Raw genomic sequence first — 221365 nt, forward strand, 5'->3', positions numbered from 1 at the left:
CCCGTCGGAGACTGAGCCTGATTGGTGCCCGAAGCCGGTGGGTTCGCGCTCTGCGTCTGATTGTTCGCAGGCGGATTGGTCTGCGCCTGGTTCGAAGGCGGATTAGCTTGGTTGGAGGGCTGGCTGGTCTGCGCCTGGTTGGTAGAGTTGTTCGACGTGGGCGCCTGCGTGGTGTGGGTGCCCGTACCGGAGTCGGACGTTTGGCCTGCAGCGCTCTGGCCGGTCGCTGGCGGAGGCTGCGTCTGCGCCGCATTCGTCGAAGGGTTGGTCTGCGCGGATCCCGGAGCGGAGTTGGACGACGGTGTCGACGTCGAAGAGGACGGCGGCGTCGACGTGGAATCCTGTTGACGCTGCGTGGCCGACGGATTGGAGCTCGACGTGCTCGGAGAAGATTGTGCGAGAGCCGAAGTCGCGAGCGCGACCGCGGCGGTCGTAGCCAACAATAAACGCTTGTTCATCTGAAATCCTCCTAATTGGTCGCCGAACAACACCGGACGAAGGGCCAGGTTCCAGAACGGGAAGTTTCGGCAAATCGGCTGAGGCGGCGCCGGCGGAAATTCTTCTCGCCGCGAGAAATTAGTCTCGCGACATGAGCGCTGTGCCTTCCAACTACCGGGAAGAAACGGAACTTCGCGCCCGCCTGCTCGTTGGCAGTGACTACTTAGAAGCCAATGGAGGAGATACAATGAAGAAGCTGATCGTGTGCGGCGCCCTCGCCGCCTTCGCCCTCGGCACCCAGGCCGCCAGCGCCGCCGAGTTCTACATCGTTCGTGATGCGACGACCAAGAAGTGCACCGTTGTCGACACCAAGCCGACAACGACCACGACGACGGTCGTGGGCGACGGCGTCTACAAGACCAAGACGGAGGCCGAGTCCGCCGTGAAGACCACCAAGGTCTGCACCGAACAGTAAACGGCCATCGCAGGGCCGAGCCGGCCTCGCGAAAACGTTTTGAAGGCCATTGGAGAAGAAGATGCCTGTACTGATTTTATGGGCCGTTCCCCCGTGCTCGTTGTTGGCGGCGTCGGCTATTGGATAGTTCACATGCACTGAGGGAACGGTCCGCGTGAAAGGCTCGCCCACAAACCGGGCGAGTTTTTTTGGATCATTGGGCCCGGCAGAAAAAAAGGGCCCAGCGGGGCCCTTTTTCCGTGAGTTCTCGTCGCACTAATTGTAGTCCGAGTATTTGAACTGCGGGAGCGCCTTCAATTGCTCCTTGTTGCCGCTCATGACCGCGTGGTCCGGGACCCAGTCGTTCGCGTTGCGGTTCGTCGTATTCGTCGAAGCCGCGCCGGTGGTGGTGTCGCGCGAGTTGGTCGAGGTGCTGCTCGAGCTGGTCCGGACCGGCTCTTCGACGAACTTCAGCTTGTCCATCGAGACGGCGATGTCGTGCTCGCCCATGCCCAGAAACCCGCCGATACCGATCACCACCGCGTTGATCTTGCCGCTCTTGTCGACGAGCAGTTCGTTGATGTCTCCGAGCTTCTCGTTGGCCTCGTTGTAGACGTTCAGGCCTATCAGCTTCGAAGCGCGCCAATTTCCCTTGACCGCCATCTTCGCATCGGCCGGCTGGGCCGTGACCGCCGGCGCGGCGCGATCGGCGGGCTGGGTGGATTGCGCGAACGCGCCGCCGCCGATCACGGCAGTGCCAAGCAGAGCGACGGCAAGAAAACTTTTCATCGATTATCTCCTCCAACGTGAGCCGCACCCGTTCAAGATGCCGGGCCTCAACGCCCGCGATTGCCACTTGTTCCTGATCGCTCTTTCAGTCGGAACGGGGCGCAAAGAATTCTACCCATGCTTGACGGGGGTTAGGATCCAGTCCACTAACGATGTTCGGTGCTCAAGAGGCGGACGACAATTCCCTTGCCTTGGGAGCGAAGGCAAGCCTACCAAGCCTGGTTCGAACAGTCTTCCGCTTGCTTCGCGGAGTCGCCGGCCTGCTGGACCTCCGGCTGTGGAGGAGGCACTTCGTCCGCAAGAGCGGCCGTTGCGAGAAGAACAAAAGCCGCCGTGGAAAGAATGGTTTTCATGCGAGCCTCCTGATCGGCAACTCAACGAAGAGGCTCCGAAGCCGTGCCGACTTCCGGGCGAGATATGGTTGACCCCGTCTAGAATCCTTCGCGTCCTCCGCGGCCGAGCAGCTCGCGATATCGGCGTTCGTACTCCTTCACCATCCGGCTCGCGGCGAAGCGCTCCTCGAACCGGGCGCGGACCACTCTTCTGTCCAGCCGGCCCAGTTCGTTCACTGCCCTGATCGCCTGCTCCTCGTTATCCACGATAAAGCCGGTGACGCCGTCTTCCACCACTTCGGGCACCGAGCCGGCTCGGTAGGCAATCACAGGTGTCCCGCACGCCATCGCTTCGATCATGACGAGCCCGAACGGCTCCGGCCACCCGATCGGAAACAGCAACGCGGCGGCCCCGGCGAGGAACGGCTGCTTCCCGATTTCGTCCACTTCGCCGACAAGTTGGATCTCCCCGCCATCGATGTTCGGCTCGAGCTTCTTCTTGAAGTAGGCCGTCTCCGCGCGCGGTATCTTGGCCGCTATCCGCAGCGGCGTCCGCGCGGCGCGTGCGATGCGTATGGCGGCTTCCGGTCCCTTGTCCGCCGTCAGCCGCCCGAGAAAGGCCAGGTACGAACCACGTTCGCGGGACGGCCTAAACAGATCATTGGGCACCCCATGCTGGATCGTCGCGATCCAGTTCGCGTCCGGAAGTGTTCGACGCTGGTCGTCGGAAATCGAGACGAAGGCCGCGTTTGGGAAAGCCCCGATCACATCGGACAGCCCGGGAAGGTCGAGCCGGCCGTGCATTGTCGTCAGGAACGGCACGCCGGTCCGGCTTAGCACCGGAAGAGGCAACCAGTCGACGTGGGAGTGGATCACGTCGAAATCGCCCGCGCGCTCGGCGATCGCTTCGATCAGCAGCGCGCATGCGGCGTTCGGATCCGCTCCCCTTCGCCCCAGGCGCAGCGCACGCGGCCAGATAGGATGGAGCTTTCCCTTTGTCTTCGAATCCCCGCTCGCGAACAGGGTGACGTCGTGTCCGAGCTCGACCAGTTCGTCGACAAGCCAGGCGATCACGCGCTCCGTGCCGCCATAGAGCTTCGGCGGAACGCTCTCGGCCAACGGAGCAAGCTGGGCGATCCGCATGCTAGGCCCCGACCACGAACTGCATGGCAATCACAATGACCGCGGAACAGAGGTATGAAATCGCTAGCAGCGTCCAACTGGGCTTTGTGCTTTCCCAAACCACCCGCGCGATGAACATCGTCACGCCCGTCAACCTTCGTCTTCGGGAAGCTGGTGCAAGTAGGCTATCCCGAAGCTGGCGAGTTCTTCGGCATCGCTCTCTCGCTCTTCCCGTCTCCTGTGCAGAAAGCACTCGAGCAGGCAGCGGCGGCTGTCGTGAACGTCAACGTCAGGGTGCGCCGCCCGGTACACGGTCCAGGCCGTCTCTGCCGCCCTTCTCACCGTGACTTCGTCGACCATCCTCACGCTCCAAGCGACCGCATCCAGTCGCTGCCAACTCAGCGCGATGGCGAAAGTTTCCAATTTTCCCCGATTCTTCGACCTTTGGTGGAGAAGCGCTCGACAGGCCGATCAGAAAGCTTTCGCCCGCGCGTGATCGCGGATCCGATTCAGCGCGATGATCTGGCCATCATGGCCCCTAAGTACGGCTCCGCAAAAGCCGGTCGACGGCGCGAAAAGTGTCATAGACGGTGGATTTTTTGTGACGAAGGCACGCGATCAGCTAGCGCGTCGATTCTTTGCCGCAGGTGATCAACCAGCCGCTTCGCACCGACAGTCATGCAGCCCCCCAAGGCACTTGGACACTTCGAGTTGAGAACAGAGACGCCGCCAATTGCGTCCCTCGTGTTCGGCGGAGCAAAACGCGGCGGAGACCCCGAGCGGTGCCAGAAGATATGGCGCGGTGCCAGAAGATATGGCGCCATCAAAAATCCTGCGCAAAAAGCAGCGCGAGACGATCGGCTTCATCAGCTTGACGGTCGCTCGGGTCGCCGGACGGCAAAGACCGTCGGTGGGTCGATCATCGCGACCATACGAACATTGTTTCCGGTGGCCATCAGTCGGCGATCGGCCTCGAACGCCACCATGGCGCCATTGCATTTGCCGCCCGAAAGAAAGGACCGCTGGCTTGCCGCTCCAGGATAAGCGGAAGGCGAACCAAGGAGCTGGCGCGCGCCCGGGCGGTGACCACGATCCTTGCCACCCGAGCGGCCGAGAAGCGCGCCGCAGGCGAGGCGCTAAAGCTGACGTTGAAGCCGACGTGCCGACCAGCATCAGGCGGGGGGGCGCCACTGGCATGGTCCTGACTCGACGAAAACCAAAAGCATCGCATATCGGGCGAGGGTCGTGCCGATCAGGAGCCGCGCCGAGGCGGACGCTATCGATTCGCGGCTGCCGCATGCGACTTATGCCGGGTTTCATCAGCCGGCCGCCACCCGCGCCGCCGGCATGTTGCCGGTTTTTCCCGACATCAGGAACGAACCGGTTTCTGCCACGTTCACCGTCCGAGGCAAACACGGAGTGGCTGAGATGGGCGCTGGCGATCAGGTCGCATGCATGTCGGTGGTGGCATTGTTCTCGCTCGCACTGATCGTGACATCGAGCCTGTTCGTGCAATCGAGGGCGGCCAAGAATCCGGCGATGCTTGCCGCGCAGCAGGTGCGCGCTCCGTTCTAGCGCTGGCAATCCGCCTCAGCTCGGTCCAGACCCACCAGCCAATGTGCGGTTTGAGACAGCACAGCCGATTGAGTTGCTCGATCAACATCCCTTCAGCGCCAAACGCGCGATGGGCGCGCTTTCCTGCTCGCCGCGACCCGGCACAATAGCACAATAATTGGCTCCGGCGCAGCCGGGGAACCGCGCCGGAGCCTTTGGGGAAGTTGATTGTGTGCGTTTAAGCAGGTCATCAACCGCCGCCGAGGCAAACCGTTCCCAGCCATTTGCATATTTTTCCCGATAAAAAGGAACGGCAGCAAAACCGGGATGTTGGCGCAGCGGCAATGGTTCCGACCTGAGGAGATATGAGATGAGACCGCTCGGCGAGACGGCCGCGGGCACCATCCTTGGGGCCGGCTTCCTGGCCGCGTCCGCGATCAGCGCATCGGCGGCGATCGCATGCGCTGGGCAGGTGTGCTGGCACACCCATGAGACCTATGCTGATCCGCGTGAATCCCGCCTCGTGGTTCCGAGGACAATTGGCGCTGGGGCCGCGAGCGATTCACCTTCCGCGAGCACGAAGGGCGCGGCTATTGGCGCGGCCGCAACTGGGTGACCTGGTGAGCACACCGACGACGTGATGAGGCCGCCCGCGGGCGGCCTCACGTTTCAGCGCATGCGATCGGCGAGGAACGTTTGCCATTTTCTCCCGTTGATCGGCGCCGGTGCCGATATGCGGTCCGGGATTGCGGTGAAGGTTGTTGATGCCTCTGGTCCGGTACTTTCTGTTCACAGGCGCGACGCTGCTCGGCCTGCTGCTTCTCACCGACTGCTATTTTTCAGCCCCGGCGCCAGTCACCGTCGCTCGCAACGACATCGATCGCACGATCATCCGCATTCGCTCGCAGCACAAATGGCCGGAGGCGATACGCATGGACACCAGCACCCCGCTCCCTGCCGCCGCGCCTGCCCCCACAGCTTCGGCGGCTGTCGCGGCGCCGGGCCCCGCTGCGCCGCCCGCGACGGTTGCGCAGGTTGATGCGTCGCGGGCAGCTCCGCCGACACGCCCTGAGCGCAGCGCGCGCCACGCAAAGCCCACCCGGCAGGCGCAGCGCGAGAGACGCCAGCGACTTGCGCAGCGCGGTCAGCGCTTCGCGAGCTATCGCGAGCCGGAATGGCAGGGCCGGTCGTTCCCGAGCTGGTGAGCCGTGCCGCACCAGTGCGTTCGTCGCTTCGATTTGCCCCGATGAATGCCGCCTGGTGTACGGCAATGAAGAACTGGCCGCGTCACTGCACGCGGCCAGTTCAATTTATGCAAGGGTCAGCCAAGTTCCATTTCGACGGCGATCCGTACCAGGTCTGAGTGGTTCTTCGCGCCGAGCTTCTGCTTGAGCAGCGACGTGGCATTGGCGACAGTCTTGTAGGAGATGCCGAGCGCTGATGCGACTTCGACGATCTTGTCGCCGCGGCCGAGCAGCCGCAAGATCTCCAGCTCCCGCGCCGACATCTGCGAGGCGGGGTTGGCCTTGATCGCGGCGCCGGCGAACGCGATCGCCTCCGCGAGATGCGGCGAAATGAACCGCTCGCCTGCCGCAACCTTGCGCACCGCCTTGACGAACAGGCGCGGATCGTCGCTCTTGGAGAGATAGCCTTGCGCCCCCATCTCCACCGCCCGCACCACGAAGGCGGGATCGTCGTTCATGCTGAACATGATGATCCGGGCGACCGGGTCGTCTTTCCGGATCCTGCGCAGCAGCTCGAATCCGGAGACATCGGGAAGCTTGATGTCGATCACGGTCACGTCCGGCCGCTTCTGGGTAAAGGCGCGCAGGCCGGCCTTGGCATCGGCGGCCTCCTCGATCTTCACCGTCTTGTCGGAAGCAAACAGGGACCGGCAGCCCGACACCACCACCGGGTGATCGTCGACGATCAATACTCTCATGGACGATTTGGAGGTATCGTGCATCATTCTCTCCCCTGCCTTTGATAGAACTTCGCGCGGAAATTGAAAGAGAAGAATCGCTGAACGGAGCCCGACGTGGCAAGACTCTGGAACAGATTCTGGAACCACCTCTCACTTCGTGCCCGGCTGTTGCTGCCGATGGCCGCGATGGTGGTCGGCGCCTTGCTGCTCGGCGGCTTCGCCCTGCAGATCGTCTCCCCCGAGCAGTTCGAGAACGAGAACGCCCAGGCCGCGCGCTCCGCCGAGCTGGTGGCCAATGCGCTGAATTCCGCGCTCGCAGTCGCCGGCAATCCGCCGCAAACCCTCGACGCATTCGCGGACAAGCTCGGGAGGTCCGAGACCATCGCATTCGTGCTGCCTGGAACGCGGCCGCAGCGCAGCGCGGCGGACCGCCACCACGGCAACATTCCCGCGTGGTTCACTGCCCTGCTCGAGGTTCCGGAGCTCGGCTCCACGCATCCGATCAGGATCGGAGCGACGCATGTCGGGGACATCGTCTTCAGTCCCGACCTGTCGCCGGACATCGAGGAGAAATGGGCGGGCTTCGTTGCGATCGTCTCGTCGAGCTCGGCGCTGATGCTGCTCGCCGCGCTGAGCGCCTATTTCACGACCGGCGCGGCGCTTCGGCCGCTGGCTCAGCTCGGCGCCGGACTGACCCGGATGCGAAACGGCGATTACGATGCCGCCATTCCGCTGGCCGGCCCTCCGGAGATCCGCAAGAGCTGTGCGGAAGCCAATCAGCTTGCAGTGACGCTGAGGCGGCTTAGCCAAGACAATCGGAACCTGCTGCGCAAGATCGTCGCCGTGCAGGACGAGGAGCGCCGCGAGCTCGCCCGGGAGCTACATGACGAGATGGGCCCGCTTCTGTTCGCGATCCGCGCCAACGCTACCGCGCTGTCGGATCCCGAGGCGGAGGGCCCGCCCGAGCCGGGTTCGCCGGCGCATGGCATCCTCAGCGCAGCCGAAGCCTTGCAACAGGCGAACAGGCGCGTCCTCGAGGGACTGAGCCCGCTTTATGTTGCGGATCTTGGATTAGCCGCAAGCGTACAGACGTTGCTGCGAAACGCCCGATCCCAGGCGCCCGGCCTCCGCGTGACATCCCGGCTCGACGATCGTCTGGATGAGCTCGATGCCCTGCTTTCGCAAACCGCGTACCGCGTTATCCAGGAGGGAGTGACCAATGCGCTCCGGCACGCTCACGCGACCACGATGGGCGTCGCCGCGATCGTCGACGGCGATCAAATCCAGCTCGAGATTTCGGACGACGGCATTGGCCTGCCGCTGGACCTGAACTTTGGGAGAGGCCTGACCGGCATGCACGAACGGGTGCGCGCGCTCGACGGAACGCTGCAGCTGGTCCGCGAGCAAGGCCAGACCATCGTGCGTTGCCGAATTCCACTCCAGAACCATGTTGCGCGATGAGGACGCGTCATCACCGCGAGCACGGAGCGCAGCGCATATGCGAAATCTTGCCAAGGGCATCGAATACAAACACAATGCGAACCCGTTTGCCTTCATAGCTCAGATAATCCACCAGCCCGTCGCCTTGCGGCGTGATCTCCTCGAGCTCGAAGGCGCCGCCGAGGCCACCGTGGACAGCTTCGGCCACCCTCTTTCCGGTGCCACTGAGTACGTGACGCGAAGTTGGAGGTGAGGACAGGGATCGAACCTGCCATCGTGCGTTTCGGGAGCCCTCAGTTGTGCAATTGCCTAGTCGGGAATGACGAAGTCGCTCTCGCATCACCGTGGCGGCGGCGCCACATTCCCCTTGCCACCGCGGCCAGAACGTTGCGAAGTAACGCGCGGGGCACAGCCGGGAGATTGCGATGGACGATCGAGCGGTACGCACGGCGCTGCAGCGCCACTGGGAGGCGTCAGATGCGAGCGATTTCGAGCGCGAGCATGAGATCTACGCCACGGATGCGGTGCTCGATTATCCGCAGTCGGGTGAGCGGATCCGTGGCCGGCGCAGCATTCAGGAAAGCCGCACGGTCCAGCCGAATAAGAAGCGATTCACGATCCATCGCATGATCGGCGGCGGCGATCTCTGGATCACAGAGTACCTCCTCACCTATGACGACAAACCGTCCTACGTGGTGAGCATCATGGAATTCCGCGACGGGCTGGTTGCCCACGAAACGCAATATTTCGCTGAGGGGTTTGCCCCCTCGCCCTCACGGGCCCATCTCGTCGAGCGCGTCGGCACAATGTAGCTCCGCGCCGGCGCGACCATTAGATTGAAGCGTCGTCGCCTGCGCTGCGGCGCTAAGGAGCCACGCCTCCTGGCGCGGTCCGTAAATGCGTTGGCATGTCCGTCGCGCGTTACCGCGAATTTAGCTACCTATAGCTCAAGCATCGCGACACGCCGGGCCGACAGTGGCCTGCGCTGTTGAGCGTTGTTGTCCTTTGGCGTGATGTTTCTCCTGAAATTGCCTGTCCCATATCGCTTCTGAAAACTTATCGCTGCCGCATTACGGGGGCCTGCCCGAGGCATTACACCGGCGGCACAGGCCGGCATCCGGCCAGGCGACCTTATCACGTCGGTCAACGGCAACGCGATCAAGGACTCGGGCACACTCGCGCGAGAGATTTCAGCGATGGCCCCGGGTAGCTCGGCGAAGCTCGACATCGTTCGCAAGGGTGAGACGAAGACGCTCACAGTGACGCTCGCCAAGATGCCAAACGATACAAGGAAAGTTGCCCGGGCCGATGAGCCCCAGCAAGGGTCGAAAGGCATTCCTCACCTCGGATTGTCGGTTGCGCCGTCAGGCGATGTCGGCGGCGCCGGCGACAGGGGTGTCGTTGTCACGGCGATTGAGCCGGATGGTCCGGCGGCCGAGCACGGCCTGCAATCCGGCGACGTCATCCTTGACGTCGCAGGCAAAACAGTCAGCTCTGCGGCCGACCTGCGCAATGCACTCTCGGATGCGAAGTCCGAAGGCAAGCATGATGTCCTGATGCACGTGAAGACGTCGGACAACACCCGCTTCGTCGCCATGCCGATCAGCTAGGCATGACGCTGGCCGGCCGTCGCGTGTTCTCCAGTCGCGACGGCCGGGCTCAGTATCTCGTAAGCCGCCCGGTTTTGCAGACCGTACCCTAGCCCGCCCGGGTCTTTCGCCATGGATCTCATTGTCATCACCGGGCAATCCCGGTGATCGACCGCTGACAATCAAACCAGCAAGGACAATTGGCATAAGCGCCTGTTCCGAACACGCGGGTTCGAGACGTTCGCTGATCTCTATGTTTTTCGTTTGTGGAGGGCTGCCGGCCGTTCCGCCTCAGCTAGCGCCGCAGTCTTGGTTTTAAAAGACCAACGTCGTGTTCTTGCGTGTCGGGCAAACGGCGCGCGCGACGAGTTCATCCTCGCTGCCACCGCCCAGAACCTTCGAAAGATGGCCAAGCTGATCCCGATGCCAACCCCGAGGCTCGTATAGGGACCGATGGGGGCAGCGCGGCCTTTTCGCGGCGGAGGCATACAACCAAATACTGCAGGTCTTTTTCAACGGAATCGGCCCATAAAAGAAACGGCCCCAGCGAGGGGTTACACGCTGAGGCCAAGTCGTCATGTCATCACGAGAGGTAGGACTTTCAGCCGATCAGCAGCCAACTTACGCTGATGAGCGCGACAAACGACATTCCAGCGAAGCTGAGAAAGCCGTATTCAACACCATCCATGCGACCGAAACTGAACATCCCCGCAGGATCGCTCGGCAGTGCCATTCCGGCATTTAGATATGCATGTCAGCGAGTTTGACCCAAAGAAACGGCCCAGCACCTCTGGGGGGCCTAGAGGCCGGTGCTGAGGCCAGTCGTCCTATGATGAATCGGGACGTGACCCAAGGTTTTCAACCTAACACGGCTGTCAGAAGTTGCTAGTTCTTCCCGCGCGACCAGACGAAGCTAGTTTTAGTACGCTCCTATCCGATGGCCACGCCAGGCAAGAGAGGAGATCAGCGTCTAATTAGCGCTTCTGGTCAGCCAAGGTGTCCCCCCCCCCCGACTGCCAGAGGAAAACCCGTATCGTTCGGGTTGGCGGCCCCCTGGTTGGGGCCGCTTTCAGTTCGCCGCGGAAGCCAAGTTATTTGATCGACCTGGCTTGCTTCTCGTTGATCTCGGCGTTGAGCAGCTCGCCGACAATGCGCTGAGGTTCGTGCTGCCGCTTGACGGCAGTTGCCATGATCTCGTCGAAGGCAGCCTTCATGCCGTAGAGCTTGAGTTCGCCCATGAGGTCGAAGATTTGGGTTCGTTCCATCAGATGGTCCTCCGGAGGTCGTCGTAGCGGGCACAATCGGCGATCGGTGCATGACGGAGCGTCAGTGCGGCCGGCGTCATAATGCTGGCCGGTGGGGCGGGTTCACGTTGACGGGCCAGGATGTTGAGCACGACATCGGCGGAATGGACGCCGTGACCGAGCGCTTCGGCACAGGCGGCTTCCACCGCCGGCAGACCGTCAGTCAGCACCGCGTTGAGGATGTCGACCATCTGCCGATTCCCATCATCGGTGCTGGCAAGCCTGCGCCGGATCCGCTCGATTGCGGCCGGCAGCACCCAGTCCTTGAAGGGAGCGCCGTTGCGCAAGGCGCCGGGTTTGCGAGCCAGCACCGGCACATAGTGCCAGGGATCGTAGGTCGTCTCGCCGCGGCCGAAGGATCGTGGGTGCTCTGCAACGATTCTTCCATCCTGACGGATCACGATGCGATCGGCATAGGCTTGGACCTCGACCGGCGCCCGACCGCGCTGGCCGCGACCGAGTACTTGTTGTTGTCGAAGCACACCAGGCAGGCTTCGAACACTTCCCAGATCGTCTGATCGACCAGCTCTGGATGGCGATAAGCCTTGGCGTAGGCGATGCATTTGTCGAGCAACCAGGCGTTTAACTCGTCGAGGTTTTGAACCGTAGCCGCGGCGTGAAGAAGCGTTCCCTGACCAGCCCGACCTGGTTCTCGACCTGCCCCTTCTCCCAGCCCGACGCTGGCATGCAGGCGACCGGATCAACCAGATAGTGGCTGCACATCTGCAGTGCGCGGCGGCGATCAGGGTGAGACTCCGCATTGCCTCGCCCTAATTGTTACCGGATGCTGAGCCGTTGCCTCACGTAAATTGCTCCCTTGGATTGGGAACGAGCGGCGGCGAAGATGGGGTGGCTAAGCATGGCAACGCGGAAGGAACTGACGGCGGCAGCAGGCGCGCGCTATCGGCGTTCGGATCGCGCGAAGAAGGCGCGGATATTGGACGAGTTCGTCGACATCACTGGATTCCATCGCAAGCATGCGATGCTACTACTTCGAGGTCAGGATGATGCACCCCCAGGCCGGCGGGCGCGACGTCGGGTCTATAATGAGGCAGAACACAACGCGCTCGTGCTCCTTTGGGAGGCGTCAGACCGGATCTGCGGGAAGCGGCTGAAGGCGTTAATGCCTGCGCTGATTGAGGCGATGGAACGGCACGCCACCTCGACCTTGCCCCCGAGATCCGCGACAAACTTTTGGCGATGAGCGCTGCGACGATCGACCGCGCATTGGTGCGGGTCCGAGAAGGATTAGGTCGCAGGCGCCAGCGGCACGCGACGCACTCATTGCGTCGCAGTGTTCCAATACGGACGTCGGCAGATTGGAACGATCCGGCGCCGGGATTCGTCGAGGCTGACCTTGTAGCGCATAGCGGTCCATCGGCGCGCGGCAGCTTCATCCAGACCCTCGTGCTCACCGACATTGCTACCGGCTGGACGGAGTGCGCTCTTCTGATCGTGCGCGAACAGACGCTGTTGAGCACGGTGCTGACGGAATTGCGCAAACAATTGCCTTTTGCGCCGCTCGGCCTCGATACTGACAATGATACCGTGTTCATGAACGAGAAGCTCAAAGCCTACTGCGAGGCGGCCAACATCGTCTTCACGCGTTGCCGGCCCTACCGAAAGAATGACCAGGCGTTCGTCGAGCAGAAGAACGGCGCCGTCGATGGTCGGCTATCGTCGGTTCGAGGGCCTGGAAGCGGCCAAGCTGCTGGCTGAACTCTATCGATCGGCGCGGCTGTTCGTGAACTTCTTCCAACCCTCGTTCAAATTGATAGCCAAGCAGCGCGACGGTGCGCGTGTGCGCAAGACACACAGCGCGCCGACAACACCACACCAGCGCTTGGCCGCCGACGCCCGCACGCCCGACGCGGTTCGCGCCCAACTCCAAGAAATCTATGCCGCTCTCGACCCGGTCGCGTTGTTGCGCGATATCCGCGGCGCGCAGGAAGGCCTCGCGGCGCTTGCGGATACCCAGCCTATCGTCAATCCTGCTGGGGCATCGCAATCGATTGATCTCTTTCTGGCAAGTCTACGAACCGCCTGGAAGGACGGAGCTATGCGACCGACGGATCGGCCAATCGCGAAAGAGAAGAGAGGTCGGCGCCGTCCCGACCCGCTCATCAGGCAACGCCAGATTTGCGAAAATGGTTTGAAGTCGAACCTTGGCGGACTGGCAGCGAACTGCTCTCCCGGTTGCAGGTGGAATATCCTGGAGCCTATCCGAACAAGCTTCTTCGAACGCTTCAACGTCGACTTAAATCCTGGCGCAGCGAGCAAGCGAACGCGTTACTGTTCGTTCCTGCGGAGGAAACGCTTCCGGAGTATGAGGTCACAACACCCCAATGATGTGCCAGGTGCCAGCGGAGGAGGCCGGGCGCTCCGAAACCCCGGCCATCTCCGCACCCGGCCTCCTCCTCAACCCAAGCCGGGAGCAAAATAAATGAGGCAACCCATCGCACTCGGGAGCATCGATATGTGAGGCAATACGCGCTCTCATCCTGATTGTCGCGCTATACTGCAGGAAGCGGCGATTGTAGAGATGAGGAAAACCGGTCGGCAACCGGCTTCAAATACCTGCTTGCGTTGAGGAAGAAAGCGAAATGCGAAATTTTCTCGCACACGAGCTTAAACGCGCGACAGTTACCAGCGTTCCGCTTCGCTGGTGGCGCTACTCGGCCCGAAGTCGCTGGGAACGGCTAGGCCCCTCCGCTTGTGCCATGCCGCAAAGCCAATGGCCCCGACGCTTTCACGCCGGGGCCATTAGATCATCTGGCGAGGGTACATCCGCCGCGCCTTCCGATCAAACACATCACCGACTACACCATCCGATCTTGAGCATTATATGACAACGGCGTGGACATTGAGATGATCAATTCAGCGCGAAACCGGCTCGCCGCCATTCGCGTTTGCGCCAATCAGCCCGCCGCCGATGCTCAACCGCCAACGCATTGCGCGCAGCCACGTCCCGAAAATCTCATCGATCCCGGCGCCGCATAAACGTTATTCCGCCTATTAAAGCACTTTAGCATGAATCTGGACCACGCCACGATCCGTAATGCCCAAGCTGCGCGCGGCGCCAAGTGAAAGGTCGAGGACGCGACCGCGAACCCTTGGTCCGCGGTCGGTGATACGAACCACCACAGAATTGCTGCTTGTAAGATCAGTGACGCGAACTTTCGTGCCGAACGGCAGGCTGCGATGCGCTGCTGTCAGCGCATCCCGATTGAACGGAGAACCGCTGGCTGTTTTTCCTTTCGGGTATGAGTAGAACGAGGCTTTTCCGGAAAACACTCGATTGAAAGATCGAGTCCCTGAGCGAACCTCCGTCTCACTTGTCGGCTCTTGTCCGCTCGGTGGTTGCACTTGCGGCTCATCCTTCTTTGTCTGGTCAGGTCTCTCAGGAGCGGGCTCTGCATGAGCCTTTGGAATGACAGACCACCTGTCGTCGAAGGACTGCGCGACAGCAGGGGTAGCCTGAATTGCGATCAACGTCGAGACTGTTGCAATCGCGATCATTCCAGAAAGCGGACGCATGATCGGCCTCACTCAAAAATCTAAATAACAACAGATCAATGCAAACCTATAAAGTGCGTTCCTGCACACGCAGGGAGTACCGGACCGGAAAGTGAGTGATACCGATACTTCCGAATTGTGACGCGCTGCAGCAAGCATGTTTTTACCGCAGCGCGTCACGTTGACCGGCCTGACGGGCTGGCGTCTCTGGCGACGCGAGCACCAAGAGCCGACATCGGCGCGCCAATGAGGGCGTTCCGATTACGCACTTGATCTAGTAGTGCACTTTCCGGCAAGGCTAGGACACACATGCGGCTCGAAAGCGTTTGGCCGCCAACTCGCTCTTGCGCCAATCGGCCCGACGCCGATGCTCAACCGCCAACGCCTTCCGCGCCTCCACATTCCGAATGATCTGATCGATCTCCGCGCCATCCAGCGTTCGCTTGATGCGCAGAACCACAGACAGGGCCATCACGACTCGCCGTAAGGCATCAGCAAATCGCGGGCCGCCAAATCGCAGTGCTCAATGAAGCTCTCAATCGCCTCTTCGCTCCTACAGATTAGCATAGCCAGTTCGCGAGCCTGTCGAAGATCATCCACCGGCAGCGCAGACTCGCCATCCAGCAGCATGCGCTCTGCCGCTCGGCCCGCCATGAACTCGATACACTTGATGTAAACGTTGCCGAACACATCAGCCACAGGACCACGATCCTCACCTCCTTGCGGCATGACCGAACTAAGCGCATCTCGGACATCGGAGGCTTCGCCCCGCCCCGCTCTTGCCTGGCTGCTCGATCTGCGGAATGGAACGGTCGTTATCGGTCCCATGCGCGAAGAGCAGCAAGATATGTCGTGCCGCGCAAATGGCTCCTGCCGCGGCCATGCTATTCGCGGTCATCAGACAAAGAATGAATGGCGTTAGCATCGTACAGTCAAGCGCCTGAGCCGAAAGTGTGTTTACCGTTCCTTCGAATGTTGTATGGACTTTTCAGACAGGCTCCTCCTGTCAGCATCGCGGACTGTACCTTTTCAAATGACCGTTGCTCGATTTGGCGGACACGCTCGCGCGATATTTCGTACTCTAAGGCAAGCGCTTCGAGCTTCGGGGGATCTTCACTCAAATAGCGTGCTGTGAAGATATGCCTTTCACGGGGGCTTAGCTTCTCAATGGCTGCTGTCAGAGCTTGCCGCCGTTGAGCCAGTTCCTGGTCCTCGGCCAACGTCACGTCGTGAGTAGGCGACGGATCTACCATCCGTTCGAGGGCATCTCCGACGTCGCCGGCATCCTTGTGACGTAAATTCAGGGACAGGTCGCCACGCAGGCGACGGTCCATATTCACGACTTCACGTTCGGGTACCTTGAGCTGAGCGGCGATCGTCTTGACCTGTTCTGGCCTCAGATCCCCGTCCTCCAAGGCGGAGATCGCACTCTTCGATTGCCTCAGTTTGAAGAATAACTTCTTCTGGGCAGCGTCCGCCGTGATCTTCACCAGCGACCAGGAGCGAAGAACAAAATCCTGGATCGTTGCCTTGATCCACCACATGGCATAGGTGGAAAGGCGGATGCCCCGCTCCGGATCGAATCGCCGCACGGCCTGCATCAGGCCGACATTGCCCTCGGAAATGATATCGGCAATGGGTAGCCCATAACCTCGATATCGCATGGCGATTTTCGCAACGAGACGCAGGTGGCTTGTCACCAGGCGATAAGCCGCTTCACGATCGCCGCGGTTTCGCCATCGCCGACCAAGAGTGGTCTCTTCTTCCCGAGTGAGGATCGGAAATTGTCTAATTTCCGTTAAATACTTCGTCAGCCCGGTGCCGAGCGACGGCAATTTCTGAGAAACAGCTTGAGACATTTCCCCCTCGCAGCGCTCAACAAATTCCCACCTCTGCCGCGCTCTCGTCAGGGTCGCGGCAGAGCAACGAAAGCATCGGTCTACAGAGCGGGACTATCGTCCGCCTCATGGCTGCCAAAACGTCGGCCTTTTCGGTTGGAGCCATTGGTCCTTCGATCCGAATCGGACTCCAGAAGGCGCTGGGCATCCACGATGTCGTCGAAGCTCACAGCTCCATCGATTGTCCGGTTCAATTCTGGATCGTCTTTCAAGGCGCAAGCATCCGCGGCCCAAAGCGATAGAATGGCCCGTTTCTCGTACGAGGTGAGGTCGCAATCATCGACAACGTCCATCGGATGAGCAAACGCCTCGGCTGGATGCAGCAGCCGAGCCATCTCCAAGTTCATTGTTCGTCGGCGATCCGTCTGCAGCGAGAGGCGATCGGGAAACGTCTCGTGCAAAAGGGCCTCCACGGAATGCTGCTCTTCGCTCATCCGGCGTGCGATATCGCTCGCTCTAGGTCCGACAGCCGCGTCGCGAGCAGCCTGCGGTAGCGCCGAATATTGGCGCGATGGGCACGCAGGCGTTCAAGATTTCCCTTGATCATCACTCGTCCCCTTCCGGCTCAGGCGGCCAAGGCACGTTCGGTTGAGCGCAACCGACAAGGCTTTCCACCCGGAGGATTCCGGGGTCCGCCGTCGAGTTCGCACAGGGCCTCGAGGATTTCGTCGATCGATACGGGCTTCTTCAGTCCGGCGGGCGAGCGGAGCGACGGGCATGATGCTATCGCCGATGCGTCGGACGCCCAGGATGCCAGAATTGCGCGCTTCTCGGCCGTCGTCAGGCCGGCATGGCACACGACATCCCTGGGATGTTCGAAAGCGGTGCCGGGATGCAGGAGCGCGTTGAAGTCAAACACGTTGTCGTCAGCGGTCGTCGGCCGCATGGTATCCTCCTTTGCATTGACGACGAGCGGCAGCCGCGCGAAGCCTCGCGCGGCGCCGGTCGGAGCCTGCTTAGGCTGCCTTGGCTTCCAATTTCTGGACATTGTCGACCGATACGCCGTTGATTGCGATACGGCGCGGCTTCATGGCTTCCGGGATTTCCCGGACCAGCTCAATTTTGAGCAAGCCGTTGTCGAATGCGGCGCTCTTGACCTGAACGTAATCCGCCAGGTTAAACTGCCGCTTGAAGCTGCGGGTGGAGATGCCGCGGTAGAGAAAATCGCGCTCAGCCTTCTCCGACTTGCTGCCCTCAATGGTGATCACGTTCTGTTCGGCCGTGATCGCGATCTCGTTGGGCGCAAAACCTGCAACCGCCAACGAAATCTGGTAGCGGTCCTCAGACAGCCGTTCGATATTGTAGGGCGGATAGTTGTCCTCGCCGGCCCGCTGGGCCATTTCCGCGAGGTCAAAAAGGCGATCGAAGCCAATGGTCGAACGCCAAAGGGGCGAGAAATCATAAGTGCGCATAGCCAAATCCTCCAAAGAGCAAGATGGTTACGAGCGGCACCGGACACGACCGGTGCCCGTCTCAACGGCCGGACCCATGAGGCGCCCGGAAACCACCGTTCGGTGGCGACAAAAAAATTAGCAAAGTCGTTTTTGGTTTCAAGAGGGGGCCAAAAATTTTTTAGGGCTTTGGTCCTCGGTAACCTGACCTGACGTCCGTTTCGTTAACAAGGGCCAAAGCGAGTTATGCACGGGCCCGCAATTCGGCAGCGCGGTTGAGGCGCAGGTTCGCCGTCCTCGCGTGCCAGGGAAGCTGCGTGACCCATAGACGGGTCGCGCGTGGAGCATTAGCTCACCCGGGGGGCAGTCCCCTCGAGGTCGGACGGAAGACGAAGGACATGGGGTTCATTGCTGTCTGGCAACAGCAGCGTGTCCATCTTGAACAGCGGCGGGCTCGGTTTCCAGCTCATCCACTGCATCGAATCCAGATAGGGGATGGGCGGAAGCGGCAGAAGGTGGTTCGCGCGCTCGGGGATCTGTTTTGACGGACCGTCCAGGCCCCAGGCACCCGCCGGGAGCAGCATTGCCGCATAAGCGAACGCGCCCGCAATCATCATTCGGGCCCGGCGGTCTGAAGTCTCAGCACGAGCGGAAAGGGTATCATTTCTTGTCATCTCATCCTCCTAATTTCGGCAAGCTGATCCAAGCGATGGTCGGAAGGCTGAGGGCGAACATGAGCCAATGCATCACAGCCGCCCCGCCGTTGGGTGGTGGAGATTGCATGCGCCTCCTCATCTGAAGCTCCTTGGTACTATCGTTGCTTTCTCGTGGTGGATCGGATGAGCCCGGCCGTCGCCGGCCGGGCTCAGGGTTGATCAGAAGTCCATGGACTGCGCGGCAGGCGCCGTCTCCGCCTTCTTCGGCTTGTCGGCCACCAGTGCCTCCGTCGTGATGAGCAAGGCGGCGACTGAAGCCGCGTCCTGCAGCGCGGTGCGGACGACCTTGGCAGGATCGATCACGCCCGCTTTGACCATGTCCTGGTACTCTCCCGTGGCTGCGTTGAAGCCCCAATTGTAGTCGGCGTTCTCGAGCAGCTTGCCGACGACGAGCGAGCCGTCTTCACCGGCGTTCTGGACGATCTGCCGGGCAGGAACCTGGATGGCGCGACGCACGATATCGATGCCGGCCTTCTGATCTGCATTAGAAGCTTTGAGACCATCGAGCGCCTTCAACGCGCGCAGAAGCGCCACGCCGCCTCCGGGCAGGATACCCTCCTCGACCGCGGCGCGCGTTGCGTGCATTGCATCGTCGACGCGATCCTTTTTCTCCTTGACTTCGACCTCGGTGGCACCGCCGACGCGGATTACGGCGACGCCGCCAGCGAGTTTCGCCAAACGCTCCTGCAGCTTCTCCCGATCGTAGTCGGAGGTGGTCTCCTCGATCTGCGCCTTGATTTGGGTGACGCGGGCCTCGATGTCCTTCTTGGCGCCTGCGCCGTTGACGATGGTCGTGTTCTCCTTGTCGATGACGACCTTCTTGGCGCGCCCGAGCATGTTGAGGGTTACGTTCTCGAGCTTGATTCCGAGATCCTCCGATATCGCCGTTCCGCCGCTGAGAATCGCAATGTCCTCGAGCATGGCCTTGCGGCGGTCGCCGAACCCGGGCGCCTTGACGGCTGCCACTTTCAAGCCACCGCGCAGCCGATTGACGACAAGAGTCGCGAGTGCTTCGCCCTCGACGTCCTCGGCGACGATGAGCAGTGGCTTGCCCGACTGCACCACCGCCTCCAGCAGCGGCAGCATGGTCTGGAGCCCGGAGAGCTTTTTCTCGTGGATCAAGATGTAGGGATCCTCGAGCTCGACCCGCATCTTCTCTGCGTTGGTCACGAAGTAGGGCGAGACATAACCGCGATCGAACTGCATGCCTTCGACCACTTCGAGCTCGGAATCGAGGCTCTTGGCTTCCTCGACGGTGATCACGCCCTCATTGCCGACCTTCTGCATGGCATCGGCAAGGAAACGGCCGATCTCGGTGTCGCCGTTGGCGGAAATGGTGCCGATCTGCGCGATTTCCTCGTTTGAGGTGACCTTCTTGGCATGCGCCTGCAGGTCCTTGACGATGGCTTCGACCGCTAGATCGATGCCGCGCTTGAGGTCCATCGGGTTCATGCCGGCGGCGACCGATTTTGCGCCTTCCTTGACGATGGCTTGGGCTAGCACGGTCGCCGTCGTGGTGCCGTCACCGGCGAGATCGTTTGTCTTCGAGGCGACTTCGCGCACCATCTGTGCACCCGTATTCTCGAACTTGTCTTCGAGCTCGATTTCCTTGGCAACAGTGACGCCATCCTTGGTGATGCGCGGGGCGCCGAAGGATTTCTCGATGACGACGTTGCGTCCCTTGGGACCAAGCGTCACCTTGACCGCATTGGCGAGCGTATCGACGCCGCGCAGCATCCGCTCGCGGGCCTCAGTTGAGAATTTCACGTCTTTGGCAGCCATATTATCTGCTCCTTTCTCGAATGACTGTCAGCTTCCAGCTTGCTCAGGCGGCCCTCTTGAGCGAGGCGGCCTTGTCGACCACGCCCAGAAGATCGCTTTCCTTCATGATGAGGTAGTCCTGGCCGTCGATTTTCACTTCGTTGCCGGACCACTTACCGAAAAGCACGCGGTCGCCGGGATCAACGTCGAGGGGCACCAATTGCCCTTGCTCATTCCGACCGCCAGGGCCCGCGGCGACGATTTCACCCTCCTGCGGATTCTCCTTTGCGGTGTCGGGAATGATGATGCCGCCAGCAGTCTTTTCCTCGGCATCAATGCGGCGTGCGAGCACGCGGTCGTGCAATGGACGGAAATGCATGCACATCCTCCTGATTAGGTCAGCGATGTCAAAAATCCGGGTCCGGGAACCGGCCCCCGGGCGGAAGCGACTTAGGTAACGCACAAAATCCGTTCAAGAGCTTCTACGAAAATTTTGGCGCCTCATCCGAACGATGCACTGAAGGCTCTTGAACAGTCGACTTGAGCCAACCAGTTAATCGCCGCCACCGCCCCGGAGGACGGGGCGATAAACGCGGTGTGCTGCCGGAGAGAAACGATGCGATACTTGCGTGGGCTTGCGCGACTCGGGCTCGGCTCGACGCTGGTGTTAACCCTTTCCGGACCGCCAGTTCTCGCCCAAATTCCAGACATCAACATCGGCCGCGTGCCAACCCTTGCGCCGTTGGTCAAGGAGGTGACGCCGAGCGTCGTCAACATCTCGGTGCAGGGACGCGTGCGTGAGGACAATCCGCTGTACCAGGATCCCTTTTTTCGGGAGTTCTTCGACGTTCCGAAGCAGTTGGAGAAGGAAATCAACGCCGCCGGATCGGGCGTGATTGTCGACGCCCAGCGCGGCTATGTGTTGACAGCAAACCACGTTGTTGCCAACGCGACCGCAGTGCAGATCAGAACCAAGGATGGCCGAAAGTTTGCCGGTCGCGTGGTCGGCCGCGATGCGCCGACCGATATCGCACTACTACAGGTCAAGGAGCCAGTCGGGCTGAGGGCCATCGCGCTAGGCGACAGCGACGAGCTTCAGGTCGGCGACTTCGTCATCGCGGTGGGTAATCCCTTCGGCCTGGGCCAGACCGTCACGTCAGGCCTTGTCAGCGCGCTCGGGCGCACCGGCCTTGGCAAGCACGGCTATGAAGACTTCATCCAGACTGATGCTGCGATCAATCCCGGCAACTCCGGTGGCGGCTTGATCAATCTGCGCGGCGAACTCGTTGGCATCAACACGGCGATCATCTCTCCGGGAGGAGGCAATGTGGGAATTGGCTTCGCGGTACCCATCAACATGGCCCGCAAGGTGATGGAGCAGCTCGCGCAGACAGGGCGGGTCGAGCGTGGCCGCATCGGCGTTGCGCTGGAGGATCTCGAGGCGCCCGCTGCGGGTGTGACGCAGGGGGCCCGTATCAAGGAGGTCAGTCCCGGCTCGCCCGCAGAGCGCGCGGGCCTTCGCCGCGGCGACATCATTCTGAAGGCCAACGACATCCCGATCCGCAGCGCCACGCAAATGCGCAACCTCATCGGGCTGACCGCGGTCGGTCAGCAAGTTCGGCTGACTATTGAACGAGAGCGCACTCTAGAGAGCGCCACGGTCGAGGTCGCACCGTTGGCCGAGCCGAAGCCGAGAGGGCGCGGGCCGGGGTGAAGAATGTTTGCATATGACCGATTCCGTCGAAAAAGGCTGGCAGTATTTCGTTGTAATAGCTCCGTCGCGACGTGGCCGAACTGCTCTACCGACCCTATGCGAGCCTCGGGGTGGGCATCGGGATCAACTGGCCATCTTTCGAAGGTTTTGGGCGGTGGCTGCGAGGATGAACTCGTCGCGCGCGCCGTTTGGACCTCGTAAACGCAAACGGTCGAGCTTGAGAATGCGCTTGAGGTGCGCCAACAAGCGGAGCCGGCGCGAGGTGCCTCCCTCCCACGATCTCGCGATGTGGCGCGCCATGTCGCGAGCGCCCTCGTAGATCGAGCGCGGCACTCTCCGTGAGGCCTGCTTGGGGCAACACCGAGCCTTCAATGTGCATCGATCACAATCGCGCTTGCTGGCGAGGTAAAGCATGGTGGCACCATCATTCACCAACGTTCCCGTCGTGGTAAGAAATTTGCCGCTAGGGCAACGATAGATGTCCCCAGCATGGTCGTAGGTGAAGTCGTCGCGCGAGAAGATCCCGCCTGTGCGGGCCGACTTGTCGAAGACTGTAACGTGCGGCTCGATGCCGTGCTCATAGACCAGCCAGGCGAGCATCTCGGCCGAGCCATAGCCACTGTCGCCGAGGAGCCGGCTCGGATAGAGATCAAACCGCTCCAGCGACCGCTCAATCATGCGCTTAGCGGTCAATACCTCCGCCTGCCGGATTGCCGTCGTTGCCCAAGTCCCTTATCGCCTTCGATCGCCTTCTGCCGATTTGCATCGGCCTTGACTAGGCTCGCATCGACTGCAAATCCTTCGCCGCCGACCAGTCGTTCCTCGATGCAGCGGCGCAGCACGCTCTCGAACACGCGACGGAAGAGGTCGCTCTGCCGGAAGCGCCTATGCCTGTTCTTGGAGAATGTCGAATGATCTGGCACCGCCCATCCAGACCGAGCCGGCAAAACCACCGGTAGGCCAAATTGAGGTGAACCTGATCGCACAGGCGCCGCTCCGATCGGATACCGAAGCAGTAACCGATCAGGAGCATCCGGATGATCAGCGATCGAAGGCCGACCGATGCTGCTGTAGAAAGGCGCCAGGTCCCGCCGGACCTGTTCAAGATCGACAAACCTGTCAATCAACCGCAGCAAGTGATCAGTCGGGATATGTCTTTCGAGCGAGAACTCATAGAACAACGCGGCCTGTTCGACTTTCCGATGCTCTATCATGATCTTCAGTCCTGCCAACTAAAGCGGGATGGGTTTAGGTTGAATCGATTTGGGATTCCCAAATCAGTGTGTTTCTGATTCACCATGCTGGCTGGATAGGAGGCCGGCATGGATGGGCAAGCCTTATTCCCTGGATCTCCGTAACCGTGTCGTAGCCGCGATTGAGGGCGGGATGTCCCGCAATCGGGCCGCCAAGCAGTTTGGGGTGGCGATCAGCACTGCCATCGGCTGGATGCAGCGTGTCGATGAGACCGGCAGCGTTGAGCCTGGCCAGATGGGCGGTCACAAGCCGAAGGCGGTTTCGGGAGACCACGCAGTCTGGCTGTCGCAGCGGATCAGGGACGGCGATTTCACCATACGTGGTCTCGTTGCCGAGCTCGCCCGTCGCGGCCTGAAGGTCGATTACCACTCGGTGTGGGACTTCGTCCATGCCGAGAAGCTCAGCTTCAAAAAAAAGCGTGGCGGCTGGCGAACGCGATCGACCCGAGGTCGCGAGGCGACGAGCCCAGTGGACAAAGTATCAAGATCGCGTCGAAGCTGAGCGGCTGGTCTTCATCGACGAGACCTGGACCAGGACCGATATGGCGCCCTTGCGGGGATGGGCGCCGCGCGGACACAGACTTCACGCCAAGGTTCCTCACGGCCGCTGGAAGACCATGACCTTCCTGGCGGCCTTCCGCCATGACCGGATCGATGCGCCATGGTTCATCGAAGGGCCGATCGATGGCGTGAGCTTTCGCACCTATGTCGAGAAGGTTCTGCTGCCCGTCCTTCGACCCGGCGATATCGTCATCTTGGACAACCTCGGCAGCCACAGGAGCAAGGTAGTTCGCCAGCTCATCCGCTCGGTCGGCGCCAAGCTCTTCTTCCTGCCAAAATACTCGCCCGATCTGAACCCGATTGAACAGGTCTTTGCCAAGCTCAAACACCTGCTTCGCAACGCCGCCGCGCGAACCGTCGACGCAGTCTGCGCCGCTATCGGCCACGCGCTCGACGCCTTTACCTCCGAGGAATGTGCCAACTACCTCAAAAATTCAGGCTATCGAACTTAATGCCATCACGCTTTAGACAGACTGAATCACCGATATCTCTGCGTCGCAACAGCCGCCATTTTCAACAGAATCGGCCATAAGCAAAAGTTGTAGCGGCGAGAGCAGCGAAGTTCGATTGGCATCTCACGTCGGAACGGCGATTTCGCAAACCAGCCCTTCCGCGCGCCAGTCAAAGAGCACCTTCCCGCCAAGTGGATTGATCGTCCCTTCGATGAGCCGACTACCAAATCCCTTGCGTTGGGGCGCCTTTACCCTCGGTCCGCCCAGTTCGGTCCAGCGGAGCACCAGCTGTCCATCCTCGGCGCGCGACCAGGCCAATTCTATCCGGCCTCTTGTGTTGGATAGCGCTCCATACTTGATAGCATTGGTTGCTAACTCATGCAGGACAACAGCAATCGCCTGCGCAGCGATGGGTTCTAACACCGTCTGCAGCCCCTCCATCACAATCCGCTTCTGGTGACTCTCTTCGAGGTAAGGGGCAAACTCCTGCTTGGCGATCGCCGAGACTTCGGCTCCTATCCACCGCGTTTCAACAAACAGCGAGTGAACATTTGCCATCGCTTGGATGCGCCCGCTGATCACTTCCTTGAGGCCCTCGGAGGTGTCGGACTGAGAAAGGTTGATAATTGCCTGTACGTTAGAAAGGATGTTCTTGCTTCGATGCTCCGCCTCGCGAGCCAGAATGCTAATCTGCTCCTGAGTTCGCTTCTGCTGGGTAATATCTCTAGCAATTTTTGATGCGCCGACGATGTTGCCGTGGGCGTCTTTGACAGGAGAAACAGTTAGCGAAACGATGATTGAGCTACCATCCCGACGTCGCCGGACCGTCTCGAAATGGTCGATGCGCTCACCTCGTCGGATGCGGGTTAAAATCTCCCGTTCTTCGCTGAGCCGGTCTTGCGGAATCACGAGTGTAATGGGCTGACCAATAGCCTCCGTGGCCGAGTAACCGAAAATGCGCTCGGCCGCCTTGTTCCAACTCGTAACAATGCCATCTAGATTCTTGCTCACAATAGCATCGTCGCTGGACTCGACGATGGAGGCCAGAAGATTGGCCAATCGCTCGGCGCGCTCCAGAGCCCGCTCGCTGGCCAACGGCTTGAGTTGAAATCCCGACTCGTTTTTAGGCCCCAATGGCCGCTCCCCGAAACTCAGATGCTGCACCGCCGTTGGTGCCCAATCATAACATCAAACGCAAAGAGGTGCGATGTTTCAAGCTGGGTCAAAAGTCGCCCTTGGCGGTCAGACCGGGCGACTTCCGCTTTATGACCGCAAGCCAACGTTTATGAGTACACATACGCGTCGGCTCTCGGTAAAACGGCAAATTGCCAAACGCTGGTGTCTTTAACGCTCGCGCGCGGCGAAGTGCCCGTGATGGTCGCGTTACGTCTCTTTCTGCCAGACAGTTGGACAAGCGACGTATCTCGTATGAAGCGCGCTCGCATGCCAGGGAGGCGGGAGGGATCGAACCTCCGAATGGCGGAATCAGAATCCGCTGCGGTCAACGCCGTTCTAGACTTGCAGGCGCCTCCGATTGGATTCCCGCCCTCGGACCTCAGGGGGCAATCTGATAGCCAGCTTAGTTTAGTGACGTCTTCTGAAGATAATCAGTTTTTGGTCTGATTCTGGCTCTGCAGAATGTGTATTTCGGCTCGCGCCAAGTGGCGACGAAGTGCGGCAATTGCTTGAAGATTCACCTCGAAGGCGACGGGGCCCATCTCCTTGGTCTCCAGTCGAATGGCAGCATGTCCGTCGGAACGCAACATTGTCTCCGAACCAGTCACATTCAGGATCACAAGGTTTCGGTCCATTTTCCCTCCCATCGAACCCTTCTCCTCACGAGGACGTTTCCCTGTTGCTTAGATGAGGCAGTGCTAGCGTCGGCTTGGCTTCGGCGTAAGCAGACCCTATTTCCCCTCGCTTCTTTCATTCTAGCATGAAATCGCCGTTCCGTTCCGCCAACGGATCACGCGGCTCCGCCGCACACCGCTGGATCGCGTCGGCTCTTGAGGAAATCCCGCTATTCGTCGTTAACAGGAAATTCGTCTTAATAGATCGGCATCTACGCCGCGTTGGCAGCTAGTGAATGCGGTGAAAGCGCGAGGTTAGTGGATCATGAACAAGCGGATGGGGACGGACGGCGGTCTGTCGCGGTTTCAGCCCGACGGGGAGTTGACGATTTGGGGCACCAGCCGGCCTTTGATGTCCGGCATCGGCGCGAAATCGCGAGAGGGCCGAGGTGGCCTTTGGTCCAGAAAGCGAGATTGCTGGCGGCGCCAATCCGCTCGAAACGCGCTCGCGAAAGTGGCGATAGCGATCAATACCGTCGCTTGCATGCTGAACGGTACGGTGCGGTCGTGATATTGGCGCTTGTCGTGTTCGCGGCCTGATCAAAGTCGAGCGAGGGTGACGCATTGCCGATCTGACTGAATGCTATCCATTACACGGCGACTTGCCCGAAAACAGCCCATTGGCATGCGCAAGCGAATTGCAGACGAAGCGCCGAAATGGCGCGGCATCATCGCAAAGGCGGGAATCAAGCCGGTCTGAGCAGATCAACATTGCGCGACACGCACAGCGTGTGATCTTGCGAGCACTAGCCAGCATCCCTAGGCTCCCTGTCCATAACAAAACACCAGGGAGGCGATCGTTATGACCACAAGGCGGGATTTCCTGAAAGCGGGAGCAACGGCGGCGGCAGGCATCGTGTTCTGCGGCTGCGGGCTCGTCCACAACGCAAATGCGCAGCAATCGCGCCAGCAATTGCCGGTCACAATCAACGGCAAACATGTCAAGACGATCGACATTCACTCGCATTGCCATTTCCGCGAGGCGGGCGCGCTGCTCGGCGCGGACGCCGGAAAATATCAATTGCCGCCGGTCAACGGCGCCTCCGAGGCCTTTGTCGAGATCGACAAGCGGCTGGCCGCGATGGACGCGCAGGCCGTCGACATGGAGGTGCTTTCGATCAATCCGTTCTGGTACGACCGCGACCGGGTCCTTGCCGCGCAGATCGTGAAAATCCAGAATGAAGAGCTCGCCGAGCTCTGTGCCTCGAAGCCCGACCGGTTCGCGGCTTTCGCCTCGCTGACGCTGCAGGCACCGGACCTTGCGGTGCAGGAGCTGGAGACGGCGGTGAAAAAGCAGGGGCTGAAGGGCGCGGCGATCGGCGGTGTCGTCGATGGCACCGAATTCTCAAATCCGAGGTTTCATCCGGTATGGGCCAAGGCCGAGGAACTCGGCGTTCCCCTGTTCATCCATCCGCAGGGCGTGCCCGAGCTCAACAAGCGGCTCTCCGGCAATGGGTGGCTTGGCAACACGATCGGCAATCCGCTCGAGACCACGATCGCGCTCTCCCATTTGATCTTCGAGGGCACGCTCGATCGCTTCCCGGGACTGAAAATCATCGCTGCACATGGCGGCGGTTATCTCGGCTCGTACGCGGACCGTTCGGACCATGCCTGTCTGGTTGGACCCAAGGGATGCAATCCGGAGATCAAGCTTCAGAAGGCGCCGGCGGAGTATCTCAAGCAGATTTATTTCGACTCTCTGATCTTCACGCCGGAGGCGATCAGGCACCTCGCCGCCCAGGTCGGCGCCGGCCAGATCGTGCTGGGAAGCGACTATCCCTATCCATGGCAACTGGCACCGGTCGACCACATCGTCGCCTCGTCGTCGCTAAGCGACGATGACAAGGCCAATATTCTCGGAAGGACCGCAGCAAAGCTGCTTGGAGTAGCCGCGTGAGGACGGCTTGCTGCTGGACAAGCGGCTGTCGTCGCGCCTTGCCGCGCAACGACGGCATCAACGATCAGTAGGCGTTCACCGTCCGGATCTCGCTGCCCGGCCGCACCGTTGGTGCCACCTGCGCGATATTGGGTATCGGATCAGTGTAGACGGCGTCGGTTCCGACGAACTCCGCTTGCGTCGCGTCCGATATCCATCTGACCGCCGCCGGATGACTGACCAGCATCCCGATCAGCGCAACGACGACAAGCACCGGCAGCGCGACAAGCTTGATGCTGAAGCTCTGGTAATTGTGCTGTGGATCCTGCCGTCGCTGGTCGAAAGAGCTGTGCATGGATTCCTCCATATTGTGCTCCCCCGACGCGTCACTTACCGCAGCGCACGCAAGGCCGATGTGAATGGCTTCACAGGCCTTGTTCAGCTCACCGTTTCGTGACATGCGCGACCGACCGGGCAGCCGGCGCGACTACTCGCTGTCGTTCGCCCCGGCGTCGACCAGCTCCTGGAGGGTCTCGCGCTTCAGCACGACGATCGCGCCATGCTCGAGCCTGACCCAACCGCGTATCGCCCACGCCCGGAGCTGCTTGTTGATGCTCTCGCGCGTCATCCCGACCATCTCGCTGATCTCCTGCTGGGTGATCGAGATGGTGCGTCCCTGCGGCTTGTGCTTGTCGCTGAGGCGCAGCAGCGCGCTGGCCAGACGGCCGGGCAGGTTCTGCAGGATGACCTGCTCGACCTGATCGCTGGTCCGGCGCAGTCTTTCGCAAAGCAGCTCGATGAACTTCATCGCAAGCGTCGGCTGGCTGCGCACGAACGGAATGAACTCGCGCCGGTCAATGACGAACAGCTCGCAATTGGTGTTTGCAGTGGCATCGGCCGTCCGCGACAAGCCGTCGAGCAGCGCGATCTCGCCGAATATCTCGCCGGCCTCGATCAGGTTCAAAATCGCGTTGCGACCATCCGGCGACGAGATGCTGATCTTGACCGTTCCCGAGATCACCGCAATCAGGCTGGTGCCTGGATCGCCCTTGGAAAAGATCGTCGTGCCCCGCTTCAGCGTGGTGTGCTTGGCGTAGCGGCAGAGCTGATCGAATGCCTCGGGCTCGAGATCGGCGAAATAGGGGTGCTTGCGCAACACCGACAGCTTGTTGTTCGAAAACAACGGCGCGCCGGAAGTTCGTTCTATGGGCGGCGCTCCGGTCATCGTGATCCAGACTGATTGTGTTGCGTTCAATCGGCCCGCCAGCACAGCGGACGCCGACAATACCATCGATCAATGAAAGCAGACAGAAGTATAGCCCCCCCGGGGCCCTACAGCAACAAAGGTCCGAGCCAGCGCAACGGGATAGAAGGCGTCCAAGGTACAATTTGGAATAAATCTGCGTCGATGCAACGCTCAATTGCAGCTGCGCGCTGCCCTTGATCTGACATGCCCGGCCCATCCGCGACGATCTCGCCTAGCAGGATCCCGTCTGTACGAGGGGTCAACGCGGCCAGCTCACAGCAGCTTGCCGTCTGGCCCAAAGAACGGATGCGGCCCGTCAAACTGACCGATCGGGACTTGGTGCGTGACCAAGTGTCCAAAATCCGGTCCCGGAAACCACGTGTGCAAGTGAAATGCCGGCGGTTCCACCTTGAACGATGGTTCGCGGAGCTGTCCGAGGTCCAGGTCGACCGCATGGTTCGGCGCGGGGCACAATGTCACAGGAATCCCGGCGAGGGAGGTCAACATGGCACGATGGACATGCCCGCAGCCGATCAAACGCACCCGCGGATGGCGCCTGACGATTGCTGCCAGCTCTGCGGCGTTGAAAAGGTCCTGGCGGTCCATGTGCCAGATGCCGCCCTTGAACGGCGGATGATGCAGGAAAAGCAGCGCGGGCCGGTCGACTGCTGCCGCCAGCGTCGCGTCCAGCCATTGCAGCGTCGACGGTTCGAGCATGCCATGAGGCTTCCCGGCAACGCTTGAATCAAGCAGCAGCAGATCGAGGCCATTCACCTCGATCCGCTGGTCGAGCGGGCCTGTCGCGTGAGCATAGGGTGCGGCAGGAAAGGCGGCACGCATCCACGCACGCGAATCGTGATTGCCGGGAATTCCGGCAAACGGAACGCGCAGCGGCGCGAGCAGTCGCTTGAGATAGTCGTATTCCTCGACCGAGGGCGTATCGACAAGGTCGCCCGAGATGACGACGAAATCGGGCGCCGGCTCGAATGCGCTGAGCGCGGCCACGCAGCGTTCAAGCGCCTTCGCGGTATCGACCCGGCCATAGGCCAACGCTCCCGGAGGCTTGATGTGGAGGTCGGAAATCTGGGCGATGAGGACCGGTTTCGACGGCATCGATCAATCTCGTGGTTCGGAGGAGAGCAGACGGACAGCGTCGGGCGCAATCGAAAGCCCGACACGATCGCCGATCCTGGCTTGAATCGTGTTGGGAGCGTCCACATTGAGCGGCTTGCTCGATGCACCGCTCACGACGAGCCGCTGCCGGTCGCCGATGAAGCTGACGGAATCGACGATTCCCGAGAGCAAACCCGCGCCCGCCTCCGTCACGCGAATGGTTTCAGGGCGGATCATGACGGTCGCGTTCGCGGTCGTCGCTGCACCCTCGATCGGCAGTCGCCCGCCGGGCAGGATCAATACGCCGTTCTCGACCGGAGCTTCCACAATGTTCGCCGCTCCGATGAACTCCGCCACAAACCGGTCCTTCGGCGCGAAGTAGACCTCGCGCGGCGTGCCGATCTGCGCGATTGCGCCTTTCCGCATCACGACAATCCGGTCGCCCAATTCCATGGCTTCGGCCTGATCATGGGTGACATAGATCGTCGTGATGCCAAGCGCGCGCAACAGCCGGTTAAGCTCGCTCCGCAGCCGGTCCCGCAACGCGGCGTCGAGCGCGGTCAAGGGCTCGTCGAGCAGCAAGATGCCGGGCCGGATCGCGACGGCGCGCGCCAGCGCGACGCGCTGGCGCTGGCCGCCCGAAAGCTGGTCGATGCGGCGATTCTCCAATCCCGTGATGTTCGTCAGCGCAACCAGTTCGGCGACGCGCGCGGCGCGCTCGCCCCTCGCAACACCGCGGATCTTCAGCCCGTAGGCGATATTGTCCGCCACCGACATGTTGGGGAACAGGGCGTAGGACTGGAACACCATCCCGACATTGCGCCGCTCGATCGGGACCGAGGTCATGTCCTTGCCGTCGAACAGGACCTTGCCGCCGACATCCGGCAGCTCGAGCCCTGCTATGATGCGCAGCATTGTGGTCTTGCCGCAGCCGGACGGCCCAAGCAGCACCAGCGTCTCGCCGCGCGCGATGTCGAGGGTTGCGGGATCGAGCGCGCGCGTGCCGTCGGCAAAGGTCTTGCCGCACGCCTCGATCCGCACTGCTGCGCCATGCCCGGCCGTACTCATCGCTTGCGATCCCTGTCGGCCAGCAGCTGCATCGCGACCAGCAACGGAATGATCATCACGAAGAAGATCAGCGTATAGGCCGAGGCCACTTCGAGCCGCATCGAGGCGTAGCTGTCGGCGAGCCCGATCGGCAGTGTCTTGGTCAACGGCGTATGCAGCATCCAGGTCAGGTTGAATTCACCGAGCGACAGCGTGACCACCATCAGCGCGCCGGCGAGAATTCCCGGCAGTGCGTTCGGCACGATGACGTCGCGGAATCGCCGCCATGGCGACGCTCCGAGCGAGGCCGCCCCCTCATCCAGCGTCTTGATGTCCACGGTGGCGAACACCGCCATCACCGACCGCACCATGAACGGCATGGTGAAGATCACATGTCCGACCAGGATGAAAAGCCAGGAACGGCGAAAGTCGCCGAAGCTGCCATAGGCGAGCAGCAGTGCAAGCGCAATCGCAAGCCCGGGGATCGCCAAAGGCAACGTGATGATCTCCTCGACGATGCGCGCAAGCCGGCCTCCCCGCGCATGCAGCGCATAGGCTGCGGGAACGCCGGCGAGCAGCGTGACGGCAAGGGTCGCGAATGCGATCACGAAGGAGAGCAGGATGGTGCCGGCATAGAGCTGCCAGACCTGCGCGACCCATTGCAGCGTCACGCCGGACTGGATGCCCCGGAAGTAATTGACGGTCACGCCGGCGGAGATCGACAGCCCTGCGGGAACCACCAGGAAGCCGGCGACGAGCAGCGTGAAGATGAACTGGCCGGTGAAGATCAAGCGATCGCGCATGCGTTCACCCGGCCGCCGCGACCGCGCTGCCGCTGAACGAGCGGGCGAGCGCGAGGATGAGCCAGGTGATCAGGCCAAGTCCCACCGACAGCGCGGCCGAGGTCGCGAAATTGGCGGCCAGCGTGAACTCGGTATAGATCAGCATCGGCAGCACGTCGATATTCGTTGCCAGCGTAAACGCAGTCCCGAAGGCCCCCATCGCGGTCGCAAATGCGATCGCGCCGGACGCAACGAAGGCCGGCGCGAGCGCGGGCAGCACGACGTCACGCTGCACCGCCCAGGGGCTGGCGCCGAGCGAACGCGCGGCTTCCTCCAGACCGACATCGAGCTTTTGCACAGCCGCCATGATGGTGAGGATCACGCGCGGGATCGAGAAGTAGAGATAGCCGAGGAACAATCCGTAGATCGAATAGGCGAAGACGAACTTCTCGCCGAAGATCCGGTTCGACAGATCGCCGATCAGCCCCTGCCGCCCGGCCAGTAGAATGATCATGAAACCGACCACCACGCCGGGAAACGCCAGCGGAAAGGTCAGCATCGCGATCAGCACGGCCCGCCCGAAAAAGCGGTGCCGCTGCAGAAACATTCCGGCTATCGTCGCCACGATCAGCGTCACGACCGTCGTTGCGGCGGCCAGGAGCACGGTATTGATCAGCGTCGCGCGATAACGAGCTTCGGTCAGGATGGCGAGATATCCGGCGAACCCGTGCGGTCCTTCGGCACCCGCGACCACCAGCCGTGCCATCGGCAGCAGGAAGAATGCCGTGGTCACGACCGCGAGCGGCAGCAGGCAGAGCCAAACGAAGGATTTTTGCGACATCGGAAGAATGGTGCCCCGGCGAAGGGCACCATATTGCCTCAGCGAACCTCGGCGAGATAGCGGTCGACGAAGGCTTTTTGCACGTTTTCCATCTCGCCCCAGTCGACGCTCTTGGCACGAGCATAGTCGCTGTCGGGGAGAAATTTCCCCTTCACGGAAGCCGGCAGTTCAATCGGGCGGGCCGGACGCAGATAGGCATTGGTCCAGATCGCCTGCCCCTTGTCGGACAAGAGATAGTCCATCACCTTCTTGGCCTTCTCCTTGTCGGGCGCGTTCTTCACGAGACCAACGACATAGGGAAACACCACCGACCCCTCGCAGGGAATCACAAACTCGAAGTTGCCCTTCTCCGAGTACTTCGCGCGATAGGCATTGAAGTCGTAGTCGAACAGGATCGGCATCTCACCGGAGACGACGCGGGCATATGACGTCTGCTTGGGCACGATCGGATCGTTCTTGCGCAGTTCCTTGAAGAAGCTGATCGCCGGATCGAAGTTGCCGGGGGAGCCGCCGAGCGCCAGATTGACGGCAACCGCGCCGACATAGCCGACCGCCGCCGACGACGGATCGAGATAGCCGACCATCCCCTTGTAGTCGGGCTTCAGAAGATCCTTCCAGCAGGCAGGCACCGGCTTGCCGCCAAGCGCATCCTTGTTCACGAACAGGCCGAGCGTGCCGGAGTGGATCGTGGTCCAGTAGCCATCCGCGTCCTTGAGGCCGGCCGGGACCTGATCCCAATGCGCCGGCTTGTAGGGCTCGAGCGCGTCCTGGGCCTTGGCCTTCATGCCGAAGGTCACGCCGAAATAGCCGATATCACCGACCGGATTGCTCTTCTCGGCCAGGATCTGGGCCAGTGCCTGACCGGAATTCTTGTTGTCATGTGGGATATCGTAGTTGAGATCCGCCTTGATCGCCTTCAGCATCGACGCCCAATCCGCCCATTCCGGCGGACAATTGTAGCAGATCACGTCGGCCGCCCTGGCGGATTGCCACGGCGCGATCAGCGTCAGCGCCAGCAACGCAAGGACAAGGCGGACGGTCTTCATGGGAGGCTCCGGTCTGGGAGTGGATGCAATGAGGATTTCAACATCAACCGGGCGACCAAGTATAGGCCGCGTATGAATGTTTTGCGACGCGCTTGCTGCCGTGCAGCAAATGCGGTGGCTCCAATGCCAACGATCGGATGCTCGCGACTGCCGGTCGTTTCGCGCTATCTGTCAACCAAAAGAGGAAGCGCCCATGTATCAGCCGCCCGGCGTCAAGACGTCGCACGACCTTCCCGTCCCCGACCTGATGGCAGCCTGGGTCCTTGGCGACCCCGATCAGCTCCTGCTTCGCGAAAAGCCAACACCGGTCCCCTCGCGTGCCGAGGTCCTGGTGCGTATCGACGCGGTTGCGATCTGCGCCACCGATCTCGAAATTATCCATGCTGGGTCGCCGGCAAGCATTCAGGGCGGCCTGCCCTTCAACAAGAACTTTACGCCGGGCCACGAGTACATGGGCACGGTCGCCGCACTCGGGCCGGACGTTGACGAATTCAGTATCGGTGAGCGGGTCAGCGTCGAAATCCACGCCGGCTGCGGTCAATGCAAACGCTGCCGCCAGGGCATGTACACATCCTGTCTCAACTATGGAAAGCCGGAAAAGGGCCACCGCGCCAACGGCTTTACGACCGACGGCGGGTTCGCCGAATACGCGGTCAACCACATCAACACGCTGGCGCGCGTACCGGACGGCATGAGCGACGCGGAAGCGACGCTCGTGGTGACCGCCGGGACGTCGATGTATGGCTTGACGGAATTGGGGGGATTGGTGGCCGGCGAGAGCCTCGTGGTGATCGGCCCGGGGGCGATCGGGCTTCTCGCAGTTGCTGTGGCCAAGGCGCTTGGTGCAAGCCCGGTGATCCTGACCGGCACGCGCGACAAGCGGCTGGCGATCGGCCAGGAACTGGGGGCCGACCGCGTTATCAACATCAACGACGAAGACGCCGTTGCGGTCGTGAAGCAACAAACAGGGGGGATCGGCGCGGACTATGTCGTCGAATGTGCCGGCACCGAAGCGACACTCAACCAGGCCATTCACATGACCAATCGTGGCGGCAAGATCTGTCTGGCCGCCTTCCCGCACGAGGCCGCGACGCTGGACATCGCGCATCTCGTGCGAAACAACATCTACGCTTACGGGATCCGCGGCGAGGGCCGCAGCGCCACTCGCCGCGCCATGGAATTGATGGCAGCGAAGCGGTTCGACGCGACACGAATCCACACGCATACGTTTCCGCTGGCCGACCTGCCGACGGCGCTCAGATATGCGCGGGATCGCGTGGATGACGCGATCAAGGTCGTCGTCACCACTCGCAAGGCCGGCGCGATCGCGCGCGCTGCGGAGTAAGGTCCGTTCGCGCCGGCAGGAGACCGGAAAGCCGGCTCACACCGAGCAATATCGTTCCTTGATCTCGTCGTCGGCCAGCAGGGCCTGCGCCGACGCCTGGTGCACCACCGCCCCCTGATCAAGGACGTAGGCACGATCGGCGATGCCAAGCGCCAGCTCGACGTTTTGCTCGACCAGCAGCACCGTCGTTCCCTGCGCCTTCATGTTGCGGAATAACTCGAACATCTCGTCGACCAGGACCGGCATGATGCCCTCCGAAGGCTCATCCAGCATGATCAGGTCGGGCTTTGCGATCATCGCCCGCGCGATCGCCAGCATCTGCTGCTCGCCGCCGGACATCGTGACCGCCTCCTGGTCCATGCGCTCGGCCAGCCGTGGGAATACTCCTGCGATCTCGTCGATCAGCTCGACTTCCCGCTTCTTCGCCGGCGACGCCACCAGCCCGAGCCGCAAATTTTCCCGGACCGACAATCCCTGCACAATCCGCCGCTCTTCGGGAACATAGGCAAGTCCGAGCGCGAAGCGCACATGCGGCGGCCGGCTCAACAGCTCCTCGCCCTTGAAGGTGACCGAGCCGCGCGTTCGTCCCATCAACCCCATGATCGATTTCAGCGTCGTCGTCTTGCCGGCTCCATTGCGACCGATGAGGCAGACGATCTCGCCTTTGGTCACCTCGAGCGTGACGTCCTGCAGCGCGTGACTTGCGCCGTACCAGGCATTGAGCTTGCTGATCTGCAGCATCCGTCAATGCTCCCGCTGGCCGAGATAGACCCGCTTCACCGCCTCGTTCTGCCGGACCTCCTGCGGCGTTCCTTCGGCGAGGAGCTCTCCGTGGTGCAGCACGAGGATGCGATCGCTGATCCCGAGCACCAGCTTCATCTTATGCTCGACGAGGATGACCGTACGTTCCTTTGCGAGCTTCACGATCAGATCCATCATGGTCCGGGTTTCCTCCGGGCTCATGCCGGCCGTCGGCTCGTCCAGCAGCAGCAAGCGGGGTTGGCTGGCAAGCGCCATGCCGATTTCCAGCGCCCGTTGCTCGCCATGGGCCAGCGTCTTGGCCGCACGTTCGCGAGAGTCCCACAATCCGACCAGGGCAAGCAGCTCGTCCGCCCGCTCGACAAGCTCGATCAGGCGCGCGCGGGGACGCCAGATGTCGTATCTCGACACCAGCGCCTGCAGACCAACGCGGATATTTTCACGGGTCGTGAGCTGCGGAAACACGCTGGTGATCTGAAAGGACTTTGCGATGCCCATATGCGCAAAGCGGTGCTGCGGCAGGCCGGTGACATCTCTGCCCTCGAATTCAACGCTGCCTTTGGTGGGCGCAAACGCACCGCACAGCAAATTGAAATAGGTGCTCTTACCGGCTCCGTTCGGACCAATAATGGAGGTGATCGCTCCTCTCGAAAACTCCGCCGAGATATTGTTTAGCGCGACAAACTTCCCGAACGTCTTGCCGACGCCCCTGGTGCGCAGAATGATTTCTTTGGTTTGGTCTTCCGCGGCACTCATCGCCTGCCTCGCGCGATCAGCGTGCCCCAAATGCCGGCAGGGAAGAACAGCACGCATGCAATGAAGATGGCTCCCACGATCAGTTGCCAGTGAACCGTCCACACGGAGACCACGTTCTCCAGGACCAGGAACACCGCGGCGCCGATCATCGGCCCGAAGAACGTCCCCATACCGCCCAGCAATGCGATCATCACGACCAGGCCCGACGTCTCGTAGTGCAGGATCTCGATCGGAACGATCGACAGATGCAGCGCCTGCAAGGCTCCCGCGAGACCGCAGAAGCCGCCAGACAAAACGAAGGTCAGCAATCGGGTCTTGGTGACATCATAGCCTGACGCGCGCGCGCGCATCTCATTCTCCCGCACAGCCTCAATGACGGCGCCGAATGGCGAGGCCAGAATGCGCGACATCACGAAAAAAGCGGCAATCACGAAGGCCGCGATGACATAATAACGGATCATCGGATTGATGAAGTCGAGCCGCAAGCCGAACAGATCGATAGTGCGGACGTTGATGCCGCGGAGGCCGTTTTCGCCGCCAGTCAGATCAACCGCCTGATAGAAGAGGTAGTAGATACATTGCGACAGCGCCATCGTCACCATCGCGAAGTAGATGCCGCGGGTCCTGATCGCGAGCACGCCAATCAACGATGCCATTAACAGGCCGCCGGCGATCCCGGCCGCGATGGCCGCATACCACGGCCAGCCAAAATGGACGATGGCGATGCCGCAAAGGTAGGCACCGGTTCCGAACAGCGCCGCGTGACCAAACGACAGCAGACCGAGATAACCAAAGACGAGATTGAAGCCGACGGCGTACAATCCATAGATCAGGATGTTCACCGCGAGGGCCGTGAACGGCATCACCAACGGGAAAATCAGGATCACCGCGGCCACAATGCTGGCGCGATGTCGCGTTGCGAATTCGTACCAACTGCCTGCCGTCGCACGGGGCTGTTTGATGGATTCGGTGGCTCCGGTCATCCCTGGCTCTCAGCTCATCAATCCGGCACGGCCGAAGAAGCCCTGGGGACGAACGATCAGGACGATCGCCATCAGGGCAAAGATCGAAACCTTGGCCATCTCGGGTGCAAACAGCGACGTCATGCTGACCACCACACCGACGAGGAGGCCCGCCAGTACGGCGCCACCGATCGAACCCATGCCTCCTACGACCGTCACCACGAAAGCCTCGGCGAGAATCGTGCCGCCCATCTCGGGAATGACGCCTTGAAGCGGGGCAGCCAGCAGCCCGGCAAAGCCCGCAATCGCGGTGCCTATCCCGAACACGATCAACCAGACCTTGGAAACGTCGACCCCAAGGACGCGGACGATTTGCGGATCGCGCGCGCCGGCGCGGATGATGAGCCCGAAGCTGGTTTTTTCCAGGAACAGCCAGAGCGCCAACAAGACGACGGCCGTCGCGCCGATCACGAACAGGCGGTAGAGTGGAAAATATCCGACACCGATGTTGACAGCCCCCTGCAGAAGCTCGGGCGTATCGAAGGGATAACCAGTCTTGCCGAAAGCAATGCGCACGCATTCGACCATGACGTAGCTCAGCCCGAAGGTCAGCAGTAGCGGATAATCGATGCCGCGGCCGTAAAGCGGCCGGATCAGCACGCGCTCGACGGCAAGGCCGAATAGCCCGATCAGGAGTGGTACCGCCAGCAAGCAGAGCCAGAAATTGCCGCCGATCGAAATCAGGTACAGCCCGACATAGGCACCGACCATGTAGAAGGCGCCATGGGCAAAGTTGACGACGGTCAACATCCCGAAGATCAGCGAGAGGCCGATCGCAAACAGCACATAGATCGCGCCGAGCGCCAGCCCGGCGAATAGTTGCAGTGCAATCAGGTCAAAGCTCAGGCCCGCCATTTGTCCCCCTCAGCACGACGCGCACCGCCCCGCGGTGCGCGCCGGCGCATGGCTCAGCTCTTGTGGCCAAGCGCGTCGCAGCTACGCAGGTTCTTCTCGTCAGGCTCTTCGGTCGATAGAACCTCGAACACGTCGGACTCGTTTTTCATGTCCTTGGACTTCGACTTTATCACGAGCACCGATTGCACCGACTGGTGATCGCATTTGCGATAGTATTGCGGCCCCTTGTAGTAGTCGTACTTCAAAGCCTCCAATGCCGCGACGACCTTGTCGGTCTCCACGCTGCCCGCGCCCTTGACCGCTTCGAGCACCGTCCGAACACCGCCATAGCCGAGCGCACCGTAGTCGGTAGGCAATTTGCCGTCATACATCTTGCGGAACGCGTCGTTGAACGCCTTGGTCGAGGCGAACTTGTCCTCGATGCCCCAGAAGAACGAGCAGCCGCCGACGACACCTTCGAATGCCTGAGGGCCCGCCGCTACGCGACTGGCATGCGACAGCAGCGGCGCGATGATCTGGATTGATTTCTTGATGCCGAAGTCGGTTGCCTGTTTCAGTGCGATTTGCTGATCCCGGCCGAAATTGCTGATACAGAGAATATCGGGCTTCAGCGCCTGGAGACGCGGCAGCAGGGTCGAGAAATCAGTCGTCCCGAGCGGATGGCGAATGTCACCGAGATTCTCGATGCTGAATTGCTTGCCGACCTCGAGAAAGCCGCGAACCATCTCGTGACCGTAAGCATAGTCCGCCGTGAGAAACGCAACCTTCTTGCCGAATTTGGTGAAGGCGTAGCGACCGACCGCCCCTGACGTCATGTGCGGGTTCAGCGCTTCGTGGAACGTGTATTTGCTGAAGTCTGCCGCCTCGTTGATGGCGTCGGACTGGCTGATCGAATTGAAGATGACGCCGCGCTCCTTGGTGACGTTGTTGATCGCGAGCTGAACCGCCGCGGACAGACTGCCGACGACGAAATTCACCTTCTCCTTCTCGACCAATTCCAGGGTCCGCGTCGCCGCCTCACCGGGATTGAGCTTGTCGTCACGCACGACGAGCTCGGCCTTGCGGCCGTTGAGACCGCCGGCATCATTGAACTGGGCGACAGCAAGCTGACCCGCGCGCACCTGGTCCTGGGCCTCGGCGCCGTATGGACCGGTCAAAGGAACCGGGAAGCCGATCTTGATCGGCGCTTCCTCAGCCTGAAGCAGATTGATGCGAAAAGGCGAGACGGCAAGAACGGCGCCGGCGCTTGCCGTCGTCAGCAGACGACGCCGCGATATCGATCCAGCTTTGGTGACCTTCTTCGTCATGACTATCCCTCCCCAAGAACTGTCTGCGTTTTGCTTATCGTATTGTCGTTGCCCGGAACGTCTCCGCTCAGATCCGTCCCAAGGCGGTCAGGATAACCTGAGGCGTGAGCGGAATCTCGGTAATTGTTGCGCCAAACGGCCGGAGCGCGTCATTGACCGCGTTGGCGACCGCAGCTGCCGCGCCGGCCGTCCCCGCCTCCCCTGCCCCTTTGGCTCCCAGCTCCGATTCCTGCGTCGGAGACACCACATGGCCGATCTCGATATCGGGCATCTCGCCGGACATCGGGACCAGATAGTCCGCCATATTGGCATTGGTCAGCTGACCGCGTTCGTCGTAGATGCACTTCTCGAACAGCGCCGCGCCGAGCCCCTGCACGACCCCGCCCCGGATCTGCTCGTCGACCAGTTGCGGGTTGATGATGGTGCCGCAGTCTTCGACAACCCAATGCTTCAGCAGCTTAACGAACCCGGTCTCGGTATCGACCTCGAGCCATGAGGCCTGAACGCCGTTGGTGAACGCAAAGGGATATTGGCGCGGAACGAAATGCCGGGTCGCCATCAATTCGGGCTGGATGCCGGGCGGCAGGGTGTCCGGTCGAAAATAGACGATCCGTGCAAGCTCGTGCAGCTCGATGCGCGGCGCGCCGTCAGCGGCGTTGACGATGCCGTTATCGACGATATCGAGCTCGGTCGGCGTCGATTGCAGGATGGCCGCGGCGACGTTCAGGATATTCTCTCGCAGAGCCTTGGCTGCCTGCAATGCGGCTTCGCCGCCGATGCCGGCACCGCGCGAGGCCCAGGTGCCACCGCCATAGGGCGTGTTGTCGGTGTCCCCCAGGATGACGCGAACGCGCTCCATCGAAACGCCAAGCACGCTCCCGACGATCTGGGCCGTCAGCGATTCCGACCCTTGCCCCTGTTCCGTGATGCTGGTCTGGCAGATCACCGACCCTTGCGCGTCGAGCCGGACCGCAACGCCATCCTGCGATGAGATTTTCGCGCCGCCCACGCCGTAAAAGGCAGCGCTGGGATTGGTCACCTCGATGAAGCTCGCGATTCCGATGCCTCGATGGACGTTTCTGGTGCGCAAGGCCGCTTGCTCAGCGCGCAACGCGTCGTAATCCAATCTGAAGCAGCTTGGTCAACGAGGCTTGATGCGAGAGCTGCTCGAACTTCATGCCCGAGGGTGACGCACACGGATAGGCATCGTCGGCGATCAGATTACGCCGCCGGATTTCGACGGGGTCCATGCCGATCTTCGCTGCCGCCAGATCGACCAGGCCCTCGGTGACCGAACAGGCGATCGGGTGTCCGACCGCCCGGTACTGGCACATCACGTTCTTGTTCTGGAAGACGACGCGCGCCCGCGCCCGATAGTTCGCCGTTGCATAGGGCCCGCCGACCAGATTGACCACCTGATTGGCCTCGATGGCGCTTGTGCGCGGATACATCGAATACGGGCCGATCCCCGTCAGGTCGTCGATCTCGAAGGCCGTGATCGTACCGTCCGGCCTGACGCCGATCCGCCCCCTGCACCGATGATCGCGGGCGTGGATGTCCGTGTTGAAACTCTCGATCGGACACATGCTTCAACAAGTCCTGTGCCGTTATCAGCATCCCAGGCGTGCAATAGCCACACTGCAATGCGTTGCGTTCGCGAAATGCCGCCTGAAGATCGGCTATTTCACCGCTGTCAGACAGCCCCTCGATTGTCTCAACTGACGCGTCCTGCGCCTGGAGCGTCAGCATCAGACAGGAGCGAACGATCTCGCCATCGAGCCGGACTGTGCAGGCACCGCAAACGCCGTGCTCGCACCCAACGTGGGTTCCGGTCAGCTTGAGATTTTCCCGGAGGAAATCGGCAAGATTGAGCCGCGGCAAAACGAATGCGTCGACGGGTTCGCCGTTGACCAGAAGCGAGACCGGCACCCGAGCGTTCACTTGCCGACTCCCGTTTCCAGTTCTGGCCGTGCCAGCAATGCTGCCACGCAGCGCCGGAGCAAGACCGTCGCGAGGTGTCGACGCATGGCCGCGGTCGCCTGCTGGTCCTCCTGTGGATCGAGTTCATCGGCCAGTGCGGTCGCCGCCTCCGCGAGCAAGGCGGGAGTTACCGTGGCATCGATCAGTTTGCCGGCGGCCGCCGCGAGCAACGGCCGATCGCCAACAGCAAAGAAGCCGAGCCGAAGAGCTGAGAACCTGCCGGCCGCAACTACCGCTCGGGCGGCGAGGCCAACAACAGCGTAGTCGCCATGCCGCCGGGCATACTCCTGAAAGAAAAATGTCGAGCCTTGGCCCGCGACCGGCACCTCGACCGCGACAAGCAACTCGTCCGGCAGCAGAGCTGTTTCGTAGATTCCCCTGAAAAACTCAGTCGCAGCAATCCGGCGCTCGCCGACCGAGCCCCGAACAACGATGGTGGCGTCAAGCGCCACAACACAGGCCGGCAGCTCCGAGGCAGGATCGGCGTGAGCGAGGCTACCGCCGATCGTTCCGCGATTGCGAATTGCGGGATGGGCAACGTGGGCAACGGCATCGCGCAACAGCCGCGCGTGCAATGCAACCTCCGGCGATCCGAGCAGATCGACGTGCCGGGTCAGCGCGCCAACCACCAGCATGTCTCCCCTCACGGTGATGCCGCGCAACTCGGCGAGGCCGCCGATATCGACCAGAACGTCCGGGGACATGAGCCGCAGGTTCATCGACGGAATCAGGCTCTGACCGCCCGACAGAACCTTCGCCTTGTCGCCATGCATGGCGAGCAACTCCAGCGCATTCACGACGCTGGTCGCGCGGGCGTAAGCGAAAGCCGCAGCTTTCATGTGGGCGTGGCCTCCCGGGCTCAATTTTGGTTTGCCCGATTAGAGGGCCGCCCCCTTCAAAGGTCAAGCTTGTTTATCGAGTGATTATTTGTGCGACAGGGCTTGTCTTCGCGTCGGGAAGGACGCAGGTTCCTTGCCAACAAAAGCTCAAATCGCGGGGAGGCGGATCATGAAGCTCGGTCTTTTTACGATGCCGATCCATCCTCTCGACAAGGATTGGCGACAATCGCTACGGGAGGATCGCGAGGCTTTTCTGCTCGCGGATGAGCTCGGGTTCGCCGAGGCGTATGTCGGCGAGCACGTCACCGACAAGGCCGAGAACATCACCTCCAGCATCGCCTTCATTGCCTGGCTCGCAGCCGCAACCAAGCAGATCAAGCTTGGAACCGGCACCATCAACATGCCAAACACGCATCCGGCAGCAGTCGCAGCGGCTGTCGCCATGCTCGATCACATGCTTGACGGTCGTTTCATACTTGGAATCAGCCCTGGTGGATTGCTGTCCGACGCGGAGGTTTTCGGCAATCTCGACGCCGACCGTAGTGCCATGTTCCTCGAGGCCATCAATCAGGTTCTTGATATCTGGGCCGGTAAGCCGCCCTATGATTTGCAGGGCAGATATTGGAACATCTCGGTCAAAAAGACCCTGATCGAGGACATCGGCCAGGGAATCGTCGCTCGCCCTTTGCAGGCCCCTCACCCGCCAATCGTGGTGACCGCGGTTGCGCCATTCTCAAAGGGCGTCACGGAGGCGGCGGCGCGCGGCTGGGATCCGATCTCGGCCAACTTCCTGATGCCTGCGTGGGTGAAGAGCCACTGGCCGAAATATGTCGAGGGTTGCGTACGCATGAACCGGGCAGCCGAGCCTGCCAATTGGCGTGTCGCCAAGAGCGTGTTCGTGGCAAAGGATGCAGCAACCGCGAAGGCGTATGCCACATCGCCCGATAGTCCCTACGTGTATTATTATCACCAGCTGTTCACGAAGCTGAAGCGCAGTGGCCGGCTTGAATTGTTCAAGACGCGACGGGACCAACCCGACGCTGAGGTTACACTGGAGTCGATCTGCGACAAATTGATCATCTACGGCACGCCCGAAAGCGTGGCTGACCAGTTGCTGGCGTTCCAGGAAGACATTGGCACCTTCGGAACCCTGCTTTACGCCGGCAAGGACTGGAAAGATCGCGAGCTTGGCCGTCAATCGATGATCCTGATGGCCGACAAGGTCCTGCCGCGGATCAATGCCGCTGCCGGATCATCGACGTGAAGGAGGTTCGACATGGCCTTTACTGATCGCATTCCGTACCAGGCACAGGTCGACCGACCGAAACTGACATTGCCTGACGGCAAGAAGCTTGCCGTGTGGGTCATCCTCAATGTCGAGGAATGGCGCATCGAAAATGCGATGCCACGCACCGTGCTGAGCCCACCGATGGGCCAGCCCCTGCTGCCCGACGTGCCGAACTGGTCGTGGCATGAATATGGCATGCGCGCCGGCTTCTGGCGGCAGTTCAAAGCTTTCACCGATCGAAAGATACCGGTGACGCTGGCTGCGAACGCCAACGTCTGCAACAGCTATCCGCGTGTGGCGTCGGCAGCGCGCGAGGCGGGCTTCGAATTTATGGGACATGGGTTTTTGCAAGGTCCGATGCACAAGGTCGAGAACCAGGCGGACGCAGTCAAACGCGCGGTCGACACGATTGCTGGATTTACCGGCAAGCCGCCGCGATCATGGGAAAGCCCGGGCCTGACCGAAACCGAAGAAACGCTCGATCTCCTGCGCCTCAACGGGATCGAATACGTGGCCGATTGGGTGATCGACGATCTCCCCCAGGACATCGCCACGCCGCACGGCACCGTGACGACGATTCCCTATTCGGTCGAGACCAACGACATTGTCATTCACGCGCTGCAACACCTTCCGTCGGAACAGTTCCTGACGCGCTGCACTGACCAGTTCGATCGGCTGTATCTTGAGGGCGCAAAGAACGCGCGGATCATGGCCATCTCGGTGCATCCCTACATCACGGGCGTGCCGCATCGTATCAAGTACCTCGAGGCCCTGCTCGATTATGTCATCGGCCATGACGGCGTCGCCCTCATGACGGCAAGCGAGATCGGAGATTGGTATCGGGGTCAGATGGCGACAATCTAGCGCGACTCAGCCGACGACCTTGATCGGCGCCCGTCGACGATCGGTCGCGCTCTCCGCCATCCTCTCAAATCCCGCGAGGAAGATATCCAGCGCGTCACTGATCATCTGCGCTTTGTCCTCGAGAACAGGCGCCTCGTAGATGTACTTGCGTACGCCATAATAGAAGATGCCGCCGTGAAACACCCAGGCCAGCTCGAGTTCTGCGGCGCTGGGCCTGCCTTGCGTCGCGAGGCCCGCGTCGTGGCGGCATTCCCTGAGAATGCGCGTCAGGATCTTGTCCTTGACCATGCCAACATACCAGCGATTGATATCGAGGCCCTTCAAGCCGGAGTAGAGATAGATCCGGAGCCATCTTCGGTTGAAAATCGCGTCGGTATAGATTTCGTAAAATTCCTGGAGCCGCACGCGGAGCGGACGTGACCGATCCGAGAGCAACTTCTCCCAGCCGATTTCAAGGGGTTCGAGATATACTTTGCGGTAGACCTCCTTGATGAGATCGTCCTTGCTCGGAAAGTAGCGGTAAAGCAACGGCTGCGTCACGCCGAGCTTGTGAGCAAGGGCGCGCGTGCCGCCGCCAAATCCCTCCTCCGCAAATAGCTCGGTTGCCTTGGTAACGAATTCACTGCGACGATCGACAGCTGATAGTCGCCTCTGCTTGGCACGAACGCGCTTGACGGGCGTCTTTCGATTCATGATGTCTTGTCACCACCGTCAGCCAGGAACCGGCCAAAACCTCCGCGCGCGAACAACAGCGGACTGTTCCGGTTATAGGCATAGGCTTCCACCGCGCCCAGGAAAATGACGTGATCCCCGCCATAGTAGCGGTTGGCGGCACGGCATTGAAAATTCGCGACCACATCGGCAAGCACGGGAGCATTCCCGAGACCCGGCGTCCAGCTCACACCCGCGAACTTGTCACCCGACGATCTGGCAAACTGCATCGCCAGCGCCTGCTGCGACGCGTCTAGAACGTTGACCGTAAAATGGCTGGCATTCTGGAAGATCGGCAGCCCCTGCGAAAACATGCCCAGGCTCCACAACACCAGCGGCGGGTTGAGCGACACCGATGCAAAGGAATTACAGGTAATTCCATACGGCCGTCCTTCAGCCGACATCGCGGTGACTATCGTCACACCTGTTGCGAACGTACCGAGCGCATTGCGGAAATCACGGGGATCGATCGCCGAACTATCGCTTGCGAGCTCACTGGCGGGATCCAGCGGATGTTTGGGTGAGTCGGACATCCGGCTAACCTCAGAGCGTCAGGTTTTCAGACGGCAGCCCCAGAGCCACCCGCCCGTAATTGGTGCCCGCCGCGTCGAAATTGAACGCGAGATGCGAATTCACCGCATGGGCGTCGCGGAATTGGCGCTGCAACGCTCCCGAAGTGAACAGGCTGCGTGCGCCACCCGCCGCAAATAGAAGAGACACCGCTTCGGTGCACAAATTGACCGCGAACGCGCCGTCGCGCCGGAGCTTCGTCTTCGCTGCAATGCCCGGGATATCGCCACGCCGGACCTCCGCAAGCGCCTCAACGCAGTTCGTGCGCATGATCAGCCGCGCGGCATCTATCTTCGCGGACGCCTCGGCGATCTTGATCTGTGTGCTTTGCAGGTCCCCGATCTTGGCCCGGTTATATGTCGAAGCGCGGTGTCGCGCGATCTCGACATAGTCATCAAGGCAAGCCTGCGCATTTCCCAAACCAACCCCGGACAACACATAGGGAAACAACGAAAACACCGGAAGCATGTAGAGCGCATTCGGATTGACGACACTGCCCGGCGTCGCACCTCCCGCAAGATCGCTGACGGCAACCGTCATATGCTCGGGAACGAATGCGTCGGTTACCCGCACGTCGTTCGATCCCGTTCCGCGCAAACCAGCCGCATTCCAGGTGTCGTCGATGCTGTAGTCCCGACTGTTCAACAGGAACAGCCGATACTCGATACCATCGGCCTCATCATCCGAGGCGACCACGCTCGCGAGCATGTTCCATCCGCAGGATTCCACCCCGGACGAAAACGGCCAATGACCACTCAGAACATACCCCCCACCTGTCTTCCTCGCACGACCTGCCGGGAAGACAAAGGAAGACGCGATCAGCGCATCCGGATCCTCTCCCCACACCGCGCTCTGCGCTTCGGGCGCGAACATACCCAGCATCCAGTGGTGACTTGCAAGGTTGGCAAAATTCCAGGAGACCGAGGCGTCTCCCTGCCCGAGGGCATCGGCGCAGTCGACCAGCGCAACATAGTCGAGCTCGCTGCCTCCGACGCGCTTGGGCTGCAGGATCCGGAAAAGGCCGCTATCGAGCAAATCCCGCTCGGTCTCCGGCGGCAATCGGCGCAGCTCTTCGGTCCGTGATGCCCGTTCGCGCAAGGCCGGAACAAGCGCCTTGGCTCGTGCCACCATGACCGAATAACGATCCATATCCGGGCCTGGCTGTAGCTTCGTGTCGAGCCCGCGGTCAACCTCAACCATGGTCTCTTCCTTCGTTCGATCTCCAAGACATTTGCACGTGCGATCGAGCCGTCAACTCAGTTTATCGACCGATCACCAAGACGCGCAAGCCTGCATTTCGCGAATTCAGCGCTCAGGATCCGCGACCGCTGCCGAGCGCCCATTTTGAGAGAACGCTTCGATCGATGCGTCGTTCGCGCTGGACTGGCCATTCTAGCACTCCCGTGGCCAAGATTCGATCCCGCTAGCGACGGCATCGAAAGTGCTACCTACTGACCGGAAAATGCAAAAAATGGCCCCGTCGGTTCGGCTAGGGACCTCTAGGTGGACGAATTGTTCGCAACAACTCGGATCCGCGCGCCGCAGTTATTTTCCGAGCGTCGCCCTATGCCTAACCAAACGGCTCCGAGAAATCCCGTGGCGATTACTGTGATGAACGCTTTGAACGCATAGCTTTGCGCCTGCTCCGCGTTCTAGCGCCATTGTCGGAGATGTTGAAAATCAGCGCAGCTTTCGTCGGCCCCCTTCCTCGAAACCGAATGAGGTGAAGACTGTCGCAATGGTCTTGACTACAGTGGCGTCGATTTCGCTTCGGCGCGCCCGATCTTGCTCGATCAACGTTTCCATCACGATTGCTCGACGTCGGCTTCATGCATCGATAGTCACCGTCGAGTGGGCGAGATGGCAAAGAAAAAGCCCGCCGCGGATTGCTCCGCGCGGGCTCAACAATTTCTGCTTTTCGGATCATGCCCCTGAGTTGCCCGACGGGTCAAACCCTCTTTTCGGGTTGAATGCGATCGGTAAAATGCGATGCGTCGGCTTCGACGGTGAGAAACCGCCTTGAACGAAAGTTTGCGCATTGATCCGGAATCGCAACGCGAGCCGGCGCCAAGCGCCTATGCTTGCTGCAATGATGTCGGTGTGCCGCTGAGTTGCCCGACGCGTCAAGCGGACAGCTCACAATATTTGGATCGACATCAATACAGTTTTGGCTCGCGTCGGTCGAACTGACCCGCGCCGCATTCGATTGCAAGGAGGAAGCGTCGATGTATTTCGTTGCTGCCGTGCTCGCGGTCCTGTCCGGCCTGTTCTACGCCGCGGGTCATCATCAGATCGGCTCTCTTGGTGCCACCATGTGCCAGTATGGCGGCATGTTCTGCGATAGTCCGGTGCTGGTTCTCGTCGGTGCAGGATTTGCAGCAGCGTGGGGCATGCTGGTCAGCGTTCGCTGATCATCCCGCGATATTTCCGACGATGATTTTGTGCCGCTGATTTGCCCGACGAGTCAATTCCTGCGGCCTGCGTCGGGATGTGATCCCACCAACGCCGGCACCTATTGCGGCGTGCTCGGATTTGCCGGATGAGCGGGCTTTGGGCCGGGTGGAACAGGCTCGATCGGTGCCTTGGGCTCGGTCGGTATGACCTTTGCGCCAGCGGCTCGCGCCGCCTCGCCGGTCGTTGAGTAGTTAGCCGAAGCAGCCGGCTGCACGTTCGGCTTGTTCCACGGGCCGTGATCCACGATCAGCATGCCGAGCACGCCGAGGATCGCAACCACGGCCGCCACCAACAGCGGCGTGCCACCATGCCGATTTCGATGCTTGACCGAACCGCCATCCGCAATGCCATGCGTCTGCATAGTCATCATCGTCTCCTCCACGGAAACAAGCCGCGACCCGCGCGTAAGTTTCCGGTTCCCCGACGTGAAAGCGAGGCATATTCGGTGGAACCAATCCACCGCTGCGGAATTTCTGGGATATGTGGCCGCCACCGCCGTTCAGAACGTGCGGAAAGGGGGCGGTCACCCGGCGTCGGTCATCTGGCCTTCAATGAAATTGCGGCACGCACATGAGCTCCGAAATACCCGAGTCCCCGCTTCAGCCCACACTCGGTGAACGAGCGATCGACACCGCGACGGACGTTTCGCGTACGATCACGGAGGTGTCGGATGGACTTCGAGCGGCCGCCGATCGCCTCAGCGATGCCATCGCGACCTCGCGCCGACCGGGCGGAGCCCTGGCCACCGTGAGTGCGGTCACGCGCGAAGCGCCGCTCGCAAGCCTGTTCGTCGCGTTTCTGCTCGGCGTCGCCGTCGCGCGCCGGCGCTAAAGCGTCGATGGGACCGCGAAAGCCGCCCTAGAACTTGCCCTTCGTCGCGTCCTTGGTCGCCGACATCACGCTACCGCTGATCTGCCGCATATGTTCGCCGGCATTGGTGAACTGGCTGCGCAGGAATTCCGACTGGATCCGCATCGCCTCCTGCAGATCCGTTGCGTGCACGAGCTTGCGCGCATGCTCGAACGCCGCCTTCATGTTCTGCTCGGTGAACGACAGCGCTTGTTTGGAGATCTCGGTACCGGCGCCCGGCATCGTCGTCATCGACTTGCTCGCGGCATCAAAGAACAGGCTGAAGGCCTGTTCGGCCTGGTCGATGGTCTTTTCCGCGAGATCGCGCAACTCGGCGGGAACTTCAAGCTTCGGCTCAATCATGATCGCGCCCCCTGAAATAAGCGTCTGGCGAGGTTAGCATAGATTGTGACGGCGTCAGCGCCGGATCGCAGCCATGAAAGCCTCACCCATTCCGGCCGATCGAGGAAAAATTACCTAGCCCCGACCGACAGCCGATTCCAATCATGTCAGCACTGTGGCATAGTGATTCGGCTTCTTCGTCGGTCGCGTTCGCGTCTCTGGGGAATAAGGGTATCCGATGCTGCGCGCCGTTCGTCCAACACCGACCTGCACCCGGTTCAAAACCAGCATAGAGATGCCGTGCATGAAGTGCGGCACGCAAATGCGGCTTGCCTTGATCGAGCCGCGCGACCAAGTCTACGACGTGCTGACCTATCAGTGCACGCCTTGCAATTCCGGTGAAAGCTTCCTGAACGCGCGCTAGGCCGGGCGCCCGTTCAGTCGCTCAGCACGGCGGCTCCCGCCTCCGTCAGCCCGGGTTCGTCGTCATGCAGTTCGATCAGACCGAGCTCAGCGAGGACGTGCAGATCCTCATCGCTGACCGGTGACAATTTGAGCCTACCGGCCTGGATATCCCGCAAGGTCCAGCGCAAGCCGATCGCGCGCTCGAGTGAAAATTCCGCGAATGGATTGTTTGCCATCCGCCTCGACTAGTGCGGCATTTGGATCAGACTTTGTCGTTGCCGCGGCGGCTTCATGGACACCACAGATTGGTGGCGGCTGGCGCGATCGAGGCGTACAACGCCTCGATCGCGCCAGCGCTTCATGCATCGCTCGCAGCGGCTCAGTAGCGGTAGGGATCGATATCGAGAAGCGGGAATGCGCTGAACACGCTCGGCAGATTGGTCGGCATCGCCGGATGCAGGTAGGATTTGTCCAGTTCGGCAAAGCTGGTGACGCCGAGCAGACCGAGGCAGCGGATCACCTCATCCTCGAGCAGTTCAAGCATCCGGACAATGCCGGCCTCGCCGGCCGCGGCGAGCGCCCAGCACTGCAGGCGGCCGATTCCGACAAGATCAGCGCCCAAAATGATAGCCTTCACAATGTCGGTGCCGCGGCAGAATGAGCCGTCGACCATGATCTTGGCACGGCCGGCGACCGCCTGAACGATCTCGGGCAGGACATGCATGGACCCACGGCCATGGTCGAGCTGTCGGCCACCATGATTTGAGACGTAGATCCAGTCGACCCCGTGGTCGAGAGCGATCTTGGCGTCTTCGGCGGTGGCGATCCCCTTGAGGATAAGTGGAATCTTGAACTTGTCCTTGATCAACTTCACCGTCCGCCATTCCAGCCCCTTCTGGAAATCGCCGCCGGTGGCGCGGATGCGGCTCTCGCGGACATAGCGCTTGGCTATGTCGCGCTCGCGCCGGCTGTAATGGGCGGTGTCGACGGTGAGGCAGAACGCGGCGTAACCGTTGTCGATGCTGCGGCTGACCACATCCTCGACAAATGCATCGTCGCCGCGCACATAGAGCTGGAAGATACGAAGCGCGTCCGGTGCCGCCTTGGCGGTGTTCTCCAGCCCGGGCTCGGACACCGAACTCAGCATGTGCGCCGCGCCGAACGTTCCCGCCCCGCGCGCGACGGCCGCGCCCGCATCCGGATCGAAGATCTCGAGCGCGCCGACCGGGGCGATCATCACGGGAAGCCGGAGCTTGCGTCCGAATACCTCGGTGGAAGGATCGACGTTGATGACGTTGCGCAGGACGCGCGGCCGGAACGCGATCTCGTCGAGCGCCATTCTGTTGCGGCGCATCGTGGTCTCGGTCTCCGAGGCGCCGACGATGTAGTCCCAGGCGTTCTGATTCAGCTTGGCGCGGGCCTTTCGCGCGAATTCGTGCAGGTTCTGGAATTCCTCGCCGCTGGCGCCGAGTTCGACATTGCGCGCCTGACGAATGGGGGTCCCGTCATTCATGGTGTTTCTTCTCCCGATTTGGCCGGCACACTAGCCGCAGACAAACCGGAAAAGCTACCACCTTGAGCCACGAATCCTGCCAGCGAAGGCCAGCTATTCGCTCGTGAGATAGATCGACTTTCGACGCGAAGCGGTCCGCATCCAGACGGCCTCGCACGAGGTGAGCTAGCTGCCCGAAAACCGGTTTCGGTACTCGGTCGGCGATACGCCGAGGTGGCGCAGGAAGGCCCGCCGCATTCGCTCGTCATCGCCAAATCCCGCGCGCTTGGCGACCTCGACCACGCCGCCGATCTGGCGGCTTTCGAGCAGCAAGCGCGCCGTCTCCACGCGCAGCGCCTCGACGCCGCTTGCGGGTGTCATGCCGGTGCGGCTGACATAGGTCCGGGCAAAGGTGCGAGGCGTCATCCCCGCCTTTTCCGCGAGGGTCTCGACCTTGAGGTCGCTCGTGATGTTCTCGATGATCCAGGCGTGCAGCGCGCTGAAGCGTCCCTCGACGTCCGATGCCTGTGCGGCAAGGACGGTGGAGAACTGGCTCTGACCGCCCGGCCGTTTCAGAAACACCACAAGTCTGCGCGCGACATCGAGCGCGATGGTGTGGCCGAAATCCTCCTCGATCATGGCGAGTGCCAGATCGATGCCGGCGCTGACCCCGGCCGATGACCAGACCCGTCCGTCCTTGACGAAGATCGCGTTGGGCTCAACTCGGATATTGGGAAAGCTATCCTGCAGACGGGGACAATAACGCCAGTGCGTTGCTGCCCGCTTACCGTCCAGAATCCCGGTCCAGGCCAGCGCAAATGCGCCAAGGCAAACCGACGCGATACGGCGCGCCTTCGGCAGCGCGTCCGCGATCCAGTTCATCAACTTCGCGTCGTTGCGGATCTTCCAGATGCCGGGCCCGCCGGGGATCACCAGCGTGTCGACCTCGGCGGGCGCAATACTGTCGATCGGCGCCGTGTCGATCATCATGCCGACATCGGTCGGCACCAACCCGCCGGAGGTCGACAGGTAGGACAGCGAGTAGTCCGGTCCCGGCAGCTCGATCGCTTCCAGTTCTGCAAACACCTGAGCCGGTCCCGAGATGTCGAGCAAGGTCACACCGGGAAAGGCAATGATCGCGACCCGCCGCGTCGCTTTCTTGTCGCGCGGCTCAGGCCGGGGCGCTTTGGCAGTTTTCGAGGGCATATTGTCCTTTAAGCCATTCGAGGCTGCCCTGTATAGCTCGCATTGGAATTCTGGAGTTCTGCCATGTCGCGAAATCTGGGCAGCGGATACGAGGCGATCAAATCGCCTTGGACGGATTACGCGATCTACAGTCTACCCGATGCCTCCCGGGTCGAAGCCTGCGACCGTCAGCCGCTGATGGACGCCATGAACGGCATCATTGCCGTCAACTGGCAGGCCACCGAGCCGCACTGGACAGCAACCTCCTCGCCCTTCGACAAGAAGTATAGCCTGATCCTCGTCTACGATCGGTCCGGCCTCATTGCCTTCTCGGTCTACCGCATCCTGGAGATGTCGGCCGGACTTGGAATCTATCGCAGCGGCACGGAAGTGCTCCCGGCGCACCAGGGCCGCGGCTTCTACGGCTTCTTCACATCGGAAGTGCTGAAATGCTCCGGCGCCGCCGCGAGAGCCGAGGGCAACGTGCTCTACGGCTGGCGAACCCGCAACCCGATCGTCTGGGCGGCGAACGCTAAGATTTGCGAAAAAGTGACTCCATCTTTGCTCGACGATACGCAGGATCTCGCCCTACAGGCGGCCTGTATCGAGATGTGTACCTCGCTCTATCCGGGCAAGCCGCTCGAATTGCCCGACATGATCATGCGCGGCGCCTACGGCCACATTAAGCACCATCGGCAGGCCTATCATGGCGCCGCGTCGCTGGTCGATGCCGCGATGTCGCGGAAGATTCCGAATTCTGCGGATGCCCTTTTCTCGGTGGGTTACGCGAGGGTGTGATGTCGATGCTCGGACAACAAGCTGTTTATGCCCCGACGTCGCGCTTCACCGATCGCGCCTATCTCGCGTGGACGGCGGTGGCCATCGCCTACGCCATCGCCTTCCTGCAGCGCGTATCGCCGCAGTCGGTCAGCCTCAATTTCATGCACGACTTCAACACCGACGCGGCCGGCGTTGCGATGCTCGCCTCAAGCTACTTCTGGGGCTACACCTTGATGCAGATTCCGGCAGGCCTTCTGGTCGACCGTTACGGCGTCAAGCGCGTCGTCCTCGTCAGCATGATCGCCTCCTCGCTCGGCAGCGCCGCGTTCGCGCTGGCACCGAACCTGCTCGACGTTTTTGTTGCACGCCTGATCGTCGCCTGCGGCGACGCGCTGGTCTTCACCGCACTCCTGAAGCTCGTGGCACAAAGCTTCGCGGATGAGCGGTTCGGCATGATGTCGGGCATCTCGCAGGTCTCCGGCTATGTCGGGGGCGTGATCGCGACCACGCCGCTCGCAGCTGCGGTTTCAGGGTTCGGCTGGCGGGCCTGCTTCCTGTTCATCGCCTGCGTTGGCCTCGCCAACCTCGCTTTCGCCAAGCTCGCGCTCAAGCCAGATCCGGCCTCGCACAGCAACAAGACGCTGAAGGGCGTGGTACTCGCCGCGCGGCGATCGCTGGTCCATGTCGCGAATTGGGGTTGCGCAATGACGTTTGCGTCGCATTTCGCGGTGGTGACGACGCTGTCGGGCGTCTGGGGCATTCCGATGGTCGCGCACTTCTTCCATATCTCCCCGACAGCCGCCGGCACGCCCCTGCTCGCCTTCATGATCGGCAATGCGCTCGGCTCGATCTTCCTGGGTCACGCCGCCGATCGCGCCGCGGCGGCGCTCGATCGCGCGCTGATCGGCATTTGCGTGCTGCGCATGCTGCTGATCGCGATGCTGCTGCCGCCGATCGCCCAGACATTTGGACTCGCCTACGTCACCGTCATGTTCACTGCCTTGGGGCTCGTCGCCGGCGGCACCGTCCCGCTGGTGCTGAAATGCGTCAAGAAGCTCTACACCGCCGATCTGATCGGTGTGGGCGCATCCGTGAACACCACGGCCGCCGGAATTTTCGCCGGCATCTCGCAGCCCATCATCGGCTTCGCGATGCTCGCCGCCAGCAACGCCTCGGGGACCGACGCCGTACACAACACGGCCGCGATCGGCGACGGCGGCTACAGCGCCTTGATTGTCATTCTGCTTCTCATGTCGCTGCCGGGCATTGCCGGACCGCTCTTGATGAGAAGCAAGTTGATAGCTCGTTAGTGTCGTTATGAGTGTAGGGGGTGTTATGGAGCGCTTGTTCTTGAGAAAAGGCGAAGTCGCGTCAAACTTTCCGGTCAGCAGCTGGCAGAGCGTGATGTTCTCCGAGTTTGAAGCGCAGATGAGCAGCGAGGCAAGGCCGTTCCCTTGCGTGTTCGGCGTGACCGGACATCGCCAGGATCAGCTCCGCTACCTTTTTCTCGATCCCTATGATGTGGCGGTGCTGGGCGAGCAACTCGGACAATATGTCTCGCAGGCGCGCTCGTTCGGTCCCAACACCTCGTTGATCGTATTCACGCGGCCGCGCCCGGTACAGACGCTCGATGCCTATTATCGCAAGATGTGGCTGACGCTCGATCAGCTCGCGCGGCTGGACAAGAACCCGTGGCCATCAGAGATTCCGGAACAGATCGACCACCCGATGTGGGAGTTCTCGTTTGCGGGCGAGCCGATCTTTGTGGTCTGCACGACGCCCGCGCATGTGATGCGGCAGAGCCGCCGGTCCAGCGCCTTCATGCTCACGTTCCAGCCGCGCTGGGTGTTCGAGAAGATCCTCGGGACTGAGAAGGCTGCGAACGCCGCGTTCGCGGAGGTGCGTAAGCGCCTAATCCCGTACGACAGCGCGAGCCCCTCTCCGCTTCTTGGCCGCTACGGCGCAACCGACGGCCGCGAGTATCTGCAGTACTTCCTGCACGACGACAACAATGCGAGCTCGGGCTGCCCCTTCGCCAAGCTCGCACAAAACAAGACGCCACCGATCGCGAACAAGGAGCAGGCAGCATGACCCAGATCATCGCAGGCACGAAGACTGAATTTGCCATCGACACGGAGATCCTGGACCTGCTCCCGGCCCAGGGCTCGGTCGAGCTGCAGCATGATGCAGCCGGCAAGGTGCATCAGTTTCATACCCATCCGGTCGACGAGATCCTGATGATCATCAGCGGCCGGCTGAACTTCACCTGGGATGGCGGCGAGCGCGTAGTCGGCGCCGGCGATACCATCCTGCTGCCAGCCGGCACCCGGCATCAATCCGAAGCGCTCGAGGGCGGCGCAATCTACGTGATCGCGACACAAACACCCGCCAAGCCGATGAACAACTGACGCACAGGAAGGATTTGCGAGCACCTCAGGACAGTGAGGGATCGCGCGGCGGCTCAACCGCCAAACGTTCGACCAGCTCGATGACCTCGGAACGCTGGTCGGGCGCAAGTCGAAGGAACGCCTTCAACAGTCGCAGGCTTTCCAGTGTTTCGCTCGATGGAGCTCCGAGCTTCTTCTGCAGCTCTGCAACGTATGTGGGATTTTTCATCTCGCACCTTAAGTGAGGATTACGAATGGCATACCCAGGTAAACGTGAAGGCTTGGCCCAGAAGGTCGACACCGCAGCACAAGAGGCCGAACGCCTCGGCCTGACCACGGCAACCCTCATCCTCCGGATGGCACGCCTCGAGATTGATCGGGCGGAGCCCGAGGAAGTTGAAAGTATGCCAAGGAACAACTTGCGCAGCAAGCCGAACTGAGTTCCCGAAACGGACCAGATCCCGGGCCGCTGGCGACGTGCCGGAGCCTGCGACGCCTGAAAGATATCTCGCCAGGCGAGAGGCTTTCCTCTCGCCTGCCGTCAGGTTGTTTTGCGAATAGTTGATCTTTTGTGCAGGCCGAGCACGCTGGAGCGTTTTCGAGCGAAGCGGATACCGGTTCGCGTCAAGCAAACGCGTCTAAACTAGACTCCAGAGCCCGTTCCGATTCCACCGGAACGGAAAAGGCCCTAGCCGGTGTTGCCTGCCTTGCCGAACGCGCCGGCCTCGGCCAGCGCGGCGATGCGCCGGTCGTCGTAGCCGAGCGTCTTGCTCAATACATCCTTCGTATGCTGACCGAGCAGCGGAGCCGCAACAGGATCAACGGTCGGCGTCAGGCTCATATTGACCGGCGACTCGATGTTCGGAACCGAGCCGGCGGTTGGATGCGCAATGCTGCTCAGGCGATGCCGGTCGCGCACCTCGGGCGCGTTGAAACCCTCCTCGACCGTCCGCAGATAGCCAACCGGAATGTTGGCCTTCTTCATCTTCGCCATCCAGTTCTCGAGCGTGTCGCCCGCAAACACGCTGGCAATGATCGCGCGCAGCTTCTCCTTGTTGGCCGTGCGCGCCTTGCGGTGAGCAAACTCGGGATCGGTGACGAGATCCGGACGTTCCAGCACGTCGGTGACGAGCCGGCGATACAGCCGGTCATTGGCGCAGGCCATGTAGAGCGGACCATCGGACGCCCGGTAGACGCCGACGGTCGGCGAACCGTTCGGAGAGTTGCCGAAACGGCCGGGATTGTTGCCGTTGATAAGATAGGCCATGCCGTAGAAGCCGGTCATTGACACCGCGGTGTCGATCAATGCGACCTCGACCTGCTGACCGCGACCGAGCCGATCGCGCGCAATCAGTGCCAGCAGGATGGCGTTGCAGGCCGACATGCCCGTTGCCATGTCGACGATCGGCGGCCCGGTGCGCACCGGCTCGCCATCCGGAAAGCCGTTGAGCGACATGAAGCCGCTTTCGGCCTGCGTGATCGGGTCGAAGCCCGGGCGCAGCGCGAAATCGCCTTTGCGGCCGTAGGCGGAGATCGAGCAATAAATCAGCCGCGGGTTGGTCGGCGCCACCGACGCATAATCGAGACCGAATTTCTTCATCACGCCGCCGGAGAAATTCTCCACCACGACGTCGGCCTTGGCGATCAACGCGCGCGCGACCTCGAGCGCGGCCGGATTGTTGAAATCGAGCGCAATGCCACGCTTGTTGCGGTTGAGGCTCAGATACGCCGCGCTCTCCCCGCCGATTTCGGCGTGCTCATAGGCGCGCGTGTCATCACCGCCGTCCGGATTCTCGATCTTGATGACTTCGGCCCCGAAGTCGGCCAGCGTTTGTGTGCAGGCCGGGCCGGCCACGACGCGGGTGAAGTCGACGACCAGCAGGCCGTCGAGCGCCGTCGGAACTCCCTCCCCGCGCGGCGTGCGCCCTGGCAATTCTGGTCTGGTCATGATCTGACGCTTCCTCTTATTTTATCAGGCGAAATACGACGGTCCCTGCCAAGACCGGCACTGCTCGCCTTTTAGCGGAAGCTCGTCAGCAAAACCAAACCCGGATTTTGCAGGGCGGGACCTTCGTCCGACATGGCTGTCAATGGCCAAAGACGACCCGACGGCCGCCGAGATGGTCGGCCCCCTCGCATACGAAGCAAGCCTGCCGGATACCGAACTATGGGGCGCGGAGCCCATACGCAGGCGGGTGGCGGCACGCCGCCACCCGCTTTCGTGATGGGGAGCCTTCGAGCTATTCGGCGATCATTTCGCCGGAGCCGCCGAACTCAGCCGGAAAATCCTTCAACTTCGGCAGGCCGTCGCGTATCTGCAGCACTGCCTCGGAATAGTTGACGTGAACGCCTGGGCTGAATTTCAGCGTCGGGATCGTTGCGGTGAACACGTCGACGAGCCCGAGCGTCGGGTGGTTGGTCATCAGGTGACCGCCGCACTTTGTGCAATATTTGCGCTGGCTCATCGCGGTCTTCTCGAATGTCGCGATGTGGTCGGCGCCCTTGGTGACCTCGACCGCGTCGGGCTTCCAGAGGCTGAACGCATTCACCGGGCCACCGGACCAGGAACGGCATGAACGGCAGTGGCAATAGCCCATTGCCTCAGGCTCCCCGCTGACCTTGAGTTCGACGGCGCCACAAAAGCAGTTTCCAGTGTGATTCATCGGTCTTTTCTCCCTTGGGTTATTTTGAGTTATTTAGATTGGGCTCCGCGTCGGCATCGATCCACGTTGCTCGTGGTGTTCGTGATGCAGAGACGATGTAGACAGGTGCGTAGCCGCGGCGAATCCCTTGCATGGACGTACCAGACCCTTCCCTGCGCGAGAGGCTTCGAATGCAGGCAGGTCGTCGACGCGACGGAAGTTACATGAGAGTCCGCGCCGCTGTCGACCATCTTCGACACAGCCTGGCCGGGCCCAACCTCGACCGCACACAAGGAAGGAGTTCAGTGTGAGGCAAGGCACAGTCATGCGATGAGTTGCTGCCGTGACGGATTCCTGCGCGGCAAACCGCGTCAGATCAGCGTGGACGGTCCTTCACCGGAACCCTGCTTGCCGTCGCGTCGTCTGGCGCCGCCCCTCGGTGATCGGCTCGCGCCGCAGGCCGCCATCGACATCTGGAAGCTCGTTTCCGAGTTCAGATATCATCCTTTCATACTCAAATACTTAGCTAGCTCTCGGTCCTCCGGCGCTCAATGGTCTTTCTTGGCAGCAGGGCTGGGGCGACCAAGACAATCCGCGCATTGTTACTGACGTCGATCACAATGGACCTTCGGACTATCTTGGCAAAAGAATCGGGGGGCTTGCGAGCGTACATGCCAGAGCAGTGGTCTCGTAAGCGAGGCCGCTGCTCATGGTCATCATCGTGGTGAGTGTAGGTGCGCACAACGTTGCTCAGTCGAGCGGTACCTGGCCGCTCCAGCTCTTTTTTGTCTGCTTTGTCTTGCTCGCTCAGACGCGCTCTACGAGCGATCGAGACAGCGCCTCGAAAGTCTGAAAGCGCTCGATTTTGTAGGCCGCGCGTGTGTCCTCAGAAAAAGAGAATACGTGGCTTTTGAACGAAAGTGACGCCGACGGCAATAATAGATAATCCAGGACCGCCTCGTTGTTCTCACCCATCCTTAGCGCGACGACCCATCCCTTTTGCAATGCCACGCGACCAACCATCGCCCAGCGCGGCGGCTGGCGCCCATACTTGCGCCATTTGGCCAATCGGAAGCAGATATTCACGGCGTTATCTATCCGCAAACATTCGGTCGACTGATCAAGTGTGGCGCGCCTACCCACATCCTCAAAGGCTTCGCGAAGACGGTTGGCATTTTCGAGGTGGAAATTGACCCACTTTCTGTGCGCGTCAAGCTTGTCGAAGCGGTCTTGGCTGAACTCTGCCGCCATGACCCTTTTGATATTCTTAACTATGCTCGAAAGGAGACTGCCGTCGTTGTCGAATTGCTCGGCGCAATAGGCAACCTTGACGCCGGCCTTTCGACATATGAACTCGTAATGCGCGCTCTCATCAACGTCCTGAAAGCGCCCCCATCGACTGACGTCAAATACCAGCAAATGACCAAACTCAATTCGACCGGACTGAACATCGTCAATCAGTTCGGTCAAGCCAGTTCGATTCTCGATCTTTAGGCCGCTTTCGCCCTCATCGCGATAGGTGCGCACGATCGTGAGTTTATGAAGCTCGGCATAGGCCGCGATAACCACCGCCTGATTTTCGATAGAGTATTTCTGGTAGTCGGTGGACATGCGGACATATTGTGCCGCTTGATGCATCTTTTGCGGCTGAGGTAGCCGGTCCTTGTGTACAATGAGAGCTTGTACCATAAGGCTACTCCCGCGCTTCTCTCTGCGCAAAAACAATAACAAAGCGCAGCAGCCTCGTCAGCGTGGTTGAGGATGCTAATCACGTCAGAGGCAGTTTACCTGACATATCGGCCCCTAAGCCGCAGCCCCCTCGCCTTCCGCCTCTTTTAGTGCAGTCACGGCTTTTTTTTTTTACAGACGACCATCCGCGTCGCGCATTGACCGCTTCGCGCGCTCCGGCGGGATCGTATGGCTTCCGACGCTTGGCTCGCGGTATTGGTAACCTCCAAAATGTCTGATGATGGGCGCGCGGAGGCTTCCGCGCGGTCGCGGTTGCGGACCGATGTCCGTCGATCAGGTGATGAATTGCCTCAACCGGCCCCGATGGCTTGAAGCCAGGCGGCGCTCAACACCGGCCTCGCCGTGGCCTCAGGATCGCGACCCAGGTGAAAATGCGGAGTGCAGTAGCTCGAGCCCGACCGGCACGGATGACCGCAGGAGGTCATTGTCTCGCCGTCGCTATCCCCGCCATAGGGATAGCGGCAGTCTCCGGGCTTAAGGTCGAGCAGCGAAAGATGCCGCGGCACGACCGTGGCGCAACGAAGTTGCGGCATCTCCACCGTTTCAGTGAATATCCTTGGCCGACGAAGCAAATCGGGCGTCGGTTCGGCGCGCCCTTCATGCAGCCGCCCGATCTTTGGGAGCTCCGGCAGGGACGATTTGGGCGGATCGAGGTGCCCCGGCAGGGACGGCTCGAGCCTTCCGAGGCCCGCCAACCCCATGCGCTGCGCCCGGCTGAGCGCCGCGTTGCGTGTATAGGCCGTCTTGAAGTTAGCGTTGATCGTGTCAGCGATTTCCGAATATGACAGGCCGCGGGCGCGGAGGTCCTGCAAGGCTGCCGAATGCTCCGGCAGCCAGTTCATCGTTTTCATTCCAAATTCCCATTTCTGTCATTCCGCCGGCGCCTCGCATACCTTCCGATATTCCGAAGAAAAAAGTCAAGCTTGTTTCTGATAATCGTAACGGATATAGTGTGTCCGGGCTTGGGAAAGGATGAAACATGCTGGACGCGGCACTGATCGAACGAGCACTGGAAAAGACCGGGAAGAGCAAAGGCGGGCTTGCCCGCGCGATGGGGGTTCGGGCCGGGGCGGTCTCCGAAATCCTGTCGGGAATTAGGTTGATCAAGGCATCCGAGATTGCCCCGATCATGGAGTATTTGGAGCTGAATTCGGTGCCGATCGTGGGCCGGGTCGGCGCCGGCGCCTCGATCCAGCCGGAGCTTGAGCAGGTCCCGCCGGAGGGTCTCGGCGAAATCGAGCTTCCGTTCCCGGTGACGGAGGAGACCGTCGCTTTCGAGGTCTCGGGCGATTCGATGCTGCCGAAATACGAGAACGGCGACGTCATCGTGGTTTATCGCGAGCAGCGCTATCCGCTGTCGAGCTTCTACGGAGAGGAAGCCGCGGTCCGGCTGAAGAGCGGCGAGCGGTATCTGAAGACGATCGAACGCGGGAGTTCGTCCGGCACCGTCAACCTCAAGAGCTTTAATGCCAAGCCGATCAACGGCGTAAAGCTCGAATGGATCGGCGAAATCTGCGTCACCCTGCCCCGCGGCCAGATCGAAAGGCTGCGCGGCAAGTCGGCGGCGAAGGGTCGCAAATCTGCCCGGACTCAGGGCGGGCGATCGTCCGAAAAGTAACCGCGCTGCTTCAGGGACCGGCCGGACCGATTCGGACGCCTTCGAGCCGAATCGGTCCGGCCATGCATTCGTGAGTTTCGGTTTTCTACAATTCACCTTGACATACTTCCGATTATCGGAAATAATACACAGTGACAGTCAGAACATCGAACGATCAGGCAATGCAATATTTCGTCGTGATGATCGACTATGGCCGCCGAGGCCGCGAGGCGATCGTCGATCCCGAAATGACACGACGCGACGTCGTCTCACGAATCGCCTCGGGAGAATATGCGAACATCAGCTTCATTCACGAGATTGCCGAGCGTTCGGTCGAGGATGTCACGGACGATCTCCTGGCCGAGGCCGCCTTGCCGGAACTCCCCGTGACCGGCGCAAACCTGCAAGCCAATACGCTGGATCATGCCCGCGACCTGCGCAAACACGAGCCGGTCTGACACCGCTCACGGGGTGATTGCGAAAACGTGATCTTTCTTGAGCCGGCCACTTGGCCGGAACCCGAAACAGACTAGATAGGGTTCACGCAAAGTCTATTCGGACCAGGCGCGGGTTCCCTCTAGATTAGCGATTCGTTTCTCGGGCCGGCAAATTTCAGCTTCAGATGACTTCGACAACAAACGCCGAGATCGCGAAAGCCGATGGCGATCTCAGGATCGCGCTGCTGCTTGGCATCGCAAACTGGTTTCTGTTTCTGGACCATATTCCGCACAACGTCGTCGGCGCGCTGACCATGCGCAACTTCGGCTTCAGCGGCGCAACCGACCTTTTTGTATTCGTGGGCGGCTACGCAGTGACGCTCATCTACGCCAGGATGACGCTGGAACGCGGCTTCTTGGTGGCCGCAACCCGCATCTTCAAGCGCGTATGGCAGCTCTATGCCGCCTATATCGTTCTGTTCGTGATCTATGTCGAGTTGATCAGCTATGTCGCCACGCGGACCGCGGCGCCCGAGATCATCAGCGAGTTCAACATCACCGGCTTCATCGATCACCCAATCCGGACGTTGATCTACGGCCTGTTCCTGCAGGCCAAGCCGCTCAATCTCGACGTGCTGCAACTCATCATTGCCTTGATGGCGTTCCAGCCCATCATCGTGTTCGGGCTGTTGTACGTGCCGAACGCGACGGTCGTCGCATCCGTGACCCTCTATGCGGCCGGCCGGCTGCTCGACTGGAACCTGTCGTCATATCCGTATGGAGACTGGTACCTCAATCCGTTCTGCTGGCAATTGCTGTTCGTGATGGGCGGCTGGCTCGCGCTGATCGGCGCGCGATATGCGCCCGCGATCCGCGCGATGCAGGCTGCTCCCGCGCTGCGCGCCATGGCGTTGCTGTATCTGCTGTTCGCCCTGACTATCGTCTCGAGCAGCGATATCCCGGCACTCGCGCAAATGATGCCGAGCGGGCTGAGCGATATGCTGCCGCCAAACGACCGGGAGGATGTCGCGCCTCATCGCATTCTGCACTTCCTGACCCTGACGTTCCTGTTCACCTGGCTGGTGCCGCGCGATTGGGAATACCTGCGATCTCCCGCCTTGCAGCCGATCATCAAGTGCGGCGAGGAATGGCTGGCCGTGTTCTGTGCAGGCGTCTTCCTCTCATTCGCTGCGCACCTGATCCTGATTACGGGCCCATACTCACTGGCAAGGCAGGTCGCGGTCAGCATCGCCGGCATCGCGGCGATGACGGCCGTCGCCTACTACGTCTCGTGGTCAAAGCAGCAGGACGGTAAGTCGGCCGTCGCTCATTCCTGATTCCTGCGGTTAGTCGATCGCCCACGACCGCCGCAGCCGCACCTCGCTATCGCGCAACATGGCGGTGTCCGGCCGGCCTGCCGACTATTTCCTGCGCGACGCCAGGATCTTCTCGGCGGCGCGCAGATGCGGCTTGTCGAGCATCTTGCCGTCCATCTTGGCGACCCCCGATGGGTTATTGGCGAACGCGGCGATCACCCGCTCCGACCATGCGATTTCTTCATCCGTCGGCATGAAGGCCGCGTTGACGACGTCGACATGCTTGGGATGGATCACGGCTTTGGCAAGGAAGCCATCCTGCCGCGCCGCGATCGCCTCGGCCTTCAAGGCATCGAGATCGTTGATGTCGGTCGCGATGGTATCGATCGCGACGACGCCGGCGGCGGCCGCGCCGATCAGGCAGAGATCGCGCGCCAGGATGAAGGGCGAGTGATAGCGACCATCGCTGCGGTTGCGCGTTGCCCCGAGCGAGGCCGCGAGATCCTCCGCGCCCCACATCATGCCCCACAGCCGCGGGCTCATGTTCTCGAAATCGAGGATTTTCAGCACCGCCCGCGCGGTCTCGGTCGCGACCGTCACGATCCGCGTGGTGCCCTGCGCGATACCGGAGGCCGCCTCGAATGCGTCGAGATAGAGCGCGAACCTGTTGACGTCGGCGGCGCCGGCGCATTTCGGCAGCACGATTCCATCGGGCTTGCCGGGCATCACGGCGGCGAGATCGCCGAGCGTCAGGTCGGTGTCGAGTGCGTTGACGCGGATATAGAGCCTCTGCTCCGGGTTGCGCACATCGAGCATCTGGCGCGTGATCCCGCGCGCGACCACCTTCTGGTCCGACGCGATGGAATCCTCGAGATCGAGGATCAAGGCATCGGCCGCGGTCTTCTTCGCGCTTTCATACTTCCGGGTGCTGTCGCCGGGAACGAACAGGAACGATCGCATCGCTTACGCCTTCGGCTTGCAGTGCATCAGGCCAGTACGGCGGCAACTGGCCACCACCTCGCCGCGCTGGTTGGTCATGGTGTGCTCGAACTCGACGATGCCCTGGGTCGGCCGCGATTTGCTGGCGCGCTTGCCGATGATCCTGGTGTGCGCCTTCAGCGTGTCGCCATGGAACACCGGCTTGGGGAACTTGACGTCGGTCATGCCGAGATTGCCGACGGTGGTTCCCAATGTCGTGTCGTACACGCTCATGCCGATCATGATGCCGAGCGTATAAAGGCTGTTGAACAGTCGCTGGCCGAACTCGGTCTTCTCGGAGAAATGCGCGTCGATATGCAACGGCTGCGGGTTCATGGTCAGGAGGCTGAACATGGTGTTGTCCATCTCGGTCACGGTCCGGCTGAACTCGTGGTGGAATTCCTGCCCGACCTCGAACTCCTCGAAATACAGTCCAGCCATTTACCGTCCCTTGTAGTTGGGCGTCCGCTTCTCGACGAACGCATTCAGCCCTTCCTGACAGTCTTCCGTCGATGCAATCACAACAAAACTTTCCGCCGTGTTTTCCACCGAGCGGCGGAAATCGGCATCGACCGCGCGCATGAAGGCGTCGCGGCCGATCTTCATCACGATCGGCGATTTCGCCGCGAGCTTGCGTGCGATCTCGCGGGCCCGCGCGAGCGCGGTGCCCTTCGGCACCACCTCGCTGAGCAGCCCCATGCGAAAGGCGGTCGCGGCATCGAAGGGCTCGCCAAGGAACAGGGGGCCGAATGCCTGGTGCTTTCCGACCAACCGCGGCAACTGCACGAAATGGATCGCCGGGATCAGGCCGACATCGATCTCGGGATAGCCGAAGGTCGAGCCGTCGCCCGCGACGATCATGTCGCAGGAGATCGCGATCGTCATGCCGCCGGCCCGCACCGCTCCATCGATCGCCGCAATCGTCGGCTTGCCCATGCGGTACTGCGTATCGTTCAGCGCGAAATACAGCCGCTCGAGGAATGTCTTGGTCTCGATCGCGGGCTTGCCCCTAACGATGTCGAGATCGAGGCCGGCGCAAAACACCTTGTGGGCGCTGCTGATGACGACGGCGCGCACTGCGTCGTCATCGCGGGCTTTCGCCAGCGCCGCCAGTAGCGCATCGATCAGGGGAATGCTGAGTGCGTTGACCGGCGCGCGATCCAGCACGATCTCCGCAATCTGGTCGGTGACCGAGTAACGAACGAGGTCGGTGCTCATGATGTGTTGCCTCCCGTTAGCTCTTGGCCTGCCGCACGGCGCCCGACAGCAGCAGGCCGTCGATCTCGGCGGAACCGAAGCCGGCCTCCGTCAGCACGGCGCGGCTATCCTGCCCGACGTCAGGCGCGGGGCAAAGGTGATCCTCGGACAGGCTCGCGATCCCCGGCGTGCGTGGCGTGTAGACCGCGCCGACGCCGGGTGTGTCCTGGCGCACCGACGCCCTGGTCGCCTCGATATGGACATTGCGCAGCCATTCGCCGGGATTGAGGATCCGCTCGGCGATGATATCGGCCGCATGCAGCCGCGCGAGCCAGGCATCCGTCGCCTGGGTCAGGAACACCTCGCGCAATTGCGGGATCAGCGCGTCGGCCGCATCGGCGCGGCGGGCGAAGTCGGCAAAACGCGGATCGCCGGCGAGATCCTCACGGCCGATCGCACCGCACAGCCGCTTGTATTGCGGCTCGTTCACCAGGGTGACCATCATCCAGCCGTCCGGGGTCTGGTAGGTGCCGGCCGGAACGTTCAGCGCGCGCGGCGCGCCGCCCTCGAGAATGAACTCCGCCACCTTGTGGCCGAGCAGCGCCGACGTCGACTGGCAGAGATTGACGTCGATCCAGCGGCCGGTGCCGACGGTGGCACGCGCGAACAGCGTCGTGGCGATGGCCTGGAACGCATAGACGCCGGTGACGACGTCGGAAATCGTGGTGCCGACCCGATGCGGCACACCATCGGCGCCGAGATTGACCGAGACCAGCCCCGAGAACGCCTGCGCGACCGAATCCGAGCCGGGCCGCTTGGCGTACGGGCCGCTCTGCCCGAAGCCGCTGACCGACAGATAGACCAGGCCGGGATTGTCGCGCGACAGGCCTTCATAGCCGAGCCCGAGCCGCTCTGCGACACCCGGGCGAAATCCTTCGATGAGGACGTCAGCCTCGCGCGCCAACCGCTGCGCGATAGCGATCCCGTCCTTGTGCTTCATGTCTAGGCACAGGCTGCGCTTGCCGCGGTTGTAGACCGCCGACAGCGTCGTGTGATTGCCGTAGGTCGTGCCGAGATAGCGCGACCAGTCGCCCTCCGGCGGCTCGATCTTGATGACGTCGGCGCCGTAGACACCGAGCAGCATCGCGCAATAGGGCGAGGCAATCCCCTGCCCGAAATCGAGTACCTTCAGCCCGCGATACGGCGCTTCATGCGTCGGCGTCAGCTTGGCCGCCATTTGTCCTCCCATCGCTGTCGAAGTGCCTTGTCCTTTGGGCGTGATCCCCGCGCAAGCGCTACGCGCTTGTCGCGAGGGAAAACCGCTGCGCGCCTTTCCGGACCATGCCCTACAGCGCCAGATAGCGCTGCCGGATGTTGTCGTTGGCCTTCAGCTCTTCGATGGAGGATGTGTAGACGATCTGTCCCTTGTCGATAACCGTCGCGTGGCTCGCAAGGCCAAGGCAAAAATGCATGTTCTGCTCGGCGATCAATACTGTGGCACCGGTGCCGCGGAGCTGCCGCAGCAGCTCGCCGATGCGCTGCACGATGATCGGCGCCAGCCCCTCGCTGGGCTCATCCAGCAGCAGCAGCACCGGATTGCCCATCAGCGTGCGGGCGATCGCCAGCATCTGCTGCTCGCCGCCGGATAACCTTCCGGCGATCCGGTGCCGCAGCGGCTCGAGCAGCGGGAACACGTCATAGACGCGGCGGATCGACCACTCGTCCTCGCCATCAGGTCCCTTCTTCTGGCCGATGACGAGATTGTCCTCCACCGTATGCTCGGGAAAGATCTGGCGGTCTTCCGGCACGAAGCCGAGCCCGGCCCGCGCGATGTGATGCGGCCGCATTCCGGAGACCACCTGGCCACGCAGGGTCACCTTGCCGCGGCGCGCCGGCGCCAGCCCCATGATGGCCTTCATGGTGGTCGACTTGCCGGCGCCGTTGCGGCCGAGCAGCGCCATGGTCTCGCCCTGCCGTACCGACAGGCCGACGCCGAACAGGATCTGGCTGGTGCCATAATAGACGTCGAGATCCTCGACCTGCACCACCGGCTGCGCGCTCATGCCACCGCTCCCGCGTGGTCGTCGCTGCCGAGATAGGCCTCGATCACGGCATCATTCCTGCGAATCGCGTCCGGCGTTCCGGTCGCCAGGATCCGGCCATAGCACAGCACGACGATTTGGGGCGCGATCTTGAACACAATGTCCATGTCGTGCTCGATGAACACCACGGTGATCTTCTGCTTCTCCCAGAGCTCACGCACCTTGTCGATCATGCGCCAGCGCTCCTCGGTGCCCATGCCCGCGGTCGGCTCGTCGAGCAGCAGCACCTTGGGCTCGAGCACCAGTGCGAGCGCGATGTCGAGCAGCTTCTGGTCGCCGTGCGACAACGTCGCCGCGATCCGGTTGCGCTTGCCGGCGAGGCCGAGCAGCTCCATCGCATGCTCGGCGCGGTCGCGCGTCTCGGCCAGCGGAAACCGGCGATGCATCACGCCGGCGCGGCGCTGATCGGCGCAGACGGCAGCGAGCATCGTCTCCTCCACCGTCAGCGACGGGAAGATGCTCGCGACCTGGAAGGCGCGGCCGATGCCATGGCGCACGATCTCCGGCGGGGCCTTGCCCGCCATGTCGACGCCGTCGAGCAAAATCTGCCCGGCGTCCGGCCGCAGCGCGCCCGTGATCAGGTTGAAGAATGTGCTCTTGCCGGCGCCGTTGGGGCCGATCACGGCGGTGAGCGAACCGTCGGCGAAGTCGAGCGAGACGTTGTCGGTCGCCTTGACGCCGCCAAAGGATTTCGAGAGTCCGCGAATCTCCAGCATGGCTAGCCGCTCGCCTCCCGCAGACCGCCATAGGTGCTCCACGATGTGCCGGCGAGCCAGCCGCAATCGACCGGCACGTTAGCGCCGGTCATCGCGGAGGCCGCATCGGACGCCAGGAATGCGACGACGCGGCCGATTTCCGAGGGGTCGACAAGGCGACGAAGTGCTGCGTTTGCAGCCAACGCCGAGACATCCCGCTCTCCGCGAGAGATGGCATTCTTCAAGGCCGGCGTCAGTGTATAGCCAGGGGAAACGGCATTGACGCGGATGCCGGATGGCCCCCATTCGGCCGCGAGGCATTCGGTGATGGCGATCACCGCTGCCTTGGCGGGCGCATAGGCATGCAGCGGCATCGAGCGCACGCCAGCAATCGAGGCGATGTTGACGATGCTGCCGCGCTTGCGCGCGATCATCTGCCGCGCAAAGGCAACGCAGGCGACATAGGTGCCGCGCTGGTCGACGCGCACGACGTCGTCCCAGGAGGTCATCGGCAGATCGTGCGGCCGGACCGGCACCTGGATGATACCGGCGCTGTTGACCAGCACCGCGACCGGGCCGCAGTCGCGCTCGATCGCGGCCGCACAGGCCTCGACGCTGCGCTCGTCCGCCACGTCGGCCGCAAAGGCCTTGCCACCGACTTCCGCCGCAACCGTCTGCGCCTTGGCGAGATCGCGGTCGAGAACGGCGACGAGATCGCCGGCCGCTGCGAGCTCACGCACGCACGCCGCGCCGATGCCGCTGGCGCCGCCGGTAACGACACTGATCCGCGTCTGTGCACTCATGGCGCGCGCTCCCCGGCCTCTCCGCGACGCTGCGCGAACCATTCGACGACAAAGTCCATCAGGCCCTTTCGCAGGCCAATGGCAAAGAACAGGATCACGATGCCGAGCACGATGCCGTGATACTCGGTCAGGCGGGTAACGGTATCGTTGAGGATCAGCAACAGCACCGTGCCGACCATCGGTCCGAGGAAGGTTGTCACGCCGCCGAGCATGTTGATGAAGATGCCCTCGCCCGAGATCGTCCAATAGGCAAATTCGGGATAGGCACCGGAGACGAACAGCGCCATGATGATGCCGCCGGTCGCGGCGAACAGCGCGGCGAGCACGAAGATCGTCAGCTTGGCGCGCCAGACATCGATGCCGATGAAGCTCGCCCGGGTGGCGTTGTCGCGGATCATGCGCAGCGTGTAGCCGAACGGTGATTGCGCGATCTGGCGCATGAGCAGCAGGCCGATCACCAGCAGGGCGCAGCTCGTGATGTAGAGATGCAGATGGTTCGACAGATCGATGCCGAGAAACGGCGGCCGCGGAATCCCGCCGCGCAGGCCCTGGTCGCCGCCGGTCAACGACTGCCACGACAGGATGGTCGAGTGGATCAGCATCTGGAATGCCAGCGTGACGAAGGCAAAGTAGATTTCCTTCAGCCGCACGCAGATCGCGCCGATGACGACGGCGACGACCAGAGTCATCGCCAGCGTGGCGACGAAGGCCACCGGGATCGGCACGCCGGTCTTCTGCATCATCAGCCCGAAACCATAGGCACCGAGGCCGAAGAACATGCCGTGGCCGAACGAGATCAGTCCGGTGTAGCCGACCAGAAGGTTGAGCGACGTCGCGAACAATCCGTAGGCGGCGCAGCGGATCACGAAGTCGAGCAGCTGCTTGCTGCCGAAGATGAATGGCAGCAGCGCGAGCAGCACAAAGGCCACGAGCGCGATCAACACATCGCGGTAACGCTGCGGCCTGGCGTCGATCCGGGCAACATCGAGGGGCTGCGTGCCCTGACCGGCCTGCAATTCGGTCATGCGACCTCCTTGCCGAACAGCCCGGTCGGACGCGACACCAGCACGACCACCATGAACAGATACATCAAGCCCTCGGTGAACAGCGGGAAGCCGAGCGATCCGAAGGAGCGGATCAGGCCGATCAAAAGCGCGCCGATCAACGCGCCGAGGATCGAACCCATGCCGCCGATCACGGTGACGATGAAGGACTCGATCAGCACCGAGAACCCCATGCCCGGTGTCAGCGAGCGCACCGGCGCAGCAAGCGCTCCCGCCAGTCCCGCTAGCATGCCGCCGAGCGCGAATACGCCGCCATAGATCAGCCCGGTATTGATACCGAGCGCCGAGACCATTCCGGGATTATGCGCGGCCGCACGGATCACCTTGCCGATCCTGGAGCGCGCCAGCCCCAGACCGAGAACAACGGCTGCGGCGAGCGCCACCCCGATCAAGAGCAGATAATATGGCGGTACCACGCCGCCGGCGATGAACAGCGGCGGCACCTGGAACGCGGCCGGCATGCCCATCGACCTGAATTCGGGCCCCCAGATCATGCGGACGACGTCGTCGAAGATCAGCACGAAGGCGTAGCAGACCAGGAGCTGCATCAGCACGTCGCGGCCGTAAACCCGGCTCATGAACACGCGCTCGAAGATCAGGCCGAGGATCGCGGTGCCGACGGCGCCGCTCAGCATCGCCAGCGCGAAGCTGTCGGTGAGCTGATAGGCCGTCATCGCGAAATAGGCGCCGAACATATAGAAGGCGCCGTGGCTGAAATTGACCACCTTGAGCACGCCGAAGATCAGCGTCAGCCCAACGGCGACAAGGAACAGCAGCATGCCGATGATCAGGCCGCTGGTGGTTTGCGTCACCAGGCAAGCAGGGCTGGCGAGGCAACTGGCGAGCGCGTCGAGGTCCACGGAAAATCATCCATCACGGCGGGCCGCAACGTCGGCGCGCGACAAACATCAGATGCGAGGCGGAGGCAGCAGATCGCCGCTTCCGCCGCACACGCGGGTCAGGTGTAGCCCTTGCTCTTCTTCCACTCGGCTTCGAGCTCGAAGATGGTCTTCCAGTCTCCGGCCTTCACATCGGGCACGTAGGGCTCCTGCGGGATCGTGGTGCCCCAGCCGATGGCGTAACCGACCAGCGTGTGGTCGTCGGCGCGCATGGTGACGGTGCCGTCGGCGCCGAACGGGCACTTGATCGTGAGGCCGGTGAGCGCCTCCGCGACTTTCTTGCCGTCGGTGGAGTTCGCCTTCTTGACGGCCTCGTTGAGGAACATGACCGCCGTGGCGTTCTGCCACGACCAGTTGGTCGGATACTCGTTGTACTTGGCCTTATAGGCGTCGCCCCAGGCGGCATTTTCGGGCGTCGGCGGGAATGTCTTGATGTAGCGGTCGCCGGAGTGGATGCCCTTGGGCAGGTTCTTCACCACCGTGAGCGCGGTGTAGTCGGCCATGTTGACCGCGAACACCTCCATCTGGGTAAACATCGCGTAGATGTTGGCCTGGTCGATGTAGGAGGTAAGATCGCCGCCCCACAGGCAGGAATAGAGCGCCTGCGGCTTGGCCTGCAGGATCTTCGTCACCACCTCGGTGTAATCGGGCTGGAACAGCTTTGGCCAGGACTCGCTGATGATCTCGACGTCGGGCGCGAACTTCTTCAGGTACAGCACGAACTCGCCGGTGGTGTCGCGGCCATAGGCGTAGTCGGGCGAACAGGTCGCCCATTTCTTCAGGCCCTTGGCCTTGGCGATCCCTGCCGCGTAGCTGGCGCCGACGATCGAGTCATGAATGCCCTGCCGCACGCAGCGGAAGGCGTTCGGAATGTGCTGCTTGGGATCGGCGGTCAGCGATGACGCTTCCGAGCAGGTGTGGATGCAGAGCACGCCGAGATCGCGCGCCACTTCGTGAACCGCGAACGATCCCGAGGATGCTTCGCCGTCAAGCAGCATCTCGCAGCCGTCGGTGTTGACGAGCTCGCGCGCGATGCGCGCGGCTTCCTGCGGCTGCCCCTTGGAGTCGCGAATCACCATTTCGATCTGCCGTCCAGCAAGGCCGCCGGCTGCATTGACCTTCTCGACCTCCAGCAGCACCGCGTTGCGCGAGGACGTCCCGAGCTGCGCGACGCGGCCCGACAGAATGGTCGGCATGCCGATCTTGATCGTCTTGGCCTGTGCGCGCGCCACCCATGGCGCGGCAAAGCTCACCGCACCGGCGCCCATCAGCGCAAGTGTCGAGCGCCGGGTGATGCCCGGTTTCCGGGTCCTCTTCATCATTCCCCTCCCTGTCGGGTTCGCGTTCCCAAAATCCCTGCCGGAGATCGTTTCGTCTCCATGACCACAATGTTTTCAGAGCAAGGGGGGTGACGTCAAGCCAAAGATGAATTACGACTCATAATTCATCTAGGGAGAAAGCGGTGCCGGAATCGGCCCCGCCAGCGGCAAATGATCAACCTTTCCAGCTTCATCGCATTTCATGCCCGGCGGACCCCGGACCGCTGTGCGCTGAAATATCGCGGCGAGGACGTCTCCTACGCCGATTTTGATCTGCGGATCCGGCAGATCGGCGGCTGGCTCGCGGCGCGCGGGATCGCGCCCGGCGATGTCGTCGCCGTGCTGATGAAGAACAGCACGGCCTTTCTCGAGCTGGTGTTCGCGACGAGCCATATCGGCGCGGTGTTCCTGCCGATCAACTATCGCCTCTCGGCCGATGAGGTCGGCTACATCGTCGGCAATTCGGGTGCGCGCCTCTTGGTCGCCGACGACGAATTTGCCGCGATCGCCGCCGGCGGCGCGCCGGTCGTGCTGCTCGATGAGGTCGCGCAGTCCAGCCTCACCAACCTCGCGCCCGACATCGCGCCGGCGCCGATCCATGTGCGCCGGCCGCGCGACCTGATGCGGCTGATGTACACCTCGGGCACGACGGATCGTCCCAAGGGAGTGATGCTCACTTACGAGAACATCTACTGGAAGTCCGCCGACCAGACCCTGGTGCTCGGGCTCAACGCCGACACGCGGCTGCTCGTCGTCGGCCCGCTCTATCACGTCGGCGCGCTCGACCTGCCCGGCATCGCGGTGCTCTGGCATGGCGGCATGCTATGCATTCACCGCACCTTCGAGCCCGAGCCGGCGCTCGCCGCGATCGAGCGGGAGAAACTCAACGCGGCATGGTTCGCGCCGGTCATGACCACGGCGCTCCTCACCTGCCCGAACCGCGAGCGCTACGACGTCTCCAGCCTGCAATGGGCGATCGGTGGCGGCGAGAAGACGCCGGAGCTCCGCATCCGCGCCTTCTCGGACTATTTCAAGAACGCGCGCTACATCGATGCCTACGGCCTCACCGAAAGCTGCGGCGGCGATACCTTCATGGACGCGGGCCGCGATATCGAGAAGATCGGCTCGACCGGCCGCGCCATCGCCCATGTCGAGATCGAGATCCGCGACGATGCCGGCAAGCGCCTGCCGGCCGGCCAGAACGGCGAGATCTGCCTGCGCGGCCCGAAGGTCACGCAGGGCTACTGGAAGGATCCGGAGAAGACCGCATCCGCCTTCTTCGGCGACTGGTTCCGTACCGGCGATGTCGGCTATCTCGACGACGACGGCTTCCTCTATCTGACCGATCGCAAGAAGGACATGATCATCTCCGGCGGCGAGAACATCGCCTCCTCCGAGGTCGAGCGCGTCATCTACGAAATGCCTGAAGTGCGCGAGGTCGCGGTGATCGGCCTGCCGGACGCGCGCTGGGGCGAGAAGCCGGTCGCTATCGTGGTGCTGGCCGACGACGCCAAACTCGACCTGCCCGATCTCGCCGATTTCTGCCGGACACGGCTCGCCGGCTTCAAGGTGCCGCGGCAGCTCGTCATCCGCGACAGCCTGCCGCGCAATCCATCCGGCAAGGTGCTCAAACGCGTGCTCCGCGCCGAACTCGAGGCCACCGCATGACGCAAGCGACATCCGCCAAAGTGACAAAACTCAACCGGGTCGAGCGTAACGCCTGGACCAAGCAGAAGATCTTCGACGCCGCGACCAAGGTCGTCGGCAAATACGGCTATGCCGAAGCCTCGGTCGCGCGCATCACCGAAGCCGCCGGCGTCGCGCAGGGCACCTTCTACAATCATTTCGAGAACCGCCAGGAGCTGCTCGACCAGCTGCTGCCGAAGATCGGCCTCGACATGGTCCGCTTCATCCATGCGCGCACCGGCACCGCGAGCGAGGCCCGGCAGGAGGTCGAGCGCTTTAGCGCCTTCTTCGATTTCATCCGCGAGGTGCCGGAATTCCTGCGCATCCTTAACGAAGCCGAATTCTTCGCGCCGATCGGTTACCAGAAGCATTTTGACAACATCTCGAGCGCCTATGTGCGGATCCTGCAACGCGCGCGAGCTACGGGTGCGACCAACGCCTTCAGCGACGAGGAATTCGAGGCCATCGTCCAGGTGCTGATGGGCGCACGCGGTTATCTCAGCCGCCGCTATTCCTATTCCGAGCGCGGCGTCACCGCGGTGCCCGACTATGTGATCACGGCCTATCAAAAGCTGGTCACCCACGGCCTGTTCACCACCAGCGACAAGGGAAGAGAATCATGAGCGCTGAGGGCACCATCCTCGTCACAGGCGGCAGCCGCGGCATTGGCGCGGCGACCGCGACACTGCTCGCCGATCAGGGGCATCGCGTCGTCATCGTCGACATCGCACCCGAGCCGCTGGTTGGAACAGCCGCCGTCCTGTGGCCGGCGCCGTTCGACGTCGCGAGCGAGAGCGCCGTTGTCGCGGGCATTGCCGATATCGAGACCGCGCATGGTCCGATCAGCGGCCTCGTCAACGCCGCCGGCGTGTTCGGCAAGATGCACACGATCGAACGGGTGCGGATGGAGCAATGGGACCGCGAGGTCAATATCGACCTGCGCGGCACCTTCCTGGTCGCGCGCAGCGTTGGCATCGCTATGGCGAAGCGGCGGCATGGCGCGATCGTCAACGTCGCCTCGGTGGCCGGCATGACGTCGGGCCCGATCCACGCCTATACCGCGGCGAAGGCGGGCGTCATCCAGATCACGCAGACGCTCGCCGCCGAATGGGGACGTTCAGGCGTCCGCGTCAACGCGGTATCGCCCGGCTTCACCCGCACGGCCGCGCTCGAGGCCGGCATCGCATCGGGCGCCCTGAACAAGGATCTGCTGGCGCGCCCGACCGCGCTGAATCGGCTGGTCGAGCCGATCGAAGTGGCGCAGGCGATCGCCTGGCTGCTGTCGCCGCGGAGCAGCGGCGTCACCGGCATCAACCTGCCGGTCGATGCCGGCTACATCGCAGGCACCACCTGGGCCGCCTATGGCGGCCTGCCGGAAGCCCACGCAGCTGAGGACAACGCATGAATATCGAGCTTCCGCGCAAACACCTCGATCTGTCCTCCGCCATCGCCGAGGGCGACATCCGCGTGCTGCTGATGGTGCTGGTGCACATGACCGGCGACGAGAAGTGGCTCGAGCCGCCCTACAAGCCGAAGCGCGACGTCCGCCTGATCCCGGATCCCGACGCCGGCGTACCAAAGGCGGTCCAGGACGAGATCCGCGCAGCCGTCCTGAACCTGTTCGCGCATGGCACGCCCAAGCCCGTCATCACCGATCCCGGCAATGAGCTGATGCTGCGGATGATGCACGCGACGCTTGGCGAGAATGTCGCGCCGGAATATGCCCCGCTGATGCGGGAGGAGATGGGCTTCGTCCCGCGCGGCGCGCGCTGGCGCGAGCACCCTTCCGGCGAGAAGCTGGCGCAGCAGCACGCGCTGATCGTCGGCGCCGGGGTCTGCGCGATCGCGCTTGGCGTCGCGCTCGGCCGGCTCGGCATCCCCTATACGATTGTCGAGAGGCAGGACGAGATCGGCGGCACCTGGTACGTCAACCGCTATCCCGGCTGCGGCGTCGATACGCCGAACCACTCCTATTCCTTCTCGTTCGGCGCCCGCAATCCGTGGACCCGCTATTTCGCGCAGCGCCAGGAGCTGCTCGATTATCTGCTCAAGGTCGTGCGCGAATACGACATCCGCAAGCACGTCCGCCTCAATACCGAGCTCGTCGCCTCGCGCTGGGACGAAGGCAAGCGACGCTGGATCTCGACGCTGAAGACTGCTCGCGGCGAAGAAACCTTTGAATCCACCGCGCTGGTCAGCGCGATCGGTCAGCTCAATGATCCCCTGCCGGCCCGCTTTGAGGGAGACGAGGCCTTCACAGGTCTGAAGGTTCATTCGGCGCTGTGGTCCGACGACATCAAGCTCGACGGCAGGCATGTCGCCGTGATCGGCACCGGCGCAACCGCGATGCAGCTGGTGCCGTCGATCGCCGACCGCGTCGCCTCAGTCACCGTCTACCAGCGCACCGCGCAATGGGCGCGGCCGGTGAAGGGTTATTCCGATCCGATCACCGAAGGTGCGCAGTGGCTGCTCGCGCATCTGCCGTTCTATGTGCAGTGGTATCGCTTCAACATGTTCTGGCGCTACGGCGACGGATTGCTGCCGTTCCTGCGCAAGGATCCGACCTGGCCGCATCCGGACCGCGCCGTCAACAAGGGCAACGACCGGCATCGCCAGGAGCTCGCCGACTTCATTCTCTCGGAGCTGAAGGATCGCCCCGACCTGATCGAGAAATGCATGCCGACCTATCCGCCTTACGGCAAGCGCATCCTGCTCGACAACAACTGGTTCAAGACGCTGACCAAACCGAATGTCGAGCTGGTCACCGACAAGATCGGCCATTTCGATCGGCACGGAATCGTCACTGCCGACGGCACATCGCGGCAGCACGACGTCATCGTGATCTCGACCGGCTTCAAGGTCTCCGAGATGGCGGCACGACTCAACATCACCGGGCGTGACGGCAAGAATCTCAAGCAGGCGTGGCGCGACGACAATCCGACCGCCTATCTCGGCCTCACCGTACCTGATTTCCCCAATCTCTTTCTGATGCTCGGCCCCAATTCGGGGCCTGCGCATGGCGGCAGCGTGATCTTCCAGTCGGAGTGCCAGAGCCGCTACATCTCCGCGTGCCTTGTCGAGATGATCGAGAACGACATCGCCGCGATCGACGTGCATCCCGACGCGCACGACGCATATGTCCGCGACGTCGACGCCGAGCATGAGCAACTGATCTGGACGCATCCGGGTATGACGACCTACTACCGCAACAGAAGCGGCCGGGTGTTCTCGGCGATGCCGTGGCGGTTCGTCGACTACTGGAAGATGACGCACGATCCGGATTTCACCCAATATCGAAAGTCGCGACAGGAATCCTGACCTGAATTACCCCGCTCGTTAACTTGACAGATCGCCATAACTGCCGCAGCATTTCGCTGACTGCACCTGTTGGGGTGCTGGAGCGTTCGCTCCTCGCGTCGCAGGAATTGACGGACGATTATGGGATCGGCCGCCAGGCAGCAGAAGCGGACAGATGTCCGTCGGCCCACCTCTTGGAGAGGAGCATGACGCCACCGGCGCAAGCCAGCGACCTTGCTCAGCGGCAAGGTCTCGGTGCACGTTGAGGCGAACAGCAGCTGCTAGCCGCGTGCACTGCCGACAATCTGAACATATCCGCAGGACAGGAGCGCAAAGGCCACGCGCTTTTAGGTCCCGAAACACCACTGGTCTACACCAGAGATCCTTCGCTAAAACGAAGTAGCAGGGCCCCGCGATGCTTGACTGCACCGGGGCCCGTTCGTTTGCCCGCGATTTCCCTTCGTCACACCGCATTGCGCCACCGCGCGGGATCGGGAACAATCATCCCGACGAGGTGAGGAACGATGATGGAAAAGCCGCGGGTCCGAATTTACACCGACTACAAGTCTCCCTATGCCTATGTCGCCAACAAGCGGCTGTTCGAGCTCGAAGAGACGTACGGCGTCGAGCTGGAATGGCTGCCCTACACGCTGCGCATTCCCGAATTCATGGGCACGGTCGAGGAGCGCAGGCCGCACTTCTGGCGCAAGGTGCGCTACGCCTACATGGATGCGCGCCGGTTCGCCAACGCGCAGGGACTGACCATGAAGGGCCCACGCCGGATCTATGACAGAGCTGGCCCCGCAAATTCGGACAGTAGCTTGAGTGGATTTTCTGCCTGACAGCGGCGAGGATTCTTGCTGCGAATCAGGAGCGAAGATGACGAAGAAGAGCCGCCGGACGCATTCTCCGGCATTCAAGGCGAAGGTTGCTTTGGCTGCGGTCAAAGGAGACAAGACACTGGCGGAGCTGGCGCAACTGTTTGATGTTCATCCGAACCAGATCACGATCTGGAAAAACCAGCTCCTGGAAGGCGCCGCCGGCGTGTTTGGGCATGACAAGACATCGGCCGAGACGCCGGTCGATTTGAAGGCGTTGCATGCCAAGATCGGCGAGCTGGCGTTGGAAAACGATTTTTTGTCCGGCGCGCTCACCAAGGCGGGCCTGCTGAGCGCAAAGCGATGATCGACCGCGGTCATGATCTTTCTATCGTGCGCCAGGCGAAGGTCCTGAAGCTGGCTCGCAGCACGGTCTACTATGAACCTCGGCCAGTTTCGGCCGAGGACCTTGCCTTGATGCGTCGGCTCGATGAGCTGCATCTCGATTATCCCTTCGCGGGAGCGCGTATGCTGCGATCGTTGCTGCGGCGGGAGGGGGTATACGCCGGTCGCCGCCACATCGCGACGCTGATGAAGCGCATGGGGATCGAGGCGGTCTATCGTCGCCCGAACACGAGCAAGCCGGCTCCGGGTCACAAGATCTACCCGTACCTGTTGCGCGGATTGAAGATCGAGCGGCCCGACCATGCGTGGGCAATGGACATCACCTACATTCCGATGCGGCGTGGCTTCGTCTATCTCGCGGCGGTCGTCGATGTGTTCAGCCGACGGGTCCTGGCCCATCGCGTCTCGATCACAATGGAGGCGGCCTTCTGCGTCGAAGCGGTCCAGGAGGCGTTGGCGAAGCACGGCAGGCCCGCGATTTTCAACACGGACCAGGGCAGCCAGTTCACCAGCCTCGAGTTCACCGATGTGCTGCTGGACGCGAAGATCGCCATCAGCATGGATGGCAAGGGCGCCTGGCGCGACAACGTGTTTGTCGAGCGGCTCTGGCGCACGGTCAAATACGAAGAAGTTTATCTCCGCGCCTACGACAGCGTGTCCGAGGCGCGAGCGTCAATTGCCAAGTATCTGGCCTTCTACAATCAGGGACGCCCTCACTCGAGCCTTGACGGGCGCACGCCCGACGAGGCTTACTTCGGCACGCAAGCTATGGTGATGGCCGCATGACCGTCGCCGACGATTTTGTCGTCGCTCTGGTCGGGCTACGCCCTCCCGACGCAACGACAAAATCGTAAAGCCCCGCGTTCAGCATAACCCGGCAGGAATCCACTTAAATCCAGCGGGGCGCTGTCCAAACAACCGGGGCCAGCTCTGACGCCTTCTACGCCAGCGCCGGCATGCTGTTCGCGCAGCGCCACGGACTGTTCCGGCCCTATCATGACACGGTGTTCCGGAAATTCTGGAACCACGAGCTGGAGATCGACGAGCTGTCCGAGATAGCCGGCGTGATCACGGCGGTCGGTGGTTCCACTGAGGCCTTCGAGGACTATGTTCGCGGCCCTGCCCGCGTCGAACATGATCGCATTATCGACGAGGCCGAAGCGCTCGGCGTGTTCGGCGTGCCCAGCATGATGTTCAACGGCGAACTGTTCTGGGGCGGCGACCGCATCGACATGCTGATCGAGCGGATCAAGCAGCCGGAGACGATCGCGATCGCGCTTGGGAGCCGGCACCGGACGTAGGCGCCGACCGTTTCGAATCTGCCTATCGTCGCTGATCGATCAGCCTCCAGCCAGGATGGCCCAGCACCCGGTGCGTTCCAGCACAGGTTTCAACGCCGCGCGTTCGCCGGCCTCGAGCGCGGCAAACTTTTCGCGCAGCTGCTGCAGGCATTTGACCTGATATTTGAACGGCGCCAGCGCGTAGGGCAGTCCCCAGACGTTGATCTCAAGCCGCTTGAGGCCCTTCGCGAATGCATCCGCGTTGGCGGCCAGGAACGGAAGATAGAGCTCGCCGGCGATCCGCAGCAGCGCCTCGGCGAATCCGCCGAGCGCCTGATCGCGCGGATACCAGCTGCCCTTGACACCCGACGCATCGTCGAGCCGCCGCACCCAGTGATCGGTGAACGGTGCGCGTTCGCGCATGATCCGCATCGGGGTCGGGTCGGTCGCCATCTCGCTGAGCTGGCCGAACCAGGCAAAATCCGCCAGCGACGGCCGGCTGCCAAACAGATATTTCTTCATGCCGACATGCGGCTCGAACGCCGCAAGCGTCCGCCGGTAACTCTCTTCCAGCAGCGGCCTGTTCTCATCGGTCGCGCCGAGAATGACCATGCGCGAAATCTGCCGCTGCCGGAACTCCTCGATCTCCTCGCGGCTGCCGGCCTCGGCCTCCGACGTCGACCACTCCTCGCCGGCCCAGCGCGAGACATAGGCCTGATCTTCCGGATCCCACCAGCGATAGAGAAACAACGGCTTTACCGCCCATTCGTCGGCGAGGTCCTCGATCAGATCGCAGATGAAAGCGATGGCCCTGTCTTCCGGGATCACCGACCGTCCCTGATGGCGCGCCTCCAGATCATAGGCCAGCGTCGTGGTCTCGCCGCGATAGCTGCCGTCGGGATATTGCAGCACCGGGATCAGCATCGGCTTCAGATGCGCGGTTGCCTCGCGCAAGGCCTTGGTCATGATCACCCAATCGTGCGGAATCCGCCGGTAGCGCATCAGCGCGCGCAGCTTGATCGCATAGGGCGAGGCGGTCGAGCCGATCAGGCGATAGCGGTTTTCCGTCATGACGATGCCTCCGAAAATTCCGGATTGCCGTACGGATAGAACTGCGCGAGATCGACGTTCTTGTAGGGCAGCTTGTCGAGACGCGTGGTACCGAGGAACGGCTCGTCGGGCTCGACCAGCAGGATCGTCCTGGCAAAACCGTTGTCGTCAAAGCCGCGCCGGAAGTGCACCCGCGACTTGATCGCCATCACGTCAAACGTGCCGATGTCGGGCACCAGCGCCTTGAGCGAGAACGGCTCCATGATCTGCACCAGATAGGTGGACAGGATCAGTACATTGTTGCGGCCGAAGCGCACGCAGACCCAGAACTGCCCATAGCCCTCGCCCGCAGCTGAGATGGTGCCCTGGATCCGAACCGGATCGCCCGCCGACTCGTCGGCAAGGCCGCCGATCTCCATGTCGAAGGCATCGCCCGCCTTGGCGCCGGCGGCCTTCACGCTTGCCGTCGCCCTGGCGTCGGCAATGGTTGCGATGACAGTGTTGGCGAGGTCTGCGCGATGATCTCACGCAGCAGCCAGGTCGCCGAACCCGACCGGTCGCTGTGATCGGCCAGCACCACCGGTGTGTTGCCAGCGGCGACGGCCTGCTTGGCCAGCGCGACGCCCTCGGCGATGCTGTGCAATCTGGTCGACTGCAGCAAGGCTTCGCGCAACCGCCAGATCGTGCCGGCGAGATCGCGCGCGATTTGCTCGGCGAGCTTTGGATCGTCGTTGGTCAGAACCTGAACGGTCATGCCGACATCGGGAACGTCGGCGAACGGGAAGCCGAAGAAGATGTTGACGTAGACGTCGACCTCACGGGCCTCCCAGACCAGCGCGCGCTGCCCGAGATCCATCCAAGGCCGCGCCCCGGTCCATTGCAGCACCGTGGGCGAGATCACGGGAACCTTGATCGTCTTGTGCGCCGGCTTGTACTCACCGCGGATCGCCGGCACCAGCATGCGCGCGGCGCGTTCACCCTGCAGATGCGCGTCGTAATGCGGGAAATATTTCACCGCGAACGCCATGTCCGCCTGCTCGAGGAACGTCTCGTCCTCATTGCCGTGCAGATCGAAGGTTGCGGCGATGAAGGCGGAGCGGCCGACCACTTCGCGGACCTGCCGCGCCAGATCGGCCTCCGGCCGCGGCACGTCGCGCACGGCCATCGCGCCATGCAGGCACAGATAGACGCCGTCGAACGGGCCCTCCTCCTTCAGCCCGTCGATCATCTTGCCGGTAAAGGTGCGATAGGCTTCCTGGGTGATCCAGCCAGACCCGGTGTAGGTCTTCGGCCAGAGCGGGGATTCGATGCCGACCAGCTCGACCTCGGAGAACTCGCGTGCCACCTGCACAAAGCCGCCCATATAGTTCTTGGGATCGAACTGCAGCAGCGCCTCGCCCTTGGCCGGCGAGCCCGGATAGAAGAAGTCGTCGAGCGTGGTCTCGTTCGGCAGGAACGAGACGGTTTCGTGGGAGAAATGCAGGACGGCGATACGTATCTTGCGATCGCTCATTTTGGTGCGCCTCGGCTGTTTTCCGCATTGTGGCATTGAAGGCGCGGCGCGCCAATCCGCATTCGGTTTTTGCCCGCCAGCCCTGCAAATACGCAGGCGCAGCGCAGCTTGCCGCCGCACGGATTCTGCTATGGTCCGCGGCAACAACCGGGCCGCGGCCCCGCAGATATCTCGAGGAGAGAACGCCATGAATCCCCCCGTCAGCTCGCCCGCGATCAAGGTCGTCAAATCCGTCCGCGAGCAGGTGAGCGCCGAGGAGTGGCAGGCCCGCGTTGATCTTGCCGCCTGTTACCGGCTGACGGCGATCTACGGCATGACCGAGATGATCGCGAACCACATCTCCTGCCGCGTGCCCGGCACCACCGACCAGTTCCTAATCAACGCCTACGGCATGCTGTATGAGGAGATCGACGCCTCCAGCCTGATCAAGGTCGACGTCGAGGGCAACACGCTGCTCAACGCCACCGACTACGACGTCAACGTCGCCGGCTTCGTCATTCACAGCGCTATCCACATGGCCAAGCACGACATGGATTGCGTCGCGCACACCCACACCCCGGCCGGCATGGCGGTCTCGGCGATGGAATGCGGCCTGCTGCCGCTGGCGCAGACCTCGATGCGCTTCCTGCACATCGCCTATCACGACTTCGAGGGCATCGCCGACAATGTCGACGAGCGCGAACGCCTGGTCCGCGACCTCGGCGACAACGAGGCGATGATCCTGCGCAACCATGGCCTCTTGGTCGTCGGCCGCACCGTGCCCGCCGCCTTCAACGTGCTGTTCCGCCTCGAGCGCGCCTGCCAGACCCAGGTGATGGCGCTGTCCTGCAACACCAAGCTGATCTATCCGCCGCAAAATATCCTCGAAGACACCTATGAGCGGATGCTGCCGAAGCCCGGCCGCGCCGCCCGCAACGGCGAACTCGCCTGGCCCGCTCTGCTGCGCAAGCTCGACCGGGCGGATCCGTCGTATCGGGATTGAGGTTGAGCGCGAGGCGCCGTCCCCGACAACGGTGTCGTCCCGGCGAAGGCCGGGACGACAGCGAGTGTGGTGCGCGGCTTGTGAGTCATACGCTCGCATTCTCGCGACATGATTTGCCCGAGCTTTGCTCTTCGTTCCGCCTCTCACTTCGAAGAGGGCGCAGGGAACGCCGGGTGCCGATCGCACCCATGGGCCCCGAGCAATGGGTAGTGAGCTCGGGGGTAGGACCACAGGTGTAACGGGAAACAACCCGGCTTTCCCTGCGCGATGGTTTTACGGCTTACTCCGTGCTCTCCCCGGCGAGACTGGGCTTTTTTGTCACCGTCTTCGCAACGCGCATCGCACAATGCGAAAAGACACCTGCCGCTAGGGCGTCAGGACCACACGTCTATAATTTGGCATTCGGTGAAACGCGCCGAAACTAAGAAAAGCCTTTAAAACAAGTCTCTTTTGCCTAGCCTGTTTCGGGGTGCTTCGGCGGGTTTCGCCAAATCTAGGGCCCGCCCCAAAGGCCGGCTCTGTTGGTCAAACCCTTTAGGAGCCTGAAACCGCAATGGATACTACCACGATCACCGAGCCCGCTGGCAAGCGCGCGCGCAACAGCAGCGTCATCCTGACCGATCGCCTGTGCGAGAAGCGGGTCAAATTCTACGACCGCAAATGCCCGGGCCTCTATGTCAGCATCACCGCCGCTGGGGTGGCGACCTTCTCGTTCAAGTTCACCGACCGGGAGACCGGCAAGCAGCGCACCGGCTGGCTGGGCGTCCATAACCCCGAGACCTTCACCGTCGAGGATGCCCGCAGCAAGGTCTACGGGCTCAAGGGCATGGGCGGCGACGCGATGGCCGAGACCTTCCGCGACCGGAAGGCGCAGCAGGCGAAGCGCGGCAAGACCGTCCACGAGATCATCGAGGAGCGGATTGAGTGGATGAAAACCCCGGTCCGCAAGCCAGACGGCGAGATGCGCCCCCGGATCGAGACGTGGGAGAACGTCGCCAGCCATCTGCGGCGATTTATCAGCCCCCCGCTCGGCAAGAAGATCGCCAGCGAGGTCACTAAGCACGACATCGCGACGCTCTCGAATGACATCGTCGCCGGCAAGCTCGGCGTTCCCTCGGTCGCCAATGCCCGCCATATGCGCCGCGCGGCCTCAGGGCTGTTCAACTGGGCGGCTGAGGCCGGCCGCGACTATGTGACCGCCAGCCCCTGCGTCAACCTGCCGAAGCTCGACCCGGAGCATCCGCGCACGCGAGTTCTGTCCGAGGACGAGATCAGGATTTTCTGGCATGGCCTCGACCGCGACGACATGCCGTGGGATGGTCGAACCCGCCTCGCGCTCAAGTTCGAGTTGGTCACCATGCTGCGATCTGGCGAACTGTTAGCCGCGCACCGCGACGAACTGTTCGATCTCGACGGAGAATTCCCGCGCTTTGACGTGCCGCTCAAGCGGGTGAAGAAGCGCCGGGTGATCCAGCAGCCGCTGTCCGACCTGGCGGTGGAGATCATCAAGGAAGCGCTCAGGGGATCGAACAAGCAATACGTTTTTGCCAGCCCGTTCAGCGATAAGCCGATGAACCGCACAGCGATGGCGACCGCACTGCGCGGCACCAAGGTCAAGGGCAAGGTCACGACGCCCGGCATCTGCGCGTTGCTCGGTCTCAATCCATTCACGCCGCACGATCTGCGCCGGACGGCGGCGACCTTGGCCGGTGATCTTGGCTGTGACGACGCGGCGATTGCGAAATGCTTAGATCACGCCGCGAGCAGAAAGCAGGAGCAAATCGTGCCCAGCGTCCCCGGCAAGGTCTACAACCATTCGACGCGGATGAAGGAAAAGCGTGCGGTGCTCGATGGCATCGCGGTCGAGCTTCGGCGGATCATCCGCGAGCCTACGGTAGAGCAATCGGACGTCGGGCTGCGTCTCGTCGCCTGACGTTCATGGTGCCCAATCCCATCGCGGTCGGGCTCTCGAAAGTATCACCTCGGCACGTTAGCCGTCCTGACGGCGAAGCCGGAGCCGCCTTCGCTTCCACGCCGCCATCATGTCATGGACCGCGACGATCGCGGTCCAGAGGCCCAAACCCGCTACGCCCATGAGGAACAATGTTCCTTCATCCATCGGACTACCTCTGGCTGGCCCCGCCTAAGAACGTGAAACAAGGTTTCTCGTTCCGGACTATCAATCGGTTCCTTTCAAATTCGGGCGCGCACCGATCGATCTGTCCCCGCCTGATTAACTAAATCTTACGCTCGCTCTGCGGAACATTGGGTTGTCGCGAAAACTGAGGGGGAGGTTCCTCCCATGCTGAAAGACGGCACGTATGCGGCGTGGTTCAAGACCCCGCTGGGCGAAGGCACCGGCATTGCCCATGTCGCAGACGGGAAAATCTGGGGGCGGGATAGCATCATGTCCTACAGCGGCTCCTGCGAAGTCGACGGAGATCGGTTCACCGCGATCGTAACACTCAAGCGGCACACCGAAGGACATGCAACGGTGTTTGGCGCCGACGACCTTACGCTTCGGCTTGAGGGAGCGTGTCCCGGGAACATAGGCACTTACGTTGGGACGGCGGATCAGATACCGGGGGTGCCCCTTGAGGGGCGGCTCATTTTCAGCGAGGAGCAGCCGCCTGCGCCAGAACCGACCGACCCCATACCACCGTTCAATCCTGACAGGCTCCCGAAGCCGCCGAAGCGCTCCCGCTGATGGCTGGCCGTGCGCGGCCTTGGTCGCAGCTAGTCTTCCGCATCGGCCTTACCCTGCACCAAGTTCAACGCATCTCGATACAGAAATGGCACCCAGAAAGTGGGCTCTTCTCGTGTGCCGCGTTCTTCGAAAAAGCCGAGTTCCACAAGTTTCTTAGCTTCGGCGATGCCTTGTCGCGTGGAAGCAACCACAAACCGGAAAGGCTCTCCGGCTTCTGCTCTGCCTTCTGCCCTTCCAGTTTCGATATGAAGGGGCGTTCTCCAGGATACTCGGCGTAGAGATATTGGTTTAGACGGGCGCCAGAAACGGTCGGCAGAGCGATCTTGAAGACCGAACGATCAAACAATTGATCATCCGGAGTGGCGGCGCCCCCGTTTTCGAGCCTCCTGATCTCTTCATCCCGGATGCAGTTCAGCAGATGAATGACCTCTCTGGGTGCGGTCTTGCCGGTGCCATCTGCGCAACGCGCTACCAGCCACTTGAAGGTTGGCGCCTTCTGTGGACCCTGTTCAACTTGCTTCGGGAAAAATCGATAGAATAGCGCGTCTTGCGCCGCTGCATCTCGCAAGACCGCCGCAACGTCAATCTGGAATTCCTTCACAAGGGCATCATTCTTCAATAGTCGCCGCATGATCAAATTTAGTAGCGCAGGCTGCGGCCAATCCAAGATCACGTATCTGATCAGATGGCTTGCCTCGCGCAGTCCCTCGACAGGTGCCGGTGCCGCGCCTCATATTCGCAATCGAGCGCAATGCGGAAGGCCAACTCCCAATTGCGAAGGTCGCGCGTCGGGTCAAAGCCGCCGTAGTAGCGCTTCCCGCTCGCGATCTGGCCGCGCACATAACCCGGCCACTAGCGCCTTAGCAGGCGCTCGGACTCGCACGGGCCAATGACGTTCCGGAAGCTGCTGGCGTGGTGATCGCGCGCCATCTCGACCGCCTGCTCGATCACCTCGCGCGGCGGCGGGTTCGATATGCCGGGTTGGTGCGGTGACGCGGCGCGGGAAGTTAGCGAAGGAAACTCCGCCATCGGGCCTTCCTCAGCCGAAAACAACTGCCATCCGTCCGCGCGGACAGTGTCGATTTGATTTTCTTCTTTTGGAGCGGCGGCATCGCGGGCGATCTCCAACGCCTCCCGCGCCGAGCCACCTTTCTTCGGCGAAAATCCGTGCCCAGCAATAGTATCTCTCCCTGCATGGCACGCATTTTTCCGAGGCCGGCCGCGCGGCCTTCCAGTGCGGCTCTTGGCCCGACGAGCGCGCTGGCGCTCGCACTTCCGCTCCTTCTGGATCGCCTCGCGTTCCGCCTTGCTGGTGTCGAAGGCGCCGAAAGTCGTGATCTTGAGCGCCGTCCGCTCGGCCATCGTCAGGCGCAGTCGCCACGCCAGGGCGTCGGCCGACCATTTGCGCGGTTCCGCTGCGATCCGCTCGGCAAGCCGCTTGGCATCACGCTCCGGCAACCAAGGTGCCCAAGCACGTGCCCAAGCGACGATATGCTCCACGAATTCACCGCCCAGAAAGACGATGTGGTGGGCAACGATGGTGAGGTCATCCATGCCGGCGTCGTCGTCCGGCAGAAGGCGGCCATAGCGGCTCTTGAACAGCCGCTCCAATTCGCGAAGGCGGATCAGGGTGATCAGTCGGGATCGGTCGGGCTTATCGTTCTCCCGATTGCGCCGTTGCTGGGCCTGCCAAGCGTAGCGGTGTGCAATCTCGGCACGACGGCCTTGCGCGTGATCAGGCGCGAGATAACTTTTCTCGTGTTGTCCATCGGTCGGTCCTTTCCAGCAGATCGTGGTCAGCAAACGCGAAAATCCCCGCGCCCGGTGGCGGACCGTGGCGCGGGTTTTCTTTTGCTTGGTTGGTTCGGTTGCGCGTGTAGTCATGGATTGGCGCGGGCATTGATCGGTGGCGGTCTCAACGACGGATGGGCCGCAAGCAGAGACCGATCATGTTGTCATGTGGCTGCTCGCAAATCCTCAGCGCGAAGCAGCCGCGTTATGCTAGAAGGCTTTTCGCCCTTGTCATCCGTAAACAGCGCGCTCTGCCGACCAATTGCGTAAATCAATTTTCTCCGAATGCTTCGCCGCGTAGTTCCTCTTTGCCCGCTTTTTCAAACAGGAACATTGACGCGGCGCCGAAGCAGAGTGAGGTTGATGGATCGAAGGGTAACGGACGTTTGCCCTCTCGCGGCGTCACTGCTCGCAGTCCTTGGCTGAGCGAGCGGCACCAGCAAACAATAGATATTTTGCAATGGCCCCGGTGCGTCATCTCCGGGGAGTTGGTGGCGTCATGAGCGGTACAGAGTTGGCGAAAAGGGTCTGCGCGAAGTACGCTCAGAAGACGCCTGAGGCGATAACCGACCAACATGATGCTGAGACGAAAAACGACGTACCGAACAACTCGTCCCGTCCGCGACGCATGATGAGCGAGGCGCAGGTCCTTACGATTGTCCCTGTCGGGCGCTCGACGTTGTGGCGGATGGAGAAGGCGGGCCGGTTTCCGCGATCCACCTACATTTCACCGAACAGGCGCGTCTGGTTCGAGGACGAGATCGTCGCTTGGCAGAGTGCGGTCGATGAATTCAACGCGGACCGTGGGCGGGGCAAAGGTCGGCGCCGAGGTGCTTCGCCTGCCGTTGTTAACGGCAAAATGGACAAGGGTTGAAGTTAGGAGACCTCGGCCTTCGACACATAGCGCAAGCGAGCATGGTATTATCGGCTCGCAGCGAAAAGGTCCCATTTCCCCGGCAGCCCTTTCAACTCGTATGACCCCCGCTCGGCAAATTTCAGATCGGTGCCAGCTACGAGATCGGTCACAACCCGCGAGACAAAAACCTCATTGCTTCCCGACTGCGCCATCACGCGCGCGGCAGCATGGACGGCAATGCCGCCGATATCGTTGCCTCTGATTTCGACCTCGCCACAATGAAGACCCGCGCGTACTGGCAAGCCGATGCTCTTGCTCTCCTCACTGAGCGCTAAAGCGCACCGTACAGCCCGTCCCGGGCCATCAAAGGTCGCCAAAACGCCATCACCTGTGCTTTTCACCAGAGTCCCGCGATGCTTGCTAACAATCCGGCCGGAAAGATCGTCGTGATTATCCAGGAGGTCACGCCAACGGTGATCGCCGAGTTGCAAAGCGAGATTGGTCGATCCGACAATATCGGTAAAGAGAACAGTAGCGAGTATGCGCTCCTGATCAATTCCCTCGCTCGCGCGCTGTCCGGTGATGAATTCTTCGATGTCTCCGGTAACTATCTCAATATCGCCGGTCCAGAACGCGTGATCGCCCGACCGATATTCAATGTATTTCGCTCCCGGGATACCGGCCGCGAGCTTCCGGCCTAACGTTACAGGCACCTGTGCGTCGGTCGCTCGGTGCAGCACAAGAGTTGGAGTGCGGACCACTGGGAGTATTGGGTTGATGTCTATCCGTCGGTTCGAAAGTATGTAGGATTTTAGCGCGCCGGGACTGCTGCCCAACTTTTCAAATTTTGCGATGCGATTGAGGGCTTCCGGATTGCCAGCATCACTCGCGAACACTCTTTTGAGGAAGTCCCCGTTTCCCCAACTCTTGACGACATGGGCTAGCCGTTCCTGAACCTCGGATGGCGTAAGATTGGGCGGAAGCAGGTCAGATATCCGCGCCAGACCTCCGAATAACACCAAGTGGGACACGCGCTCCGGGTAGGTGGAAGCGAATAGAACGCTCATTGACGCGCCTTCTGAGAAGCCAACCAACGCAGCACGCTTGGAGTTGATTGCGTCCATGATCGCGCGGACATCGTCGATGCGTTCCTCAAGGGACGGTACGTCAGCTAACCGGTCTGACAGTCCTTGACCTCTCTTGTCGAAAGTGACGACCCTTGAGAACTTCGCCAAGCGACGAAGGAAGCGCGTATAGCCCGGAAGTTCGTGCTGAAAATCGATGTGGGATATAATGCCCGGAACTAGGATAATATCGATGGGCCCGTCGCCCATGACTTGATAAGCGATGTTGAAGTCACCGCTCTGGGCGTACTGCGTCTCGGGTAACGCCACTTCCGTCATCGCGGCCCCCATCTATTCGCTGGTACCAACTATCGTACAGTTGAGACCGGACATCAACGGAGCGTCATCCATCCTAGCTGCCCGACGCGAACCTATGGTCCGGCGTCAGAAATCTGAGTGCGCCAAAGTTCAACGCCATCGAGGGTGAGCGGTCGGGGCCTATTGGCGCCCACATCATTCGGGCGGGCCGTTACTGCTGGTCTAAAAATCACCCAAGTAATTGATATTTATTAATTTTATTCGTTCGTTAGGTAACGAAAAAAGAGCTTGGCGTCAGGACCACACGACTTCACCGTCCGCCTCATGCGCACTCGTCAGTCGCGCAATCGGCGTCCACCGCATCTCACCGCAACACTCGTGACAACCGCGAAGCGCCCCTCAATCGGGTGAGACGGGCGGAATTGGATCACTGATTTGCCCGACGACGGAAGCGCGATTTTGCCCGTCGGGGTGATTTGTCGCAGGCCGATTGATCCGCGCCCGCCGCAATTGCGGGATCACCTCTTCGCCGAACAGCGCGAACGATTCGCACCAGGCGCGGCCGCCAGCAGCGCGCCGTCGCCCAAGACGCGCCCCTCACATTTCGACTGCCAGCTGAGCCACCTGGTTTCGCAACCAGGCATGGGCTGGATCGTGATCGTAGGAGGCGTGCCACAGCAACGTCACCGGCATCTCGCTCAGCTCCACCGGCGGCGGGCTGAGGCTGAGCCCGAGCTCGGCGGAGAACCGCGTGGCCAGCCGCGCTCCCATGGTGACGATAACGGGCGCGAGCGCCACCAGATGCGGGACGGTAAGGAAGCGCGGCGTGGTCAACGCAACGGTACGCTGCAGTCTCAGCTTGTCGAGCGCTTCGTCCACAATTCCGCGCACACTGCGCGCCGGCCGCAGGCTGGTCAGCACATGCGGAAGCCGCACGTAATCCTCAAGCGAGATCGGCGGCGTGATACCGGTCTTCTCGGCATTGAACATGCACACGAAGCGTTCGGTCAGCAGCGTGCGCCGCTTGTGATGCAATTGTCCCGGCGGGAGCGGCCCATGAGCGACGGCGAGGTCCAACTCGTCGGCGTCGAGGTCATCGAGCAGCCGAGACGCATCGACGTTGTAAAGCCGAAAGTGAACGCCGGGTGCGATCTCGCGCATGCGCGCCAGGAAAGCGGGCATGATCAGGATTTCCATACTGTCCGATAGTCCGAGCCTGAACGTCCGCACTGCCGTGGCCGGGTCGAAGGTCTGATCGCGCAGGACCACCGCCTCGACCTGTGCGAGCGCGGTGCGCACCGGCTCGCGCAGGGTTGCTGCACGCGGGGTGAGGCGCATGCCGTCAGCCCCTCGCGTCAGAAGCTCGTCATCGAACAGCTCGCGCAGGCGGGCAAGGTTGTGACTCATCGCCGATTGGCCAATGCCGACGCAGGCGGCTGCCCTTGTCACGCTCCGTTCGGTCAGCAGGGCATCGAGATGAACCAGCAGATTCAAGTCGATACGACCTAAATTGACGGTATCGATGGCCATTATCGATCCTATCTGTTTGATCGATGATCATAGCCTGACCATGTCTTGCGGCAAGGGGCCGACGGGCCATCGCCCGCCGCCCAGGTGAACACCCTCAAGCCAATGGAGGATCTCATGTCGATCCGCAGCACAATTCTCGCCGCCGCCTTCACCCTGGCCTCACTGGGAGCAGCGCACGCAAGCCCGCTCAGGCCGATCGAAGGCCGAAGCATCCATCTCGGCGATCTGTCCGTCGTCGTCTACTACACGGTCGAGCCTGGTGGATATCGCGTCGTGACCACACTCGCACAGGGCGAGGCCGGAACGCCGGTCCGCTTCGTGTCGGTGCTGTCACCCGGTCAACGTGCCCTGCTCTCGACGCCGAACCAGACGGGCGCGAGATCAGCCGCAACGGCGACAGCCTGACCCTGCGCAGGTCGGGTGCACTCTCCAACTAGTTCCGACGCCGCCGGTGCCTTTCGAATACCAGTGCAGGAGCCACAGATGTCCACGATCCGCCTTCATCGCACGACGAGCCTGACGCCCGAGCAGTACGTAGCCGGCCTCACCGACTTCGGGCCAGCCCGCTCGAAGCTCTTCGCCAACAGTGCCGACGCCGATCTCAAGGTGCATGATCGCGGCCCCTTGCATGCCGACGTGACGGAAAGCTCGGGCGGCATCTGGGAACGCCTGCACTACGACTGGTCCGATCCCGACCATGTCGTCCTGACAACGACCGATTCCAATGTGTGGGGCGGCGCGTCGGGCCACATCTACCACTTCACGCGCCGACTCGATGGCAGCACCGACATCGACGTGGTCGTGGTGCGCGACGGCAAGAACCTGAAGGGATGGATCCTCGGTCTCGTGCTCCGCACCGTCGGCAGAGGCGTCTTGGAGAAGGCGTTCGAAAACTCGGTCAAGGCGATGGAGGCCCGGAGTGCTGCCGTCAGCCGGGCGATCGGGTCGCCGCATAGCGCCCACCCTGCACCCGCCGCGCGACTGAAGTTCGGCCCCGCGGCCTCGCAGCACGAGACCTGCGCGTGTCAGCTTCCGAACTGAATGGTGCGCTCCAGCGCCGCGGCTTAGCGGTTGAGAGAGACGGTAAAGACGACCGCCTGCCCGTTGCTGATGTTCTGCGCAGCAACGGTGAGCGTTTTGACCCTGCTGATGGTGCCGGTCACGACCGTGGGAAAGGACACCGGCGGCAAGCACCTTGCGCCGTGCGGGTGGAAAAGCGCGTCTGCTCCAGATCCTTCGTCCAGCCTGAGAACGGCGCCGGCGTCGAACTTCAGCCCGAACGGCATCAATATGTTGCCTTCGGCCTTTCCGTCCCGGGGAATCAGTTCGATGGCGAAGATTTGCTGATTGGTTTCTTTGGCGAGTTGTGTCTGTCCGAGGGCGCACAGCTTACGTCCCGAAACCGACCTGCCTTTTCGTCAGCACACTTATGGGCATAATTCCCACGTATGCGAGGTACGTCTACTTGGAGAACCGCTGATATGCAAGAGCTGATCGCAGCCGATGTGATTGTCGCGATTGTTGCATTCTGCGGCGGGTATTTCTGGGCAATTGCACGTGAACTCAGGACGACCGCGAACAAGCGACAACGCAAATGGTAGTCCGGCGCCGTCACCTTGCTCGCGTGATTTGCCCGCGGGACGCGTTTTCAACTAAGCTCGCCGGATGGACATGCTCGTCAAGCTCTACGCACTGCCCGATTCCCGGCCCGCCTATGATCGATTGCTCAAGGCCGGAATTGTGATGCGCCGCGCGCTCGCGCCTGAAAAGCACAAGGTCGTGGCCTGGGTGCGGGAGACATTCAGCGAGGCGTGGGCCAGCGAAGCCGAGGTCGCGTTCAGCCGCCAACCGGTTTCCTGCTTCATTGCGATCCAGCAAAAGAAGATCGTGGGATTTGCCTGCCACGACGCGGCCTGTCGCAACTTCTTTGGCCCGACCGGTGTCGCGCCGAAGGCGCAGCAGGGCGGAATCGGCAAGGCGCTGCTGTTCGCCTGCCTCGAGGACATGAAACACCAGGGCTTTGGCTATGCCATCATCGGCGGCGTCGGGCCGGCAGAATTCTATTCGAAGGCCGTCGGCGCGGTAGCGATCGAAGGCTCTGCGCCGGGAATCTATCGAGGATTGCTGTAGCTGCGCCGCAAGTCCCTTTCCGGTCTTGTTGCGCTACGAGACAGGCTGACAATCTCTGCGTTCACGGAGGTCGGACAATTCAAGGATGGCGGGCGGGTTGAAGATCACGACCGGCATCATCGCCGCGGTGCTGGTCATTGCGGCGGTGGCTCAGGCGCGCAGCGTGCTCGCCCCGCTTGCGGCCGCCCTGTTCATCATCGCGATCGTCTGGCCCGTTCAGCAACGGCTCCAGTCGTGGCTTCCGAAACTCCTCGCGCTCGCGGTTACCGTCGTCGTTACGACCGCTACCTGCGTCGCATTTGCCTCGCTGGCGGCGTGGGGGTTCGGCCGCGTCGGTCGCTCATTGATTACGGATGCGGCGCGGTATCAAGCCTTCTACGATGCCGCGGTGATCTGGCTCGACGGCCATGGCGTCTCCTTCGCCGGCCTTTGGGCGGAGCATTTTAATGTCGGCTGGCTGCTGCGCACCACGCAATACCTCACCGGCCGCGTCAACACCACGTTGAGTTTCTGGCTCGTCGCGCTGGTCTATGTCGTGCTGGGACTTCTCGAGGTCGAAGACGCTGGTCGACGAATCCAGCGGTTGGAGAATCGCACCGCTGCGCGCGTCCTGCTCAAGGGCAGCAAAGCGACCGCCGCCAAATTTCGCAAATATATGCTGGTGCGGACGCAGATGAGCGCGGTCACGGGTCTCTTGGTCGGCCTGTTCGCCGCCGTGACCGGACTGCCATTTGCATTCGAATGGGGCGTGATCGCCTTCGTCCTCAACTACATTCCTTTCGTCGGCCCTTTCATCGCAACCCTGTTCCCCACGCTGCTGGCCACGACGCAGTTCGAGAGCTGGCCCGCGGTGTTTGGTGTGTTCGCCTGTCTCAACGTCATCCAGTTCGTGGTAGGCAGCTATATCGAACCGCGGGTGGCCGGCTCGACATTGTCGATCTCGCCGTTCCTGGTGCTGTTTGCGATCTTCTTCTGGAGCTCGCTTTGGGGCCTGTTCGGGACCTTCATCGGCGTGCCGATCACGCTCGCTATTCTGACGTTCTGTGCCGAGAGTCCGTCGGCCGCCTGGATCGCTGATCTGTTCGGCGGATCGCACGAGGATAAGCCGGAAACCTCCTAGCTTCTGGCAATCTCAACCCGCTCGGGCTCGGCGAGGCAGAGCTTCTGGTCCGGGCCGACCATCATTCTGTGGATATAGAAATAACTTACCGCATCATCGGCCCCCATCACCGGCGACGGGGCCGAGACGACCTTCGACGCACCGCACGTACCGATCCAATCGATATGCCGGTGACCGTGCATCACCACCGAGCGATCGGAAAACCTTTGCAGCCTGCGTACAAACCAACTGCCGTTGATCAAGGCCGTCCCGATGCGCTCGGCAAATGTCTTCACCGGCATGGGATATTCCATCAAGTGATGATGGAGCGCGATAGTCCAGCATGCCGTCGGGAAATGACGGATCGCAGCCTCCAACCGCCGCGTTTGCGCTTCCGAAACCAAACCGAGCGCGTTGGTGAAGGAGAAGTGGGTTTCGGCGTTGGAGTTGAGAATGGCGATCCCGAGGCCACCGTCCTGGTCCGGCGGCAGGATCATTGGGAATTGATCATCGAACAGGCCGCGGAGCGCCGCCGCGCGGCGCACGCCCCCGTGCTGCGCAAATTGCGTTATCCGATCATGATAAGGGGCCAGCGCCTGGTTCAGCGTGGCCGACGGTTTGCCGTAGCCGTCGATGACGCGGACGCGATCGCCCTGAACGGCCGCGATCGCCGACAGGGTGCGCATCTGCCGTAGCCGCTTGCCTGGGCTGAACGGCAGGTCGAGGCGCGCAGGATTGGCACGATCCACGACGTTAACATCATGATTGCCCGGAAGCATGATGATGCGGGCTGCGAGCTCGGGATGACCTGCCAATGCATCGAGAAATTCCGCCCATTCGACGGGCCGGCCGGCGTCCGTCATGTCGCCGCTGATCAGTACATGGTCGAGCGGATCAACGGTATGAATTTCGGCAAGGCGAGCCAACAGGCGATTGAAGCGTTCGTTTCCCCGCGGACCGGCGGTCCCGCTTTCGATGCGGAAGCCGTATCGCTCGCCGACCACGTGGAGATCGGACAGATGCGCAACGCGCCAGCAGCGGCCTCCGGACGGCGCCGCGGCGAATCCGGCAAGGTCGGCCGGTTGTTCCATACTGGCGTCGGCCACGCTCCAGGCCAGTGATGCGACCGCAAGATAGAAGGACACCAGCACCACGGCGTTCGCGAAGGTTGGCAGCACAACACGATGGATCAGAACCAGGTCATTGATGGTCGCAGTCCATTGCGAAGCAGGCCAGGCCAGGGCCGCGATCGATGCCGCCCCCACAGAGAGCAGTATGCCAGCGCCGACCGAGCACCTGCGGCGCAGCCTCGTGCGAGAGGCAGAAGTTGCGCCGGCGCGCCAGAGCAGCTCCGCCAGATGGCCCAGCGCCTCGCGGGTGAAGGCATAACTCGGTTGGACCGCGAGCGCGTTCAGTGACCAAAAGCTTGTTTCCGCGACTTGTAACAGCGGTCGCCCACCGAGCCATCCCAACGCTGCGATCACAACCAGCGCCAGCACGGCGCCCACTTCGGACAGGGCAAGAGCGTGCTGCGAAAGACTCGAAATCCAGGCGGACGCGACCAGTGGCGCAAGGCCGAGCAGCACGCCCGGGAGCAGAAGCGAAATCGTCCAGGCGAACAACAGTTTCGCCGGGCTTATCTCAACCAGAAGACTACCCACGATCGCGAACAACGAACGCTGTTCCGGGCTGGCGGCATTGTCCTCAAAGTCGCCGTCGCGGGGATCGAGCAGCACGCCGACGTCCTCCGTTGCATGACACATTCTGTCACAAACCGCTTCAGACCAACATACGCGCTCCCGACCCTGGTGGGTTGCGTCGTTGACACCATGCTTACCTGGAGGTTTTCGCCTGGGCCTTGATCGGGAGCCTAAGGCGATCAAGCGCAGATGGTTTCAGCGGTCGCGAGGCGTGCCGCAGCTTGCTTGAGCACGATCTGTTCGGAAAACCGCTTCGCACTTTTCCGGATCATGCTTAGCGCAGCTTGCCGAAGAATTCGCGCACCTCGCCGACGAATAGCTCGGGCTGCTCGAATGCCGAGAAATGTCCGCCTTTCGGCATCTCGCTCCAGTGCTGGATGTTGGTGAAGTTCGTCTCCATCCATTTGCGGACCGGCGTGACGATCTCCTTGGGGAACGCGGCAACGCCGGTCGGCACGCTCACCTTGTGTGGGGTTCGCTTGCCCGGCCCAAAACTTTCCCAATAGAGCCGCGCCGACGACGCGGCCGTCGCGGTGACCCAGTATAGCATGACGTTGTCGAGCAGTTCGTCGCGGCTGAGGATGTTTTCCGGATGGCCGTCGCAATCGGTCCAGGCCCAGAACTTTTCGAGAATCCAGGCCGCCTGCCCGCTGGGCGAATCCGTCAGGCCATAGCCGAGCGTCTGCGGCCGCGTGGACTGCTGCTTGGAATAGCCGGAATCCCAGTCAGCGTAATATTTGATGCAGTTGAGCGCCCTCGTCTCCTCCGGCGTCGGCTGCCCCTCGACATTGGGCCGGGTCGACATCGCAAGCGTGATGTGAATGCCGGCGCAATGTGCAGCATCCTGCCCGCCGATCGCGGTCGTGACCGCGGAGCCCCAGTCGCCGCCTTGCGCGAAATAGCTGGCGTAGCCGAGCCGCTGCATCAGGACGGCCCAGGCCGTCGCGATCCGGTCGACGCCCCAGCCGGTCGCGGCCGGCTTGGCCGAGAAGCCGAAACCCGGCAGTGACGGGCACACCACGTGGAAGGCATCGGCAGCAACGCCGCCATGCGCCACAGGATCGGTCAGCGGCTCGATCACCTTGTGGAATTCGACCACCGATCCCGGCCAGCCATGGGTGATGATCAGGGGCCGCGCCTCCGGATGCTTCGAGCGGACATGGATGAAGTGGATGTCGAGCCCGTCGATTTCGGTGGTGAACTGGCTGAAGCGGTTGAGCCGCGCCTCGCGCTGCCGCCAGTCATAGGTCTCGGCCCAATAGTGGCAGACGTCCTTGATCCAGTGCAGCGGCGCGCCCTGGCTCCAGTCGTCGACCAGCTCGGCTTCCGGCCAGCGGGTCCGGCGCAGCCGGCCGCGCAGATCCTCGAGGACATCGTCGCTGACGGCGATGCGGAACGGGCTGATGGCGGTCATGGCGTCTCCCCGGGGTGCTGAACTTTCCGGAGAAGATAGGGGCGCGAAGCCCGCCGATCAAATCCGGGCCGCGTCATTTGCGGCGCCTCTCTCCGTCGCCTGCACAAACCCTGCACGACAAAGCGCGAATTCTGCATGACAAAGTCCGTCACAGCAGCCGTCATTTTGTTAAGAGAGGCGGCGATGGATCGGCATGCATCGCGCGATCGAGGCACGCATATCGCAGCTCACGGAGATTCCTGTGGCACTCTACCTGACGAGCATCCTGAACGCGCAAGACGTTCTGTTGAAGCTCGGATTGCCGCTGATCGTCATTTTCTTGTCGGGGTGGATCATCATCAGGCGATGGGTGAGCACGCCTGGCATCGCTGCGTCAGGGTTTTCGCCGGCAGCTTCGTCTGCCCTGTTCGCCCCCGTTCTCCTCATCATGTACTTCTACGTGCTGCAGTCCAGCATGCAGGAAGGCATTGCCGCGCATGCGGAGCTCGTCATGTTATACGGCGCGATTTTCGCACCGACATTTCTTCTGCTCGTTCCATTCGGGGTCGCTTCCCTGATCCGGGTGCGCCGACAAGGCAAGCCACTCGGCAATGGGCTGCTGTGTATTGCATTTGCGGCCTGGCCGATCCTGCAGGTGGTGTGGATGTGTCTGCTGTTCGGCGAGTGGGAATAGCTCGCTGAGCTATTTGCCGATCGCCGCCTCGAGCAGCGCCTGGGCCTGCTTGGTGGCCGCGGCGAAGGCCGGCTGTTGCGGCGCGCGCTCGGTGAAGCAGCGCTTGAACGCGTCCTCGCCCTGCTGGCGCAGATCGCCGAGCTTGTCATAGGCCTGCCTGGTGATCTGCTTGCGCTCGAGCTTCTCGGCCGCCGCGTCGGCCTTCTTGTTGTAGTCGGTGCGGATCACGGTGCAGGCCGGCACCTGCACGACCGGCTCGATCTCGCCATAGGCGACATACATCTTGCCGCCGGCGAGCGCCGCCACGAACACCTCGTCGGCCTTGTCGGGGAACGAATCCTGGGTGCGGCCGGCCAGGAAGCCGTAAGCTTGGGTGACGGACGCCGGCTTGGCGATCGGCAGCTCGTCGAAATTGACCACCGCGGCATCGGTCGAGATCGCCTGGGTGTAGAGGCCCTCGAACTTCAGCGCAGCATCGACCTGCTGCGGCACGTTCTTGCTATCCTTGTCCCACCAGGTCTTGTGTTCGTGCAGCCAGCGCGTGAACAGAGGCTCGGTGGTGACGATGATATGGGCTTTCGGCTCGACGAAGCTGCCGTCGGCGCGCTTTTCTCCGATCTTTGCCCCGTCCCTGCCGGTCTCGGCATCGAAGCGCAAGCCGTCCAGCATGCCGAACCCCATATCGCCCTTGTATAGAGTATCGAGGTTGAGCTGGGCGGGAGCAAAGCCCGGCCGGGCCGGCTCGGACAGGATGGCCGTCAGCTGCCCCTTCAGCTCGTCGCGCGCAGCCGCCTCTGCCTTGTCGACGGCTTCATTGATCTTGTTGTCGTTCGACAGCTTGGCGAATTTGGCGATCGCAGCGTCACGCGCGGCGATATAGCGGTCCTCCGGCGACGCGGCGCGGGCCGGCGAAAGCAGCAAGATCGGCGGAAGGACGAGCGCAAGGCGGAAAATAAAATGCATGCCCTGTGGTCGTCCGCAGGGCATGCAAGGTTCAAGGTCACGGGTACTACCAGCATATCCCTCGCCGGCAGATCCTCTGCCGGCGCAGGATCTCGTCAAGGCGAGCCGGTCAGGCCGCCTTTGTCACGATGCCGTCGTCAGGCCGCTTTGGACTTCGCCACGTGGGTGGCGATCGCGTCCATCAGCGGCGGCGACAGGCAGTCATATGGCTCGAGCCCAAGCTCCTTGAGCCGCGACCTGATCCCGGCCATATCGGCCGGCTTGACGCCGGACTCGATCACCGACGACACGAAGGCGGCAAATCCGGGCGCAGCCGAGCCGGACTCCTGGAACAGCTCGGGATGGATGAAGTCGAGGCCATAGAACGGATGGCCCTTGTTCTCGATCCGGCCGTACATATGGGTGCCGCATCCGGTGCAGGCGTGGCGCTGGATCACCGCCGCAGCGTCAACGATCTTCAGCTTGTCGCCGTTCTCCAGCACGGTGACGTTCTCGCGCGGAACCACCGCGACCACCGAGAAGGTGGCGCCCGAGGGCTTCCAGCACTTGGTGCAGCCGCAGGCATGGTTGTGGGCGACGTCGCCCTTGATCCCGACCTTGACCGGCTTGTCCGCGCATTTGCAGACCAGCGTGCCGCCGGCAAAGCTGCCGGAGCCTTGCTTGACGCCATTGTCGACCGACGGGTGGATATGAACAGTCATTGACCTATCCTCCTAGTGCTTGGTGTTTTGATTTCAGAATACGACGACCGAACGGATCGATTTTCCCTCGTGCATCAGGTCGAAGCCCTTGTTGATCTCGTCGAGTTTCAGCACGTGGGTGATCATCGGATCGATCTGGATCTTTCCGCCCATGTACCAGTCGACGATCTTCGGCACGTCGGTGCGGCCGCGCGCGCCGCCGAACGCGGTGCCCTTCCAGACCCGTCCGGTGACGAGCTGGAACGGGCGGGTCGCGATCTCCTTGCCGGACTCCGCGACGCCGATCACCACCGAGACGCCCCAGCCGCGATGGCAGGCTTCCAGCGCCTGCCGCATCACGTTGGTGTTGCCGGTGCAGTCGAAGGTGTAGTCGGCGCCACCATCGGTGAGCCCGACAAGGTGCTGCACGATGTCGCCCGACACCTTGGTCGGGTTGACGAAATGCGTCATGCCGAACTGCTTGCCCCAGGCTTCCTTGGAGTCATTGATGTCGACGCCGATGATCTTGTCGGCGCCGACCATCTTGGCGCCCTGGATCACGTTGAGGCCGATGCCGCCGAGGCCGAACACGACCACGTTGGAGCCCGGGGTCACCTTGGCGGTGTTGACGACCGCGCCGACACCGGTGGTGACGCCGCAGCCAATGTAGCAGCTCTTGTCGAACGGCGCGTCCTCGCGAATCTTGGCCACCGCGATCTCGGGCAGCACGGTGAAGTTCGAGAAGGTCGAGCAGCCCATATAGTGGAAGACCGTCTTGCCCTTGTAGCTGAACCGCGAGGTGCCGTCGGGCATCACGCCCTTGCCCTGGGTGGCGCGGATCGCGGTGCAGAGATTGGTCTTCTGGCTCAGGCAGCTTTTGCACTGCCGGCATTCCGGCGTGTAGAGCGGGATCACATGGTCGCCCGGCTTGACCGAGGTCACGCCGGCGCCGACCTCGCGAACGATGCCAGCACCTTCGTGCCCGAGGATCGAGGGAAAGATGCCCTCGCTGTCGAAACCGTCGAGCGTGTAGGCATCGGTATGACAGATGCCCGTCGCCTTGATCTCGACCAGAACCTCGCCGGCCTTGGGGCCTTCCAGATCGAGCTCGACGATCTCAAGCGGCTTCTTTGCTTCAAATGCGACTGCGGCGCGGGTCTTCATCTTGGTCTCCACAAAACATCAAACAGGTTTCTCGTTCGCGCCGGACACGCTCACTTCTTGTCGTTGTTGCCCATGCAGGCGTCTTCCGCCTTGCCGTAGGCTTCCGACTTGTCTTCGTGCTTGGCCGGCCGAACGCGCCCAACCGCGTCATTGGCGCGGGCGCGCAGGTAGACATAGAGGTCGTCCATGTAGCAGGCAACGTTCGGGTTATCGCCGAACGCCGGCATCACGTTCTCCTGCGCCGTCGAGACGTTCTTGCGTCCGCTCGCGACCACGCCCATGAAATCCGGATAGCTCATGGTCTTCAGCGAGTCCTTCAACGCCGGCGCGTAGGTCGATCCCATGCCATCGGGTCCGTGGCAGACGTGGCACTCCGAATGATAGCGGCGGTATCCGGAGTAGGTGTACCAGTCCACCGTGCCGTCGGATGTCACCTTGAACGTCGGGTTGCCATCCTTGTCGAGATACTTGCCGTCCTCGGACTTGACGGCGGTCGGGTCGCCAGCGTCCTCGGCGGAGGCGACTCCTCCCATTGCCACGACAAAGATCGCAGCACTCACAAACCAGATCTTACGCAAAAGCATATCCTCGCGTGCAGATTGAAGACGGACCGGCGCATGGAGATCGCCCCATGCGCCGGAACGAGGTTGCTCAGCTCACTGCTGCGGCAGCGAGAACACGGTGAGCGTTCCGCCGAGCGCGGTGTAGTTGCTCAGCGCGGCATAGCCGCCGACTGCGCCGAGACCGGCCGTCGGATCAGTCAGACCGGCCGCGAGGCCGATGCCTGCCCAACCGCCAACACCCGACAGAATGGCGACGTACTGCTTGCCGGCATGCTCATAGGTGGTGACGTTGCCGATGATGCCGGACGGGGTCTTGAACTTGTAGAGCTCCTTGCCCGTCTTGGCGTCGACAGCCTTCAGGTAACCTTCCAGCGTGCCGTAGAACACCACGCCGCCGGCGGTCGCGAGCGCACCCGACCAGACCGAGAACTGCTCCTTGTTGGACCAGACGATCTTGCCGGTCTTGCCGTCCCAGGCAATGAAGTTGCCCATGTTGGTCTCACCGGGAGGCGGATACATCGACAGCGTCGCGCCGACATAGGGCTGACCTGCGGTGTAGCTCACCTTGAACGGCTCGTAGTCCATGCAGACGTGGTTGGTCGGCACGTAGAACAGTTGCGTCTCCGGCGAGTAGGCTGCCGGCTGCTCGTCCTTCGAGCCGAGCGCTGCCGGGCAGATGCCCTTGACGTTGACGTCCTCGCCGGCCTTGTCAGTCGACGCGGCGTCAAGAACCTTCGGACGACCGTAGGTCGGCGAGTCCTTCTTCATGTCGACGCCGGAGGTCCAGTTCACCTTCGGATCGTACTTCTCGGCGACCAGCAGTTCGCCGGTGGCGCGATCAAGGGTGTAGCCGAGCCCGTTACGATCGAAGTGGGTCAGCAGCTTGCGCGGCTTGCCGTCGATCGATTGATCCGAGAGGATCATCTCGTTGACGCCGTCATAGTCCCATTCGTCATGGGGCGTCATCTGGTAGACCCACTTGGCAACGCCGGTATCCGGATTACGCGCCCAGATCGTCATCGACCACTTGTTGTCGCCGGGACGCTGCTTCGGATTCCAGGTCGAGGGATTGCCCGACCCGTAATAGACGAGGTTCAGTTCGGGATCATAGGAGATCCAGCCCCAGGTCGCGCCGCCGCCGATCTTCCACTGATCGCCTTGCCACGTCTTCAGGCTCGAATCCTTGCCGATCGGCTTGCCAAGCTCGGTGGTCTTGTCGTCGACCAGAAGCTGGTCATCCGGACCTTCCGAGAAGCCGCGCCAGACCAGCTTGCCGGTCTTGATGTCGTAGGCGCTCATGTGCGCCTGAACACCGAACTCGCCGCCGGAGATGCCGATCAGGACCTTGTCCTTGATCACCATCGGCGCGGAGGTGCCGGTCGCACCCTTGGCGGGATCGCCGTTCTTCACCGTCCATTCGACCTTGCCGGTCTTGGCGTCGAGCGCGACCAGCGTGGTGTCGGCCTGGTGCAGGAAGATCTTGCCGTCGCCATAGGCAACGCCCCGGTTGACCGTGTCGCAGCACATCACCGGAATGACGTTCGGATCCTGCTTCGGCTCGTACTTCCAGACGATCTTGTTGTCCTGCGAAAGGTCAAGAGCATAGACCTTGTTCGGGAACGGGGTGTGGACGTACATGATGTTGCCGATGATCAGCGGGCCACCCTCGTGGCCGCGCAGCACGCCGGTCGAAAACGTCCAGGCGACCTGCAACTTTCCGACGTTCGAGGCGTTGATCTGATTCAGCTTGGAGTAACGCTGATTGGCGTAGTCTCCGGTCGGCATCACCCAGTCTTTCGGGTTCTGCGTCATCTTGTGGAGTTCGTCACTGGCGTTGGCCGCTCCGGCGGCAAATACCGCCATTGCCCCAAGGCCGGTCGCGTAAAGCATCTTGCGCATCGTGGATTTCCTCTCCCAGGTTCAAGAGCTCAAGGGTTTCCGCCGAAACGGCCCCACTTCTTCCATTTTGGTACCCCAGTCGTAGTCCTCTCGAAGCACGCTGACTTGCCCAATAGAGAAGAGCCGTTTGCTCAAAAGCGAAGCTTCGTCAGATTTTTGTCGCCCGGCCCTGAATTGGCTGGAAAGCTTGCTTCATGTTGCAGGGCATCAATCGCGGCCGGCGCGATCCGGATGCCAGATTGACGCGTGCTAAGGTTGCGCTTGACGAGCCCAGAACTAAGTCGGAGGATCACCCGACATTAACCGGGAAGAAATCCCGCCGCCTCCCTAAGCTATTCAGAATCAGGGAGAAGGCGCATCATCCCGGGCCAGACTTAAGCTCGGTGAGCAGTCACGTGGGGATCGAATCGGTGGCTGGAAAGATGTCCGATACAGTCCATTCTCTCAGCACGAACGGATTGACGCCCAAGCGGCAGATCCAGCGCTGGTCGGATGCGCTCACTGACCTTTGCGGCCAGTTCGACGTCGATGCGCTGGAAGGATCCTCGCTCGAAGCCCGGGTCAATTTCACGACGGTATCGCGATTGAAGCTGTGCCAGATCGAGGCAAGCCAGCACCGCATCGCGCACACCATCTCGCGCATCAAGCTGAGCGAGCACCCCTACATCAAGATCGTGTTCCAGACCCACGGCGTCTCGCATTTCGAGCAGGACGGCCTGCACTTCGACATCATGCCGGGCGACTGCTTCGCCTACGACGTGTCGTGTCCGCACACCATCATCAGCCCGTCCTTGACGCGGCACGAGGTTGTCATCGTTCCAAAGGACCTGCTCAAGGAGCGCGGCTTTCAGCTCTCCAAGATGGCGCCGTGCAAGCTGTCGGCGCGCAACGGCACCGGCCGCATCGCCTATGATTTCGTCCATGCCGCCTTCGGCGAGGCACCGACGCTGACGCCGGTCAACGCCGTCGGCGTGGCCGATGCGCTGATCGACTTGCTGCTGTTGCCGCTGCGCGAGACCGGCGCCATGTTCGACCGCGGCAGCGCCGAGGCCACCTATGTGCGGGCCCAGGGCTTCATTCGCGAACATCTGCGCGATCCGGACCTCTGCATCGACCGCATTTCGGCGGCGCTCGGCTGTTCGAAGCGCTATCTGCACATGCTGTTCAGCGATCGCGGCATGACGGTCAGCGACTATATCTGGAAAGCCCGGCTGCAGAATTGCCGGCAGGAGCTTGAGTCCCAGAACGGCAAGACCATCACGGACGTCGCGTTCTCCTGGGGCTTCTCGAGCTCGTCGCATTTCAGCCGCGTCTTCCGGAAGTATTTCGGCATCGCGCCCTCCTCCGTCCACAAGGGCCTGCACGGCGGTATGCCGGCCGACGTGGTGCTGGAATAGCGGTTGCATCCGACGTGCAGGCGTTGCGCCATGCCGTCCGCCAACAATCCTTCCCCAATCAAGCTGTCCTCGATCAAGGTTTGGGCACGCAGCCTCAAGCGGGACAGCGTTGCGCTGTATCTCGCATCGCGTGATCCGCGCGTACCCTGGTATGCCAAGGCCCTTGCCGTCGCCGTCGCGGCCTATGCACTGTCTCCCATCGATCTGATCCCGGATTTCATTCCGGTGATCGGCTATCTCGACGATCTGATCCTGCTGCCGCTCGGCATCTGGCTTGCCATCTCGCTCGTGCCGGACGAGGTGATGACGGAATGCCGTGCCAAGGCGAGCGCCGTCTTGCAGCGTCCGACCAGCCGGGCGGGAATGATCGCGATCGTCGTGCTCTGGATCGCCGGCGCAGCGGCGCTGGCTTGGGCGGTTTTCAGATATTGGCGACAGCCAATCGTCTAGGACCGTGCGGCCTTTGGCACAAGCGCCTCGACTGTCACGCCATCATCGCTGGAATTGATGTTAAGCGTACCGCCGAGCGCGAGGATCCGCTCCTGCATCCCGGTCAAACCGCGGCCAAGCCTGTGATCGCTCAGCAGGCCGCGGCCGTTGTCACGAACCCGCACCAGCGCACAGTCGCGGCTGCCGCGTAGGCCTGCCTGCCGTTCCGCCGGTTCGATCGTGATATCGACCGCCGTTGCGCCGGCATGGCGGAACACGTTGGTGAGCGCTTCCTGGACGATGCGATAGATCGTGAGGTCGGCCATCTCGCCGGTATCGCCGAGCGCCGGCGAGATGCGGCTCTCGATCTCCACCTCCGGGTGGGTTTCGCTCCATAGCCGCACCAGCGCGCCGAGCGCTTCCGCAAGCCCGAGCTCGGCCAGTCCGACCGGCCGCAAGCGCTCCAGAATCCGGCGCGTGAACTGCTGGAGCGCGTTGACCTGCTCGAGGATGGCGTTGCCGTGCTTGCGCAATGCCGCAGGGTCCGGCCGTTCGACTTCCGACAGCCGGGTCAGCGCACCGGCATGCGCGCGCAGGGCAAACAGATAGGGCCCGAACTCATCGTGCAATTCGCGCGCGATCTCCTTGCGCTCGGAATCCTGCAGCGAGACCGCGCGCTCGGCGAGCTGCCGCTTGCCCTCCACGGCGTCGCCAAGGGTCGCCGCCAAATGGTTCAGTTTGGCACAGATCGCGGCCAATTCCGGCGACCCGCCGGGCTCGACGCGTGCGTCGTAATCCCCGGCCTCGATGCCGGTCATGGCCTGCGACAATGCCTCCAGCGGCGCCAGCGCGCGGCCGACCACCAGCATGGTGACCAGAAGCAGCGCGACTGCGATTGCGGAGCCGACCTCGAGCTGGGTGACGATGCCGTCCCAGATCTCGGCGATTTCGTCGTCGGGATGCGAGGTGATGACCAGCGATTGCGGCTTGCCGTGCACCGAGATCGGCACCCGCACCGAGGTCTGCTCGGGATGGACCAGCGCGACGAACCACTGCGGCGGAGCGCGCGGATCGCCGGCGTCCTCGGGGCGGTCCGGAGATTTTGCGGCCGCGCCATCCTGCCGCGTGATGCTGACATGACGCAGCCGGCTCAGGTCCTGGACGATCTGATCGAGCCGCGCATCGGGATCCGGCGCCTCGTCGAGACCGGCCACAATCGTCGCAACGAACTCGCGCGCCAGGCGGATCACGCTCTGGTCCTCGGCCTGGACACGCGGTCCCGCTTCCAGCACGAGCCGCGCAATATTGATGCCGAGGCCAAGCGCCAGGATCAGCGCCAGCAGCAGGTTGATCCGCGCGCGCAAGGATAGCTTTTGCCACATGACGTTGCCCCCGACCGCGATCCCTCCTCCGAGAGGATCGTTGACAGCCAAATTTGCCCGGCTATCTAATCGCACCCTATCGCAATCTCGCACGAGGTGCACAACCGGTCGGAACCGACCTGTCCTTCGCGCAAACCGATGTGATGACGAGTGAATCAAGGCAGGTCGCCGGAACAACGCCATGCGCATTCTGATCGTTGACGATCATCCCATCGTTGCCTCCGGTTGCCGCACCGTGTTCGCCGACGATCCCGAGATCATGCTGCTGGAAGCGGCGGATGCCGAAAGCGGCGAACGGGCGTTCGTTGCGGAAAAGCCCGATCTCTGCGTGATCGACATCAACCTGCCGACGGTCTCCGGCTTCGAGCTGGCGCGCCGCATCCTGACGCATGATGCATCGGCGCGCCTCATCATGTTCAGCATGAACGACGACCCGGTGTTTGCCGCCCGCGCCATCGACATCGGCGCCAAGGGTTACGTTTCGAAGACCGGCGATCCCAACGATCTGGTGGAAGCGGTGCGCGAGGTCGGCAATGGCGGCGTCTATCTGCCGCCGGCGATCGCGCGCAACGTGGCCTTCGCGCGGCCGGGCTTTGCGCAAAATCCGCTCTCCAAGCTCACTTCGCGCGAGATGGAAATCCTGCGCCTGCTCAGTTCCGGCAAGAGCCTGTCGGAGATCGCCTGGCTGGTGCATTCGTCATACAAGACGGTCGCAAACACGTCATCGATCATGCGCCAGAAGCTTGGCGTTCGCACTTCGGCAGAGCTCGTGCGGCTGGCGATCGAGAGCGGCGTCGCCTGACGCAGCGCTCCAACCAAGAGGAATACGACAATGCAGACGGTTTCCCAGAACAAGTCGCATGGCGGCACGCAAGGCGTCTATCGGCAACCAAGCCGCGAGACCAAGACCGAAATGACCTTCTCGGTGTTCGTCCCTGAGCATGCGGCCGGCACCAAACTGCCCGTCGTCACCTATCTGTCGGGCCTGACTTGCACCCACGCCAACGTCACCGAGAAAGGCGAATTCCGCCAGGCATGCGCCGAGCTCGGCCTGATCTTCGTCGCACCCGACACCAGCCCGCGCGGCGAAGGCGTCCCCGGCGATCCCGCCAATTCATACGATTTCGGGCTAGGCGCGGGCTTCTACGTCGATGCGACAGAGCAGCCGTTCGCGACCAACTACCGGATGTGGAGCTACGTCACCGAGGAATTGCCCAAGCTGATCGCCGAGCAGTTCCCGGTCGACACGAAGCGGCAGTCGATCCTCGGTCACTCCATGGGCGGCCATGGCGCGCTGACGGTGGCGCTGCGCTATCCCGATCGTTATCGGGCGGCGAGCGCGTTCGCGCCGATCGTGGCGCCGTCGCAGGTGCCGTGGGGCAACAAGGCGCTCGGCGGCTATCTCGGCAGCAACAAGCAGGCGTGGCGAAAGCACGACGCCGTTGCGCTGATCGAGGACGGTGCCCGCTTCTCCGATCTGCTGGTCGATTACGGCGATGCCGACGGATTTCTCACCGAGCAGCTGCGGCCCGAACTCCTGAAAGCGGCATGCGAGAAGGCCAACATCCCCCTCACCCTGCGCCGTCAGCCGGGCTATGACCACAGCTACTACTTCATCTCGACCTTCATGGCCGATCATCTGCGCTGGCACGCCGCGCGGCTGAAGGCTTGAGCTTCGCCTCGCGAGAAGGCCGGCCTGCGAATGTATCCCCGTCATCCATGCGCAAAGGCTCGCCTTTGCGCGAGGGTGACGGAGATGGGCTGACATCGTCGCATCAGCGCTAGTGCGAACAAAACGAAGGACCGAACTACCGCGCCTGCGGCGCGCCGTAGTTCGGCGCGAGCAGGCGATTGCGCACGAGGTAGTCGGTGGCGCGCGACCAGGATTCGTCGGTATTGCCGCGCATGTCGGCGCTCGCCGCAGCCAGCAATTGCCCGCTATGCACGTCACGCAGATAGAGATTGATGTTGAGGATGAGGTTGGAGACCTTCTGCACCACGCCCGTCATTACGAGATCAGCGCCCAGTTCGCCGGCCAGCTTCACATCGCAGCCGCCACAGGCCTGAAGATTGCTGCCATGCGCCGCAGCATTGACAGGGGCGATGTCGAGCACGCGGAACTTGCCTGAGTCCGCGAGCTCCTTGCGCACCTGGTCGCCGGCCCGGAGCAGCCGCGCCTGCTCATCAGCGCGCGGCCCGCTCACTTCCCCCTGCAGGCTGGTGTCGATCATCTCGAGGTCGAACACCGCGAGCTTGGGCGGTTCGGCACGTGCCGCCGCAGACATCACCAGCAAAGATATGACGAAGCCAAGCGCCGATCTCATGATTGTGAACCAATCGTAATTTGTAACGTCGCAACGACAAAAAGCGGGGTTGCAAGCTAGGCCAATTCCGGCATCTTGCAAGGCAACAGCATGGAAGCCGGATTTCCGAAGGCCATGCCGAGTGAAAAAGACTGCGGGAGGAGTTATGTTGCGATGGCTGATCGGCACGATCGCGCTCAGCATGGTGGCGACCAGCGCGCTGGCGGCTGATCCCGTCGAGGTTCATATCGGCTATCTCGGCCATGCCGGCGTCAAATCGACGCTCTCGCTGATCGAGCAGCCCGCCGACAATGACGGCATCGCCGGCGCGCGCCTCGCGATCGAGGACAACAATACAACCGGGAAATTCCTCAACCAGCGCTTCGTGCTCGACGAGGTCAAGGTCAAGGACAGCGACGAAGTCGCCAAGGTCGCGACCGATCTTGCCGGCCGCAACGACTATATCATCACCGACCTGCCGGCCGATGCCCTGCTCAAGGTCGCCGACGCGTTGCGCGACCGCGGCACCGTGCTGCTGAACGCCGGCGCGATCGACGATCGGCTGCGCGAGCAGGACTGCCGCGCCAACGTCATCCATATCGCGCCGACCCGCTCGATGCTGGCGGACGCGCTTGGCCAGTTTCTGGTGTGGAAGCAGTGGAAGCGCTGGCTGCTGGTGGTCGGCTCGCATGATCAGGACAAGCTCTACGCCGACGCACTGCGCCGCGCCGCCACCCGCTTCGGCGCCAAGATCGTCCAGGAACGGACCTTCGAGGACACCGGCGGCGCGCGCCGCACCGACAGCGGCGTGACCTTGATCCAGCGCCAGATGCCGGTGTTCACGCAGCAGGCGCCAGCTTACGACGTGCTGGTCGCAGCCGACGAGAGCGAGGTGTTCGCGAACTATCTGCCGTACCGCACCTGGGACCCGCGCCCGGTGGCCGGCTCCGCGGGCCTCGTGCCGACCAGCTGGGACGCGGCGCATGACCAGTGGGGCGCGGTCCAGATCCAGAACCGCTTCGTCAAGCTGAACATGCGCCGCATGACGGCGCTCGACATGCAGGCCTGGACCGCCGCGCGCATGATCGGCGAAGCCACATCCCGCACCAATTCGGGGGACGCCAAGAAGGTCATCGCCTTCCTCAAGGGCAAGGATTTCTCGATTGCCGCTTTCAAGGGCACGCGATTGACCCTGCGAGACTGGAATCTGCAGCTCCGCCAGCCGATCCTGCTGGCCGATGGTCGTATGGTCGTTTCGGTCTCGCCGCAGGAAGGTTTCCTGCATCAGGTCTCCGAACTCGACACGCTCGGAGTTGACCGGCCTGAAACGAAGTGCAAGCTGCAGTGAGGGAGATGAAACGCATGTGGCGCCGCTGTCTGTTGACCGGGATGCTCGTTTGGCTTGCCGCGACACCGGCGTCCGCCTTCGTTGCCTACGTCTCCAACGAGAAGGGCAACACCGTCACGGTGATCGACACCAACAGCTGGACGGTGACCAAAACCATCAAGGTCGGCCAGCGGCCGCGTGGCATCGAATTCTCGCGCGACGGCAAGTTCGTGATGGTCGCGGTCGGCGACGACGACACGATCCAGGTGATCGATACCAAGACCCAGGAGATCGTCGACACCCTGCCCTCCGGTCCCGACCCTGAATTGTTCACCCAGGATGCCGCAGGCAAGACCATGTATGTCGCCAACGAGAACGACAACACGGTGACCGTGATCGATCTCGAAAAGGGCGCCCGGATCGGCGACATCCAGGTCGGCGTCGAGCCCGAAGGGATGACGATCAGCCCGGACGGCAAGATCCTGATCAATACCTCCGAAACCACCAACATGGCGCATTTCATCGACACGTCGACGCGCCAGATCGTCGCCAATGTGCTGGTCGATTCGCGGCCGCGCTTCGCCCAGTTCAAGCGCGACGGCTCCGAATTGTGGGTCTCCTCCGAGATCGGCGGCACGGTGTCGATCATCGATCCGGTCAAGCGCGAGGTGACCGGCAAGATGACGTTCGAAATTCCGGGCCTGCGCAACGAAGCGATCCAGCCTGTCGGCATCGGCATGACCAAGGACGGCAAGACTGCATTCATTGCTCTCGGCCCCGCCAATCGCGTCGCGGTCGTCGACGGGGTGACCCACAAGGTCCTCAAATATCTGCTGGTCGGCCAGCGGGTCTGGCACATGGATTTCACCCCGGACGAAAAATATCTGCTGGTCACCAACGGCGTCTCCAACGACGTCTCGGTGATCGACGTCGCATCCCAGAAGGTGATCAAGACCATTCAGGTCGGCGAACTGCCCTGGGGGATCACGATCGCGCAGCCATGACCGCAACCGACGCCCATATCGCGAGCCAGCCCTCGCCGGATGCAGGCCCTGGAACAGCCGCGGCCGTGCAGCCGGCCCTGTCGATCGGCAATGTCAGCCACAGCTACGGTCCGCGCCGCGCCCTGATCGATGTCAGTTTCACGGTCCAGCCTGCGAGCTTCACCGCGCTGCTGGGCCTCAATGGCGCCGGCAAGAGCACGCTGTTCTCGCTGGTGACGCGGCTGTTCGGCATCCAGAACGGCCAGATCAAGATCTTCGGCCACGACATCAGCCGGACGCCGGGTGAAGCGCTGCGGCTGATGGGCGTGGTGTTCCAGCCGCGAACGCTTGACCTCGATCTCTCGCTGACGCAGAACCTGCTGTATCACGCCGCGCTGCACGGCATCTCGCGGCGCGAGGCGCGGCTGCGCAGCGCCGAGGTGCTCGGCCGCATCGGGCTTGCCGACCGCGCCGCCAGCAAGGTGCGCGATCTCTCGGGCGGCCAGATGCGAAGGCTCGAGATCGCCCGCGCGCTGCTGCACCGGCCCCGGCTGCTGCTGCTCGACGAGGCCACGGTCGGGCTCGACGTCAAGGCGCGCGCCGACATCCTCGACCATGTCCGGCAGCTCGTCACCGAACAGGGCATCGGCGTGCTCTGGGCGACGCATCTGTTCGACGAGATCATGCCAAACGATGACCTCGTCGTGCTGCATCAGGGCCGAATGCTGGCGCACGGCCCGGTGTCCCGCGTGATCACTGATGCCGGCGCCCAGGACGTCAACACCGCGTTCATGCGCCTGACCGGAACGGCAACACTCGCGGGGAGACCGCCGTCATGACCAGCACGACGGTTACGCCTGAGCGAAGCGGCTTCTCGCTGTCGGAATACATCGTCTGCCTGAACGGCATCGTGTGGCGCGAGGCGCTGCGCTTCCTGCATCAGCGCGAGCGCTTCGTGTCGGCGCTGGTCAGGCCGCTGGTCTGGCTGTTCATCTTCGCGGCCGGATTCCGGCAGGTGCTCGGCATCTCGATCATCCCGCCCTACGAGACCTACATCCTCTACGAGGTCTACATCGCACCCGGGCTGATGGCGATGATCCAGCTCTTCAACGGCATGCAATCCTCGCTGTCGATGGTCTACGACCGCGAGATGGGCAACATGCGCACGCTGCTGGTCAGCCCTCTGCCGCGCGGCTATCTCTTGTTCTGCAAACTGCTCGCCGGCACGGCGGTGTCGCTGCTCCAGGTCTATGCTTTCCTTGTCATCGCGTGGTTCTGGGACATCGCGCCGCCGACGATCGGCTACCTCACCGTGCTTCCGGCGCTGGTGCTGTCGGGCCTGATGCTCGGCGCACTGGGCATGCTGATCTCAGCCAGCATCAAGCAGCTGGAAAATTTCGCCGGCGTGATGAACTTTGTGATCTTCCCGATGTTCTTCGCATCGTCGGCCCTCTACCCGCTGTGGCGCGTGCAGGAAGGCAGCCCGATGCTGTATTACATCTGCCAGTGCAATCCGTTCACGCATGCGGTGGAGCTGATCCGGTTTGCGCTGTATGGCAAGATGAACTGGGTTTCGCTCGCGGTGGTCGGCGGCTGCACGGTCGTCTTCATGATCGGCGCGATCCTGGCTTACGATCCATCGCGCGGCCTGGTGCGCCGCGGACCCGGCGGAGGCGAGGCATGACAGGCTGGCGACTGGGCGTGCTGCTCGCGATGGTTCTGTCGAACCAGGTCGCATCGGCTGCCGACCCGCGCTATCCGGACTGGCCCTGCCAACAGGCCAAGGTGCCCGAGATCTCGCTCGCCGCGGTCTGGGCCGGGCCGCCGCTCGGCGATGCCGAGACCAAGTGGAAGGACGACCCGAAAGTCAGCGCACTCGCGATCAAGCTCGCGGCGCGCCGTGTCCCGCTGGAGGAGGCGCAGAAGGAGATCACCGAATTCTTGTCAGCTGCTGCGGCCGACAAGGCCAATGCGGGAAAGCTGCTGTTCGCGGGCCTGTTCGATACGCTCAACGGACAGCGCGCCTCGGTGATGAACGGGCTCGAGCGCGTGATGCGCAAGCAGCGCGAGGCTGCGGAGAAGATCCGCGACGACACGCTCAAGCTGCAGGCGCTGCAGGACGCGACACCGCCGGACCAGGCCAAGGTCGACGATCTCGGCAATCAGCTGGTCTGGGAGACCCGCATCTTCGAGGACCGCGGGCGGGTGGTGAAATTCGTCTGCGAGGTGCCGACCGCCATCGATCAGCGGCTGTTCGCGCTCGGCCGCACCATCCAGCAGGAGCTGGATTGAGGCCTGCGACCGATCGCCCCGGGATCGTTAACGTGCCGCTTTGACGATCTCTCGGGTAACAATCTTTTGGGCCACGCCGATCCGGAACAAACTGCGCCGCCCGCTCGTTGTCTCCAACTATATCTGAAGTTGGGAGACCTCCATGAAAGCAGCCAAGATCGTCATGACCAGCCTTGCCACCGCGAGCCTGGTCACCTCAGCGGCTTTGGCCCAGCAATCCATGTCGGGAATGGTCACCAAAATTGACCGACTGAGTGGAACCATCTCGATCCAGCAGACGCAAAGCGGCACGGTGGGCGCGTCCGGCGGCGCGATTCAGGAATACAAGGTGCCCAAGGGACAATCGCTGGAGGCCTTCCACGCCGGTGACAAGGTCACGTTCACCACAACGGACAGCGACGGCGGCAAGACCATCAACAAGCTCGACAAGCAGAAGTAACGCCCGCGTGGTGCGTTGGCGGCGGGCTCATTGCTCTCCCTCGCGCGGCTCGGGCTCGGCATCCGCCAGCGGCAATTTGGCACGCTCCCATCCGTCGGTTCCCTCCGGATACCACGCCACGTTGCGGTAGCCGTAGGACAGCACGCGCTTGGCGGCGTTCCACGACATCCAGCAATTCTCCTGGCAGTAGATCACGAGCAATCTGGTCGCCTCGCCGCCTGAGGCGCGGACGAGCCCGCGTCGCAGATAATCCTCCGTGGGCGCAGCGAGCTTGCCGTAGCCGGTGTCGGGCAGCCAGATGCTGCCGGGAATGTTGAGGTGCGGCCGTTCGCGCCACACCGTGCCGGCGGGCAGATTTGGCTTCGGCGCGCGCGGCAGCACGTCGACGAAGGCGGCGGACTTGTCGCGCCAGATCGCTTCCGCTTCCGCGGTGGTGAGCACCCGTGTGCCGGCAAGCGTCACCGGCACCGGCGCGCGGTAGTCCTCGGTGCGATAGCCCTCCGGCTCTGCGGGTGGATCCTGCGCGCGGACAGGCGAAGCGGCGACGAACATCACCGCAAGCATGGCCGCGAGCCTGATCATGGTGATTTGGTCGCGGTCTCCGGCCCGATTGGACGGTCGTTCTCGTCGAGCAGCGGGACGCCGTAGTCGAGCAGGATCTTGTTGATCTCGGGCTGGTTCTCCTGGATCAGGCGATTGAGCTGGCGCTTCCAGTTCTGGTCGGACGCCCGCACGCCCATGCCGATGCGATAGACCAGCTTCGGTCCCGTGGTCTCCTTGACCAGCGGCGTGATGTGCAGCGGCGGGTTGGCCTTCTTGGCGTAAAAGCCCGCCATCGGCCCCCACAGGATGCCTGCGTCGATCTCGCCCTTGGCGAGATCGGTCATCATCGCCTCGGCCGATGAATCGTAGCGCGTATCGATCATCAGCGGATAAGGCTTCGCATTGGTCATCAGGCCGTTGATGGCCATGTTGGTCGCGGGCGGCGTTCCCGCCACGATGCCGATATGCTTGCCCTTCAACCGCTCGTCCTCGAGCGTCGTGACCTCATCGAGCCCACTGCCCGGCTTGGCAACGATCGCATACGCTGTGCGGTAATAGGGATTGGTGCCCTGCGCGAGGTCATCGCCTTGCGGAAAACCCATGATCACGTCGCAGCGATGCGCGCCGAGCGTCATCCGCACGAACCCGGTCGCCTGCGGAAAGAACATGTAGTCGAGCTTCTTTTGCAGTTTCCCGGCCAGCAGTTCGCCGATCTTGTTCTCAAATCCCTCGCCCTTGTCGTTCGAGAACGGCAGGTTGCGGGGATCGGCACAGATGCGCAGCACGCGGGCATCGATGAGCTCGATGGAAAGTTCGCCCTGATCATTGACCTGCGCGCGCGCAGTGTCGCGGCCGGCCAGACAGGCGATGAAGCCGACAAGCGCGAGCAGAACAGGACGGCATCCGACAATTCTCATTACGCGGTCTCCTCTTGATCGGATCGATCGCCGCCATCCAGCAATTGCCCGGCGCACCATGACGTGCAACAGGAATAATGATCGCGACCACGCCGCGTTGCTTGCTGCAGCGCAAACTGGAACGCGACGACATCGATCGCACGTCCCGGAGTAACTGAGGCGGAAACATGGCTCATGGCGGTTCGGTGCTTGCGCTGCTCCTGATGCTTTGGGCGCCGACCATAGCGCGGGCGCAAGAGGTGGAATTGCCTGTAAGCGAAGTCGCTCCCGGAATATTCGTTCACACCGGGGCCACCGCATTGATGACGCGCGAGAACGAAGGCGCCATCGCCAATGTGGGATTCGTGATCGGCGACAGCGCCGTCGCCGTCATCGACACCGGCGGCAGCGTCCGCGAAGGACGACAGCTGCTCGCCGCGGTCCGCAGCCATACCGACAAGCCGATCCGCTACGTGATCAACACCCACGCGCATCCGGATCACAGCTTCGGCAATGCGGCTTTCGTCGGCGACGGGACCAGCTTCGTCGGCCACAAGTCGCTGCCACGCGCGCTGGCCGCGCGCGGGCAATTCTACCTCGACGGGTTTCGCCGGAGCATGGGCGATGAGCTGATCGACGAGGTGAAGATCATCCCCCCGACCGTGCTGGTCGCGGACACGCTGAAGCTCGACCTCGGCGGACGGGCCCTCACCCTGAAAGCGTGGCCGCCCGCCCATAGCGACAACGACCTCACGGTCCTCGACGAGCAAACCAGAACCCTGTTCGCCGGCGATATGGTGTTTCTCATCCATATTCCCGTGGTCGACGGCAGCCTCAAGGGCTGGCTGCGTGTACTCGACGAGCTCGCGGCGATCTCCGCCGAGCGCGTGGTTCCCGGTCACGGACCCGTGAGCGCGTGGCCGGCGGCGCTTGCCGACGAGCGGCGTTATCTTGGAGTGCTGGCCGGCGATGTGCGCGCACTGGTCGCAAGCGGCAAGCCGATCACGACCGCAGCCGAGCACGCCGCAGCCGCCGAGCGGCCGCGCTGGCAATTGTTCGACGATTACAACGCCCGCAACGCAACTGCAGCATTCTCGGAAATTGAATGGGAATAGCTGTTCGTCCTATAGTGACGCGGCTGCATAGGATTTCGCGACCATGACCGGACATCGCGCCCGCCTGCTTTGCATCGCAAGCCTGCTCACGATCGCGCTGGGTACACCGGCTGCGCCCGCGGGGGAGGCCTATGATCCCTGGCCGGGTCTCGTCCAGGACATCTTCAGCAACCGTCCGATGAATGACGGCAATGATGTCATCGGCATCGAGATGCCGATGCGCGCGGAAGACGCCGCGATCGTGCCGGTGACGCTCCGCACCAAGCTGCAGCCGAGCGACAGCCGCCGCATCGTCGCGATCACGCTTGTGATCGACGAGAATCCGGCGCCGATGGCCGCGAAGTTCACGCTGGGACCGGCCGCCAACGTCACGGAGATCTCGACCCGCGTCCGTGTCAACAACTACACCAATGTGCACGCCGTCGCGGAGCTCAGCGACGGCAAGCTCTATGTCAGCAAGGTCTATGTCAAAGCCTCAGGTGGCTGCTCGGCGCCGGCCGGCAAGAACGTCGAGGAAGCCAAGAACCGCCTCGGCCAGATGCGCTACCGGCAATTCACCAAGTCCGAACAGGGACCTGCGACCAGCACGCGGGAAGCCCAGATCATGATCGGGCATCCCAATAATTCAGGCCTGCAGATGGACCAGGTCACGCAGCTCTATATCCCGGCCTTCTTCGTCAACGAGCTGCACATCTGGCAGGACGACAGTCCGGTGCTGGCGATGGAGGGCGGAATCTCGATTTCCGAGGATCCCAATATCCGCTTCACCTACGTCTCGAATGGCGCCAAGCGCTTCCGTGCCGAAGCCAAGGACACCGAAGGGCACATCTTCGAACACGAATGGAAGGTCGACAATCCCGGGACCTGACGCGCCGGCGATTCTCGCGATCAACGCTGGAGCCCCGGTCCGATGGAATCGGAACGGGGCCCTGGATTCTTGTCTTGACGCGTTTTCTTCACGCGAACCGGTATCCACTTCGCTCGAAAACGCTCTAGAAGCACCTGACCTCGGCTTCGGCCTGGGCGCGCCTGAGGTCATTGAGCGCGTTCGCGGCCTGCTCGGACGAACGGAACTGGCCGCCCAGATTGCCGCGCACCTGCGCCATGCTCAGCACGGTCTCGGCGGTGACGTAGCGGTCATAGGGGATGATCGAGGCGACGACGTCGATCGAGCAGGAACATTGCTCGATTGACTGCCGGGATTCGCCATTGGCCTTCATGCAGCCGAACACATATTCCGCCCGCGCCGAGGTCGGATAGTCGTTGATCTCCTGGGCGCGCACGCCGACGGCCGTCCCGGCGAGCACCAGGATGGCGGCAATCGGTCGTAGCATGCCAGCTCCTGCCATGGTCCTGCTTCCTCTTCTCTTTCCGCAAGCTATGCTATGGATGTTGATCAGAAAAGAAAACATTCGGGGAAGTGGCTCAAGAAACGATGATCATCTCTGTACGCACGGTGTTGGCTGCGGCAGTTCTGGCGGTCATGCAGTTCGGCACCTCGTGCTACGCGCAGACCATCCGCGTTGCAGCGCAGAAGACCGGAACGCTGGCCTGGGAACTGGCCGTCATTCGCTCCCATGGTCTCGACAAGAAGGCCAATCTGTCGATCGACGTCATCGAGCTGGCCAGCCCCGAGGCCGGCAAGATCGCGCTGCGCGCCGGCACGGCCGACGTGATGGTATCGGACTGGCCCTGGGTGTCGCGCGAGCGGTCGCTCGGCGCCAGGCTGCAATTCTATCCCTATTCGAGCGCGCTGGGCGCCGTGATGGTCCCGGCCTCCTCGCCGGTCAAGACGCTCGCGGACCTCAAGGGGCGCAAGCTTGCCATCGCCGGCGGCGCGATCGACAAGAACTGGCTGTTGCTGCAGGCCGCATCGAAGCAGGACGGCGTCGACTTGAAGTCGCAGGCGACCATCGTCTATGGCGCACCGCCGCTGCTGGCCGCCAAGACGCTCGGCGGCGAGATGGACGCGACGCTCAATTACTGGAATTTCTGCGCCGCGCTCGAAGCCAAGGGTTTTCGCCGGCTCGCCGGGATGGAGGAGATCCTGCAAAAGCTCGGCAGCAAGGGCCGCATCGCCATGATCGGCTACGTGTTCGACGAGGCCTGGGCCAACGCCAACAAGGATCTGGTGGCCCGCTTCATCGCCGTGACGCGCGCCGCGAAAGAGATTCTGGCGACCTCGGATGCCGAATGGGGCGCGATCGCGCCGCTCACCGGTGCGCAGGATGCCGCAACCCTGCATGCCTATCGTGAGCGCTACCGCGAAGGCATCCCGCGCCGTCCGATCGCCGAAGAGGAGGCGGATGCGCGCGTGCTCTACCGCGTGCTGGCGCAGCTCGGCGGCCGCGACCTGGTCGGCACGGCAACCGAACTCGATCCCGGCACCTTCTATCAAGCGATCCCGGGAGACTAGCAGTGCTGCGTCTCCTCTCATTCGCGCTGTTCATCGCGACCTGGTGGATTGCCTCGCTGCTGATCGGCGATGCGAAGCTGCCGGCGCCGCCCGCAGTGCTGTCGGTGCTCGTCGCCGAAGCCCGATCGGGCGCGCTGTTCGTCAATCTCGGCGCGACGTTGGCGCGCGTCGCGCTGGCCTTCACCCTTGCCATGGCGCTCGGCTCGGCGATCGGTTACCTCATGGGCCGCGTCTCGCTTGCCAATCGCCTTGGCGATCCCTGGCTGATCCTGCTGCTCAACCTGCCGGCGCTCGTCGTCATCGTGCTCGCTTACATCTGGGCCGGCCTGACCGAGGTCGCCGCGATCGCCGCCATCGCCATCAACAAGCTGCCGACCGCCGTCGTCACCCTGCGCGAGGGCGCCCGCGCGCTCGACCCTGCGCTCGACGAAATGGCGACGGCGTTTTCTTTTCCGCGAGGCCGCGCCTTCCGTCATGTGATCCTGCCGCAGCTTGCGCCCTACATCGCGGCCGCTGCGCGCTCCGGGCTCTCGCTGGTCTGGAAGATCGTGCTGGTCGCTGAATATCTCGGACGGCCGAACGGTGTCGGCTTCGAGATCGGCGTCGCCTTCCAGCTATTCGATATCCCCTTGCTGCTCGCCTATTCGCTGAGCTTTGCGGGTGTCGTGCTCGTCATCGAAACCCTGCTGGTGCAGCCGTTTGAAACCAGGCTAACGCGGTGGCGGCTCCGTGCAGCTTGAGGTCAATATCACCGGCAAGAGTTTTGAGAGCGCGGCCGGGAAGCGGCACGACGTGCTCGACAACGTCACCTTCACGTTGAACGCTGGCGAGGTCGGCGTGCTGTTCGGCCCGTCAGGCTGCGGCAAGAGCACCCTGCTCCGGATCCTCGCCGGGCTCGACGGCAACTACCAGGGCCATGTCACGCGATCGCCGGGCATGCGCCTTGGCATGGTCTTCCAGGAGCCGCGGCTGTTGCCCTGGCGCACGGTCGAGGAGAATGTGCGGCTGGCCGCGCCGCATGTCGGCGACAGCACGCTCTCTGCGCTGTTCGAGGTGCTCGAACTGGGCGCGCACCGCAACCATTTTCCCGCGGAGCTGTCACTCGGCCTCGCCCGCCGCGTCGCGCTGGCCCGCGCCTTCGCCATCGAGCCTGATTTCCTGATCCTCGATGAGCCGCTGGCCTCGCTCGACAATGCACTCGCGGGACGGCTGCGCGACCAGGTCGCGACGCTGGTCGCCAGCCGAAAAATGATGACCTTGCTCGTCACCCACGATCTCGACGACGCCGTTCGTCTCGGCGATCGCCTGTTCTTCCTGTCGCCGCGGCCGGCCCGAATCCTTCACGTCGAGACCATTGCCGCACCACGCGCGACGCGCGGCGAGCCCGAGATCGACGAAATCAAGCGGCAGCTCTCGCAGTTGGACCTTGCAAATATGTGAGACGCCGTCATCCTTGGACGAAGCATAAGGGAGAGGCTGGATGTCGCGCGCGTTGATCGCTGTTGGTGTTGCGTTGCTTGTGCTGCCGGCGACAGTGCTCGCCCAAAGCAAGGGCAAAGGCATTCGGCTGTGGAATCTGACCAGCGCCACGATTTCGAGCTTTGAGCTGTCGCCGGCAGGCAAGAACGAGTGGGGTCCCAACCAGACGCTCAACGACAAGGACAAGGAAGTCGACCACGACGAGCGGCTGCGCATCACCGGCGTCGAACCCGGTCGCTACGACGCTAAGGTCGGCTACAGCGGTGCCAGGCAGTGCTTCGTTCGCGACATCGAGATCAAGGCGGACGCCGTGTTTTCGGTGTCCGACAAGGACCTGAAGGACTGCAACAAATAGGAAGGCTAACCCGCCGGCGGCTCGCCGCCCGCGCCGGCCCGATCGTTGCTGTGCGGATACTCGCAACGCCAGCGCACCGCAGTCCATTTCGGATGTTCGCCGACCCATCGCGCGATGTAAGGCGGCGCGGCCATGGCGCATTGCTGCAGCGAGCCGTTCCAGTTGAACACCAGATGCTGCTCCTCGCAGGTGGCGGGCGACAGCACGGCACATACAGTGACGATCAGATCAATCGGATTCATGCGCGATCCCTATGCGTGCTCATGCAATGGATAACACGGTAAAATACGTAACCAGCCACGTCCGGGTTTCACAGCCCCGTGAGGGGTTGGGGAACCCGGTCCCGGAGGCTTTACGCTCTAGAAGTTCAAACCGTACACCAGCCGCGCCTGGTGGCGCTCGAAATTGACGAGGTCGAGGGCAGCGTTGCTCCCGGCCCGCTGCCCCCAGGCCTGGACGCTCCAGGTCGCGGTCAGGCGTGAACGTTCGGAGAGCTGGAAATAGGCGGTGGGCCCGATGAACAGCGCCTGCCCTGACAGTTCATCCAGGCCGATTCCCTCATACTTCCTGAAATAGCGCGCTTCGCCGCCGATCAGGATATCCGGCTTCACCCTGGCCATCAGGCCGAATGCGGCACCGATGGTTGCATCCTGATCCGCAGCACCGGTGCGCGGCGTGCGCGTCCATTCCGGTTCATAGCTTAGGTTAAGGGCCGCGATGACAAAATTCGGGATCACTTCACGGTCGAACGCGACCGTGAGTTCGGTGCCATAACTGCGGACGGCCGCGGCCGTCGTCTCGTCGACGCGATCGGCTCGCGTTTCCAGCGCGACCGTCATGCCAAAGGGCGCCGTCTCGCGATTCAGAAAGCGATAGCGGAAATCGACCGAGACGCTCTGCCACGACAGCTGGCGCCGATCGTCAAGACCTGGAACGCGGCTGATGTCGTATGCGCTGAATGACGTTCCAAGCTCAACACGAAAATTCGGCGCGGGCACGAGCTCGAGCTCCATTTCCTGATTGAGCGTGCGATACCGGCCGCCGTCCTTGGTGAAGCGCCCGGTGGTCTGGCTCTGGAATTCACGCTCGCCGACATTGCCCACGTCGGAGCCGATCATGAAGCCGAAAATGTGCTCGGTATCAAAGTCCTCGGCATAGGCGCGAGGCGGCAACGCCGCCGCGATGCCGGCAATCGACGCGCACAGCATCCCCATCCAACGCCCGGTCTTGATCTTTGGATTCATCGTCCCCGCACCACCGCCTCCGGCCACACTGTAGGACAAAGCAGCAAGGCCCGCCAATCGCGCAGGTGGTGTCGGTCTCAAGGTCTTGTGGGAAGGGCATGAGGGAAGCTGTCCGAGCGGCCGTATCAAGGCCCGCGAAAGACACTTTCCACAAAAGACGCCTGCCCGGCTCGATGCAGCGCGCTGCATGAACCGGGCAGGCTGTCTCGCGTTACTTGTCTTAAGATTACTTGCGCGCTGCGCAGGCGTACATGTTGATTTCCATGCCCACCGGCACTTCGACGATCTTCGGTGTTTTCCAGGCCATTTCCTTCTCCCAAGTCATAGGTTGGCGCAAGCCTCGCGCCGCGCGGCAAGCTAGGGCTGCCTTTTCCAGGGCGCAAGCCGGCCGGGTAAGGACCCGACTTCGCTGCTGGACATGCCGAAGCGGACGACGGCTCGCTGACATCTGCCCGGCATCGGGAACTCCGACGCTGATCTGTCGGGCATTTTCCGGCTGCCGGGCGGCGACGCGCGGGTAAGGAGACCCGATTCATCCCGCCGCGTCTTGCCCAAGAGCGAAATCGCAACTTTTTTTGTTATGCGCGGAATCCTGCGTCAATATCCGGCAAATCCGCCCGGCAAAGGTTCGCCGGCTGGCAACCTATTTGAGCAGGCGCAGCAGGGCTCGGCCGGCACGCGACTTCAACTCTTTCGCATCCAGCGTTCCGTCATTGTCGGGATCGGCGGCCTTGAAGCGCTGCTCGACGACCGCAAGGTATTCGTCGAGCGTCAGGGTACCGTCGTGATCCGGATCGGCGGCGGCCAGTTCTTTCGCGGTCAGCCGTCCGCGCAATTCGCGCGCGTCGAGCGTGCCGTCATGGTCGGGATCGAGCTTCGCGAACAGGTCGGCCGCAGCCTTCTTGGCTTCGGCAAGGTCGACCGTACCGTCATTGTCAGGATCAAGCATCTTCAGCGCGCTCTTGCGGCCGGATGCCGCCAGGGCGGGCCCCGACAGGATGGCGATGGCCAAACTCAGCGCAAGCGATCGGCGCGAAATCATCGTTCGTCTCCCGTAAGTGCCGCTCCGGCGAAGACACGGAGCGCCTGCGATCGGACCCTACCATAGCAGCTTCAGCGGAGCTTCCCACGGTTCGTGTACGCGGCGAAATCCTGTCGGGATTCGGGTGGAAAGCGGTTGCCTCACGGGTCATCTGTGGCGCTCTCGATGGCACCACAACGAGCGAGGTGACCCATGACAAGCATTTGCAAGAACGCATTGGGCTGCCTCGTTGCATTCGGTCTGATCGCGCCCGTGTCCGCGCAGACGCGGCACCCTGCCCTCTCGGCGGAGGCGGTCCAGCAGCGCGTGCTCACCGGCAAGGAGCGGCTCGGCCGCAAATGGACCGACGAGCAGCGTATCGATAATTGCAACGTGCCGCCGGACAAGCGGGGCGCGAAACCGCGGCCGAGTGTCTGTCCCCCTACGCCGTCAAGCTGACCGTTCGCGCTGCGGCATAACGGCGGGCCGCGCTGGTGTAGCGTATTCCACGCGACGGTAAGCCACGGGCGCGTTTGCCAAAACCTGACGCCTTCGACCCGGGCTCGCGCGGTTAGCGGGGCGCTCGTTCACGTTTTCGTATTGACCCGTTTTGGTTTCAGGCGGATGGTTCCGTCCGCAACGTCAGGAATAGGCGTGCAGAAAAAGGTTCATTGGGAGGATATGATGAGACGTATTGCGCTGGCCGCGAGCCTCGTAATTCTTGCATCCTATGGGGCAAGCGCCCAGACCAGCGAGCAGTTGGTCAAGGGTGCGACCGATACATCGAACGTTCTCAATTATGGAATGGGCTACAATCTTCAGCGCTTCTCGACGCTGAACCAGATCAACAAGGACACCGTCAAAAATCTGGTGCCGGTCTGGAATTACAGTTTGAACGACGACCGCAGCGAGGAATCGCAGCCGCTCGTCTACCAGGGCGTCATTTACGTCACCACGCACAACGCCACGATCGCGATCGACGCCAAATCCGGCAAGCAGATTTGGAAGACCAAGGTCGAGTATCCCGCCGAGACGCCGCGTATCGTTTGCTGCGGCATCATCAATCGCGGTGCCGCGCTGTATGACGGCAAGGTGTTCCGCACCACGCTCGACGCCAACGTGATCGCGCTCGATGCCAAGACCGGCAAGGAGCTGTGGCGCCAGAAGGCTGCGGATATCAAGGAAGGCTACTCGATGACGGTGGCCCCGCTGGTCGCCGACGGCGTCGTGATCACCGGCATCTCGGGCGCTGAATTCGGCACCCGCGGCTTCATCGACGGCTGGGATCCGGCCACCGGCAAAAAGCTCTGGCGGACCTACTCGATCCCGACCCCGGACGAACCCGGTGGCGACACCTGGAAGGGCGACACCTGGAAGCTCGGCGGCGGATCGACCTGGATCACCGGCTCCTACGATCCCGAACTGAACACGGTGTATTGGGGCATCGGCAATCCCGGACCGTTCAATTCGGCGGTGCGTCCCGGCGACAACCTCTACACCTGCTCGGTGCTGGCGCTCGATCCGAAGACCGGCAAGATCAAGTGGCACTACCAGTTCTCGCCGAACAACCCGTTCGACTACGACTCGGTGGCCGAGATGGTGCTCGCCGACATGAATGTCGAGGGCAAGCCGACCAAGGTGCTGATGGACGCCAACCGCAACGGCTTCTTCTACGTGCTCGATCGCACCAACGGGAAGCTGCTCGCGGCCAATCCCTATGTGAACGTCAACTGGGCCACCGGCATCGACATGAAGACCGGGCGGCCGATCGAGACCGACATCACCAAGGATGCGCGTGAAGGCAAGAAGGTCACGGTCTACCCGTCGATCCTCGGCGGCAAGAACTGGGAGCCGATGTCGTTCAATCCACAGACCGGCCTCGCTTACGCCAACACGCTCGCCTTCGGCGGCAAGTACAAGGCCGAGCCGGTGACGTTCAAGCAGGGCGAATGGTATCTCGGCATGGATCTCACCGATCCCTGGGAATGGGGCACCGGACCGCGCGGCCACCTGAAGGCGATCGATCCGATGACCGGCAAGGCGAAGTGGGAAGCGCCGAGCGATATTCCGCGCTTCTCCGGCGTGCTCTCCACCGGCGGCGGCGTGGTGTTCTCCGGTCAGCTGACCGGCGAGTTCGAGGCGTTCGATGCCGATACCGGCAAGAAGCTCTGGCAGTTCCAGACCGGCTCGGGCATCGAAGGACAACCGGTCACCTGGCAGCAGGACGGCGTGCAGTATGTCGCCGTTACCTCCGGCTATGGCGGCGTCTATTCGCTGTTCTCGGGCGACGAGCGGCTTGCCAAGGTCCCGCCCGGCGGCTCGCTTTGGGTTTTCGCGGTCAAGAACTGAGCGCGGAGCACACGTGACTGAACGAGTAATCCTGTTGACGGCGGCGATCTTCGCCGCCGTCGCGACGGCCTTGATCATGTTGATCCCGGCCGCCGCACAGCAAACCACCGCAATCGACCTTCAGGGTCAGGCCGACCAGGGCAAGGTCACCTACGCCAAGAACTGCTCGCATTGCCATGGGCCCAACATGGTCAACTCCGGCACCATCACGCCGGACTTGCGCGCGTTTCCCGACGACAAGACGCGCTTCGTCACCACCGTGAAGCAAGGCAAGAACGGCAAGATGCCGCCCTGGGTCGACATTCTGAACGAGCAGGAGATCGCCGACGTCTGGGCCTTCGTGTCGAGCCGGAGGACCCCATGAGGGCCCTGCTTGCGGGCGCCGCGACGGCTCTGCTTCTTGCCATGTCGGCGGCAGCACACGCGGCCGACGACCCGCTCAAGGTATGCCTCGACGAGGATCTGCCGCCGCTGTCGGCGCATCATCGCGGCAAACCGGATGCCGGCTTCGACGTGGCGCTCGCGCAGGCCATTGCCGAGCTGCTTGGACGGCCGCTCAAGATCCAGTGGTTCGAGAGCAAGCTCGACGAGGATTCGAGCCCCGCGCTCGAAGCCAATGCGCTGCTGTCGGACGGGCGCTGCTCGCTGGTCGGCGGCTACGCCCTCACCAAGGACTCGCTGAAGGCGCCCGGCGTCACGACGGCCAAGCTGCCCGACTTCGACGGCGCCACCCGCGAGGATCGCCGCCGACGGATCCCGATCGGGGTGCTGGCGCCAAGCCAGCCCTACATCTATTCGCCGATGACCGTCGTCCTCGGTCCCAAGGCCAGGGACAAGGTCAAGGAGCGCAAGATCACCGATATCGGCGATCTCGCCGGCCTTCGCCTGACGATCGAAAGCGGCACGCTGGGCGATGCCATTCTGATGACCTTCGACAAGGGAAGGCTGATCGACGACATCACGCACCTCGTTCCGGGGCGCAGCGACCTGCTCGGAGAGTTGGAGCGCGGCGAATTCGACGCCACACTGCTCGACCTGCGCCGCTTCGATGCCTACCGCGCTGAACATCCGGACACCAGGATCACGGCCTCGGGCTACTATTATCCGATCGGCGCCAACCGCGGCTACGTTGCGCTCGAGACCGACAAGGCGCTGCTGGAATCCGTCAACAAGGTCCTCGCCGATCTGCAGGCCAAGGGCACCATCGCGGATATTGGCAAAGCCGCCGGCCTCACCTGGCTTCCGCCGCGCGAGCCGATCATCCTCGGCGATGTCTGGCTGAAGATCCTGAACCGCTGATGCCGGCGATAGCTATCGCAAATAGCTCGCCAGATTCATGCTCTGGATCTTGGAGATCGCCGAATAGGACGCCGTCAGCTGCGCCTGATAGGTCGAAAGCTGCGCCGTCACGGCCGCAACGTCGACGCTGGTGAGGTCCGTCGACAGGGTCTTCGCAAAATTCTGATAGTCGCTCTGGTTCCTGCTGGCGGTCTCGATCTGCGACGCCGCGGTCGACAGCTTTGCCTGCACGGTGGACGTCGCATCCAGCGCATTGCTGGCGAGGTCGAGTGCCTGCGAGACTTCGCTCGACGACAAATTCGAGCTGTTGCCGACGAATTTCAAGAGCCGCATCACCTGCTCGAACGCCGGATTGCCGGCGGTGATGCCGTAGGAGATCGACTGGCTGTCCGACACTCGCACGGACGCGATCTCGCTGTCGCCCTTGTAGTAGCTGGTGTCTGATGTCGTCAGCGATCCAGTGCCCGTCCCAAAGCTCGACAGGTCCGCCGGCGCAGTGTCGGTGCGGGCGCCGCTAAAGACATATTCGCCGTCATACTGCGTGTTGAGCAGCCCCTGCATCTGCGCCATGGCCTGCTGGGCATAGTTGATCACCGATGCCGTCGCCGTGCTGCTGCCGGTGGTGGCCGCGCTGAGCTGCGTCCGCAGCTGCGTGATGATGTCGGTCACCGAGCCGACCGCCGAATACATCACCTGCACCTTGTTGTCGGCGAGTTGGCTGGCATCGATATAGGACTGCGCACGTGTCACCGAGACCTGCAAATTGATGACGCGCCCGGCGCCGGAACCGTAGCCGCCGAAATCCTCGGACTGCAGCCCGGAGGACTCCTGCACCTGCTCGTTGGCCATCACCGCCTGAACCCGCAGAGCGTTTGAGATCATCTGGTCCGACTGTGCAAAGGTGGCAACACGCATCATCATGACGACGGCCTCGGGCTCAGCTGGCGGACATCGCGGTCATCAGCGCCGAGAACATGGCGTTGATAGCGGTAATGATCTGGGACGCGGCAGCGTATTTGTTCTGCAACGCACTCAGATTTGCGCTCTCCTGGTCAATGTTGACGCCGGACTGCGACGACAGCGAATTCGCGTAGGTCGACTGCGCCGTCTGCTTGGCGGTGTAGGTCGCCGACGCCTGGGTCGCCTTGCCGGCGACGTTGGCGACGATTGCGGCAGCGTAGTCCGTGAAAGAGCCGGTGGTCGCGCCGAGACCGCCGGCCATGCCGAAATTGGTTGCACCCGTCAGCGCGCTCGAGAGCGCGTTCACCACCGTCGCCGAGCCCGGCGACAGCACCGAGTTTCCGGCCGTCAGCGTCGACGACGCATCGAGCGTCGCCGTCGGCAGCGCCGCCGTGCCGTTCAGAATGTCGCTGCGAACGGCGATGTCGGACGCGCTGGTCCCTGTGATCAGGTCGTTGAACCCGAAGTAATCCGAAAAGCCCTCACCCGAACTGCCGACCGAGCTCGTCATCTCGTTGATCGCAACGCCGTTGCCGGATCCGCTCGCCGCGATCGTCAAATGTCCATTGGCATCGATCGTAGCCGTAACGCCCGAGATTTTGTTGATATCGTTGACGAGATCGCCGATCGTCGTATCAGACGACAGATTGAGGTCCTTGTAGGCCACGAGATTGCCGCTCTTGTCGGTAACCGCGATGCGCACCGTGCCGGTAGCCGAGAACGGCGTCGTGCTGCTCACGGTGCCGGTTCCGGTCAGGCTCGATGGCGGCGGCACCGACGTGCCCTGGTTCGATACCGCGTTGACGCTCGCGGTCAGCTGCCGGGCAAGCTCGTCGAGCTGCGACTGCGCGGCCGGCAGCGTCTGGTCGCGCAGCGCGATCAGCGCGCTGACCTTGCCCGAGGAGATCTGCGAGGTGATGTCGACGCCGTTGACGGTGATACCGCTGAAGCCGCTCGACGATCCCGCGCTATACGTCGTCGACGCCGTGACGCTGGGCAGCGCCGTATAGCTCAGCGGATGCGCCGTGCTATCGACCAGCGCCTGCCCCGAGCCGGTATAGATCTGCAGATCGCCGCTCGACGTGGTGAAATAGCTCACATTCATCATCGACGCGAGATCCTGCAGCGCTCTGTTGCGCTGGTCCTCCAGATCGGCCGTCGACTGCCCGGCTGCCGCCTGCTGCTTGATCTGCTTGTTGAGGTCGGAGATCTGCTGCAGGTCGGAATTGATGCCGGCAACCGACGACGCGATGTCCTGGTCCGCATTGGAGCGCAACGTCTGGATGCCACTCGAGGTCTGTTGCAGCTGCGTCGTGACCGCCGCAAGCGCGCTGACGGCGTTCGATTGCAGCGACGCACTGCTCGGCGTGCTCGCCAGCGACGACAACGCCGACTCGAATGCCGCGATCGTATTGGCCAGCGAGGTGCCCGTCGTGGAGCTGTCCGAGCTCGCGGTGCTGCCATAGAGCTGCTGGAGCTCGGTCAGAAAGCTGTTGGTGGTGTCGGCGGCGCCGAAATCGGAATCGGCCCCGACCAGCGACTTCAGGAGCAGCTTGTCGACCGCGCTGCTGATCCCCGTGATCGTGACGCCGGTGCCGACACCGGAAGTGACGCTGCTGCTCTGGTTGGCGGTCTTCTCGGTATAGCCCTTGGTGTCGGCATTGGAAATATTGGCCGAGGCTACGCTGATCTGCACCTGCGTGGCTGACAGCCCGCTGAATGCGATGCTTCGTGCAATATCGAGCGAGGACACGACCCACTCCCTCCGGCGCCGGCCCGATCAGGCCCGCACATTGGTGCCGTAGGACATCGCCGGCGTGACGCGACGGCCGCCGGCGCCATAAGGCGATACGTTGGCGATCTGCTCACGGATCGCCTGCATGATGGCCTCGATCCTGCGATTGCTGGCATCGATCGCCGCGCGCAGCCGCATCACGTTCTCGTCCATCGCCATGCGCAGCTTCAGGATCCGGTCCATCAGCTGCTCGCGCAGCACGCGATCCTGGACGTGGAGATTTGCCGTCTTGCCGACCGCCTCCGCCACACATTGCTCGAACAGGGTGGCAAGGCGGTGCTTCTCGTCGACCTCCTTCAAGCGCGAGGCCGGCAAGCCCTTGGCGAGCTCGACATTCTCCTCGTTCACGATCACGATCAGATTGTCGATCAGCGCGATCAACGACCTTGCGCGCTCGTCATTGCCCGCGGGATTGATCTTGATGTTGCGTTCCGGTGTCATGTCATCGCTCCCGTTCAAGCTAGTGTCCGCGACGCAGGGCGCGAACCGATTGCGCGCTGCGCCCATACGCGGTGATTGCCGTTACCCGGACCGCGGCCCGGTTGAGTTCCTGGTCGAGCCGCGCGCGTTCGCGCATCAACTGGTCCCGCAACGTTCCGACATCGTCGAGCAACGCACGGAGCTGCGCCCGATCGTCCGGGCGGACCGAAGCGGCCCTCGCCTTCAGCCGCTGAAGCCTGACCAGCAAGCGGTCATTTTGCTTTTCGGTCATCATCGCGACACCGCCGAAATCAACGTATCGAACATCTTGTCGACGGTGGTGATCACCTGCGACGCCGCCGAATAGGCCTGCTGCGCCGAGATCATGTTGGAGAACTGGCCGCTGGTGTCGGTGGTGCTCGACTCCAGTTCGCTGCCGTAGATCGTGCCGGCACCGTTGGTGCCCGAGGTCTGCAGCGTGGCGTTGCCGGAGGCGGCAGTCGCGGAGTACATGCCGTCGCTGGCCGCGCTCAATCCGTTGGGGTCGCTGAAGGTCGCGACCGCAATCTTGTAGATCGCGATCGTCTGCCCGTTGGAATAGGTCGCGTCGACCACGCCTCCCTTGCCGATCGAAATGCTGCTCAGCTTGCCATAGGGCAGACCGTCCGACGTGATGCTGGTGAGATCGACCGCTGGCGTGGTCTCACCCGATGAATACTGCGTCAGGCCGTCGGTCTTGCCGGCCGTGCCGAGATTGAGCGTGATGGCCGTGCCGTTGGCGGCAGAACTGTCGGCCGCCCCATCCTTCCAACCCGTCACTGAGATGACGGGAGGGCTCGGGCTGGTCGAGGCGAGCGAGCCGTCGCTGTTGAAGGTGATATCCACCGTATCGGTGATCGCGTTGGCGCTGTCTGTCGTGGAGTCCGAGGCGAGCTTTGGCGTCTCGAAACTGGCCTGCCAGCTGTTGTCGGCGGTCTTTTTCCAATCGATCTGGATCGTGCTCGCCGTGCCGAGCGAATCGTAGACCGTCATCGAGCTATTGAAGGTCGCACCGACGGCGGCATCGGCCGGCAGGTTCGCCGCGACCGTGGTCTTGGTGGTGGCGCTGCCGCTGGTGGAGGCAACCTGCGTGTTGATTGGCCCGAGGCTCGCGGCGGAGGCATTGCCGATGATGTTGCCGTCAGCGTCGGTGCGCCAGCCCTCGAGGTAGTTGCCGTTGTTGACGAGGTAGCCCAGATTGTCGGTGGTGAACGCACCGTTGCGCGTATAGGAGCTGGTGCCGCCAGACGTCGCGTTGGTGGTGACGAAAAAGCCGCTGCCCTGGATCGCGACGTCGGTGGCGTTGGTGGTCGCGGACAGCAAGCCCTGCTGGGTGATGTTGGCGCGGCCGGACACCGTGACGCCGCCGGATGTATATGAGGTGGCGCTGTTCGACGCGGTCACCAGATCCTGGAACATCGCCGACGTGGTTTTGTAGCCCGTGGTATCGGCGTTGGAAATGTTGTCGGAAATCATTGCCAGCGACTGGCTCTGCGCATTGAGCGCCGAGATCGCCGAGGAAAGAGCACCAGTGAGACTCATGATATTACTCCGGTAGCAATCAGGACGTGACGCCGATGATGTTGGCGGCGCTGACGGGCACGCCGTTCACGAGCAGCGAGGGCGTCGAGCCGGAGGCATCGATGCCGGTCACCGTTCCCGTCATCGTGGTGTAGCTAAACAGCGAGTTTCCGGCGGAGTCGGTCGCAGTGACCTGAATCGTGTACTGGCCGCCGTCCTTGAGCTGGGTGCCGTCGGAGGTCTGGCCGTTCCAGGTGAAGGTGTTGGAGCCGGCGTTTCCGGTCCCCTTGCCGCTCCACACCGTATTGCCCGAGGAGTCCTGGATCGTGATCGCAACGTTGGACGCGGCCGAGGTGAGCGTGTAGCCGAAGGTCGCCGAGCCGTTGGTCAGCTCCGCCGTGTTTGTCTTCGCCTCGACGGTGTGGCCGATATAGTTGACCGAGTTGAGCGTCACGAGACTCGAGAACGAGCTCGCCAGCGACGTCATGCTGGCGTTGGTCGACTGCTGCTCGGTGAAGTTGGCGTAGGAGGTGAGCTGGTTGATGAAGTCGGTCGTGCTGGTGGCGTTCAGCGGATCCTGATTTTGCAGCTCGCTGACGAGAAGGTTGAGGAAATCGGTCGAGCTCATCCCCATCGACGCGCTCGACGACGAGCTCGACGTGGTGGAGGTTGCAGCAGAGGTTGCCGAGGAAACGGTCATGACAAGGCTCTCTTCGCCGCGGGATGCGCGACGGAACGCGGTGGAACATTGGGGTCGTGATGTCGTTCGCAGATAAAACGGATGACGCGCCGATTTCAGGCGCGGATTCATCCACCCGGAATCACTTGATGAAGCGGCAGAATTTGCCGCGTCCGTTGCGGGTTCGAGGCTCGCACGCGTGCGCAAGTATCTCGCCGCGAAAGCGCGCGGAGAGCCGCAACGGCAATGCGGAGCGTTTTAGAGCGAGAGGCTGATTGGCAGATCCGGCTCGCCGAGCATCAATGCCGGCGGCGTCATTGCGGGCAACAGGCAGAGGGCCAGCAGCAGCGCAGGCAGCACCTTGCCTTGCGGTGCGGATCGGCCCGGTGCTTGTGCATCGTTCGGCTGATCGTCAGCCGGGGCCGGCCCTGAAATAGGCTTCTGGGGCAATTTCGCCGCCGCGGTCACGATGCGGTCGGCAAGACCCTTGGGTGCGCGAACCGGCGGCGCCGCGAGCGCGCGGCGTACCGCTCCCGCCTCCTCGTGGAGCGTCCGCGCCTCAGCCGAGGATGCAAGGAGCTGGACGGCGGCAAGACGTTGATCGTCGGGCCAGCGGGACAGATCCTCCCCCAGCCGGTCGATCAGGTCTTCGAATGTCGCAACATCCATCGCGCGCGTAGATCCAGCCTCGTCGCCAAGGCTGTCATAAAGCATTCGCGGGACGGCGGAAATCAATTTCCGCCGCTGTCGCGTCAGGTCCAGCATGGTGCTCGCCGGGCGGCTATTTTCCTCAACCAGGGCGCCGCCCAAGCCCCTTGCTGCGCCGGCTAAACGCCCTCGCCGGGTGATTCGCGGCTCTCTCCGGGCTCAGCGGCCGGTGGCTGATTCGAGCGTCTTGTCGAGTGCCCTGGCCTTGGCGGCCTTGCCGGCGGTCGCCTCGACGAACTTCCAGGCGTCGCGCAATTCCGCCAGGCTTGCGATGATGCGCCGGAAGTTCTCCCGGGCCTGCGGCCGACCATAGGAGCGTAGGCACGCCATGATCAGGGCGTTATAGGTGCGGTAGAGACGATCGGCCATCGCGCCGCCGCGGGTGAAGTCGAGATTGTGGCTCAGCCCGCGCAGGATCGCGGTCGCCCGCGTCAGATAGATGTGCCCTTCCTCGAAGCGTTTCGCCTCGTGCGCGTCCAGCGCCTTCTGCAACAGCGTGATCGCGCCGTCGCACAGCATCACGACCGCCTTTAGCGGCGGCACCGCCACCGCGGCGGATCGATAGGCATTGTTGGCTTGGTAGGCGGTCGCGCTCTGGGTCATTAGTTACTCGATGATGCGTCTAGGAGTGCTTTCAGGTAGCCCAGCGTGTTGTTCGCGCTTTCGATGGCCGCCTGGTAATTGGCGTATTGAACCTGCAGCTGGGCCTTGAACGTCGCCGCATTGCTCTGAATGTCGCTGACCTGGGACTGCAGGTCGGTATCGCGCGACTGCAAGTTGGTGATCAGCGTCTGCAGCTGACCGCTGGTTCCGGAACTGGTATGCGCGAGCTGGTAGAGTTGCGTCGCAAGGCCGGACGACGATGTCACCGTGATCGACTGCGAGGTCGAGCCCGTATAGGTGAAGGCCATGCCGGCGTAGATCGTGCCCGAATTGCCGATGATCGTGTTGCCGACCACCGAAAAGCCGGAGCTGTCGCCGCCGACCGAGGCTCCGGTCAGCGTACCGGTGGAGTCCACCGTGAGGTCGAGCGTGAAGGATTGCGGCGATGTGCCGGTATTGACCACGCTGAGTTGGCTGGACGAAGTGGTGGTCTGCGCCGACAGCAGCTGGGTGACGCCGGCGAGATTTTGCGTCAGCACCGTCGACAGCGTGCCGGTATCGAGCTGGAGCTCGTTGTTCTCGTTGAAGGACAGGCCGAGATCGGCCATCGTCATGCCGCCGACCGTTCCGCTGAGCACCTGCTGCAGCTGGGTCATGATATCGCGCATCGTGCTGTCGCCAAACAGCACCGCACTTGATGCGGCCGTGCCGTCGGAATTCTGCGCCGACTGCGCGATCACCTGGTCGCGAAATGCGTTGTAGTTGGTGACGAAGGTCTGCAGCGCTGACGTGATCTGGCTGGTGTCGGTCTCGATGCTGACGTTGAGGCTGGTGCCGCTCGGCGTCGGCTGCAGCAGGTCGAAAGTGACGCCGGACAGAACGTCGGAAATGTCGTTGGTGTTCCGCGTGAGCGCGATGCCGTCGAGGGTGAATTCCGCGGACTGCGACTTCTGCAGCACGTCGGTGAACGCTCCGGACGTGTCGGTGACGCCGAGGTTGTTCAGGATGTCGTCGCCCGACGTCGACGAATAGGTGATGTCGGCGGCGTCCTGCGTCCCCGTCAGCACCATCTCATAGGACCCGCTCGACACCTGGACGATCGAGGCCTGGACGTTGGTGGTCGAGGTCTGGGCGTTGATGGTGTCGACGATATCCTGCATCGACATGCCGCTGGTGATCGAGATCGCCGTACTGGTGCCGCCCGACAGGCCGAGCGAGAAAGTGCCGGAGAGCCCCAGCGCTGTCGAGCTGCTCGACTGTGAGGCACCGATCACCTTCTGCGCGGTCGCGAGCTGGGTGATCTGGAGCGTGTGATCGCCGGTCGCCGAGCCGCTGCTGACGCTCATATTCAGCGCCGACGAGGCGCTGACGTCACCGGTGGACGAGATCGTCGCCGCGCGCGTGGCGAACGCGTTGGTGGCAATCGAATTGATGATCGAGGTGCTGAGCGACGACAGACCCGTTGCCAGTGTGGACAGCTCGGTCTGCAGGGATTGGTAGGCGGTGATCTTGGCCTGGTTCGAGGTGATCGTCGTGGTGATCGAGGTCGCCGCTGCGAGCTTGGCATTGACCTCGGCCTCGATCAGGGCATCCCAATCGATGCTCGTCGAATTGGTCGTGCCGGTCGTTGTCACCGTGCTGGCGGAACTGGTCGACGTGGTACCTGATGTGCTCGAGGTGGCGCTGCTAACCGTCATGTCGACACTTCCGCCGCGATAGGAACCGGGCCGGCATCATGCCGGCCCGGCCGGTCTTTCGAATTAGCCGAGCAGCTTCAGCAGGTACTGCGGCATCTGGTTCGCCGCGGTTTCCGCCGAAACCGCGGCCTGGGTCTTCACCTCGGCCGAGGACAGCGTCGCCTGCTCGGAAGCGATATCGACGTCCTTGATCGCCGAGTTGGCCGATTGCAGGTTCTGGGTCTGGGTCGAGATCGAGTCGGCGCTGAAGTTGAAGCGGGATTCCTGAGCACCGATCTCGGCCCGTGCGGACGAAACCTTGTCGATCGCGGTGTCGAGAGCCGACATCGCGCTGGTGGCGCTCGACAGGCTGGAGACGTCGAGCGACGTCACGGACAGCGAAGAGGCCGTGAGGCTCGTCAGCGTGATGGTGATGGTGTCGGCCGAGGTCGAACCGACCAGCACCGAAACGCCCGAGGAGAACACGCTCGAACCGTCGAGCAAGCTCTGGCTGCTGTAGCGGGTGCCGCTGGCGATCGAGTCGATTTCGCCCTTGAGCTGTGTGAATTCCGAGTTGATGTAGGCGCGGCTGGAATCCGCCACGGTGCCCGAGGCGGACTCGGAAGCCAGTGACTTCATGCGGGCCAGGATGTCCGAGATGTTGGAGGCGCCGCCGTCGGCGGTCTGCAGGATCGAGGTCGCCTGCGCCGCGTTGGTGGCGGCCTGCTGCAGCGTCGTGATGTCGGAGGAGATGCGGGTCGAGATCGCAAGGCCGGCCGCGTCGTCGGAGGCGGAGGTGATGCGCGAGCCGCTCGACAACTTCGACAGCGCGCTGGTTTCCTGCTGCGAGTTGATGTTGAGGTAACGGACCGCGGAGTTCGCGGCGGTGTTGGTGGAGATTGCCGGCATGAGTAGCTCCTGTGCTGATGGGGCATGGCATGCCGCATCGTGAAAAAGAGAGGTGACGCGGATCCAGCCCCCGTCCGCCCGATCAAACGGGTCGGCCGCCGGTGGTCAGGCGCAAAATCTTCAGAAGCCGGAATTTATGGTTAGCAGTCGGTAAACGCGCCGCGCAGGTCGCGCTCGTGCCGCTTCAGCATCTCGCGCAGCTGCTGCCGTCCTCGCTTCAACAGCGACTCCACCGCGGCCACCGTCGTGTCCATGACCTCGGCGATCTCGCCGTTGCTCATGTTCTCATGATACGACAGGATCACTGCGACGCGCTGCTGCTCGGGCAGCCGCTGGATCGCGACCTCCAGCAGATTACCGATCTCGTTGCGCTCGATGACGGCGGAAGCATCGAGCTGGGTGTCGGCGACCTCGGGCACGACATCGACATTCTCGGTGCGTGGCTTGCGGCGCAGATCGATGCAGCGGTTGCTGACGACGCGATAGAGCCAGGTCGAGAACTTGGCGCGGCCATGCTGCCAACGGCCGCGATGCGTCCACACCTTCAGCATCGTGTCCTGCACCACGTCCTCGGCGTCGGCGGCGTTGCCGACGATGCGCAGCGCGATCGCGTAGGCGCGATCGACATGACGTTCGACCAGAGCACGAAACGCCGTTTCGTCGCCGGCAGCAAGGCGGTCGAGCAAATCCTTGTCTTCGTCGTGGATCTCGACGGTGTCGAGCGGGCCCGCATCGGCAACGGTGGGGACGTTGCTCCACGGAGCAGCCGCTTCGGCCGACGCAACCGCGGCCGGCGTGGCCTCCACTTCGGCCGGTGCCCTCATATCAAGCGCGTAACTCATCCGCCGCTCTCCAACCAACGCCGCTGGCACACATTCCATGCGGCTTCTGAGCGTTGAACGGAGGGGCCTCGCAATTCAGGCGGACTTTTTTCGTTGTTTTTCAAATGCTTAGCTGGATATTTTTGCCGACCGCCCGGCAAAAGCTGCCGCTGCGCAGAGGCGCAGGGAAAAATTCGACGGAGTTTCGAGCAGTCGTTCAGCATCGCCTCGCATTTCCGCGGAAGAGATCGTCGCGTCGGAAAACGCTGTTGTCACACCAACTAACGCCACGCGAACACATGCATGCGCGGAGCATGCGAGTGATTCATCGCCGTTGGTCGCCATCTTGCATTCGACGATTGCGACTAGGCAATTTTTTCCGAATCACCGTTTCGACGTTATCGGATTTTTTTATTCTGTCAGTCGCGAAGCGCGCGTTTTCGAATCCCGCATCAACTTTTTTGAACTGTCGCGCCTGATTTGTCTCACACGCGCGTTCAACGCATGAGGACTGGCGGGAATTTTGCGCATGACGATCATGACGGTCGACGCGACGCGTCGAGCGCAGAATATTTCTGCATGTTCATTCGATGTTTTCGATACATTTCTGTTGCGCGCTTGCACGACGCCGGATGGCGTATTTGAAGGGGTTTTTCAGCGTTCCTGCATTGCTGAAGAATTTCCGAACATGTCCGCCAGTTTCGTTCAGCATCGAATCCAGGCGGAGGCGCGGGCGCGCAAGGTATCGCAGGAGCGGTGCGGCTCAACTGAAGTGCGCATCGCCGACATCTACAAATACTTTCCATTCAGGCTGTTCGGCCTGAGCCGCGATGCGCTGCAGGATCTCGCGCAGATCGAGTTCGAGACCGAACTCGAACTGTGCCGCGTCAATCCCGAAATGCTCGAGCAATATCTGAACATGAAGCGCGGCGGCTTTCGCGTCGGCTTCATTTCCGACACCTACTGGAGCACCGACCAGCTCGCGCAGTTGCTGCATTCCTGCAGTCCCGGGCTGAGCTGGGATTTCCTCTATGCGTCCTGCGATCACGGCAGCAGCAAGAGCGAAGCGCTGTTTAAGGCCTATCTCGCCGAGCAAGGCATCGAAGCGGCAAGCTCGTTCCATGTCGGAGACAACCACACCGCCGATATCAAGGGGGCGCGGCGTCACGGCATCCGTCCGCGCTACTACCCGCAGGCCGGCGCGGCATTGGCCTCCAAGTTTCAGCGCGAGGCATCGATCTTCGAATTGCTGTGTCCTGATCAGCCGTCGCGGCTCGATTGCGGTGCCCGCACGCTGCGGCGCGCGGTGAGGGCGAAGAGCGCGGAGCATTCTCCCGCTTTCAACCTCGGCCTGACGGTGCTCGGCCCGGTGATGGCGGCGTTCGATGCATTCATTGCCGCCAGACGCACTGCGCTTGCTCGCGACGGCGCGCGCGTTGCGGTCGGATTCCTCGGTCGCGATGGTCTGCTGCCGTATCGGGTCTCGCAGGCAAACCACGACGAGACCGGTGCCTATATCGAGATCAATCGTCGCGTCAGCCTGGTCGGGTCTGCCGATACGCTCGAACCGCTCTGTGAGCTGCTGAGCCGGGTCGTCAAGATCGACGCGACGACCTTTGTCGATATCGTCAAGGTGCAGCCGCCCGCCGTGATGAAGTTCTTCGCGCGGTATCCCGACGGCATTGCGAGCGGCCGCGAACTCGCCGACGCCCTGCCCGATCTGATGGACCCGCGCGAAATCACCGATATCGCCGGCGGCGTCCGGGCGCGTCTGCTCACTTATCTTCGCGCGAAGATCCGGGATTTCGACGACTGCACCGATCTGATCCTGGTCGACCTCGGCTATTCCGCAAGCGTGCAGAAATCGCTGCGGCGCATCTTCGATCGTGAGGGCATCCGCATCCGCCTGCACGGCGCCTATCTGCTGACGCTTGACGATGCCTTCGACGACATCGCCGATGACGACACCGCGGAGGGACTGGTCTCGGATCGCATCGTCACGCCGCACGTCAAGCGCATGCTGATCCGCAACGTCGCATTGCTGGAACAGCTGTGCTGTTCCAGTGAAGGATCGGCGCGGGATTATCGTGACGGTGACGTGTTGCGCGAGGGTGATCAGCGCCCGGCCGCCCAGCTGGCGCTGGCGACCGAGGTGCAATCCGGAACGCTGGCCTATGTTTCGCGTGCCCGCGAGCTGGCACCACGCTACGGATTGCAGCCCGATGCCGACCCCGCGGTCGCGGCGCGCTGGGCCGCTGCCGTGCTCGGACGCCTCCTGCTGCTGCCGGACGACGATGAACTCGCGTTGCTCGGCGGCATCAAGCATGACGTCAATCTCGGCACCCAGGCGCTGGCGCCATTGCTCGATGCCGACTTCATCAATGATTGCATCATCGCCCGCGGCCTCATGACCGCCTGCACGGCGCTGGCGCCCCCGATGTGGCTGGCGGGCAGCTTTGCCGCCCTCTCGCCGTCGCACGCCTATCTCTACACGCTGTTCGGCGCCAATCGCCTGCCCGCGAATGTGTTCGGCGAAGCACTGTGCGGGACGCTGCAGGTCGGTCTGTTCGATCGGAACGGCCAGGCGTCGCTGGAGGCGGTCAGCGTCTATCATACCGGGCTCGGCGACCTCCGCCTGCGGATAGCGCTGTCGCGCCGGATGGCGATCGCGACCATCGCACTGCCACTGGCCAAGCTCACCCGCGACGGGATGCTCCACGGCATCACGGTCCAATATGGCGAGAGCGCCGCGAAAGCCGCCGAGAGTTCAAACGTGACAGCGATCGCCGAGGGACGGCTCATCGATGCCGGCCTCGAACGGCGCGGCCGTCACTTCCGTGCTACCAGTGACGACGGCATGCTGCTGATGCCGGTCGACGGCTTCGAAGACGACGTCGCCATCTACACGGTCGCGCTGACCGCCCTCGACCATGACCGCATCCTTGCGGTCGCGGACCGCGACGCCATCGGTGCCCCCTCGGCCACACTGACCTGGCGCAGCGCCAACGACACGCTCGCAACGAACAACGACAGCTGATTTGTCCGCCTGATCCGGCCGCCCCGCACGTTGTAGGTTAACGAGGGGTAGTGCGGGCATGATTTCGGCTGACACGGCGCAAGCGGACGGCTTGCAGACGAACTTCGACCAATTGCTGGCGGCGAACAGCATCCGGATGAGCGCGGCGCAGCGCCGGCGGCTCGCATGGCTGTCGGAGCGGCTCGGACCCGCGGTCCTCCATCAGGCCGGCTCGGTGCCGGCAAGGGACCATGGCGTCATCATCCTCGTCGAGCCGCCGAGCGGCCCCGCCGCCGAGATGCTTTACCGGTCGCTTCGCGCCGACTGCGCGGTCGTCGTCCCCTTCGGCGAGAATCCCGCCTTCGACTTCCTGAAGAGCAAGCTGACCGACTTCGGAACGATCGGGCCGAGCTTCGATGGCCCGCATGAGATGTGGTGGGGCGGACTCAACTGGCGCCCGATCGCGCCCGAGCAAAGCTTGAGGTCCGAGGCATCGCTGCGCGTGGTCTCCTGCTACCCCCGCGCTTGCGGTGACGATCGCGCCCGCGCCCTCCGCGACAAGCTGGCCGAATTCCGGATCGCCTGCGACATCGCACCGATCGACACCGCGGACGGCGCGCACATGCGCGCAGCCGAGAAAGCTGGCTTCATGTTGCGGATGTGGGAGCAGCACCAAGAGCCGCTGCTTTTCATCGAGGCCGACGCAGTCCTCAGCGAGCCGCCGTTGCTGCCGTCATATCTTGATTGCGACATCGCGCTCCACAAATGGAACCGGTGGGAAATGTCGGCGCGCACCCTCTATCTCGGCCGTTCGCCCGCCGCCGAAGCCGTGCTGCGCAACTGGCATCACATCGCGAGCGCCTATCCCGCGGTCTGGGAAGGCTATTTGCTCGACCAGGCCTGGAGCCTGACAGCATCGCAGATGGCGCTCGACACCGTCTGGCTGCCGCGCTCATACCACGCTCCGGCCGAAGACGCCGGCACGCCCCGCCACACCACAATCGTCCACAACCTGCCCGCCGATAACAGCGATCTCGGACCCGACGCCGAATTCGGCGTCGCGATGCGGGCCGCGCGGCGCGCCAGCCGCAGCGGCGGCCGTGACGCCATGATCGTGATCCGGTCGCAGGCGGCCTCGCATGATGCGATCACCGTGATCATGCGCGATATCGCAACCAGCGACGCGCACGAAATGGCTGCCAGCATCGAGGCGGTCACCGGCGCGTTCGCGGCCGATTGCGGCGGGTTCGGCCGGCTCGAGCTCGCACTCTGCCCCTGGCAGGACGATATCCGCGCGGCGAAATCGGCCGCGAAAAGCGCGAACAACCGCATCATCGAGATCGCGCCGTGGCAGACGCTGCCGGCCGACCTGTTCCGCACCGTGGGCCAGTCCCGCGATGCCGGCAGCGTCGTCGTGATGGCCGGGCAGCGCGGTTGATGAACGCCGGAAAGACAGAGCAAGGGAAGGACATCGACATCATGAAGACAATCATCCTTCTTACCGGCGCCGCCAACCAGCAATTCGCGCTCACCGAACTGTTGAAAGCGCACAATTCGGCGCTGTCGTTCCGCTACGCGGTAACGGCCGACGAGCTCGCCGCGATCGAGCCGGAGGTCTTGCGCGAGGCCCGGCTGTTGGCCTTCACCACCAGCGTCATCGTGCCGGAGCACATTCTGGCGGCGCTCGGCCACGGCGCCTACAATTTCCATCCCGGCCCGCCGCAATATCCCGGCTGGGCGCCGGCGCATTTCGCGCTCTATGACGGTGCCCGCACCTTCGGCGCGACGGCCCATGTGATGGCCGCGCGCGTCGATTCCGGCCCGATCGTCGGGGTCGAGTCCTTCATCATTCCCGACAAGATCAGCGTACGCGGACTCGAACAGATCGCCTATGTGCGGCTTGCCCATCTGTTCTGGCGGATGTCGCGCGATCTCGCCTGCGATCCCATGCCGCTGGCGGCATTGGAGATCGCCTGGTGCGGAATCAAGAGCACCCGACAGATGTACCGCGAGATGTGCGAGCTTCCCGCCGGCATCAGTGCCGGCGAGCTGGCGCGCCGGGTCCGTGCCTTCCATGACGATTTCCGCGGCATCCCGCTGACCTGCTCGTTGCACGGCATCCGGTTCCAGCTGGCAACGACTGCCACGCAGGCGCCCGAGGCGCCGCAGGTGGTCTCGCCGCCGCTCGCCGCGGCCTCCTGAGAATCGGCCTCAACCGCGCGTCGCACGGCCCCGGACCTCGCCGTGCCGCTGCAAATGCGCCCTCACCGCGCGCTCCGCGGCGCGCGCGGAGCCGAAATAGCCACCGTCGAGGCCGTCAAAGGCGCGGTCAGAGGAGAAGAAGCAGAAGCCGCGGTTATCGCTGACGACGATGCCGGCGGTGCGATCCGATACTTCGATGACATAGGCTTGGGACATTTGGGGTTGGGACATGCGTGCTCAATCGCTGAATGAGGGCGCTCCTGTCTGATTGTCGGGTGCTTTGGATTTGTCGAAGCGATCAACAACAACAGACGCCGGTCGCCGCCGAGACGCAGCGATGCTGCATGCGGCTTCGCATGTCGCACATCAAGCTGCAGTGGTCATGTCTCATTGCGGTGACCCTGGACAACACGGATATCGCGCATCAATATCCGGCCGAACCGCGCCGCGGTCAATGAAATGGCTGACCAAAGATAAGGGTCTGGCGCGACGCCTCATTCGCGGTGGGCGGAAAAACAGCACAGTTTTGGTGATGACGGTCGTCGAGCGCTGAATTGACCGGGCACCGGATGTCCTGGTGCCCGGCCATGATCGCTCAGGGCAGGATCGGCGGATGATAGGTGAAGGTCGCCATCAGGATCGCCGCCAGCAGCATCACGATCGGAAAGTGGATGAAGAACTGCACCGACGTGTAGCCGATCAGATCCTTCGACTTCAGGCCGAGGATGCCGAGCAGCGGCAACATCCAGAACGGGTTGATGAAGTTCGGCAGCGTCTCGGCGATGTTGTAGACCATCACCGTCCAGCCGAGATGCGCGCCGATGTCGTTGGCCGCCTTCATGATGTAGGGCGCCTCGATGATCCACTTTCCGCCGGCCGACGGCACGAAGAAACCGAGCAGCGCCGAATAGATTCCGACCAGGAACGAAAACACGGTGGAATTGCTGGAGGCGCCGACGAACCAGTGTGCGATCGTGTCCGACAGCGTCGTGCCGCTGCTGTTCGGGACCTTGGTCAGGATCTGCGCAATGCCGGCGTAGAACGGAAACTGCAACAGCACGCCGGAGACACTCGGCATCGCCTTCGAGAACGACTCGATGAGGCTGCGCGGACGCCAGTGCAGCACGATGCCGAGGATGAGGAAGACGAAGTTATAGGTGTTGAGGCCGGACAACGTGATCAACGGATTGCCTGACTGGAATGTCTGCCACAACCAGCCGGCGGCAAGCACGGCGATCAGGATCGTCAGCAGCGGGCTGAACTCCAGCCAGTCGCCCGGACGCGCCGGCTTCCTGGCCTCGATGCGATCATCGCCAAGCGCAACGCCGAGGTCTTCCGCCGTCTTCGCCTGTTCGGGCGCAGGCGTCGTGAAATAGCAGATCGCAGCGGAGACCACGGTCACCATCACGACGGTGACCATGTTCTGCCAGGTCAGGATGGTTTCCGAGAAACCGATCACGCCGGTGATCGGCAGGAGCGATGCCGGAATGCTGCCGGCATTCGCCTGCAGCTGCGCAGCTGATGACGTGATGCCGAGGGTGAAGCCGCAGCCGAGCCCGAGATAGCCGGCGGCGCCGGCCGCCCGGTAGTCGAGCCTGATGTCGGTGCGCCGTGCGATCTCCCGCACCAGAAGACCCGAGAAGATCAGGCTCAGGCCCCAGTTCAGCAGCGACAGAAAGATGCTGAGCACGCCGACAAAGACCACGGCGCCGCGCCCGGTCTTCGGCACGCTGGCGAGCCGCGTCAGCACGGCCGCCACCGGCGGCGACATCGCCACGACATAGCCGCCGATCGCCACCAGCGCCATCTGCATCGTGAAGGGAATCAGGTTCCAGAACCCGTCACCAAACGCGCGGCTGACGGCGAGCGGCGAACCGCCATGCAGGATCGCGCCGATTGCGACCGCAATCACCGCGATCAGGACGAAGACGTAGGCATCCGGAAACCAGTGCTCCGCAAACGTCACCAGGGCTTGCGAAAATCGCGCGATGATGTTGTCCGCGACAGGTTTTCGCAAGCTCACGGCTTGATCGTGCGTTGCATTCGTCATCAATCTGATCCTCTTCCGGTAATGCGGTTACAGCCTTCAATCGTGTTTGGTCATCAAAGCGCGAGCGTGAGATCGGTCAGCGGCACGGCCTGGCAGGCGAGGCACTGTCCCTCGCTGCCATCGACAGGGCCGAGGTGGGTGAACTCGCCATCGACGACCTGAACCGCACAGCTTTCGCATTGCCCGACACGGCAGCCGCTCGGCAGCGCGACGCCCGCCGCACTCGCCGCATCAAGCAGCGTCCCCTGCTCCGGTTTCCAGGAAAAGCTCCGCTTGCTGCCCGCAAGCCGTATGGTGCGCGGCGCAAGGTTGCTCGGCACCGACGGCGGCGACACGAAGCTTTCGGCGAAAATGTCGAAGCGCGGCACGCCGAGCGCCGTCACGGCCTCGATCTGTGCCGCAACGAATTCCGGCGAGCCGCAGATGTAGACCAGCGGCCGGCGCGCCAACAGCGGCTTGACCTGTCCGAGATCAAACCTCCCCTTGCGCAACGAATGCGAGTCGATCGGGTCCTCCGCGAACGGCGCGGAATAGAACGTCACACGCTTCAGCCCTGGGGTGCCGGCTTCCAGCCCCGCAAGCCGCTCGGCAAACGGATGCTCCCGGCTGCTGCGGCAGCCATGCAGCAGCAGGATTTCGCCAACGCGATCCTGTGGTGCAATCCGTTGCAGCGTTTCGAGATGGCTCATGAACGGCGTGATGCCGATGCCGGCGGCGAGGAAAATCAGCGGCCGCGGCCCCTTCAGCGGCGGCGTGAAGATGCCGCCCGGCGGCTCCAGCACAACCTCGTCTCCGACGGCAAGACGGCGCAGACGATCCGGCATGAAGAACGGCGCGTCGTCGTTCGGCACCTCATTGAAGAAGCGCCCCTTCACCGCTATCGAGAGCACATCCGGCAGATCGCCCGATCCGGTCAGCGAATACGCCCGTGCCTCCGTTGCGCCGGGCAGCGAGACCATCACGTGCTGGCCTGGCAGAAAGTCGGGCAGCGGACCACCGTCAAGCGGCAGAAGGTTGAGCGCGACGACATTATCTGCCTCGGCGCGACGCGCGCCAACCGTGAACCGCCGCTGACCGCTCCACAGGCCACGACTGGCAATTCCGTCGCGCCTGATATCGCAGACGATCGCGCGCAGCGGGACGGAGCCGCTGACCGGATCGCGCGCATCGTCGTGCAATACGGCGTTAATGTTGCGGGTATGGATGCCTGCCGTCGCGGAACGCTCGCGGCCGAGTGGCGGACAGTCTTCCCACCAGCCGAATTCGGAGACGACGACCCGATCGTCGAGCGCCGCATTAAGGCGCACCTTCAGGCGCACGGCACCGCCATGCGTCTCCACCACGGCCCAGTCGCCTTCGGCAAGGCCGCGCCGCGCGGCGAGCTGCGGACTGATCTCGACGGCCGGATCGGGCGACTTGCGCCGCAGCGAGGCGACGTGCCGATAAGAGGAGTGAACGAACCAGCCGCTCTTGGCAGTGGAAAGCACGAGCGGAAAGCGTGCGTCCGGCGCTGCCGTGAGCGGACTGCCGACCGGCTCGACGTGGTCGGGCAAGGGATCATACCCGTGTCCCAGCATCAGCTCGGAATAAAGCTCGACGCGGCGCGTCGGCGTCGCGAATCCGGCAACCGTTCGGTCCTCGCGCGCCACGGCGTATTTTTCGTCGCGGAAGATCTGCGGAAAGCGGCGACCTTCGGGATGCCCGCGCAAATCCTCGACACCGATGCCGAGCGGCGCCAACTGGTAGTTCCAGCCGGCCGTGATGTCGCCGCCGAAGAACAATTCGCCCATCCCGAGCCTGAGCGCGAGCGCGGCGGCGATCTCGTAATCGGCCTTCACTTCACCGACCGGCTCGACCATGCGCGGGCGAAACTGCACGGTCTCGACGGCTTCCTGCGTGATCTCGAATCCGATCTTGAGCGCATCGCGCTCCCACGGCGTGCTGGCGGGCAGCACGAAATCGGCGCTCTCCGCGGTCGGGTTCATGAACATGTCGATATGAACCTGGAATTCCAGCGCGTTCAGCGCGGCGCGGTTACGCTCGGAATGGCCCTGCGAGACGACGAAGTTGGTGCCGAAGGCGACCAGCGCGCGCACCCGGTAAGGCTCGCCGTCGAGCACCGCCCTGCTGAAATCGCGCGCCGTGATCCAGCCCTTGGCCGGCGGGCCCAGCGGCAGTTCGGCAATGCCCAGCGCCTTTGCCTGCTGCTCGGGCGACAGGATATTGTAGTCGTTGAGGGCACGGGTCGGCGGCGGCACCGGCCAGCGATTGCCGCCAGGCCGATCGCAAGCGCCCGTCAGCGCATACAACGTCGCAATCGTGCGCTCGATCGCGGTCGCGTTGGTGTGCTGGCCGACGCCGGTCCAGGAATGATAGGCGAGCCGCGGCCGGCGAGCGAGCAGCGTGTTGAACGCGTCGACGTCCTCGACGCGCAGCCAGGTCAACTCCGCGACGCGCGCCGGCGTGTAAGGCGCGGCTCGCTCGACGAGCAGCTCGAACGCAGTTGCCGCCGCTATCATCCGGCCGTCGCGTGCCCGGACCCGCAGCGCGCCACGCAGCTGGCCACAGCTCTCCGGCGCGAAGCGGGTGTCGCAAGGCACGGGCGCGCCCGACGCATCGAGACGAACGAAAGCCTCCGGCGCGCCATCCGGCCACAATGCGTCGGCGCGCAGGAAGCGTCCGGTCGCACGATCGACCAGCAGCGATCCATTGGTCCATGCGTTGACGAAATCCGCATCGAAGCTGCCGGTTGCGATGAGGTGACGGATCGCCCCCATCGCGAGCGCGCCATCGGCACCCGGGCGAATGCGCAGCCACAGATCGGCCTGCTGCCCCGAGCCGTTCGGCTTGGGATCGACCACCACGACCTTGGCGCCGCGCCGCCGCGCATCGGCGATCCGCGTTGCCTGAGCGAGCCAGGTTCGCGCCGGATTGTGGCCCCACAGGATAATCACATCGGCATTGTCGTAGTCGGGAAAGCCGATGCCGCGGCCGAACGTCAGCGCGTGCGCATAGTCCTTGTGCCAGCCGCAGACCTCGACCGCATAGATCAGGTTCGGGCTGCCGAAGCCGCGGATGAAGCGCTCGACCCACTCGAAACTGTCGACCATCGGCGTGCCGCTCGGCGTGGTGACGCCGAACGCCACCGCCTCGGCGCCGCTCTCCGCGCGGATCGTACCGAGCCGGGCGGCGATCTCGGTCAACGCTTCGTCCCACGACACCTCGACCCAGCCCGGATCGGCGGCGCCGCGCGGCTGGGTCCGCTTCAGCGGGACGGTCAGACGGCGCGGGCTGGCGACGATTTCGGGCGCCGCCCTGCCCTTGGCGCAAAGCGCGCCGCCGGTCGGGTGGTTATTTAATACCTCTACGCCGACAAGGCGCCCATCCTCGACCACGGTGACGGCACCGCAACGCGAGCGACAAAGCGTGCAATAGCCGGGCAGCCGCTGTTTCACCGCCGTCTCACCTATCCCAGTCAATCCGTGTGACGCATCTTTGTAATGCGTTACACATTTACGTCATACGCTACCGGCCGCGTCAAGGCTAAGTAATAATCAGCGACGAATCGGAGTTCCCTGAGAGGCGGCCACGACCACCGATGGACCAGAATTTGCGAGAACAGGTGCTGCAGCGGGTGCGGGCCGAGATCATTTCCGGGCAGAGCCTTCCGGGCACGATGTATTCGGTGCCGAGTCTCGCGGCGAGCCTCGGCGTCTCCTCGACGCCGGTGCGCGAAGCACTGCTCGAGCTCAGCCGCGGCGGTCTGGTCGAGCCGATGCGCAACCGCGGCTTCAAGGTGGTCGAGCCGACGCTGACCGAGTTGCGCAACCTGTTCGACATGCGCGAGGTGCTCGAGCTGCACGCCGCCGTGCTGGTCGCCGCCAATCCGCCAAAGGATCTGACAATCGTGCGCGGCTGGGCCGACCAGATCGCCAGGGCCGTCGAGACCGACGACGTCCAGCTCTATCTGGAAGCCGACCGCAACTATCATCGCGAGTTCATCGCGGCCGCCGGCAACGACCTGCTGACCGACACGGTGATGGGCCTGCGCGACAAGATGCGGCTCTACGGCATCAGCTCCCGCGCCGGCCACGAGCGGCAGCAAGCGTCAGTGCCCGAGCACTACCGGTTGATCGAGCTCGCACTCGCCGGCGACACCGAGGCGCTGACCGCCTTGCTCCGCACTCACATCCGCTCCTGGGAGCCGATCTTCGTCGATGCATTGCTGCGCTCGAAGGAGCATGCGCGCGAACCGCTGCGGCAGGCCCGCAGCTGACGCGGAGCGGAGGCAGCTAGTCGGTGGTGGTGACCGACTAGTCCAGAATGCTCTTGTAGTGCTCCGAGAAGACATCGCGGCCGATGATCAGCCGCATCACTTCGGAGCTTCCAGCCAGGATTCGATTGACGCGTGCATCGGTGAACATGCGGCTGATCGGATATTCGTCCATGTATCCCGCGCCGCCGTGCAGCTGGACGCCAAGGTCGAGCATCTTCCACTCGACCTCCGACGACATCATCTTGGCCTTGGCGCCCATGTTGCTGGTCAGGCGTCCGGCATTGTGCTCGGTCACGCAGTGATCGACATAGACCTGCACGAGATCGATTTCCGCATCCATCTCCGCCATGCGGAACTGGGTGTTCTGCTGTTCGGCGAGCGGCCGACCGAACAATTTGCGGTCCATCACGTAAGCGCGCGTGATGTCGAACGCCTTGCGGCCGTTGGCGATCGATCCGACCGCGGAGATCAACCGCTCCTCGGCAAGGCCTTCCATCAGATAGTAGAAGCCCCTGCCGGGTTCTCCCAGCACGTTGGCCTTGGGCACCTTCACATTGTTGAAAAACAGTTCGGCAGTGTCCTGCGCCGGCATGCCCATCTTCTTGAGATTGCGGCCGCGCTCAAAACCTTCCATGCCGCGCTCGACGATCAGAAGCACCATGGCATGCTTCTTCTCGGCGCCCGCGAGCTTGGCCGCGACGATCACCACGTCGGAATTGATGCCGTTGGAAATATAGGTCTTCGAGCCATTGAGCAGGAAATGATCGCCCTTGTCTTCCGCCGTCGTCCACATGCCAGCAAGGTCCGAGCCCGCGCCCGGCTCGGTCATCGCGATGGCCAGGATCGTCTCGCCGCTGACGCATTTCGGCAGGAAGCGGTCGCGCTGCTCCTCGGTGCCGAAGCGTTTGAAATAAGGACCGACCAAGCGGCTGTGCAGCGTGTTGTACCAGCCCTTGCAGCCGGATCGCGCAGTCTCCTCAATGATGATCTGCTCGTAGCGGAAGTCCGCGTCGCCCATTCCGCCATATTTTTCCTCGGGCCAGATCATCAGAAAGCCGAGGTCGCCGGCCTTCTTGAACGCGCTGCGGTCGACGATGCCGGCCTCCCGCCATTCCTCCATATGGGGCGCAATCTCGCTGGCGAGAAATTTGCGGTAGGAGTCGCGGAAGATGACCTGGTCTTCGGTAAAGCTGCGCATCATTCACCCAATAGCGCTGTCATGGAAACCGCCGCGTGCGCCGAGGCACTGGTACAAAAAATTGGAGCGCCGGTTCTGCTGCAATCAAAACCGACGCTCCGTCATCGAAACAGCCGATGCCCTATTTGCCCTTCCAGTTCGGCGGGCGTTTTTCGGCAAAGGCAGCCGCGCCCTCGCGGGCATCCTCGGATACGAAGACAGGACCGACGATCTCCTGCTGCCTCTTCCACATCTCATCTTCCGGCCAGAGCCGGGATTCGACGATCACCTGCTTGGATGCCTTCACGGCGAGCGGGCCGTTGGCACCGATCGCGGCTGCAAGCTCGAGCGCGGCGTCGAGCGCCGGGCCATCGGTCAAACGGTTGATGATGCCGAGCTGGTAGGCACGCTCCGCGCCGAAGAACTCGCCCGTCAATGCGAACTCCATCGCCACACGGAACGGCATCTGGCGCGGCATACGGATCAGGCCGCCGGCCGCGGCCGCCAGGCCGCGCTTCACCTCGGGGATGCCGAACTTGGCGTTGCGGTTGGCGACGATCATGTCGCACGACAGCGCGATCTCCATCCCGCCGGCGAGCGCGTAGCCGTCGACGGCCGCGATCAGCGGCTTCTTCGGTGGCGCCTCGGTGAGGCCGGCGAAGCCGCGGCCGGGGATCGACGGCCGCTCGCCCTTCAGGAACCCCTTGAGGTCCATGCCCGAGCAGAACGTGCCGCCGGCGCCGGTGATGATGCCGACGCTCAGGGAGTCGTCGGCGTCGAGCCGATCGATCGCCGCGGCCACGCCCTTGGAGAGGGCGAGGTTGGCCGCGTTCTTCGCTTCCGGCCGGTTCAGGGTGATGATCAGGATCGGTCCGCGGACTTGAGTGAGGACCGGGGTTTCTTCGGACATCGCTTTGGTCTCCTGATCGCTTAACGCGGAGCCATGCGGATGGCGCCGTCGAGACGGACGTCTTCACCGTTGAAGTAGCCGTTGGTGATCATGGTCAGCGCCAGCTGCGCATATTCCTCCGGCATGCCGAGACGCTTCGGGAACGGCACCGACGCGCTGAGCGCGGCCTTGACGTTCTCCGGGGCGCCCTGCAGCAGCGGGGTGTTGAAGATGCCCGGCAGGATGGTGTTGACGCGGATGCCTTCGGCCATCAGGTCGCGCGCGATCGGCAGGGTCATGCCGACCACGCCGGCCTTCGAGGCCGAATAGGCCGCCTGCCCCATCTGGCCATCCTCGGCCGCGACCGAGGCTGTGTTGACGACCGCACCACGCTCGCCGTGCTCCAGCGGAGCCAGCGACAGCATGCCCTGCGCCGACTTGGCGATGCAGCGGAAGGTGCCGACGAGGTTGATCTGGATGATGCGGTTGAAGGCGTCGATCGGGAAGTGGGTGGGCTCGCCGGTCTTCTTGTCGCGGCCCGCGGTCTTCACCGCGTTGCCGGTGCCGGCGCAGTTCACCAGGATGCGCTCCTGGCCATGCGCGGCGCGGGCCTTGGCGAAGCCCGCATCGACCTGCTCGTCCGAGGTGACATCGACCTTGCAGAACACGCCGCCGATTTCCTTGGCGATGGCCTCACCTTTCTCTTCGTTGAAGTCGAAGATCGCGACTTTCACGCCTTGCGCAGCGAGCGCGCGCGAGGTGGCGGCACCAAGGCCGGAAGCGCCGCCGGTGACGACGGCGGCGACCGATGAATCGAGTTTCATGGCAATATCCTTTCGCGATCAGATGCGTTCGATGATGATGGCCGGCGCCATGCCGCCGGCGGCACACATGGTGACCAAGCCATAACGTCCGCCGCTCCGCTCGAGTTCGTCGAGCGCCGTGCCGATCAGGATCGATCCGGTCGCGCCGATCGGGTGGCCGAGCGCGATCGAGCCGCCATTGATGTTGACCTTCTCGCGGTCCAGCTCGAGGTCGCGGATGAATTTCTCGGCGACGACCGCGAAGGCCTCGTTGATCTCCCAGACGTCGATGTCGTTCTTGGTCAGGCCGGCCTTGGCGAGAACCTTCTTGGCCGCCGGAACCGGCGCGTTGAGCATCAAGGTCGGGTCGTCACCCTGGTTGGCATAGGCCACGATGCGGCCGCGCGGCTTGAGGCCGTGCTTCTCGGCATATGCCTTCGAGGTGATCAGCACCGCGGCGGCGCCGTCCACCACGCCCGAGCTGTTGCCGGCATGGTGCACGCCCTTCCACTCCAGGTCCGGGTAGCGGCGCTGGATCTGCTTCTTGAACGTCGTGCCGTTACCGAGATCGAAATCGGCAAGCTGCTCGAAGCTCGGCTTCAGCGAAGCAAGGCCTTCAGCCGTGGTCTCCGGACGCGGGAATTCTTCACGATTGAGCGCGACGCTGCCGTCGTCGTTGAGGACGGGGATCACAGACTTGGCGAAACGCCCTTCATCGATGGCCCGCTTGGCGCGCTGCTGGCTCGTCAGCGCCAGGGCATCGCAGGCCTCGCGGCTGATCCCCTCGCGCGTCGCGATGGCGTCGCCGCACACGCCCTGGTGCGACTGCGGGTGAATCTCGTCGAGGGCCGGATTGCCCGAACCCATCATCCGCGCCGGCTGCCCGGCTTTGGAGCGCTCGGCTGCGAGGGTCTGTTGATAGCTCATCATCTCGGTGCCGCCGGCGATGACGCAATCTTCCATCCCCGACATCACGGACGCCGCCGCGAGGTTCACCGACGTGATGCCGCCGCCGCAGAAACGATCCAGCGTCGTGCCGCTGGCGTTGATGTCGTAGCCCGCCGCGAGCGCCGACATGCGTCCGAGATCGCCGCCCTGCTTGCCTTCCTGAGTCGATGTCGACCAGATGATGTCATCGACGGTCGACGTGTCGAGCTTGTTGCGCTCCTTGAGCGCGCCGAGCACCGTCGCGGCCAGATGCTGCGGATGCAGGTGCGACAGCGCCCCCTTGCCCGGCTTGCCGATGCCCCGCGGCGTGCGAACAGCGTCAATGATGTATGCTTCAGACATGCGTTTCCCTTTGCTTCGAATGTTTCGTTAGTTTGCGCTCGTGCCGATGATCCCAACCGTTTCCGCGAGGCGTCAACGGTGTGGCGTCACCGCAAGCGGCTCGGCAATCGAGTTGCGCTGATCTTCGAAGTACCCGAAGCGCGGCACCTGCCGGAGCTGCTGCTCGTCGGCGCAGACAGGCTTGTCGCAACCCTGCGCAAACAACGGCGCGCCGGCCGGGGCGGCGTGGGGGCCGAGAGCATATTTCTGCTCCTGCGGCAGATAGATCAGCTGGCCGATCTGGGTAAGCGTCAAGGTGAGACGCGACACCGTCGATCGGGGAAGACCACAGCGATCGGCGATTTCGCGATTTCCCAGGCGTATGCTTCGACCTTCGAAGCAACGCACGATGTCGAATGCGCGCGACACCACCTGGATCACGCGCCGGTTGTCCGTGCCGGCGGTCTCTTGTGCCATCAGTACCTCAGATCGACGTCCCATCGTTTACGCCTCACTCCTCATTTTCCATACGGGTGAACGAAGCCCACTCTGCTTCGAGCGGCCGACGCCGATCCGCGACGCTCGCGCACGCGAACTTTGGTGCGGGATTTGGCGGCAGGGGTCCGCGGCGCGCACCGCGTGGGCGATTGCAGCGGTGCTGCACAGCTTGTTCCGGGATCGACGGTCTGACGCGATGGCCGGTCGCTCCGGGGTTCGGTCCGCCCGCGGCGATCACACCGACGCTGCGCTCGGCAAAGCGTGCGGTCTGCTCGACAGGGTCATTCTCAGCCTGTTCGAGACCGCTGCGCACGGAATGCACGAACATCCGGTTTTCCAGCCAAGCGAAGCCGCGACCGCGCGGGGCAAGCAGCTTCGGATGTCTCTGGCCGGCCAGCATCAGGCGGATTCTTTCCCTAGGGTTTCAAGCCTTAATTAATTGATTAATTAGTCAGGTGATTAAAGTGGGCGCTCTCCCCTGTCAACCGCCCTCGCCGCAGGGCGCCCCGCGCTCAGCCTGCACCTTCACCCAAACGCCAGTCAGCGCAGCGATCACAGATCCGTTCGTGCTGAACTTCCTCAAATTCAGACCGCCGCCGAACGGTGATCGACATTCCGCGCGCGATCGCGGACATGCCTCGACAATTTGCCGGCCGGTGCGAAGCGGATGCGCAAGCATAAGAGCTGAGATCAGGAAGCGGCGTGAGGAAGCAGGCAATAGCGGGTGTCGGAACAGACGCGACCGCTGGCCGTGATGACCGTTACGAGGGCGAACCTAAGCTATGAAAGCTTGGTGGGCGCACCAGGGCTCGAACCTGGGACCCGCTGATTAAGAGTCAGCTGCTCTACCAACTGAGCTATGCGCCCGGAACTTGTCCGGAAATGACCCTCGCAAGAGAGCGGTCGTTTAGCAAAGCGATTCCCCGATGTCCAGCAAGCTCAAGCAAGTTTTCCCGACTTTCTGACAACCGAAAGGCCGCCGGAATCCGGCGGCCTTTCATGGACTTGGCGAGGGTGCCGGCGGACGGCGCTCAGAGCCGGCCGGAGCGGTCCTGATCAGGGCCGTCGTCGCGGTCGAAACGATCGTGATCGAGGCCGCGGCCGCCGCGCTCCCAGCGGTCCATGCCGCGCTCAAGGCGGTGGCGGCGCCAGCCCTCGGCGCCGAAGCCGCGCCCTTCCATATGGGTCAGCATGCTCAGCCGCCGCTTCTGGTTGTCGTCGAGCGTCTTGTAGAGCGGGTCGGCGGCATCGGCGATCTTCTTCAGCGACGTCGCGGTCGCCGCCATGTTGTCGGCGCGCTCGCGCAGGCGGGCGACCGGATCGTCCGGCTTCTGCGACTTGTCCGCATCGGTCTTCTCGGCGGCCATCCGCGCATTGGCGCGATCGAGCCGCAACTTGGCGAAGTCGCGCACCGCGGCCTCAACCGGCGGCCACAGCTTCTCCTGATCGGCGTTGAGCTTCAGCCCGGCGCGGACGGCGGCGATCCGCGCGTCGAGGAAGGCGGCCCGATCCTCGGGGCTCATCCGCATATGACCGTGGAACCAGGGACGATGCTGGGCATAGACCGCGGTCGAACCGGCAATCGTGAGCGCCGCGATACCGGCGAGCAGAACTTTCTTCATACGAACCTCCTTTGAAGGTTGCTCGAAGATGATGCCGCCCGCCCGCGCCTTCAACTTACGGATTGGACAGGGAGAGCTCTGTTACCAAGATGTAATCCGCTTTCATTGCACCGCAGAAACATCCAAAGCGCGAGGTCGCGCTTTGGATTTCTGTTGTTTGCGCTAGAGCATTCCCAGCATTCGCGGCAGCCACAGCGAGATCTCCGGCACGTAGGTGACGACGCCGAGGAAGATCAGCATCGTCAGCAGCCACGGCCAGACCGCGATCGTCAGTTCGGTGATCCCCATCTTGGCAATGCCGGATGCGACATAGAGGTTGAGACCGACCGGCGGATGGCACATGCCGACCTCCATATTTACCACCATCAAGATGCCGAGATGCACCGGATGGATGCCGAGCTTGACCGCCACCGGAAACAGGATCGGCGCCATGATCAGCACAATCGAGGACGCTTCCATCACATTGCCGGCGATCAACAGCAGCACGTTGACGATCAGCAGGAACACGATCCAGTCGACACCGACCGAAGTGATCCAGGTTGCGATCTGCTGCGGAATGTTCTCGTTCGCCATCAGGAACGAGAACAGCACTGCATTGGTGATGATGTAGAGGATCATCGCGCTCATGTTGGCCGAGCCGAGCAGCACCTTCGGCACGTCCTTCAGCGACATGTCGCGGTAGACGAACACGGCGATGACGAATGCATACACCGCGCTGATCGCGGCCGCCTCGGTCGGCGTGAACATGCCGGTATAGATGCCGCCAAGCACGATCAGGATCAGCAACAGTCCCCACATGCATTTGCGGAAAGCGGTGATCCGCTCCGCCCAGCTCGCCTTCGGCAGTCGCGGGAAATCGTTGCGCCAGGCGCGGTAGAAAGTTGTCAGCCCGAGCAGCGTCGCCAGCATCAGGCCGGGTATCACGCCGGCGATGAACATCTGTCCGACCGACGCAGACGACACCCGGTGGCCGGCAGGATCAAGCGCGATACTGCCGCCGGTGGCGACGCAATAGATCACCATCACGATCGACGGCGGGATCAGGATGCCGAGCGCGCCCGACGTGGTGATGACGCCGGCGCCGAAGCGCTTGGGAAATCCCTGCTTCACCATCGCCGGCATCATGATCGAGCCGATCGCGATCACCGTCGCGGGCGAAGATCCCGACACCGCGGCGAACAGCGCGCAGGCCATCACCCCGGCAAGTCCCAGCCCGCCATACCAGTGTCCGACCATGGAAGTGGCGAAGTTGATCATTCGCCGCGCTACTCCGCCATGGGTCAGGAAATTGCCGGCGAGGATGAAGAACGGGATCGCCATGATCTCGAAATTGTCGATCCCGGTGAACAGCTTCAGCGCGACCGACTCCGTCGGCACGTTGGTCATCGTGTAGATGAAGGTGAGCACGGTGAGGCCGAGCGCGATCGAGATCGGCATGCCCGTCAGCATCAGGGCGACCAAGAGGCCGAAGATGATGAGGCTGGTCATCGCGTTACCTCCGCGGCGCCAACATCCGGCGCATCGACCTCAACGCCCTCGACACGGGCGTGGTCATGATGCGGCAGCTCGCCGGTGCGGAAATAGGCGTACGCGACCTGCAGAAAGCGGAAGCACATCAAATAGGACCCGAGTGGAATGCAGAGATAGACGATCCAACTTGGGATCTCGAGGTCCGGCGAAACCTGGTCGGTGTGCATCAGGCCCCACACGAACTTGGCGCCCATGGTGCCGATCACCGCTGTGAAGAACGCGCCGCAGAGCAAGCCGAACAGGACGACCGTGTTCTTCCACGGCGATTTAAGCTGATTGACGACGACATCGACGCCGACATGGATACCGGTGCGCACCCCGTACGCAGCGCCGAACTTGGCGACCCACACGAACATGTAGATGCAGAGCTCCTGAGCCCAGGACAGGTTGATCGGGAACAGGATCGGATAAAGCAGGGGGATGCCGATCAGGTAGCGGTGCATGACGGCGACGAAGATCAGCAACGTCGCCGCCGCCATCAATGTCGCGATCAGTATCTCTTCAAGCCGGTCAAGAATACGCAGCAGCATCAAAGCTCCCCCTCACGGTCGGGCGGATACGCCGCGCCGTGGCCCCTCCAGCGGCCGTTCCGGCCGCTGGCTCCATCTCATTTGCGGTCAATGACGTCCGCTCAGTTCATCGGGCCGCGGCCCGTTTCCTTCAGGAACTCGTCGATCAAGGGCTGGCCGACGCGCGAGGCGACGTCCTTGTAGACCGGCATCATCGCCTTGCGCATCGCCTCGTCCTGTTCCGGCGTCAGCTTGATGATCTCGCTCTTACCGCTCTTCTTGATCTCGGCGAGCGCATCGTCGTTCTCCTTGGCCGACTGGTTGTTGCCAAATTCCGTGGCTTCCTTCATCGCCTTCGAGAGCTGTTCGCGAATATCGGCCGGCAACTCGTCCCAGAACTTCTTGTTCACGACCACGACGTAGCCGATGTAACCGTGATTGGTCTCGGTGATATACTTCTGCACCTCATGCATCTTCTGGGTGTAGATGTTCGACCAGGTGTTCTCCTGGCCGTCCACCACGCCGGTCTGCAGTGCCTGGTATACTTCCGAGAACGCCATGACCTGTGGAATCGCTCCGAGCGAGCGGAACTGGGCTTCCAGCACCTTCGACGACTGGATGCGGAACTTGAGTCCCTTGTAGTCGGCCGGCGCGACCAGCTTCTTGTTCGCGCTCATCTGCTTGAAGCCGTTGTCCCAGTAGGCGAGACCGGTCATTCCCTTGGAATCCAGCTTCTTGAGCAGCTTGGCGCCCAGTGGGCCGTCGGTGACCTTCCGCAGCGTCTTCAGGTCGGGCAGGATGTAGGGCAGATCGAAGACTTCGAATTCCTTCACGCCGATCGGGCCGAACTTCGAGTTCGACGGCGCCAGCATCTGAACCGCGCCGAGTTGCAGCGCTTCGAGCTCTTCCTTGTCCTTGTAGAGTTGCGAGTTCGGATAGACCTCGACCTTCACCTTGCCGCCGGTGTACTTCTCGGCAAGCTCCTTGAACTTCTCGGCCGCTTGCCCCTTCGGCGTATTGGTGGCCACCACGTGGCTGAATTTGATGACGATCGGCGACTGCGCCGAGGCCTGTCCGACAAAGGTCAAAGCCGCGATCGACGCCGCAGCCAATATGAGTTTACGCATGTTTCCTCCCGCGTAATTGCGGAGCACGAACACCGGCCCCGGGGACATCCGGCCGCACCATTACAGACAAGCAACGACGATTGCCATTGCCCCTTTAGCAGGGGCTAATTGCGCCATTTGCTGCACTGCAAAATCCGATGCGGCGGTATCCCTTTCGGCTCTTGCGACCGTTCAATGACACCGCCCGCACGCTGTGCCCGGCCACGGCAATGAGGTCAATGCGAGGTTTGGCAATGGCGGGTTCGCGTGGCGCGAATGCTGCGCGTTTCTTGCCGGCTGTTGTCCCTGCGAAAGCAGGGACGACAGTGAGGATGAGTTGCAATTCAAGATGACAGACACGCGGTGTCATCACCCGCGCATGCCCTCCCCGGTCCGTTCGTCATTGCGGGCGACGCATCAGCGTCCAATGTCGCCTCGCCGCGCGGACGGAATCCGGTCGATCGGACATCATTCCTTCCGCAGGATCTTATCCATGGCCTTTCCACGCGCCAGCTCATCGATCAGTTTATCCAGGTAGCGAATTTCCCGCATGGTCGGCTCTTTGATTTCCTCAACCCTGACACCGCACACCACGCCCTTGATCGAGGCCCGCGAAGGATTCATTTCAGGCGCCTTTGCGAAGAACGTTTCGAAGTCGGTTTGTTTTTCCAACTGAGCTTCCAGCTCCTTCGGACCGTAGCCGGTCAACCAGGAGATCACCTGATCGACCTCCGCTTTGATGCGTCCCTTCTTCTCCGCTTTCGCGACGTAGAGCGGGTAAACGCTCGCGAAGCTCGTTGTATAGATCCGATGCTTGGCCATGAATTGCTCCGAACGTTCGTATTCCGGGGTCTCGACGAGGAAATATTAGTCCTGGGTTGAACCGGCATCGCCAATCCGAAGTGTCGCATGTGGCTGAGGGCATGGCGATGGCCTGTGCCTCCCGTTTCGTCCCCAGCGCTCGCCTGCGGCGGCGCTCATGCGTTGGCAGCAATCGCTCTACAGCGACGGCAACCGCTCTGGGGCAGCGCCACGCCTGATCCGTTAGATCATCACCATGTCCAATCCACGGACGGAAACATGGTGCGGCCCGCCAGGATCGAACATCAGGATCGAACGCAGGAGTTTTGAACGATGAACCAGATGATCCGCAATACTCAGGAGACAAGCATGAACCTCGACAATGTCTCGCACACCGGTCAGGCGGGGCCAAACGAGTTGGTGCCGTCGCGCTACGCGCTGAAGATCGGCGAGATCGACGTGCTGGTCGTCAGCGACGGGGTGCTGCCGCTGCCAACCAAGATGCTGGCACACAATGCCGAGCCGGCCGTCCGGGCAGCCTGGCTGGACGACATGTTCCTGCCGCCGGACGCGTTCGACTGGGCGCTGAACGTGGTCGTGGTGCGAAGCGGCGGGAAAACCATCCTCGTCGACGCCGGGCTGGGGTCGGACCCGGACCTGCACCTGCCGAAGGCCGGGCAGACGGTCAAGCGACTGGAGGCCGCCGGCATCGATCTTGGGTCCGTCACCGACGTGGTGCTGACCCACATGCACATGGACCATGTGGGCGGGCTGCTCGTCGAGGGCGTGAAGGAGCGGCTGCGTCCGGACCTGCGGATCCATGTGGCGGCTGCCGAAGTCAAGTTCTGGGAGGCGCCCGATTTCTCCCGCGTCTCGATGCCGCCGGGATTCCCGGACGCGCTTCGTGCGACCGCCAAGCGGTTCAGGAAAGAGTACCAGAGCCAGTTGCGGCTGTTCGACGAGGAGCACGAGGTGACGCCCGGAGTGGTCGTCCGTCGCAGCGGTGGCCATACCCCCGGTCACAGCGTGGTTCGCCTGGCGTCCGGCGGCGACCGGCTGACATTTGCCGGTGACCTTGTGTTCGCGGTCGGCTTCGAGCACCCAGAATGGCACAACGGCTTCGAGCACGATCCCGAGGAGGCGGCCCGCGCCCGGATCAGTCTGTTGCGGGAACTGGCGGCGAACCGCGAGCTGCTGGTTGCCACGCATATGCCGTTCCCGTCCGTTGGACATGTCGCGGTCGAGGGTGACGCCTTCCGTTGGGTGCCGGTGTTCTGGGACTACTGAGACCCTGTCGAGTTAGAGCCGAACCGGGGCGCGTACTCATAACGATCATGGGTGCGGGCTCCGGCTTCCGCGCGGCCCTTCTGAGCAAAGGTCGGTTACGGGCCACAAGCGGTCATTCCAGCCGGTCGAGAGCGAATTAGCTTGCCTTGCTTTGAGTCCTTTTGCACTCTCAGGCAAGGAGGCCGATGCATGAAGATAATGACCGTCGCGTGCGCTCTCGGAGCGGCCCTCGTGCTGTGCAACCTCGGGACGTCTGGTGCTGAAGCCCGGGCGCGGAAGGCACAAGTCGTTCATGAACCAAGGAGGGTCATTATCCCGACGCCCGTGATAAGGCCAACTCCGTGGGATTATTATATTGTTCCACGATATCAATATCGCCCTGAAGACGACCGGGTCGACCCATACGCCCCGCCCCTGGAGTCGTCGTGGCGCCTCTATGAGGCGTGGCGGTGGCCATACTGGTGGTGAACGGCGATCGCGCCAAACAGATCGCATTCCGAGTGGTGATTGTCCCCTGACGGACGGGGACTAGTGTGCTGAATGCGAAGTTCGTGCGATTTCGCGGCAGCCACTTTCACGAACTTCGCATTCATAAAGCACACTGGAATCATAAGTTTGCTAGTGTCCTTATCGAATCCGAAGTTCGCTTCGAAGGTGCGGCAAATGATGCGAACTTCGGATTCGGGACACTAGCTGTGAAGTTGCGCGTTGAGGCCGTCCCAATTTGGCGTACGTCTGGTTGCCTCAAGAGCGCCGCTCTGGGAATTCCGACGAAAAAGCAGGCCGTTCTGGCCCGAGAGTTCTTTGGCTTTCAGCACTCGGCCATCTTCCAAAAGGATGCGCGCGCCTGCCGTGACATAACAGCCCGCTTCGACGATACAATCGTCACCCAATGAAATGCCGATACCGGCGTTGGCTCCGATCAGGCAGCGCTCGCCAACTGCAATCCTCTCTTTCCCTCCTCCGGACAGAGTGCCCATGATCGACGCACCGCCACCAACGTCGCTGCCGCTTCCGACAACCACACCGGCGCTGATCCGGCCTTCGACCATGCAGGGACCGAGCGTACCCGCGTTAAAATTGCAAAAGCCTTCATGCATGACGGTTGTGCCCGGAGCCAGATGGGCTCCGAGCCTTACGCGATCCGCATCTGCAATTCTCACCTCCGCAGGCGTCACATAATCAGTCATGCGCGGAAACTTATCCACGCCAGTCACCTCAAACGCGAGGGCGCGCTTTCGTGCTTCCATTCGCGCGTCCGGTACACGAGAGCACTCACAGGGACCGAGGGTCGTCCAGGCAACGTTAGGTAAAAGACCGAAAACTCCCTCGAGGTTCAGGCAATTCGGCTGGACGAGCCTGTGGCTCAGCAGATGGAGTCGAAGATACGCGTCGTGCACGTCAGTCGGCGCAGATGCAAGGGAGCCAATTTCCGTACGGATTGGAACGATGTCGACATTGCGAATGTCGTCGTGTCGCGCATATCCGTCCGCCGACTCGCCCAACGATCTCCTGACCTCGTCGCTCGCCAGCCGCACCGTTGCCGCCTTGTCGGCCTCCGCAACCAGGCGCAGCTGAAGAAACCAGGAATCCAGCACGCGACCGTCAGCTGCAATCGTTGCAAATCCCTCGCCTCTCGCGCCCCTCAGTTCCATCGCCATTCGAATGTCTCACACTACGATCCTGCACGTCATGCATACGCGAGTTTTCGTGGAAATGGCAACTTCCGGACCCTCAAACACCTCCGCTTGGGGCAACGGGCGACATGCGTCCACGCCGCAGCGACGTCCGCTCTTATGCTCTGAGCGGATACCGATCGACGGTGCCTGCGGTGCCGTGTCGGGCGAGCGAGTAGCCGGGTCGGCCGGTTCGCCCTCCACGCTTCGTCCCGGGACCGCTACTCCGCCGCGGTCCGGATATCGATCTTCTCGGCGCGGACCGCGCAGAACTTGAACTCCGGAATCTTGCCGAACGGATCGAGCGCCGGGTTGGTCAACAGGTTCGCCGCCGCCTCCGCGTAGCAGAACGGCATGAAGACCATGTTCTCGGGCACGTCGCGGTCGGCACGTACCTTGACCTCGACCGCGCCGCGGCGCGTCTCGAGACGGATGAAGTCGCCAGGCGCGAGTCCCTTCTTGCGCATGTCCTTCGGGGTCATGAACGCGACCGCTTCGGGCTCGATCTGGTCGAGCACCTGGGCACGGCGCGTCATCGAGCCGGTGTGCCAATGTTCGAGCACGCGGCCGGTCGACAGCACCATCGGGTACTCGTCGTCGGGCAACTCGTCCGGCGGGATCACCTTGGCCGGCACGATCTTGCCGCGGCCGCTCTCGGTCGGGAAACCGGTGGTGAAGATGATCTCATTGCCGGGCTTGTCGGGATCGTCGACCGGATAGGTCACCGCGCCCTCGCGCACCAGGCGCTCCCAGGTGATGTTCTTCAGCGACGGCATCAGCTCGGCCATCTCGGTGAAGACCTCGCCCGGCCCCGCATAATTCCAGGGCAGCCCCATCCGCTTGCCGATCTCCTGGATGATCCAGAGATCCTGCCTTGCATCGCCCGGCGGCTTGATTACCTCGCGCGCCAGCTGCACACGGCGGTCGGTGTTGGTGAAGGAGCCGGACTTTTCGGCGAACGCCGAAGCCGGCAGGATGACGTCGGCGTGGAACGCGGTCTCGGTGACGAAAAGGTCCTGCACGACGAGATGATCGAGCTTGGCCAGCGCTTCGCGCGCGTGCTGCAGGTCGGGATCGGACATCGCCGGATTCTCGCCCTCGACATACATGCCGTGGATTTCGCCGGCGTGGATTGCATTCATGATCTCGACGACGGTCAGCCCGCGCACCGGATCGAGCTCCTGCCCCCACAGCTTCTCGAAGGCGCCGCGCATGTCGTCGCGGCCGACCGGTTGGTAGTCCGGCAGGAACATCGGGATCAGGCCGGCATCGGAGGCGCCCTGCACGTTGTTCTGCCCGCGCAGCGGATGCAGCCCGGTGCCGGGGCGGCCGACCTGGCCGGTGATCAGCGCCAGCGCAATCAGGCAGCGCGCATTGTCGGTGCCGTGGACGTGCTGGCTGATGCCCATGCCCCAGAAGATGATCGACGATTTGGCGCGGGCATAGGCGCGCGCAACCTCGCGCAGCGTCTCCGCTGGAATGCCGCAGATCTGGGACATGCGCTCCGGCGTGAACTCCTGGATCTTCGCCTTCAGCTCGTCATAGCCCTCGGTATAGCCGGCGATGTACTGCTCGTCGGTCAGGCCTTCGGTGATGATTGTGTGGATCATCGCGTTCAGCATCGCGACGTCGCTGCCCGGTTTGAATTGCAGATGCTCGGTGGCGTGGCGCGACAGCGTCTGCCGGCGCGGGTCCATCACATAGAGCTTGGCGCCGCGCTTGGCGGCGTTCTTGATGTAGGTGGCGGCGACCGGATGGTTCACGGTCGGATTGGCGCCGATCACCCAGATCACCTCGGCGTCGGCCGCGGCCGCGAACGGCGCCGACACCGCGCCGGAGCTCAATCCCTCGAACAGCGCCGCCACCGACGAGGCGTGGCACAGCCGCGTGCAGTGGTCGACATTGTTGGAGCCGAAGCCGGTGCGCACCAGCTTCTGGAACAGATAGGCTTCCTCGTTCGAGCCCTTGGCCGAGCCGAAGCCGGCCAGCGCCTTGGCGCCCTTCTCGTCGCGGATCTTGCGCAAGCCCGCCGCGGCGAGGTCGAGCGCCTCTTCCCAGGATGCTTCGCGGAAATGGGTGTAGGGATTGGCCGGATCGACCTGGTCGTTGGCATCCTTCTTGACGCCGGGCAGCCGCACCAGCGGCTTGGTCAGGCGATTGGGGTGATGGATGTAGTCGAAGCCGAAGCGGCCCTTGACGCAGAGCCGGTTGTGATTGGCGGGGCCATCGCGGCCTTCCGCATAGATCACCTTCTCGTCCTTGACCTGGTAGGTGACCTGGCAGCCGACGCCACAATACGGGCAGAGCGAATCCACCTTCTTGTCGGGATAGGTGACGCGGGTCTGCTTGTCGTCAAGCATGACGGCCGGCATCAGGGCGCCGGTCGGGCAGGCCTGCACGCACTCGCCGCAGGCGACGCAGGTCGATTCGCCCATCGGATCGTCGAAGTCGAACACGATCTTGGCATCGTGGTTGCGGTAGGCCATGCCGATCACGTCGTTGACCTGCACCTCGCGGCACGCCCGCACGCAGAGACCGCACTGGATGCAGGCGTCGAGATTGACGCTCATCGCCGGATGGCTGGTGTCGGCGTGCCAGCGCTCGGTCGCGGGAAAGCGGCTTTCGGTCACGCCGGTCTTCTCGGCCCAGTGCCAGAATTTCGAGTCCGGATCGTGCGAAGTCTCGCGCGCCGGCTGGTCCGCCACCAGCAGCTCCATCACCATCTTCTGCGCCGCGACGGCGCGCTGGCTGGCCGACTTCACCTTCATGCCGACCGTCGGCGTCCGCTTGCAGGACGCCGCCAGCACGCGCTCGCCTTCGATTTCGACCATGCAGGCGCGGCAGTTGCCGTCCGGCCTGTAATCCGGCGCGGGCGAATAGCACAGATGCGGGATCTCGGTGCCCTGGCGCTTGGCGACCTGCCAGATCGTCTCGCCGGCCCGCGCCTCGACCTGCCGGCCGTCGAGCTCGAACTGAATCGTCAGGCCTGAGTTCTGATTGTTGCTCATTCAAATCCTCGTCGAAATTCGTCTGCTCGGCCTCGCCTACTCGGCGGCTTGCTGCGGACGAAAGCCGTCCGGAAAATATTTGATCACTGAGGTCAGCGGATTGGAGGCCGCCTGACCGAGGCCACAGATCGACGCATCGCGCATCGCCTGGCTCAATTGGTCGAGCAGTTCCTTGTTCCAGACCGGCTGCTGCATCAACAGCGCCGCCTTCTCGGTTCCGGCGCGGCACGGCGTGCACTGCCCGCAGCTCTCGTCCTCGAAGAACTTCATCAGATTCAGCGCGGCGTCCCTGACGTCATCGACCTGCGAGAGCACGACCACGGCGGCGGAGCCGATGAAGCAGCCATATTTCTCCAGCGTGCCGAAATCGAGCGGGATGTCGTCCATCGACGCCGGCAGGATGCCGCCGGATGCACCGCCCGGCAGATAGGCCTGCAAGGTATGGCCGTCGGCCATGCCGCCGCAGAACTCGTCGATCAACTCGCGCAGCGTGATGCCGGCGGGAGCGAGCTTGACGCCGGGATCCTTGACGCGTCCCGACACCGAGAAGCTGCGCAGGCCGTGGCGCTCGTTGCGGCCGTGGCTCTTCCACCAGTCGGCGCCCTTCTCGACGACATCGCGCACCCACCACAACGTCTCGATGTTGTTGATCAGCGTCGGCAGGCCGAACAACCCGACCTGGAACGGATATGGCGGCTTGTGCCGCGGCAGGCCGCGCTTGCCCTCGATCGATTCCAGCAGCGAGGATTCCTCGCCGCAGATATAGGCGCCGGCGCCGCGCCGCAGATGCAGCGTCGGACCACCCGGCGGGAGCTTTGCGATCTCGCGCGCGAGGATCTCGCGGCAGGCCGGGTACTCGTCGCGGATATAGATGTAGACTTCGGGCGCCTCGACCACGTGGGCGCCGATCAGCATGCCCTCGAGGAAGCGATGCGGATCGGTCTCGAGATAATAGCGGTCCTTGAACGTGCCGGGCTCGCCCTCGTCGCCGTTCACCGCCATCAATCGCGGACCGGGTTCGCCGAGCACCGCGCGCCACTTGCGACCGGTCGGAAAACCGGCGCCGCCGAGGCCGCGCAGCGACGCATCGTCGAGCGCCTTCAGCAGGTCTTCGCGCGGCAACTCGCCCGAGCGCAGGCGCGCGAGCAGCTGGTATCCGCCGCCCGCCACATAGGCGTCGTAGCCGACATATGGCGGAAGGTGCACATGGGTGTCGCCGTTCTTCGCCGCCGCCAGCACATTGGTGACGGTCGCATGATCGACGAAGTTGTGGCCGACCTCGGCAGCGGGCGCGGTGTCGCAACGACCGACGCACGGCGCCCGCACGACGCGGATGCCGGGACCGGCGCGGTTCTGCAGATCCTTCAACAGCTGTTCGCCGCCGAGCATCGCGCAGGTCAGCGAATCGCAGACGCGCACGGTGAGCGGCGCGATGTCAGGCTCGCCTTCCTTCACGATGTCGAAATGCGCGTAGAAGGTGGCGGTCTCGAACACTTCGGCGAACGACAGCTTCATCTCGTCGGCGAGCGCGGCAAGATGCGCCGCCGAGATCTGATGGTATTTGTCCTGGATCAGATGCAGATACTCGATCAGGAGGTCGCGCCGCCTCGGACGATCGGCGAGCAGCGCCTCGATCTCATGGGCGGCCACAGGGTCGACCTGGCGTCCCTTGGGCGTGGCCTTCGCTCGCTTCCTGCCCTGTCCGGGATGCTCGAACGCACGAACCTTGTGAACGTCGTCTCGACTCATAAAGCCTCGCCTTGGGAACCACGCTTTGCGTGAATTGCACTGCTTCGACGGACTGTATTCTCTGGTATGCCAGAGGCAAGCAGTTTTAGAACGCCTCTAGCAGCGTCGGGTTGCCGCGTAGGCCGTTGTTTATGTTTGCCTATCGGGCGATCTGATTTTGCTATCGCGCGCTCGTCGCGCTGCGCGGTCTCGACCGCGTTTCAGCTCTCACAGCAGGTCGGCGTAGCCGAGAAACCCGACGGCATCGCCAGGTTCAACCCGCACCACGGACTCGCCGAGTTCGACCAGTCCATCGGTCTCGATCAGCGACGACAGCAGGCCGGCTCCCTCGCGAGGAAACTTGTTCGCTTCCAGCGCACCGTCCGCCGCCCGTCGAAGCGAGACGCGGACATATTCGCGCCGCCCGCTCTTCTTCTTGTAGCTGAAGGCGGCCCGCACCGGCATCGGCAGCAAGGGGGACGGCACCGCGCCCGACAGCGCCAGCACGGTCGGCCGCACGACATGGACGAAGGTGACGAAGCTCGCCACCGGATTGCCGGGCAGACCGATCAGCGGGGTGCCGTCGATGATTCCCATCGCCACCGGGCGGCCGGGCTTGATCGCCATCCGCCACAGCACCAGCGAGCCCGCCTGTTCGATGCCGGCCCTGACGTGGTCCTCTTCGCCGGTCGAGACCCCGCCCGTGGTCAGGATCAGGTCGTAGCGCCGCGCGACCTGCTTGAGCGCAGCGGCGAGCTCGGCCCGCTCGTCGCGCAGGATGCCGAGATCGCCGACCTCGCAACCAAGCCGCCGCAACATCGCCATCAGCATGAAGCGGTTGGAATCGAACAGCTGCGCTTCGGTGCGCGCGCTACCGGGCGCAGCCAGTTCGTCTCCGGTCGAGAACACCCCGACGCGCAGCCGCCGCACCACATCGAGCGTGGTGAGCCCGAAGGCCGCGGCGACCGCGATATCCTGCGGGCGCAGGCGCCGTCCCGATGCCAGCGCGACGTGGCCGCGCGGAATGTCCTCGCCGGCCGGGCGCACATTGGCGCCGACCTTCAGGCCGGACGGCAGGATCACGTTTCCCGCATCGTCGATCCGCACGTCTTCCTGCATGAACACGGTGTCGGTGCCATCGGGCATCGGCGCGCCGGTGAAGATCCGCACCGCCTGGCCCGCCTGCGCCGGCTGCGCCGACGCTCCCGCCTGCACCCGCCCGGCAACGGGGAATGCGCGCTCGCCGCTCGCCGGCAGGTCCGCGCCGGATACCGCGTAGCCGTCGACGGCGGAATTTCTGAACGGCGGCAGCGCAAGCGGCGCGACAATGTCGCCGTCCAGGATGCGTCCGTCCGCATCCACCAGGGCAACGGCTTCGGTCTCGCCGACGGGCTTGACCCGCGCGGCGATGATCGCGACGGCTTCGTCGACCGACATCATCGGTCCGCCGAACGCGAAGCAGTCGTCCGAAAGCTGCGCCATGATCTCCCTCAGTCCTCGGCCATCGACAAGATTTGTTCGACCCAGATCCGAACTGCGCGTTATCCTTAAAGCCGGACCGATCGATGGCAGTTCCCGCGACGCGGCGGAGGGTCGCCAGTCAGTCTCCGAACGTGCTTATATCCCCAGCTCCGTTGTCATGTGAACCCATTCGGACGTCCAGCAGTGACCGAGAAAACCACCGCTCCCATCATTATTCCTGATCCGGACGATCCGCGCCTGACGGAGCGCGTGGTCGGCGTCGATCAGACCGGCGCACGGACCGAGATCAAGGTGCCGGTCGAGCGGCCGCTGACGCTGTACCTCAACGCGCAGGAGATCGTCACGATGATGACGATCAACGACTATCCCGAATACCTCGCGCTCGGCTACCTGCTGAACCAGAACATGCTCAAATATGACGACGTCGTCACCGAGGTCGAATATGACGACGATCTCGAGGTCGTCGTGGTGCGCACCGCGCACCACACCAATTTCGAGGCTAAGCTGAAGAAGCGCACGCAGACTTCGGGATGCGCCCAGGGCACGGCGTTCGGCGACCTGCTCGAAGCCGTCGAGAAGGTCGCGCTGCCGAAGGCCGAACTGCGGACCTCCTGGCTCTACCGGATGACGCACACCATCAACACGATGCCGTCGCTTTATCTGGAAGCCGGCGCCATTCACGGCTGCGTGCTGTGCAAGGAGGCGACGCCGGTGTGCTACACCGAGGACGTCGGCCGGCACAACGCCGTCGACAAGATCGCGGGCTGGATCTATCGCCACAATGTCGATCCGGCCGACAAGATTCTCTACACCACCGGCCGACTGACCTCGGAGATGGTGATCAAGACGGTGCGGATGGGGATCCCGATCCTGGTCTCGCGCTCCGGCTTCACGGCATGGGGCGTCGATCTGGCGCGGCAGGTCGGCCTGACGCTGGTCGGGCGCGCCCGCGGCAAGCGCTTCATCGCGCTGTCCGGCCAGGAGCGGATCGTCTACGACCAGAACCTCGACTATGTCGAAGAAGAATCGATGCGTCACAAGCGCAAGGGCGAGACCGACAATGACTGATATTCCGGGGACCGCCGTCCCGGGCGTGCTGCTCGCCGGCGGCCTCGCGCGGCGGATGGGCGGCGGCGACAAGCCGATGCGCAAGATCGCGGGCCGCACCATTCTGCAACGGGTGATCGACCGTCTCGCCCCGCAATGCAGTGGGCTGATCATCAATGCCAATGGCGACCCGGCGCGATTTGCCGCGTTCGGCCTTCCGGTCGTCGCCGACGATGTCGCCGACTATCCCGGTCCCCTCGCCGGCATCCTGGCCGCGCTCGACTGGACCGCCGCCAACCGGCCCGATGCGCAATGGGTGCTCAGCGCCGCAGGCGACTGTCCGTTTCTGCCGCGCGATCTCGTCACGCGCCTCGTGCAGGCACGCGCGGCTGACAATGCCGAGCTCGCGGTCGCTTCATCCGGCGGGCAGACGCATCCCGTCATCGGCCTCTGGAGCGTCCGCCTGCGGAATGAATTGCGCCAGGCGCTGGTCGTCGAGGACGTGCGCAAGATCGACCGCTGGACCGCGCGCTATCCGCTCGCAACGGTCGAGTGGCCGACCGAGCCGCTCGATCCGTTCTTCAATGCCAATACCGTCGAGGACATCGCGGAAGCCGATCGCCTCGCCGCGCTCGACGGCGGATGATGACCGCCGACCGCCCGGATCAGCTCGGCCACGGCGTGTTGCGAATCCGGGTGCAGGCATTCGGCCGGTGAAAGGCGGGATCGCGCTCCGCGACGAAGTCGAAATTGACGGTGCCGAACGTGGTCTGCGGCTTCTTCAGGGCCGAGCAGGTCTGTACCTCGATGAACTCGTTCTTGAAATCGCCGCGGGGAAACGCGGCAAGGACGCTGTCGCGCTGCTCGGCCGTATAGTCATCGTATCCGACGCCGACGGCATCGACCAATACGCCCGCATTGGTGAGCGCGATTTCCGGCCGCATGTATTGCGGAATGCCGGGCGTGGTGTGCAAGGCGATCGCTTCCCACACCAGGTCCGCCTTGGGCTCGGCGATGCCGTGGCTCCTGAGAAACTTGCGCGCCGCATCGGCGCCGTCGACTTCGAACCGTTTGGCCTCGGTATGAAAATGATCGACAAGGCCGAGATCATGAAACAGCGCGGCAACATAAAGCAGTTCAGGGTCGAACTTCAGATTTTGCCTGGCGCCCTTGAGCGCGCCGAACACAAACACGCGGACCGAGTGATTGAACAACATTTCGGTCTCGTATTGCCGCACCAGCTCGGCGGCCTCCCGCGCGATCTTGCTGTCCGGGATTCGAATGCCGGAAATCGTGTCCGCCATCATCGCACTCCTGCCCTAAGTAGCGTGCCGGAAGGATGCACTGGACGGCCAAGGGCGTCGCGATTCATGCGCGCCGGCACTCCGCTGCAGTGAATCTTACCCACTACCTAATCCGCGAAGCGGCAACCGGAAGGCCCCCGCTGCATGAAGATTCTTCAGGGAGATCGTGAGGCTGGTGCAATACGGAAGGCGCGATCGGGCTCAGCCGATCGCGTCTGGCCTGATCCGGGCGAAGCCTGACCGGAAGCAGCCGGCACAGGCTCCGCTGGGTCGCGGCGGTCAGTGACCCGCAGCGATCCGGGTCGGGCTGCAGGCGTCGTCCTGCGCGTTGTTGCCGCCGTCGTGGCCACGGCCATTATCCTTCATTCGGCCGTGATCGCCATCGCAATTGACGGGAGCGAACGACACGCCGCGATAGACCATGCCGAACGCCGCCGGCACAACGACGTCAAAGACTTCGTTCGCCGGAAGCGTCGTCGCCGCGACCTTGTCCGTGATGGCGACCACCTGATTCGGATCGGCGCCGGGCTCGACCGAGTTGCCCACGGTCGACGTCACCGCGAAAAGCGTCGCGGTGCCGTCGCGGTTGACGCGGCCGGTGATGTTGCGCAGGCCGCCGGTTGCCGGATCGGTCGGGTAGCCATTGACATGATAGAGCGTGCCGAGGTTCAGGCCCTTCTGCAGCGTGTAGGCAAGGCTCCAGCTGCCGTTGGCATACACCCACTTCTGAAGGCCTGCGGTCGGTGACGTGGCGGCGTCGGCGAGATTACCGTCGCCTTCCTGGGCGACATAAAGCGTCGTCGCGTTAGCGAACCAAATGCCAAAGGGATAGAAGCCGTTCGCGCCTGAGTTTGCCGAGGGATTGCTCGGGAAACCCGGAAGAATGCTGAACGCCGTCGAGGCGGCGGTCTCGCGGGTCGGCAGCACGCCCGGCTGGCCGACCTGATAGACCGTGTTGATGCCGTTGCTGCCGCTGCCTTTGGTGACGTAGAGCGTGTTGCCGGAGATCGCGAGACCGCGGAAATTATCGTCCTTGCCGGACTTGTCAGCGGCAAAGCCAAGCTGGGCAACCGAGAAGCCGAACTGGAAGCCATTCTTGCTGCCGGGCGTGCCCTGCTGCACGCCAACCACGGCATCGGAACCATCGACACCGGGCGTTGCGAGCTGCACACCGGTGTCATTGACGACAAGCACCGGCTGGGTGCCGCTGCCGTTGCCGGCATTGCCGACCGTGAAATACTGGTCGGCCTGGGTACCATTGACCTTGTTGGCGCGGATCGCGCCGCGGCCATTGTCGCCGCTATAGATGTTGACCTTGGTCCGGTGCAGCGAGCCGTCGAAATCCAGCTCCGCGACGACGCGCGCATGCACGCCGGTGTCCGGATTGGTGGGGTCGACGTGGTTCGGCGAGTTGGAGTTGGAGACGTCCAGTTGGTTCACCGCCGCGTCGTAGCCCATGAACGTCACGGCCATGCCGTCGGGCGACAAATGCAGCGACAGTTCAGACTTGGAGCTGAAGCTCGTCACCGCCACATCCGCCGGGACGGTCAGCGCGCCGATTTCGCGCAGGCGACGGCCTTCCATATGAAATTTCTTGATCACGACCGGCGCGGTCACGCCGAAGTTCGAATCGACGGCCACGTTGTTGAAGACCCCCGGATAGCTGCCGTCGGCCACAGCCGTCGCGCCGGTCGGCAGCGTCTGGCCTACGGTAACGGTCGATGGGTTGCCCGCGTAGACTGCGGTGCTGATCAGCAATTCGTGCGGATTGCCCGCGGTCTGGGACAGTGCCGGATGGACCGCAAAAAGCGCCGGTGAGAGCGCCGTGCCCGCGATCAGGCGCCGGACAATGGCGCGGCGAAATGTTTCCGGAGTTGTTTGCGATTTGGCGATTGATTTGAACATGCGAAGACCCCCCATTTTTTGAAAGTTGGAATGGGTTCCTCATACGGGGCCGATCACAACACTCGTGTGACAGATTGCCGCAGCTCGTGTTCACGTTCCGGAAATCTCGCGGCTCGCGTGCCCGCCGATGCGGGAGACGCTAACGGGCGATGAGATTTGGTCGGATCGTCACCGCGCCATGACTCATGGTTCGAGCATGATCGCCGCGCAAACGCTTCGCGTTGATCGCTTAGCTGGCCCGTCCGCCAACCCGGCCGACCCGATCCGTTTCGATCGCCCGCAGATAGTCCAGCATCAGACGGCTGGTTGCCGACAGATGCGCGGTGTCGCGGACCACGATCTTCAGCTCGCGCCGTCCCCAATCGTCGCGCAGCGGGATCGCACGAAGGCCCATCCCGGCGCCGACCACCTTGAAGGCGCGGTCGGGGATCAGCCCGAGTCCCATATTGGCCTGCACCATGCGGCAGACCGCATCAAAGCCGGGCACATTGATGCGCAGCCGCATCGCCTTGCCGGCTTGCGTCGCCGCATATTGCGAGCGCAGATAGATCGAGCTCGCGGTATGCAAGCCGATATGGTCGAAATCGAGTGTTTCGGTGAACAGCAATGTCTCGCGGCCGGCCAGCCGATGGTCCGCGCGCATCACCACCACCAGATTGTCGTAGCGATAATGGAAGGCCTCGAGCGCGCGGCTGTCGGCCTCGGCCGAGCAGATGCCGATCTCGGCTGCGCCCTCCTCGATGCCGCGCACCACCTGCCCGCTCGGCCGCTCCTGCAGATCGACGCGGAGCAATTCATGCGCGGCGAAGAAGGCGGAGAGATCCTCGGGCAGGTACTGCACGATCGCCGAGAGGTTGGCGAGCATGCGGACATGGCCGCGCACGCCTTGCGAATATTCCGACAGCTCGACCGCGATCTTTTCGACATTGAGCAGCGTCACCCGGGCGTGGTGCAGCAGCGCCTCGCCGGCCGGCGTCAGCGCCATGCCCTTGGCGAGCCGCTTGAACAGCGTGACGCCGAACGCCAGCTCGAAATCGTTCATCCGTTTCGACACCGCCGACGCCGCAATCCCCTCGCGCTGCGCGGCGCGGGTGAGGTTCTGCTCGTCGCAGACCGCGACGAACAGGCGAAGCGTTGTCAGGTCGACCCGTCGCGTCAGCGCGGTCTCCGCCGGCGTGGCGGCGCGCGGAAGGTCTGTCACGATGGAGGAGATCGGCATGGACGGCGTTCCCCGGGAAAGAACGCAGCGTAGCGCTGGAGATGGCGCGGAAGATTCCAAAGCAGTGCGGGATGGAGCGGATTGTTGGGATAGGATTCCAACAATGGTCGAGTTGGGCGGTTTTTATCCCAACCGGTCACCCGCAGCTGTCATTACGAGTGCAGTTCCTCACCGCCACCCCCGCGCAAAGACTTCGCCTTTGCACGCGGATGACGGGGTTGGATAGGCCCCTAACAAAAACGCGGCGCCGAAGCGCCGCGTTTCCGAATGCTTTGATCGCGCCTATCAGCCCGCGGCCTTGGCCGGCACGTCGCGCTGGCGCTTCATCACGATCTTGTTCAGCGCGCCGAGATAGGCCTTTGCGGAGGCGACCAGCGTGTCCGGATCGGCGGCGCGGGCGGTCATCGAGCGACCTTCATGGGCCAGACGCACCGAGACTTCGGCCTGCGCGTCGGTGCCTTCGGTCACCGCGTGCACCTGATAGAGCTCCAGCTTGGCCTCGTGCGGCACCAGGCGCTTGATACAGTTGAAGACGGCGTCGACCGGGCCGTTGCCCTCGGCCTCCTCGATCTTGATCTGGCCGTCGACGTCGAGCTTCATGGTCGCGCGCTGCGGGCCATGGGTGCCGGCGATCACGGTCAGCGAGGTCAGCTTGATGCGGTCGTGGGCGGCCGCCATCTCCTGGTCAACCAGCGCCTCGATGTCCTCGTCGTAGATGTCCTTCTTGCGGTCGGCCAGCGCCTTCATCCGCGTAAAGGCATCCTCCAGCTGGTTGGCGCCGAGCTTGTAGCCCATCTCCTCCAGCTTGTGGATGAAGGCGTGGCGGCCGGAATGCTTGCCGAGCACCAGCGAGGACTGCTTCAGGCCGACCATCTCGGGCCGCATGATCTCGTAGGTCGAGGCGTCCTTCAGCACGCCGTCCTGATGGATGCCGCTCTCATGCGCGAACGCGTTACGGCCGACGATCGCCTTGTTGTACTGCACCGGGAACGAGGTGGCCGCGGACACCACCTTCGAGGCGCGGGTGAGCTGCGTGGTGTCGATCTTGTTCCAGAACGGAAACTTGTCGTTCCGCACATTGATCGCCATCACGATCTCTTCCAGCGCGGCATTGCCGGCGCGCTCGCCGATGCCGTTGACGGTGCACTCGACCTGCCGCGCGCCACCGACGACGCCGGCCAGCGAGTTCGCGACCGCCATGCCGAGGTCGTTGTGGCAATGCACCGAGAAGATCGCCTTGTCGGAGTTCGGCACACGCTCGATCAGCGTGCGCATGAAGTGGGTGTATTCCTCCGGCACCGTGTAGCCGACGGTGTCGGGGATGTTCACCGTGGTGGCGCCGGCCTTGATCACCGCTTCGACGATCCGGCACAGATAGTCCATCTCGCTGCGGGTGCCGTCCTCGGCCGACCATTCGACGTCGTCGATCTGGTTGCGGGCGCGGGCGACCATCGCGACCGAGGTCTCGATGACCTCCTCGGGGGTCTTGTTCAACTTCACCCGCATATGCAGCGGCGAGGTCGCGATCACGGTGTGGACGCGGCCGCGGCGAGCGAACTTCACGGCTTCGGCGCAGCGGTCGATGTCGGCCGGATGGGCACGGGACAGGCCCGCGATCACCGAGTTCTTGGAGCGGCGGGCGATCTCGCTGACCGCCTGGAAATCGCCTTCCGAGGTGATCGGGAAGCCGGCCTCGATGACGTCGACGCCCATGTCGTCCAGCAGCTCGGCGACCTCGAGCTTCTCCTCGAAGGTCATGGTGGCGCCGGGGCACTGCTCGCCGTCGCGCAAGGTGGTGTCGAAAATGATGACGCGGTCCTTCTCGGACTTGTTCGCGGTGGCCATGTCAGAAATTCCTTTAAGCTTTTGCGCCCGTCATGTTGCTCCTTGAGCAATTACTTGGGCGATATCAGGGTTCGGTGATCTCGTACAAACCCCTGAGTGCCCAGGCGCAAACGCCCAGCCGGCCCTCAGGGGCAGGTAAGAAGAAGGCCGCCAATAAGCAGGGTGGGCGCTGCGGCAGGGATCGTGGCGGTAGCCTGGGCCACCTCCCCAAAGATCCCATCAATTTGGCCGCGAATCAGCATTGCCAGACCCTGTTGAGCGCCAAAATCCTCGGACAAAACCATTGACGGTTGGTTGCCGGGATGCGCTATGCGCCGTCGTTCTAGACGATTATGGCAAGCCGCCGCAATGGGTAAAGATGGTCAGGTGGGTTGACCTATCATTGCCGCATGGCCAGGCGCGTTCCACCCCTTTCTCGTCCCCTCACCTCCGCCCGCGCGAAGATGCGCGCAGGCTCGACGGCGAACGACCGTAGAGGTCGGCGAAGGCGGCGTTGAAACGGCGAACGCTGCCGAAGCCGGCGCGGAAGGCGATCGCGGTCATCGCGTCGTTGGTGGTGTCGATCAGGCGCTTGGCGCGCTGCACGCGGCGCGTGGTCGCGACCTGTTGCGGGCTGGCGCCGACATGGCGCTCGAACAGCCGCGCGAGGTGGCGCGCGGTGATGCCGAGCCGGTCGGCCAGGGCTGCGACCGAGCCGCGCTCCAGCGCGCCGCCGTCGATCAGCTTCAGCGCACGCGCAACCGTGGAGCGCGTGCCGTTCCAGGCCGGACAGAACGGCGCAGTCTCGGGACGGCAGCGCAGGCACGGCCGATAGCCGGCCGCCTCAGCCGCAGCGGCGGTCGGGTAATAAGTGACGTTGCGCGGCAGCGGATGTTTCACCGGACAGACCGGACGGCAATAGATCCGCGTGGTCTTCACCGCCGTGAAGAAGCGGCCGTCGTAGCGCGCGTCGCGCCGCAGCCGCGCAGCGTTGCAGACATCGAAGCTGAGCATGGGGCGAGTCTAGCGCATCGCGCGATCGAGGAAAGTGGCCCAAGGTGATGAGGTCCGATTCCGGCCAGCGCGACCCGCAGCGCTGACCTAGATCGATCCGATCGATCAACCCGGAGACATCGCCGTGACCAACCCGACAGCCAGGGAAACCAGCAAGCAAATTGTCCTCAACGCCTGGCAGACTTTCAGGACCCGTGACGCCAAGCTGATCGCCGCGCTGTTCGCACCCGATGCCGAATGGATCGCGCCCGCCCGCAACGCCACCGCGGTCGCGCTCGATCACGCCGACCACATGATCGGCGCTGACGCGATCGCCCGCTTCATCTCGACCGAGATGCACCGCCTGTTCTCCGAGATCGACATCGCGTTCCGCGCCGTTCATGCCGACGGCGACAGCGTCATCGTCGAGGAGCGCATGCGCGCGACGCTGCCGGACGGCCGGCGCTATGAGAATGACTACTGCTTCGTGTTCGTCATCGAGGCCGGCCGCATCAAGCAGGTGCGCGAATACATGGATACCCGCAAGGGCTGGCAGATGGTGTTCGGAGAAACCGCGGCGTGACGACTGACGGTTGACGCGGACTGTAGCGCGACTTCGTCAGAACTCGCGTGAGGGGACGCAGCGCCGAGCGGGTTCCCGGAACAGCGCAGCGGAACCCTTCCCACACCACGACACCATGACCTCGACCGAAGACAACCACGGCGCGTGTTTGTCCGAATCTATCAACCTTTGCTCAACAGGTTGCATCTAGTCTGCGGGCGACGGCCGGATGCCAAGGGTGCATCGAACGAAGCACCGGCCGTTCTCGCCGAGACGCGGACGCAACACGCGCAAGGGTGTTGCGGACAGGGGCGTGCTGAACGGGTTCGAGCGGATTTCAGCAAGACCGAAGCGGACTCACATCACGGGCCGAGAAGACGGCCACCTGGTGTCGCCGGCGCTTGGGCCGGCGATCCGGGCGATGACTTTGGTGGTTAAGGAGACATGGGGACAATGTCCGAGACAAACGCGGCCGCAGGGCTCAATCAGCGACAATTCGGCTTCAACCTCTTCCTCGTCGGATTCCTGATCCTGTTCCTCGAACTGGCCTGCATCCGCTGGTTCGCGGCCAAGGTCGTCTTCCTTCAGTTCTTCACCAATGTCGTTCTGCTCGCGTCCTTCCTCGGCATGTCCTGCGGCTGCCTTGCCGCGCGTCGCGGCACCAACTGGCTTGGACTGTTTCCCGGAGTGGCGCTTCTGACATTTGCCAGCGCGTTCCTGATCATGGTGGCATATTCCAATTGGGGCGGGCTGGTGGTCGACGTCGGCCATCAGGCATCGCCGCAGGAAGTGTTTTTCGGCACCGAAGCCCGCAAGCCCGACCTCGCGACATTCGTGGTGCCGATCGAGGCGATCGCCGGGCTGTTCTTCGTCCTGATCGCACTGATGTTCGTCGGCCTCGGCCAGACGCTGGGCCGCGCCTTCGACGCCTATCCCGATCGCGTCGCCGGCTATTCCCTGAACATCGGCGGCAGCCTTGCAGGCATCATCGGATTCTCGCTGTTGTCGTTCGCGCAGGCACCGCCATTGCTCTGGTTTCTGGTCAGCTTCGTCGGGATCGCCTACCTGCTCTATCAGGACAAGGGCCTGTCGATCGTTCGCCTCGCGACGCTCGTCATCGTGGCGGCCTTTACCGGGATCTATACCGGCACCGACAGTTCCGACGTCCATGAAAACCGCTGGTCGCCCTATTACGCCGTCGACTGGAATAGATCGAACGACGTGATCACCGTCAACAATATCGGCCATCAGGAAATGATGCCGTTCAGCGAACGCGGCTCGTCCTATTCGCTGATCCATCTGCTGCAGAAGCACAGCGGCGGCACGCCGTTCAAGGATGTCATGATCATCGGCGCCGGCTCCGGCAACGATCTGGCGCATGCCTTGCGTTTCGGCGTCGAGCGCATCGATGCGGTCGAGATCGATCCCGTGATCCAGGACATCGGCATCCACAACCACTCCGACAAGCCGTATCAGGATCCGAGGGTGGTGCCACATCTCGACGACGGCCGGCATTTCCTGCGCACCACCGAACGCAAATACGATCTGGTCGTCTACGCGCTGGTCGACTCGCTGATCCTGCACAGCGGCTACGCCAACATTCGTTTGGAAAGCTATCTGTTCACCGAACAGGCCTTCCAGGACGTCCGCCGCGTGCTGAAGCCGGACGGCATCTTCGTGATGTACAACTACTATCGCCAGGGCTGGATCGTGCAACGCGTCGCCGCGATGGCGAAGCAGGTGTTCGGCTGCGATCCGCTGGTGCTGCCGCTGCCCTACAAGGAAGCGCTGACCTCGTCCGAGGCGGTCGGCTTCACCACCATCATCGCGGGCTGCATCCGCGCATCTCGACCGCGTTCCGCGACCGCGGCCAGTTCTGGCTGAACAGCCTGCCGCCGGAAAATCTGTCGGTCGACGGCTTCGACAAGCCGCAAGACAAGGCACAGGACAAGGTGCAGGACAAGTCAGCCGCGCCGCGCGGCGACTGGGTGCCGCTGGCGCCGGCGAAACTGGTCGTCGACAATGAAGGCGCCAGGCAATCGACCAGCGACGACTGGCCGTTCCTCTATGTCAGCGGACGGCTGATCCCCGATCTGACCGTCCGCTCGATCATCCTGCTCGGCGTGCTCGGGCTCGGCCTGGTCTATCTGTTCAAGCCGAAGGGGGCCTGGCGGCCCAACAACCGGATGTTCTTCCTCGGCGCGGCCTTCATGCTGCTGGAAACCAAGGCAGTCGTGCAGATGGCGCTGCTGTTCGGCAGCACCTGGCTGGTCAACTCCGCGGTGTTCTTCACGGCGCTCGTGCTGATCCTCGCCGCCAATCTGTACGTAATCAAGGTGCCGTCCACCCGGCTGGTGCTGCATTATGCCGGCCTCCTGGTGCTGCTGGCGGTCTCGGTGCTGGTGCCGCTGGATACGTTCCTGAGCGGCGGCATCGTCTGGCGCTACGTGATCCCCTGCGCGCTGGCGCTTGGCCCGATGTTCTTCGCCGGCGTAATCTTCGCCCGCTCGTTCCGCGACGAAGCCAATCCCGACCAGGCGTTCGGATCCAACATCGCGGGATCGGTGATCGGCGGCCTCGCCGAGTCGTGCTCGACGCTACTCGGCTTCCGCTATCTCCTGATCGTCGCGATCGGCTTCTATCTGCTGTCGGCGTGGGCGCCGGCGCGGAAGGCGTAGCGGCGACTAGCGCTTGACGTCGCACGGGGTAAGGGATGCACGGCGGCAGGGTTCCCCCGTCGGGGGGGGGGGCGCCCTGCCAAAATATCGAAAACAACCCCATGCACAGTAGCCGGCGGCTGCCCGGCGTTAGACATGGCAACTTGACACGTCGGGCAAATCAGTCTTATTTTTCCATTATTCCGAAATTGCGCAGCTCCGCGGCCATGGCGTATCGGAAAGCCCTGCTGCGTCGCTTCCCTGCGGCCACCCGTTGCGACACCCACCGTTGAGTCCGTGACTCCTCCGACACGTCGTCCCTGCGGAAGCAGGGACCCATACGCCGCAGCGGTCCTTGTCGCAGGGACTCGTCGTTCCAGCATCGGCCAACAATGGCGGTTGTGGTTATGGGTCCCTGCTTCCGCAGGGACGACGGTAAGGATGGTTCCCGATCGCAGTTGGCCACGAGCGAAAGGAAACCGCGCCGCTACTTTTTGCGCCGCCTACTTCTTCGCGGGTATCTTCTTCTCCGCCGTGCCCTTGCCTTCCGCCTCCAGCGCCGCGCGGACGCGCTTGAATTCGCTTAAGTCGGCCTTGTCGACTTCGGGGAATTTCAGGTCGAGGCTGTCGAGCGCATTGACGATGGTCGAGCCGATCACCACGCGGGCGAACCATTTGTGGTCGGCGGGCACGATGTGCCAGGGCGCCTCTTTGGTTGCGGTGTGATGGATCATGTCCTGATAGGCGGCCTGATATTTGGCCCACAGCTTGCGCTCGGCGACGTCGGCCATCGAGAACTTCCAGTTCTTGGCCGGCTCCTCGAGCCGGTCGAGGAAGCGCTGGCGCTGCTCCTCCTTGGAGACGTTGAGGAAGAATTTCAGGATCACGGTGCCGTTGCGCGACAAATAGCGCTCGATCGCCGCAATGTCCTCGAAGCGCTCGCGCCAGATGTCCTTGGTGACGAGGCGCTTCGGAATCTTCTGCTTGTCGAGCACCTCGGGATGCACCCGCACCACCAGGCACTCCTCGTAATAGGAGCGGTTGAAGATGCCGATGCGGCCGCGCTCCGGCAGCGCGATCATCGCGCGCCACATGAAGTCGTGGTCGAGCTCCCTGGTCGAGGGCTGCTTGAAGGAGGAAACCTCGCAGCCCTGCGGATTGACGCCCTCGAACACGCTCTTGATCGCGGAATCCTTGCCGGCGGCATCCATGCCCTGGAAGATCAGCAGAAGCGACCAGCGGTCCTGAGCGTAGAGCTTCTCCTGGAAATCGTTGAGCCGCTTGCGGTTGGCCTCGATGATCTTGCCGCCGGCGTCCTTGTCGATGCCGCCCTTCTCGGCGGTCGGATACGATTTAAGGTGAAATTCGCCCGACCCGTCGAAGCGGAACGGCGCGACGAAGGGCTTCAGTTCATCGGCGAGCGATGGGGACGGTTTGTTGCTCATGGCTTCTCGACGGCTTGCGTGGCGACTTGATCCGGTCGATCACGCTACCAAGAATGCCCTTGGGCAGGAAGATGATGAACAGCACCAGCAGCACGCCATAGACCAGATTGTCCCAGCCGACCGCCTTGGTGCCGAAAGAGATCCGCAGCACCTCGGCCAGCACGATGGTGATGACGGCGCCGACCGTCGGCCCCAGCGCGACATAGACGCCGCCGACGATCGCCGCGAACACCATCTGCAGGGAGACCGCGATGCCGCTCACCGTGTCGGGCGAGATGAACATCTGGTACTGGCAGTAGAGCGCACCCGACAGCGCGGTCATCAGCGCGCTGATCAGGGTGATCTTGAGCTTCTCGGCGGTGACGTTGACGCCGGCCGCCGCGGCGGCATCCTCGTCCTCCGAGATCGCCTCCATGGCATGGCGGATCATGCTGCGATCGATCGCGCGCCAGATCACGAGGCCCAAGACCCAGACCGCGAGCGCGATCAGATACCAGGTGGTCTTGTCGTCGAATTGCAGCGCGAGCAGCCCCTTGCCGCTCGGCGCGCGCTGCGGCGTGTAGCCGAGCGAGCCGCCGGTATAGTCGCGGGTCGCGGTGATGACCTGCAGCACGATGCCCGACAGCGCCAGCGTCACCAGCACGAAATAGTGCCCGGTGATGCGAAAGCGAAAGCAGGGATAGGCGACGACGAGTGCGAGCACGCCGGCGGTCGCCATGCTGAGTGGAATGCCGATCCAGGGCGACACGCCGAGATGGTTCCACAGCAGCGCGGTGACATAGGCGCCGATGCCCATGAAGCCGCCATGGCCGAGCGAGACCAGGCCGAAGCGCCCCATGATCGACCATGAGGTGTAGGCGAACGACCAGATCAGGATCAGCACCAGCACGTGCAGATGATAGGGATCGCGATGCACGAAAGGCACCGCGACGAGCGCGAGCAGCGCGATGATCCAGCCGGCGGCTTGCCTGTTCACGAGCGCCTCGCCAGGAGGCCCGCGGGCCGGATGAACATCATGACGATGAAGAAGGCAAAGGCCAGCACGTAGCCCCATTCCAGATCGGAGAACAGGCCGCCGAGCGAGATGATCTCGGCGAACACGAAGGCGGCGATGAAGCCGCCGATGAAATTGCCGAGCCCGCCGAGCACGCAGATCAGGAAGGTGATCGGCCCGAACGACAGGCCGACGAACGGATGCACGTCATATTGCAGCACCAGCAGGCAAGCGGCGAGGCCGGCGAGCCCGCCGCCGATCGCCGAGGTGACGAGATAGATACGCTTGGGGTCGACGCCCATCAGCGGCATGATCTGGCGGTCCTGCGCGATGGCGCGGATCGCGGTGCCGGTGAAGGTGCGGGTCAGGAACAGATAGACGCCGATCATGCCGAGCAGCGCGGCGGCGAACGACAGCAATCGCGCGTAGCTGAAATTCATCTCGCCGAGCGCGAGCACCGGCAGGCGGATGCCGAGATTGCGGAAGTCGATGCCGAAGGCGACGGTGGCAAAGCTCTGCAGGATGAACAGCACGCCGCCGGTGGCGAGCAGCTGGTTGATCGGCGGCGCGGTCAGGAGCGGCGCGATCACGAGGAAATGCAGTGCGGCGCCGAGCAGTGCGACCAAGAGGATGACGAGCGGGGCGGCGGCCCAGTACGGCAGGTGAAAAACCTGCACGAGATAGTACATGCCGTACATGCCGATCATCACGAGTTCGGCGTAGCAGATCCAGGTGACGTCGATGACGCCGAAGATCAGGTTGAGCCCGAGCGCGAGCAGCGCCAGCACGCCGCCGAGCAGGATGCCGTTGATGACGGCCTCCAGCAGGTAGATGTCGAAGATGTCGAGGAAGGATTGCATGCTGGCTGCCTTTCTTACCTCTCCCGCGTGCGGGGGAGGTCGGATCGCATCTTTAGATGCGATCCGGGTGGGGGCTTTCTCCTCCGAAAGAGTGTCGCGAGGGGCGAGACCCCCACCCCGGCCCTCCCCCGCAAGCGGGAGAGGGAGTAGAGCGTCCTCGCGGCAATCATCCCGGCCAATCCAATCATCCTCACACCCCCAAATACGCCTGCTTGATGGTGTCGCTCGCCGCGAGCTCCGCCGCTGCCCCGGCGGCGCGGATGCTGCCGGCTTCCAGCAGATAGGCGCGGTCGACCACGCGCAGCACCTGCTGCACGTTCTGCTCGACGATCAGGACCGTCAGGCCGCTGGCGCGGATGCGCTTGACGAGCTCGAACACCTGCTGCACCACGACCGGCGCGAGCCCGGCCGACGGCTCGTCGAGCAGCAGCAGTTTCGGGTTCGACATCAGCGCACGGCCGATCGCGCACATCTGCTGCTCGCCGCCCGACATGGTGCCGGCCATCTGGTGCTGGCGCTCCTTCATGCGCGGAAACAGCTCGAACACGAACTCCAGCCGCTCGGCGTAATGCGCGCGAGCGCCGGGCATGTAGGCGCCCATCTTCAGGTTGTCGGCGACGGTGAGCCGCGGAAACAGCCGGCGATTCTCCGGCACATGCGCGATCCCGAGGCTGACGATGCGATGCGGGGGCGTCGCGACGACGTTCACGCCTTCCATCGCAATCGTGCCCCTGATCGGGCGGATCAACCCGGAGATCACCCGCATCAAGGTGGTCTTGCCGGCGCCGTTCGGGCCGATCACGCCGACCGCCTCGCCCGCCTTGACGTCGAGGCTGACGTCGAACAGCGCCTGGAAGCTGCCATAGCCCGCGTCGATCGATTTCAACTCCAGCATGCGCTCACGCCCCGATCCGGCGCCGCGCCTGGGCTGCGGCCGCGGCCGCGAGGCTCGCATCCGCATCGGTGCCGAGATAGACCTCGATCACTTTTGCGTCGCCGGCGACATCGGCCGGCAGGCCCTCGGCGATCTTCTCGCCGTGATCGAGCACCATCACGCGATCGACCACGCGCATCAATACGCCCATGATGTGCTCGACCCAAATGATGGTGATGCCGAGCTCGTCGCGGATCCGGCGCAGCATGTCGGCGGCCTGGTCCATTTCGGCCTCGTCGAGGCCGCCAAGGCTCTCATCCGCGAGCAGCAGTTTCGGGCCGGTGGCCAGCGCCTTGGCGAGCTCGAGCTTCTTCAACCCGGCGGCGCCGAGGCCCTCGACGCTGGCGTTGCGATCGGTCGGCAGCCCGACCATCGCGAGCGCCCGCTCGGCGCCGTCCTCGGCCTTGCCGCGGCTGTGGCGGCCCTGCCCGTAGAAGCCGGCGAGCACGACGTTCTCGAAGATGCTGAGGCGATGGAACGGCCGCGGGATCTGGAAGGTTCGGCCGATGCCACGGTTGATGATCCGGTGCGGGGCGAGCCCCGCGATCTCGTGGCCGTCGAACAGGATCGAGCCGGAAGTCGGCGGCAAGGTGCCCGAGAGCATGTTGAAGATCGTGCTCTTGCCCGAGCCGTTCGGGCCGATCAGGCCGAGGATCTCGCCCTGCTCGACGCGGAACGACACGTTGTTGACGGCACGAAAGCCGCCAAACCGCTTGACCAGGCCTTCGACGGCGAGCACGGCAGTTCCCTTCGCGAGTGCTAGAGCAGGATAGAGTCAGGTGGAAACAGCTTGGCCGCAGACTCGCTGCACCTCTCCCGCTTGCGGGGGAGGTCGGAACGCATCGAAGATGCGGTCCGGGTGGGGGCTCTCTCCACGATACGATTCGTGGACAGAGCCCCCACCCCAACCCTCCCCCGCAAGCGGGAGAGGGAGCGCGGTTCGTTTGTGGCTACTGTCCGACCTAACCTCATCTTGCGCGAGCTATTTGTAGCTGTAGGTGGTGCCGGCCGGCAGCGGCAGCTCGGTCTCGCGCTGCATCTGGCTCTTCGGCCACACCACATAGGACTTGTCGTCGATATATTGCAGCACCACCGGGAACGAGCGCGCGTTCTGCCCGGCATACTGCTCTCCCTCGCCGTAGAACTTCACGCCGTAGCCGAGCATGGTGCCGCCCTCGGGAATGTCGGTGTCGAGCGCGGCCTTGCGCAGCGCATCCGGATCGACGCCGCCATACTTCTTGATCGCGCGCGGCAAGACGTCGTCGAGGAAGACATAGGCGTTGGCCGCGCCGATGCCGACATGGGCGGAGCGGATCGGCACGCCAGGCTTCAGCCGGTCAAACTCCTCGCCGACCATCTTGATGACCGGCGGCAACTTGGGATCCATGCTCTTCTGGTTGGCAAGCCAGATCGAGATCGGGTCGGTGTTGAAGAGATAGTTGGCGTCGGCGCCGAGGCCTTCCTTCAGCTTCTCGTAGACGCCGTAGCCCGCGCCATGGCCGACGATGGCGCCGAACTTCAATCCCTGCTCGCGGGCCTGGCGGAACAGCAGGGTAATGTCCGGATTGTAGCCGGTGTGGAAGATCACGTCGGGCTTGGCGCGCTTCAGCTTCGTGACCAGCGCCGACAGATCGGGCGCGGTCGCCGAATAGCCCTCCTTGAGCACGATGTTGAAGCCGGCCTTCTTGGCGCCGGCCTCATTGCCCTTGGAGACGTCGACGCCATAGGCACCGTCCTCATGGATGATGGCGACGCGGAGGTCCTTCGGCTCCTTGCCGAACTTGGACATGGAGTATTGCGCGATGAAGTCGGTCGTCATCATGCCGTACTGGTTGCCGGCAGCCTGCGGACGGAACACGTATTTGTAGTTCTTGCCGTCGAACACGCCGGAAGAAATGCAGGTCGTGATCCACATGAACTTCTTCATCTGCTCGACCCGCGCCGACACCGGCACGCATTGCGCCGAGGAGAAGAAGCCCATCACCATGTCGACCTTTTCCTGCTCGAGCAGGCGGACGGCCTCGTTGATCGCAATGTCGGGCTTGCTCTGCGCGTCGGCATAGACGGCCTCGACCTTGTAACCCTCGACGCCGGTCTTGGCGTAATGGTCGAGCATGATCTTGACGCCGGTGTATTGCAGCTCGGAGCCGCCGCCGGCCAGCGGTCCGGTCAAATCGAAGATCACGCCGATCTTGATCTTCTTGTCCTGCGCATGCGCTGCATTGGCCACACCAAGCGCCGCAAGCGCGACAGATAGACCCGCAAGCCAGCGGGCAGCCCTCCTGACCGGCATGAATCCCTCCCCAGAGATTGTGCACTGCATTTTTTGTTGTCGTGCCGCCCTATCACAGGGGGAGCGGCCGATGATGTCAAGCGCGATGGCTGCGTCCGCACCGCGCAGGCTTGCGCAAAGTTTCGGCGGAATGGTGCCGACGCGCGGTGCCGGGGCGCGCGCGTGGCGGCGGCAATTTATCCGCGGGGCCGTTCCATGCCGGCCCGTTTGATGGCCGCGAGCAAGATATCGCTGTCCGAGACAAGAAAATCGATCAGGCTTTTGGCTGCTTCCGGCGCCTGCGCGTCGCTGACGATCGCGGCCGTGAAGGTCTGCACCAGCTGGAGATCCGGCGGCAGCAGACCGACAACTTCGATGCCGCTCTCCTGAACCAGTTCGCTGGTCGGGCCGATCGAGAGATTTGCCTTGCCTGCTCTCAGCGCTTCGGCCGCCTCGGTTCCGCGCGCCTCGAGGGTGAGCCTGACCGTGTCCGGCAAGTTCAGCCTGGGGAAAACCTTGTCGCGGACGTATTGTCCGCTCGTGCTGCTCGGCGCCACCACCTGGCCGGCGTCGATCAAGGCTTTCCTGAGCGCGACATCATTGCCGATGTCCGGCTTGCGAGAGTCTGCTCGAACCGCAGCGGCCAAAGGTGCCGTCGCCAGTCCTGCTTCCGATCCCGCACGAATTCGGCCGTCTTCGGTCAGACTTCGAAGTCCCTCGCGCGAAAGAATAACCACGTCCGCTTTGGTGCCGTGCGCAAGCTGGTGCCGGATCGTCTTCGGACCGGTGCCCTCCGACGCGCCAGATCCAGTCTCCACCCTGATGCCCGTGCTTCGCTCGAATTCAGGCAGCACGTCGCGGTAGACCGCGGCGAAACCACCCGAAATGATGACCTTGATCGTTTTGGGGCCATCGGCGATTGCCGGTGTCAATGCAGCGGCAGCGGTGGCTTGCTCGGTCATTGCGCATTCCTTTGCCTAGGCCGGCAGCTGCGTCTCGATGAACGCGGTGACGAAGCGCGGCATTGCGGGAGTGAGATCGGCGCGGCTGCGCACCAGATGGATGCCGGCAAGCTCGGGATTTGCCTGGCGTGCGAGATTGGCCTCGATCCGCGCCCGCAGCGCGTCACCGGGCATATCGACGCGCAGGATCTGCATCATCGCAAGCGCAGGCCCGGTGTAGATGCAGTGCCAGTCGGCGTCGCCGCGGCAATCCGACGGCAACAGCCCCGTCTCCTCCTCGAGTTCGCGCATCACGCTGCCGGCGATATCCACCGTCTCGCCCCTGATATCGTCGAGATCGGGCGTCCCTGACGGAAAATAGATACGCCCGGCATTCGCGGTCTGCTCGCCCATCACCCCGCACACGAAGGCGCCGTCGCTGGCGAGCAGCGCGCCCATGCCGAAACCGTTGAACACCTCGCTGTCCGGAAAGCCCCAGTCGCGCCAGGCGAGGAAACTCGCAAAATCGGTCTCGAAATAGCTCGCGCTAAGCCGCTCGCCGGCGAAGACCGGATCGCGCCCGAGCAGGACGCGGCCGTTCCACAGGTTCGGGTTCAGCCGCTGCTGCTCGGCGAAATGCGCGTCAATCTCGGCACGCCGCTGGTCCGCGAACGGCCACGGACGCCGCTGCAAGGCAAGGTCGAGCGCGGTGACACGACAAATGAGCGGAGACTGCATATCCGTAGCGTTTACTTTCCGCTTCCGGTGGTCTTCTTGGCCTGATCGACGAACTTGTTGGTGTAGGTCTTGGTGACGTCGATGCCGGCCTTCGCAACATCTGGCGAGCCCTCACTGAACACCGCGAGCACTGCTTCTGCACCCTTGGGGTCCATCTTGCCGGTCTCGGAATACATCGGGATCGTGTTCTTCAGCGCCGCGAGATACTGCGCCTTATCCTTGCCGACGATCTCGTCGGGCATCTTGGCCATGATATCTTCGGCGCTGTGCGAATGGATCCAGGCCAGCGTCGCCATGATCGCATTGGTCAGCGCCTGCACCTCCTTCTCATGGCCGTTGACCCAGGCCGCGGTCGAATACAGTGCGCCGCCGGGATATTCGCCGCCGAACACCGCAAGCGTGTCGTGCTGGGTGCGGGTGTCGCTGAGGATATTGAGGTCCTTGTAGCTGCCCTGCAGCACGGTGACGGCAGGATCGAGCATCACGGCAGCGTCGATCTGGCCCTGCTCCATCGCCGCGACCGCCGTCGCGCCGAGACCGACGCCGATCACGGCGGTGCCGGCCGGATCGAGCCCGTTCTTCTTGAGCAGATACTTCAAGAAAAAGTCGGTCGAGGAGCCCGGCGCGCTGACGCCGACCTTCTTGCCGGCGAGATCCTTGATCGAGTTGATCTCGCCGGTGTGCTTCGGCGAAACAACGAGCACGAGGCCAGGATAGCGGTCATAGACCACGAAAGCCTGCAGCTCCTGCTTCTTGGCCGCGAGATTGACGCAGTGGTCGAAATAGCCGGAGACGACGTCGGCGCTGCCGCCGAGCACGGCCTTGAGCGCGTCCGAGCCGCCCTTGAGGTCGACCAGTTCGACCGCAAGCCCGGCCTTGTCATATTCGCCGAGTTGCTTGGCCAGCACGGTGGGCAGATAGCACAGGCAAGCGCCGCCCCCGACCGCGATGGTGATCTTGCTTTGCGCCGCGGCAAGGCCCGTGGACAGGGTCAGCGCCAGCAGCGTTCCGGCAAGCTTGCCAAGCAGTTTGTTCATGACGTCCTCCGTTCGACTGGCCGGCAAGATAGAGGAGCCGGGAGGCCTTGAGAAGGCGACTTTCCGACAGCTGGTCAAGCCTGCGGCGGCGGCATAGCATCGCCGACACAAGAAAACGCCGAAGAAGCGCCAAAGCTAGAAGCACCAAGAATACTTCAGGGGAAACATCAAGGGAGGTCTTCATGAATCGTGTTGCAACCGCGCTGTCGATCGCTGCCGCCTTTGCCGCGGGCTATGGCGTCACCCATTTGCTGCGGCCCGCGCTCGCCGCCGAGAACATCACGGCGCAGGTCATCCACACCGGCGAGATGGAGGGCGACAAGCTCGGCGACGCCAACAAGGTCGACTTCCGTTCCAAGATGTTCGTCTCCGCCGACGGCGCCACCGTCTCGATCCAGGACGGCAATGTGCCGAAGCACATGCATCCCAACACCAACGAGATGCAGTTCGTCCTCGAAGGCACCGGCACGGTCTGGCTCGGCGACAAGGAAGTGACGGTGAAGCCGGGCGACCTGATCGTGATCCCCAAGGGCACGCCGCATGGCGGCACCAAGCCGAACGGCCGCGCCATCAAGGCCATCGCGATCAAGACGCCGCCGCAGGCGCCGGACGATACCAAGCTGCTGGATTGACGACCGGTCCGTTCGCCGTCATCGCGACGCGCGTACCGTCACCCCCGCGCAAAGGCTTCGCCTTTGTCGCTGGAGGAGGCCGCGAAGCGGCCGTCTCGAAGGGTCGACGGCCCGAGTGGCCGTCCATCCTTCGAGACGCGCTACGCGCTCCTCAGGATGACGGAGCTGACATCGTTACCCGCGTGCAAAGCGTTGTCCGAGCATTACCCGAACCTGTCATTTGGGCGACAGTTCCATTACATGACGATTGACATATAATTCACTTGCCTCACGTCCGGCCGCTCCATAATATGATGATCGTAATTTTATAGAAAGCCGAAACCATGAGCCTGGACGATCACCCCACGGTCAGGGCTGTGCGCGCGCGCAACAGCGAACCGGTCCGCGACGTCCCGGTTTCATCGGAACTGATCAAGGACATCGCGCGCAGGTGCGGAGCCGATGATGTCGGCATCATCGAGTTCGAACGGGCCGCCATCGCCCCGCAGCGGGACTTCATTCGCAAGGTCTATGGCCGGACGCGCTCCCTGCTCGCGATCGTCTGCCACATGAACCGCGAGCCGGTGCGCTCGCCCTCGCGCTCGGTCGCCAACGAGGAATTCCACAGCACCTACGATCACGTCAACGAAACCGCGCGCGCCATCGTTCGCGCGCTCGACGAGCACGGCATCCCGGCCTGCAACTCGGTTGCCGCGTTCCCGATGGAGATGGACCTTCCCAGGATCATGATGGTCCAGCACAAGCCGATCGCGGTGGAAGCCGGTCTTGGCCGCATGGGAATCCATCGCAGCGTGATCCATCCGAAATTCGGCAGCTTCGTCCTGCTCGGCACCGTCCTGCTTGGATGCGAGGTCGACGCCCATGACCACCCGATCGACTACAATCCCTGCCTGGAGTGCAAATTGTGCGTCGCCGCCTGCCCGGTCGGTGCCATCAAGCCGGACGGCGGCTTCGACTTCCTGTCCTGCCACACCCACAATTATCACGACTTTCTCGGCAACTTCTCGCAGTGGGTGGAGAAGGTCGCGGATTCAAAGGACGCAAGGGACTATCGCGCCCGCGTTCCCCGCACCGAGACGCTGAACATCTGGCAATCGCTGTCGTTCAAGCCGGGCTACAAGGCGGCCTATTGCATCTCGGCCTGCCCGGCCGGCGAAGACGTGATCGGCCCTTTCCTGCACGATCGCGACGCCCATTTCGCCGATGTGGTGCAGCCGCTGATCGACAAGGACGAGTTCGTCTACGTGATCCCGGATACCGACGCCGAGGACACGGTGACGCGGCGCTTTCCGCACAAGAAGCTTCAGCATGTCACGTCCGGCCGCCATACCGGCAGCCTGCAGGCCTATATCTTCTCGCTCTCGCTCGGATTCCAGCGCGGCCGGGCCCGAGGCCTGGATTTCGTGACGCATCTGCGCTTCACCGGGGCGAGTGCGCTCGATATGACCGTTGCGATCAAGGGCAAGGATCTCCAGGTCGTGCCGGGACGGCATGTCGGAGAGGCGGCTCTGACCATCACCGCTGACTCGCAGGCATGGCTGCGCATTCAGAATCGCGACCTCGAACTTGCGGACGCGATCGACGCAGAGCTGGTGAGCTACAGCGATGAGAAGCTGTTTGCGGCCTACATGCGATGCTTCCCGCTGTAATCGGCCGCGTAGGGCGGGTTAGCGAAGCGTAACCCGCCAACTCTGCTCACCCGCGGAGAAATGGTGGGTTACGCCTTCGGCTAACCCATTCTGCGCATCCTGCTGCGCTGCTTCTTACTGGGCGGAATGGACCAGCTGTTCGAGATCGGCAATCAACCCCGGCCCGGTCGGTTGCCATCCAAGCTTCCTGCGCGTCTGCTCGCTGGAGGCCGCCATGTCGTATGCAGCGAACGTGCCGAGCCAGCCAAAGAAGGCTTCCGCCTCTTGCGGGGCGATGGATTTGACCGGCAGCTTCAGCCGCCGTCCGATCGTTTCGGCAATATCGCGCATCGAGACCCCCTCTTCGGCGACGGCGTGATACCTTGCGTTCGGCTCAGCCTTTTCGATGGCCAGCCGGTAGAGGCGCGCCACGTCGAGAACATGCGCCGCCGGCCAACGATTTTGCCCGTCGCCGAGATACGCGCACACGCCCTTTTCGCGGTACACCGCGATCAATGGGGTGATGAGACCCTGCCTGACAGGATCGTGGACCTGGGGAAGACGCATAGCCGACGCGCGGACGCCCTTCAGCGACAGGGCCGTCTGTTCCGACACGCGGGGAAATGGGAAATCCGGCGATATCGTTTGGTTCTCAGTTGCGATCTGGCCGGGCTTGGCCAATCCCGCCAAGCCCCCGGTTACGATCAATGGCCTGTCCGATCCAGCCAGAACAGAACCCAGGGCTTCGATGGCGCGGCGGTCGATCTCGCAACTCTTCGCGAAATTGGACCAGTCGTGAACGAAGCCCAGGTGAATGACAGCATCCGAAGCGCTTGCCCCCTTGCGCAAGCTATCAAGGTCCTCGAGCGAGCCGCGAAGAACCTCCGCACCAACGGCAGAGATCGCGTTGGCCCCCTCGTCCGAACGGGCCATGCCAAGAACCTGACGTCCGGCGGCTACCAGGTCCTTGACGACGGGAGTGCCGATGAATCCGGTGGCACCAGTGACGAACACACGCATGAGGAAGTCTCCAGGTTTCGTTGGAGACAAATCTGGCCCTGCGCGCTATCCTGTTAAAGTAGTGACCTTATCATGGTATAATAGCTAACAGGATGAGCGAACCGCTCGCGCAAGAGAACCTGCTCGGCGCCTACCTGAAGGACCGCCGCAGCAAGCTCGATCCGGCCGTGTTCGGCTTTCCGCCGAAGCGGCGGCGCACGCCGGGCCTGCGCCGCGAAGAGGTTGCGCAGCGCGCCAACATCAGCGCGACCTGGTACACCTGGCTCGAACAGGGCCGCGGCGGCGCGCCCTCTGCCGATCTGCTCGACCGCATCGCGCGTGCGCTGATGCTGACCGATGTCGAGCGCGAGCATCTGTTCCTGCTCGGCCTCGGCCGCACGCCCGAGGTGCGCTACCAGAAGAGCGAAGGCGTCACGCCCCGGCTGCAGCGCGTGCTCGACGCGCTGGAGCCGCGCCCCGCCGTGATACGCACCGCGACCTGGGATATCGTCGCCTGGAACCGGGCCGCGACCGTGATGCTGACGGACTACGGATCGCTGCCGCCGCGCGAGCGCAACGTGCTGCGCTTCATGTTCCTCGATCCGCGCGTCCGCGCCGCACAACATGACTGGGCCAGCGTGGCGCGCTTCGTGGTCGGCGCCTTCAGGGTCGACGCAGCGCGTGCCGGCGCCGCAGCCGAGGTGCAACCGTTCGTCGACGAGCTCTGCCGGCTCAGTCCGGAATTCGCGGCGCTGTGGCGCGACAACGACGTGCGAACGCACGGCGAAGGCGTCAAGCAGCTCCGGCATCCGATCCTGGGCCCGGTCAAGTTCGAATATTCGGCGTTCGCGGTCGACGGCCGGCCCGACCTCAGCATGATCGTCTACAATCCTGTTGATCCGGAGATGACGGAGAAGATCCGCGGGCTGATGGAGGCGGCGCCGGCGCACGAACGCGCGTGATCGTCGCGCGCCCCCGCAAATGCTGAGAATAAACCCGCACTCGCTAAACAGGCAGCCTCGGGAGCACCCTGCTCCGTCTCCAGCAGCTGGCCCAATCCTACGCCGGTGGTTTGCTGGCCAGAGGGCGTCAAACGTTTCCACAACTTCAACGAATGCAGGGAATCCCTGCTCAAGTTTGGCCACGATACCAATGGCATTTCGTGGTGGTGCCACAGCCAGGGATACAAGACCTGACGGTTTCGCACTCAGAACGCGTCGAGGCCGCCAACGGAGGCGGCCTCCTTGATTGCAATGACGGTTAGTCCCGCGCCGCCGCCGTCGGCCGCCACACCAGCAGCCGCTTCTCAACCGCAGTCACCGCCATGTCGATCAGGATGACGAAGGCCGACAGCACGAACATGCCGGCGAACACGCCGGCGACGTCGAACACGCCCTCGGCCTGCTGGATCAGGTAGCCGAGACCGGCGGCGGAGCCGAGATATTCGCCGACCACCGCGCCGACCACCGCAAAGCCGACCGAGGTGTGCAGCGAGGAGAACATCCAAGACAGCGCCGAGGGCCAGTAGACGTGGCGCATCAGCTGCCGCTCGTTCATGCCGAGCATGCGGCCATTGTCGAGCACCGTGGTCGGCACTTCCTTGACGCCCTGATAGACGTTGAAGAACACGATGAAGAACACCAGGGTCACGCCGAGCGCGACCTTGGACCAGACGCCGAGCCCGAACCACAGCGCGAAGATCGGCGCCAGCACCACGCGCGGCAGCGCGTTGACCATCTTCACATAGGGATCGAACACCGCGGCGACGCGCGGTTGCCGCGCGAACCAGAAGCCGACCAGGATGCCGCTGGCCGAGCCGATCACGAAGGCGAGGATGGATTCCCACAGCGTGATCGCGAGATGCTTCCAGATCACCCCGGTCGAGAACCACTTTACAATTTGGCTGAAGACGTCGAGCGGATTGGAGAAGAAGAACGGCGGCAGCAGCACCTTGCCGAACACCGGCACGGTGGAGAAGAGCTGCCACAGTACCAGTGTGACGACGGCGACCAGAACCTGCAGGGACAGCAACGCGACGCGCGACATCAGGCGGCTCCCGCCTGCGTCGACTGCACATAGCCCTTCATCACCTCGTCCTTCAGCACGCCCCAGATCTCGCGGTGCAGGGCATGGAAATCCTTCTCCATCCGGATCTCGGCGATGTCGCGCGGTCGCGGCAACGTGATGCGCCAGTCGCCGATGATGCGCGCGCTGGGGCCGGCCGACATGATCACGACGCGATCGGCCAGCGCGATCGCCTCCTCGAGATCGTGGGTGACGAACAGCACCGCCTTGCGGTCGGCGCTCCATAATTCCAGCAGCAGATTGCCCATGATTTGCCGGGTCTGGGCGTCGAGCGGACCGAACGGCTCGTCCATCAGGAGGATCTTCGGATCGCGGATCAGGACCTGCGCCAGCGCGACGCGCTTGCGCTGGCCGCCCGACAGCATGTGCGGATAGCGATTGGCGAAGGCGCCGAGCCCGACCGAGGTCAGCCATTTCTGCGCGCGCGCGAGCGCCTCGGCGCGCGGTGTGCCTGATATCTCGAGCCCGATCGCGACATTGTCGATCGCGGTCTTCCAGGGGAACAGTGCATCGGCCTGGAACAGGTAGCCGGCATCACGGTTGAGGCCGCTCAGCGGCTTGTCGAAGATCCTTGCCGTTCCAGCCGCCGGCTTGAGCAGCCCAGCCGTGACGTTCAGCAGCGTCGACTTCCCGCATCCGGTCGGACCGACAATGGCGACGAACTCGCCATGATCAACCGAAAGATTGGCCTGCTCGACCGCGGTATAGACGCGTCCATCCGCCAACCGAAACGCCACCGTCGCATTGTCAAGCGCGACCGCCGTCGGCTCCGTCATCGTCACGCATTCCTCCCGAACTTTCCGAAATGGCTTAGCGGTTCGGGCGGGCAAGTCAACGCAGGAAGATGGCGTAGCAAACAAGGCTGCGGTCACGTGATTTTCAGACAGGCCGGGTTGCGCAATAGCGCAATCGGGTTGCGCATTGCGCCGACATCGTCGAGGCTGCGGCCCAAGCAACGGACAAGGAGACAATCATGCGGATCGCAGTGGTGGGCGCCGGAGGCGTCGGGGGCGGCTTTGGTGCGGCGCTCGCGCATGCCGGCGCCGACGTCACCTTTATCGCGCGCGGCGCTCATTTGGCCGCCATGCGCAGCGAGGGGCTGAAGGTTCAGGGCGGCCGCGGCGAAACCCATCTGGTCCCGACCCAGGCGACCGACGATCCGGCAAGCGTCGGCTCGGTCGATATCGTGCTGTTCTGCGTCAAGCTGTGGGATGTCGAGAGTGCCGGTCAGCACATCAGGCCGATGGTCGGCCCCGACACGGCGGTGATCCCGCTGCAGAACGGCATCGACGCGCCCGACAGGCTGGTCCCGATCCTGGGACGCAACGCCGTGATGGGCGGCGTGGCGCAGATCTCGGCCTCGATCATCAAGCCCGGCGTCATCAACCAGGTCGGCACCTTCATGCGGATGATCTTCGGTGAGCTCGACGGCCGCATCACGCCGCGCGGCAAGGCGCTGCTCGATCTCTGCCTGAAAGCCGGGTTCGATGCGACCTTGAGCGAGCAGATCAATACCGAACTCTGGATGAAGTTCGTCGGCCTCGCCACCAATGCCGGCATGACCGCAGTCACCAGGCTGCCGATCGGCAAGCTGCGCGACGATCCCGATTTGCGCCCGTTCTTCGTGTCGGCCTGCGAGGAGATCATCGCCATCGCCCACGCCAGGGGCATCAAGCTGCCGCCGGATGCACTGACGAAAGTGCTCGACTTCATCGGACACGCGCCACCGGCGATGAAGGCCTCGATGGCGCTCGATCTCGAGCGTGGCAACCGGCTCGAACTGCCGTGGCTGAACGGCAAGGTGGTCGAGCTCGGCCGCAAGCTCGGCGTCGCGACGCCGACGCACGACATGCTCTATGCGGTGTTGAAACCCTACGCGATGGGCGCGCCGTCCTGATAGCCCAGCAGAACCGAAATCTGCCGGCCCGCCTCGCGCACCAGCTTTGAATATTCCAATAGCTTCCGCTCGTCGATGCGCGCGCTCGGTCCGTAGAGGCCGACCGAACCGACGACCTCGCCGCGGTGGTCGAAACACGGCGCGGAGACGGCGACCGCTCCGGCGAAGATCTCACCATGGCTGGTCGCATAGCCGTTGCGCCGCGCAAAGGTCAGCGCGTCCTCGAGCCGCGCGCGATCCGCGCTCCTTGCAATGCTGGCAAGAAGCGCGGCCTGCCGCTTCGGGTCCATGAAGGCCAGCATCGCCTTGCCGGTCGATCCCTGGATCAGGCTCAGACTGTGGCCGACGCCGCGGCTGATCGAGAGCACGTGACGGCTCTCGCATTCGAGGATGCAGATGCCGCGATCATCCTGTTCACGGAACAGCGCTGCGGTCTCGCCGGTCGCCTCGCGCAGGCCCTCGACGACCGGGCGCGCGATCGCGACCACCTCGAGACCGTTCAGCCAGACATGGGCCAGCCTCATCACGCCGTGCGACAGCCGGAAGCGCTGCGGGTCGCCTTCGGCCTGGATCAGGTCTCGCTGCGCCAGCGTCTGTAGCAGGCGATAGAGCGTCGGCCGGCTCAGCCCGACTCGCTTCTGGATCTCGATCACACTCATCGCCGGCTGATCCGGCGTGAAGCATTGCAGGATCGCGATGGCGCGATCGACCGCCCGCACGCCTGACGCCCCCTGCTCCGCGTCGTGAACTTCCGCCTTCGGTTTCTTTGCCATCCCGTCCACATCCGCAAATTCGGCAGGGGCGTGCTGCATCCAGCGCGCTTGACCAATCGGCCCGCGCGGATACTATCGCAAATTATGAGAATAATGTCCACTAGATGGACACATGAAGATCGACGAGAGGATTGGAATTGCTGCAGACAGACGCCTCGCGCAGATGGGCCGCCGCCGCGATCGCCACGCTGATGCTCTCGACGCCGCTGGCGCACGCCGCACCCGACGGCTCGGGCATTTCGGACGGCGTGGTGCGGATTGCGGTGCTGGGTGACTACGGCAGCGGCCGCGATCTCGGTGGGCCGGGCTCGGTGACTGCCGCCAAGCTTGCCGCTGAGGATTTTCACAACAAGGTGCTGGGCAAGCCGATCGAGATCATCTCGGCGGATCACCAGAACAAGCCCGACGTCGCGGTCGGGATCGCGCGGCAATGGTTCGACGTCGAGCATGTCGACGCGGTGACCGATCTTGCGGTGAGCTCGGTCGGCCTCGCCGTCGCCGGCCTTGCGACGCAGAGCAACCGCACCGCGCTGGTCTCGGGCGCAGCGACATCGGACCTCACCGGCGACAAATGCTCGCCTGTCGTCACGCATTGGGCCGACGACACCTACGCGCTGTCGGCCGGCCTGGTCGGCGAGCTGAGCCGTCGCGTCGGCAAGGAATGGTTCTTTGTCGCGGTCGACTATTCGTTCGGCAGCGCGATGGTGAAGGACGCCTCGCGCGCCGTCACCGATGCCGGCGGCAAGGTGATCGGCGCGGTGCGCTATCCCTTCAACACCACCGACTTCTCATCCTTTTTGCTGGCCGCGCAGAGCTCCGGCGCCAAGGTGGTGGCGCTGGCCGGCACCGGCGCCGACACCGTCAACGCGGTCAAGCAGACCCACGAATTCGGCCTGCAACAAGGCGGCCAGACCATCGTCGGCATGCTGACCTTCATCTCCGACGTCCATTCGATCGGCCTGCGCGACGCGCAGGGCATGTACATCGCGTCCCAGTATTACTGGGATGACGACGACGGCACCCGCGCCTTCGCCAAGCGCTTCATCGAGATCGAGAAGCGCGAGCCGACCAAATTGCAGGCCGCGACCTACGCCGCCGTGCGCCATTATCTGAAGGCGATCGAGGCCGGCGGCAGCGACGAGGCCAAGGCGGTCAATGCCGGGATGCGCAAGCTGCCGGTCGATTTCTTCGGCCGTCCCGCGCACATCCGGAAGGACGGCCGCGTCGTCTACGACCTCTCGCTCTATCGCGTGAAGAAGCCGGATGAGAGCAAATATCCCTGGGACTACTACCAGAAGATCGCGGCCATCCCCGGCGACAAGGCGTTCCGTCCCGAGGGAACCGGCGGCTGCAAGCTCGACAAGTAGAACGCACCATCATTCGCCGCGACTGACCGTCGCGCAGGCTAGACAAGGAGGAGCCGATGCCGCTTCGCAACGATTTCGATCAGCTTGTTGACGTCAAGGGTGGCTTCATCAGCCGCGAGATCTTCGTGGACGCCGATATCTACCGCCAGGAGCTCGACAAGGTCTTCACCCGCGCCTGGCTGCTGGTCGGCCATGAAAGCCTGGTGCCCAATCCTGGCGATTTCTACACCTCGCGGATGGGCGAGGAATCCGTCATCCTCTGCCGCGACAAGAAGGGCGAGATCCACGTCTTTCTCAATTCGTGCCGGCACCGCGGCATGAAGGTGTGCCGCTACGAGCAGGGCAACACGTCGTTGTTCACCTGCCCCTATCACAGCTGGACCTACACCACCGACGGCAAGCTGCAAGGCGTTCCGCTGCACCGGACGCTGTATGACGGGGTGCTCGACCGCGACGCCAACTCGCTGGTCTCGGTGGCGAAGCTCTGCAACTACAAGGGCTCGATCTGGGCGACCTGGGACAAGGACGCGCCCGACTTCATCACCTATCTCGGCGATGCCAAGGTCCATCTCGACCAGGCGCTCGACTGCCGCGACGGCCGCGAGGGCGGCTCCGAGGTGATCGGCGTCCACAAATGGGTGTTCCCCGCCAACTGGAAATTCGCGGCCGAGAATTTCCTCGGCGACACCTATCACAATCCAAGCCATCGCTCGGTCGACCTGATCGGCATCGGACCGAGCGCTGCCGCCGGCAAGAAGGGCCGCCGCGACGACGAGCTGGAGAAGGCGCAGCACGTCTGGATCAGCTTTCCGGAAGGCCATGGCGTGCACAGCGCGATCCAGCCGGAGGCCAATGAATACATCGAGTCCTTCCTCGACAACCCGATCCTCGAAAAATACTTCCGGCACTGTTTCGAGGAGCGCAAGCGGCGGCTCGGCGAAGGGGCGCGGCTGCTGCCGTTCGTCGGCACGATCTTCCCCAACACGTCCTATCATGGTCGTCAGCCGCGCGGGCTTTGCGCCTGGCATCCGCACAGCCCGACCTCGACCGAAGGCTGGCGCTTCTTCCTTGTCGACAAGGACGCGCCGAAGGAAGCCAAGGAATATCTGCGCCGCTACTACATGCGCTACTCCGGCCCGGCCGGCATGACCGAGCAGGACGACATGGAGAACTGGCTCTATGCCACCGCGGCGAGCACCGGAACGGTAGCGCGACGCTATCCCTTCAACTATCAGCAGTCGATGGGCGCCTACGTGACCGATCATCCGCTCGGCGGCGATGTCTCGACCCAAGTCACCGAGCAGATCGCGCGCGGCTTCTATCGCCGCTGGACCACTTACATGCAGGGCGGCGATTGGCACGAGTTGCTCGGATCGCCCGCAGGCAACCGGCAGGCTGCAGAATGACCGCGCCGGCAAAAACCGTCCTCGTCAGCGGGGGCACCTTCGGCATCGGCCGCGCGATCACGCTCGGCCTCGCGCGGCGCGGCCACGCGGTGGTGGCCTTCGGCCTCGAAGCGCCGCAGGTCTCGAGTACCGCAGAGAACGCCATTCCGGCCTTGCGCGAACAGCTCGATCGCGAAAGGCTCTCCGCCGAACTGATGGAAGCCGATGTGTCGCAAGCGAGCGATGTCGCCAGGGTAGTCGCGCACGCGATGGCGCGGTTCGGGCGCATCGACGGCGTCGTCAACAACGCCGCGATCGGCCCGCTCGGCACCGTGCTCGACACCGACGAGGCGCTGTTCGACCGGATCATCGCCGTCAATCTGAAGGGACCGTATTTGACCAGCCGCGCCGCGATCCCGCACATGATCGCGCAAGGCGGCGGCTCGATCGTCAACATCGGATCCGGCGCCGGCTGGGGCAAGCCGAACATGGCGGTCTACAGCGCGAGCAAGGGCGGCGTTGTCGCGCTCAGCGCGGCGATGGCCTACGACTTCTTCCACCAGCGCATCCGCGTCAACACCGTGATCCCCGGTGGTGGCGGCATCGTCAGCGGCATGAGCCTCGGCCGTGTCGGCGGTGACGCGGCGCGGTTCGGCAAGGGCGCGCCGGGCACCGCCGCCGGCCGCGTCGCCGCCGGTGACGACATCGCCAATGTGGTCGCCTTTTTGCTGTCGCCGGAAGCGGAAACGCTGTCCGGCACCGTGATCGATGTCGGCTGCTTCGCCCAGCAGGGCGGACCGATTCCGCCCAAGCCGGCGCTCTGACAACCCTGCGATGCCTGATGAGGAGATAGCGATGACAACGACCGTTCAGGATCAGGACAAACAACAACACGCCGGCAACGCTGCGATCGAGCGATCGGCGGCCTATTACCGGCTGAAGGCCGATGTCGAGGATTTCTACTATCACGAGGCCGATTTGCTCGACGACCGGCGCTTCCGCGACTGGCTCGAGCTACTCACCGACGACATCAGCTATTTCATGCCGATCCGCCGCAACGTGAAGTTCGGCCAGCAGGCCGCGCGCGAGAACACCAAACGCGGCGAAGGCATCAGCTGGTTCGACGAGGACAAATGGACATTGACCAAGCGGGTCGAGCAGATCCTGACCGGCGTGCACTATGCCGAGGAGCCGCTGTCGCGTATCACGCACATGGTCAGCAATGTCCAGATCAGGGGCGTGCGGCCGGATATCGGTGCGCCACACGAGCTCGATGTCACCAGCCGCTTCCTCGTCTATCAGAACCGCGTCGAGTACGAGACCTACATCTTCGTCGGCCGCCGCAACGACACGCTGCGTCCGGCCGGCAATGGCTTCAAGATCGCAAGGCGCGAGATACTGCTTGAACAGAACATCCTGCTGGCCAAGAATCTCACCACGTTCTTCTGAGCGTGGCCAAGGGTAGCAGGGTAGCGATGATTGACGTGATGGCGATCAAGGTGGGGACACGGCTGAAACTCGAGGCCGGCGTCGTCGCCGAGGTGGTGGAGAACATGAACGACGGCCAGTGGCTGCAGGTGCGTTATCTCGAGTGCCCTGCCCGGCCCGGCGATGTCGGCACGGTGGAGCTGTGCCATGCCCAGGACGTCATCAAGGTGCTTAGCGAGTAGTCCCAGTCAACGGACCGACGATCATGCTGCGATTTGAATACATGCCGAGCGATTTTCATCCGCTGTTCCTGTTCCTCGGCGAAGCCGCCGATCTCGCCGCCCTGGCAAAGCTGCTGCGGCGCTTTGCCGAGAATCCGCAGAGCATTGCCGTGGCGGAGCGGATTCCCGGCGCCGTCTCGCGCGACGCGCTGGTGCTGGCGCCCGCCGACGACGAATTCGGCATGCGCGATCTCGGCGGCTGTTTTGCCTGGAAGCTGACCGATTGGCAGGCGGAGCGGATCGCCGAGCGCATCGAGCTGTTGACCCCAGAGGATAACAAGTCCGGCTCGGAGATCGTCGAGATCGGCAGCGACGGCGAGATCCCGGTCAAGCTGTCGCGCGGCGAATTCACCGACGACTTCCTGATCACGCGCAGATAGCGATGTTCGTGTGAATACACACCTCAAGCCAAAAGTGCTGATCGCCGGCGCCGGGATCGGCGGCCTCGTCGCCGGATTGTCGCTGCTGCAGCGTGGCATCGAAGTCGAGATCTTCGAGCAGGCGTCGGAGCTGCGCGAGCTCGGCGCCGGTGTCCAGCTCAGCGCCAACGGCACCAGCGTCCTCATCGCGCTCGGGCTCGAGCAGGAGATGCAGGCGATCGCCTGCGAGCCCTCGGGCAAGGAGATCAGGCTGTTCAGCACCGGGCGGACCTGGAAACTGTTCGACCTCGGCGCCTCCTCGCGCGCGATCTACGGCGCGCCCTACTGGATGGTGCATCGCGGCGACTTTCACCGCGTGCTGGTCGACGCATTCACAGCTCGAGCGCCGGGGCACCTGCATCTCGGCAGCCGCTGCAGCGGATTTGACCAGGACGGCGACGGCATCTGGCTGCACCTTGCCAATGGCGAGCGTCGGCACGGCGACGTTGTGGTCGGCCGACGGCGTGCACTCCGAAATTCGCCGCCAGATCGGCGGCGACACCAAACCTTTCTTCGCGGGCGTGGCCGCCTGGCGCGGCCTGGTGCCGATGCAACGGCTACCGCCACCCCTCAGGCGCGACGTCGGCACCAACTGGGTCGGCCCGGGCGGCCACGTCATCACCTATCCGGTTCGCCGTGGCGAGCTGTTGAACTTCGTCGGCATCTTCGAGGGCGAGAGCTGGTCGGTCGAGTCATGGACCGAACGCGGCACGCGCGAGGCCTGCAGCGGTGCCTTTGCCGGATGGAATCCACAGATTCACGCCATCATCGCAAACCTCGATATTCCCTACAAATGGGCGCTGCTCGGCCGCGACCCGCTCGATCGCTTCGTCGTCGGGCGCGCCTGCCTGCTCGGCGACGCCGCGCATCCGACGCTGCCGTTCCTGGCCCAGGGCGCCAACATGGCGGTCGAGGACGGCATGGTGCTGGCGCGCTGCCTTGAAAGCTTCCCGCCCGAGGAAGCGCTCCGGCGTTACGAGACCGCGCGGCTGACGCGGACGAACGCGATCGTGGTGAAGTCGGCCGAGAATGCCAGGCGCTTCCATAATCCCGCGCTTGCCGACGCCGAAGGTGCCGACGCCTATGTCTCGCGCGAATGGCAGCCGGACCGGGCGCGCGAGCGCTATGACTGGCTGTTCACCTACGATGCGTTGAACGTACCGGTCTGACGCCCGGCGTTCGACGGGTCAGGTACCCCTGCATCAGTAAGCGTGATGGCGGCGATGCGTCCGGCGCTTCGGAGGCGGCGGCGGAGCAAAAAACGGATTCACCGAGCACATCGCGCCACGGCCAGACGCGCTCGCCTGGCACTGCGGGATCGAGGTGAAGCTGCAATCGATATAGTTTCCGCCGCCGATCCGGCCGCCATAGACATGCATGCACACCGGATAGTTCGGATCGTAAGCCTGCCCGGCGGCAGGTCCGGCCAAGGCGACCGCGAATGCGGCGATCGCGAACAGTTTCAGGCGCATCGGTCCCTCCTTGTTGCTCGGACGGTTAACTGCCCGGGTTAGTCAAGCACGTCAGCGGCGCGACGGTCATCACGGCCGGATTGGCAGCCAGCCCAAGCGCTAGTTACCGGGTTGGCGGTATCGTTGACCCCGCTCCTTGGTCGGCTTTTTTGCACCCTTGTAGAATGGATTGACCGAGCACGATGCGGACCGCCCCGAGGCCGTCGCCTGGCATTGCGGAAGCGACGTGAAGCTGCAATCGACGTATTCGGGCGTCAGCCTGCCTTCATAGACTTCAATGCAGACCGGGAAATTCGGATCGTACATTTGCGCGGCGGCGGGCCCGGCGAGACAAGCGCCGAGGGCGGCGATGATGATGAATTTCAAGCGCATCGAATTCTCCTCAAGCCTGGTCCGGATCGCCGGGCGCGTGGCTATCGCTGTTCGTCGGCCGGCTTGCCGTCGCCCTCGCCGAGGCAGCGGATCATGAAGGCCGTCGTGTCCCGCGGCAGCACTTGCGCGGCGCGCGCCTTGAGACGGCATTCGAGCTGCGCGATCTGGCGCGCCCGCTGCCGTTCGGACGGCAGCGTCGATTGCCGCAACCGGCGCAACGTCATCGGCGAGCCGTCAGATTCGAAGCTCAGCTCGTACTTCTTGCCGTTCTGGTCGGTCGCGGCGCAGGAGATGGTGGACACCTGCCGCGTGATGAAGCTTCCGACCTGGCGGCATGAGCCGGTCGACATCTCGACCAGCGGCACCGGCAGGCCATCTACCCGCGGGCGGTCGCTGGACTTCAGCAACATGCGGTCGACCGCGAGTTCGAACAGATTGTCCTGGGTGCGCTCGGTGCTCTCGCCGGAGAACGAGATGATGTGGCTCTTGTCGGCGGGATCGTCGAGCACCACGGTGAATTCGGAACGGCCGCGCAGCGTGTGGAAATAGGCGACTGCCTTGCAGGTGTAGCTGCGGCCCGCAACGGTGACATTGCGGCAAGTGCCGGACATCAACGCGTACAGGTCGACGTCGTAGACCGGACCGGCGGCAACGGCGAGCGCCGGCCAGCAGAGGACGACAGCCGCAATCAATTGAGCGAAACGGGAGATCATGCTGAAACGGTCGAAAACACGGTCGCTGGAGGGATCCATGGCGCAAGGTCGCTGATTTCCACGGACTGTGCAACGACGAAGCAGGCCTAAATGTGGACACTCCGCGAACGGCTGGGGAACGCAGCGCAATCCGTGCCGAAAGGCCGCGGCGTCAGATTTGCGGGCCGGACAGCGTCACCTCGCGCTCGGCGCGGAACACGTTGCTATAGAGGTTCGCGATCCACTGGCGGCCGCTTGCCGTCATGTTCAGGCAGTTGATGGCGCCCTGAATGTGCGGCGCAACCATGTTCCAGTAGAATTGCGGATAGCGGTCGACGATATCGGCCGGCGACTCATAGCCGAGCTGGCGGTTGATGCCGACCTCCTCGAACTCGTGATAGAGCGCGTTGGCCTTCCTGATGTAGTTGGGATCGCCGAGCTGACCGATGAAATCGGCCGCCCGGACGATCGACGCCTCATCGTCATATTCCTGGCCCTCGGGCGCCGGAAACCGCGTGCCCTCGATGTTGCGCGCGACGCGCTCGCGATCGAGCGGAAGGACCGCCTCGAGCCTGTCGAGCACATACAGCTTCGAGCGGTCGACATGATACGGCATCAGGCCGGCATCCGACGAGCCACGCGGCAGCACCACCTTCTTGCCGGAGGCATCGATGACGTAGCCGTCGGGTCCATCGCCTTTCAAAAGACCGCGCACATAGCCGATGTCGTGAGTCAGGCAGGCGATGATGGTGTGGGTGTAATCCTCGGCGGTGACGTGGGTGTGCAGCGCGCGGCCGCGGATGATGTCATGCCCGGCGAGCGTGACCAGCATCGTGTGCTCGACATTGTGGTAGAGCGCGTCGCTGTTGCCGATGCATTCCAGCGCGATGCGCGCGGCGGCTGGCAGGAGTTCGCCGAAGCGCGCCTGCGAAGCGCCGAAGGTGCGGCTGACATGCGTGGCGAGAAACTTCTCCAAAGCACCTGCCGCCAACTCAGGTAACGTCATCATCGATGCAGCCCCCGACCGCGCAACGTTCCTCGCTCGCCCCGATCTCACGTCGTAGTTGGGCACCGACTATAGCGTATCTACGGGCGTGCGGCTACGCGCTCACGGGCGTGACGATTCGCTCCGGCCGTACTTTCCCGGTCTTGTCGGCTGCGGCGCCAAAGCTGCTGATAGTGGCATGAACCCTGCATGATTCGGGTCAGACCGGGTTAACCCCACTGATAAAGGCCGTCATGCTCGTTACGCTCGTCGCCATCCTCTGCAATGCTCAACTCTGCATGGAAAAGGTCGTCACCACGAGTGACCAATCCGGCATCACCATGGGCGCCTGCGCAGTGAATGCGCAGATCGGCATCGCCGATTGGCTCGCCAAGGGGCCGTATCACGAATGGCACCTGCAGAGCTATAAATGCATCATGGGCAAGTACGTACCCAAGAACGAAGTGTGATGTGTGCTCACAGCCCCGGACGGGGCTGATCCGCTTCGACCGGAACAGCCTGCGAAACCACACGGCGCAGGCGCGCGCCTCAAGTCAAAGTCCATTTTATGGGCTATCACTGTCGTTCACGACAGTGAGACATGAGGTCGCCCTGGAATGCCCGTAACGCCGCTGATTGCCTATGCGCATGTCGGCAAGAGTTTTGACAGTGGTCGCGTGGTGGCGGTCGACGACGTCTCGCTTGACGTGGCCGAGGGTGAATTCCTGGCGATCGTCGGCGGCTCGGGCTCCGGCAAGACAACGCTGCTGAGGCTCGCCAATCGCCTGATCGAAGCCGACCACGGCCGGATCGCCGTCGAAGGTGAAGATGTCAGCCGCGTCGATCCCATCCTGCTGCGGCGCCGCATCGGCTATGTCTTCCAGAGCGGTGGGCTGTTTCCGCATCTGTCCGTCGCCGGCAACATCGGCATCACGTCGAAGCTTCTCGGCTGGACGCAAGCGGAGATCTCGGCGCGGGTCGACGAACTGCTCGACCTTGTGCGGCTCGACCCCTCACAATATCGCGAGCGTATGCCGCACGAACTCTCCGGCGGCCAGCGTCAACGCGTCGGCGTCGCGCGTGCGCTGGCTGCGAAGCCGCGCATCGTGCTGATGGACGAGCCGTTCGGCGCGCTCGATCCCCTCACCCGCGACGCGCTCGGCGACGATTATCGAACGCTGCACCGCGAGCTCGGCCTGACCACGGTCATGATCACCCACGACATGACCGAGGCGTTGCTGCTGGCCGACCGTGTCGCGGTGATGCGTGGCGGCAGGCTGCTGGCCCAGGGCACGCCGGCGGAGCTCTCGGCCAACGCCGACGCCTATGTCGGTGAACTGATGCGCACGCCGCGGCGGCAGGCGGAACGCCTGGGCGCTTTGCTGCCGCGGGGCGACACCGCATGAATCTATCAGCCGATCCGCGCTGGAGCGAGGCGCTCGCGCATCTGCCCGACTATCTCGGCAATCATGTGCGGGTCAGCGTCGCCGCGCTGGCACTCGGGCTTCTGATCAGCATGCCGCTTGCGATCATCGCCCGTAACCGGCCGGTGCTGCGCACGACGTTGCTCGGGCTTGCCAGCATCGTGCAGACCGTGCCCGGTCTCGCGCTGCTCGCGTTGTTCTATCCCCTGCTGCTGGCGCTCGCCGCGTTGACCGCGGCGTGGCTCGGCTTCAGCTTCTCCGCCTTCGGCTTTCTGCCGGCTGTGCTGGCGCTCGCGCTCTATTCGATGCTGCCGGTGTTGCGCAACACCATCACCGGCCTATCGGGGGTCGATCCGGCGGTGCTGGAAGCCGCCCAGGGCGTCGGCATGACGCCACGGCAATCGCTCACCATGGTCGAGCTTCCGCTGGCGCTGCCGGTGATGATGGCCGGAATCCGCACCGCGGCGGTATGGGTGATTGGCACCGCCACCTTGTCGACGCCGATCGGCCAGACCAGCCTCGGCAACTATATCTTCGCGGGATTGCAGACCCAGAACTGGGTGTTCGTGCTGTTCGGCTGCTTCGCAGCGGCCGTGCTCGCGCTTGTGGTCGACCAATTGCTGGCGCTGATCGAGAACGGCCTGCGCAATCGCAGCCGCGTCCGGACGGCGCTCGGCGGGCTTGGTATTGCCGCCCTGATCGCGGCGACGCTGGTGCCCGCGATCGCGCGCCCGCATGCGGGCATCGTCGTCGGCGCCAAGACGTTCACCGAGCAATATGTGCTGTCGGCGTTGATCACGCAGCGGCTGCAAGCGGCCGGCCTTCCGGCCACGACCCGCGCCGGCCTCGGCTCCAACGTGATCTTCGACGCGCTCACGGCCGGCGATATCGATGTTTATGTCGACTATTCCGGCACGCTGTGGGCCAACCAGTTCCACCACACCGACATCAAACCCCGCGCCGAGCTGTTGGGCGAGTTGCAGACGACGCTGGCGAAGCAAGACATCACGCTGCTCGGCGAGCTCGGCTTCGAGAATGCCTATACGCTGGTGATGCCGAGGAAGCGCGCCGAAGAGCTCGGCATCCATTCGATCGCCGACCTCGCCTCACGCGCCGCCACGATGTCGATCGCCGGCGACTATGAATTCTTCTCGCGGCCGGAATGGGCCGGCATCCAGAAGGCCTATGGGCTGACGTTCCGCGCCCAGCGTCAGATGCAGCCGGATTTCATGTATGCGGCGGTCGCCTCCGGCGAGGTCGACGTGATCGCGGGCTACACCAGCGACGGACTGATCGCGAAATACGATCTTGTCACGCTCGAGGACAACAGGCACGCCATCCCGCCCTATGACGCCATCGTGCTGCTGTCGCCAAGGCGACGCGACGACGAGACGCTCAAGGCGGCGCTGCGGCCGCTGCTCGGCAGGATCGATATTGCCGAGATGCGCGAGGCGAATCTGCGCGCGTCGGGCAATGACGCATCATCGTCGCCCGACGCCGTGGCGCGCTGGCTGTGGCAGAAGGTCGGGCCGCATTGAGCGGCCGCGCTCTCCACCTCAGGCCCTGACTTCCTGGCGCTGGAACAAGACGTAGCCGGCGACGAACAGCACGATGGTGCAGGCGATCAGGCCGACCGTCTGCGGCCAGGCGATCATCACGCTCTGGCCGAACGGCAATGGGGCGCCCATCACCGCGCCGCGGATCTGGTCGAGGAACACCGGGCCGAGTGTGCGCGTGGTCGGCGACAGCACCGCCAGCATCGCCTCGCCGAACAGATCATTCGGCGAGAAGCGCTGCAGCAGCTGGGTCCAGATCGCAGTGCCCGGCGTATCGAGGCCGAGCGCGGCAAAGCGCGGATCGGGCGGCACGATGGCCTGCGCGATCGCCGGCGCCAGCATCGGCCACAGCACGGTCAGGAACAACCAGATGCCGAGCGCCACCAATGCCGCGGTCGCCGGCGAGCGGAACACGATCGAGAGCAGCATGGCGAGCGACAGCCATACCCCGGCATAGACGATCGCAATGACCAGGAAGGCGAGCGAGCGGGCAATCTCCTCGCCGCCCGGCGGCACGCCGAGGAAGATCAGGCCGAGGCCGATCACCAGCAGCCACAACGCAGTGAGGCTGATCGCGATCGTCGCGATCCCGGCGAGATATTTGCCGAGCAGCAGCGCGTCGCGATAGATCGGCTGCGCCAGGATACGCGACAGCGTGCGCCGGTTGTGCTCGCTGTTGATCAGGTCGAAGCCGAGTCCGATTGCCATCAGCGGGATCAGGAAGCCGAGGATGGCGACAAAGGACGGCAGCGGCGCCTGGCTCACCGTGAACAGCCGCAACAGCAGGAATGGATCCTCCGCGGTGTTCTGGCGAAGTGCGGCGATCGCCTCATAGAGCGCCGCCATCGCGGTCAGCACGATCAAAAGCTCGAGCATCAGCATGCGGACGCTCGAGATGTTGTCCGACAGCTCCTTGACGAAGACGGCACCAACGCCCTGGAATGCTGAACCCTCACGCCGCATCGCGCACGCCTCCTGACGGGGTGGCCTGGAAATAATGGGCGTAGATCGCCTCCAAGCTCGGCTCGTCGACCGAGAGCCGCCGCAACGCGCCGTCGGCCGCGACCACCGCGCGCGCGGCATCGGCCCGGACGTCGCGGTCGGCGGTCATGCGGAAGCGGTCATCGGCAAGCGTCTCGACATTGCCGACGCCCGGGATCGCGGCAAGCCGTCGGGCTATCCCCGCGCCATCGGCTTCGACCTCGACGACGAAGCCCGCACCCAGCACCTGCACCGAGAGCTCGGCCACCGAACCCATCATCGCGATCTTTCCGGCCCGGAACAGCGCGACGCGATCGCAGACCCGCTGCACCTGGTCGAGCATATGCGACGACAGCAGCACGGTAACGCCCTCGGCCTTCAACTCCCTGATCAAGTCGAGGAATTCAATCGTCGCCTGCGGGTCAAGGCCCGAGGTCGGCTCGTCGAGGATGGCGATCTCGGCGCGCTTGACGATGATCTCGGCAAGCCCAAGCCGCTGCCGCATGCCGCGCGAGAAGGTCGCAACCCGCTTGTCGGCGACGTCGAGCAGACGCACCCGGGTGAGCGCCGCCGCGATCCGCCGCGAGCGTTCGGCCATCGAAAGGCCCATCAACTTGGCGGCGTAAGCGAGGTTCTCCACCGCGGTCAGGTGATCGTAGAAGCCGACGGCGTCGGGCAGGTAGCCGACCCGCCGCTTGACCTGCAACGGCTGCCGCGCCGGATCGAAGCCGAGCACGCTGACCCGGCCGGCCGAGATCTCGGTGAGGCCGAGCATCATCAGGATGGTCGTGGTCTTGCCGGCGCCGTTCGGGCCGAGCAGCCCGAACACCTCGCCCTTGGCGATGTCGAAATTGATGGCGTCGACGACGCTGGTCTTGCCGTAGCGCTTGGTGAGATCGCGTGCCGCGATGACGGCCTCCGGCCGTGTTGCAGCACTGTTGTTCTGCTGTTCGCTCATCGACGTCCGAACCTCGCAACCGCACCCAGCATCAGCAGCAGCGCGACGCCGATCACGCCGGCTCCGGCCATGCCCCAGACGGTGGATGTGCTCACCGTGACGCGGAACTGGCTCGACGCCGTCTCGCCGCGCGAGGTGGCGCGCACCGCGAGCTGGTAGTCGCCGGCGAGCGACTTGTCGCTCGGCGTCACCAGCGCCTGAACCTCGGTGTCCTTGCCGGGCACCAGACGCTCGATCTTGGCGGGCTGGAACGTGACCTTCCAGCCGCTCGGCGCCGTCGCGGCGAGTTCGATGTTGTCGGCCGGCGCGGTGCCGCTGTTGGTGACCACGACCGGGATCGTGCTCTGCTCGGCGGCGACCGCACGCGCGCTCAACAGCCCGTCACGGCCGGAGAGCTGAAGCTGCGGCTGGCCCGCGACATCGAGTGCCACCTCGGTCTGCGCCGACGCATCCTCGGCGTTGACCGTGACCTTGACCGGGAAATGCCCGGCACCGATCGCGCTCGGCGGCCGCACCTTGAGCTTGATGTCCTTGGACTGCCCGGCATCGATCGGGATCGACGACAGTTCCTGTGTGCCATAGGCCTCGGTGAACGAGGTCTCGAAGTTTTGCGGCGCCGCCGCGGCGAAGCTTGCGACCAGGTTGCGGCCGCTGTCGTTCTTGATGGTCAGGGTGTATTCGAAATTCGATTTCGGGCTGCCGCGCAATTCGGGAAGCTTCGACGTCACCGTCAGCTTTGCCGGCAGTTCCTTGGCGAGCGCGACCACGATCGGCAACGTCGCCTCGCTGCCTTGCCCTTCGGCCTTCACCGTCAAGGTCTGCTCGGCGAGCGAGGCGTTGGCGGGCACGTCGAGCCGAAGCTGCAGCGGCACGCTGGAGTCTGGCGCCGGCATCGCGGCCGCGACCGGCTGGCCGCCGCCGAGCAGCGTCGCGGTCCAGCCGCTCGGCACGCCCTCGACCGATAGCTTGTAGCGCTGCGGGCCGAGATCGTAGTTCTGCAGACGCAGCGAGATGTTGGAGGTGGTGCCGGGCCTGATGGTGACGGCCGGATAGTCCGTCATCATGTAGAGCCCCTTGATGTCGTGAGGCGGCTCCGCGGCGGAGGCTGAGCGAATGGCAAGGGGGATAGCAAGTCCGAAGGCGACGACAAGGCGCGCAACATCGAGCGCTCGCATGGGCAAACACTCCTGCAAGAAGGGCGGGATTGGCTGACTTGACGCTGCGCGCTGATGAACACCGTAGCAGCGGCGCGACAGATCATCGCAACAATCGTGACGAAATCTCGGCGACGTAATTACAAATGAGTAATGCGCGCGGTTTCGCGCGGGCGACCTTCGTCTACCGACGTTAGTCTAGTTCACGACGCGATCGCTATGATGTGCGGAGCGGTTGCTCAACGAGAGCAATTGCGATTGGCGACAATGGATCGCTTCCGCCCTGGCCGAAGGCCGGCGAAGCATGCTCAAAGTCCCTTGATGATCCCCGCGTCGATCAACAGGCGGTTGAAGCGGCGTGCTTCTGCGCCGTCCTTGCAGGAATAGAACACGCCGTTGCAGCGAAGCATGATCGCCTTCTGCTCCTCGAACGACGGATCAAGCGGAATGCCCGCAGCTTCCTGAATCACCAGCGGCAGATAGGCGGCGTCGATCGTGTCCATCACCGCCGGGCTCTTCACCGGCTCGAAGTTGATGGCGTCGATCGCATAGTAGGTCGCGTAGTAACGCGGATCGTAATCCATCAGCTTCTTGCCGATACCGGCCTCGTCGAGATCGGGATCTAGCAGCTGCGGCGAGAATTCCGGCTGATGATCGCCGTAACGCACGATCAGGAAAGGCTGCGCCGGAAACTTCTTCTTCAGCGCCGCGACGAAGCCGGCATAGTCGCCAGCGCTCATCGCCTGCCGGCGCAGATATTCGTCGACGGCGGGCGTGTTGCCCGGCCGCTTCCACGACGGTAGCAACTCGGGATGGAATTTGGTTTCCCAGGGGAAATGATTGGCGGCGAGATAGACGAAGGCGAACAGCGGCGTACCTGACGTCTTCTGCTCGGCCATCAGCTTCAGCGCCTTGTCGTAGAAGAAGCTGTCGGGCTCGACGTCCTTCGCATGCAGGTCATGCGCGTCGTAGAAGCGCTGGATGCCGGTCGTGGTCTGGAAGTTGCGTGCGCTCATGAAGGCGCCGAATGCGGGATAGAGCGAGAGCGTGTCGTAGCCGCAGCGGCGCAGGGCCAACGGCAGGCCGCGCTCCACGCGTCCCGATGCGATGCGGGTGACGAAATAGGAGAACCGGCCGAACGAGCGCGAGGACAATCCCGCAAGCACGTTGTACTCCGTGAACCAGCTCGGCCCGCCATTGCTCTCGGCGAGGAATTTGCGCTCGATGCCGTCATAGGACTTGAACTGGCTGCCATAGCCCGGCGGCACCTTGACGCCGGAGGCCGCGCGGATGTCGAAACTCGATTCATCATGGATCATGATGATGTTCGGCCGCCGCCCGGCGGGATGGCAGGCATCGACCAGGGGCATCTTGAGCTGGTCGCTCGCGGTCGGATCCGACTCCATGAAACCGTAGGCGACGAAATCGGACACGGCCGTGACGCCGGAGCGCGCGAACTTCGAGAGATAACCGTCGTCGTAATAGCCGCGCCAGGCTTCGTCCGGCCAGGCGAAGGCATAACCCGAGAGGGCCGCGGTGCAGGCGAGGCAGGCGGCCGCAGCCGGCAGGCGGCGGATGCGGAACGGATCGAGCCACCACAGCGCGTACATCAAGGGCAGCGTGACGAGGCCGGCGCCGATGATCGACCAGCGCAGGCTCGGGAAGATCGTCAGCAGGAACGCCGCGGTGTCGCGGTCGATCACCATCAGGTCGACGAAATTCGCGGTCATCTGCACCACGTCGTGCTTGAAGCGCGACAGCAGCACCAGCACCACGACCAGCGTCAGCGACAGCGCGCCCGACAGCGCCGGCCGGCGCAGCAGCGCGATGAACAGGAAGTTCAGGATTCCCCAGGTGAGCAGGAAGCAAAGCCGCGAGCCGAAATCGGTCTCGGTGCGCAGCATCAGGATCAGCGCGCCGAAATGCGGTGCCGCGACCGCCATCAACCGCCAGATGCCGAGCGCGGCAAGACCGCCGGCCAGTGCGGCAACGGAGGAGTTTTGCTGAGGCGCGGGCGCCATGGGCGGGACGCAATACAACCCGGCGCAATGCCACCGCCTTGACTGGCAACGGCCAGGAGGCATGCGGCACAGCCGGTGTCTGGGCCGCGTCACAAAACCGTAATTGAATCGTCATGAACGCGCAATGAATTTGCCGCGCCCAGCCTGGCCGCGGCAGGCAGCGCGCGTGCCCTTAAACTTTGGCGGCCGGCGCGGCGTGGCTCGCGATGCCCGCGATGAAGAGATCGACGATGTCGGCAGCCATCTGCTCGACCTCCGCATCGCCGACACCCCAGCGCGGCAAATGGCCGTCGATGTGCATCCGCGCGAAGCCATAGACCAGCGCGCGGCCGCCGATCTGGACCTGCCTGAGGTCGCGCGTCCCGAGTTGGCCAGCTGAAAATGCCTCCGCCAGCGTGCGCTCGGTCAGGCCGATCAACTCGGCATTGTCGCTGGAGACGGCGGCCGAGCGGTCGTGGTCGAAGAAGCGGCGGCTGGAGATGATCTCGAAATGGGTCGGGTTCTTCATCGCCCAGCGCAAATAGGCGATCCCGAGATGGCGGAAGCGGCCGAGCGGATCACCTGCCGGCGCCTCGGCCAACGCCGCCTCGATCTCGGCGCGAAAGCGGCGTTGCGCCTCCTCCGCCACCGCATTCATCAGCGCGTCCCGGCTCGGGAAATGCCGGAACGGCGCGCCCGGCGAGACCCCGGCCCGGCGCGCGGCCTCGCGCACGCTGACCGCCTCCGGCCCGCCCTCGCCGACCAGTTGCATGGCGGCATCGATCAGGACGCGGCGGAGATCTCCGTGGTGATACGGCCTCGCCGCCTGCGCCCGCGTCGCGACCGGACGCGGCTTGGCGGACCGACGGCCGGTGGACGAGCTTTTGGCGGGGCGGCGCATGGCGCACCACTAGCATCACCCGCTTGTGAATGTAAGCGATGATTACACGGATTGACCGCGCGCGGGCGCGAAATGTAACTGGTGATTACATGAACGGGAGGCGGGATATGGCGACGCATCGCAACTGGTTCGAGGGCTGGCGGCTGTTTGGCCTGCTCACGCTCACCCTGATCGGGCTTTCGATCTGGATCGCCGCGATGCGGCAGTTCGAGGTCGAGGGCGTGCGGATGGTGATCCGCTTCACGGCGCGGACCTCGCTCTTGTTCTTCTGCCTCGCCTTCTCGGCGGCGGCGCTGGCGCGGCTGTGGCCGAACGCCTGGACGCACTGGCAGTGCCGCAACCGCCGTTACCTGGGCGTCACCTTCGCGGCCTCGCACGCCATCCATGCGGTCGCGATCGCAGGCTTCGCGACGCTCGATCCGCCCGGCTTCGCCGCCGCGACCTCGGCGGTCTCGTACATCTTCGGCGGCATCGGCTATGCCTTCATCATCGCGCTGACCGCGACATCATTCGATCGCACGGCTGCGATGCTGGGCCCGCGCGCCTGGCGCCGGCTGCATCTCATCGGCGGCTACTATCTGCTGCTGCAGTTCATGGTCTCGTTCGGCAAGCGAATTCCCGAGATGCCGCTCTACGCGCTGTTCCTGTTGCCGCTTGCCGCCGTGTTCGCGCTCAGGATGATCAGCATGGCCGCGCGGCCTGCGCCGCGTCAGGCGCGGGCGAGCTGAGATCGGGCCACCTCACACCAGGTGAAACTTGCGGCCGAGCTGGCGATGAACCGACAGCACCGCGCGGTCGACGTCGCTGATCAGGCTGTCACCGAGCACGACGTTCGGAATTTCCCAGTTGCGCCCGACCTGCGCATCGGGCAGCGCGGCGATCGCCGGCACACGCGCGGTTTCGCAGCCGGGCTGGGCGCGCAGCGCCTCCTCGGCAAGCTGGGTCAATTCGTCCTGGCTCTTTCCATCAGTCATGACCTCGGTCCTGACTCCGGAAGATGGCTCACTGATGGCCAAGATTCTCCAGTTCCTTAGCGCGGGCTTCGGTCATGCTGCGCATGCATTCGCCGGCATCGAGCCGGGCGATGGTGCCCTCGCCGAGGTCGTAATACAGGCAGTTGGCGTCACGATACTGGATCCATAGCCGCTGCGCGGTGCGCAGCTGTTCGCGCTGCTTGTCGTCGGCGGCATCCTTCAACGCCTTCTGATAGGCGACGTTCATCCGCTTGTCCAACTGCGCGGTCTTGGCCTTGAGGCATTCGACCATCTGGTAGGTGCCGCCGTCGCAGGATGGCTCGCCAACGCTCTGATCGCCGGCGCGAACAACCGGCGCGGTGAAGGCGATGGAGACGGCCGCCAGAACGGCCATGAGCCTGCACGCGCCTGTCGTGACAGCCGATGTCATGCCACTTCCCCTGTTCGATCGATCCTGTCGTCGCAGCATACATGAGTGCCGCCGCGGTGCATCCCGTCACCGCCGGCCGCGCCGCGGCTGGCCTTCCCGGTCCGCGCAGGATATTTCATATGCATGGAGGGACCATGCGGCGCGCCGTGACGCCTGTGATCGTCTTGGCGGTGTTCGGCCTGCTCGTCGGTGGGCTGTTTCGCTATGCCTTCGATGAGTCCGACGAGGCCTCCGTCTCGAATTATGTGCGCAGCGCCCTCGACGGCGCAGCCCTCACGGTGATCGTCTGGGCGACGCATCTCCATCTGGCCGCACGTGGTGGCTGGCTGCGACGGCAATCACTCATCGTCGAGCTGATCGGCCGCTCTGTGATCCTCGCCGTCACCGTTGCGGCCGCCGCGATCGTGCTGGAAATCGTGCTCTACGGGCATGGGCTCGAAGCCAAGTGGATGCGCGAAACCTTCCTGAAGATCATTGGCGTCGGCCTGCTGCTGTCGATCCCGATCACGACGATCTACGAGTTGGTCCGGATGATCGGCGGGCATACGCTGCTCGGCATCGTGCTCGGACGCTGTCGGCAGCCGGTGCGCGAGGAGCGCGTGCTGCTGTTTCTCGACCTGGTCGGCTCGACGACGCTAGCGGAGTCGATGGGCGAGCTGCGCGTGCAGGAATTGCTGACGCGCTTCTTCTTCGACATCGACGATCCGATCGTGTCGCACGGCGGCGAAGTCCACGCCTATGTCGGCGACGAAGTGATCGTGACCTGGCCGGCCAATGCCGACGGGCGATCGCGGCGGTATCTCGATTGCGTGTTCGCGATCGAGGATCGCCTCGCCAAGCGGGCTGATCAATATCGCAAGGAGTTCGGCGTGGTGCCCGCGTTTAGGGCCGGGATGCATGCCGGTCCGGTCGTCATCGCGGAATGCGGGGACTCGCGGCGACAGATCGCCTATTTCGGCGACACCGTGAACGTGACGGCGAGGCTGCAGGCGCATTGCAAGGAGGCCGGCCGGCCGCTGCTGGTATCGGGCGACCTGCTCCGCCTGCTGCTGCCGGACCGGGATTTAGTCGTCGAGCCGCTCGGCTCGACGCAATTGCGCGGACGTGCCGCGTCGATCGACATCTTTTCCGTCGCGCGGCGCGTATCGTCCTAAACGATCTCTTAAAATCCAGCGGCATCAGCTTCCGCTGAGCCGAAAGCGCGCATTGAAGCGAGTCCGGTCGCAGCCTGTTAAGGATGCGACGCACACCGTATTTGCACCGGGTTCCACCTTAACGCAGGTGTAAGACCGCGCCCCGCATGGTGCGCAGGCAGGTGTCATTCAACAAAAACAAGGTTGCCCATCGATGGCGCAACAGGCGTCACAATCGATTATTGCCGAACTCGAGGATGCGGTCCGGGACGGGACATCAGCCAAGCGCGTGCAGACGCTGCGGCAGGTCACCGATCTGTTCCTGAACGACGGCGACCGCCTCAACGATGAACAGGTCAAGGTGTTCGACGACGTGCTCTGCCTCTTGGTCGCGCGCGTCGAGACCCGTGCGCGGGCCGAGCTCAGCAAGCGGCTCGCACCGCTCGACTATGCGCCGTTCGAGGTGATTCAGCACCTCGCCTGGGACGACGACATCAGCGTCGCCGGCGACGTGCTGACCCACTCCAGCCGCCTCTCGAACGACGCCCTGCGCGAGATCGCGAGCAGCAAGGGCCAGGACCACCTGTTCGCGATCTCCGCGCGGGAAAACCTGCCGCCTTCCGTCACCGACGTGATCATCGACCGCGGCGAGGACAAGGTGATCCGGCGTCTCGCCAAGAACGCCGGAGCGCAGTTCTCCGACAACGGCTATTCCAGCATCGTCGCCCGCGCCGAAGGCGACGACGAGCTGGTCGAGATCCTCGGTCTGCGCATCGACATTCCGGCCAAGCTGCTGCGCGACCTGCTGCAGCGCGCCAAGGATACGGTGCGCGCCCGTCTGCTTTCGATCGCGTCGCCCAGGGCGCGCGAAGAGATCAGCCAGGTGCTGAACGACATCGCCCAGGAAGAGGCCGCGGCGCCGCGCCGCAATTACGGCATCGCCGAAGAGCTGGTCAAGCTGATGAAGCAGCTGAACGAGCTCGACGATGCGGCCGTCTACAAGTTCGCCGAAGAGGGCAAGCTCGACGAGGTCACGGTCGCGCTTGCCGTGCTCAACGACATGCCGATCGCGATGATCGAACGCCTGATGCTCGGCCTGCGCTCCGACCTGATCCTGATCCCGTGCCGCTCGGCGCGGCTCAACTGGCCGACGGTCGAAACCATCCTGCGCAAGCGGCCGCTGCCGCTGCCGCTCGACAATGCGACGCTCGAGATCGCGCAGCGCGACTACCGCCGGCTCTCGCTGGAAACCGCGCAGCGCACGGTGCGGTTCTGGCAGCTGCACAACAGGATCGAGAAGCAGCCGATGGCGGCGGGATAGGCTGCCGCGCCTCTGCGACAAAGAAAAAGGGTGGGCAACGCGCCCACCCTTTTTACTTTTGGCGTGCAGGGCAAGCGAAACCGCGCTCGCCCTGCAATCTCTGCCTTAGTTCTTGCTCTTGTCGACCAGCGCGCCCTTCTTGATCCAGGGCATCATGTCGCGCAGCTTGGCGCCGACTTCCTCGATCGGGTGCGCGGCGAGCTTGGCGCGGGTCGCCTTGAACGAGGTCTGGTTGACCTTGTTCTCCAGCATCCAGTCGCGGGCGAACTTGCCGCCCTGGATGTCGGCTAGGACGCGCTTCATCTCTGCCTTGGTCTCGGCCGTGACGATGCGCGGACCGGTGACGTACTCGCCGTATTCGGCGGTGTTGGAGATCGAGTAGTTCATGTTGGCGATGCCGCCTTCATAGATCAGGTCGACGATCAGCTTCACTTCGTGCAGGCACTCGAAATAGGCCATCTCGGGCGCGTAGCCGGCCTCGACCAGCGTCTCGTAGCCACCCTTGATCAGCTCGACCAGGCCGCCGCAGAGCACCACCTGCTCGCCGAACAGGTCGGTCTCGCATTCTTCCTTGAAGGTGGTCTCGATGATGCCGGCGCGGCCGCCGCCGATCGCCGAGGCGTAGCTGAGGCCGAGGTCATGGGCGTTGCCCGACGAATCCTTGGCGATCGCGATCAGGCAGGGCACGCCGCCGCCGCGCTGATATTCCGAGCGCACGGTGTGGCCGGGGCCCTTCGGCGCGATCATCAGCACGTCGAGGTCGGCGCGCGGATCGAGCAGGTTGAAGTGCACGTTGAGGCCGTGGGCGAACACGAGCGCCGCGCCCTTCTTCATGTTGTCGTGCAGGTGCTCGCGATAGATGTCGCCCTGCAGCTCGTCCGGGGTCAGCATCATCACGAGGTCGGCCCACTTGGCGGCTTCGGCGACTTCCATCACCTTGAAGCCGGCGTTCTCGGCCTTCTTGGCCGAGGCCGAACCCTTGCGCAGCGCAATCGCCACTTCCTTGACGCCTGAATCCTTCAGGTTCAGCGCATGGGCGTGGCCCTGGCTGCCGTAGCCGACGATGGCGACCTTCTTGCCCTTGATCAGGTTCAGGTCGGCATCGCGATCGTAGTAAACTCGCATCGTGGTTTCCTCGTTTGAAGGGGGCCAAAATCGGCCGATGAATCAGGCTTTCGGAAGGTCAGAACCGCCGGGCGCCCGCGAATTTCCGGCGTTGTCTAGAGCATTTTCCCCCTCAGGGGAAACCCTCATCTCGCATGGCGCGGTGCGGCATCATGCGTCCATGAAGACCGGGTAGAGCGAGGCCAGCAGCAGGATGGCCATCACCACATTGAAGGCGCGGATCGCCCGGGGTGAGGTCAGGATCGGCCGCAAGGCGGTCCCGAACAGCGCCCAGACGACGCAGGACACCGTGCCCAGGATCAGGCTCAGGCCGACCTGGATCGCGATGTTCCAGGGAAAGGCGGCAATCGCCGCATAGGCCGTGATGGTACCGATCACCATCACCCAGCCCTTCGCATTGATCCACTGGAACATGGCGGCGCCCCAGAACGTCATCGGGCCGCGGCCGCCCCTGTCGTCCTTGTCCGCCGAGGGCGGCTCGGCCATGGCGATGACGGCGGCGAGATAGATCAGGTAGACGACGCCGCCATATTTCAGGATCGTCTGCAGCACCGGATAGGCGATGAAGACGGCCCCTAACCCGACGCCGACCGCGCCGACCATGAAGGCGAACCCGACCGTGATGCCGGCGATGTGGGGCACCGTGCGGCGGAAGCCGTAGGTCAGCCCCGACGACAGCAGCATGATGTTGTTGGGGCCCGGAGTGAAGAACATCACGACGGCGAACACGACAAAGGCGAACAGCAGCGAATTCGACATGGCGCCCTCACGCGACTTTCGGCAGAGCTTTTGGCGGTTTCGACAGCAGCATCACGGCGATGCCGGCGATCACGGTGACCATGCCGGCCAGCCGCAGCGGCCCAAATGTCTCGCCGAACACGATGCTCGAGGCGGCGGAGCCGACGAACGGCACCAGCAGCGCGAACGGGACCACCTGCGCCGCCGGATAATCCCGCAGCAGGCGGCCCCACAGCCAGTAGGCGATGCTGGTCGAGATGCCGCCGAGACAGAGCATGCAGACGAGCCCGGTCAGCGACATATGGGTCAGCGCATGCCAGGTCGGCTGCGGGCCGTTGGTGATCAAGGTCAGCACCGCAAGCGGCACCGCGGCGGACAGGCACAGCCAGGCGAACAGATCGAACATCGGCGCGCCGTTCGCCTGCCGCAGAAGAAGATTGCCGATCGCGAAGCTGATCGGACAGATCATGATGATCGCAAACGCGGCGACGCTGAAGTCGTAGCCGACCGTCCCGCAGATCATCAGCAGGCCGAGCGCGGCGATCGCGATGCCGATCGCCTGGGTCCGCGTCGGGATTTCACCGAAGGCCAGGGCAGCAAAGGCGATGGTGAACA

General features: G+C 63.2%; 228 protein-coding genes, 2 tRNA genes and 10 pseudogenes (2 of these 240 running past the window's edge). 91 read left to right on the forward strand and 149 right to left on the reverse strand.

What is annotated here, in order from left to right; genetic code table 11:
• Positions 1–458, reverse strand: partial view of a DUF1236 domain-containing protein gene (locus ACE10X_RS30770; protein ID WP_375763308.1) — the 5' end (the start) only. Its footprint begins 655 nt before the window's first position; 458 of the gene's 1113 nt are visible here — the first part of the coding sequence; the start codon lies at positions 456–458; its stop codon lies beyond the left edge, outside the window.
• A 227-nt stretch (positions 459–685) separates the two neighbouring features.
• Here ACE10X_RS30770 and ACE10X_RS30775 point away from each other — a divergent pair, with 227 nt between their 5' ends.
• Positions 686–913: a hypothetical protein gene (locus ACE10X_RS30775; RefSeq protein WP_038383553.1), complete on the forward strand. Its 228-nt coding sequence runs from the start codon at positions 686–688 to the stop codon at positions 911–913.
• 255 nt (positions 914–1168) lie between these two features.
• On the opposite strand, the gene ACE10X_RS30780 is transcribed toward ACE10X_RS30775, so the two are convergent.
• The 4 genes from ACE10X_RS30780 to ACE10X_RS30795 all read right to left on the reverse strand — a co-directional run bounded on the left by ACE10X_RS30780 (position 1169) and on the right by ACE10X_RS30795 (position 3495).
• The gene (locus ACE10X_RS30780) at positions 1169–1681 is read right to left on the reverse strand and encodes a PRC-barrel domain-containing protein (RefSeq protein WP_038383552.1); all 513 of its coding nucleotides are present in this window, start codon (positions 1679–1681) and stop codon (positions 1169–1171) included.
• A 209-nt stretch (positions 1682–1890) separates the two neighbouring features.
• Positions 1891–2034 carry a hypothetical protein gene (locus tag ACE10X_RS30785; protein ID WP_157787894.1) on the reverse strand — a complete coding sequence of 48 codons (144 nt, stop codon included), beginning with the start codon at positions 2032–2034 and terminating at the stop codon, positions 1891–1893.
• Between the two features lie 78 nt (positions 2035–2112).
• Positions 2113–3156, reverse strand: coding sequence for a glycosyltransferase family 4 protein (locus tag ACE10X_RS30790; protein ID WP_375763309.1), 1044 nt, complete (start codon positions 3154–3156; stop codon positions 2113–2115).
• 129 nt (positions 3157–3285) lie between these two features.
• A complete protein-coding gene (locus ACE10X_RS30795; protein WP_038383578.1) occupies positions 3286–3495 on the reverse strand; it encodes a hypothetical protein in 210 nt (69 codons plus the stop codon).
• An 885-nt stretch (positions 3496–4380) separates the two neighbouring features.
• On the opposite strand from ACE10X_RS30795, the gene ACE10X_RS30800 reads away from it, so the two are divergent.
• Positions 4381–4710: a hypothetical protein gene (locus tag ACE10X_RS30800; RefSeq protein WP_038383550.1), complete on the forward strand. Its 330-nt coding sequence runs from the start codon at positions 4381–4383 to the stop codon at positions 4708–4710.
• Positions 4711–4791: 81 nt separating this feature from the next.
• Here the strand turns inward: ACE10X_RS30800 and ACE10X_RS30805 are convergent, their stop codons facing one another.
• Positions 4792–5034, reverse strand: a complete 243-nt coding sequence (locus ACE10X_RS30805) for a hypothetical protein (RefSeq protein ID WP_157787893.1) — start codon at positions 5032–5034, stop codon at positions 4792–4794.
• 419 nt (positions 5035–5453) lie between these two features.
• Here ACE10X_RS30805 and ACE10X_RS30810 point away from each other — a divergent pair, with 419 nt between their 5' ends.
• A complete protein-coding gene (locus ACE10X_RS30810) occupies positions 5454–5894 on the forward strand; it encodes a hypothetical protein (RefSeq protein ID WP_051002879.1) in 441 nt (146 codons plus the stop codon).
• Between the two features lie 116 nt (positions 5895–6010).
• Here the strand turns inward: ACE10X_RS30810 and ACE10X_RS30815 are convergent, their stop codons facing one another.
• The gene (locus tag ACE10X_RS30815) at positions 6011–6655 is read right to left on the reverse strand and encodes a response regulator transcription factor (RefSeq protein ID WP_080583279.1); all 645 of its coding nucleotides are present in this window, start codon (positions 6653–6655) and stop codon (positions 6011–6013) included.
• A gap of 72 nt (positions 6656–6727) precedes the next feature.
• On the opposite strand from ACE10X_RS30815, the gene ACE10X_RS30820 reads away from it, so the two are divergent.
• Positions 6728–8074 carry an ATP-binding protein gene (locus ACE10X_RS30820; RefSeq protein WP_375763310.1) on the forward strand — a complete coding sequence of 449 codons (1347 nt, stop codon included), beginning with the start codon at positions 6728–6730 and terminating at the stop codon, positions 8072–8074.
• A 10-nt stretch (positions 8075–8084) separates the two neighbouring features.
• Here the strand turns inward: ACE10X_RS30820 and ACE10X_RS30825 are convergent, their stop codons facing one another.
• Positions 8085–8261 carry a hypothetical protein gene (locus ACE10X_RS30825; RefSeq protein WP_245376359.1) on the reverse strand — a complete coding sequence of 59 codons (177 nt, stop codon included), beginning with the start codon at positions 8259–8261 and terminating at the stop codon, positions 8085–8087.
• A gap of 217 nt (positions 8262–8478) precedes the next feature.
• Between ACE10X_RS30825 and ACE10X_RS30830 the strand changes: the two genes are divergently transcribed.
• The 3 genes and pseudogenes from ACE10X_RS30830 to ACE10X_RS30840 all read left to right on the forward strand — a co-directional run bounded on the left by ACE10X_RS30830 (position 8479) and on the right by ACE10X_RS30840 (position 9663).
• Positions 8479–8865, forward strand: coding sequence for a nuclear transport factor 2 family protein (locus tag ACE10X_RS30830; protein WP_038383547.1), 387 nt, complete (start codon positions 8479–8481; stop codon positions 8863–8865).
• A 321-nt stretch (positions 8866–9186) separates the two neighbouring features.
• A pseudogene (locus ACE10X_RS30835) lies at positions 9187–9261 on the forward strand (hypothetical protein); the annotation flags it as partial.
• 51 nt (positions 9262–9312) lie between these two features.
• A complete protein-coding gene (locus ACE10X_RS30840) occupies positions 9313–9663 on the forward strand; it encodes a PDZ domain-containing protein (RefSeq protein ID WP_244435738.1) in 351 nt (116 codons plus the stop codon).
• A 580-nt stretch (positions 9664–10243) separates the two neighbouring features.
• Here ACE10X_RS30840 and ACE10X_RS30845 read toward each other — a convergent pair.
• The 3 genes and pseudogenes from ACE10X_RS30845 to ACE10X_RS30855 form a co-directional block, all read right to left on the reverse strand.
• Positions 10244–10375 (reverse strand): hypothetical protein, encoded by a 132-nt coding sequence (locus tag ACE10X_RS30845; protein WP_276325845.1) that lies wholly within the window; start codon positions 10373–10375, stop codon positions 10244–10246.
• Between the two features lie 361 nt (positions 10376–10736).
• Positions 10737–10907 (reverse strand): annotated as a pseudogene (locus ACE10X_RS30850) (IS21-like element helper ATPase IstB); the annotation flags it as partial.
• 8 nt (positions 10908–10915) lie between these two features.
• Positions 10916–11684: pseudogene (locus tag ACE10X_RS30855) on the reverse strand (IS21 family transposase); the annotation flags it as partial.
• A gap of 106 nt (positions 11685–11790) precedes the next feature.
• Between ACE10X_RS30855 and ACE10X_RS30860 the strand changes: the two are divergent.
• A pseudogene (locus ACE10X_RS30860) lies at positions 11791–13295 on the forward strand (ISNCY family transposase).
• A 666-nt stretch (positions 13296–13961) separates the two neighbouring features.
• Here the strand turns inward: ACE10X_RS30860 and ACE10X_RS30865 are convergent.
• The 9 genes from ACE10X_RS30865 to ACE10X_RS30905 form a co-directional block, all read right to left on the reverse strand.
• On the reverse strand, positions 13962–14483 hold the full coding sequence (locus ACE10X_RS30865; RefSeq protein WP_245376358.1) for a septal ring lytic transglycosylase RlpA family protein: 522 nt from the start codon (positions 14481–14483) through the stop codon (positions 13962–13964).
• Positions 14484–14933: 450 nt separating this feature from the next.
• Positions 14934–15161 carry a hypothetical protein gene (locus tag ACE10X_RS30870; protein ID WP_162136633.1) on the reverse strand — a complete coding sequence of 76 codons (228 nt, stop codon included), beginning with the start codon at positions 15159–15161 and terminating at the stop codon, positions 14934–14936.
• A gap of 233 nt (positions 15162–15394) precedes the next feature.
• On the reverse strand, positions 15395–16321 hold the full coding sequence (gene rpoH, locus ACE10X_RS30875) for an RNA polymerase sigma factor RpoH (RefSeq protein WP_375763311.1): 927 nt from the start codon (positions 16319–16321) through the stop codon (positions 15395–15397).
• A gap of 80 nt (positions 16322–16401) precedes the next feature.
• Positions 16402–16794, reverse strand: coding sequence for a hypothetical protein (locus ACE10X_RS30880; RefSeq protein WP_375763312.1), 393 nt, complete (start codon positions 16792–16794; stop codon positions 16402–16404).
• 131 nt (positions 16795–16925) lie between these two features.
• Positions 16926–17246 (reverse strand): hypothetical protein, encoded by a 321-nt coding sequence (locus ACE10X_RS30885; RefSeq protein ID WP_038383545.1) that lies wholly within the window; start codon positions 17244–17246, stop codon positions 16926–16928.
• 70 nt (positions 17247–17316) lie between these two features.
• Positions 17317–17772, reverse strand: a complete 456-nt coding sequence (locus ACE10X_RS30890) for an Hsp20 family protein (protein ID WP_038383542.1) — start codon at positions 17770–17772, stop codon at positions 17317–17319.
• Between the two features lie 326 nt (positions 17773–18098).
• Entirely contained in the window at positions 18099–18425 is a 327-nt protein-coding gene (locus ACE10X_RS30895) for a hypothetical protein (RefSeq protein ID WP_026193071.1), read from the reverse strand.
• Positions 18426–18626: 201 nt separating this feature from the next.
• Positions 18627–20249: a chaperonin GroEL gene (gene groL, locus ACE10X_RS30900; RefSeq protein ID WP_209910572.1), complete on the reverse strand. Its 1623-nt coding sequence runs from the start codon at positions 20247–20249 to the stop codon at positions 18627–18629.
• Between the two features lie 43 nt (positions 20250–20292).
• A complete protein-coding gene (locus ACE10X_RS30905; RefSeq protein ID WP_209910569.1) occupies positions 20293–20607 on the reverse strand; it encodes a co-chaperone GroES in 315 nt (104 codons plus the stop codon).
• A 237-nt stretch (positions 20608–20844) separates the two neighbouring features.
• Between ACE10X_RS30905 and ACE10X_RS30910 the strand changes: the two genes are divergently transcribed.
• Positions 20845–21942 carry a trypsin-like peptidase domain-containing protein gene (locus ACE10X_RS30910; RefSeq protein ID WP_038383529.1) on the forward strand — a complete coding sequence of 366 codons (1098 nt, stop codon included), beginning with the start codon at positions 20845–20847 and terminating at the stop codon, positions 21940–21942.
• Between the two features lie 123 nt (positions 21943–22065).
• On the opposite strand, the pseudogene ACE10X_RS30915 reads toward ACE10X_RS30910, so the two are convergent.
• Positions 22066–23156, reverse strand: a pseudogene (locus tag ACE10X_RS30915) (transposase).
• A gap of 112 nt (positions 23157–23268) precedes the next feature.
• Here ACE10X_RS30915 and ACE10X_RS30920 point away from each other — a divergent pair.
• Positions 23269–24208 (forward strand): IS630 family transposase gene (locus ACE10X_RS30920; RefSeq protein ID WP_375763313.1). Its coding sequence is split into 2 segments (ribosomal slippage): positions 23269–23604 and positions 23606–24208, totalling 939 coding nucleotides; the frame shifts between segments, so codons are not numbered across the junction.
• A 123-nt stretch (positions 24209–24331) separates the two neighbouring features.
• On the opposite strand, the gene ACE10X_RS30925 is transcribed toward ACE10X_RS30920, so the two are convergent.
• The gene (locus ACE10X_RS30925) at positions 24332–25342 is read right to left on the reverse strand and encodes a PAS domain S-box protein (protein ID WP_085970550.1); all 1011 of its coding nucleotides are present in this window, start codon (positions 25340–25342) and stop codon (positions 24332–24334) included.
• A gap of 162 nt (positions 25343–25504) precedes the next feature.
• Here ACE10X_RS30925 and ACE10X_RS30930 point away from each other — a divergent pair.
• Positions 25505–25657: pseudogene (locus ACE10X_RS30930) on the forward strand (transposase); the annotation flags it as partial.
• Here the strand turns inward: ACE10X_RS30930 and ACE10X_RS30935 are convergent.
• A tRNA-OTHER gene (locus ACE10X_RS30935) sits at positions 25658–25740 on the reverse strand. It abuts the pseudogene before it with no gap.
• Between the two features lie 75 nt (positions 25741–25815).
• On the reverse strand, positions 25816–26019 hold the full coding sequence (locus tag ACE10X_RS30940; RefSeq protein ID WP_016843872.1) for a hypothetical protein: 204 nt from the start codon (positions 26017–26019) through the stop codon (positions 25816–25818).
• Between the two features lie 841 nt (positions 26020–26860).
• Between ACE10X_RS30940 and ACE10X_RS30945 the strand changes: the two genes are divergently transcribed.
• Positions 26861–27955 (forward strand): amidohydrolase family protein, encoded by a 1095-nt coding sequence (locus tag ACE10X_RS30945; protein WP_375763314.1) that lies wholly within the window; start codon positions 26861–26863, stop codon positions 27953–27955.
• A 64-nt stretch (positions 27956–28019) separates the two neighbouring features.
• Here the strand turns inward: ACE10X_RS30945 and ACE10X_RS30950 are convergent, their stop codons facing one another.
• Together ACE10X_RS30950 and ACE10X_RS30955 are read right to left on the reverse strand one after the other, a co-directional pair.
• The gene (locus ACE10X_RS30950; RefSeq protein WP_375763315.1) at positions 28020–28301 is read right to left on the reverse strand and encodes a hypothetical protein; all 282 of its coding nucleotides are present in this window, start codon (positions 28299–28301) and stop codon (positions 28020–28022) included.
• Positions 28302–28421: 120 nt separating this feature from the next.
• Complete coding sequence (locus ACE10X_RS30955) at positions 28422–29093, reverse strand: Crp/Fnr family transcriptional regulator (protein ID WP_375763316.1); 672 nt, start codon at positions 29091–29093, stop codon at positions 28422–28424.
• On the opposite strand from ACE10X_RS30955, the gene ACE10X_RS30960 reads away from it, so the two are divergent.
• A complete protein-coding gene (locus tag ACE10X_RS30960; RefSeq protein ID WP_375763317.1) occupies positions 29083–29235 on the forward strand; it encodes a hypothetical protein in 153 nt (50 codons plus the stop codon). The genes ACE10X_RS30955 and ACE10X_RS30960 overlap by 11 nt on opposite strands.
• A gap of 218 nt (positions 29236–29453) precedes the next feature.
• On the opposite strand, the gene ACE10X_RS30965 is transcribed toward ACE10X_RS30960, so the two are convergent.
• The 5 genes from ACE10X_RS30965 to ACE10X_RS30985 are packed head-to-tail and all read right to left on the reverse strand — an operon-like array spanning position 29454 to position 34009.
• The gene (locus tag ACE10X_RS30965; RefSeq protein ID WP_375763318.1) at positions 29454–30293 is read right to left on the reverse strand and encodes a phosphodiesterase; all 840 of its coding nucleotides are present in this window, start codon (positions 30291–30293) and stop codon (positions 29454–29456) included.
• Positions 30294–30296: 3 nt separating this feature from the next.
• On the reverse strand, positions 30297–31361 hold the full coding sequence (locus tag ACE10X_RS30970; RefSeq protein ID WP_038383524.1) for an ABC transporter ATP-binding protein: 1065 nt from the start codon (positions 31359–31361) through the stop codon (positions 30297–30299).
• Positions 31358–32143 carry an ABC transporter permease gene (locus tag ACE10X_RS30975; protein ID WP_375763319.1) on the reverse strand — a complete coding sequence of 262 codons (786 nt, stop codon included), beginning with the start codon at positions 32141–32143 and terminating at the stop codon, positions 31358–31360. Before ACE10X_RS30975 ends, ACE10X_RS30970 begins: the two co-directional genes overlap by 4 nt.
• A gap of 4 nt (positions 32144–32147) precedes the next feature.
• On the reverse strand, positions 32148–32963 hold the full coding sequence (locus ACE10X_RS30980) for an ABC transporter permease (RefSeq protein WP_375763320.1): 816 nt from the start codon (positions 32961–32963) through the stop codon (positions 32148–32150).
• A 38-nt stretch (positions 32964–33001) separates the two neighbouring features.
• Complete coding sequence (locus ACE10X_RS30985; protein ID WP_038379181.1) at positions 33002–34009, reverse strand: ABC transporter substrate-binding protein; 1008 nt, start codon at positions 34007–34009, stop codon at positions 33002–33004.
• Positions 34010–34202: 193 nt separating this feature from the next.
• Here ACE10X_RS30985 and ACE10X_RS30990 point away from each other — a divergent pair, with 193 nt between their 5' ends.
• Entirely contained in the window at positions 34203–35354 is a 1152-nt protein-coding gene (locus tag ACE10X_RS30990) for a zinc-binding dehydrogenase (RefSeq protein ID WP_038383521.1), read from the forward strand.
• A 36-nt stretch (positions 35355–35390) separates the two neighbouring features.
• Here the strand turns inward: ACE10X_RS30990 and ACE10X_RS30995 are convergent, their stop codons facing one another.
• The 8 genes and pseudogenes from ACE10X_RS30995 to ACE10X_RS31030 all read right to left on the reverse strand — a co-directional run bounded on the left by ACE10X_RS30995 (position 35391) and on the right by ACE10X_RS31030 (position 42872).
• Positions 35391–36095 carry an ABC transporter ATP-binding protein gene (locus ACE10X_RS30995; protein WP_038383520.1) on the reverse strand — a complete coding sequence of 235 codons (705 nt, stop codon included), beginning with the start codon at positions 36093–36095 and terminating at the stop codon, positions 35391–35393.
• A 3-nt stretch (positions 36096–36098) separates the two neighbouring features.
• Complete coding sequence (locus ACE10X_RS31000; protein ID WP_038383519.1) at positions 36099–36869, reverse strand: ABC transporter ATP-binding protein; 771 nt, start codon at positions 36867–36869, stop codon at positions 36099–36101.
• Positions 36866–37852 (reverse strand): branched-chain amino acid ABC transporter permease, encoded by a 987-nt coding sequence (locus ACE10X_RS31005; RefSeq protein WP_016843858.1) that lies wholly within the window; start codon positions 37850–37852, stop codon positions 36866–36868. The genes ACE10X_RS31000 and ACE10X_RS31005 overlap by 4 nt, the downstream gene beginning before the upstream one ends.
• A 9-nt stretch (positions 37853–37861) precedes the next feature.
• On the reverse strand, positions 37862–38746 hold the full coding sequence (locus ACE10X_RS31010) for a branched-chain amino acid ABC transporter permease (RefSeq protein WP_038379171.1): 885 nt from the start codon (positions 38744–38746) through the stop codon (positions 37862–37864).
• A 53-nt stretch (positions 38747–38799) separates the two neighbouring features.
• Entirely contained in the window at positions 38800–40053 is a 1254-nt protein-coding gene (locus ACE10X_RS31015) for an ABC transporter substrate-binding protein (RefSeq protein ID WP_375763321.1), read from the reverse strand.
• Positions 40054–40120: 67 nt separating this feature from the next.
• Positions 40121–41630 (reverse strand): annotated as a pseudogene (locus tag ACE10X_RS31020) (xanthine dehydrogenase family protein molybdopterin-binding subunit); the annotation flags it as partial.
• Positions 41631–41640: 10 nt separating this feature from the next.
• Positions 41641–41994: pseudogene (locus ACE10X_RS31025) on the reverse strand ((2Fe-2S)-binding protein); the annotation flags it as partial.
• A complete protein-coding gene (locus ACE10X_RS31030; protein ID WP_375763322.1) occupies positions 41991–42872 on the reverse strand; it encodes an FAD binding domain-containing protein in 882 nt (293 codons plus the stop codon). The gene ACE10X_RS31030 and the pseudogene ACE10X_RS31025, both read right to left, overlap by 4 nt.
• Positions 42873–43041: 169 nt before the next feature.
• On the opposite strand from ACE10X_RS31030, the gene ACE10X_RS31035 reads away from it, so the two are divergent.
• Positions 43042–44136 carry an LLM class flavin-dependent oxidoreductase gene (locus ACE10X_RS31035; RefSeq protein ID WP_375763323.1) on the forward strand — a complete coding sequence of 365 codons (1095 nt, stop codon included), beginning with the start codon at positions 43042–43044 and terminating at the stop codon, positions 44134–44136.
• A gap of 12 nt (positions 44137–44148) precedes the next feature.
• Positions 44149–45024 (forward strand): polysaccharide deacetylase family protein, encoded by an 876-nt coding sequence (locus ACE10X_RS31040; RefSeq protein ID WP_375763324.1) that lies wholly within the window; start codon positions 44149–44151, stop codon positions 45022–45024.
• A gap of 6 nt (positions 45025–45030) precedes the next feature.
• Here the strand turns inward: ACE10X_RS31040 and ACE10X_RS31045 are convergent, their stop codons facing one another.
• The 3 genes from ACE10X_RS31045 to ACE10X_RS31055 are packed head-to-tail and all read right to left on the reverse strand — an operon-like array spanning position 45031 to position 47454.
• Positions 45031–45717, reverse strand: coding sequence for a TetR/AcrR family transcriptional regulator (locus tag ACE10X_RS31045; protein WP_018272811.1), 687 nt, complete (start codon positions 45715–45717; stop codon positions 45031–45033).
• Complete coding sequence (locus ACE10X_RS31050; protein ID WP_038383512.1) at positions 45714–46268, reverse strand: flavin reductase family protein; 555 nt, start codon at positions 46266–46268, stop codon at positions 45714–45716. Before ACE10X_RS31050 ends, ACE10X_RS31045 begins: the two co-directional genes overlap by 4 nt.
• Positions 46269–46278: 10 nt before the next feature.
• Positions 46279–47454, reverse strand: a complete 1176-nt coding sequence (locus ACE10X_RS31055; protein ID WP_375764627.1) for an acyl-CoA dehydrogenase family protein — start codon at positions 47452–47454, stop codon at positions 46279–46281.
• Positions 47455–48530: 1076 nt separating this feature from the next.
• Between ACE10X_RS31055 and ACE10X_RS31060 the strand changes: the two genes are divergently transcribed.
• Positions 48531–48716: a hypothetical protein gene (locus ACE10X_RS31060; RefSeq protein WP_028343172.1), complete on the forward strand. Its 186-nt coding sequence runs from the start codon at positions 48531–48533 to the stop codon at positions 48714–48716.
• A gap of 101 nt (positions 48717–48817) precedes the next feature.
• On the opposite strand, the gene ACE10X_RS31065 is transcribed toward ACE10X_RS31060, so the two are convergent.
• Complete coding sequence (locus ACE10X_RS31065) at positions 48818–49120, reverse strand: hypothetical protein (RefSeq protein ID WP_375764628.1); 303 nt, start codon at positions 49118–49120, stop codon at positions 48818–48820.
• Between the two features lie 209 nt (positions 49121–49329).
• Between ACE10X_RS31065 and ACE10X_RS31070 the strand changes: the two genes are divergently transcribed.
• On the forward strand, positions 49330–49590 hold the full coding sequence (locus ACE10X_RS31070) for a hypothetical protein (protein ID WP_018272816.1): 261 nt from the start codon (positions 49330–49332) through the stop codon (positions 49588–49590).
• A gap of 27 nt (positions 49591–49617) precedes the next feature.
• Here ACE10X_RS31070 and ACE10X_RS31075 read toward each other — a convergent pair whose 3' ends face one another.
• Positions 49618–49971 (reverse strand): phasin, encoded by a 354-nt coding sequence (locus ACE10X_RS31075; protein WP_028343174.1) that lies wholly within the window; start codon positions 49969–49971, stop codon positions 49618–49620.
• A gap of 217 nt (positions 49972–50188) precedes the next feature.
• Here ACE10X_RS31075 and ACE10X_RS31080 point away from each other — a divergent pair, with 217 nt between their 5' ends.
• Entirely contained in the window at positions 50189–50374 is a 186-nt protein-coding gene (locus ACE10X_RS31080; RefSeq protein WP_018272817.1) for a hypothetical protein, read from the forward strand.
• A 13-nt stretch (positions 50375–50387) separates the two neighbouring features.
• Here the strand turns inward: ACE10X_RS31080 and ACE10X_RS31085 are convergent, their stop codons facing one another.
• From ACE10X_RS31085 to ACE10X_RS31095, 3 genes are all read right to left on the reverse strand, one after another.
• Positions 50388–50591, reverse strand: a complete 204-nt coding sequence (locus ACE10X_RS31085) for a hypothetical protein (RefSeq protein ID WP_018272818.1) — start codon at positions 50589–50591, stop codon at positions 50388–50390.
• Between the two features lie 143 nt (positions 50592–50734).
• A complete protein-coding gene (locus ACE10X_RS31090) occupies positions 50735–51868 on the reverse strand; it encodes an alpha-hydroxy acid oxidase (RefSeq protein ID WP_375763325.1) in 1134 nt (377 codons plus the stop codon).
• A 165-nt stretch (positions 51869–52033) separates the two neighbouring features.
• On the reverse strand, positions 52034–53053 hold the full coding sequence (locus tag ACE10X_RS31095; protein WP_375763326.1) for a GlxA family transcriptional regulator: 1020 nt from the start codon (positions 53051–53053) through the stop codon (positions 52034–52036).
• Positions 53054–53116: 63 nt separating this feature from the next.
• Here ACE10X_RS31095 and ACE10X_RS31100 point away from each other — a divergent pair, with 63 nt between their 5' ends.
• From ACE10X_RS31100 to ACE10X_RS31115, 4 genes are read left to right on the forward strand one after another with little or no spacing between them, the layout of a single operon-like run.
• Positions 53117–53830, forward strand: coding sequence for a hypothetical protein (locus ACE10X_RS31100; RefSeq protein WP_028336881.1), 714 nt, complete (start codon positions 53117–53119; stop codon positions 53828–53830).
• Positions 53830–55122, forward strand: coding sequence for an MFS transporter (locus tag ACE10X_RS31105; RefSeq protein ID WP_375763327.1), 1293 nt, complete (start codon positions 53830–53832; stop codon positions 55120–55122). Before ACE10X_RS31100 ends, ACE10X_RS31105 begins: the two co-directional genes overlap by 1 nt.
• A 40-nt stretch (positions 55123–55162) precedes the next feature.
• A complete protein-coding gene (locus ACE10X_RS31110; protein ID WP_229188818.1) occupies positions 55163–55903 on the forward strand; it encodes a YqcI/YcgG family protein in 741 nt (246 codons plus the stop codon).
• Entirely contained in the window at positions 55900–56220 is a 321-nt protein-coding gene (locus ACE10X_RS31115; RefSeq protein ID WP_375763328.1) for a cupin domain-containing protein, read from the forward strand. The genes ACE10X_RS31110 and ACE10X_RS31115 overlap by 4 nt, the downstream gene beginning before the upstream one ends.
• A gap of 25 nt (positions 56221–56245) precedes the next feature.
• On the opposite strand, the gene ACE10X_RS31120 is transcribed toward ACE10X_RS31115, so the two are convergent.
• Complete coding sequence (locus ACE10X_RS31120) at positions 56246–56428, reverse strand: hypothetical protein (protein ID WP_016847357.1); 183 nt, start codon at positions 56426–56428, stop codon at positions 56246–56248.
• A 25-nt stretch (positions 56429–56453) separates the two neighbouring features.
• Between ACE10X_RS31120 and ACE10X_RS31125 the strand changes: the two genes are divergently transcribed.
• Positions 56454–56639 (forward strand): hypothetical protein, encoded by a 186-nt coding sequence (locus tag ACE10X_RS31125; RefSeq protein ID WP_016847356.1) that lies wholly within the window; start codon positions 56454–56456, stop codon positions 56637–56639.
• A gap of 248 nt (positions 56640–56887) precedes the next feature.
• Here the strand turns inward: ACE10X_RS31125 and ACE10X_RS31130 are convergent, their stop codons facing one another.
• From ACE10X_RS31130 to ACE10X_RS31145, 4 genes are all read right to left on the reverse strand, one after another.
• Positions 56888–58150, reverse strand: a complete 1263-nt coding sequence (locus ACE10X_RS31130; protein WP_375764629.1) for a CaiB/BaiF CoA transferase family protein — start codon at positions 58148–58150, stop codon at positions 56888–56890.
• 289 nt (positions 58151–58439) lie between these two features.
• Positions 58440–58862 carry a GFA family protein gene (locus ACE10X_RS31135; protein ID WP_375763329.1) on the reverse strand — a complete coding sequence of 141 codons (423 nt, stop codon included), beginning with the start codon at positions 58860–58862 and terminating at the stop codon, positions 58440–58442.
• A gap of 786 nt (positions 58863–59648) precedes the next feature.
• Positions 59649–60530: a recombinase family protein gene (locus tag ACE10X_RS31140; RefSeq protein ID WP_375763330.1), complete on the reverse strand. Its 882-nt coding sequence runs from the start codon at positions 60528–60530 to the stop codon at positions 59649–59651.
• 350 nt (positions 60531–60880) lie between these two features.
• Positions 60881–61441 (reverse strand): GcrA family cell cycle regulator, encoded by a 561-nt coding sequence (locus ACE10X_RS31145; RefSeq protein WP_375763331.1) that lies wholly within the window; start codon positions 61439–61441, stop codon positions 60881–60883.
• 128 nt (positions 61442–61569) lie between these two features.
• On the opposite strand from ACE10X_RS31145, the gene ACE10X_RS31150 reads away from it, so the two are divergent.
• The 3 genes from ACE10X_RS31150 to ACE10X_RS31160 all read left to right on the forward strand — a co-directional run bounded on the left by ACE10X_RS31150 (position 61570) and on the right by ACE10X_RS31160 (position 63961).
• A complete protein-coding gene (locus ACE10X_RS31150; RefSeq protein WP_304496288.1) occupies positions 61570–62208 on the forward strand; it encodes an XRE family transcriptional regulator in 639 nt (212 codons plus the stop codon).
• 161 nt (positions 62209–62369) lie between these two features.
• Positions 62370–62645: a hypothetical protein gene (locus ACE10X_RS31155; RefSeq protein WP_038383504.1), complete on the forward strand. Its 276-nt coding sequence runs from the start codon at positions 62370–62372 to the stop codon at positions 62643–62645.
• 164 nt (positions 62646–62809) lie between these two features.
• The gene (locus ACE10X_RS31160; protein WP_375763332.1) at positions 62810–63961 is read left to right on the forward strand and encodes an OpgC domain-containing protein; all 1152 of its coding nucleotides are present in this window, start codon (positions 62810–62812) and stop codon (positions 63959–63961) included.
• Positions 63962–64045: 84 nt separating this feature from the next.
• Here the strand turns inward: ACE10X_RS31160 and ACE10X_RS31165 are convergent, their stop codons facing one another.
• From ACE10X_RS31165 to ACE10X_RS31210, 10 genes are all read right to left on the reverse strand, one after another.
• Positions 64046–64900, reverse strand: coding sequence for an HpcH/HpaI aldolase/citrate lyase family protein (locus ACE10X_RS31165; protein ID WP_375763333.1), 855 nt, complete (start codon positions 64898–64900; stop codon positions 64046–64048).
• 3 nt (positions 64901–64903) lie between these two features.
• Positions 64904–65359: a MaoC family dehydratase gene (locus ACE10X_RS31170; RefSeq protein ID WP_018272840.1), complete on the reverse strand. Its 456-nt coding sequence runs from the start codon at positions 65357–65359 to the stop codon at positions 64904–64906.
• Positions 65360–66136: an enoyl-CoA hydratase/isomerase family protein gene (locus ACE10X_RS31175; RefSeq protein ID WP_038383501.1), complete on the reverse strand. Its 777-nt coding sequence runs from the start codon at positions 66134–66136 to the stop codon at positions 65360–65362.
• A gap of 16 nt (positions 66137–66152) precedes the next feature.
• Positions 66153–67352 (reverse strand): CaiB/BaiF CoA transferase family protein, encoded by a 1200-nt coding sequence (locus tag ACE10X_RS31180; protein ID WP_375763334.1) that lies wholly within the window; start codon positions 67350–67352, stop codon positions 66153–66155.
• Positions 67353–67461: 109 nt separating this feature from the next.
• Entirely contained in the window at positions 67462–68178 is a 717-nt protein-coding gene (locus ACE10X_RS31185; protein WP_038383499.1) for an ABC transporter ATP-binding protein, read from the reverse strand.
• Entirely contained in the window at positions 68175–68933 is a 759-nt protein-coding gene (locus tag ACE10X_RS31190) for an ABC transporter ATP-binding protein (protein WP_375763335.1), read from the reverse strand. The genes ACE10X_RS31185 and ACE10X_RS31190 overlap by 4 nt, the downstream gene beginning before the upstream one ends.
• A gap of 2 nt (positions 68934–68935) precedes the next feature.
• A complete protein-coding gene (locus ACE10X_RS31195; RefSeq protein ID WP_038383497.1) occupies positions 68936–69715 on the reverse strand; it encodes an SDR family NAD(P)-dependent oxidoreductase in 780 nt (259 codons plus the stop codon).
• Positions 69712–70740: a branched-chain amino acid ABC transporter permease gene (locus tag ACE10X_RS31200; RefSeq protein ID WP_038383496.1), complete on the reverse strand. Its 1029-nt coding sequence runs from the start codon at positions 70738–70740 to the stop codon at positions 69712–69714. Before ACE10X_RS31200 ends, ACE10X_RS31195 begins: the two co-directional genes overlap by 4 nt.
• Positions 70737–71639 (reverse strand): branched-chain amino acid ABC transporter permease, encoded by a 903-nt coding sequence (locus ACE10X_RS31205; RefSeq protein ID WP_375763336.1) that lies wholly within the window; start codon positions 71637–71639, stop codon positions 70737–70739. Before ACE10X_RS31205 ends, ACE10X_RS31200 begins: the two co-directional genes overlap by 4 nt.
• 98 nt (positions 71640–71737) lie before the next feature.
• Complete coding sequence (locus ACE10X_RS31210; RefSeq protein ID WP_038383532.1) at positions 71738–72997, reverse strand: ABC transporter substrate-binding protein; 1260 nt, start codon at positions 72995–72997, stop codon at positions 71738–71740.
• A gap of 171 nt (positions 72998–73168) precedes the next feature.
• Between ACE10X_RS31210 and ACE10X_RS31215 the strand changes: the two genes are divergently transcribed.
• The 7 genes from ACE10X_RS31215 (at position 73169) to ACE10X_RS31245 (ending at position 80504) form a co-directional block, all read left to right on the forward strand.
• Positions 73169–74665, forward strand: a complete 1497-nt coding sequence (locus tag ACE10X_RS31215; protein ID WP_375763337.1) for an AMP-binding protein — start codon at positions 73169–73171, stop codon at positions 74663–74665.
• Positions 74662–75306, forward strand: a complete 645-nt coding sequence (locus ACE10X_RS31220; protein WP_038383493.1) for a TetR/AcrR family transcriptional regulator — start codon at positions 74662–74664, stop codon at positions 75304–75306. Before ACE10X_RS31215 ends, ACE10X_RS31220 begins: the two co-directional genes overlap by 4 nt.
• Positions 75303–76088 (forward strand): SDR family NAD(P)-dependent oxidoreductase, encoded by a 786-nt coding sequence (locus tag ACE10X_RS31225; RefSeq protein WP_304557685.1) that lies wholly within the window; start codon positions 75303–75305, stop codon positions 76086–76088. Before ACE10X_RS31220 ends, ACE10X_RS31225 begins: the two co-directional genes overlap by 4 nt.
• Complete coding sequence (locus tag ACE10X_RS31230; protein WP_304557684.1) at positions 76085–78001, forward strand: NAD(P)/FAD-dependent oxidoreductase; 1917 nt, start codon at positions 76085–76087, stop codon at positions 77999–78001. Before ACE10X_RS31225 ends, ACE10X_RS31230 begins: the two co-directional genes overlap by 4 nt.
• 503 nt (positions 78002–78504) lie before the next feature.
• Positions 78505–78822, forward strand: coding sequence for a DsbA family protein (locus ACE10X_RS31235; protein ID WP_375763338.1), 318 nt, complete (start codon positions 78505–78507; stop codon positions 78820–78822).
• 37 nt (positions 78823–78859) lie between these two features.
• Positions 78860–79989, forward strand: a protein-coding gene (locus ACE10X_RS31240) for an IS3-like element ISRj2 family transposase (protein WP_109866565.1) whose coding sequence is annotated in 2 segments (ribosomal slippage) — positions 78860–79112 and positions 79112–79989 — 1131 coding nt in all. Because the reading frame shifts where the segments join, the coding sequence is not laid out codon by codon here.
• A 170-nt stretch (positions 79990–80159) separates the two neighbouring features.
• Positions 80160–80504: a DsbA family protein gene (locus tag ACE10X_RS31245; RefSeq protein WP_375763339.1), complete on the forward strand. Its 345-nt coding sequence runs from the start codon at positions 80160–80162 to the stop codon at positions 80502–80504.
• 39 nt (positions 80505–80543) lie between these two features.
• On the opposite strand, the gene ACE10X_RS31250 is transcribed toward ACE10X_RS31245, so the two are convergent.
• The 3 genes from ACE10X_RS31250 to ACE10X_RS31260 are packed head-to-tail and all read right to left on the reverse strand — an operon-like array spanning position 80544 to position 83046.
• A complete protein-coding gene (locus ACE10X_RS31250; protein WP_375763340.1) occupies positions 80544–81554 on the reverse strand; it encodes a glutathione S-transferase N-terminal domain-containing protein in 1011 nt (336 codons plus the stop codon).
• Complete coding sequence (locus ACE10X_RS31255; RefSeq protein WP_375763341.1) at positions 81551–81991, reverse strand: MlrC C-terminal domain-containing protein; 441 nt, start codon at positions 81989–81991, stop codon at positions 81551–81553. Before ACE10X_RS31255 ends, ACE10X_RS31250 begins: the two co-directional genes overlap by 4 nt.
• A complete protein-coding gene (locus ACE10X_RS31260; protein ID WP_375763342.1) occupies positions 81988–83046 on the reverse strand; it encodes a M81 family metallopeptidase in 1059 nt (352 codons plus the stop codon). The genes ACE10X_RS31255 and ACE10X_RS31260 overlap by 4 nt, the downstream gene beginning before the upstream one ends.
• Positions 83047–83233: 187 nt before the next feature.
• Here ACE10X_RS31260 and ACE10X_RS31265 point away from each other — a divergent pair, with 187 nt between their 5' ends.
• The 3 genes from ACE10X_RS31265 to ACE10X_RS31275 all read left to right on the forward strand — a co-directional run bounded on the left by ACE10X_RS31265 (position 83234) and on the right by ACE10X_RS31275 (position 86735).
• Complete coding sequence (locus ACE10X_RS31265) at positions 83234–84028, forward strand: class II aldolase/adducin family protein (protein ID WP_038383472.1); 795 nt, start codon at positions 83234–83236, stop codon at positions 84026–84028.
• A gap of 553 nt (positions 84029–84581) precedes the next feature.
• The gene (locus ACE10X_RS31270; protein ID WP_375763343.1) at positions 84582–85961 is read left to right on the forward strand and encodes a tyrosine-type recombinase/integrase; all 1380 of its coding nucleotides are present in this window, start codon (positions 84582–84584) and stop codon (positions 85959–85961) included.
• Between the two features lie 369 nt (positions 85962–86330).
• The gene (locus ACE10X_RS31275) at positions 86331–86735 is read left to right on the forward strand and encodes a hypothetical protein (RefSeq protein ID WP_038383471.1); all 405 of its coding nucleotides are present in this window, start codon (positions 86331–86333) and stop codon (positions 86733–86735) included.
• A gap of 64 nt (positions 86736–86799) precedes the next feature.
• On the opposite strand, the gene ACE10X_RS31280 is transcribed toward ACE10X_RS31275, so the two are convergent.
• Entirely contained in the window at positions 86800–87402 is a 603-nt protein-coding gene (locus ACE10X_RS31280; protein WP_157787890.1) for a hypothetical protein, read from the reverse strand.
• A gap of 185 nt (positions 87403–87587) precedes the next feature.
• Entirely contained in the window at positions 87588–88538 is a 951-nt protein-coding gene (locus ACE10X_RS31285) for a hypothetical protein (protein WP_375763344.1), read from the reverse strand.
• 487 nt (positions 88539–89025) lie between these two features.
• On the opposite strand from ACE10X_RS31285, the gene ACE10X_RS31290 reads away from it, so the two are divergent.
• Complete coding sequence (locus tag ACE10X_RS31290; protein WP_038383468.1) at positions 89026–89400, forward strand: AlpA family transcriptional regulator; 375 nt, start codon at positions 89026–89028, stop codon at positions 89398–89400.
• Between the two features lie 47 nt (positions 89401–89447).
• Here the strand turns inward: ACE10X_RS31290 and ACE10X_RS31295 are convergent, their stop codons facing one another.
• Together ACE10X_RS31295 and ACE10X_RS31300 are read right to left on the reverse strand one after the other, a co-directional pair.
• Positions 89448–90785 (reverse strand): adenylate/guanylate cyclase domain-containing protein, encoded by a 1338-nt coding sequence (locus ACE10X_RS31295; protein WP_038383491.1) that lies wholly within the window; start codon positions 90783–90785, stop codon positions 89448–89450.
• A 576-nt stretch (positions 90786–91361) separates the two neighbouring features.
• Complete coding sequence (locus ACE10X_RS31300) at positions 91362–92294, reverse strand: LysR family transcriptional regulator (RefSeq protein WP_038383467.1); 933 nt, start codon at positions 92292–92294, stop codon at positions 91362–91364.
• A 114-nt stretch (positions 92295–92408) separates the two neighbouring features.
• Between ACE10X_RS31300 and ACE10X_RS31305 the strand changes: the two genes are divergently transcribed.
• Positions 92409–92699, forward strand: coding sequence for a hypothetical protein (locus tag ACE10X_RS31305; RefSeq protein ID WP_375763345.1), 291 nt, complete (start codon positions 92409–92411; stop codon positions 92697–92699).
• A gap of 78 nt (positions 92700–92777) precedes the next feature.
• On the forward strand, positions 92778–93335 hold the full coding sequence (locus tag ACE10X_RS31310; RefSeq protein ID WP_244435732.1) for a hypothetical protein: 558 nt from the start codon (positions 92778–92780) through the stop codon (positions 93333–93335).
• A 23-nt stretch (positions 93336–93358) separates the two neighbouring features.
• On the opposite strand, the gene ACE10X_RS31315 is transcribed toward ACE10X_RS31310, so the two are convergent.
• The gene (locus ACE10X_RS31315; RefSeq protein WP_080583265.1) at positions 93359–93682 is read right to left on the reverse strand and encodes an invasion associated locus B family protein; all 324 of its coding nucleotides are present in this window, start codon (positions 93680–93682) and stop codon (positions 93359–93361) included.
• A 277-nt stretch (positions 93683–93959) separates the two neighbouring features.
• On the opposite strand from ACE10X_RS31315, the gene ACE10X_RS31320 reads away from it, so the two are divergent.
• A complete protein-coding gene (locus ACE10X_RS31320) occupies positions 93960–94424 on the forward strand; it encodes a GNAT family N-acetyltransferase (protein ID WP_038383466.1) in 465 nt (154 codons plus the stop codon).
• Positions 94425–94509: 85 nt separating this feature from the next.
• Positions 94510–95544, forward strand: a complete 1035-nt coding sequence (locus ACE10X_RS31325; protein WP_375763346.1) for an AI-2E family transporter — start codon at positions 94510–94512, stop codon at positions 95542–95544.
• Here the strand turns inward: ACE10X_RS31325 and ACE10X_RS31330 are convergent.
• Both ACE10X_RS31330 and ACE10X_RS31335 read right to left on the reverse strand, forming a co-directional pair.
• Positions 95541–97259, reverse strand: a complete 1719-nt coding sequence (locus tag ACE10X_RS31330; protein WP_375763347.1) for a metallophosphoesterase family protein — start codon at positions 97257–97259, stop codon at positions 95541–95543. The two genes, ACE10X_RS31325 and ACE10X_RS31330, sit on opposite strands and share 4 nt — an antisense overlap.
• 238 nt (positions 97260–97497) lie before the next feature.
• Positions 97498–98637 carry an epoxide hydrolase family protein gene (locus ACE10X_RS31335; protein ID WP_038383463.1) on the reverse strand — a complete coding sequence of 380 codons (1140 nt, stop codon included), beginning with the start codon at positions 98635–98637 and terminating at the stop codon, positions 97498–97500.
• A 193-nt stretch (positions 98638–98830) separates the two neighbouring features.
• On the opposite strand from ACE10X_RS31335, the gene ACE10X_RS31340 reads away from it, so the two are divergent.
• A complete protein-coding gene (locus ACE10X_RS31340; RefSeq protein WP_375763348.1) occupies positions 98831–99310 on the forward strand; it encodes a hypothetical protein in 480 nt (159 codons plus the stop codon).
• Positions 99311–99319: 9 nt separating this feature from the next.
• Here the strand turns inward: ACE10X_RS31340 and ACE10X_RS31345 are convergent, their stop codons facing one another.
• The 5 genes from ACE10X_RS31345 to xoxF5 form a co-directional block, all read right to left on the reverse strand.
• Positions 99320–100273, reverse strand: coding sequence for a hypothetical protein (locus tag ACE10X_RS31345; protein ID WP_038383461.1), 954 nt, complete (start codon positions 100271–100273; stop codon positions 99320–99322).
• Between the two features lie 137 nt (positions 100274–100410).
• A complete protein-coding gene (gfa, locus tag ACE10X_RS31350) occupies positions 100411–100974 on the reverse strand; it encodes an S-(hydroxymethyl)glutathione synthase (RefSeq protein ID WP_016847312.1) in 564 nt (187 codons plus the stop codon).
• A gap of 33 nt (positions 100975–101007) precedes the next feature.
• On the reverse strand, positions 101008–102117 hold the full coding sequence (locus ACE10X_RS31355) for an S-(hydroxymethyl)glutathione dehydrogenase/class III alcohol dehydrogenase (RefSeq protein WP_026193090.1): 1110 nt from the start codon (positions 102115–102117) through the stop codon (positions 101008–101010).
• A gap of 50 nt (positions 102118–102167) precedes the next feature.
• The gene (locus tag ACE10X_RS31360) at positions 102168–102650 is read right to left on the reverse strand and encodes a c-type cytochrome, methanol metabolism-related (RefSeq protein WP_038383460.1); all 483 of its coding nucleotides are present in this window, start codon (positions 102648–102650) and stop codon (positions 102168–102170) included.
• A 123-nt stretch (positions 102651–102773) separates the two neighbouring features.
• Positions 102774–104579 (reverse strand): lanthanide-dependent methanol dehydrogenase XoxF5, encoded by a 1806-nt coding sequence (gene xoxF5 / locus ACE10X_RS31365; RefSeq protein ID WP_038383459.1) that lies wholly within the window; start codon positions 104577–104579, stop codon positions 102774–102776.
• A 422-nt stretch (positions 104580–105001) separates the two neighbouring features.
• Here xoxF5 and ACE10X_RS31370 point away from each other — a divergent pair, with 422 nt between their 5' ends.
• Complete coding sequence (locus ACE10X_RS31370) at positions 105002–105976, forward strand: helix-turn-helix domain-containing protein (RefSeq protein ID WP_016847804.1); 975 nt, start codon at positions 105002–105004, stop codon at positions 105974–105976.
• Positions 105977–106006: 30 nt separating this feature from the next.
• The gene (locus tag ACE10X_RS31375) at positions 106007–106426 is read left to right on the forward strand and encodes a YkvA family protein (protein WP_038383458.1); all 420 of its coding nucleotides are present in this window, start codon (positions 106007–106009) and stop codon (positions 106424–106426) included.
• On the opposite strand, the gene ACE10X_RS31380 is transcribed toward ACE10X_RS31375, so the two are convergent.
• Complete coding sequence (locus ACE10X_RS31380; protein ID WP_375763349.1) at positions 106423–107787, reverse strand: histidine kinase; 1365 nt, start codon at positions 107785–107787, stop codon at positions 106423–106425. The two genes, ACE10X_RS31375 and ACE10X_RS31380, sit on opposite strands and share 4 nt — an antisense overlap.
• A gap of 181 nt (positions 107788–107968) precedes the next feature.
• Between ACE10X_RS31380 and ACE10X_RS31385 the strand changes: the two genes are divergently transcribed.
• Positions 107969–108589, forward strand: a complete 621-nt coding sequence (locus tag ACE10X_RS31385) for a response regulator transcription factor (protein WP_038383456.1) — start codon at positions 107969–107971, stop codon at positions 108587–108589.
• Between the two features lie 30 nt (positions 108590–108619).
• Positions 108620–109459 carry an S-formylglutathione hydrolase gene (gene fghA / locus ACE10X_RS31390; RefSeq protein WP_375763350.1) on the forward strand — a complete coding sequence of 280 codons (840 nt, stop codon included), beginning with the start codon at positions 108620–108622 and terminating at the stop codon, positions 109457–109459.
• A 136-nt stretch (positions 109460–109595) separates the two neighbouring features.
• Here fghA and ACE10X_RS31395 read toward each other — a convergent pair whose 3' ends face one another.
• Positions 109596–110072: a DUF3280 domain-containing protein gene (locus ACE10X_RS31395; RefSeq protein ID WP_375764630.1), complete on the reverse strand. Its 477-nt coding sequence runs from the start codon at positions 110070–110072 to the stop codon at positions 109596–109598.
• 184 nt (positions 110073–110256) lie between these two features.
• Here ACE10X_RS31395 and ACE10X_RS31400 point away from each other — a divergent pair, with 184 nt between their 5' ends.
• From ACE10X_RS31400 to ACE10X_RS31425, 6 genes are all read left to right on the forward strand, one after another.
• Positions 110257–111438, forward strand: a complete 1182-nt coding sequence (locus tag ACE10X_RS31400; protein ID WP_375763351.1) for an ABC transporter substrate-binding protein — start codon at positions 110257–110259, stop codon at positions 111436–111438.
• A gap of 5 nt (positions 111439–111443) precedes the next feature.
• Positions 111444–112421 (forward strand): YVTN family beta-propeller repeat protein, encoded by a 978-nt coding sequence (locus tag ACE10X_RS31405; RefSeq protein WP_375763352.1) that lies wholly within the window; start codon positions 111444–111446, stop codon positions 112419–112421.
• A complete protein-coding gene (locus tag ACE10X_RS31410) occupies positions 112418–113239 on the forward strand; it encodes an ABC transporter ATP-binding protein (protein WP_375763353.1) in 822 nt (273 codons plus the stop codon). The genes ACE10X_RS31405 and ACE10X_RS31410 overlap by 4 nt, the downstream gene beginning before the upstream one ends.
• Positions 113236–114084 (forward strand): ABC transporter permease, encoded by an 849-nt coding sequence (locus tag ACE10X_RS31415; RefSeq protein ID WP_028336929.1) that lies wholly within the window; start codon positions 113236–113238, stop codon positions 114082–114084. Before ACE10X_RS31410 ends, ACE10X_RS31415 begins: the two co-directional genes overlap by 4 nt.
• Positions 114081–114692, forward strand: a complete 612-nt coding sequence (locus ACE10X_RS31420) for a hypothetical protein (RefSeq protein WP_038383452.1) — start codon at positions 114081–114083, stop codon at positions 114690–114692. Before ACE10X_RS31415 ends, ACE10X_RS31420 begins: the two co-directional genes overlap by 4 nt.
• 142 nt (positions 114693–114834) lie before the next feature.
• On the forward strand, positions 114835–115131 hold the full coding sequence (locus ACE10X_RS31425) for a copper-binding protein (RefSeq protein ID WP_375763354.1): 297 nt from the start codon (positions 114835–114837) through the stop codon (positions 115129–115131).
• Positions 115132–115158: 27 nt separating this feature from the next.
• Here ACE10X_RS31425 and ACE10X_RS31430 read toward each other — a convergent pair whose 3' ends face one another.
• Both ACE10X_RS31430 and ACE10X_RS31435 read right to left on the reverse strand, forming a co-directional pair.
• Positions 115159–115713, reverse strand: a complete 555-nt coding sequence (locus tag ACE10X_RS31430; RefSeq protein WP_038383450.1) for a PQQ-dependent catabolism-associated CXXCW motif protein — start codon at positions 115711–115713, stop codon at positions 115159–115161.
• Positions 115710–116591: a substrate-binding domain-containing protein gene (locus tag ACE10X_RS31435; RefSeq protein WP_038383449.1), complete on the reverse strand. Its 882-nt coding sequence runs from the start codon at positions 116589–116591 to the stop codon at positions 115710–115712. The genes ACE10X_RS31430 and ACE10X_RS31435 overlap by 4 nt, the downstream gene beginning before the upstream one ends.
• Positions 116592–116758: 167 nt before the next feature.
• Between ACE10X_RS31435 and ACE10X_RS31440 the strand changes: the two genes are divergently transcribed.
• Both ACE10X_RS31440 and ACE10X_RS31445 read left to right on the forward strand, forming a co-directional pair.
• Positions 116759–117685: a quinoprotein relay system zinc metallohydrolase 2 gene (locus tag ACE10X_RS31440; protein WP_375763355.1), complete on the forward strand. Its 927-nt coding sequence runs from the start codon at positions 116759–116761 to the stop codon at positions 117683–117685.
• A 43-nt stretch (positions 117686–117728) separates the two neighbouring features.
• Positions 117729–118553 (forward strand): quinoprotein dehydrogenase-associated SoxYZ-like carrier, encoded by an 825-nt coding sequence (locus tag ACE10X_RS31445; protein WP_375763356.1) that lies wholly within the window; start codon positions 117729–117731, stop codon positions 118551–118553.
• 124 nt (positions 118554–118677) lie between these two features.
• Here the strand turns inward: ACE10X_RS31445 and ACE10X_RS31450 are convergent, their stop codons facing one another.
• A complete protein-coding gene (locus ACE10X_RS31450) occupies positions 118678–119019 on the reverse strand; it encodes a hypothetical protein (protein ID WP_375763357.1) in 342 nt (113 codons plus the stop codon).
• Positions 119020–119168: 149 nt separating this feature from the next.
• On the opposite strand from ACE10X_RS31450, the gene ACE10X_RS31455 reads away from it, so the two are divergent.
• The 4 genes from ACE10X_RS31455 to ACE10X_RS31470 are packed head-to-tail and all read left to right on the forward strand — an operon-like array spanning position 119169 to position 121935.
• The gene (locus tag ACE10X_RS31455; protein WP_375764631.1) at positions 119169–120101 is read left to right on the forward strand and encodes an ABC transporter substrate-binding protein; all 933 of its coding nucleotides are present in this window, start codon (positions 119169–119171) and stop codon (positions 120099–120101) included.
• A 2-nt stretch (positions 120102–120103) separates the two neighbouring features.
• Entirely contained in the window at positions 120104–120841 is a 738-nt protein-coding gene (locus ACE10X_RS31460; RefSeq protein ID WP_028340091.1) for an ABC transporter permease, read from the forward strand.
• Positions 120831–121541, forward strand: coding sequence for an ABC transporter ATP-binding protein (locus ACE10X_RS31465; protein ID WP_375763358.1), 711 nt, complete (start codon positions 120831–120833; stop codon positions 121539–121541). The genes ACE10X_RS31460 and ACE10X_RS31465 overlap by 11 nt, the downstream gene beginning before the upstream one ends.
• A 40-nt stretch (positions 121542–121581) precedes the next feature.
• Positions 121582–121935 (forward strand): hypothetical protein, encoded by a 354-nt coding sequence (locus ACE10X_RS31470; RefSeq protein ID WP_028340089.1) that lies wholly within the window; start codon positions 121582–121584, stop codon positions 121933–121935.
• A 5-nt stretch (positions 121936–121940) separates the two neighbouring features.
• On the opposite strand, the gene ACE10X_RS31475 is transcribed toward ACE10X_RS31470, so the two are convergent.
• The 4 genes from ACE10X_RS31475 to ACE10X_RS31490 form a co-directional block, all read right to left on the reverse strand.
• Positions 121941–122177 (reverse strand): hypothetical protein, encoded by a 237-nt coding sequence (locus ACE10X_RS31475; RefSeq protein ID WP_028340088.1) that lies wholly within the window; start codon positions 122175–122177, stop codon positions 121941–121943.
• Between the two features lie 117 nt (positions 122178–122294).
• Positions 122295–123143 (reverse strand): hypothetical protein, encoded by an 849-nt coding sequence (locus tag ACE10X_RS31480; RefSeq protein WP_080583264.1) that lies wholly within the window; start codon positions 123141–123143, stop codon positions 122295–122297.
• A gap of 262 nt (positions 123144–123405) precedes the next feature.
• A complete protein-coding gene (gene pqqA / locus ACE10X_RS31485; protein WP_009031067.1) occupies positions 123406–123486 on the reverse strand; it encodes a pyrroloquinoline quinone precursor peptide PqqA in 81 nt (26 codons plus the stop codon).
• A gap of 336 nt (positions 123487–123822) precedes the next feature.
• Positions 123823–124221 carry an EF-hand domain-containing protein gene (locus tag ACE10X_RS31490; RefSeq protein WP_038383444.1) on the reverse strand — a complete coding sequence of 133 codons (399 nt, stop codon included), beginning with the start codon at positions 124219–124221 and terminating at the stop codon, positions 123823–123825.
• 192 nt (positions 124222–124413) lie between these two features.
• On the opposite strand from ACE10X_RS31490, the gene ACE10X_RS31495 reads away from it, so the two are divergent.
• The 4 genes from ACE10X_RS31495 (at position 124414) to ACE10X_RS31510 (ending at position 127848) form a co-directional block, all read left to right on the forward strand.
• The gene (locus ACE10X_RS31495) at positions 124414–124659 is read left to right on the forward strand and encodes a hypothetical protein (RefSeq protein WP_244435729.1); all 246 of its coding nucleotides are present in this window, start codon (positions 124414–124416) and stop codon (positions 124657–124659) included.
• Positions 124660–124884: 225 nt separating this feature from the next.
• Positions 124885–126549 (forward strand): methanol/ethanol family PQQ-dependent dehydrogenase, encoded by a 1665-nt coding sequence (locus tag ACE10X_RS31500; protein WP_038379118.1) that lies wholly within the window; start codon positions 124885–124887, stop codon positions 126547–126549.
• 76 nt (positions 126550–126625) lie between these two features.
• Positions 126626–126913, forward strand: a complete 288-nt coding sequence (locus tag ACE10X_RS31505) for a cytochrome c (protein ID WP_050999374.1) — start codon at positions 126626–126628, stop codon at positions 126911–126913.
• The gene (locus ACE10X_RS31510) at positions 126910–127848 is read left to right on the forward strand and encodes an ABC transporter substrate-binding protein (protein WP_038383441.1); all 939 of its coding nucleotides are present in this window, start codon (positions 126910–126912) and stop codon (positions 127846–127848) included. The genes ACE10X_RS31505 and ACE10X_RS31510 overlap by 4 nt, the downstream gene beginning before the upstream one ends.
• Positions 127849–127860: 12 nt before the next feature.
• On the opposite strand, the gene ACE10X_RS31515 is transcribed toward ACE10X_RS31510, so the two are convergent.
• From ACE10X_RS31515 to ACE10X_RS31570, 12 genes are all read right to left on the reverse strand, one after another.
• Positions 127861–128769, reverse strand: a complete 909-nt coding sequence (locus ACE10X_RS31515) for a flagellin (protein WP_038383440.1) — start codon at positions 128767–128769, stop codon at positions 127861–127863.
• Between the two features lie 16 nt (positions 128770–128785).
• The gene (gene flgK, locus ACE10X_RS31520) at positions 128786–130561 is read right to left on the reverse strand and encodes a flagellar hook-associated protein FlgK (RefSeq protein ID WP_375763359.1); all 1776 of its coding nucleotides are present in this window, start codon (positions 130559–130561) and stop codon (positions 128786–128788) included.
• A 27-nt stretch (positions 130562–130588) separates the two neighbouring features.
• Entirely contained in the window at positions 130589–131044 is a 456-nt protein-coding gene (locus tag ACE10X_RS31525; protein ID WP_038383484.1) for a hypothetical protein, read from the reverse strand.
• A gap of 19 nt (positions 131045–131063) precedes the next feature.
• On the reverse strand, positions 131064–131318 hold the full coding sequence (locus tag ACE10X_RS31530; protein WP_051002866.1) for a hypothetical protein: 255 nt from the start codon (positions 131316–131318) through the stop codon (positions 131064–131066).
• Positions 131315–132604, reverse strand: a complete 1290-nt coding sequence (gene flgE / locus ACE10X_RS31535) for a flagellar hook protein FlgE (RefSeq protein ID WP_038383438.1) — start codon at positions 132602–132604, stop codon at positions 131315–131317. Before flgE ends, ACE10X_RS31530 begins: the two co-directional genes overlap by 4 nt.
• A gap of 19 nt (positions 132605–132623) precedes the next feature.
• A complete protein-coding gene (locus tag ACE10X_RS31540; protein WP_038383437.1) occupies positions 132624–133283 on the reverse strand; it encodes a flagellar hook assembly protein FlgD in 660 nt (219 codons plus the stop codon).
• Between the two features lie 237 nt (positions 133284–133520).
• A complete protein-coding gene (locus ACE10X_RS31545; RefSeq protein WP_375763360.1) occupies positions 133521–134027 on the reverse strand; it encodes a hypothetical protein in 507 nt (168 codons plus the stop codon).
• Between the two features lie 102 nt (positions 134028–134129).
• Entirely contained in the window at positions 134130–134573 is a 444-nt protein-coding gene (fliS, locus tag ACE10X_RS31550) for a flagellar export chaperone FliS (RefSeq protein ID WP_038383436.1), read from the reverse strand.
• Complete coding sequence (gene fliD / locus ACE10X_RS31555) at positions 134573–136270, reverse strand: flagellar filament capping protein FliD (RefSeq protein ID WP_038383435.1); 1698 nt, start codon at positions 136268–136270, stop codon at positions 134573–134575. The genes fliS and fliD overlap by 1 nt, the downstream gene beginning before the upstream one ends.
• Positions 136271–136333: 63 nt before the next feature.
• Complete coding sequence (locus ACE10X_RS31560) at positions 136334–137158, reverse strand: flagellin (protein ID WP_016844634.1); 825 nt, start codon at positions 137156–137158, stop codon at positions 136334–136336.
• Between the two features lie 140 nt (positions 137159–137298).
• Positions 137299–138000, reverse strand: a complete 702-nt coding sequence (locus tag ACE10X_RS31565) for an RNA polymerase sigma factor (RefSeq protein ID WP_038383434.1) — start codon at positions 137998–138000, stop codon at positions 137299–137301.
• A 108-nt stretch (positions 138001–138108) separates the two neighbouring features.
• A complete protein-coding gene (locus tag ACE10X_RS31570) occupies positions 138109–138324 on the reverse strand; it encodes a hypothetical protein (RefSeq protein WP_157787889.1) in 216 nt (71 codons plus the stop codon).
• Positions 138325–138508: 184 nt separating this feature from the next.
• On the opposite strand from ACE10X_RS31570, the gene ACE10X_RS31575 reads away from it, so the two are divergent.
• Genes ACE10X_RS31575 through ACE10X_RS31585 form a run of 3 tightly spaced genes read left to right on the forward strand, consistent with a single transcriptional unit; the run spans position 138509 to position 143197 of the window.
• Complete coding sequence (locus ACE10X_RS31575) at positions 138509–141016, forward strand: hypothetical protein (RefSeq protein ID WP_038383433.1); 2508 nt, start codon at positions 138509–138511, stop codon at positions 141014–141016.
• Positions 141017–141074: 58 nt separating this feature from the next.
• Positions 141075–142433 carry a hypothetical protein gene (locus ACE10X_RS31580; RefSeq protein ID WP_051002865.1) on the forward strand — a complete coding sequence of 453 codons (1359 nt, stop codon included), beginning with the start codon at positions 141075–141077 and terminating at the stop codon, positions 142431–142433.
• Positions 142434–142471: 38 nt separating this feature from the next.
• The gene (locus ACE10X_RS31585; RefSeq protein WP_038383481.1) at positions 142472–143197 is read left to right on the forward strand and encodes a formyltransferase family protein; all 726 of its coding nucleotides are present in this window, start codon (positions 142472–142474) and stop codon (positions 143195–143197) included.
• 9 nt (positions 143198–143206) lie between these two features.
• Here ACE10X_RS31585 and ACE10X_RS31590 read toward each other — a convergent pair whose 3' ends face one another.
• The 3 genes from ACE10X_RS31590 to ACE10X_RS31600 form a co-directional block, all read right to left on the reverse strand.
• Positions 143207–143428 carry a hypothetical protein gene (locus ACE10X_RS31590; RefSeq protein ID WP_038383431.1) on the reverse strand — a complete coding sequence of 74 codons (222 nt, stop codon included), beginning with the start codon at positions 143426–143428 and terminating at the stop codon, positions 143207–143209.
• A gap of 364 nt (positions 143429–143792) precedes the next feature.
• Positions 143793–145247 carry a short-chain fatty acid transporter gene (locus ACE10X_RS31595; protein WP_375763361.1) on the reverse strand — a complete coding sequence of 485 codons (1455 nt, stop codon included), beginning with the start codon at positions 145245–145247 and terminating at the stop codon, positions 143793–143795.
• 53 nt (positions 145248–145300) lie between these two features.
• Positions 145301–148702, reverse strand: coding sequence for a molybdopterin-dependent oxidoreductase (locus tag ACE10X_RS31600; RefSeq protein ID WP_375763362.1), 3402 nt, complete (start codon positions 148700–148702; stop codon positions 145301–145303).
• A gap of 143 nt (positions 148703–148845) precedes the next feature.
• On the opposite strand from ACE10X_RS31600, the gene ACE10X_RS31605 reads away from it, so the two are divergent.
• Entirely contained in the window at positions 148846–149523 is a 678-nt protein-coding gene (locus ACE10X_RS31605; RefSeq protein WP_375763363.1) for a GntR family transcriptional regulator, read from the forward strand.
• A 37-nt stretch (positions 149524–149560) separates the two neighbouring features.
• Here the strand turns inward: ACE10X_RS31605 and ACE10X_RS31610 are convergent, their stop codons facing one another.
• The 12 genes and pseudogenes from ACE10X_RS31610 to ACE10X_RS31665 all read right to left on the reverse strand — a co-directional run bounded on the left by ACE10X_RS31610 (position 149561) and on the right by ACE10X_RS31665 (position 159748).
• Positions 149561–150724 carry an acyl-CoA dehydrogenase family protein gene (locus ACE10X_RS31610; RefSeq protein ID WP_038383428.1) on the reverse strand — a complete coding sequence of 388 codons (1164 nt, stop codon included), beginning with the start codon at positions 150722–150724 and terminating at the stop codon, positions 149561–149563.
• 118 nt (positions 150725–150842) lie between these two features.
• Positions 150843–151610 carry a crotonase/enoyl-CoA hydratase family protein gene (locus ACE10X_RS31615; RefSeq protein WP_375763364.1) on the reverse strand — a complete coding sequence of 256 codons (768 nt, stop codon included), beginning with the start codon at positions 151608–151610 and terminating at the stop codon, positions 150843–150845.
• A gap of 20 nt (positions 151611–151630) precedes the next feature.
• Positions 151631–152413, reverse strand: coding sequence for an SDR family NAD(P)-dependent oxidoreductase (locus ACE10X_RS31620; protein ID WP_038383426.1), 783 nt, complete (start codon positions 152411–152413; stop codon positions 151631–151633).
• Between the two features lie 18 nt (positions 152414–152431).
• Entirely contained in the window at positions 152432–153682 is a 1251-nt protein-coding gene (locus tag ACE10X_RS31625) for an acetyl-CoA C-acetyltransferase (protein WP_018272923.1), read from the reverse strand.
• A gap of 222 nt (positions 153683–153904) precedes the next feature.
• A pseudogene (locus ACE10X_RS31630) lies at positions 153905–154162 on the reverse strand (helix-turn-helix domain-containing protein); the annotation flags it as partial.
• A gap of 10 nt (positions 154163–154172) precedes the next feature.
• On the reverse strand, positions 154173–154559 hold the full coding sequence (locus tag ACE10X_RS31635) for a hypothetical protein (protein WP_038383425.1): 387 nt from the start codon (positions 154557–154559) through the stop codon (positions 154173–154175).
• 391 nt (positions 154560–154950) lie between these two features.
• Positions 154951–155026 (reverse strand) — tRNA-Lys (locus ACE10X_RS31640).
• Positions 155027–155190: 164 nt separating this feature from the next.
• On the reverse strand, positions 155191–155781 hold the full coding sequence (locus ACE10X_RS31645) for a Spy/CpxP family protein refolding chaperone (RefSeq protein WP_051002868.1): 591 nt from the start codon (positions 155779–155781) through the stop codon (positions 155191–155193).
• A 162-nt stretch (positions 155782–155943) separates the two neighbouring features.
• Positions 155944–157269 (reverse strand): TRAP transporter large permease, encoded by a 1326-nt coding sequence (locus ACE10X_RS31650; RefSeq protein WP_038383424.1) that lies wholly within the window; start codon positions 157267–157269, stop codon positions 155944–155946.
• Positions 157266–157841, reverse strand: a complete 576-nt coding sequence (locus ACE10X_RS31655; RefSeq protein ID WP_038383423.1) for a TRAP transporter small permease — start codon at positions 157839–157841, stop codon at positions 157266–157268. Before ACE10X_RS31655 ends, ACE10X_RS31650 begins: the two co-directional genes overlap by 4 nt.
• Positions 157842–157942: 101 nt before the next feature.
• Entirely contained in the window at positions 157943–158947 is a 1005-nt protein-coding gene (locus ACE10X_RS31660; RefSeq protein WP_038383478.1) for a TRAP transporter substrate-binding protein, read from the reverse strand.
• Between the two features lie 447 nt (positions 158948–159394).
• A complete protein-coding gene (locus ACE10X_RS31665; protein WP_038383422.1) occupies positions 159395–159748 on the reverse strand; it encodes a DUF2200 domain-containing protein in 354 nt (117 codons plus the stop codon).
• Positions 159749–160060: 312 nt separating this feature from the next.
• On the opposite strand from ACE10X_RS31665, the gene ACE10X_RS31670 reads away from it, so the two are divergent.
• Positions 160061–161014 carry an MBL fold metallo-hydrolase gene (locus ACE10X_RS31670; RefSeq protein WP_038383421.1) on the forward strand — a complete coding sequence of 318 codons (954 nt, stop codon included), beginning with the start codon at positions 160061–160063 and terminating at the stop codon, positions 161012–161014.
• A 689-nt stretch (positions 161015–161703) separates the two neighbouring features.
• On the opposite strand, the gene dapD is transcribed toward ACE10X_RS31670, so the two are convergent.
• From dapD to glp, 4 genes are all read right to left on the reverse strand, one after another.
• The gene (gene dapD / locus ACE10X_RS31675; RefSeq protein WP_375763365.1) at positions 161704–162675 is read right to left on the reverse strand and encodes a 2,3,4,5-tetrahydropyridine-2,6-dicarboxylate N-succinyltransferase; all 972 of its coding nucleotides are present in this window, start codon (positions 162673–162675) and stop codon (positions 161704–161706) included.
• Positions 162676–162911: 236 nt separating this feature from the next.
• On the reverse strand, positions 162912–165698 hold the full coding sequence (gene fdhF / locus ACE10X_RS31680; RefSeq protein ID WP_375763366.1) for a formate dehydrogenase subunit alpha: 2787 nt from the start codon (positions 165696–165698) through the stop codon (positions 162912–162914).
• Between the two features lie 36 nt (positions 165699–165734).
• On the reverse strand, positions 165735–167447 hold the full coding sequence (locus tag ACE10X_RS31685; RefSeq protein WP_304557625.1) for an NAD(P)H-dependent oxidoreductase subunit E: 1713 nt from the start codon (positions 167445–167447) through the stop codon (positions 165735–165737).
• A 207-nt stretch (positions 167448–167654) separates the two neighbouring features.
• Positions 167655–168908: a gephyrin-like molybdotransferase Glp gene (gene glp, locus ACE10X_RS31690; RefSeq protein ID WP_038383415.1), complete on the reverse strand. Its 1254-nt coding sequence runs from the start codon at positions 168906–168908 to the stop codon at positions 167655–167657.
• A 183-nt stretch (positions 168909–169091) separates the two neighbouring features.
• On the opposite strand from glp, the gene ACE10X_RS31695 reads away from it, so the two are divergent.
• Both ACE10X_RS31695 and mobA read left to right on the forward strand, forming a co-directional pair.
• A complete protein-coding gene (locus tag ACE10X_RS31695; RefSeq protein ID WP_038383414.1) occupies positions 169092–169976 on the forward strand; it encodes a formate dehydrogenase accessory sulfurtransferase FdhD in 885 nt (294 codons plus the stop codon).
• Positions 169969–170601 carry a molybdenum cofactor guanylyltransferase MobA gene (gene mobA, locus ACE10X_RS31700; RefSeq protein ID WP_375763367.1) on the forward strand — a complete coding sequence of 211 codons (633 nt, stop codon included), beginning with the start codon at positions 169969–169971 and terminating at the stop codon, positions 170599–170601. Before ACE10X_RS31695 ends, mobA begins: the two co-directional genes overlap by 8 nt.
• A 19-nt stretch (positions 170602–170620) precedes the next feature.
• Here the strand turns inward: mobA and ACE10X_RS31705 are convergent, their stop codons facing one another.
• From ACE10X_RS31705 to ACE10X_RS31725, 5 genes are all read right to left on the reverse strand, one after another.
• Positions 170621–171259, reverse strand: a complete 639-nt coding sequence (locus ACE10X_RS31705) for an HD domain-containing protein (protein ID WP_038383418.1) — start codon at positions 171257–171259, stop codon at positions 170621–170623.
• 279 nt (positions 171260–171538) lie between these two features.
• Positions 171539–173164 carry a hypothetical protein gene (locus ACE10X_RS31710; protein WP_051002862.1) on the reverse strand — a complete coding sequence of 542 codons (1626 nt, stop codon included), beginning with the start codon at positions 173162–173164 and terminating at the stop codon, positions 171539–171541.
• A 229-nt stretch (positions 173165–173393) separates the two neighbouring features.
• Positions 173394–174383 (reverse strand): LysR substrate-binding domain-containing protein, encoded by a 990-nt coding sequence (locus tag ACE10X_RS31715; protein WP_375763368.1) that lies wholly within the window; start codon positions 174381–174383, stop codon positions 173394–173396.
• A 285-nt stretch (positions 174384–174668) separates the two neighbouring features.
• Entirely contained in the window at positions 174669–176228 is a 1560-nt protein-coding gene (locus ACE10X_RS31720) for a 2-isopropylmalate synthase (RefSeq protein WP_038383406.1), read from the reverse strand.
• A 423-nt stretch (positions 176229–176651) separates the two neighbouring features.
• The gene (locus ACE10X_RS31725) at positions 176652–177221 is read right to left on the reverse strand and encodes a bifunctional transcriptional activator/DNA repair enzyme AdaA (protein ID WP_038383405.1); all 570 of its coding nucleotides are present in this window, start codon (positions 177219–177221) and stop codon (positions 176652–176654) included.
• Positions 177222–177345: 124 nt separating this feature from the next.
• Between ACE10X_RS31725 and ACE10X_RS31730 the strand changes: the two genes are divergently transcribed.
• The 3 genes from ACE10X_RS31730 (at position 177346) to ACE10X_RS31740 (ending at position 180440) form a co-directional block, all read left to right on the forward strand.
• Positions 177346–177783 (forward strand): nuclear transport factor 2 family protein, encoded by a 438-nt coding sequence (locus tag ACE10X_RS31730; RefSeq protein ID WP_038383404.1) that lies wholly within the window; start codon positions 177346–177348, stop codon positions 177781–177783.
• Positions 177784–178215: 432 nt separating this feature from the next.
• Positions 178216–179646 carry a hypothetical protein gene (locus ACE10X_RS31735; protein ID WP_051002859.1) on the forward strand — a complete coding sequence of 477 codons (1431 nt, stop codon included), beginning with the start codon at positions 178216–178218 and terminating at the stop codon, positions 179644–179646.
• 68 nt (positions 179647–179714) lie between these two features.
• Entirely contained in the window at positions 179715–180440 is a 726-nt protein-coding gene (locus ACE10X_RS31740) for a hypothetical protein (protein ID WP_375763369.1), read from the forward strand.
• A 482-nt stretch (positions 180441–180922) separates the two neighbouring features.
• Here the strand turns inward: ACE10X_RS31740 and ACE10X_RS31745 are convergent, their stop codons facing one another.
• From ACE10X_RS31745 to ACE10X_RS31785, 9 genes are all read right to left on the reverse strand, one after another.
• Complete coding sequence (locus ACE10X_RS31745; RefSeq protein WP_038383402.1) at positions 180923–181864, reverse strand: polyphosphate kinase 2 family protein; 942 nt, start codon at positions 181862–181864, stop codon at positions 180923–180925.
• The gene (locus ACE10X_RS31750; RefSeq protein ID WP_018272974.1) at positions 181830–182840 is read right to left on the reverse strand and encodes a branched-chain amino acid ABC transporter permease; all 1011 of its coding nucleotides are present in this window, start codon (positions 182838–182840) and stop codon (positions 181830–181832) included. Before ACE10X_RS31750 ends, ACE10X_RS31745 begins: the two co-directional genes overlap by 35 nt.
• Positions 182837–183718: a branched-chain amino acid ABC transporter permease gene (locus ACE10X_RS31755; protein ID WP_038383400.1), complete on the reverse strand. Its 882-nt coding sequence runs from the start codon at positions 183716–183718 to the stop codon at positions 182837–182839. The genes ACE10X_RS31750 and ACE10X_RS31755 overlap by 4 nt, the downstream gene beginning before the upstream one ends.
• 190 nt (positions 183719–183908) lie before the next feature.
• Positions 183909–184613, reverse strand: coding sequence for an ABC transporter ATP-binding protein (locus ACE10X_RS31760; RefSeq protein WP_038383410.1), 705 nt, complete (start codon positions 184611–184613; stop codon positions 183909–183911).
• Positions 184614–184617: 4 nt separating this feature from the next.
• Positions 184618–185391 (reverse strand): ABC transporter ATP-binding protein, encoded by a 774-nt coding sequence (locus ACE10X_RS31765; RefSeq protein WP_375763370.1) that lies wholly within the window; start codon positions 185389–185391, stop codon positions 184618–184620.
• Positions 185392–185634: 243 nt separating this feature from the next.
• On the reverse strand, positions 185635–186945 hold the full coding sequence (locus tag ACE10X_RS31770) for an ABC transporter substrate-binding protein (protein WP_038383398.1): 1311 nt from the start codon (positions 186943–186945) through the stop codon (positions 185635–185637).
• A 176-nt stretch (positions 186946–187121) separates the two neighbouring features.
• Positions 187122–187886, reverse strand: coding sequence for a substrate-binding domain-containing protein (locus ACE10X_RS31775; RefSeq protein WP_038383397.1), 765 nt, complete (start codon positions 187884–187886; stop codon positions 187122–187124).
• Positions 187887–187901: 15 nt separating this feature from the next.
• Positions 187902–188603: an NUDIX hydrolase gene (locus ACE10X_RS31780; RefSeq protein ID WP_038383396.1), complete on the reverse strand. Its 702-nt coding sequence runs from the start codon at positions 188601–188603 to the stop codon at positions 187902–187904.
• A gap of 11 nt (positions 188604–188614) precedes the next feature.
• Positions 188615–189640 (reverse strand): ABC transporter substrate-binding protein, encoded by a 1026-nt coding sequence (locus ACE10X_RS31785; RefSeq protein ID WP_038383395.1) that lies wholly within the window; start codon positions 189638–189640, stop codon positions 188615–188617.
• A gap of 182 nt (positions 189641–189822) precedes the next feature.
• Here ACE10X_RS31785 and ACE10X_RS31790 point away from each other — a divergent pair, with 182 nt between their 5' ends.
• Positions 189823–190272 carry a cupin domain-containing protein gene (locus ACE10X_RS31790; RefSeq protein ID WP_038383394.1) on the forward strand — a complete coding sequence of 150 codons (450 nt, stop codon included), beginning with the start codon at positions 189823–189825 and terminating at the stop codon, positions 190270–190272.
• A 323-nt stretch (positions 190273–190595) separates the two neighbouring features.
• Complete coding sequence (locus tag ACE10X_RS31795; protein WP_038383393.1) at positions 190596–191921, forward strand: 4Fe-4S binding protein; 1326 nt, start codon at positions 190596–190598, stop codon at positions 191919–191921.
• A gap of 114 nt (positions 191922–192035) precedes the next feature.
• On the opposite strand, the gene ACE10X_RS31800 is transcribed toward ACE10X_RS31795, so the two are convergent.
• Positions 192036–192920, reverse strand: coding sequence for an SDR family oxidoreductase (locus ACE10X_RS31800; protein WP_375763371.1), 885 nt, complete (start codon positions 192918–192920; stop codon positions 192036–192038).
• 92 nt (positions 192921–193012) lie between these two features.
• On the opposite strand from ACE10X_RS31800, the gene ACE10X_RS31805 reads away from it, so the two are divergent.
• On the forward strand, positions 193013–193861 hold the full coding sequence (locus ACE10X_RS31805; protein ID WP_038383391.1) for a helix-turn-helix transcriptional regulator: 849 nt from the start codon (positions 193013–193015) through the stop codon (positions 193859–193861).
• Between the two features lie 298 nt (positions 193862–194159).
• On the opposite strand, the gene ACE10X_RS31810 is transcribed toward ACE10X_RS31805, so the two are convergent.
• Both ACE10X_RS31810 and ACE10X_RS31815 read right to left on the reverse strand, forming a co-directional pair.
• Positions 194160–194945 (reverse strand): ABC transporter permease, encoded by a 786-nt coding sequence (locus ACE10X_RS31810; protein ID WP_038383390.1) that lies wholly within the window; start codon positions 194943–194945, stop codon positions 194160–194162.
• Positions 194945–195760 (reverse strand): ABC transporter ATP-binding protein, encoded by an 816-nt coding sequence (locus tag ACE10X_RS31815; RefSeq protein WP_016844307.1) that lies wholly within the window; start codon positions 195758–195760, stop codon positions 194945–194947. The genes ACE10X_RS31810 and ACE10X_RS31815 overlap by 1 nt, the downstream gene beginning before the upstream one ends.
• Positions 195761–195957: 197 nt before the next feature.
• Between ACE10X_RS31815 and ACE10X_RS31820 the strand changes: the two genes are divergently transcribed.
• Positions 195958–196881 (forward strand): ketopantoate reductase family protein, encoded by a 924-nt coding sequence (locus tag ACE10X_RS31820; RefSeq protein WP_038383389.1) that lies wholly within the window; start codon positions 195958–195960, stop codon positions 196879–196881.
• Here the strand turns inward: ACE10X_RS31820 and ACE10X_RS31825 are convergent.
• Positions 196857–197654: an IclR family transcriptional regulator gene (locus tag ACE10X_RS31825; protein ID WP_038383409.1), complete on the reverse strand. Its 798-nt coding sequence runs from the start codon at positions 197652–197654 to the stop codon at positions 196857–196859. The genes ACE10X_RS31820 and ACE10X_RS31825 overlap by 25 nt on opposite strands.
• Positions 197655–197785: 131 nt before the next feature.
• On the opposite strand from ACE10X_RS31825, the gene ACE10X_RS31830 reads away from it, so the two are divergent.
• The 8 genes and pseudogenes from ACE10X_RS31830 to ACE10X_RS31865 all read left to right on the forward strand — a co-directional run bounded on the left by ACE10X_RS31830 (position 197786) and on the right by ACE10X_RS31865 (position 203703).
• Positions 197786–199021: an ABC transporter substrate-binding protein gene (locus ACE10X_RS31830; RefSeq protein WP_038383388.1), complete on the forward strand. Its 1236-nt coding sequence runs from the start codon at positions 197786–197788 to the stop codon at positions 199019–199021.
• Between the two features lie 56 nt (positions 199022–199077).
• A complete protein-coding gene (locus ACE10X_RS31835; RefSeq protein ID WP_018272981.1) occupies positions 199078–200427 on the forward strand; it encodes an aromatic ring-hydroxylating dioxygenase subunit alpha in 1350 nt (449 codons plus the stop codon).
• Positions 200424–201230, forward strand: coding sequence for an SDR family NAD(P)-dependent oxidoreductase (locus tag ACE10X_RS31840; RefSeq protein WP_038383387.1), 807 nt, complete (start codon positions 200424–200426; stop codon positions 201228–201230). Before ACE10X_RS31835 ends, ACE10X_RS31840 begins: the two co-directional genes overlap by 4 nt.
• A gap of 31 nt (positions 201231–201261) precedes the next feature.
• Complete coding sequence (locus ACE10X_RS31845) at positions 201262–201855, forward strand: 3-phenylpropionate/cinnamic acid dioxygenase subunit beta (RefSeq protein ID WP_085970547.1); 594 nt, start codon at positions 201262–201264, stop codon at positions 201853–201855.
• 26 nt (positions 201856–201881) lie between these two features.
• Positions 201882–202076, forward strand: coding sequence for a hypothetical protein (locus tag ACE10X_RS31850; protein ID WP_244435728.1), 195 nt, complete (start codon positions 201882–201884; stop codon positions 202074–202076).
• Between the two features lie 23 nt (positions 202077–202099).
• Entirely contained in the window at positions 202100–202495 is a 396-nt protein-coding gene (locus tag ACE10X_RS31855; protein ID WP_157787887.1) for a hypothetical protein, read from the forward strand.
• Positions 202496–202529: 34 nt separating this feature from the next.
• Positions 202530–202880 (forward strand): annotated as a pseudogene (locus tag ACE10X_RS31860) (FAD-dependent monooxygenase); the annotation flags it as partial.
• Positions 202881–202956: 76 nt separating this feature from the next.
• A complete protein-coding gene (locus ACE10X_RS31865; protein ID WP_051002857.1) occupies positions 202957–203703 on the forward strand; it encodes an FAD-dependent monooxygenase in 747 nt (248 codons plus the stop codon).
• 33 nt (positions 203704–203736) lie between these two features.
• Here the strand turns inward: ACE10X_RS31865 and ACE10X_RS31870 are convergent, their stop codons facing one another.
• The 4 genes from ACE10X_RS31870 to ACE10X_RS31885 form a co-directional block, all read right to left on the reverse strand.
• Positions 203737–204006: a DUF3551 domain-containing protein gene (locus ACE10X_RS31870; RefSeq protein WP_038383383.1), complete on the reverse strand. Its 270-nt coding sequence runs from the start codon at positions 204004–204006 to the stop codon at positions 203737–203739.
• Between the two features lie 99 nt (positions 204007–204105).
• Positions 204106–204378: a DUF3551 domain-containing protein gene (locus ACE10X_RS31875; RefSeq protein WP_375763372.1), complete on the reverse strand. Its 273-nt coding sequence runs from the start codon at positions 204376–204378 to the stop codon at positions 204106–204108.
• 41 nt (positions 204379–204419) lie between these two features.
• Positions 204420–205091: a hypothetical protein gene (locus tag ACE10X_RS31880; RefSeq protein ID WP_244435727.1), complete on the reverse strand. Its 672-nt coding sequence runs from the start codon at positions 205089–205091 to the stop codon at positions 204420–204422.
• Between the two features lie 151 nt (positions 205092–205242).
• Positions 205243–206079 carry a hypothetical protein gene (locus ACE10X_RS31885; protein WP_028342360.1) on the reverse strand — a complete coding sequence of 279 codons (837 nt, stop codon included), beginning with the start codon at positions 206077–206079 and terminating at the stop codon, positions 205243–205245.
• A gap of 230 nt (positions 206080–206309) precedes the next feature.
• On the opposite strand from ACE10X_RS31885, the gene ACE10X_RS31890 reads away from it, so the two are divergent.
• The 3 genes from ACE10X_RS31890 (at position 206310) to ACE10X_RS31900 (ending at position 209017) form a co-directional block, all read left to right on the forward strand.
• A complete protein-coding gene (locus ACE10X_RS31890) occupies positions 206310–206525 on the forward strand; it encodes a hypothetical protein (protein WP_016844293.1) in 216 nt (71 codons plus the stop codon).
• Positions 206526–206672: 147 nt separating this feature from the next.
• Complete coding sequence (locus tag ACE10X_RS31895) at positions 206673–207461, forward strand: ATP-binding cassette domain-containing protein (protein ID WP_038383381.1); 789 nt, start codon at positions 206673–206675, stop codon at positions 207459–207461.
• A complete protein-coding gene (locus ACE10X_RS31900; RefSeq protein ID WP_038383380.1) occupies positions 207458–209017 on the forward strand; it encodes a glycine betaine ABC transporter substrate-binding protein in 1560 nt (519 codons plus the stop codon). The genes ACE10X_RS31895 and ACE10X_RS31900 overlap by 4 nt, the downstream gene beginning before the upstream one ends.
• An 18-nt stretch (positions 209018–209035) precedes the next feature.
• On the opposite strand, the gene ACE10X_RS31905 is transcribed toward ACE10X_RS31900, so the two are convergent.
• The 5 genes from ACE10X_RS31905 to ACE10X_RS31925 form a co-directional block, all read right to left on the reverse strand.
• Positions 209036–209998, reverse strand: a complete 963-nt coding sequence (locus ACE10X_RS31905; RefSeq protein WP_038383379.1) for an ABC transporter permease — start codon at positions 209996–209998, stop codon at positions 209036–209038.
• Positions 209988–210974, reverse strand: coding sequence for an ABC transporter ATP-binding protein (locus tag ACE10X_RS31910; protein WP_304557621.1), 987 nt, complete (start codon positions 210972–210974; stop codon positions 209988–209990). Before ACE10X_RS31910 ends, ACE10X_RS31905 begins: the two co-directional genes overlap by 11 nt.
• Positions 210971–212149 (reverse strand): NEW3 domain-containing protein, encoded by a 1179-nt coding sequence (locus ACE10X_RS31915; protein WP_304557620.1) that lies wholly within the window; start codon positions 212147–212149, stop codon positions 210971–210973. The genes ACE10X_RS31910 and ACE10X_RS31915 overlap by 4 nt, the downstream gene beginning before the upstream one ends.
• Positions 212150–212436: 287 nt before the next feature.
• Positions 212437–214149: a sulfatase-like hydrolase/transferase gene (locus tag ACE10X_RS31920; RefSeq protein WP_038383373.1), complete on the reverse strand. Its 1713-nt coding sequence runs from the start codon at positions 214147–214149 to the stop codon at positions 212437–212439.
• Positions 214150–214321: 172 nt separating this feature from the next.
• Positions 214322–215029: a TetR/AcrR family transcriptional regulator gene (locus ACE10X_RS31925; RefSeq protein ID WP_038383372.1), complete on the reverse strand. Its 708-nt coding sequence runs from the start codon at positions 215027–215029 to the stop codon at positions 214322–214324.
• Positions 215030–215136: 107 nt separating this feature from the next.
• Here ACE10X_RS31925 and ACE10X_RS31930 point away from each other — a divergent pair, with 107 nt between their 5' ends.
• Positions 215137–215757, forward strand: coding sequence for a hypothetical protein (locus tag ACE10X_RS31930; RefSeq protein WP_038383371.1), 621 nt, complete (start codon positions 215137–215139; stop codon positions 215755–215757).
• 12 nt (positions 215758–215769) lie between these two features.
• On the opposite strand, the gene ACE10X_RS31935 is transcribed toward ACE10X_RS31930, so the two are convergent.
• Both ACE10X_RS31935 and ACE10X_RS31940 read right to left on the reverse strand, forming a co-directional pair.
• The gene (locus ACE10X_RS31935; protein ID WP_038383370.1) at positions 215770–216003 is read right to left on the reverse strand and encodes a hypothetical protein; all 234 of its coding nucleotides are present in this window, start codon (positions 216001–216003) and stop codon (positions 215770–215772) included.
• Positions 216004–216031: 28 nt separating this feature from the next.
• A complete protein-coding gene (locus ACE10X_RS31940) occupies positions 216032–216397 on the reverse strand; it encodes a lysozyme inhibitor LprI family protein (protein ID WP_375763373.1) in 366 nt (121 codons plus the stop codon).
• 170 nt (positions 216398–216567) lie between these two features.
• Here ACE10X_RS31940 and ACE10X_RS31945 point away from each other — a divergent pair, with 170 nt between their 5' ends.
• Complete coding sequence (locus ACE10X_RS31945; protein ID WP_375763374.1) at positions 216568–217587, forward strand: adenylate/guanylate cyclase domain-containing protein; 1020 nt, start codon at positions 216568–216570, stop codon at positions 217585–217587.
• Positions 217588–217780: 193 nt separating this feature from the next.
• On the forward strand, positions 217781–218887 hold the full coding sequence (locus ACE10X_RS31950; RefSeq protein ID WP_069277951.1) for a DUF2336 domain-containing protein: 1107 nt from the start codon (positions 217781–217783) through the stop codon (positions 218885–218887).
• Between the two features lie 105 nt (positions 218888–218992).
• On the opposite strand, the gene ilvC is transcribed toward ACE10X_RS31950, so the two are convergent.
• From ilvC to ACE10X_RS31965, 3 genes are all read right to left on the reverse strand, one after another.
• Entirely contained in the window at positions 218993–220012 is a 1020-nt protein-coding gene (ilvC, locus tag ACE10X_RS31955) for a ketol-acid reductoisomerase (protein WP_018272993.1), read from the reverse strand.
• Between the two features lie 150 nt (positions 220013–220162).
• Entirely contained in the window at positions 220163–220771 is a 609-nt protein-coding gene (locus tag ACE10X_RS31960) for a LysE family translocator (protein WP_038383367.1), read from the reverse strand.
• A 7-nt stretch (positions 220772–220778) separates the two neighbouring features.
• Positions 220779–221365, reverse strand: partial view of an EamA family transporter gene (locus tag ACE10X_RS31965; RefSeq protein WP_038383366.1) — the 3' portion only. The gene runs 289 nt beyond the window's last position; 587 of the gene's 876 nt are visible here — the last part of the coding sequence; its start codon lies beyond the right edge, outside the window; the stop codon is at positions 220779–220781.

This window comes from Bradyrhizobium sp. Pha-3, assembly GCF_042258325.1.
Lineage (GTDB): Bacteria > Pseudomonadota > Alphaproteobacteria > Rhizobiales > Xanthobacteraceae > Bradyrhizobium > Bradyrhizobium elkanii.

Excerpts from the sequence above, each read along its gene's own strand:
- ACE10X_RS31800 (WP_375763371.1), bottom strand. The coding sequence starts at position 192,920 with ATGCGTGTGTTCGTCACTGGTGCCACCGGATTCATCGGCACTCCCGTC.
- ACE10X_RS31450 (WP_375763357.1), bottom strand. The coding sequence starts at position 119,019 with ATGCTACGACCGATTGCCGCCATCCTGGTGCTCGCCGGGACGGCCGTC.
- ACE10X_RS31165 (WP_375763333.1), bottom strand. The coding sequence starts at position 64,900 with ATGCGATCGTTCCTGTTCGTTCCCGGCGACAGCACCCGGAAGTATGAA.
- ACE10X_RS30975 (WP_375763319.1), bottom strand. The coding sequence starts at position 32,143 with ATGCGCGATCGCTTGATCTTCACCGGCCAGTTCATCTTCACGCTGCTC.
- ACE10X_RS31420 (WP_038383452.1), top strand. The coding sequence starts at position 114,081 with ATGACAGGCTGGCGACTGGGCGTGCTGCTCGCGATGGTTCTGTCGAAC.
- fliS (WP_038383436.1), bottom strand. The coding sequence starts at position 134,573 with ATGACCCAGAGCGCGACCGCCTACCAAGCCAACAATGCCTATCGATCC.
- ACE10X_RS31920 (WP_038383373.1), bottom strand. The coding sequence starts at position 214,149 with ATGGCGCCCGCGCCTCAGCAAAACTCCTCCGTTGCCGCACTGGCCGGC.
- ACE10X_RS31430 (WP_038383450.1), bottom strand. The coding sequence starts at position 115,713 with ATGATCAGGCTCGCGGCCATGCTTGCGGTGATGTTCGTCGCCGCTTCG.
- ACE10X_RS31840 (WP_038383387.1), top strand. The coding sequence starts at position 200,424 with ATGACCGCGCCGGCAAAAACCGTCCTCGTCAGCGGGGGCACCTTCGGC.
- ACE10X_RS31030 (WP_375763322.1), bottom strand. The coding sequence starts at position 42,872 with ATGAAAGCTGCGGCTTTCGCTTACGCCCGCGCGACCAGCGTCGTGAAT.
- ACE10X_RS30990 (WP_038383521.1), top strand. The coding sequence starts at position 34,203 with ATGTATCAGCCGCCCGGCGTCAAGACGTCGCACGACCTTCCCGTCCCC.
- ACE10X_RS31055 (WP_375764627.1), bottom strand. The coding sequence starts at position 47,454 with ATGGATCGTTATTCGGTCATGGTGGCACGAGCCAAGGCGCTTGTTCCG.
- ACE10X_RS31960 (WP_038383367.1), bottom strand. The coding sequence starts at position 220,771 with ATGTCGAATTCGCTGCTGTTCGCCTTTGTCGTGTTCGCCGTCGTGATG.
- ACE10X_RS31670 (WP_038383421.1), top strand. The coding sequence starts at position 160,061 with ATGAACCAGATGATCCGCAATACTCAGGAGACAAGCATGAACCTCGAC.
- ACE10X_RS31260 (WP_375763342.1), bottom strand. The coding sequence starts at position 83,046 with ATGAGCGATCGCAAGATACGTATCGCCGTCCTGCATTTCTCCCACGAA.
- ACE10X_RS31855 (WP_157787887.1), top strand. The coding sequence starts at position 202,100 with ATGCTGCGATTTGAATACATGCCGAGCGATTTTCATCCGCTGTTCCTG.
- ACE10X_RS31545 (WP_375763360.1), bottom strand. The coding sequence starts at position 134,027 with ATGCTGGACCTGACGCGACAGCGGCGGAAATTGATTTCCGCCGTCCCG.
- fliD (WP_038383435.1), bottom strand. The coding sequence starts at position 136,270 with ATGACGGTTAGCAGCGCCACCTCGAGCACATCAGGTACCACGTCGACC.
- ACE10X_RS31075 (WP_028343174.1), bottom strand. The coding sequence starts at position 49,971 with ATGATTGAGCCGAAGCTTGAAGTTCCCGCCGAGTTGCGCGATCTCGCG.
- ACE10X_RS30890 (WP_038383542.1), bottom strand. The coding sequence starts at position 17,772 with ATGCGCACTTATGATTTCTCGCCCCTTTGGCGTTCGACCATTGGCTTC.
- ACE10X_RS31575 (WP_038383433.1), top strand. The coding sequence starts at position 138,509 with ATGACGATCATGACGGTCGACGCGACGCGTCGAGCGCAGAATATTTCT.
- ACE10X_RS31290 (WP_038383468.1), top strand. The coding sequence starts at position 89,026 with ATGAGCGGTACAGAGTTGGCGAAAAGGGTCTGCGCGAAGTACGCTCAG.
- ACE10X_RS31245 (WP_375763339.1), top strand. The coding sequence starts at position 80,160 with ATGCTGTTCGCGCAGCGCCACGGACTGTTCCGGCCCTATCATGACACG.
- ACE10X_RS31220 (WP_038383493.1), top strand. The coding sequence starts at position 74,662 with ATGACGCAAGCGACATCCGCCAAAGTGACAAAACTCAACCGGGTCGAG.
- ACE10X_RS31400 (WP_375763351.1), top strand. The coding sequence starts at position 110,257 with ATGTTGCGATGGCTGATCGGCACGATCGCGCTCAGCATGGTGGCGACC.
- ACE10X_RS31115 (WP_375763328.1), top strand. The coding sequence starts at position 55,900 with ATGACCCAGATCATCGCAGGCACGAAGACTGAATTTGCCATCGACACG.
- ACE10X_RS31435 (WP_038383449.1), bottom strand. The coding sequence starts at position 116,591 with ATGAGAATTGTCGGATGCCGTCCTGTTCTGCTCGCGCTTGTCGGCTTC.
- ACE10X_RS31040 (WP_375763324.1), top strand. The coding sequence starts at position 44,149 with ATGGCCTTTACTGATCGCATTCCGTACCAGGCACAGGTCGACCGACCG.
- ACE10X_RS31910 (WP_304557621.1), bottom strand. The coding sequence starts at position 210,974 with ATGAGCGAACAGCAGAACAACAGTGCTGCAACACGGCCGGAGGCCGTC.
- ACE10X_RS30845 (WP_276325845.1), bottom strand. The coding sequence starts at position 10,375 with ATGGCACTGCCGAGCGATCCTGCGGGGATGTTCAGTTTCGGTCGCATG.
- ACE10X_RS31215 (WP_375763337.1), top strand. The coding sequence starts at position 73,169 with ATGATCAACCTTTCCAGCTTCATCGCATTTCATGCCCGGCGGACCCCG.
- ACE10X_RS31155 (WP_038383504.1), top strand. The coding sequence starts at position 62,370 with ATGCAATATTTCGTCGTGATGATCGACTATGGCCGCCGAGGCCGCGAG.
- ACE10X_RS31870 (WP_038383383.1), bottom strand. The coding sequence starts at position 204,006 with ATGCGCCTGAAACTGTTCGCGATCGCCGCATTCGCGGTCGCCTTGGCC.
- ACE10X_RS31820 (WP_038383389.1), top strand. The coding sequence starts at position 195,958 with ATGCGGATCGCAGTGGTGGGCGCCGGAGGCGTCGGGGGCGGCTTTGGT.
- ACE10X_RS31875 (WP_375763372.1), bottom strand. The coding sequence starts at position 204,378 with ATGCGCTTGAAATTCATCATCATCGCCGCCCTCGGCGCTTGTCTCGCC.
- ACE10X_RS31930 (WP_038383371.1), top strand. The coding sequence starts at position 215,137 with ATGGCGACGCATCGCAACTGGTTCGAGGGCTGGCGGCTGTTTGGCCTG.
- ACE10X_RS31445 (WP_375763356.1), top strand. The coding sequence starts at position 117,729 with ATGACCGGACATCGCGCCCGCCTGCTTTGCATCGCAAGCCTGCTCACG.
- ACE10X_RS31935 (WP_038383370.1), bottom strand. The coding sequence starts at position 216,003 with ATGACTGATGGAAAGAGCCAGGACGAATTGACCCAGCTTGCCGAGGAG.
- pqqA (WP_009031067.1), bottom strand. The coding sequence starts at position 123,486 with ATGGCCTGGAAAACACCGAAGATCGTCGAAGTGCCGGTGGGCATGGAA.
- ACE10X_RS31735 (WP_051002859.1), top strand. The coding sequence starts at position 178,216 with ATGTCCGAGACAAACGCGGCCGCAGGGCTCAATCAGCGACAATTCGGC.
- ACE10X_RS31320 (WP_038383466.1), top strand. The coding sequence starts at position 93,960 with ATGGACATGCTCGTCAAGCTCTACGCACTGCCCGATTCCCGGCCCGCC.
- ACE10X_RS30815 (WP_080583279.1), bottom strand. The coding sequence starts at position 6,655 with ATGCACGATACCTCCAAATCGTCCATGAGAGTATTGATCGTCGACGAT.
- ACE10X_RS30775 (WP_038383553.1), top strand. The coding sequence starts at position 686 with ATGAAGAAGCTGATCGTGTGCGGCGCCCTCGCCGCCTTCGCCCTCGGC.
- ACE10X_RS31685 (WP_304557625.1), bottom strand. The coding sequence starts at position 167,447 with ATGAGTCGAGACGACGTTCACAAGGTTCGTGCGTTCGAGCATCCCGGA.
- ACE10X_RS31625 (WP_018272923.1), bottom strand. The coding sequence starts at position 153,682 with ATGTCTGAAGCATACATCATTGACGCTGTTCGCACGCCGCGGGGCATC.
- fdhF (WP_375763366.1), bottom strand. The coding sequence starts at position 165,698 with ATGAGCAACAATCAGAACTCAGGCCTGACGATTCAGTTCGAGCTCGAC.
- ACE10X_RS31425 (WP_375763354.1), top strand. The coding sequence starts at position 114,835 with ATGAAAGCAGCCAAGATCGTCATGACCAGCCTTGCCACCGCGAGCCTG.
- ACE10X_RS31810 (WP_038383390.1), bottom strand. The coding sequence starts at position 194,945 with ATGTCGCGCGTCGCGTTGCTGTCCCTGCAGGTTCTGGTCGCCGTCGTC.
- ACE10X_RS30950 (WP_375763315.1), bottom strand. The coding sequence starts at position 28,301 with ATGGAGGAATCCATGCACAGCTCTTTCGACCAGCGACGGCAGGATCCA.
- ACE10X_RS31470 (WP_028340089.1), top strand. The coding sequence starts at position 121,582 with ATGTCGCGCGCGTTGATCGCTGTTGGTGTTGCGTTGCTTGTGCTGCCG.
- ACE10X_RS30985 (WP_038379181.1), bottom strand. The coding sequence starts at position 34,009 with ATGAAGACCGTCCGCCTTGTCCTTGCGTTGCTGGCGCTGACGCTGATC.
- ACE10X_RS31145 (WP_375763331.1), bottom strand. The coding sequence starts at position 61,441 with ATGAAAACGATGAACTGGCTGCCGGAGCATTCGGCAGCCTTGCAGGAC.
- ACE10X_RS31455 (WP_375764631.1), top strand. The coding sequence starts at position 119,169 with ATGCAGTTCGGCACCTCGTGCTACGCGCAGACCATCCGCGTTGCAGCG.
- ACE10X_RS31385 (WP_038383456.1), top strand. The coding sequence starts at position 107,969 with ATGCGCATTCTGATCGTTGACGATCATCCCATCGTTGCCTCCGGTTGC.
- ACE10X_RS31100 (WP_028336881.1), top strand. The coding sequence starts at position 53,117 with ATGTCGCGAAATCTGGGCAGCGGATACGAGGCGATCAAATCGCCTTGG.
- ACE10X_RS31925 (WP_038383372.1), bottom strand. The coding sequence starts at position 215,029 with ATGCGCCGCCCCGCCAAAAGCTCGTCCACCGGCCGTCGGTCCGCCAAG.
- ACE10X_RS31495 (WP_244435729.1), top strand. The coding sequence starts at position 124,414 with ATGACAAGCATTTGCAAGAACGCATTGGGCTGCCTCGTTGCATTCGGT.
- ACE10X_RS31345 (WP_038383461.1), bottom strand. The coding sequence starts at position 100,273 with ATGCATTTTATTTTCCGCCTTGCGCTCGTCCTTCCGCCGATCTTGCTG.
- rpoH (WP_375763311.1), bottom strand. The coding sequence starts at position 16,321 with ATGTCTCAAGCTGTTTCTCAGAAATTGCCGTCGCTCGGCACCGGGCTG.
- ACE10X_RS31305 (WP_375763345.1), top strand. The coding sequence starts at position 92,409 with ATGTCGATCCGCAGCACAATTCTCGCCGCCGCCTTCACCCTGGCCTCA.
- ACE10X_RS31355 (WP_026193090.1), bottom strand. The coding sequence starts at position 102,117 with ATGAAGACCCGCGCCGCAGTCGCATTTGAAGCAAAGAAGCCGCTTGAG.
- ACE10X_RS31015 (WP_375763321.1), bottom strand. The coding sequence starts at position 40,053 with ATGACGAAGAAGGTCACCAAAGCTGGATCGATATCGCGGCGTCGTCTG.
- ACE10X_RS31270 (WP_375763343.1), top strand. The coding sequence starts at position 84,582 with ATGGATACTACCACGATCACCGAGCCCGCTGGCAAGCGCGCGCGCAAC.
- ACE10X_RS31070 (WP_018272816.1), top strand. The coding sequence starts at position 49,330 with ATGAGCTCCGAAATACCCGAGTCCCCGCTTCAGCCCACACTCGGTGAA.
- ACE10X_RS31595 (WP_375763361.1), bottom strand. The coding sequence starts at position 145,247 with ATGACGAATGCAACGCACGATCAAGCCGTGAGCTTGCGAAAACCTGTC.
- ACE10X_RS31135 (WP_375763329.1), bottom strand. The coding sequence starts at position 58,862 with ATGAATCACACTGGAAACTGCTTTTGTGGCGCCGTCGAACTCAAGGTC.
- ACE10X_RS30895 (WP_026193071.1), bottom strand. The coding sequence starts at position 18,425 with ATGACAAGAAATGATACCCTTTCCGCTCGTGCTGAGACTTCAGACCGC.
- ACE10X_RS31715 (WP_375763368.1), bottom strand. The coding sequence starts at position 174,383 with ATGCCGATCTCCTCCATCGTGACAGACCTTCCGCGCGCCGCCACGCCG.
- ACE10X_RS31090 (WP_375763325.1), bottom strand. The coding sequence starts at position 51,868 with ATGAATGACGGGACCCCCATTCGTCAGGCGCGCAATGTCGAACTCGGC.
- ACE10X_RS30995 (WP_038383520.1), bottom strand. The coding sequence starts at position 36,095 with ATGCTGCAGATCAGCAAGCTCAATGCCTGGTACGGCGCAAGTCACGCG.
- ACE10X_RS31060 (WP_028343172.1), top strand. The coding sequence starts at position 48,531 with ATGTATTTCGTTGCTGCCGTGCTCGCGGTCCTGTCCGGCCTGTTCTAC.
- ACE10X_RS31570 (WP_157787889.1), bottom strand. The coding sequence starts at position 138,324 with ATGGCGACCAACGGCGATGAATCACTCGCATGCTCCGCGCATGCATGT.
- ACE10X_RS31475 (WP_028340088.1), bottom strand. The coding sequence starts at position 122,177 with ATGAATCCGATTGATCTGATCGTCACTGTATGTGCCGTGCTGTCGCCC.
- ACE10X_RS31805 (WP_038383391.1), top strand. The coding sequence starts at position 193,013 with ATGAGCGAACCGCTCGCGCAAGAGAACCTGCTCGGCGCCTACCTGAAG.
- ACE10X_RS31850 (WP_244435728.1), top strand. The coding sequence starts at position 201,882 with ATGATTGACGTGATGGCGATCAAGGTGGGGACACGGCTGAAACTCGAG.
- ACE10X_RS30865 (WP_245376358.1), bottom strand. The coding sequence starts at position 14,483 with ATGCGTCCGCTTTCTGGAATGATCGCGATTGCAACAGTCTCGACGTTG.
- ACE10X_RS31525 (WP_038383484.1), bottom strand. The coding sequence starts at position 131,044 with ATGACACCGGAACGCAACATCAAGATCAATCCCGCGGGCAATGACGAG.
- ACE10X_RS31540 (WP_038383437.1), bottom strand. The coding sequence starts at position 133,283 with ATGACCGTTTCCTCGGCAACCTCTGCTGCAACCTCCACCACGTCGAGC.
- ACE10X_RS31665 (WP_038383422.1), bottom strand. The coding sequence starts at position 159,748 with ATGGCCAAGCATCGGATCTATACAACGAGCTTCGCGAGCGTTTACCCG.
- ACE10X_RS31900 (WP_038383380.1), top strand. The coding sequence starts at position 207,458 with ATGAATCTATCAGCCGATCCGCGCTGGAGCGAGGCGCTCGCGCATCTG.
- ACE10X_RS31835 (WP_018272981.1), top strand. The coding sequence starts at position 199,078 with ATGCCGCTTCGCAACGATTTCGATCAGCTTGTTGACGTCAAGGGTGGC.
- ACE10X_RS31340 (WP_375763348.1), top strand. The coding sequence starts at position 98,831 with ATGCATCGCGCGATCGAGGCACGCATATCGCAGCTCACGGAGATTCCT.
- ACE10X_RS31380 (WP_375763349.1), bottom strand. The coding sequence starts at position 107,787 with ATGTGGCAAAAGCTATCCTTGCGCGCGCGGATCAACCTGCTGCTGGCG.
- ACE10X_RS31785 (WP_038383395.1), bottom strand. The coding sequence starts at position 189,640 with ATGAACAAACTGCTTGGCAAGCTTGCCGGAACGCTGCTGGCGCTGACC.
- ACE10X_RS31175 (WP_038383501.1), bottom strand. The coding sequence starts at position 66,136 with ATGAGCACCGACCTCGTTCGTTACTCGGTCACCGACCAGATTGCGGAG.
- ACE10X_RS31370 (WP_016847804.1), top strand. The coding sequence starts at position 105,002 with ATGTCCGATACAGTCCATTCTCTCAGCACGAACGGATTGACGCCCAAG.
- ACE10X_RS31250 (WP_375763340.1), bottom strand. The coding sequence starts at position 81,554 with ATGACGGAAAACCGCTATCGCCTGATCGGCTCGACCGCCTCGCCCTAT.
- ACE10X_RS31500 (WP_038379118.1), top strand. The coding sequence starts at position 124,885 with ATGAGACGTATTGCGCTGGCCGCGAGCCTCGTAATTCTTGCATCCTAT.
- flgE (WP_038383438.1), bottom strand. The coding sequence starts at position 132,604 with ATGAGTCTCACTGGTGCTCTTTCCTCGGCGATCTCGGCGCTCAATGCG.
- ACE10X_RS30830 (WP_038383547.1), top strand. The coding sequence starts at position 8,479 with ATGGACGATCGAGCGGTACGCACGGCGCTGCAGCGCCACTGGGAGGCG.
- ACE10X_RS31530 (WP_051002866.1), bottom strand. The coding sequence starts at position 131,318 with ATGATGACCGAAAAGCAAAATGACCGCTTGCTGGTCAGGCTTCAGCGG.
- ACE10X_RS31195 (WP_038383497.1), bottom strand. The coding sequence starts at position 69,715 with ATGAGTGCACAGACGCGGATCAGTGTCGTTACCGGCGGCGCCAGCGGC.
- ACE10X_RS31885 (WP_028342360.1), bottom strand. The coding sequence starts at position 206,079 with ATGATGACGTTACCTGAGTTGGCGGCAGGTGCTTTGGAGAAGTTTCTC.
- ACE10X_RS31490 (WP_038383444.1), bottom strand. The coding sequence starts at position 124,221 with ATGATTTCGCGCCGATCGCTTGCGCTGAGTTTGGCCATCGCCATCCTG.
- ACE10X_RS31610 (WP_038383428.1), bottom strand. The coding sequence starts at position 150,724 with ATGATGCGCAGCTTTACCGAAGACCAGGTCATCTTCCGCGACTCCTAC.
- ACE10X_RS31795 (WP_038383393.1), top strand. The coding sequence starts at position 190,596 with ATGAGCCTGGACGATCACCCCACGGTCAGGGCTGTGCGCGCGCGCAAC.
- ACE10X_RS30885 (WP_038383545.1), bottom strand. The coding sequence starts at position 17,246 with ATGCGGCCGACGACCGCTGACGACAACGTGTTTGACTTCAACGCGCTC.
- ACE10X_RS31120 (WP_016847357.1), bottom strand. The coding sequence starts at position 56,428 with ATGAAAAATCCCACATACGTTGCAGAGCTGCAGAAGAAGCTCGGAGCT.
- ACE10X_RS31140 (WP_375763330.1), bottom strand. The coding sequence starts at position 60,530 with ATGGTACAAGCTCTCATTGTACACAAGGACCGGCTACCTCAGCCGCAA.
- ACE10X_RS30965 (WP_375763318.1), bottom strand. The coding sequence starts at position 30,293 with ATGCCGTCGAAACCGGTCCTCATCGCCCAGATTTCCGACCTCCACATC.
- ACE10X_RS31845 (WP_085970547.1), top strand. The coding sequence starts at position 201,262 with ATGACAACGACCGTTCAGGATCAGGACAAACAACAACACGCCGGCAAC.
- ACE10X_RS31655 (WP_038383423.1), bottom strand. The coding sequence starts at position 157,841 with ATGCTGCTGCGTATTCTTGACCGGCTTGAAGAGATACTGATCGCGACA.
- ACE10X_RS31895 (WP_038383381.1), top strand. The coding sequence starts at position 206,673 with ATGCCCGTAACGCCGCTGATTGCCTATGCGCATGTCGGCAAGAGTTTT.
- ACE10X_RS30980 (WP_375763320.1), bottom strand. The coding sequence starts at position 32,963 with ATGTCGCAAAAATCCTTCGTTTGGCTCTGCCTGCTGCCGCTCGCGGTC.
- ACE10X_RS31560 (WP_016844634.1), bottom strand. The coding sequence starts at position 137,158 with ATGCCGGCAATCTCCACCAACACCGCCGCGAACTCCGCGGTCCGTTAC.
- ACE10X_RS30905 (WP_209910569.1), bottom strand. The coding sequence starts at position 20,607 with ATGCATTTCCGTCCATTGCACGACCGCGTGCTCGCACGCCGCATTGAT.
- ACE10X_RS31190 (WP_375763335.1), bottom strand. The coding sequence starts at position 68,933 with ATGCTGGAGATTCGCGGACTCTCGAAATCCTTTGGCGGCGTCAAGGCG.
- ACE10X_RS31945 (WP_375763374.1), top strand. The coding sequence starts at position 216,568 with ATGCGGCGCGCCGTGACGCCTGTGATCGTCTTGGCGGTGTTCGGCCTG.
- ACE10X_RS31615 (WP_375763364.1), bottom strand. The coding sequence starts at position 151,610 with ATGTCCGAAGAAACCCCGGTCCTCACTCAAGTCCGCGGACCGATCCTG.
- ACE10X_RS31760 (WP_038383410.1), bottom strand. The coding sequence starts at position 184,613 with ATGCTGGAGTTGAAATCGATCGACGCGGGCTATGGCAGCTTCCAGGCG.
- ACE10X_RS31620 (WP_038383426.1), bottom strand. The coding sequence starts at position 152,413 with ATGAAACTCGATTCATCGGTCGCCGCCGTCGTCACCGGCGGCGCTTCC.
- ACE10X_RS31880 (WP_244435727.1), bottom strand. The coding sequence starts at position 205,091 with ATGATCTCCCGTTTCGCTCAATTGATTGCGGCTGTCGTCCTCTGCTGG.
- ACE10X_RS31705 (WP_038383418.1), bottom strand. The coding sequence starts at position 171,259 with ATGGCGGACACGATTTCCGGCATTCGAATCCCGGACAGCAAGATCGCG.
- ACE10X_RS30910 (WP_038383529.1), top strand. The coding sequence starts at position 20,845 with ATGCGATACTTGCGTGGGCTTGCGCGACTCGGGCTCGGCTCGACGCTG.
- glp (WP_038383415.1), bottom strand. The coding sequence starts at position 168,908 with ATGGCGCAGCTTTCGGACGACTGCTTCGCGTTCGGCGGACCGATGATG.
- ACE10X_RS31565 (WP_038383434.1), bottom strand. The coding sequence starts at position 138,000 with ATGAGTTACGCGCTTGATATGAGGGCACCGGCCGAAGTGGAGGCCACG.
- ACE10X_RS31410 (WP_375763353.1), top strand. The coding sequence starts at position 112,418 with ATGACCGCAACCGACGCCCATATCGCGAGCCAGCCCTCGCCGGATGCA.
- ACE10X_RS31515 (WP_038383440.1), bottom strand. The coding sequence starts at position 128,769 with ATGATGATGCGTGTTGCCACCTTTGCACAGTCGGACCAGATGATCTCA.
- ACE10X_RS31720 (WP_038383406.1), bottom strand. The coding sequence starts at position 176,228 with ATGGCCACCGCGAACAAGTCCGAGAAGGACCGCGTCATCATTTTCGAC.
- ACE10X_RS31105 (WP_375763327.1), top strand. The coding sequence starts at position 53,830 with ATGTCGATGCTCGGACAACAAGCTGTTTATGCCCCGACGTCGCGCTTC.
- fghA (WP_375763350.1), top strand. The coding sequence starts at position 108,620 with ATGCAGACGGTTTCCCAGAACAAGTCGCATGGCGGCACGCAAGGCGTC.
- ACE10X_RS31745 (WP_038383402.1), bottom strand. The coding sequence starts at position 181,864 with ATGAGCAACAAACCGTCCCCATCGCTCGCCGATGAACTGAAGCCCTTC.
- ACE10X_RS31415 (WP_028336929.1), top strand. The coding sequence starts at position 113,236 with ATGACCAGCACGACGGTTACGCCTGAGCGAAGCGGCTTCTCGCTGTCG.
- ACE10X_RS31510 (WP_038383441.1), top strand. The coding sequence starts at position 126,910 with ATGAGGGCCCTGCTTGCGGGCGCCGCGACGGCTCTGCTTCTTGCCATG.
- dapD (WP_375763365.1), bottom strand. The coding sequence starts at position 162,675 with ATGGCGATGGAACTGAGGGGCGCGAGAGGCGAGGGATTTGCAACGATT.
- ACE10X_RS31780 (WP_038383396.1), bottom strand. The coding sequence starts at position 188,603 with ATGCAGTCTCCGCTCATTTGTCGTGTCACCGCGCTCGACCTTGCCTTG.
- ACE10X_RS31235 (WP_375763338.1), top strand. The coding sequence starts at position 78,505 with ATGATGGAAAAGCCGCGGGTCCGAATTTACACCGACTACAAGTCTCCC.
- ACE10X_RS31440 (WP_375763355.1), top strand. The coding sequence starts at position 116,759 with ATGGCTCATGGCGGTTCGGTGCTTGCGCTGCTCCTGATGCTTTGGGCG.
- ACE10X_RS31890 (WP_016844293.1), top strand. The coding sequence starts at position 206,310 with ATGCTCGTTACGCTCGTCGCCATCCTCTGCAATGCTCAACTCTGCATG.
- ACE10X_RS31505 (WP_050999374.1), top strand. The coding sequence starts at position 126,626 with ATGTTGATCCCGGCCGCCGCACAGCAAACCACCGCAATCGACCTTCAG.
- ACE10X_RS31815 (WP_016844307.1), bottom strand. The coding sequence starts at position 195,760 with ATGACGGAGCCGACGGCGGTCGCGCTTGACAATGCGACGGTGGCGTTT.
- ACE10X_RS31660 (WP_038383478.1), bottom strand. The coding sequence starts at position 158,947 with ATGCGTAAACTCATATTGGCTGCGGCGTCGATCGCGGCTTTGACCTTT.
- ACE10X_RS30945 (WP_375763314.1), top strand. The coding sequence starts at position 26,861 with ATGACCACAAGGCGGGATTTCCTGAAAGCGGGAGCAACGGCGGCGGCA.
- ACE10X_RS31085 (WP_018272818.1), bottom strand. The coding sequence starts at position 50,591 with ATGGCAAACAATCCATTCGCGGAATTTTCACTCGAGCGCGCGATCGGC.
- ACE10X_RS31010 (WP_038379171.1), bottom strand. The coding sequence starts at position 38,746 with ATGGCGGGCCTGAGCTTTGACCTGATTGCACTGCAACTATTCGCCGGG.
- ACE10X_RS30970 (WP_038383524.1), bottom strand. The coding sequence starts at position 31,361 with ATGAGTACGGCCGGGCATGGCGCAGCAGTGCGGATCGAGGCGTGCGGC.
- ACE10X_RS31275 (WP_038383471.1), top strand. The coding sequence starts at position 86,331 with ATGCTGAAAGACGGCACGTATGCGGCGTGGTTCAAGACCCCGCTGGGC.
- ACE10X_RS31590 (WP_038383431.1), bottom strand. The coding sequence starts at position 143,428 with ATGTCCCAACCCCAAATGTCCCAAGCCTATGTCATCGAAGTATCGGAT.
- ACE10X_RS31775 (WP_038383397.1), bottom strand. The coding sequence starts at position 187,886 with ATGACCGAGCAAGCCACCGCTGCCGCTGCATTGACACCGGCAATCGCC.
- ACE10X_RS31725 (WP_038383405.1), bottom strand. The coding sequence starts at position 177,221 with ATGCTCAGCTTCGATGTCTGCAACGCTGCGCGGCTGCGGCGCGACGCG.
- ACE10X_RS31065 (WP_375764628.1), bottom strand. The coding sequence starts at position 49,120 with ATGCAGACGCATGGCATTGCGGATGGCGGTTCGGTCAAGCATCGAAAT.
- ACE10X_RS31230 (WP_304557684.1), top strand. The coding sequence starts at position 76,085 with ATGAATATCGAGCTTCCGCGCAAACACCTCGATCTGTCCTCCGCCATC.
- ACE10X_RS30795 (WP_038383578.1), bottom strand. The coding sequence starts at position 3,495 with ATGGTCGACGAAGTCACGGTGAGAAGGGCGGCAGAGACGGCCTGGACC.
- ACE10X_RS31050 (WP_038383512.1), bottom strand. The coding sequence starts at position 46,268 with ATGTCCGACTCACCCAAACATCCGCTGGATCCCGCCAGTGAGCTCGCA.
- ACE10X_RS31295 (WP_038383491.1), bottom strand. The coding sequence starts at position 90,785 with ATGACGGAAGTGGCGTTACCCGAGACGCAGTACGCCCAGAGCGGTGAC.
- ACE10X_RS31905 (WP_038383379.1), bottom strand. The coding sequence starts at position 209,998 with ATGCGGCGTGAGGGTTCAGCATTCCAGGGCGTTGGTGCCGTCTTCGTC.
- ACE10X_RS31160 (WP_375763332.1), top strand. The coding sequence starts at position 62,810 with ATGACTTCGACAACAAACGCCGAGATCGCGAAAGCCGATGGCGATCTC.
- ACE10X_RS31180 (WP_375763334.1), bottom strand. The coding sequence starts at position 67,352 with ATGGCGGCCAAGCTGACGCCGACGCATGAAGCGCCGTATCGCGGGCTG.
- ACE10X_RS31755 (WP_038383400.1), bottom strand. The coding sequence starts at position 183,718 with ATGCAATCCTTCCTCGACATCTTCGACATCTACCTGCTGGAGGCCGTC.
- ACE10X_RS31645 (WP_051002868.1), bottom strand. The coding sequence starts at position 155,781 with ATGAAGAAAGTTCTGCTCGCCGGTATCGCGGCGCTCACGATTGCCGGT.
- ACE10X_RS31125 (WP_016847356.1), top strand. The coding sequence starts at position 56,454 with ATGGCATACCCAGGTAAACGTGAAGGCTTGGCCCAGAAGGTCGACACC.
- ACE10X_RS30780 (WP_038383552.1), bottom strand. The coding sequence starts at position 1,681 with ATGAAAAGTTTTCTTGCCGTCGCTCTGCTTGGCACTGCCGTGATCGGC.
- ACE10X_RS30785 (WP_157787894.1), bottom strand. The coding sequence starts at position 2,034 with ATGAAAACCATTCTTTCCACGGCGGCTTTTGTTCTTCTCGCAACGGCC.
- ACE10X_RS31000 (WP_038383519.1), bottom strand. The coding sequence starts at position 36,869 with ATGAGTGCCGCGGAAGACCAAACCAAAGAAATCATTCTGCGCACCAGG.
- ACE10X_RS31265 (WP_038383472.1), top strand. The coding sequence starts at position 83,234 with ATGAATCCCCCCGTCAGCTCGCCCGCGATCAAGGTCGTCAAATCCGTC.
- ACE10X_RS31395 (WP_375764630.1), bottom strand. The coding sequence starts at position 110,072 with ATGTCTGCGGCGGCACGTGCCGAACCGCCCAAGCTCGCGGTGTTCGAC.
- groL (WP_209910572.1), bottom strand. The coding sequence starts at position 20,249 with ATGGCTGCCAAAGACGTGAAATTCTCAACTGAGGCCCGCGAGCGGATG.
- ACE10X_RS31225 (WP_304557685.1), top strand. The coding sequence starts at position 75,303 with ATGAGCGCTGAGGGCACCATCCTCGTCACAGGCGGCAGCCGCGGCATT.
- xoxF5 (WP_038383459.1), bottom strand. The coding sequence starts at position 104,579 with ATGCGCAAGATGCTTTACGCGACCGGCCTTGGGGCAATGGCGGTATTT.
- ACE10X_RS31170 (WP_018272840.1), bottom strand. The coding sequence starts at position 65,359 with ATGGCTGGACTGTATTTCGAGGAGTTCGAGGTCGGGCAGGAATTCCAC.
- ACE10X_RS31710 (WP_051002862.1), bottom strand. The coding sequence starts at position 173,164 with ATGTTCAAATCAATCGCCAAATCGCAAACAACTCCGGAAACATTTCGC.
- gfa (WP_016847312.1), bottom strand. The coding sequence starts at position 100,974 with ATGACTGTTCATATCCACCCGTCGGTCGACAATGGCGTCAAGCAAGGC.
- ACE10X_RS31915 (WP_304557620.1), bottom strand. The coding sequence starts at position 212,149 with ATGCGAGCGCTCGATGTTGCGCGCCTTGTCGTCGCCTTCGGACTTGCT.
- ACE10X_RS31405 (WP_375763352.1), top strand. The coding sequence starts at position 111,444 with ATGAAACGCATGTGGCGCCGCTGTCTGTTGACCGGGATGCTCGTTTGG.
- ACE10X_RS31950 (WP_069277951.1), top strand. The coding sequence starts at position 217,781 with ATGGCGCAACAGGCGTCACAATCGATTATTGCCGAACTCGAGGATGCG.
- ACE10X_RS31210 (WP_038383532.1), bottom strand. The coding sequence starts at position 72,997 with ATGAAGAGGACCCGGAAACCGGGCATCACCCGGCGCTCGACACTTGCG.
- ACE10X_RS31635 (WP_038383425.1), bottom strand. The coding sequence starts at position 154,559 with ATGCTGGCCGGCCAGAGACATCCGAAGCTGCTTGCCCCGCGCGGTCGC.
- ACE10X_RS31790 (WP_038383394.1), top strand. The coding sequence starts at position 189,823 with ATGAATCGTGTTGCAACCGCGCTGTCGATCGCTGCCGCCTTTGCCGCG.
- ACE10X_RS30940 (WP_016843872.1), bottom strand. The coding sequence starts at position 26,019 with ATGGACCGAAACCTTGTGATCCTGAATGTGACTGGTTCGGAGACAATG.
- ACE10X_RS31300 (WP_038383467.1), bottom strand. The coding sequence starts at position 92,294 with ATGGCCATCGATACCGTCAATTTAGGTCGTATCGACTTGAATCTGCTG.
- ACE10X_RS31580 (WP_051002865.1), top strand. The coding sequence starts at position 141,075 with ATGATTTCGGCTGACACGGCGCAAGCGGACGGCTTGCAGACGAACTTC.
- ACE10X_RS31650 (WP_038383424.1), bottom strand. The coding sequence starts at position 157,269 with ATGACCAGCCTCATCATCTTCGGCCTCTTGGTCGCCCTGATGCTGACG.
- ACE10X_RS31045 (WP_018272811.1), bottom strand. The coding sequence starts at position 45,717 with ATGAATCGAAAGACGCCCGTCAAGCGCGTTCGTGCCAAGCAGAGGCGA.
- ACE10X_RS31005 (WP_016843858.1), bottom strand. The coding sequence starts at position 37,852 with ATGACCGGAGCCACCGAATCCATCAAACAGCCCCGTGCGACGGCAGGC.
- ACE10X_RS31095 (WP_375763326.1), bottom strand. The coding sequence starts at position 53,053 with ATGCCCTCGAAAACTGCCAAAGCGCCCCGGCCTGAGCCGCGCGACAAG.
- ACE10X_RS31825 (WP_038383409.1), bottom strand. The coding sequence starts at position 197,654 with ATGGCAAAGAAACCGAAGGCGGAAGTTCACGACGCGGAGCAGGGGGCG.
- ACE10X_RS30810 (WP_051002879.1), top strand. The coding sequence starts at position 5,454 with ATGCCTCTGGTCCGGTACTTTCTGTTCACAGGCGCGACGCTGCTCGGC.
- ACE10X_RS30880 (WP_375763312.1), bottom strand. The coding sequence starts at position 16,794 with ATGAGCGAAGAGCAGCATTCCGTGGAGGCCCTTTTGCACGAGACGTTT.
- ACE10X_RS31310 (WP_244435732.1), top strand. The coding sequence starts at position 92,778 with ATGTCCACGATCCGCCTTCATCGCACGACGAGCCTGACGCCCGAGCAG.
- ACE10X_RS31185 (WP_038383499.1), bottom strand. The coding sequence starts at position 68,178 with ATGAGCGCGCAGCCGGTGGTGCAGGTCGAGGATCTCGACGTCTATTAT.
- ACE10X_RS31770 (WP_038383398.1), bottom strand. The coding sequence starts at position 186,945 with ATGCCGGTCAGGAGGGCTGCCCGCTGGCTTGCGGGTCTATCTGTCGCG.
- ACE10X_RS31080 (WP_018272817.1), top strand. The coding sequence starts at position 50,189 with ATGCTGCGCGCCGTTCGTCCAACACCGACCTGCACCCGGTTCAAAACC.
- ACE10X_RS31865 (WP_051002857.1), top strand. The coding sequence starts at position 202,957 with ATGGCGAGCGTCGGCACGGCGACGTTGTGGTCGGCCGACGGCGTGCAC.
- ACE10X_RS31200 (WP_038383496.1), bottom strand. The coding sequence starts at position 70,740 with ATGACCGAATTGCAGGCCGGTCAGGGCACGCAGCCCCTCGATGTTGCC.
- ACE10X_RS31325 (WP_375763346.1), top strand. The coding sequence starts at position 94,510 with ATGGCGGGCGGGTTGAAGATCACGACCGGCATCATCGCCGCGGTGCTG.
- ACE10X_RS31150 (WP_304496288.1), top strand. The coding sequence starts at position 61,570 with ATGCTGGACGCGGCACTGATCGAACGAGCACTGGAAAAGACCGGGAAG.
- ACE10X_RS31035 (WP_375763323.1), top strand. The coding sequence starts at position 43,042 with ATGAAGCTCGGTCTTTTTACGATGCCGATCCATCCTCTCGACAAGGAT.
- ACE10X_RS31480 (WP_080583264.1), bottom strand. The coding sequence starts at position 123,143 with ATGCTGTGCGCGTCGATTGCCGGCATCGCGGCGGCGTTGCCGCCTCGC.
- ACE10X_RS30790 (WP_375763309.1), bottom strand. The coding sequence starts at position 3,156 with ATGCGGATCGCCCAGCTTGCTCCGTTGGCCGAGAGCGTTCCGCCGAAG.
- ACE10X_RS31375 (WP_038383458.1), top strand. The coding sequence starts at position 106,007 with ATGCCGTCCGCCAACAATCCTTCCCCAATCAAGCTGTCCTCGATCAAG.
- ACE10X_RS31605 (WP_375763363.1), top strand. The coding sequence starts at position 148,846 with ATGGACCAGAATTTGCGAGAACAGGTGCTGCAGCGGGTGCGGGCCGAG.
- ilvC (WP_018272993.1), bottom strand. The coding sequence starts at position 220,012 with ATGCGAGTTTACTACGATCGCGATGCCGACCTGAACCTGATCAAGGGC.
- ACE10X_RS31335 (WP_038383463.1), bottom strand. The coding sequence starts at position 98,637 with ATGACCGCCATCAGCCCGTTCCGCATCGCCGTCAGCGACGATGTCCTC.
- mobA (WP_375763367.1), top strand. The coding sequence starts at position 169,969 with ATGACTGATATTCCGGGGACCGCCGTCCCGGGCGTGCTGCTCGCCGGC.
- ACE10X_RS31360 (WP_038383460.1), bottom strand. The coding sequence starts at position 102,650 with ATGGGAGGAGTCGCCTCCGCCGAGGACGCTGGCGACCCGACCGCCGTC.
- ACE10X_RS31940 (WP_375763373.1), bottom strand. The coding sequence starts at position 216,397 with ATGGCCGTTCTGGCGGCCGTCTCCATCGCCTTCACCGCGCCGGTTGTT.